The sequence below is a fragment of the Caballeronia sp. LZ035 genome, assembly GCF_031451175.1.
In the GTDB taxonomy this organism is placed as follows: Bacteria; Pseudomonadota; Gammaproteobacteria; order Burkholderiales; family Burkholderiaceae; genus Caballeronia.
Window position 1 is genome coordinate 1,911,383 of sequence record NZ_JARUXS010000001.1, and the last position, 183,965, is coordinate 2,095,347.

The 183,965-nt window shown below is 64.9% G+C and carries 161 protein-coding genes and 5 pseudogenes; 73 read left to right on the forward strand and 93 right to left on the reverse strand.

Annotated features, from left to right (window positions below):
- A pseudogene (locus tag QCE88_RS09105) lies at positions 1 to 487 on the forward strand (tannase/feruloyl esterase family alpha/beta hydrolase); the annotation flags it as partial.
- Between the two features lie 22 nt (positions 488 to 509).
- Here the strand turns inward: QCE88_RS09105 and QCE88_RS09110 are convergent.
- Together QCE88_RS09110 and QCE88_RS09115 are read right to left on the reverse strand one after the other, a co-directional pair.
- Positions 510 to 908: a DUF2917 domain-containing protein gene (locus QCE88_RS09110; RefSeq protein ID WP_309901115.1), complete on the reverse strand. Its 399-nt coding sequence runs from the start codon at positions 906 to 908 to the stop codon at positions 510 to 512.
- A gap of 311 nt (positions 909 to 1,219) precedes the next feature.
- Positions 1,220 to 3,214, reverse strand: a complete 1,995-nt coding sequence (locus QCE88_RS09115; protein ID WP_309901117.1) for a hypothetical protein — start codon at positions 3,212 to 3,214, stop codon at positions 1,220 to 1,222.
- Between the two features lie 488 nt (positions 3,215 to 3,702).
- On the opposite strand from QCE88_RS09115, the gene QCE88_RS09120 reads away from it, so the two are divergent.
- The 3 genes from QCE88_RS09120 to QCE88_RS09130 all read left to right on the forward strand — a co-directional run bounded on the left by QCE88_RS09120 (position 3,703) and on the right by QCE88_RS09130 (position 5,866).
- Complete coding sequence (locus QCE88_RS09120; protein ID WP_309901118.1) at positions 3,703 to 4,056, forward strand: YciI family protein; 354 nt, start codon at positions 3,703 to 3,705, stop codon at positions 4,054 to 4,056.
- A gap of 116 nt (positions 4,057 to 4,172) precedes the next feature.
- Positions 4,173 to 4,571 (forward strand): VOC family protein, encoded by a 399-nt coding sequence (locus QCE88_RS09125; protein ID WP_309901119.1) that lies wholly within the window; start codon positions 4,173 to 4,175, stop codon positions 4,569 to 4,571.
- Positions 4,568 to 5,866 (forward strand): RNA polymerase sigma factor, encoded by a 1,299-nt coding sequence (locus tag QCE88_RS09130; protein WP_309901120.1) that lies wholly within the window; start codon positions 4,568 to 4,570, stop codon positions 5,864 to 5,866. The genes QCE88_RS09125 and QCE88_RS09130 overlap by 4 nt, the downstream gene beginning before the upstream one ends.
- Positions 5,867 to 6,111: 245 nt before the next feature.
- On the opposite strand, the gene QCE88_RS09135 is transcribed toward QCE88_RS09130, so the two are convergent.
- Positions 6,112 to 6,516, reverse strand: a complete 405-nt coding sequence (locus tag QCE88_RS09135; protein WP_309903611.1) for a hypothetical protein — start codon at positions 6,514 to 6,516, stop codon at positions 6,112 to 6,114.
- A gap of 65 nt (positions 6,517 to 6,581) precedes the next feature.
- Here QCE88_RS09135 and QCE88_RS09140 point away from each other — a divergent pair, with 65 nt between their 5' ends.
- The 4 genes from QCE88_RS09140 (at position 6,582) to QCE88_RS09155 (ending at position 11,715) form a co-directional block, all read left to right on the forward strand.
- Positions 6,582 to 6,824, forward strand: coding sequence for a hypothetical protein (locus tag QCE88_RS09140; RefSeq protein WP_309903613.1), 243 nt, complete (start codon positions 6,582 to 6,584; stop codon positions 6,822 to 6,824).
- Positions 6,825 to 7,804: 980 nt separating this feature from the next.
- The gene (locus tag QCE88_RS09145; protein WP_309901122.1) at positions 7,805 to 8,578 is read left to right on the forward strand and encodes a hypothetical protein; all 774 of its coding nucleotides are present in this window, start codon (positions 7,805 to 7,807) and stop codon (positions 8,576 to 8,578) included.
- Positions 8,579 to 9,215: 637 nt separating this feature from the next.
- Positions 9,216 to 10,283, forward strand: coding sequence for a hypothetical protein (locus QCE88_RS09150; protein ID WP_309901123.1), 1,068 nt, complete (start codon positions 9,216 to 9,218; stop codon positions 10,281 to 10,283).
- 58 nt (positions 10,284 to 10,341) lie between these two features.
- Positions 10,342 to 11,715 carry a sigma 54-interacting transcriptional regulator gene (locus tag QCE88_RS09155; RefSeq protein WP_309901124.1) on the forward strand — a complete coding sequence of 458 codons (1,374 nt, stop codon included), beginning with the start codon at positions 10,342 to 10,344 and terminating at the stop codon, positions 11,713 to 11,715.
- A gap of 64 nt (positions 11,716 to 11,779) precedes the next feature.
- On the opposite strand, the gene QCE88_RS09160 is transcribed toward QCE88_RS09155, so the two are convergent.
- From QCE88_RS09160 to QCE88_RS09185, 6 genes are all read right to left on the reverse strand, one after another.
- On the reverse strand, positions 11,780 to 12,820 hold the full coding sequence (locus QCE88_RS09160; RefSeq protein WP_309901127.1) for a peptidoglycan-binding protein: 1,041 nt from the start codon (positions 12,818 to 12,820) through the stop codon (positions 11,780 to 11,782).
- On the reverse strand, positions 12,777 to 13,907 hold the full coding sequence (locus QCE88_RS09165) for an aminotransferase class I/II-fold pyridoxal phosphate-dependent enzyme (RefSeq protein ID WP_309901130.1): 1,131 nt from the start codon (positions 13,905 to 13,907) through the stop codon (positions 12,777 to 12,779). Before QCE88_RS09165 ends, QCE88_RS09160 begins: the two co-directional genes overlap by 44 nt.
- Positions 13,908 to 13,920: 13 nt before the next feature.
- Complete coding sequence (locus QCE88_RS09170; RefSeq protein WP_309901132.1) at positions 13,921 to 15,957, reverse strand: hypothetical protein; 2,037 nt, start codon at positions 15,955 to 15,957, stop codon at positions 13,921 to 13,923.
- A 20-nt stretch (positions 15,958 to 15,977) separates the two neighbouring features.
- Positions 15,978 to 17,294 carry a hypothetical protein gene (locus QCE88_RS09175; RefSeq protein WP_309901134.1) on the reverse strand — a complete coding sequence of 439 codons (1,317 nt, stop codon included), beginning with the start codon at positions 17,292 to 17,294 and terminating at the stop codon, positions 15,978 to 15,980.
- A gap of 14 nt (positions 17,295 to 17,308) precedes the next feature.
- Positions 17,309 to 18,007, reverse strand: coding sequence for a hypothetical protein (locus tag QCE88_RS09180; protein ID WP_309901136.1), 699 nt, complete (start codon positions 18,005 to 18,007; stop codon positions 17,309 to 17,311).
- A gap of 136 nt (positions 18,008 to 18,143) precedes the next feature.
- Complete coding sequence (locus tag QCE88_RS09185; RefSeq protein WP_309901138.1) at positions 18,144 to 18,701, reverse strand: hypothetical protein; 558 nt, start codon at positions 18,699 to 18,701, stop codon at positions 18,144 to 18,146.
- 405 nt (positions 18,702 to 19,106) lie between these two features.
- Between QCE88_RS09185 and QCE88_RS09190 the strand changes: the two genes are divergently transcribed.
- Positions 19,107 to 20,813 (forward strand): alkaline phosphatase family protein, encoded by a 1,707-nt coding sequence (locus tag QCE88_RS09190; RefSeq protein WP_309901140.1) that lies wholly within the window; start codon positions 19,107 to 19,109, stop codon positions 20,811 to 20,813.
- A gap of 1 nt (position 20,814) precedes the next feature.
- Here QCE88_RS09190 and QCE88_RS09195 read toward each other — a convergent pair whose 3' ends face one another.
- The 5 genes from QCE88_RS09195 to QCE88_RS09215 all read right to left on the reverse strand — a co-directional run bounded on the left by QCE88_RS09195 (position 20,815) and on the right by QCE88_RS09215 (position 28,415).
- The gene (locus QCE88_RS09195; protein WP_309901142.1) at positions 20,815 to 22,104 is read right to left on the reverse strand and encodes an ATP-binding protein; all 1,290 of its coding nucleotides are present in this window, start codon (positions 22,102 to 22,104) and stop codon (positions 20,815 to 20,817) included.
- Positions 22,101 to 22,763 (reverse strand): response regulator transcription factor, encoded by a 663-nt coding sequence (locus tag QCE88_RS09200; protein ID WP_309901144.1) that lies wholly within the window; start codon positions 22,761 to 22,763, stop codon positions 22,101 to 22,103. The genes QCE88_RS09195 and QCE88_RS09200 overlap by 4 nt, the downstream gene beginning before the upstream one ends.
- A 150-nt stretch (positions 22,764 to 22,913) precedes the next feature.
- Complete coding sequence (locus QCE88_RS09205) at positions 22,914 to 25,961, reverse strand: efflux RND transporter permease subunit (protein WP_309901146.1); 3,048 nt, start codon at positions 25,959 to 25,961, stop codon at positions 22,914 to 22,916.
- Positions 25,958 to 27,022: an efflux RND transporter periplasmic adaptor subunit gene (locus QCE88_RS09210; RefSeq protein ID WP_309901148.1), complete on the reverse strand. Its 1,065-nt coding sequence runs from the start codon at positions 27,020 to 27,022 to the stop codon at positions 25,958 to 25,960. Before QCE88_RS09210 ends, QCE88_RS09205 begins: the two co-directional genes overlap by 4 nt.
- Entirely contained in the window at positions 27,012 to 28,415 is a 1,404-nt protein-coding gene (locus QCE88_RS09215) for a TolC family protein (RefSeq protein WP_309901150.1), read from the reverse strand. Before QCE88_RS09215 ends, QCE88_RS09210 begins: the two co-directional genes overlap by 11 nt.
- Positions 28,416 to 28,672: 257 nt before the next feature.
- Between QCE88_RS09215 and QCE88_RS09220 the strand changes: the two genes are divergently transcribed.
- Positions 28,673 to 29,452, forward strand: coding sequence for a hypothetical protein (locus tag QCE88_RS09220; protein WP_309901152.1), 780 nt, complete (start codon positions 28,673 to 28,675; stop codon positions 29,450 to 29,452).
- A gap of 24 nt (positions 29,453 to 29,476) precedes the next feature.
- On the forward strand, positions 29,477 to 29,863 hold the full coding sequence (locus tag QCE88_RS09225) for a histidine kinase (protein WP_309901154.1): 387 nt from the start codon (positions 29,477 to 29,479) through the stop codon (positions 29,861 to 29,863).
- Positions 29,864 to 29,909: 46 nt separating this feature from the next.
- Here the strand turns inward: QCE88_RS09225 and QCE88_RS09230 are convergent, their stop codons facing one another.
- From QCE88_RS09230 to QCE88_RS09275, 10 genes and pseudogenes are all read right to left on the reverse strand, one after another.
- Positions 29,910 to 30,191 (reverse strand): DUF4148 domain-containing protein, encoded by a 282-nt coding sequence (locus QCE88_RS09230; RefSeq protein ID WP_309901156.1) that lies wholly within the window; start codon positions 30,189 to 30,191, stop codon positions 29,910 to 29,912.
- 31 nt (positions 30,192 to 30,222) lie between these two features.
- Entirely contained in the window at positions 30,223 to 30,513 is a 291-nt protein-coding gene (locus QCE88_RS09235; protein WP_309901158.1) for a DUF4148 domain-containing protein, read from the reverse strand.
- 130 nt (positions 30,514 to 30,643) lie between these two features.
- Positions 30,644 to 32,068, reverse strand: a complete 1,425-nt coding sequence (locus tag QCE88_RS09240; RefSeq protein ID WP_309903484.1) for a heavy metal sensor histidine kinase — start codon at positions 32,066 to 32,068, stop codon at positions 30,644 to 30,646.
- Positions 32,068 to 32,745: a heavy metal response regulator transcription factor gene (locus QCE88_RS09245; RefSeq protein WP_309901160.1), complete on the reverse strand. Its 678-nt coding sequence runs from the start codon at positions 32,743 to 32,745 to the stop codon at positions 32,068 to 32,070. The genes QCE88_RS09240 and QCE88_RS09245 overlap by 1 nt, the downstream gene beginning before the upstream one ends.
- A gap of 297 nt (positions 32,746 to 33,042) precedes the next feature.
- Positions 33,043 to 34,251, reverse strand: a complete 1,209-nt coding sequence (gene zigA, locus QCE88_RS09250) for a zinc metallochaperone GTPase ZigA (RefSeq protein ID WP_309901162.1) — start codon at positions 34,249 to 34,251, stop codon at positions 33,043 to 33,045.
- A gap of 34 nt (positions 34,252 to 34,285) precedes the next feature.
- Positions 34,286 to 36,373 (reverse strand): TonB-dependent receptor, encoded by a 2,088-nt coding sequence (locus QCE88_RS09255; RefSeq protein ID WP_309901164.1) that lies wholly within the window; start codon positions 36,371 to 36,373, stop codon positions 34,286 to 34,288.
- A gap of 208 nt (positions 36,374 to 36,581) precedes the next feature.
- Positions 36,582 to 37,610, reverse strand: a pseudogene (locus QCE88_RS09260) (amidohydrolase family protein); the annotation flags it as partial.
- A 2-nt stretch (positions 37,611 to 37,612) separates the two neighbouring features.
- Complete coding sequence (locus tag QCE88_RS09265; protein ID WP_309901168.1) at positions 37,613 to 38,920, reverse strand: MFS transporter; 1,308 nt, start codon at positions 38,918 to 38,920, stop codon at positions 37,613 to 37,615.
- A 57-nt stretch (positions 38,921 to 38,977) separates the two neighbouring features.
- Complete coding sequence (locus tag QCE88_RS09270) at positions 38,978 to 40,213, reverse strand: CaiB/BaiF CoA-transferase family protein (protein WP_309901170.1); 1,236 nt, start codon at positions 40,211 to 40,213, stop codon at positions 38,978 to 38,980.
- Positions 40,210 to 41,193, reverse strand: a complete 984-nt coding sequence (locus tag QCE88_RS09275) for a hydroxymethylglutaryl-CoA lyase (protein WP_309901172.1) — start codon at positions 41,191 to 41,193, stop codon at positions 40,210 to 40,212. Before QCE88_RS09275 ends, QCE88_RS09270 begins: the two co-directional genes overlap by 4 nt.
- A 158-nt stretch (positions 41,194 to 41,351) precedes the next feature.
- Between QCE88_RS09275 and QCE88_RS09280 the strand changes: the two genes are divergently transcribed.
- From QCE88_RS09280 to QCE88_RS09295, 4 genes are all read left to right on the forward strand, one after another.
- Complete coding sequence (locus tag QCE88_RS09280; protein ID WP_309901174.1) at positions 41,352 to 42,149, forward strand: IclR family transcriptional regulator; 798 nt, start codon at positions 41,352 to 41,354, stop codon at positions 42,147 to 42,149.
- 196 nt (positions 42,150 to 42,345) lie between these two features.
- Positions 42,346 to 43,788, forward strand: coding sequence for an MFS transporter (locus QCE88_RS09285; RefSeq protein ID WP_309901176.1), 1,443 nt, complete (start codon positions 42,346 to 42,348; stop codon positions 43,786 to 43,788).
- A gap of 190 nt (positions 43,789 to 43,978) precedes the next feature.
- A complete protein-coding gene (locus tag QCE88_RS09290; RefSeq protein WP_309901179.1) occupies positions 43,979 to 44,140 on the forward strand; it encodes a hypothetical protein in 162 nt (53 codons plus the stop codon).
- Positions 44,141 to 44,284: 144 nt separating this feature from the next.
- The gene (locus tag QCE88_RS09295; protein WP_309901181.1) at positions 44,285 to 45,769 is read left to right on the forward strand and encodes an esterase-like activity of phytase family protein; all 1,485 of its coding nucleotides are present in this window, start codon (positions 44,285 to 44,287) and stop codon (positions 45,767 to 45,769) included.
- A 94-nt stretch (positions 45,770 to 45,863) separates the two neighbouring features.
- Here the strand turns inward: QCE88_RS09295 and QCE88_RS09300 are convergent, their stop codons facing one another.
- From QCE88_RS09300 to QCE88_RS09310, 3 genes are all read right to left on the reverse strand, one after another.
- Positions 45,864 to 46,526: a response regulator transcription factor gene (locus QCE88_RS09300; protein ID WP_309901183.1), complete on the reverse strand. Its 663-nt coding sequence runs from the start codon at positions 46,524 to 46,526 to the stop codon at positions 45,864 to 45,866.
- Positions 46,527 to 46,691: 165 nt separating this feature from the next.
- Positions 46,692 to 48,077 (reverse strand): ATP-binding protein, encoded by a 1,386-nt coding sequence (locus QCE88_RS09305; RefSeq protein ID WP_309901185.1) that lies wholly within the window; start codon positions 48,075 to 48,077, stop codon positions 46,692 to 46,694.
- Positions 48,074 to 48,736: a response regulator gene (locus QCE88_RS09310; RefSeq protein WP_309901186.1), complete on the reverse strand. Its 663-nt coding sequence runs from the start codon at positions 48,734 to 48,736 to the stop codon at positions 48,074 to 48,076. The genes QCE88_RS09305 and QCE88_RS09310 overlap by 4 nt, the downstream gene beginning before the upstream one ends.
- Positions 48,737 to 48,985: 249 nt before the next feature.
- Between QCE88_RS09310 and QCE88_RS09315 the strand changes: the two genes are divergently transcribed.
- On the forward strand, positions 48,986 to 49,645 hold the full coding sequence (locus QCE88_RS09315; RefSeq protein ID WP_309901188.1) for a hypothetical protein: 660 nt from the start codon (positions 48,986 to 48,988) through the stop codon (positions 49,643 to 49,645).
- A 31-nt stretch (positions 49,646 to 49,676) separates the two neighbouring features.
- Here QCE88_RS09315 and QCE88_RS09320 read toward each other — a convergent pair whose 3' ends face one another.
- Positions 49,677 to 51,899: a TonB-dependent siderophore receptor gene (locus QCE88_RS09320; protein WP_309901190.1), complete on the reverse strand. Its 2,223-nt coding sequence runs from the start codon at positions 51,897 to 51,899 to the stop codon at positions 49,677 to 49,679.
- A 419-nt stretch (positions 51,900 to 52,318) separates the two neighbouring features.
- On the reverse strand, positions 52,319 to 52,681 hold the full coding sequence (locus QCE88_RS09325; protein ID WP_309901192.1) for a hypothetical protein: 363 nt from the start codon (positions 52,679 to 52,681) through the stop codon (positions 52,319 to 52,321).
- A gap of 263 nt (positions 52,682 to 52,944) precedes the next feature.
- Here QCE88_RS09325 and QCE88_RS09330 point away from each other — a divergent pair, with 263 nt between their 5' ends.
- The 3 genes from QCE88_RS09330 to bfr all read left to right on the forward strand — a co-directional run bounded on the left by QCE88_RS09330 (position 52,945) and on the right by bfr (position 57,008).
- Positions 52,945 to 53,700, forward strand: coding sequence for a hypothetical protein (locus QCE88_RS09330; RefSeq protein WP_309901194.1), 756 nt, complete (start codon positions 52,945 to 52,947; stop codon positions 53,698 to 53,700).
- A 323-nt stretch (positions 53,701 to 54,023) separates the two neighbouring features.
- Positions 54,024 to 56,411 carry a phosphocholine-specific phospholipase C gene (locus QCE88_RS09335; protein WP_309901196.1) on the forward strand — a complete coding sequence of 796 codons (2,388 nt, stop codon included), beginning with the start codon at positions 54,024 to 54,026 and terminating at the stop codon, positions 56,409 to 56,411.
- 120 nt (positions 56,412 to 56,531) lie between these two features.
- Entirely contained in the window at positions 56,532 to 57,008 is a 477-nt protein-coding gene (bfr, locus tag QCE88_RS09340) for a bacterioferritin (RefSeq protein WP_309901198.1), read from the forward strand.
- A gap of 11 nt (positions 57,009 to 57,019) precedes the next feature.
- On the opposite strand, the gene QCE88_RS09345 is transcribed toward bfr, so the two are convergent.
- Together QCE88_RS09345 and QCE88_RS09350 are read right to left on the reverse strand one after the other, a co-directional pair.
- Entirely contained in the window at positions 57,020 to 57,490 is a 471-nt protein-coding gene (locus QCE88_RS09345; protein WP_309901200.1) for a ribonuclease, read from the reverse strand.
- Positions 57,491 to 57,636: 146 nt separating this feature from the next.
- Positions 57,637 to 58,467: a sulfite exporter TauE/SafE family protein gene (locus QCE88_RS09350; RefSeq protein WP_309901201.1), complete on the reverse strand. Its 831-nt coding sequence runs from the start codon at positions 58,465 to 58,467 to the stop codon at positions 57,637 to 57,639.
- A gap of 612 nt (positions 58,468 to 59,079) precedes the next feature.
- Between QCE88_RS09350 and QCE88_RS09355 the strand changes: the two genes are divergently transcribed.
- A complete protein-coding gene (locus tag QCE88_RS09355; protein ID WP_309901204.1) occupies positions 59,080 to 60,906 on the forward strand; it encodes an alkaline phosphatase family protein in 1,827 nt (608 codons plus the stop codon).
- 144 nt (positions 60,907 to 61,050) lie between these two features.
- Entirely contained in the window at positions 61,051 to 62,475 is a 1,425-nt protein-coding gene (locus QCE88_RS09360) for a cytochrome c peroxidase (RefSeq protein WP_309901206.1), read from the forward strand.
- Between the two features lie 126 nt (positions 62,476 to 62,601).
- Here QCE88_RS09360 and QCE88_RS09365 read toward each other — a convergent pair whose 3' ends face one another.
- The 3 genes from QCE88_RS09365 to QCE88_RS09375 all read right to left on the reverse strand — a co-directional run bounded on the left by QCE88_RS09365 (position 62,602) and on the right by QCE88_RS09375 (position 67,860).
- Complete coding sequence (locus QCE88_RS09365) at positions 62,602 to 65,007, reverse strand: polysaccharide biosynthesis tyrosine autokinase (RefSeq protein WP_309901208.1); 2,406 nt, start codon at positions 65,005 to 65,007, stop codon at positions 62,602 to 62,604.
- Positions 65,008 to 65,194: 187 nt separating this feature from the next.
- A complete protein-coding gene (locus QCE88_RS09370; RefSeq protein WP_309901210.1) occupies positions 65,195 to 66,514 on the reverse strand; it encodes a cellulase family glycosylhydrolase in 1,320 nt (439 codons plus the stop codon).
- Positions 66,511 to 67,860: a hypothetical protein gene (locus tag QCE88_RS09375; RefSeq protein ID WP_309901212.1), complete on the reverse strand. Its 1,350-nt coding sequence runs from the start codon at positions 67,858 to 67,860 to the stop codon at positions 66,511 to 66,513. Before QCE88_RS09375 ends, QCE88_RS09370 begins: the two co-directional genes overlap by 4 nt.
- A 746-nt stretch (positions 67,861 to 68,606) precedes the next feature.
- Between QCE88_RS09375 and QCE88_RS09380 the strand changes: the two genes are divergently transcribed.
- Complete coding sequence (locus QCE88_RS09380) at positions 68,607 to 69,380, forward strand: hypothetical protein (RefSeq protein ID WP_309901215.1); 774 nt, start codon at positions 68,607 to 68,609, stop codon at positions 69,378 to 69,380.
- Between the two features lie 10 nt (positions 69,381 to 69,390).
- Here the strand turns inward: QCE88_RS09380 and QCE88_RS09385 are convergent, their stop codons facing one another.
- Together QCE88_RS09385 and QCE88_RS09390 are read right to left on the reverse strand one after the other, a co-directional pair.
- Complete coding sequence (locus tag QCE88_RS09385; RefSeq protein ID WP_309901217.1) at positions 69,391 to 69,897, reverse strand: CBS domain-containing protein; 507 nt, start codon at positions 69,895 to 69,897, stop codon at positions 69,391 to 69,393.
- 55 nt (positions 69,898 to 69,952) lie between these two features.
- Positions 69,953 to 70,279: a zf-TFIIB domain-containing protein gene (locus QCE88_RS09390; protein WP_309901219.1), complete on the reverse strand. Its 327-nt coding sequence runs from the start codon at positions 70,277 to 70,279 to the stop codon at positions 69,953 to 69,955.
- 253 nt (positions 70,280 to 70,532) lie between these two features.
- Between QCE88_RS09390 and QCE88_RS09395 the strand changes: the two genes are divergently transcribed.
- Positions 70,533 to 71,234, forward strand: a complete 702-nt coding sequence (locus tag QCE88_RS09395) for a carbonic anhydrase (protein ID WP_309901220.1) — start codon at positions 70,533 to 70,535, stop codon at positions 71,232 to 71,234.
- A gap of 134 nt (positions 71,235 to 71,368) precedes the next feature.
- Here the strand turns inward: QCE88_RS09395 and QCE88_RS09400 are convergent, their stop codons facing one another.
- A complete protein-coding gene (locus QCE88_RS09400; protein WP_309901222.1) occupies positions 71,369 to 71,917 on the reverse strand; it encodes a DUF4142 domain-containing protein in 549 nt (182 codons plus the stop codon).
- 162 nt (positions 71,918 to 72,079) lie between these two features.
- Here QCE88_RS09400 and QCE88_RS09405 point away from each other — a divergent pair, with 162 nt between their 5' ends.
- Positions 72,080 to 72,301 (forward strand): zinc ribbon domain-containing protein, encoded by a 222-nt coding sequence (locus QCE88_RS09405; protein WP_309901224.1) that lies wholly within the window; start codon positions 72,080 to 72,082, stop codon positions 72,299 to 72,301.
- A gap of 200 nt (positions 72,302 to 72,501) precedes the next feature.
- Positions 72,502 to 72,777: a DUF1488 domain-containing protein gene (locus tag QCE88_RS09410; RefSeq protein WP_309901226.1), complete on the forward strand. Its 276-nt coding sequence runs from the start codon at positions 72,502 to 72,504 to the stop codon at positions 72,775 to 72,777.
- An 88-nt stretch (positions 72,778 to 72,865) separates the two neighbouring features.
- Here QCE88_RS09410 and QCE88_RS09415 read toward each other — a convergent pair whose 3' ends face one another.
- Positions 72,866 to 73,321 (reverse strand): response regulator, encoded by a 456-nt coding sequence (locus tag QCE88_RS09415; protein WP_309901228.1) that lies wholly within the window; start codon positions 73,319 to 73,321, stop codon positions 72,866 to 72,868.
- 103 nt (positions 73,322 to 73,424) lie between these two features.
- Positions 73,425 to 73,880, reverse strand: coding sequence for a glycine zipper domain-containing protein (locus QCE88_RS09420; RefSeq protein WP_309901230.1), 456 nt, complete (start codon positions 73,878 to 73,880; stop codon positions 73,425 to 73,427).
- A 343-nt stretch (positions 73,881 to 74,223) separates the two neighbouring features.
- Here QCE88_RS09420 and QCE88_RS09425 point away from each other — a divergent pair, with 343 nt between their 5' ends.
- Positions 74,224 to 75,174, forward strand: coding sequence for a DMT family transporter (locus QCE88_RS09425; RefSeq protein ID WP_309901232.1), 951 nt, complete (start codon positions 74,224 to 74,226; stop codon positions 75,172 to 75,174).
- A gap of 13 nt (positions 75,175 to 75,187) precedes the next feature.
- Here the strand turns inward: QCE88_RS09425 and QCE88_RS09430 are convergent, their stop codons facing one another.
- From QCE88_RS09430 to QCE88_RS09440, 3 genes are all read right to left on the reverse strand, one after another.
- Complete coding sequence (locus tag QCE88_RS09430; protein ID WP_309901234.1) at positions 75,188 to 75,721, reverse strand: cupin; 534 nt, start codon at positions 75,719 to 75,721, stop codon at positions 75,188 to 75,190.
- 81 nt (positions 75,722 to 75,802) lie between these two features.
- Complete coding sequence (locus QCE88_RS09435) at positions 75,803 to 76,003, reverse strand: hypothetical protein (protein WP_404984745.1); 201 nt, start codon at positions 76,001 to 76,003, stop codon at positions 75,803 to 75,805.
- Positions 76,004 to 76,084: 81 nt separating this feature from the next.
- Positions 76,085 to 76,453: a hypothetical protein gene (locus QCE88_RS09440; RefSeq protein ID WP_309901236.1), complete on the reverse strand. Its 369-nt coding sequence runs from the start codon at positions 76,451 to 76,453 to the stop codon at positions 76,085 to 76,087.
- Positions 76,454 to 76,660: 207 nt separating this feature from the next.
- Here QCE88_RS09440 and QCE88_RS09445 point away from each other — a divergent pair, with 207 nt between their 5' ends.
- A complete protein-coding gene (locus QCE88_RS09445; RefSeq protein WP_309901238.1) occupies positions 76,661 to 77,578 on the forward strand; it encodes a LysR family transcriptional regulator in 918 nt (305 codons plus the stop codon).
- Positions 77,579 to 77,588: 10 nt separating this feature from the next.
- Here the strand turns inward: QCE88_RS09445 and QCE88_RS09450 are convergent, their stop codons facing one another.
- The gene (locus tag QCE88_RS09450) at positions 77,589 to 77,855 is read right to left on the reverse strand and encodes a hypothetical protein (RefSeq protein ID WP_309901241.1); all 267 of its coding nucleotides are present in this window, start codon (positions 77,853 to 77,855) and stop codon (positions 77,589 to 77,591) included.
- Between QCE88_RS09450 and QCE88_RS09455 the strand changes: the two genes are divergently transcribed.
- From QCE88_RS09455 to QCE88_RS09480, 6 genes are read left to right on the forward strand one after another with little or no spacing between them, the layout of a single operon-like run.
- Positions 77,854 to 80,394, forward strand: coding sequence for a filamentous hemagglutinin N-terminal domain-containing protein (locus QCE88_RS09455; protein WP_309901242.1), 2,541 nt, complete (start codon positions 77,854 to 77,856; stop codon positions 80,392 to 80,394). The genes QCE88_RS09450 and QCE88_RS09455 overlap by 2 nt on opposite strands.
- Entirely contained in the window at positions 80,367 to 82,133 is a 1,767-nt protein-coding gene (locus QCE88_RS09460) for a ShlB/FhaC/HecB family hemolysin secretion/activation protein (protein ID WP_309901244.1), read from the forward strand. Before QCE88_RS09455 ends, QCE88_RS09460 begins: the two co-directional genes overlap by 28 nt.
- 8 nt (positions 82,134 to 82,141) lie before the next feature.
- The gene (locus QCE88_RS09465; RefSeq protein ID WP_309901246.1) at positions 82,142 to 82,789 is read left to right on the forward strand and encodes a FecR family protein; all 648 of its coding nucleotides are present in this window, start codon (positions 82,142 to 82,144) and stop codon (positions 82,787 to 82,789) included.
- A gap of 10 nt (positions 82,790 to 82,799) precedes the next feature.
- Positions 82,800 to 85,079 carry a SulP family inorganic anion transporter gene (locus QCE88_RS09470; RefSeq protein ID WP_309901248.1) on the forward strand — a complete coding sequence of 760 codons (2,280 nt, stop codon included), beginning with the start codon at positions 82,800 to 82,802 and terminating at the stop codon, positions 85,077 to 85,079.
- On the forward strand, positions 85,076 to 87,319 hold the full coding sequence (locus QCE88_RS09475) for an adenylate/guanylate cyclase domain-containing protein (RefSeq protein WP_309901250.1): 2,244 nt from the start codon (positions 85,076 to 85,078) through the stop codon (positions 87,317 to 87,319). Before QCE88_RS09470 ends, QCE88_RS09475 begins: the two co-directional genes overlap by 4 nt.
- 29 nt (positions 87,320 to 87,348) lie before the next feature.
- Complete coding sequence (locus tag QCE88_RS09480) at positions 87,349 to 88,140, forward strand: 3',5'-cyclic-nucleotide phosphodiesterase (RefSeq protein WP_309901252.1); 792 nt, start codon at positions 87,349 to 87,351, stop codon at positions 88,138 to 88,140.
- Positions 88,141 to 88,155: 15 nt separating this feature from the next.
- On the opposite strand, the pseudogene tehA reads toward QCE88_RS09480, so the two are convergent.
- Both tehA and QCE88_RS09490 read right to left on the reverse strand, forming a co-directional pair.
- Positions 88,156 to 89,180, reverse strand: a pseudogene (tehA, locus tag QCE88_RS09485) (dicarboxylate transporter/tellurite-resistance protein TehA).
- A 191-nt stretch (positions 89,181 to 89,371) separates the two neighbouring features.
- On the reverse strand, positions 89,372 to 90,349 hold the full coding sequence (locus tag QCE88_RS09490) for an alpha/beta hydrolase (protein WP_309901255.1): 978 nt from the start codon (positions 90,347 to 90,349) through the stop codon (positions 89,372 to 89,374).
- Between the two features lie 140 nt (positions 90,350 to 90,489).
- Here QCE88_RS09490 and QCE88_RS09495 point away from each other — a divergent pair, with 140 nt between their 5' ends.
- A complete protein-coding gene (locus QCE88_RS09495; protein WP_309901257.1) occupies positions 90,490 to 90,816 on the forward strand; it encodes a hypothetical protein in 327 nt (108 codons plus the stop codon).
- A 7-nt stretch (positions 90,817 to 90,823) separates the two neighbouring features.
- Here QCE88_RS09495 and QCE88_RS09500 read toward each other — a convergent pair whose 3' ends face one another.
- On the reverse strand, positions 90,824 to 92,302 hold the full coding sequence (locus QCE88_RS09500) for an NCS1 family nucleobase:cation symporter-1 (protein ID WP_309901259.1): 1,479 nt from the start codon (positions 92,300 to 92,302) through the stop codon (positions 90,824 to 90,826).
- Between the two features lie 195 nt (positions 92,303 to 92,497).
- Here QCE88_RS09500 and QCE88_RS09505 point away from each other — a divergent pair, with 195 nt between their 5' ends.
- The 5 genes from QCE88_RS09505 (at position 92,498) to QCE88_RS09525 (ending at position 97,118) form a co-directional block, all read left to right on the forward strand.
- A complete protein-coding gene (locus QCE88_RS09505) occupies positions 92,498 to 92,668 on the forward strand; it encodes a hypothetical protein (RefSeq protein ID WP_309832335.1) in 171 nt (56 codons plus the stop codon).
- Between the two features lie 78 nt (positions 92,669 to 92,746).
- Entirely contained in the window at positions 92,747 to 93,664 is a 918-nt protein-coding gene (locus QCE88_RS09510; protein WP_309901261.1) for a YihY/virulence factor BrkB family protein, read from the forward strand.
- Between the two features lie 65 nt (positions 93,665 to 93,729).
- Positions 93,730 to 94,632 (forward strand): DMT family transporter, encoded by a 903-nt coding sequence (locus QCE88_RS09515; protein ID WP_309901264.1) that lies wholly within the window; start codon positions 93,730 to 93,732, stop codon positions 94,630 to 94,632.
- 592 nt (positions 94,633 to 95,224) lie between these two features.
- Positions 95,225 to 96,001, forward strand: coding sequence for a hypothetical protein (locus QCE88_RS09520; RefSeq protein WP_309901266.1), 777 nt, complete (start codon positions 95,225 to 95,227; stop codon positions 95,999 to 96,001).
- Positions 96,002 to 96,014: 13 nt separating this feature from the next.
- Positions 96,015 to 97,118: a GGDEF domain-containing protein gene (locus QCE88_RS09525; protein ID WP_309901269.1), complete on the forward strand. Its 1,104-nt coding sequence runs from the start codon at positions 96,015 to 96,017 to the stop codon at positions 97,116 to 97,118.
- 33 nt (positions 97,119 to 97,151) lie between these two features.
- Here the strand turns inward: QCE88_RS09525 and QCE88_RS09530 are convergent, their stop codons facing one another.
- Positions 97,152 to 98,063 (reverse strand): recombination-associated protein RdgC, encoded by a 912-nt coding sequence (locus QCE88_RS09530; RefSeq protein WP_309901272.1) that lies wholly within the window; start codon positions 98,061 to 98,063, stop codon positions 97,152 to 97,154.
- Between the two features lie 126 nt (positions 98,064 to 98,189).
- Here QCE88_RS09530 and QCE88_RS09535 point away from each other — a divergent pair, with 126 nt between their 5' ends.
- Together QCE88_RS09535 and QCE88_RS09540 are read left to right on the forward strand one after the other, a co-directional pair.
- On the forward strand, positions 98,190 to 99,056 hold the full coding sequence (locus QCE88_RS09535) for a methyltransferase (RefSeq protein ID WP_309901274.1): 867 nt from the start codon (positions 98,190 to 98,192) through the stop codon (positions 99,054 to 99,056).
- A 114-nt stretch (positions 99,057 to 99,170) separates the two neighbouring features.
- Positions 99,171 to 99,491 carry a hypothetical protein gene (locus tag QCE88_RS09540; protein ID WP_309901276.1) on the forward strand — a complete coding sequence of 107 codons (321 nt, stop codon included), beginning with the start codon at positions 99,171 to 99,173 and terminating at the stop codon, positions 99,489 to 99,491.
- Between the two features lie 88 nt (positions 99,492 to 99,579).
- On the opposite strand, the gene QCE88_RS09545 is transcribed toward QCE88_RS09540, so the two are convergent.
- The gene (locus QCE88_RS09545; RefSeq protein ID WP_309901278.1) at positions 99,580 to 99,735 is read right to left on the reverse strand and encodes a hypothetical protein; all 156 of its coding nucleotides are present in this window, start codon (positions 99,733 to 99,735) and stop codon (positions 99,580 to 99,582) included.
- Positions 99,736 to 99,899: 164 nt separating this feature from the next.
- Here QCE88_RS09545 and QCE88_RS09550 point away from each other — a divergent pair, with 164 nt between their 5' ends.
- The 3 genes from QCE88_RS09550 to QCE88_RS09560 all read left to right on the forward strand — a co-directional run bounded on the left by QCE88_RS09550 (position 99,900) and on the right by QCE88_RS09560 (position 102,842).
- Complete coding sequence (locus tag QCE88_RS09550; RefSeq protein WP_309901281.1) at positions 99,900 to 101,294, forward strand: selenium-binding family protein; 1,395 nt, start codon at positions 99,900 to 99,902, stop codon at positions 101,292 to 101,294.
- Between the two features lie 19 nt (positions 101,295 to 101,313).
- Positions 101,314 to 101,937, forward strand: coding sequence for a hypothetical protein (locus tag QCE88_RS09555; RefSeq protein WP_309901283.1), 624 nt, complete (start codon positions 101,314 to 101,316; stop codon positions 101,935 to 101,937).
- 296 nt (positions 101,938 to 102,233) lie between these two features.
- Positions 102,234 to 102,842 carry a class I SAM-dependent methyltransferase gene (locus QCE88_RS09560; RefSeq protein ID WP_309901284.1) on the forward strand — a complete coding sequence of 203 codons (609 nt, stop codon included), beginning with the start codon at positions 102,234 to 102,236 and terminating at the stop codon, positions 102,840 to 102,842.
- Positions 102,843 to 103,154: 312 nt separating this feature from the next.
- Here QCE88_RS09560 and QCE88_RS09565 read toward each other — a convergent pair whose 3' ends face one another.
- From QCE88_RS09565 to QCE88_RS09575, 3 genes are read right to left on the reverse strand one after another with little or no spacing between them, the layout of a single operon-like run.
- Positions 103,155 to 104,612, reverse strand: a complete 1,458-nt coding sequence (locus QCE88_RS09565) for an efflux transporter outer membrane subunit (RefSeq protein WP_309903486.1) — start codon at positions 104,610 to 104,612, stop codon at positions 103,155 to 103,157.
- Positions 104,613 to 104,665: 53 nt separating this feature from the next.
- The gene (locus QCE88_RS09570; RefSeq protein WP_309901286.1) at positions 104,666 to 105,880 is read right to left on the reverse strand and encodes an efflux RND transporter periplasmic adaptor subunit; all 1,215 of its coding nucleotides are present in this window, start codon (positions 105,878 to 105,880) and stop codon (positions 104,666 to 104,668) included.
- A gap of 2 nt (positions 105,881 to 105,882) precedes the next feature.
- On the reverse strand, positions 105,883 to 109,095 hold the full coding sequence (locus QCE88_RS09575) for an efflux RND transporter permease subunit (RefSeq protein ID WP_309901287.1): 3,213 nt from the start codon (positions 109,093 to 109,095) through the stop codon (positions 105,883 to 105,885).
- A gap of 569 nt (positions 109,096 to 109,664) precedes the next feature.
- On the opposite strand from QCE88_RS09575, the gene QCE88_RS09580 reads away from it, so the two are divergent.
- Positions 109,665 to 109,988: a DUF4148 domain-containing protein gene (locus QCE88_RS09580; RefSeq protein WP_309901290.1), complete on the forward strand. Its 324-nt coding sequence runs from the start codon at positions 109,665 to 109,667 to the stop codon at positions 109,986 to 109,988.
- Positions 109,989 to 110,238: 250 nt separating this feature from the next.
- On the opposite strand, the gene QCE88_RS09585 is transcribed toward QCE88_RS09580, so the two are convergent.
- Positions 110,239 to 111,357 (reverse strand): hypothetical protein, encoded by a 1,119-nt coding sequence (locus QCE88_RS09585; protein ID WP_309901291.1) that lies wholly within the window; start codon positions 111,355 to 111,357, stop codon positions 110,239 to 110,241.
- 192 nt (positions 111,358 to 111,549) lie between these two features.
- The gene (locus tag QCE88_RS09590; protein WP_309901293.1) at positions 111,550 to 111,798 is read right to left on the reverse strand and encodes a hypothetical protein; all 249 of its coding nucleotides are present in this window, start codon (positions 111,796 to 111,798) and stop codon (positions 111,550 to 111,552) included.
- A 263-nt stretch (positions 111,799 to 112,061) separates the two neighbouring features.
- Here QCE88_RS09590 and QCE88_RS09595 point away from each other — a divergent pair, with 263 nt between their 5' ends.
- Both QCE88_RS09595 and QCE88_RS09600 read left to right on the forward strand, forming a co-directional pair.
- Positions 112,062 to 113,105, forward strand: coding sequence for a DUF2235 domain-containing protein (locus tag QCE88_RS09595; protein WP_309901295.1), 1,044 nt, complete (start codon positions 112,062 to 112,064; stop codon positions 113,103 to 113,105).
- Positions 113,106 to 113,222: 117 nt separating this feature from the next.
- On the forward strand, positions 113,223 to 114,800 hold the full coding sequence (locus tag QCE88_RS09600; RefSeq protein WP_309901297.1) for a hypothetical protein: 1,578 nt from the start codon (positions 113,223 to 113,225) through the stop codon (positions 114,798 to 114,800).
- Positions 114,801 to 114,825: 25 nt separating this feature from the next.
- On the opposite strand, the gene QCE88_RS09605 is transcribed toward QCE88_RS09600, so the two are convergent.
- The 5 genes from QCE88_RS09605 to QCE88_RS09625 all read right to left on the reverse strand — a co-directional run bounded on the left by QCE88_RS09605 (position 114,826) and on the right by QCE88_RS09625 (position 119,851).
- Positions 114,826 to 115,212: a hypothetical protein gene (locus tag QCE88_RS09605; protein WP_309901299.1), complete on the reverse strand. Its 387-nt coding sequence runs from the start codon at positions 115,210 to 115,212 to the stop codon at positions 114,826 to 114,828.
- A gap of 156 nt (positions 115,213 to 115,368) precedes the next feature.
- On the reverse strand, positions 115,369 to 116,604 hold the full coding sequence (locus QCE88_RS09610; RefSeq protein ID WP_309901301.1) for a porin: 1,236 nt from the start codon (positions 116,602 to 116,604) through the stop codon (positions 115,369 to 115,371).
- Between the two features lie 539 nt (positions 116,605 to 117,143).
- Positions 117,144 to 117,416: a hypothetical protein gene (locus QCE88_RS09615; RefSeq protein WP_309901303.1), complete on the reverse strand. Its 273-nt coding sequence runs from the start codon at positions 117,414 to 117,416 to the stop codon at positions 117,144 to 117,146.
- A 142-nt stretch (positions 117,417 to 117,558) separates the two neighbouring features.
- On the reverse strand, positions 117,559 to 118,716 hold the full coding sequence (locus tag QCE88_RS09620) for an aromatic ring-hydroxylating dioxygenase subunit alpha (RefSeq protein WP_309832356.1): 1,158 nt from the start codon (positions 118,714 to 118,716) through the stop codon (positions 117,559 to 117,561).
- A gap of 151 nt (positions 118,717 to 118,867) precedes the next feature.
- Complete coding sequence (locus QCE88_RS09625; protein WP_309901305.1) at positions 118,868 to 119,851, reverse strand: LysR family transcriptional regulator; 984 nt, start codon at positions 119,849 to 119,851, stop codon at positions 118,868 to 118,870.
- Positions 119,852 to 119,947: 96 nt separating this feature from the next.
- On the opposite strand from QCE88_RS09625, the gene QCE88_RS09630 reads away from it, so the two are divergent.
- Complete coding sequence (locus QCE88_RS09630) at positions 119,948 to 120,940, forward strand: EamA family transporter (RefSeq protein WP_309901307.1); 993 nt, start codon at positions 119,948 to 119,950, stop codon at positions 120,938 to 120,940.
- A 5-nt stretch (positions 120,941 to 120,945) separates the two neighbouring features.
- On the opposite strand, the gene QCE88_RS09635 is transcribed toward QCE88_RS09630, so the two are convergent.
- Positions 120,946 to 121,593, reverse strand: coding sequence for a DUF938 domain-containing protein (locus QCE88_RS09635; RefSeq protein WP_309901309.1), 648 nt, complete (start codon positions 121,591 to 121,593; stop codon positions 120,946 to 120,948).
- 243 nt (positions 121,594 to 121,836) lie between these two features.
- On the reverse strand, positions 121,837 to 122,193 hold the full coding sequence (locus QCE88_RS09640; protein WP_309901311.1) for a hypothetical protein: 357 nt from the start codon (positions 122,191 to 122,193) through the stop codon (positions 121,837 to 121,839).
- 346 nt (positions 122,194 to 122,539) lie between these two features.
- On the opposite strand from QCE88_RS09640, the gene QCE88_RS09645 reads away from it, so the two are divergent.
- The 3 genes from QCE88_RS09645 (at position 122,540) to QCE88_RS09655 (ending at position 125,969) form a co-directional block, all read left to right on the forward strand.
- The gene (locus QCE88_RS09645; protein WP_309901313.1) at positions 122,540 to 123,106 is read left to right on the forward strand and encodes an ankyrin repeat domain-containing protein; all 567 of its coding nucleotides are present in this window, start codon (positions 122,540 to 122,542) and stop codon (positions 123,104 to 123,106) included.
- Positions 123,107 to 123,709: 603 nt separating this feature from the next.
- Complete coding sequence (locus QCE88_RS09650) at positions 123,710 to 124,699, forward strand: hypothetical protein (RefSeq protein ID WP_309901316.1); 990 nt, start codon at positions 123,710 to 123,712, stop codon at positions 124,697 to 124,699.
- 31 nt (positions 124,700 to 124,730) lie between these two features.
- The gene (locus tag QCE88_RS09655) at positions 124,731 to 125,969 is read left to right on the forward strand and encodes an MFS transporter (protein WP_309901318.1); all 1,239 of its coding nucleotides are present in this window, start codon (positions 124,731 to 124,733) and stop codon (positions 125,967 to 125,969) included.
- A 27-nt stretch (positions 125,970 to 125,996) separates the two neighbouring features.
- On the opposite strand, the gene QCE88_RS09660 is transcribed toward QCE88_RS09655, so the two are convergent.
- The gene (locus QCE88_RS09660) at positions 125,997 to 127,379 is read right to left on the reverse strand and encodes an FAD-containing oxidoreductase (RefSeq protein WP_309901320.1); all 1,383 of its coding nucleotides are present in this window, start codon (positions 127,377 to 127,379) and stop codon (positions 125,997 to 125,999) included.
- Positions 127,380 to 127,623: 244 nt separating this feature from the next.
- Between QCE88_RS09660 and QCE88_RS09665 the strand changes: the two genes are divergently transcribed.
- Complete coding sequence (locus QCE88_RS09665) at positions 127,624 to 128,937, forward strand: cation:proton antiporter (RefSeq protein WP_309901322.1); 1,314 nt, start codon at positions 127,624 to 127,626, stop codon at positions 128,935 to 128,937.
- A 74-nt stretch (positions 128,938 to 129,011) separates the two neighbouring features.
- A complete protein-coding gene (locus QCE88_RS09670) occupies positions 129,012 to 129,596 on the forward strand; it encodes an ATP-binding protein (protein WP_309901324.1) in 585 nt (194 codons plus the stop codon).
- A gap of 59 nt (positions 129,597 to 129,655) precedes the next feature.
- Here the strand turns inward: QCE88_RS09670 and QCE88_RS09675 are convergent, their stop codons facing one another.
- The 3 genes from QCE88_RS09675 to QCE88_RS09685 form a co-directional block, all read right to left on the reverse strand.
- Positions 129,656 to 130,765, reverse strand: coding sequence for a saccharopine dehydrogenase C-terminal domain-containing protein (locus QCE88_RS09675; RefSeq protein WP_309901325.1), 1,110 nt, complete (start codon positions 130,763 to 130,765; stop codon positions 129,656 to 129,658).
- A 150-nt stretch (positions 130,766 to 130,915) separates the two neighbouring features.
- Positions 130,916 to 131,371, reverse strand: a complete 456-nt coding sequence (locus tag QCE88_RS09680) for an Lrp/AsnC family transcriptional regulator (RefSeq protein WP_309901328.1) — start codon at positions 131,369 to 131,371, stop codon at positions 130,916 to 130,918.
- Positions 131,372 to 131,818: 447 nt separating this feature from the next.
- Positions 131,819 to 132,709, reverse strand: coding sequence for a LysR family transcriptional regulator (locus tag QCE88_RS09685; RefSeq protein WP_309901329.1), 891 nt, complete (start codon positions 132,707 to 132,709; stop codon positions 131,819 to 131,821).
- A 146-nt stretch (positions 132,710 to 132,855) separates the two neighbouring features.
- On the opposite strand from QCE88_RS09685, the gene QCE88_RS09690 reads away from it, so the two are divergent.
- Positions 132,856 to 133,392, forward strand: coding sequence for a Spy/CpxP family protein refolding chaperone (locus QCE88_RS09690; protein WP_309901331.1), 537 nt, complete (start codon positions 132,856 to 132,858; stop codon positions 133,390 to 133,392).
- A gap of 126 nt (positions 133,393 to 133,518) precedes the next feature.
- Positions 133,519 to 133,947 (forward strand): PGDYG domain-containing protein, encoded by a 429-nt coding sequence (locus QCE88_RS09695; RefSeq protein ID WP_309901333.1) that lies wholly within the window; start codon positions 133,519 to 133,521, stop codon positions 133,945 to 133,947.
- 26 nt (positions 133,948 to 133,973) lie between these two features.
- Here the strand turns inward: QCE88_RS09695 and QCE88_RS09700 are convergent, their stop codons facing one another.
- From QCE88_RS09700 to QCE88_RS09735, 8 genes and pseudogenes are all read right to left on the reverse strand, one after another.
- Positions 133,974 to 134,339: a DUF3022 domain-containing protein gene (locus QCE88_RS09700; RefSeq protein ID WP_309901335.1), complete on the reverse strand. Its 366-nt coding sequence runs from the start codon at positions 134,337 to 134,339 to the stop codon at positions 133,974 to 133,976.
- A gap of 38 nt (positions 134,340 to 134,377) precedes the next feature.
- Positions 134,378 to 135,157 (reverse strand): annotated as a pseudogene (locus QCE88_RS09705) (YhfC family glutamic-type intramembrane protease).
- A gap of 9 nt (positions 135,158 to 135,166) precedes the next feature.
- On the reverse strand, positions 135,167 to 136,246 hold the full coding sequence (locus tag QCE88_RS09710) for a LacI family DNA-binding transcriptional regulator (protein WP_309901336.1): 1,080 nt from the start codon (positions 136,244 to 136,246) through the stop codon (positions 135,167 to 135,169).
- 115 nt (positions 136,247 to 136,361) lie between these two features.
- Positions 136,362 to 137,330 (reverse strand): D-glycerate dehydrogenase, encoded by a 969-nt coding sequence (locus tag QCE88_RS09715; protein ID WP_309901338.1) that lies wholly within the window; start codon positions 137,328 to 137,330, stop codon positions 136,362 to 136,364.
- Between the two features lie 46 nt (positions 137,331 to 137,376).
- On the reverse strand, positions 137,377 to 138,660 hold the full coding sequence (locus tag QCE88_RS09720) for an MFS transporter (RefSeq protein WP_309901340.1): 1,284 nt from the start codon (positions 138,658 to 138,660) through the stop codon (positions 137,377 to 137,379).
- A gap of 150 nt (positions 138,661 to 138,810) precedes the next feature.
- Positions 138,811 to 139,812: a sugar kinase gene (locus tag QCE88_RS09725; protein WP_309901342.1), complete on the reverse strand. Its 1,002-nt coding sequence runs from the start codon at positions 139,810 to 139,812 to the stop codon at positions 138,811 to 138,813.
- Between the two features lie 65 nt (positions 139,813 to 139,877).
- Entirely contained in the window at positions 139,878 to 140,699 is an 822-nt protein-coding gene (locus QCE88_RS09730) for a TIM barrel protein (RefSeq protein ID WP_309901344.1), read from the reverse strand.
- 140 nt (positions 140,700 to 140,839) lie between these two features.
- Positions 140,840 to 141,730, reverse strand: coding sequence for a LysR family transcriptional regulator (locus tag QCE88_RS09735; protein WP_309901346.1), 891 nt, complete (start codon positions 141,728 to 141,730; stop codon positions 140,840 to 140,842).
- A gap of 113 nt (positions 141,731 to 141,843) precedes the next feature.
- Between QCE88_RS09735 and QCE88_RS09740 the strand changes: the two genes are divergently transcribed.
- The 4 genes from QCE88_RS09740 (at position 141,844) to QCE88_RS09755 (ending at position 147,623) form a co-directional block, all read left to right on the forward strand.
- A complete protein-coding gene (locus QCE88_RS09740; RefSeq protein ID WP_309901348.1) occupies positions 141,844 to 142,920 on the forward strand; it encodes a YeiH family protein in 1,077 nt (358 codons plus the stop codon).
- A gap of 68 nt (positions 142,921 to 142,988) precedes the next feature.
- The gene (locus QCE88_RS09745; protein ID WP_309901350.1) at positions 142,989 to 145,919 is read left to right on the forward strand and encodes a molybdopterin oxidoreductase family protein; all 2,931 of its coding nucleotides are present in this window, start codon (positions 142,989 to 142,991) and stop codon (positions 145,917 to 145,919) included.
- A gap of 11 nt (positions 145,920 to 145,930) precedes the next feature.
- Positions 145,931 to 146,665 carry a 4Fe-4S dicluster domain-containing protein gene (locus QCE88_RS09750; RefSeq protein ID WP_309901353.1) on the forward strand — a complete coding sequence of 245 codons (735 nt, stop codon included), beginning with the start codon at positions 145,931 to 145,933 and terminating at the stop codon, positions 146,663 to 146,665.
- Positions 146,666 to 146,684: 19 nt separating this feature from the next.
- Positions 146,685 to 147,623, forward strand: coding sequence for a DmsC/YnfH family molybdoenzyme membrane anchor subunit (locus QCE88_RS09755; protein WP_309901355.1), 939 nt, complete (start codon positions 146,685 to 146,687; stop codon positions 147,621 to 147,623).
- Between the two features lie 45 nt (positions 147,624 to 147,668).
- On the opposite strand, the gene QCE88_RS09760 is transcribed toward QCE88_RS09755, so the two are convergent.
- Positions 147,669 to 148,910 (reverse strand): cystathionine gamma-synthase family protein, encoded by a 1,242-nt coding sequence (locus QCE88_RS09760; RefSeq protein WP_309901357.1) that lies wholly within the window; start codon positions 148,908 to 148,910, stop codon positions 147,669 to 147,671.
- A 190-nt stretch (positions 148,911 to 149,100) separates the two neighbouring features.
- Here QCE88_RS09760 and QCE88_RS09765 point away from each other — a divergent pair, with 190 nt between their 5' ends.
- The 9 genes from QCE88_RS09765 to QCE88_RS09805 all read left to right on the forward strand — a co-directional run bounded on the left by QCE88_RS09765 (position 149,101) and on the right by QCE88_RS09805 (position 156,242).
- Entirely contained in the window at positions 149,101 to 149,835 is a 735-nt protein-coding gene (locus tag QCE88_RS09765; RefSeq protein WP_309901359.1) for a glutathione S-transferase family protein, read from the forward strand.
- A gap of 59 nt (positions 149,836 to 149,894) precedes the next feature.
- The gene (gene dkgB, locus QCE88_RS09770; protein ID WP_309901361.1) at positions 149,895 to 150,698 is read left to right on the forward strand and encodes a 2,5-didehydrogluconate reductase DkgB; all 804 of its coding nucleotides are present in this window, start codon (positions 149,895 to 149,897) and stop codon (positions 150,696 to 150,698) included.
- Between the two features lie 192 nt (positions 150,699 to 150,890).
- Entirely contained in the window at positions 150,891 to 152,627 is a 1,737-nt protein-coding gene (locus QCE88_RS09775) for a ClcB-like voltage-gated chloride channel protein (protein WP_309901362.1), read from the forward strand.
- A gap of 229 nt (positions 152,628 to 152,856) precedes the next feature.
- Entirely contained in the window at positions 152,857 to 153,120 is a 264-nt protein-coding gene (locus tag QCE88_RS09780) for a hypothetical protein (RefSeq protein WP_309901364.1), read from the forward strand.
- Positions 153,121 to 153,159: 39 nt separating this feature from the next.
- The gene (locus QCE88_RS09785) at positions 153,160 to 153,402 is read left to right on the forward strand and encodes a DUF2795 domain-containing protein (RefSeq protein ID WP_309901366.1); all 243 of its coding nucleotides are present in this window, start codon (positions 153,160 to 153,162) and stop codon (positions 153,400 to 153,402) included.
- Positions 153,403 to 154,091: 689 nt separating this feature from the next.
- Positions 154,092 to 154,943, forward strand: a complete 852-nt coding sequence (locus tag QCE88_RS09790; RefSeq protein ID WP_309901368.1) for a hypothetical protein — start codon at positions 154,092 to 154,094, stop codon at positions 154,941 to 154,943.
- A 4-nt stretch (positions 154,944 to 154,947) separates the two neighbouring features.
- Entirely contained in the window at positions 154,948 to 155,193 is a 246-nt protein-coding gene (locus QCE88_RS09795; RefSeq protein ID WP_309901370.1) for a hypothetical protein, read from the forward strand.
- Positions 155,190 to 155,624: a hypothetical protein gene (locus tag QCE88_RS09800; RefSeq protein ID WP_309901372.1), complete on the forward strand. Its 435-nt coding sequence runs from the start codon at positions 155,190 to 155,192 to the stop codon at positions 155,622 to 155,624. The genes QCE88_RS09795 and QCE88_RS09800 overlap by 4 nt, the downstream gene beginning before the upstream one ends.
- A 183-nt stretch (positions 155,625 to 155,807) precedes the next feature.
- Positions 155,808 to 156,242: a hypothetical protein gene (locus QCE88_RS09805; RefSeq protein ID WP_309901374.1), complete on the forward strand. Its 435-nt coding sequence runs from the start codon at positions 155,808 to 155,810 to the stop codon at positions 156,240 to 156,242.
- Between the two features lie 13 nt (positions 156,243 to 156,255).
- On the opposite strand, the gene QCE88_RS09810 is transcribed toward QCE88_RS09805, so the two are convergent.
- Entirely contained in the window at positions 156,256 to 158,619 is a 2,364-nt protein-coding gene (locus QCE88_RS09810) for an AsmA family protein (protein ID WP_309901376.1), read from the reverse strand.
- 133 nt (positions 158,620 to 158,752) lie between these two features.
- Here QCE88_RS09810 and QCE88_RS09815 point away from each other — a divergent pair, with 133 nt between their 5' ends.
- Together QCE88_RS09815 and QCE88_RS09820 are read left to right on the forward strand one after the other, a co-directional pair.
- Positions 158,753 to 159,460: an ATP-binding cassette domain-containing protein gene (locus QCE88_RS09815; RefSeq protein ID WP_309901379.1), complete on the forward strand. Its 708-nt coding sequence runs from the start codon at positions 158,753 to 158,755 to the stop codon at positions 159,458 to 159,460.
- Positions 159,457 to 160,272, forward strand: coding sequence for an ABC transporter permease (locus tag QCE88_RS09820; RefSeq protein ID WP_309901381.1), 816 nt, complete (start codon positions 159,457 to 159,459; stop codon positions 160,270 to 160,272). Before QCE88_RS09815 ends, QCE88_RS09820 begins: the two co-directional genes overlap by 4 nt.
- Before the next feature lie 9 nt (positions 160,273 to 160,281).
- On the opposite strand, the gene QCE88_RS09825 is transcribed toward QCE88_RS09820, so the two are convergent.
- From QCE88_RS09825 to QCE88_RS09875, 11 genes are all read right to left on the reverse strand, one after another.
- The gene (locus tag QCE88_RS09825) at positions 160,282 to 160,755 is read right to left on the reverse strand and encodes a VOC family protein (RefSeq protein WP_309901383.1); all 474 of its coding nucleotides are present in this window, start codon (positions 160,753 to 160,755) and stop codon (positions 160,282 to 160,284) included.
- Positions 160,756 to 160,781: 26 nt separating this feature from the next.
- The gene (locus QCE88_RS09830; RefSeq protein WP_309901386.1) at positions 160,782 to 161,258 is read right to left on the reverse strand and encodes a VOC family protein; all 477 of its coding nucleotides are present in this window, start codon (positions 161,256 to 161,258) and stop codon (positions 160,782 to 160,784) included.
- 141 nt (positions 161,259 to 161,399) lie between these two features.
- Positions 161,400 to 163,337, reverse strand: a complete 1,938-nt coding sequence (locus QCE88_RS09835) for a response regulator (protein WP_309901388.1) — start codon at positions 163,335 to 163,337, stop codon at positions 161,400 to 161,402.
- 80 nt (positions 163,338 to 163,417) lie between these two features.
- Entirely contained in the window at positions 163,418 to 163,882 is a 465-nt protein-coding gene (locus QCE88_RS09840) for a response regulator (RefSeq protein ID WP_309901390.1), read from the reverse strand.
- Entirely contained in the window at positions 163,875 to 166,268 is a 2,394-nt protein-coding gene (locus QCE88_RS09845) for an ATP-binding protein (RefSeq protein ID WP_309901392.1), read from the reverse strand. The genes QCE88_RS09840 and QCE88_RS09845 overlap by 8 nt, the downstream gene beginning before the upstream one ends.
- Positions 166,265 to 166,894 carry a biliverdin-producing heme oxygenase gene (locus tag QCE88_RS09850; protein WP_309901394.1) on the reverse strand — a complete coding sequence of 210 codons (630 nt, stop codon included), beginning with the start codon at positions 166,892 to 166,894 and terminating at the stop codon, positions 166,265 to 166,267. The genes QCE88_RS09845 and QCE88_RS09850 overlap by 4 nt, the downstream gene beginning before the upstream one ends.
- 261 nt (positions 166,895 to 167,155) lie before the next feature.
- A complete protein-coding gene (locus QCE88_RS09855) occupies positions 167,156 to 167,458 on the reverse strand; it encodes a hypothetical protein (protein ID WP_309901396.1) in 303 nt (100 codons plus the stop codon).
- Between the two features lie 21 nt (positions 167,459 to 167,479).
- Entirely contained in the window at positions 167,480 to 170,224 is a 2,745-nt protein-coding gene (gene ligD, locus QCE88_RS09860; RefSeq protein WP_309901398.1) for a DNA ligase D, read from the reverse strand.
- Positions 170,225 to 170,275: 51 nt separating this feature from the next.
- Positions 170,276 to 171,193, reverse strand: coding sequence for a Ku protein (locus QCE88_RS09865; protein ID WP_309901400.1), 918 nt, complete (start codon positions 171,191 to 171,193; stop codon positions 170,276 to 170,278).
- A gap of 216 nt (positions 171,194 to 171,409) precedes the next feature.
- On the reverse strand, positions 171,410 to 171,961 hold the full coding sequence (locus QCE88_RS09870) for a DUF6013 family protein (protein WP_309901402.1): 552 nt from the start codon (positions 171,959 to 171,961) through the stop codon (positions 171,410 to 171,412).
- Positions 171,962 to 172,138: 177 nt separating this feature from the next.
- A complete protein-coding gene (locus QCE88_RS09875) occupies positions 172,139 to 173,155 on the reverse strand; it encodes a zinc-binding alcohol dehydrogenase family protein (protein ID WP_309901404.1) in 1,017 nt (338 codons plus the stop codon).
- Positions 173,156 to 173,257: 102 nt separating this feature from the next.
- Here QCE88_RS09875 and QCE88_RS09880 point away from each other — a divergent pair, with 102 nt between their 5' ends.
- A complete protein-coding gene (locus tag QCE88_RS09880) occupies positions 173,258 to 174,214 on the forward strand; it encodes a LysR family transcriptional regulator (RefSeq protein ID WP_309901406.1) in 957 nt (318 codons plus the stop codon).
- A 72-nt stretch (positions 174,215 to 174,286) separates the two neighbouring features.
- Entirely contained in the window at positions 174,287 to 175,126 is an 840-nt protein-coding gene (serB, locus tag QCE88_RS09885) for a phosphoserine phosphatase SerB (protein ID WP_309901408.1), read from the forward strand.
- A 53-nt stretch (positions 175,127 to 175,179) separates the two neighbouring features.
- On the opposite strand, the gene QCE88_RS09890 is transcribed toward serB, so the two are convergent.
- The 5 genes from QCE88_RS09890 to rimO form a co-directional block, all read right to left on the reverse strand.
- Positions 175,180 to 176,379, reverse strand: coding sequence for a cystathionine beta-lyase (locus tag QCE88_RS09890; RefSeq protein ID WP_309901410.1), 1,200 nt, complete (start codon positions 176,377 to 176,379; stop codon positions 175,180 to 175,182).
- Between the two features lie 71 nt (positions 176,380 to 176,450).
- Complete coding sequence (locus tag QCE88_RS09895; protein WP_309901412.1) at positions 176,451 to 177,104, reverse strand: hypothetical protein; 654 nt, start codon at positions 177,102 to 177,104, stop codon at positions 176,451 to 176,453.
- 44 nt (positions 177,105 to 177,148) lie between these two features.
- On the reverse strand, positions 177,149 to 178,333 hold the full coding sequence (bktB, locus tag QCE88_RS09900; protein WP_309901414.1) for a beta-ketothiolase BktB: 1,185 nt from the start codon (positions 178,331 to 178,333) through the stop codon (positions 177,149 to 177,151).
- Between the two features lie 46 nt (positions 178,334 to 178,379).
- The gene (locus QCE88_RS09905) at positions 178,380 to 179,303 is read right to left on the reverse strand and encodes a sugar kinase (protein WP_309901416.1); all 924 of its coding nucleotides are present in this window, start codon (positions 179,301 to 179,303) and stop codon (positions 178,380 to 178,382) included.
- Between the two features lie 4 nt (positions 179,304 to 179,307).
- Positions 179,308 to 180,645, reverse strand: a complete 1,338-nt coding sequence (gene rimO, locus QCE88_RS09910) for a 30S ribosomal protein S12 methylthiotransferase RimO (protein WP_309901417.1) — start codon at positions 180,643 to 180,645, stop codon at positions 179,308 to 179,310.
- Positions 180,646 to 180,947: 302 nt separating this feature from the next.
- On the opposite strand from rimO, the gene QCE88_RS09915 reads away from it, so the two are divergent.
- Positions 180,948 to 181,403 (forward strand): GNAT family N-acetyltransferase, encoded by a 456-nt coding sequence (locus QCE88_RS09915; protein ID WP_309901420.1) that lies wholly within the window; start codon positions 180,948 to 180,950, stop codon positions 181,401 to 181,403.
- A 533-nt stretch (positions 181,404 to 181,936) separates the two neighbouring features.
- Here QCE88_RS09915 and phaR read toward each other — a convergent pair.
- The 3 genes and pseudogenes from phaR to QCE88_RS09930 form a co-directional block, all read right to left on the reverse strand.
- The gene (phaR, locus tag QCE88_RS09920; RefSeq protein WP_309901421.1) at positions 181,937 to 182,509 is read right to left on the reverse strand and encodes a polyhydroxyalkanoate synthesis repressor PhaR; all 573 of its coding nucleotides are present in this window, start codon (positions 182,507 to 182,509) and stop codon (positions 181,937 to 181,939) included.
- Positions 182,510 to 182,683: 174 nt separating this feature from the next.
- The gene (locus tag QCE88_RS09925; RefSeq protein ID WP_309901423.1) at positions 182,684 to 183,424 is read right to left on the reverse strand and encodes a 3-ketoacyl-ACP reductase; all 741 of its coding nucleotides are present in this window, start codon (positions 183,422 to 183,424) and stop codon (positions 182,684 to 182,686) included.
- A gap of 96 nt (positions 183,425 to 183,520) precedes the next feature.
- A pseudogene (locus tag QCE88_RS09930) lies at positions 183,521 to 183,965 on the reverse strand (acetyl-CoA C-acetyltransferase); the annotation flags it as partial.

The window sequence follows — 183,965 nt, forward strand, 5'->3', positions numbered from 1 at the left end:
CCCGCGCCGGGTGGGCGGGCCCGCGCCCCCCCCCCCCCCGCCCCCCCCCCCCCGCCCCCGGCGCCCCCCCCCCCCCCCCCGGGGGCGCGCCCGCCCCCCCGCCCCCCCCGCCCCCCCCCCCCACGGCGGCAAGCTGATCGCAATGCATGGCCTCTCGGACGAAGTCATCAGCCCGAACCAGACGATCGCGTTCTATCGCGACCTGATCGACCATTACGGCCGCGATACCGTCGAGTCCTTCATGCGGCTCTACATGGTCCCGGGCTTTCAGCACGGCAACGGCGTGTTCATTCCGGCGTGGGACGAACTCGGCGCACTGGACGAATGGGTGAGCAACGGCGTCGCGCCGGAAACGCTCGTTGGAAGCGACATCGCGCCGGCCACCAACGGCCGGACGCGCCCGATATGCCGTTATCCGAACTATCCGCGCTACATGGGGAAGGGCAGCATCAACAGCGCGGCGAACTTCCGTTGCGTCGAGCCTTGAAGGGCGCAGGCGAGGATGCGCCTTATAGCGCGTTCATCGGGCGGGTCCCGATGCGCGGCCAGACTTTCGCCAGCCAGCGCGCGACGCGTCCGTGCATGGCGCCGCGATACGAGGTCAGCGATACCTCGACCGCATGCGCGCTTTCCGTCGAGAGCCAGACACGCTCGCCGCGCGACAGGCGTACGACGTCGCCGGCCTTCATCCAGTAATCGTAGGGATCCTGATGACGCGTGAGCCACACGGATGCAGTGGCGACGCGCAATTCGGCATCGCGTGACAGACGCCATGACACGGTCCGGTGCGGATGAACTTCGATGAAGACCACGATGCGCGTCCCGGACGAACCAGCCGCGCCGATGCGGCCCGACGCGACACCGTGGCCGACGCCCTGACATGCGAATTCTTGCGACAACTCTTCCATGCTGCTCTCCAGTGAGTGAGCCGGAGACGGAAGCCTTGCACGCAAAAACAAGAAGGCCCCGTCTTGCGGCGGGGCCTTCGGAACTGATTGCTGCCTGGTGTTTGCTCTTTCGCTAGCGCACACGCCGTTCCGTAGACCCGCCACGAATGGCGTTCATACGGTTTTTAATCGCGGCGATGGGGAGCGTGAGAGCGGCGTGCATGTGTCGCAGTATCGTGTGGCGTGCGCGAACTTGTCAACCGTCGCGATGACGGCCACATAAAAAAACCCGGAGCAGGGCAGGCCTGCTCCGGGTTCATGCAACGGCTGATTTACAGCCCCGTATAACCTTGCGGTCGCGTCGAGTTGCTCTTCGCGACATCCGCATTGGTCGAGACGACGTATTGCGGCGACTCGGTGAGCGTCAGCGTGACCGCGCCGTTCGAATACGGCACGCTCGATACGTTGCCCATCGCGTCGATCAACTGCACCGTGCCGCTCGAGCCGGCCGCATCGACGTTGAGCTTGTAGCTCGTGCTGTACGTGCTGCTGAAGCTGCCGTTGGACGCCGGCCATACCGAGTTGTTATGCGTCCACAGCGCGGTGATGACCCGGCCGTTGTTCAGCTGCTGGAACGAGTACGCATACACGCCGGATGGCAGGCTGTTCACCGGACCAAGTGTCGTGGTGCCGTCGAGCACGCGGGTCATCGTGGCGACTTCCATCGCGGCCGGTTTCGGGCTGATGTTGGTCGTGCCGAACTCGGCCTGCGGATGATCGAGGTCGAAGAACGTGCCGTAACCCGCCTCGCCCGGGAAGTCCGGACCGAAGAACACGTAGGTCTGATCCGCGCCTTCGCCCAGCAGGATGATGTGCGTGCGCGCGACCACGGCGCCATGCGCAAACAGGATGTTCGGCGTCGGATAGTTCGGGCCGTAGCTCGAACCTACGTCATAGCTGATGCCCGTTTCCGTGACGAACAGCTTCATGTTCGGCTTGTAGTCCTTCGCCATTTCCGCGCGCAGGTTGCGCATCTCGTTGAGCAGCGAGTTGGCGGCGTCGGCCGGATTCGGCTCGGTGTGACGGCGCTCCGGCGGATGCGAGGGCGACGTGCCTGCGTCGTAATAACCGTGCGTGGCGATGCCGTCGAGATACTGCGCGAGGCCCATCGGCGCCAGGCGCTTCAGGCGATCGGTCGTCAGCGAAGGGAACGGCTCGGCCGGGCCCATCACGACCGCGTGCGGATCGCCGGCATGCAGCCCTTCATACGTGCGCTGATACAGCGCGACGAAGTTCTTGTCCGTGTCCTTCCACTGAATGTACGGCTCCCACGTGACCTGGTAGTAGTTCGCCGACATCGTCGGGTAGTACTTCGCGCGAATCGCTTCGGTTTCCTGGCCGACGCGCGTCATGTAGTCACGGTAGTAGCCGAGGTCGTTCGGGATATAGCCGTAGTCCGGATTCAGGCCGTGCATGCTGGCCCAGCCCGGCAGGCCGTCGAGACGCACGAGGCGCATCACCTTGCCCGACGTGTAGAACGGGTCGAGGTTGTTGGCAGTCGGCTTGAACGTGTAGCGGCCGTTCGGCTCCATCACGTTCATCTGGCGATCGTCGATGGTCGAGGTGATGCCAAGCGCCGACAGCATCGTGCCGTTGTCGTTGAAGCCCTGCATGCCGAAGCGATGCTGCTCCTGCTTCGCATACGTGACGGCGGGAATCACGCCGGAGACGTCCGGGATCACGCCGAAGGTCGCGATGCCGTTCGGCCGCGTGCCCGAGGTCTGCACCTGGCCGCCGCCGTTGGCGAGCGTTGCCGACACGGCAAAGTAACCGGCGAGGTTCGAGCTGCAGGTGAGGGTGGTCGTCGTGGCCGCGGCGGGCGCCGCGAAGCTGCCGCTCGCAACTGTCTTGCCGAGTGCGTCGGCGATGGTCCACTTGAGCGTATCGGCCGAGCCGGGACGCGTGGTGATCGCCACCTTGAACTTCGAATTGATCGCGAACATGCGCGAGCCGTCCGAGCCCGGCGTATCGACGGTGATCTGGCCACCGCCGCCCGATGCCGACGACACCGCCGGCGTTGCACACGTGAGACGCAGGTTGGCGGCCGCGTTGGTGACGGCTTGCGCGGTCGTGGCGGCATCGCTTGCGAGCGCGGCGTTCGCCGCTTGCGTGCCGGAAGCGCCGGCCGCCGCGCTGCCGGATGCACTGGCGCTGGCCGCGCCGGACGTGCCAGCTGCGCTGGTCGAGGCGGGCGAATTGCCGTCACCGCCGCCGCAGGCAGCAAGGGCCAGCGCGAGCGTCGAAAGCAGGAAAGGATTCTTGATCATCGTGTCATACGCACAGGAACCGGACGCGCAGCAGGGCGCTCCCGGCGACGCCAGCGGCATCGGGAGTTGTTGACGGAAAGGCAGGGACAGGCACGAAGCCATCCGGCCAGAGCGGTGTCGCGCGCGGCGTTATTCGGCTCGAACGTTGACGTCCGGAGACAGGGACGCAGAGGTTCGCTTCGCTCGTCGAACGACAAGCGAAGAATGCAGACGGAACCACCGGGAATGCGCCGGGCGCTGCCAGGCGTACAGCAGGTTCGCTAGCAGAAAAGATCACCAGACACAGTGCGCGCGCGAACATTGGTAAGACATGCTTCGGATCGAATCCTACTAGGAAAGCCTCGTTACAGTGAGTAAGAGCGCGTAATGACTTGTAACGTATGATCAATACTTGAATCATCACAAGAAACGCTTAGCCCCGTCAGCCTTGCCGATGCGCGTTGGACGGTTTAAGTTGGACCCACTAAAAAAATTTTCAGGAGAACGTCGTGGCGTATCTGTTACTCATCGTCGAACCGGTCGAACAACGTGGTCAGCGGACTCAGGAGGAGGGGCGTGAAGCCTATCGGCAAATGGTCCAGTTCGCCGACGGCCTCAAGGCGCGCGGTGTATTGCAGGCCGTTGAGTCGCTGACTTCGCAGAAGGAAGCGACGCGAGTGTCGACGGCGCATGGCGATACCCGCGTCGTCGACGGGCCGTTTGCGGAAGCGAAGGAAATGATCGGCGGTTTCTTTCTGCTCGACTGCGAGACCCATGCCGAGGCTGTCGCCATTGCCGCCGAATGCCCTGCTGCGGCGTGGTGCACGGTCGAAGTTCGCAAGACGGGGCCCTGTTATTTTTGACCGAGCGTTTTCCCGCAGCCGGTAAGTTTTTTCGTTGATATCGATGTCGATTCTGACGCGCGCGGTTCGTCGTGGTGATTGAACGGCTGCGCGCTTTTAACCTGGAGACAACCACAATGCACAAGCAGATTTTCGTGAACCTGCCGGTCCGCGATCTCAAACGCTCGATGACGTTCTTCAAGGCGCTCGGCTTGAGCTTCGACCCGGCCTTCACCAACGACGACGCCGCGTGTCTCGTGATCGGCGAGAACATTTACGCGATGTTGCTCGTGGAAAGTTTCTTCAAGACCTTCACGGAGAAGCCCATCGTCGATGCGAGCCAGAGCACCGAGGTGCTGGTGTGCCTGTCATGCGAGAGCCGGGCAGAGGTGGACGACCTGGTGGCGAAAGCGCTTGCTGCAGGCGGTCGGGCGCCGCGCGAGCCGCAGGATCACGGCTTCATGTATGGCCATGGCTTCGAGGATCTCGACGGACACATCTGGGAGCTGATGCACATGAATCCGGAAGCCGCGTGAGCGGGCCGGACACGCGGCGCGCGGTCACGGACGATGCGGCGAGACGCGCCATCGATGCAGTGTGGCGCATCGAGTCGGCGAAGGTGATTGCGAGCGTGGCGCGCGTGGTGCGCGACGTCGCGCTTGCCGAGGAACTGGCGCAGGATGCGTTCGTCGCGGCGCTGGAGCACTGGAGCGTGACGGGCGTGCCGGAGAAACCGGGGGCATGGCTCATGACGACAGCAAAAAACAAGGCGCTCGACCGGTTGCGGCAGCATGCGTTGCACGCACGCAAGCACGAGGAATATGGACACGATCTCGAGGCGCACGAGGCGTACGTCACGCCCGATTTCGTCGATGCGCTCAGTGCCGCACAGGAAGACGACATCGGCGACGATCTGCTGCGGCTCATTTTCACGGCATGTCATCCGGTGTTGTCCGTCGATGCTCGTGCGGCGTTGACCTTGCGTCTGATCGGCGGGCTGACGACTGATGAAATCGCGCGGGCGTTCCTGGTGCCGGAGCCGACGATCGCGCAGCGCATCGTGCGGGCAAAGCGGACGTTGTCGGCGGCGCGGGTGCCGTTCGAGGTGCCGCAGGCCGAGGCGCGCGCGGAGCGTCTCGGTTCGGTGCTGGAAGTGCTTTATCTGATTTTCAACGAGGGCTACTCGGCGACGGCCGGCGACGACTGGATGCGGCCGGCGCTGTGTGAGGACGCGTTGCGGCTCGGTCGGATACTCGCCGGGCTGATGCCGGATGAGAGCGAGGTTCGCGGACTGGTCGCGTTGATGGAGATCCAGGCATCGCGGACCCGGGCGCGTGTCGACGGGCGTGGCCGTCCGGTGCTGTTGCCTGAGCAGGACCGCAGCCGCTGGGATCCGTTGTTGATCCGGCGCGGGCTGGCCGCGCTAAAGCGCGCGGAGGCGCTGGGCGGCGCACGTGGCGGGTATGCGTTGCAGGCGGCGCTGGCGGCGTGTCATGCGCGCGCACCGACAGCTAAGGAGACGGACTGGACGAGGATCGTCGCGCTATACGACGTGCTGGTGCAGATCGTGCCGACGCCGGTTGTCGAACTCAATCGCGCGGTGGCGGTCAGCATGGCGTATGGCGCCGCCGAAGCGCTGCCGATCGTGGATGCGTTGCGTGAGGCGCCGGCGTTGAAGCATTATCAGTGGCTGCCCAGCGTGCGGGCGGATTTGCTGGCGCGGCTTGGGCGCACGGAAGAAGCACGCGCGGAGTTCGAGCGCGCGGCGGCGTTGGCGAAGAACGCACGGGAACGGGCGTTTTTGTTGGAGCGAGCGCGGGAGATGGGGTGATGGGGATTGGGGGTGATGCGTGGTTTGGAGGCGCATGCCGCATTTTACATAAGACAAAATATCTAATTTTTTTGGTGTCAAAGCTTTTTTAGTAATGTCGTGTTCTGGCTATTTACAGATGTCGGGTTTTAGCTCCCTCGTGCAAGCTTTGACGATGCGTCGTCGAGGAATCGATCACTGACAGGCGTGGATCGATCACGACAAATACGCGCGAACTGGAACGGGTCAAGCTCGTTGTGTCGGCGCTATGAGGCCTGTGGTGCGGCCGGTCTGGTCTCGGCAAACGTGGCAAGACAAGCAATCGCGAAATGCCGTTCGATCTGCACGCCCACGAAAGGCTCGATGAATGCCAAGGCCTGCGCTCGGGCATATAGACGGTGCCGCGGCTCGATGCGTAATGCGGAGCTGTGGATCCACGCCGGCAGCGCCCACCCAAATTCTTTCAGCCGCACGTTCGCCGATCGTGCTTGGGCGAGTTGATCCCGATACACGGCTGCGAGCATCGCTGGCTTGAGAACCGTGCGCTGCAGTGCACGCTGCTGGTAGGTCGACAATGCCACTAGCCGGCCGATGTCATTGCACTTCACGCTGACAGAATCGACCTTCGCCCATGTCGATGCCACGCGCGTATACATCGGGCGATACGGCACGCCGGGCGCCTTTTAAAACGATAAGGCATCTGACCTTGCAGGATCGGCTCTTGAAGGAGTTACGTTTGCACAAGATCAGCACGTTCAGTGCAGCCGACACGTATGCGCCCTGCTTCATGGCTGACTACAACACGCGCTTTGGCAAGCCGGCCAGAAACGACATCGATGCGCACCGATCGCTGCGAGACGAAGAGAATCCGGTGCAGGCGTTGACTTGGCCCGAGCGACGCAAAATAGCCAAAGCGTTGACGATACAGTACGCCGCGTCCTGTATCTGCTGGCGGACGTCCTGGAGAATCGCCGGCTGATCGATCGATACATCGAGGTGTGGTCCTACCCGGATGGCGCTTCACGCCGCGGAGAGGCTCATCGTGTGTCGTGCATAGGCTCGACTCGCCGACGTCGATCAGGTCGCGATCATTGAGCACAAGCGGCTGGGTCATGCGTTTGACCTGCTGCAGACACTTCAGGCAGACCGGGACAACCGGCGCATCGGCAAGGCACCCTCACGCACGCATTGTCGCGATGCGCCCCATAAGCAGGCCCAGGCGCCGCGCACCTGCAAACAACGCGACCTCACGCGCGACGATATGAATCGGATCATTGAGCACTTGAGGCGACAGCATGCAACGACGCGCGAATCGTCAGCCAAAGGTGGCGTGGGGTCAGGCAAGGCCCGCTGGGCGTGCTCCGCTGCCCTGCCCGTTCAAGCCCGACCCTGCAACGCTGCGTGGAATTCAACCCGAAGAACGAACCCGATATCTGTTGTTCAAATGTTATCGGAAGTGTGTCAGTCCATTGGGGTGCGTGGCCTTGGCACTAACTGGCGTCATCTCCAACCGGTGTCGGACTCTATACGGCCAACTCGGCTCTCATGACGCGCTCAGGTTATCAATGCGTGCTCTCGTCACGAGACCTTGACCGCGATAGCGCACAATGCTCGTGTGGTTGCAGATTCGATATAAGTTCACACGCGATTGAAAGAATTTCTGCATTGAGCACGGTGCGTTCGCCATGGATATCCCAACCTTAATGGCGAAACCGTCCCGACTTAACTTCGGTCCACACTCGCACAAGGCAAGCTGCGCATGTTTATCGCTTCGCTGACGACAAACTTCTGAAACGGTGCAATGCGAGCATGGCCTGATGGTCTTTTCATGCATTTGTATAAAACGCGTCTGATGTCTAGCATCGAGACGTCAATGCGTTCGTTGGCGTCCGCCTGCTAACCCGTCGAATCTCAACGAGCGACGCTCCTTCTTCTTCGCGGCACTCGAGGGATCGATTCATGCACTGGGCCAACTTCCTGAAGTTCGCCGACGCGCACTCGGCCGTCATCGTTGCCTTTTTCTCGGCCATCGGCGTGGCGATAGGTTGGTGCGTGACATGGAGGAGCTGGACTGTCTCGCGAGAGGCGAGCGCTCGCCTGGAGGCGGACAGGCACGCCCAAGCGATCGATCTGGAAAAATTGCGTGCGGAACTGCACTATGTAAGCGAACAGATCAGGCTGCTGTACGGTCCGTTGACGGCATTGTGCGAGACCCGTGCCGCCTCCTTCATAGCATTGATGCAAAAGAATGCTCCCGGACGTCAATACTATTTCGACGGCAATCCGAGAACGCCTGAGGATTTGCGTGTATGGAGACTCTGGCGCAACGTCGTCTTCATGCCGTTGATCCTGCAAATGGAACAGGCGCTTCTATTGAATTCACATCTTGTCAGCAAAGATAATTTCCCTCAAAGCCACATTGATTTTCTGACGCATGTCGCCGCATATAAAGTCATCGTCAGAGAGTGGGCAGACATCGTCGCGCGCGATGAGGCGGAAGGGACAGATAAGATCCTGTCCGCTGACTATGGATCGGCTCAAGCGTTTCCGGAAGACTTCCAGGCGGACGTCACAAGAACGTTTTGCGCCCTGAAGGCAAGACAGGAAGAACTGATCAGGCGAGAGCTTCTCCTTTCTCCAGCGAACGCGGCCAGTGCACCGCCCGAGCCCTCGGCAGCCAATGCTCGAAAGAGCAGCGAGTTCGCCCCGGCGCCCGAGCGATCCGCAAGTTGATTCGTCGCAACGTGGCACCCATTGCGGGACAGTTTCGAGGCACGACAGGGCACCGCATACTGTTTCCTTCACCGCAACATCCCCGCACGAGGGTTCGACGAAAGCATGCGCAGCGTCTGGACTTTCAGTCAGATTCCGACAACACCCGAACACGACGGACATAATGTCGGCGCGTGGTTGCTACAAGGTAACTGCAAACTATAATGCCCTGTGTGCCAGCAAGACGTCATCTCAACCGCCCGGTCATGTAAGCGCGTACCGCGCCTGCGCAATCGCGAGTCTCGGCGCACGTCCCCGCTCACGGAACGATCAGTGAACGCTCATCACTCGCGCATATCGTTCGGATAACCAATGATCTGGCCACGGCCGGGTAAATTCTTGTGGCATGTTCGCATTCAATGCCGCTTCTCGACATACATGAGCTGGCAGCAGTTTCGAAGCCGGTTTCGCACCGGCGCATCGACCATTAAACAAATCCGAAGGCAGCTTCGCAGAGGTTGACGCTGGCACGCGGTGCATACACAGGTATGGAGCTTGCATTCGCCCTGCAACAACTCCGCGCATGATCCAGCGTGTCAAAGGTGAATGCGGAGGAAGGATGTTAGTTAGCATGCCTGCCTACATTGAGAGGGATGTCATGTCCACCGCCTTCACGCCCCGCTGGAACCCGTCGATGAATCAACCGAACCGGGGCGAAGCACGCCCCGGACACAGACACCATGGCATCGCGCGATCTCCCTTCGGCAACCCGAGCTTCCCCGTCATACCCCTGAGCGACGCCGGTACGTCCGCCAGCTTCAGGCTGATTCCACTGCGCGGCGCGCCGATGTTTCCCGGCGAGCGCCTCGACGAAGTGTTTCGTCCGCTGGAGGAAGGCGAGCTCGATCTCTTCCTCGGCAGTCTGGTGAAATCGGTGTCGCGCACCGTATCGAACGTCGCACGAGACGTGGGAAAAGTCGCCTCCAAGGTCGGCAAGGCGGTGACGCACGCGCCGATCATCGGGGACATTGCGAAGACCGCCTGGAGCGGCATACGCCTGGCCGGGGCGCCGATCACGTTCGCCGTCGAAACCGGCCAGGGACTGGCGCACGGCAAGAGTCTCGGCAAGGCGATGGGCGCTGCCGGCAAAGGCCTCGTCAACGACGTGCGGGATCAGTTGAAAGTCGCCGAGATGGTCGCGCCGTTCATCCCGGGAATCGGCACCGGCGTCGCGGCCGCGCTGGGCGCGGCCAATGCGCTGGCATCCGGCCGTCCGATCACGGAAGCGCTGGTGGCCGGCGTACGAAGCGCACTGCCGGGCGGCGCGATCGTTCAGGCCGGCTTCGACATGGCGGTCAATCTGGCGAAGGGCAAATCGTTCACGGAAGCGGCGCTCTCCGCCGCTCGCGATCGCTTGCCCGGCGGTCCGGCGGCACGCGCCGCCTTCGATACCGCAGTGGCGCTCGCACACGGCAAGCGGCTTCAGGACGCGGCGCTGCAAGGCGCAAAGGGGCTGCTGCCGCCCTCGCCGCTCGCCGCGAACGCAGTGGCGTTCGCGCAGCGCGTTGCTTCGGGCCAGAATATCCAACGCGCGGCATTGTCCACCGCGGGACGCGCGGCGCTCGCCGAGGCGAACAAGCGGCTCAATGCGCTCACGCGCGAGTTCGAGCTCGACGTACCCACGCGCGGCGATCGCCAACGCAGTCTGTACCCGGCATTTGCTTGAAGAACGCGTTTCCGGACCCTCTGTCGTCATATCGCAGCGGCACTTCGAGACAACGCTCATGGATATGTCCGTGTGGTATCGCGCCGATGCCGGGATGTCAGCCGATGCGCAAGGCGCAATCGTCGACACGCTCAAGGCGGCGGGAATGCCGCTCGAGCACGTGGCCGAACCGCGGCGCGGCTTCGGCTTGCTGCTCTTTCAGGCGCCGACCGAGGCCGTGCGCCGCGCCGTGCGCGACGCGAGCCGAAGCGCCAGCGTGCTTGCCGTCGCCACGGGCGACTACCCGATCTCGTCGAACGACAAATGGGCGATGCTGGCCGCAGGCGCATCCGATGTCTTCTCATGGTCGGCCCGCCCTGACACCGCCACGCAGATCGTCGCGCGCGCCGAACGCTGGTGCAAGGTGACGAGCCTGCTCAGCTGCACACGCGTACGCGACGTGTTGATCGGAGACAGCCTCGCCTGGCGCCAGTTGCTCGAACAGATCGTCGAGGTGGCGGCCTTCACGCAGATCCCTGCGCTCGTGACCGGAGAAAGCGGCACGGGGAAGGAGCTCATCGCATCGTTGATTCACGATCTCGACTCGCGGCCGGCCAAGAAAGACTTCGTCGTGGTGGACTGCACCACGTTGACCGCCGAGCTCGCGGGCAGCGAGCTCTTCGGACACGAACGCGGCGCGTTCACCGGCGCGCACACGGCGCGCGAAGGCGCCTTCGCGCTCGCCGACGGCGGCACGCTGTTCCTCGATGAAATCGGCGAGCTCGGCCTGCCGATGCAAGCGCAGCTCCTGCGCGTGATTCAGGAGAGCAAGTACAAGTGCATCGGCAGCAACATCTGGCAGCGCACCGAATTCAGGCTGGTGAGCGCCACCAATCGTGATCTGGAAGAAGAAGTCGCCCGTGGTCGCTTTCGTGCGGATCTCTATTACAGAATCGCCGGCTGTGTGTGCCGGACGCCGCCGCTGCAGGAACGCCGCGAGGACATCCTGCCGCTCGCGCGTCATTTTCTCGCGCAGGCATGCCGGGATCGGCTGCCGCCAGAAATAGACTCGGCCGTTCAAGAATATCTGCTGACTCGGTCGTATCCCGGCAATGTGCGCGACCTGCGCAGAACGGTCTTTCGGCTGAGTCACCGTCATGTCGGACCCGGTGCGATCAGCGTCGGCGACGTTCCAGTCGAGGAGCGCCCGCCTTTGTGCACGCTCGAGCAAAGCTGGCCCGACGACGAATTCACGCGCGCCGTGCGCTTCGCCGTGAACCTCGGCGTCGGGCTGAAGGCGATCGGCCAGGCGACCGCGGACACGGCAATCCGTGCCGCCGTCGAACAGGAAAACGGCAATCTCGGCCGCGCAGCGCGGCGACTCGGCGTCACCGACCGGGCGCTGCAACTGCGGCGCGCCAATCAACGCTCCCTGCCCGCCGACCTGGCATGAGCGGGCAATCGGAACCGCGTGCCTTTCAGCATGCGCTGGACGACACGCGGCAAACGTCTCGAAGCTATCTCACGGGCCCGAACGATCTGGCCGGCATCGATGCGCAACGGCATTGCGCACAACCGCAGCCCGGACAGGCCGACGCCTGCGCGAAGCCCGCCGTGCGGTCGCGCCCCATCGTTTCCATTTCCATTTCTCTCTGCCGGTTCGTAACGCGTCCCGACGGCAGCAGCGCAGTGTTGGCTGCGCGTTCCGCGGCGCGTGCGTGCGGCTTTCCAACGCGCCGTATGAAGACACGATGGTTCGCCGGCAGAAAGCCCATCTGCATCACGGCACGCCGATGCTGCTCGATGCGCTCGCGCAGGTTGTCGGCCTTTCCGCTATAGGCGGTTGCCTTGCCGCTGTAGCCCAGCGACTGATACTGCCCGGCAACTTGCTTCGCGGGCGGCTCGAACACGATCAGATAGACGCCTGCAGCTTCCGGCAGATCTTCGACAGCCGCTTTCGGCGCATCGGTCAGCCGGCAGCAGTAGCGGTATGCGTCCCCATGCGGCAACGATCGCAACAAGTCTTTCGGAATCGCCTCCAGTTCCGGCTCTTCCTCGCCGGTCGCGGACGGCTCGGCGCCTTGCTCGCACGCCGCTCGCAGCGCATCGGCGGTCGCCGCGTCGAGCGCGCCCGAAGCGGGCAGTCCCTCCCGCCGCTGGAACGCGCGCAGCAGGCTGCGCGCGGCGGCATCCAGGTCCGCCGTGTCCGGCAACGACGCCGGCATGACGCGGTTGAGACAGTCTTTCGCCCATCGAACCCGGTCGTCGCCGGCGGGAACATAGGCCGTGCCAACGCCGTAGAACACCGGCCAGCCCTGCCCATATCGATGCGGCGGCGCGACTCGGGGCCGCGGTCGGGGGCGCGCTATCGGCCCCGGCGCGGGCCGGCGCGCGCGCAGGCTTTGCCCGGCGCCTCGGGGTGCGGCGGCGCGCATCGACGACGCGCGGCGAAACTCATCTTCGACGCTCGAGTCGAGCGTCGGCATCGGCGTCATGCCGAAGCTCGCTGCGCCCTCATGCAGGGCACGGCGCAATGCGTTGAATGGCTGCTTGTTCATTCCAGTTCTCCTTGCCACCATGAACTGCGTGATTCGACAGAAGCCGCGCGACGATCCGGCCGGCCAACTCGATGTCGTGCATGCGATGACGCACGGTCACCAGGAAAGTCAGCCGGCTGTGTCCGCCGCCTTGAGTCGCCACCGCCCAGACGCCTTGCTCGAGCAGGCGAGCGCTGAGCGCTGCCGCATCCCGATGCGGCGGCACGTCGAAGTGCTGCATCGGAAACGGAAATGCCGTGCGCAGGCGCAGTCCGGCGCAGGTCATCGCGACACGCAGACATTCGACGCGTGCATGCAGGCATCTGCGCAGCGCGTCGCCGTAATCGGCGTTGATGCGCAGCGCGTTCTGCGCGGCGCGGATCGCCGCCACGGACGGCGGGCTGCAATGCACGCGCGTGCGGCTCGCGTCGCGGAATTGCTCGATGAGCGCACTGCTTCCGGCGATGCCCGCGAGCGGTGCGCCGAACGCTTTGGCTAGCGACGCGCCGACGATGATCCGCGCGCCGGACACACCGTGCCAGCGCAGCACGCCGCCGCCGCCCCGGCCGTACGGCACCGACCCGTCCGGCGCACCGCCGAGGATGCCGAGGCTTTGGGTGTCGTCGATGACGAGCAGACCTTCCAGCGCCTCGACGAGCGCGCTGTAGCTGCCGATGGGCGGACTTCGCCCGCATGCGCCGCAGTAGCCGTCCGTGACCAGCACCGGCCGCTGCCCGCGCGTCCGGGCGTTCACGGCCAGCGCCCTCAGGCTGGCGAGATCGTGATGACTGAACGCGCCGAGCGAACAGCCGCGCGGCGGCACGCGCTGCATCGCCCAACGGCTTACCGGATAGGCGCAGGCGTCGACGAGCAACGCCGTCGGCGCACGCGACAGCATCTCGAAGAGATCCCAGAACAGATGCAGGGTCGACGTCGTCAGCAGGGCCTTTTCGCAGCCCTGGAGCCGCGCCAGCGACGCCGCAACGCGCACGGCGCCAGGCGGCTCCTCCAGCGCCGCCGGACGTCCGAGCGTGAGCGCGAACGGACGCTGCGTGGCGAGCTCGTCATGCTGCATGCCGAGATAAAGCGCCGAGGCGAAGTCGAGCACGTCGCCTCCCGCGTCACGCCACCCGGCGCTTCTGCTGCGCGAGCTGCTGACGCAGCAGCGTCGACGGCAACGTGGCCTCGACGCGCTCGCTGGAGCGCACTGCCGTCAGGTCCGCGCCCGTGACCGCCCGGTATGCATGGACATAGCCCTGGATCTCCGGCCTCCAGTAGCGCGCCCAGTTGGCGGCCTTGGTCGCGTCGTTGATGCCGCTCCATGCGCCATAGCGGATCGACAGCAGGATCTTCTCGCCGAAGCCGCCGAGATTGCTGAAGTGCAGCACGCTGGCATCGCTCCATCCTTGAAGCTTCTTCATTGCGTCGACGCGGTCCATCCACGGTTCCGGATAGGCCACCATGATGCGCGTGGGCAGATATTCACGGAACTCCGGACGGGCCAGCAGCCACAACTGCGTCAGCATTTCGATGCGCGCCGTCGAGGGCACGCCGCCAAACTGGTTGCCTGCGCCTTCGGAGAGAATCAGATGCACTTCCTTCAGCGCGTTGAGGACCGGGAAACCATCCGCGACGACCGTCGTGTTGTCGTCCTGGCCATAGAACTGCGAGCACTGGGAGAGCAGCTGATGGAAGGCCTCGAGAAATCTCGAGCGCACGTCGGCCGCCCTGATCGTGCCGACCGCCTTGCCGTCCAGCGGCAGCGCATATTCGTGCTCGTATTCATAGGCGCGCCGCGTGATGCTGAGGCGATGTTGCTCGTCCTGAATATAGCCCCACAGAAGACTGTTCAGCGGCCTGAGCGGGTCGATATCGAGGTTGGCGAGCGGATCGTTGCCATGCAGCGACCGGATGTTCTGGAAGCGTCGCGCGATCGCATTCATCGTCTGCACCAGCATGCCTTCTTCGTGCCAGTAGGACCAGATCAGCTCGGTGAATACCGGATGCGTCAGCTTGCTCCGCAGGATGCCGAAGCAGGCTTCGCCCTGTTCGGTGCCGAGACCGTCGCCGAACAGGGTGCTCTTGATGCGCACGTCGGCGAGCTTTTCGCGGATCAGCGCGAGATAAGGCAGCATCGTGTCCTGTGTGCCGTTGATGCGCTCGACGTAGCGATTCCACAGTTCTTCGAGACTCCTCGGCCGCTGCCCGATTCGGCGGGCCACGTATTCCGCGTCATCGTGATCGAACTGAGGGACGCCGTTCGCCCAGCGATCGACCTGAACGCCGCAATTCACCATGACGAATGCTTCGGTGGCCACCTTGAGGAGCCGGTAGGCGTCCGTGTCCGTAAAAGGCAGGAAGCGGCGCTGCTTCAGCGCCTCGAACTCGGGGTTCTTCTGCAACCGCTCGCCTCGCGGAATTCCGCAGAGCACCGCATTGATGAAGTTATGGTAGTTATTGAACGACATGGCCTCGGTGCTTTTGCGGATCACGACCCACAGCGAGATATCGTCGGTGATGTCGGTGCCCGCCCGCCGCATGGTGACCGAGACGTCAGTCGGAACGGGCGGCTTGGCAGCGGGCACGACCAGCACCTCCTTGTACAGGCTGATTCTGGCGCCGTGTTCGAGCGTGAGGTTGATCGGCAGCTTGCCTTTCACGCCGCCGGTGGCAAAGAAAATGTCCTGCTTGTGGTCGCCGCCAGCGCGTTCCGCCATCGTCGGCACCACGCTGCCCTGCACGGGTGTGATGGTGAGATTCGCGTCCGTGTGCACGTGCCTGCTCCACGTGGCGCTGACGATGACCGTTTCGCCCTCCTCGACTTCCTCCGCCAGCGCACGCTGATAGTTCTGGTAGGCAAAGGTTTGCAGGCCGAACCCGACGTCGACGGGAACGTCCACCCGGCAATCGTGCTTGTCCACCCGAAAGTCGATCGTCTTCTCGACGCCGAACGGCGCCGTCGTCACTTGGTAGTGCCCGTCCTCGAGCCGGAAATCGCAGAGCCCGCTGTCGTTGGTGTAGCCCTTCAGCGTGGGGATCTCCTGATTCGCGGCGGTCCTTCCATTCACCTCCACTGCCGCGTTTCTGATCGGAGTGCCTACGCTTCCACCGGGATTGACGTCGTCGTAGACCCGGATCGTTACCTCATATGTCGCCATGACAATCTCCTCAAAGAGAATTACGCGGATTCGGTGAGTCGCAGTACCCGGGTGAGCCCGGCGTCCGGTTGCGTGCTCGCGCAAGCAAGCGAGGTATCGAGCGTGCTGCGCAATGCCCAGTGCGTGAGCAGCTTCGCGAAGACGTCGCTCTCCTCCTCCGCGTTCAGGTGCCCATTCATGCGCGCCTGCCCGAGCACTGCGAAAACGAGCGTCGGCGCAGCGTCATACATGCCCGCGGGACTTGCGCACCACGACTGGTACAGGCGTGCGAGCCGCGCCGGCTGGCGCGCCTCGACATCCAGTGCTTCGGACAGCGAGCGCCCGCGCAGACGCGCGACGCGGTGATTGATCAGCAACGCGGTAAAGGCCGGCATCGTGCTTCTCAAGCCCTCGAAAATGCCTTGCTCGCGCAGATGGTCAGGGCGCACCGGATAGAAAGACGTCCACAGATCGAGCAGAGCCTGCCATTGCGGATGGGGGAACAGCGCATTGCCGATCTCGCAGCTCAGCGCGACACGCAGCCACGGCATGGGATGAGGGTCGTCGGCATTCAAGCGGAACACGAACGGACGCGGCAAGCTCACCACACCCATCAAGCCGAGCGTCGACACCACGCCGAGGCGTGCGATCGACCAGAAGTCCGCCACGACTTCCGATATCCAGCGCTCCCACAGCGCCCACGCGAGCTGGTCGGAGCCGCCGCGCTGCATGCCTTGCAGCGTGGGCCGCAGCGACGCCACCAGGCCGAGCAGCGCCGCGGCCTGGTGGCCGACTTCGTGCACCAGCGAGGACGCGATGCCGCTCCCTATCATGCGTTCGCGCGGTACACGGATGATCGCCACCGGGTTCATGCCGCCGCCGGGAAGACGGGTTCGCGCACGGCGGATCGCGGCGCCGACGCCGCGATCCAGGTAGCAGATCACGGGCGGCGCCCGATAGTAGTTCCCGACGAGCGTGAGGGCGTCGGCCGACACGACGTCGAGCCCCGACAGCCAGACTCCCGTCTCGTGTTCGCTGCGCTGTGTCACCACGCTTCGGAACAGTTCGAATTGGGTCAGTACGGTATTGAACTGAAGCCGCAACAGCGCAAAGCGTCGCTGCGCTTCTTCGGCCGACACCCCCGGCGACTGAGCAAGCCACGACAGAAAACCCAGCACGAGCCGATGCAGCTGCTGCCGTCCCTCCACCAGATATCGCTCGATGGCGGACTGCGCGCTCGGCAGCAGTGCCGCTGCGGGCACCATCGGCTCGTTGAGCGCGAAAGGAGACACGCGCGCCAGCCGGGCAAGCAGAGCGCGCGCCTCGTGAGCCAGCATCGCGGATGCATAGGGAGTCATGGCCCACTCCTCGCTCAGACGCCGTAGAGAATGACGTGGCGTCCCTTTCTCACCCAATGGCCGCGCTCGCGCGGGTACTCGCCGCCCGGGCTGCCCTGCCCGCCCATGCTCGCGCCGTAGCCGCCCTGCCTTCCGCCCTGCATGCCCGAAGTCGGCGCAGACAACAGCGCGGGCGCGTGCAGCCGCGCTGCAGCGATGGCCGCGGCCTGTGCAACGGAACGCGGATCGGCCGACACTGGCGACGACGCCGCGTTCCTGGCCGTGTCCGCCGCGAACTTCACGAACTGCTTGGCGCCTTCGAATTCGCGATCCTCGCCGGACATGCTCTCGGCCTCGAGTCCGAGCGCGCTGCCGGCCGCCGAAGCAAGTCCACTGCCGATCTGCGCGCCAAGCGGCCCGCCGAGGTATCCGCCGAGCGCGCCGCCCGCGAGCGGCAACGCCTTGGCCGCCGCCCCCTTGAGCACCCCGCCGACCGCCTGCCCGATCGGGCTGCGCGCGATCTGGCCGACCTTGCCGATCAGGTCACCGATGAAGCGATCCAGTTCGGCTTCGTTGGACACCTCGAGCAGTTCGCTCGCGAGCTGCACGGCCTCTGCCTCGTTGAGCGTTCCGCCGCTGGTTTCGCCCGACCATTCCTGCTCGAACTGCTCAGCCTCGAAACGTTGGCCTTCGGGACCGAACTGCATCTGGGTACTGCCGATGTCGTGCAACATGATGAGCTCCTCGGGTGGTGGTGCGCGTGCCGGGCGAACGATTCGACCGGGGTCGGGTAATGCTTCAAAGACGATTGAATCGGATGACGAACTATTGGACAGTCTCGTTTCGCTTTCAGCGAACACCCGGCGTCCGTCAGCGCAAGGATCGCAAACCGGGTGCGTGCCGCCGCGCGGCTTTCAACAATGCGAGTTGCGCTGCGGCAGCCGGATGACTGGCGGGCTCCTGCTTGCCGAGCTGCAACAACGAATCGGCGGCGAGCCGGATGAAGGACCGCGCGACATGAAAGTCCCGGTCCTCGGGGCTCAACCCTTCGAACTCGGACCCGAAGACCGATTCGCTCGCCGCATGCACCTTCGCAGGCGATACAGCGGTGCTTCTGCGATGTCCGGCGCCGGACGCCGTATCGAGCGGTAGCGACCGTGCAACGTCGACCAGATGACGGATCAGCCGCTCGGCAACACGCGCATCGACCGGCCGTCCTTCCTTTCTCAAAGTCGCGTCGAGCTGGCGCAGGAAGCGCTCAAGTCCGGAACGATCCGGCAGTTCGAGGAAGCGGGAGGCGAGTTCGACCTCCTCCAGTTCTCCGGACACATGATGTTCGATCGCGGGCGTGCTCGACGCACCGCCTGGCGTGGACGAAGGCGCGAGCAACTCCATTTGCGGGTCGTACGTGAGCAGTCTGCGATCCATCTCGACCTCCCTCTGTTTCGTCCGCCGCGATCGACGCGATCGAGCAACGCCCCGCATCTTGCAACTGCCATGCCGAGCCCGTCGATGCGGCGTTTCCGGGGATGCGCGGCACGTTGCGGCGAAACCCGCTTCGCATAGGCGATTCGAACGCGGTCCGGCACGCGAAGCCGGCTTCGTCGCAAAGCAGCACATCGCCAGTGGCGCTCACCGCCTGCCTGGATCACCGCGCGCCCGCCTGCTTTTCGCACAAATGCTTATGCGCCGCTTAAGAACGACTTGACGTCAAAAAAATAAAGTCCCAAAAAGACAGCCAACTGAAAGTCCTCGTTCATGGACTCGCCGCATTTGCAAAGCACATTGATCGACGTCCGCAAGACGTTCATCAACAGCAAACGGAGATGAGACATGAGGAACACGAAACAGCGTACCGCCCTGCAACGCCCCATCGCTGTCGCGATTCTCGCGGTGGCTGCATTGCATGCATCGCATGCACTGGCGCGTGACGACGATCAGCGCGGCCACGACCGCGACAACACTCACGCGACGAAGCATGTCCTGCTCATCAGCTTCGATGGTCTGCACGAACAGGACGTGGCGCGCTGCATCGCGTCCAACACGTGCCCCAACCTCGCCCTTCTGGCAAAGGACGGCACGACCTACACGAACGCCCATACGCCTGGCCTGTCGGATTCGTTTCCGGGACTCGCCGCACTCGTGACGGGCGGCTCGCCCAAGTCCGCGGGGCTCTTCTATGACGTCTCCTACGACCGCACGCTGTACTCGCCGTCGGACACGAACTGCACCGGCGCACAAGGCTGGAATGTGGTGTTCGACGAAACGACCGGCATCGATGCGGAGAACGGCGGCCCGCTCACTCATCTCGACGGCGGCGGCGCGTTCAATCCCCAGGCCATTCCGCACGCGAAGGTGGACGGCGTCTGCAAGCCGGTCTATCCGCACGACTATGTGAAGACGAACACGGTGTTCGAAGTGGTCAAATCCAGCCTGCCGAATGCGCGCACCGCGTGGGCCGACAAGCACGCGTGGGGCTACGACTGGCTCAACGGACCATCGGGCGCGGGCGTCGATGACCTGATGCGCACCGAGATCAACTCGATCGACCCGAAGACGCAGACGAACTACACCGACGCATACGCACATACCGAAGTCTTCGACGATCTGCATGTGCAGGCGCTCATCAATCAGATCGACGGCAAGGACTCCGCAGGCAACGCATCGGCGGGCGTGCCGACGCTCTTCGGCGCGAATTTCCAGACGCTGAGCGTGGCGCAGAAGGCGCCCGTTGCGATGGATGGCGGCTATCTCGACGCGAGCTTTACGCCAGGGCCGCAAGTGAGCGCGGCCATCCAGTATGTGGATGCGTCGCTCGGGCGCATCGTGGCGGAACTGAAGCAGCGCAATCTGTATCAGTCGACAGCGATCATCGTGACCTCCAAGCATGGCCAGTCGCCAACGGATCACAGCAAGCTCGTGAAGAACGGAGACACGCTGAGCAAGCTGCTTCAGACGAGCGGTTATCTCGACCCGAACGGCAACTACGGCCAGAACGCGACGAAGAGCGGCAATCTGAACGACGGCAGCGGCCTCGTCGATACGGGCTTCGCACAAACGGACGATGTCGGACTCATCTGGCTGCGCGATCAGCATCAGCTTGCACAGGTCATCCGTACGCTGAAGGACAACCTGAGCTGCAACGCGCCCGGCATCTGCGCCGACGGTCCCTATGCGTATCTGCTCTACGGTCAGCGCATGACGGCCACCTTCGGCGATCCGCGTCAGGGCCGCACGCCGGACATCATCGTGCAGCCGAATCCCGGAGTGATCTATACGTCGAGCACGTCGAAGGACGAGGAACACGGCGGCAACGCACCCGACGACAATCATCTCGCGCTGGTGGTCTATGCGCCCGGAAAGCAGCATGCGGGCGGCACGGTGAGCGATCGCGTGCTCACCACGCAAGTCGCGCCGACGATGCTGGATCTGCTCGGCGTCGATGCAAAGCGTCTGCATGCAGTGACGCTCGAAGGCACGCAGGCATTGCCGGGTTTCGATCGCGATCATGAACGTGATCACGACCACGGTCGCGACTGAGTCAGCCTTTGAACCGCACCGTCACGGCCAGACCCGCGGGCTTCGTATTGAGCAGTTCGATGCCCGCCTGCAAACGCGCCGCGATGGTGCTCACGATCGACAACCCGAGGCCCGATCCTTCGGCATCGTTTCCGAGCACGCGATAGAACGGATCGAAGACGCGTCGCTGGTCTTCATCCCGGATGCCAGGCCCGGTGTCGTCCACGCGTATCCATGCGTGATGCGCATCGGCGCCCATCGAAAGATCGACGCGACCGCCTTCCGGCGTGTAGCGGATAGCGTTGTCGACGATGTTGCGCACCAGCACCAGCATGTCGGAATACGGCGCGTTCACGATCACGTCCGCATCGCTGGACACGCCGATATCGATCCGCCGCGCTTCCGCCAGCGGCATCAATTCCTCAAGCACATTGCGATACACCTCCTGCATGCGCACGACGCCCTCCTGTTCCGAATGACCGCCTTGCAGACGCGCGAAGGTCAGCAACTGGTTCAACAGATCGCGGCTTCGCCTGAGTCCGCGACGCATGGCGTCGAGCCGCTCTCGCGCGACGGATGACAAGTCACATGCATCGAGCCGTTCGGCCTGCAGCGAAAGCGCCGTGAGCGGCGAGCGCAACTCATGCGCGGCATCGGCGATAAAGCGACGCTGCGACGCCACCGACGTCGACACGCGCATCAGCAGGCGGTTGATGGCCACGACGAAGGGCGTGATTTCACTCGGCAGATGCGCGCCCGAGAGCGGCGAAAGATCGTGATCCGACCGCACGTCGAGACTGCTCGACAACATCGCGAGCGGCCGGAACATGCGGCTCACGATCACGCGCAGCGCAATCAGCAGGAGCGGCACCAGCACGGCGAACGGCATGATGGTCGCAAGCGCGCTGTTACGCGCGATCTCGTCACGTCCGAGGGTCTTCTGCCCGACCAGCACGCGCTTGCCGTCGGCGAGCGTCTTGATGACGACGCGCCACGTGACGCCTTCGACCGTGGCGTTCTGCAGACCATCCGGCGACGCCGCCGGCAGCAAGACCGGCCCCGCCTCGTTCAGTGTCTGAATCACCAGTTTCGATTCTGGATCCGCACCCGCCACCTGCTCCCTGGCTTCGGCCTTGACGACATCCAGCATATGCGGCGTGATGAGCGCCGCGACCTGAAGCAGTTGCCCGTCCTGCACTTCGTTCGCTTCGTGGAAGGCCACCTTGAATGCGACGACGGTTCCCATCGCGGCCATGATCGTGATGAGCGCCGAAAGCCACGCGGACAGTCTGAATTGAAGTGAGCGCCTCATGTCGGCCGCGACACCATCCAGCCGACGCCGCGCACGTTCCTGATGGCCGTCGCACCGAGTTTCTTGCGAATCGAATGGATCAGGAATTCGACAGCATTGCTCTCCACTTCGTCATTCCAGCCGTAGATGTGGTGTTCGAGTTCACTGCGCGAGAGGATCGCGCCAGGACGGATCATGAGCGCGTGAAGCAGCGCGAATTCACGACTCGACAAGCGTACGGTCACGCCTTCTGAAGCGGCCTCGCGCGTGGCTGGATTCAGATCGAGCATGCCATTGCTCAGGAGCGCCGCCGAATGACCGCCGAGACGGCGGATCACCGCGCGCATGCGCGCCTTCAGTTCCTGCAGGTCGAAAGGCTTGATCAGATAGTCGTCCGCGCCTTCGTCGAGCGCGCGGATGCGGTCCGCAACCGAGTCCCGCGCCGTCAGCACGATCACAGGCACGTGATTGCCCGCGCGCCGCACCGCGCGCAGCACATCCAGCCCGTCGCACCTGGGCAAGCCGAGGTCGAGCAGGATGGCGTCATAGAGGTGCGTCGAAATCGACAGCAACGCGGTCTTGCCGTCGTGAACGAGATCGACGGCGTAGCTTTGATCCCGCAAGGCGCCGCGCACCGATTCGCCGATCATGCGATCGTCTTCGACGAGCAACACCCTCATTGGAATTCTCCAGGCGGCCATGGCTTATGCGAGCCGCTTGCGGAGACCGACACTATGCGCTTCATTTCGACGACTTCTTGACCGGACAAGTCCTTGAGATTAGAGGGTGCTGCCTTATGAAACCCTTAGGAAATTTGTTTGAGGCCCGCTTCATCGCCCGCTTTTCAGTAGCAGACGCAACAGCGCCGGCAGCACGACGAGCACGAGCGGCATCTGGACAATCAGCCCCGAAATGATCGCGACCGCCAGCGGCTGCTGCATCGCCGAACCTTGCCCGAGCGCGAATGCCAGCGGCAACAACGCCAGGATCGCGGCAATGGTCGTCATTGCGATCGGACGCATGCGATTCGCGCCCGCCTCCACCAGCGCGCGCCCGAAGTCCATGCCGTGCGTGCCGACCAGGCCATCGAATTCCGATACGTAGAAGATCGCCACCTCCGTCACAATGCCGATGATCATCGTCATGCCCATCATCGCGGAGATGTTGAGTTCGATGCCGGTCACCCACAAGCCGACGAACACCGCGCCCGCCGCGAAGAGCGGCATCGCCAGCACGGCGAGCGCAATGCGGAAGCGCTCATACAGGAACAGCAGCAGGCTGAAGACGAGCGCGACCGCCGCGCCGAACACGGCCATCAATCCCTTGAACGCAATCTGTTGCTGCTGATACAGGCCGCCCAGTTCGTAGTACGCGCCCTTCGGCAAGAGCCCAGGCGTGGCCAGCGCCTTCTGCACGTCGGCGATGGTCGAGCCGAGATCGCGTCCGTCGATGCGTGCCGTCACCGCGTCCATGCGCTTGAGGTTGTCGCGCGTGATCTCCGGCTGACCGCTGACGGGCACGCGCTGCACCACTCTGTCCAGCGCAAACAGATGGCCATCCGGCGCGCGAATCTGCAGCGCGCCGAGTTGCGTATCCGTGAGTGTCGATGCATGCATCACCCGCACGCGCACACCGATGGTCTTCGGTCCACGCTGGAACTGCGTGGCAACATTGCCTTCGACCATATCGCTGACGGCCTGCGCAACCGATTGCGGGTCCATGCCTTCGGCTGCGGCCGCATCGGCGCGAATGCGGAGTTCGAGCGCGTCGCCGGCGGGGTTGATGCCATCGTTCACATCCACGATGCCCGGTATCTTGCCGATGGACGCCGCCACCTTGCGCGCAGTGTTGTCGAGCGTGGTCGTATCGTCGGAATAGATCTTGATCTGCACGGGCTGCGGCACGGCGGTCAGGTCGCCGATAAGGTCTTCCATCAGCTGCGCGAGTTCGATGCTCACGCCCGGCACCTGGCTTTCCACCTTCGAGCGAATCTCTTCCATCACCGTATCGATCGGCTCGCGATTGCCCGACTTGAGCCGCACGAAGAAGTCGCCCTTGTTGGGTTCGTTGAGGTCGCCGCCGAGGCCCGCGCCGGTGCGCCGGGAATAGGTCGCCACGTTGGGATTGGCGCGCACGATGGCCTCGATCTGCCGCATCAGACGGTCGGTCTCGCTGACCGATGTGCCAGGCCGCGTGTGATAGTCGAGCACGAAGCCGCCTTCGTCCATGCTCGGCATGAAGCCGCTGCCCACGTGCATGAACGCGACCACTGCGACCGCCGCCAGCGGCACGAGACCGAGCAGCACGAGCCACGGCTTCGCGCTCACCCGCGTGACCAGACGTCGATAGCGATCGAGCGTCCAGCGCGTCAGGCGCGACTCGCGATGTTCGTGCGCATCGTGCGGTTTCAGCCAGCGGTCGCAGAGAATGGGGACCGCGAGCCACGTGACCAGGAACGAGATGAACAGCGCGCTCGCCATGGTGATGGACAGCGCCTTGAAGAACGCGCCCGTCACGCCCGACAGAAACGCAAGCGGCACGAAGATGATGAGCGTCGCCGCCGACGAGCCGGCAAGCGGCCGCGTGAACTCGAGCGACGCCGCCATCACGCGGCCTTTGAAAGCCTCTGCGCCATGTTCGCGCATGCGCCGCACGATATGCTCGATCATCACGATCGCATCGTCGATCACGAGTCCGACCGCCGCCGCCATGCCGCCCAGCGTCATGATATTGAAGCCCATGCCGAAGCAATCGAGCAGCAGGATGGTCGCGGCCATGACCACCGGCACGAGCGCCACGGCAATGACGGTGATCTTCCAGTTGCGCAGGAACGCGAACAGCGTGAGCGCCGCGAGCACCACGCCAATGAGAATGGCATCGCGCACGCTCGATGCCGATGCCACCACCAGTTCGCTCTGGTCGTACCAGTTCGCGAGCTTGGTGCCCGCAGGAAGCTGATGCTGAAACGTCGCGAGCCGCGCGCGCACCGCCCGCGCCATCGCGACGCTGTTCGCGCCCGGCTGCTGATAGATGTTGACGAGTACGGCGTCCGCGCCGTCCGCTGTCACGCGGATCCATTGCGGCATGACGCCTGCGCGCACGTCCGCGATATCGCCCAGACGCACTTGCGTCGCGCCGTTGCTCTGCACGACCACGTGTTTCAGTGCATCGAGCGTGGTGACGCTCGCGTTCGCGATCACGAGATACAGCTTGTAGTGATCCTCGATCCGGCCCGTCGCCATCAGCACGTTGCCCGCGTTCACGGCCTTCGCGACATCGGCGACCGAGAGCTTGTACGCCGCGAGCCGCTCGGGATCGATGCCCACCTGGAACTCGTCCTGCGTGCCGCCCGTCACATCGACGCGCGCCACGCCCGCCACCGACGACAGCAGCGGACGCATCTGGAACTGCGCGAGATCGCGCAACGCGGAGAGACTCTGCGTCGTCGAGGTCAGGCTGTAGGCGAGCACCGGAAACACGGTCGGGTCCATGCGGCGGACCTGCATGGTCGTGCCGGCCGGCAGGCTGGCCAGTATCTCGCCGATGGCCGATTGCGCCTGCAACGTGCCCTGCGCCATGTCCGTGCCCCAGTCGAAATTGACCGAGATCTCCGCTGCGCCACGGCTCGTTTTCGATTCGACATCGCGTACGTTCGGCACGCGCCGCAAGGCTTCCTCGACGGGCATCGTGACGAGCGCGGCCATCTGTTCGGCGGGACGATCGCCCGCATCCAGCGATACGACCGCGCGCGGAAACGCCACGTTGGGAAACAGCGAGATCGGCAGGCGGAACGCGGTGAACGTGCCCGCCACCGCCGCCAGCGCAATCACGAACAGTAGCGAGCGGCTGTGCGTCTGCATCCATTGGCTGAACTTCATCGTGCTGCGCTCCCGGGCGGAGGCGTCGTCGTACGGACGGTCATGCCGTCGGCAAGCTCGTAGTTGCCCGTCACGACGAGCGGCCATGCGGCATCGATCGGACCATCGACGCCGTAGCGCGCGCCGTCCTCCGTCTTCAGCGCGACGTTCACACGCCGCGCCGTGTTGCCTGGCGCGATCTGATAGACGTATGCGCCCTTCCCGTCCCTGAGCATGGCCGCGCGCGGCACGATCCAGTGTTCGCCCGACGCCGTCGAGATGTCCGCGCCCACGCGCATGCCTGGAATGAACGCCGTGCCCGTGAGCGGCACATCGGCGGTGACGTCCACGAGTTGCGTCTGCGGATCGATGGCCGCGCCCACGAGCGCGACGTGCCCGCTGAGCGATGCATCGGCGAGCGCTGTGGAGAGGCCGTGCAGCGTGAGCGCATCGCCTGCATGGATGCGCGCTGCATCACCCGGCTCGACGCCCAGCAGCACATTGCCGCGCGCAGTGCTTGCGCTCGTGAGTTGCAGGATGGGCGCGCCCGCCGCCATCTGATCACCTTCGCTCGCCTGGATCTGCAAGACCACGCCTTGCGCAGGCGCGGTCACGGTCTTGCTGCCGGGCGTCGCGCCCAGCGCCTCCTGGGCGGCGAGCGCGTCGTGCGCGTCCTGAGCGGCCTTCTTCGCGGTCGCGAGTTGGGAGGCGGTCGCGAGTCCCTTGTCGAACAGCGATTGCGTGCGGCGAGCGTCGTCACCGGCGAGCGCGGCAGCGCCGCGCGCCTGCGACACGCCCAGCGCCGCCGCAGGATCCGCCTGCACGACGACCAGCGGCGCGCCGCGCCCGACACGCTGTCCGGCCTGTACGAGCAGCCGCACGACACGCGCTACATACGGCAGGCTGACGCTGATGAGATTGCCCGACGCCGCCGCCACCACGCCATACGCGCGCACCGGCTGCGCGATGGCGCCACGTTGCGGCGCCGCTGTTTCGACGGCGGCGGACGGCGTATCGGCAAAAGCAGGATCGGAGAGAACGAAGCACAGGCATGCCGCGAGCACGAAGCGTTTATTTTGCATGGTGTGGGGTGGGATCGGAGGCAGCGGGAATGACATTGCCGAGCACGGCTTGCAGCGCGACACGCTGCTCCGCGTAACTCTCGGCGAGGGTGTCGATATCGATCCGGCGCAGGAGCGCGGCCGATTGCGCATCCGTATAGGCGTTGAGCGTGAGATCGTGTTCGTCAAAGGCGCGCTGCGCGTTGTGTGCGGTGGCGTCGGCATCGGGCAAAGCGCGGCGGGCAGCGTCCAGTTGCGACAGCAGGATCGCGCAGTCCGCGCGCACGTGCGCCGCGTCCGCATAGGCCTGGTTGAGCCGCATCTGATATTCATCGCGCAGACGCGTGCGCGTGGCGCTTTCAATCGCGACGTTGCCGCGATTGCGATTGAAGACTGGCAGCGTCAGATTGATCTGGAAGCCCGTCGTATAGATATTCGACGTGTCGCGCCCGCGATTGAAGCCCACGCTCAGGCTCGGAAACTGGCTCAGAATCGCGGCGCGATACTTCTCTTCCTGCGCCTGGTAGCCCGCCTTCAACGCGAGCAGATCAGGACGCCGGCGAGGCAGACTGTCGAGCGCGATGTCGATGAGCACATCGTCGTTGCGGTCCACGTGCGTATCCGGTGAGTCCACGAGGTTCAGCCTCACATCCTGCGATACACCGAGCAGCAGATTCAGATCATGATGCGTTTGCTCGGCCGCGCGTTCCGCATCGGAGAGTTGCTTGCGCGTGTCGCTCCAGGTCAGCAGGGCCGCGCTCGTGGCATCGGCGGTGAGATTGCCTTCGCGTGCCGCCTGCATCATGCGCTCGTAGCGCGTGCGCGAAAGCTCATACAGCCGCCGCAGCAAGGGCAGCGTCTCGTCCTGCATGCGCGCACGCAGAAACAGCTGCCTCGCCTGCGCAATCACCTGCCATTCCTGCCAGAGCAGACCGAGATCGACCCGGCGCACGCCCGCATCCGCCGACGCCTTGTTCGCCGCGCGTGTGACGATCGCCATCACGTCCATGCTCAGGCCGTAGCTGAACGCGCGCGTGGTCCCGAGCGTGCCGGGATAGTCACTTGCAATCGACAGTTGCGGATCGGGCAACAGGCCTGCTGCGAAGGCCTGCGCCTGCGCGATATGCAGATCGTCGCGGGCGAGTTTCAGATCCGGATTGTTCGCGACGGCGAGCATCGCGACTTCTTCGATATCGAGCCCGTCGGAAGGATCGAAGCGATGCATCTTCAGTTCGGGCAGCGGCATGCGCTGCGGATCGATACGCACGCGCTCCAGCGATGCAAGCGACGTCGAGGTATCGGCGGGATTCAGCGGCTGTGGCGCGTACCACGTACACGCACTCAGCGCACAGGCGCATGCAAGCGCCAAAACGGCCACGCGCGACGGCTTGGTGAACGAGCGGAAAGCGGTCAATCGCGGCTCCGCTTCTTTGGAGTCAGAGGGATACGCATACGTTGAGATAGAGGTAAATCGTGGAATGTGCGGTTATTGCCTTAGCCATCACTTAGCGTCCGGACTTCATGGCCTACATATGCATCGCCTGATGCAGACCCGGTGCAAAGGCATGCGCCGGGCACGCTTTTGTGAATCGAATATTTCTTCCGCTTCTAAGCATTGGCTAAGTCGCCCCGTTGATAGTGCTTTCCATACAAACAGCCTGGAGAGCCGAGATGCCTGGCATGCAAAGCGCGTTTCTGATCCGTACCGTCAACAAGGTGCCCGAGGTCACGGTCATCTTCTGGCTCATCAAGATTCTCTCGACGACCGTCGGCGAAACCGGCGCGGACTATCTCGCCGTCAACGTGGGACTGGGCACGGTCATCACCGATGCCATCACGCTCACGCTGCTGCTCGCGGCACTCGTCCTGCAGTTGCGCGCCCGCCGATACCTCCCCGCGCTCTACTGGCTGAGCGTGGTGCTGGTGAGCATCGTCGGTACGCAGATCACCGATGCCCTGACCGATGGCCTGGGCGTCAGTCTTTACACGAGCACGGCTGCGTTCTCGGTGTGCCTCGCGGTGCTGTTCTGGCTCTGGCACCGAAGCGAAGGCACGCTTTCCATCCGCTCGATCAATACGCGCCGGCGCGAACTGCTGTACTGGAGCGCCATTCTCTTGACCTTCGCGCTCGGCACTGCCGCCGGCGATCTCGTGACGGAAGCGCTCGGCTGGGGCTTCACGCTCGGCGTGATGATCTTCAGCGCGCTGATTGCCGTCACCGCGCTGGCGGCACGGCTCGGGCTGAACCGCGTACTCGCGTTCTGGGTGGCTTATATCCTCACGCGGCCACTGGGCGCGTCGCTCGGCGACTGGCTTTCGCAAGCCCGCGAGTACGGCGGCATGGGACTCGGAACCGTCTATACGAGCATCGCTTTTCTTGTCGTCATCGTCGCCCTCGTCGCGTGGCTGAGCTATCACGAACAGCCATCACGTGATTCAAAAACTGCCTGACTCGTTTCACTATCCGGAGAAATCATGTTCAAACATCGCACGCTTGCTCTTGCCGCTTCGCTCGTCATCGGGGCTGCGGCTGCGTCGACATTCGGCGTGAATGCCGTATCGACAGCGCAGGCCGCGTCGAAGATCGGCGACTTGTCGCCGTTCCGCTCGATCGCCGCCGATACCTTGTCGAAGGTCGATCATGGCGATCTCGCCGGCGCGAAGGCGCGCATCAAGGATCTCGAAACAAACTGGGATCAGGCGGAGCCATCGCTCAAGCCACGCGCGGCGCGTGACTGGCACACGGTCGACAAGGCGATCGATCACGCGCTGGAAGAACTGCGCGCCAAAGCCCCTGAACAGGCCAAATGCAAGCAGGCGCTGACGGACTTGCTGGCCATCATGGACAAGCTCGGCGCCTGACGCAGCATGCCGGATGCAGGGCGATGAACGCCCTGCATCCGGCGACTCAGTTCGACGCATGTTCATCCGCGACGCCGCCAAAGCTCGTGCGGGATGCCGCTGCGTTTGTCTGGCCTTCATGCTGCGCCTCGTATCGGGCGCGGTTGTGCGCCATCGCCTGCGCGCTCGGGGGATACGACACGCCGTTGGACGGCAACACACCTTGCGCTTCCGCCTGCACGAGTTGCTGCCTGACTTCCGCGCGGGTCAATCCGCTGGTTTGAGCCGAAGCCTGAGCAGCGATGCCAAGCGACATCGAAGCGAGAAGAACGAATGCGAGCTTTTTCATGGTGATCACCTGATAATGGGTTGAGACTGATTTAGTTCGAACGATGAACTGCAACGCGCGGGTCGTCGTTGGCTTGTTCACCTTGATACGCGCCGCCGTATGCGGCATGGCCATCGTTGTTGGCGGCCACCTTCGATTCCGCTGCCATGAGCGCTTGCGGATAGTCCGCATCGTGCGTGCTCGGCCGATAGCCCACGGCTTCCAGTTGCGCCAGCTCGGCACGCACTTCGGCACGCGTCACGTGGTCGGTACCGGCTTGAGCAAAACGACTGAACGGTACGAGCGCCGCCACCGCGAACAGACTGCACATGAGCTTTTTCATCGCTCCCTCTCTTCAATGCCGTGTGAAGGGGCGTGCGGGATTGCACCCTGCCCTCCGACGCCGCGCCGTCATGGCTGCAACGTTGAGTTCATTGTGCAATTCGAGTGTTGATGCGAGTCTGACGGCCTGATTACGGATTTGATATCAAGCCGGTCTGCGGAAAGGACAGGATGAAGCGCGTGCTGTGCGCATCGCTTTCGGCGTGAACGCGGCCGCCGTGCAGCTCCATGATGCTGCGCACGATGGCGAGGCCCAGCCCCGCCGAACCGGGCGTCGCGTCGGACGCCATGCGCGACGGATCGACACGATAGAAGCGGTCGAAAATGCGTTCGAGCAAGGACGCATCGATAGGCGAGCCTTCGTTCTCCACGCACGCGCGAACGAAGACGCTGTCGGCATGAACGGATAGCGTGATGACGCCATCGCGCGGCGTATGGCGCACGGCATTGGCCAGCAGATTGCTGACCGCGCGCCTGAACAGTTCGACATCGGCGCGCACGTGTCCCGCACCCGTTACCACGATGCGCACCCCGGCGTCATCGGCGAGGCCTTCGAAATAGTCCGCTATGCGCTGCAGCTCGTCCCTCACATCGAACACGCGCATGTTCTTCGCGAACTGCGGATGCTCCGCGCGCGCCAGGAACAGCACGTTCTCGATCATGCGCGAAAGCCGGTCGCACTCTTCGAGATTCGACGCGAGCAGTGCCTGATAGTCGTCGGCCGAGCGCGGACGCGCCAGCGCCACTTCGGTCGCGCCGCGCATATTGGCAAGCGGCGTACGCATGTCGTGCGCGAGATCGGCGGTGTAGCGCGACATGCGCTGGAAGCTCGCTTCCAGCCCTGCGAGCATGCGATTGAGCGCTGCAATCAGCGGCTCCAGTTCCGATGGCACGCGGTCCATCGCAATCCGGGTATGCAGGTTTTCCGAAGTGACCGTGGCCGCGCTGCTCGCCATCTCCGACAAGGGACGCAGCGCGCGCCGCACGAGCAGGAAGCCCATCGCGAACGTCAGCATGACACCCACAATGCCCGCCAGATGCAACCTGTCACGGTAACGGTCCAGCAATAGCCAGCGATCGTGCATGTTGCGCAGAATCACGATGGTCACTGTGCTGCCGTCATGCAGGCGCGCATCGACACTCAGTGCGCGCACGGGTTGGTCGTTCGCGGTGACCGTGGGAACGATGGCGCTGTCGCTGATGGTGTCGCCGCCCGGCACGGCAGGTCCGGTCGCTTTCACGGACGACATCGATGGATTCAGGTTGTGCTGCACCAGCACGTGGCCCGCATGATCGGCAATCTTCAGGGACAGCGCTTCGTTGCCGAGCACCTGGCTTTCCAGACGTTCCTGATAACGCTCGATATCCGCGTAGCTTGCGAGTTCCTCGACGAGCCTGCGCGTGTGCTGGGCGGCCAGCACGATATCGAGGTCGTCCTGCACACGCACCTGACGCTCCAGCGCCACATACACGAAGCTGCCGACGATGCCGAACACGGCGAGCGTCGTCGCTGCGAAGGCCAGCGCGAGCGTCGTGGTCAGCGAGCGGGCGCGGATCATTCGCGTTCGGGCGGATTGATCACGTACCCTACGCCGCGCACCGTCTGGATCAGCTTCACCGCGAAGTCATCGTCGATCTTCGCGCGCAGGCGCCGGATGGCGACTTCGACCACGTTCGTATCGCTGTCGAAGTTCATGTCCCACACATACGATGCAATCTGCGTGCGGCTCAGCACTTCGCCCTGACGTCGCGCCAGCAATTGCAGCAACGCGAATTCGCGCGGCGTGAGATCGATCCGCTTGCCCGCGCGCCTGACCTTGCGGCGCGTGACGTCGATCTCGAGGTCGGCGACCGAGATCAGGTCGGTCTCGCGCGCCGGTCCCCGACGCGCAAGCGCACGCACGCGCGCCAGGAGTTCGACGAAGGCAAACGGCTTGACGAGATAGTCGTCGCCGCCAAGCTCGAAGCCGCGCACGCGGTCATCCACGTCGTCACGCGCGGTGAGGAACAGCACGGGCGTGGACTTCGACTCGCGCAGTTTCCTGATGACGGTCCAGCCGTCCATCGTCGGCAGCATGACGTCGAGCACGATGACGTCGTAGTTTTCTTCTGTGGCGAGAATGAGGCCTTCCGCGCCGTCGCTCACGACATCGACCGAATAGCCCGCTTCTTCGAGGCCTTTCCTGATGTACGCCCCTGCCTTGAGCTCGTCTTCGACGATCAATACCCGCATGCCCTGCCCCTATCCGGTCGATCCGGAATCGTTCGATGATACGCAGGTTTCGCAAGCGACAGGATTACGATTCCGTTATCTGGCGGATGCAGTCCCCAGAAAAAAACCCGGCAATCGCCGGGCTTGAAGAACGGTCCCGGGAGTGAGACCGCCCACGTGGAGAGGGCATCGGGTCAAGCGGCGCACGGTGGCATGACGGTTTCGGCGGATCGCGCTTCCTTCCCTATGCAGTTGAACGAGGCAGATCGTATAAGAGGCTGGGGAGTCTTCTTGCCGAGTGCCTGCTGCACGACATCATCATGAAGCATCGGGCGCACCGCCCCATGCCGGAAACGGATCCGTGAACCGAAGCCAGGCCGCCGGTCCTTGCGCCATCTCCGCATCCGTCAGCAGGCAGGCATCCAGCCGCCGGCGCAACCCGGCCTCATCCATGTCCATGCCGATCAAGACGATCTCCTGCCGCGCATCGCCGACTTCCGGATGCCACGCCTTCTCGATGGACTGGAGCGTATCCGGATCGGCCGGCCAATGCTCCTTCGGAACCGCTGCCCACCACAGCCCCGCAGCACCATGTCGACATACCGCGCCCGCCTGCGACCACGATCCGGCGAAGGTCAGCCGGCTCGCAAGCCAGAAGAAGCCTTTCGAGCGCACGACGCCCGGCCATTCGCCACTGACGAGATCCCAGAAGCGTTGCGGATGCATCGGCCGGCGTGCGCGCCATGCAAAGCTGCGGATGCCATATTCCTCCGTTTCCGGCGCGTGTGCTCCGCGCATCTCCCTGAGCCATCCGGGCGCATCGGCGGCTTCCTCGAAATCGAACAGCTTCGTGTCCAGCACACGATCCAGCGGCACGCAGCCGAACGCCGACATCTCGATTCGCGCCCGCGGATTCAATCCGCGCAGGATCGCCTTCAGGCGCTCACGACTGTCGTCATCGACGAGATCGGTCTTGTTGAGCACGATGACATCGCAGAACTCCACTTGCTCGATCAGCAGATCGACCACCGTCCGATGATCTTCCTCGCCCAGCGATTCGCCACGCGCATGGAGGCTTTCCTGCGAACTGTAGTCGCGCAGGAAGTTGAAGGCGTCGACCACGGTGACCATGGTGTCGAGACGCGCGACGTGGGACAGGCTCTGGCCGCTTTCATCGGCGAAGGTGAAGGTTTCCGCGACTGGAAGCGGCTCGGAGATGCCGGTCGATTCGATCACGAGCTGATCGAAACGCCCTTCCTTCGCGAGCCGGTTCACCTCCAGCAGCAGGTCTTCGCGCAACGTGCAGCAAATGCAGCCGTTGCTCATCTCGACCAGCTTTTCATCGGTGCGGGACAACTGCGCGCCGCCGTTGCGGACCAGCGCGGCATCGATGTTCACCTCGCTCATGTCGTTGACGATGACCGCGACGCGCCGCCCTTCCCGATTGTTCAGGATGTGATTGAGCAGCGTCGTCTTGCCCGCGCCCAGAAAGCCCGAGAGAACGGTGACCGGAAGTCGTGCGTCCATGCTTGCTCCTTCGATGGATGAGACGCGCTGTGCTTCAGAACGTCGTGCGCATGCCGACCATGACGCTGCGGCCGCCTTCCGGCGCGATATCGCGGACGACGGAACTGGCGTAGCGGATGTCCTGGTTCGTCAGGTTGTCGCCGCGCACATAGGCAAGCCAGTGCGTGCTGCCGACGTGGAACTTGTAGGTGAGCATCACGCCCAGCTTCGTGTAGCTGGCGGTCGGCAGATCGTCTTCGGGCACACGATGCTGCGCCCACGCATGCTGCATCTCCGCACGCGCGCCGAATGGCCCATAGCCGTAGTCCAGCGCGACAGTCGCGCGCAGCGGCGAGATGCGCGGCAGCGGCGAACCCGTGTCCATATTCCGCGCGTGCGTGTAGTCGCCGACCAGCGAGAAATCGACCGTGTGCGCGCCGTGCTCGAAGACGCGCCACTTGCTGTCCCATTCGATGCCGTAGAACTCCGCGCGAACGCCGCGATAAACCGCTTCGTTGAGGGCGTCATCGGTGCCGGGCGCGACGACCTGATCGTCGTCATCGACGAGACGGCCGGTGTTGTACTCGGTGAGGTAGTTTCTAAAGCGGCTGTAGAAGACGCCGATGCTTCCCTTGTTCGATCCGCTCGCAAAACGCAACGACAGATCCGCCGAGACCGCCTTCTCCTTCTGCGCCTCCGGGTTGCCGATCAGATACTGTCCGGTTGCATCATGCGGGCCGTTGGCGAAGAGTTCGTAGAGCGCGGGCGCACGTTCCGTGTAGGCGACATCGCCCGCCACCGACCAGACGGGCGTCAGCTTGTAGAGCGCACCGAGCGAGGCGCTCACGGCATTGAAATCGCGTGTGCTCGCGCTCGCGAATTTCTCGTTGCCGGCTGCGGTCGGATCCTGGCTGACATGTTCGTAACGCGCACCGGCACTCAGCTTGAGACGGTCGGTGACCTTCCATTCCTCGAGGCCGAACAGCGCGACGTTGGTGGTCTGCGTGGTCGGCACGAGCGCTTCGTCGCCGAGTGCGGAGAAGGTGTTCTGGCTGACCTGCACGCCGATCGACCCTTCCAGCGGCCCGATCTTCTTGTGCCGCGCTTCCAGCCGCGCCTCGTAGCCGTGATTGCGGAACGTCGTGCCGGTCTCGCCGTTGTCGATTTCCTTGTGCTCGTAGTCGGTATAGCCGAAGTCGAACTTCAGTTGCGAGAACGGTCCCTGAAGGTTGCGCACTTCAGACGCGAACGCGACGTGATCCTGATGCATGCGCAGCCGCACATCGTCCTCGGCGACAGAGCCATAGTTCGCTTCGTAGCCGTTGTAGGACAGGCCCGCGTAGCCATCGGCCCAGGTGTACGACGTGCCCACCGCGCCGCCATGCCAGCGGCCATCGCTGTTCGGGATACTGCCGTAGGCTTCTTCGGCATCGGGGCCGTCGAGTGCGCGCTGGCGGTCCGAATGCGCGAAGCCCGGAATGCGCTCCTTGCTGGTTTCGCGGTCGAAAGCATCGACGTGAAAATTGAATTGCCCGTTGCCGCCTTCGACCATCGCTTCGCCTGCACGGGCGTTGTTGGCGCCCCCGTAACTGGCATCGACCGCGCCGTCCACGCCCTTGATCGGCTCGCGCGGAATGCGGTTGTCGATCGTATTCACCACCCCGCCGATCGCGTTGCCGCCGTACAGCAGCGCCGCCGGCCCGCGCACGATCTCGACCCGCTCGATGGTCAGCGGTTCCTGCGGCACCGCGTGATCGTAGGAGAGCGACGACGCGTCCCACGCCGCGACGCCGTTCTGCAGCAGGCGAATGCGATCGCCGTCCATGCCACGGATGATCGGGCGGCCGACCATCGGTCCGTACGTCGTCGTGGACACGCCTGGCAGCCCGTTGAGCGTCTCGCCCAGCGAGTTGGTTTGCCTGCGCGTCAGTTCATCGCCGTAGAGCGCTGTCGCGGGCGCGATGAGGTCCGTATCGCCGAGCGGATTGGCAGTGACAAATACCGGCGCCAGCGCGCCGCCCGGCACCGACGACGCCGCGGTGGCCGCATCCTGCTGGGCTTGCGCGGCGAGTGCAAAGCAGGCCAGGGACAGCGGAGACAGGCGCAAGGCACGTTGCGACAGGCGTTTCAGGTCTTTTTTCACGGTGGTTTTTGGATTGGTTTTCGTTTTGTTGCCGCTCGCGCAGTCGATGCAACAATATATCGTTGCTCGATGCGGGCATGGAAATGACGTCGGGCGCAGGCTCGCAACGACGTTGCGGTCGCAATGATATATTGTTGCATTTGAGGCGTAAAGTTCTATCTTCCAGGGCAGGAAAACGCCGTCGATGCCCAGCCGGCGCACGCAGAAGTCAATCGAGCCGATACACGCGGCTGACGGTTCCGCGAAACAGCGCCTCGCGTTCCTGCGGACTTGCCTGGGCGGTCAGGCGTTTGAACGCGTTCCAGCCGTTGCTGAAGGGATACGAGCCTTTGTCGACCGGAAAATTGCTTTCGAACATGCAGCGATCCGCGCCGAACGCATCGATGCAGGTATGCATCCACGGCTTCCAGGTTTCCGCCAGTTCAATGGACGAAGGTGGCCGTGCGCCCTTCTCGAAATCGAAGCCGTTGATCCGCATGCCCAGGCCGCCAAGCTTCACATGCACGTTGGGCAATTGCGCCAGGTCGCGCATGGCACGCGACCACAGGTCGAACACTTCGTTGCGCGGGTCGGCGTAGCGGGCAATCCGCACGATGCCGCCGCAATGATTGACGATGAACGGCGTGCGAGGAAAGGCCTTCGCCAGATCGAACAGTTCGGGCAATTGCGTGAAGAAGAGCCACACATCGCACGACAGGCCGAGCGCATCCAGTTGCGCCACGCCCGCTCGATACGCCGCATCGAGCAGCAGGCCTCGCGGGGCGGCCGATACGGGATTCACGAGCGTCGGGGCGGCGTCCCAGGTGACCAGATGCCGCACGCCGCGCAGGCGGCCCTCGCCTGCCTGCAATTCGGCCTCGAGCACGTCTCGCACCGCGCTGCCGCGCCGCAAGTCCGCGTATCCGACGATCCCCTTAGCGATCTGTCGCTTGCCTTCCTGCAACGGCGCAGTGGCCTTGACCACATAGTCGATCTCGCCGACCGGCCGCATCGCTTCGGGCCCGTCCGTTCGATAACGCGTCAACGCCTGCATATACACCGACGCCGTGATGTTGTGCCCCGACTCGATATCCTCGACGTAGTCATCGAGCAGATAGGTCCATCCGGCGCGTTCATAGAAATGATGATGCGCGTCGATGATCGGCATGTCCGCCTCGAGCGCCGCCTCGGTGCCCGTGGCGAGCCACGTCGCGCGAACGGGAAGGTAATTGCCGGTCGTGCTCATGATGCGCGTTTTCCTCAACGTTCCGTCTTGAAGGCGTAGAGCGAGAGCGTCAGCAAGGTCGTGACGAACAGCACCGCCGACAGACCGATCATGCCCGCGGTGAACGTCCCGAAGCTGTCCTTCAGATAGCCGACGAGATAGGGCCCGGCAAACCCGCCGAGCGCGCCGATCGAATTGATCAGCGCCAGGCCGCCGGCAGCCGCGTGGCCGGAGAGAAACCGGTTCGGCAGCGTATAGAAGATCGTGCGGCCGGCAATGGTTCCGATCAGCGCCAGCGTGATCCCGGTCATGGCGGGCAGCAGCTGATGAAAGTGAGTCGATACGCCGAGCGTCACGGCGCCGATCAAAAGACCCGCCGCCAGATTCGCGACGGGCGCGCCGCGCCGGTCGACGCGCCTCGCCCACCAGAGCAGCGCGATGGTGGCAAAGAAATACGGCACGGCCGACAGCAGTCCCGTCTCCGTCATGCTCATGCCGTGTGCCTTGAGCATCTGCGGCAGCCAGATGCCGATACCGTACGAACCCATCGTGAAGCCGAACGAGATCATCGCGAGGATATAGGTGCGCGCGTCCTTCAGGGCCGCACTGAAGTCCTTCTTTTTCGTACTGGCCGCGCCCTCGCGATCGAATGCGTTCTGCAGCGCCTGCCGCTCTTGCGGCGAGAGCCACTTCGCATCGGCGGGCCGATCCACGAGCATCCGGAGCACGAGAAAGCCGAGTACGCACGCGGGCAAGCCTTCCGCGATGAACATCCACTTCCAGCCCGCCAGTCCCAGGACGCCGTCCATCGAAAGCAGCCAGGTCGACAGCGGCGCGCCGACGAACGACGAGAGCGGCGTGGACACCGTGAACCAAGCGAGCACGCGCGTGCGATAGCTCGCCGGAAACCACACGGCCAGAAAGAAAATCACGCCGGGAAAGAAGCCCGCCTCGCCGATGCCGAGCAGCAGCCGGATCGCATAGAAACTGGTCGGGCCGGTGGCGAGCGCGGTTGCAGCGGCGAAGAAGCCCCACGTGATCATGATGCGCGCAAGCCAGCGTCGTGCGCCGAATCGATACAGCGCCAGATTGCTCGGCACTTCGCAAACGCAATAGCCCGCGAACATGATGCCGGCGCCCCAGCCGAACTGCGTGGCTGTCAGACCGAGGTCATGATTCATCGTCAGCGCGGCAAAGCCCACGCTGGTGCGATCCAGATAGTTGAAGAAGTACGCAAGCGCGAGCAGCGGAATGAAACGCCACGCGGCTTTCTTCACCGCCTGCTGTTCGAGGGTGGCATCGACGGGACGGTCGGCGACCACGTTGGAGGAAAGGGATGGCATGGGTCGTCTCCTGTCGGCCGCGCTATGGGTGCGGCGCCATGGTGTGTCGCGCTTCGATCAGTCTCGAGCCAGGTCCTGGCACTTGACGACACCCGCTTCGGTCAACTGCCTGAGCGCGTCGGACGTGTAGCCGAGCTCCATGAGCAGTGCGCGCGTATCCTGGCCCAGCGACGGCGGCGCCGCACGCAAGCTCAGCCGTTCACCGTCGAGCGTCAGAGGCAGCAGCGCGGTCCGCGTGGACACGGCTTGGCCGGCGCCGCTGGCGTCGGCGGGCAGGGTCACGTCGGCGAGTCCGCCGGTCGCGAGCAGGTGCGGATCGTCGAACAGGTCCTGGGGTTTCGTGATCGGCGCATAGGGCAAGCCGCAGCGTTCGAAGACCGCGCTGATCTCCGCTGCCGTGAACGCTTCCATATGCTCGCGAAGCTGCGGCAACAACCAGTCGCGCGCCTGCACGCGCTGATTGTTGGTTGCAATGCGTGCGTCCGCTTTGAGCGCCGACAGGCCGAACGCATCGCAGAAGATCGCCCATTGCGTATCGGACACGACCGCCAGAAAAATCTGTTCGCCATTCTTGACCGAGAACACGTCATAGACGGCCCAGGCGGAGATGCGGCTGGGCATCGGCGAGGCCGCTTGACCGGTCACCGCGTACTGCATCATGTGCTGCGCGACCAGGAACACATTGTTCTCGAACAGCGCGCTCTGCACTTCCTGTCCGCGCCCCGTGCGTTCGCGCTGGGCGAGCGCCGCCATCGCGCCGATCGCGCCGAACATGCCGCCCATGATGTCGTTGACGCTCGTGCCCGCGCGCAGCGGACGCCCTTCTGGTCCGGTCATGTACGCGAGGCCGCCCATCATCTGCACCACTTCGTCGAGCGCGGTGCGGTGATCGTAGGGTCCCGGCAGGAAGCCCTTGTGCGACACATAGACGAGACGCGGATTGAGCTTGCTCAGCGCCGCATAGCCCAGGCCCAGCTTGTCCATCGTGCCGCTCTTGAAATTCTCGCTGAAGACGTCCGCGCCGCCGACCAGCTTGTGCATGATCTCGATGCCGCGCGCGTCCTTCACATCGACCGCAATGCTCTTCTTGTTGCGATTGAAAGTGCCGAAGAAGCCCGCGCCCGAGCCGCGCAACGCGCGCGTGCTGTCGCCCGAGATCGGTTCGACCTTGATGACTTCCGCGCCCAGGTCCGCGAGCACCATGCCGCAGGTCGGCCCCATCACCATGTGCGTCATCTCGACGACGCGCACGCCGCTGTACGGCAGGGCTTGATTCGCTTGCACGTCGCTCATTGCGCGGCTCCCAGCAGACAGCCTTCCGGCTGCGGCGCGCTCGGCGCGCGTCCGTCCGCATACGTGAATCCCTTCGGCAGTCCGGCATCCTGAACGTGCCCGTACAGCGCTTCTCCGGGCAGCGCTTCGGCAAGGATCGCGCGCGCGGCGATCAGCTTGTCGATGTCCACGCCGGTGCTATAGCCCATGGCCTCCAGCAGGAACGCGAGGTCTTCTGTGACGATGTTGCCGGTCGCGCCCGGCGCATACGGACAGCCGCCGAGACCCGCCTGGCTCGAGTCGATCGTGGTGACGCCGGCGTCGAGCGCGGCGACCACGTTGGCGAGTCCCTGACCGCGCGTGTTATGGAAGTGGGCGCCGCCTGCCTTCGCGCCCAGTTCGGACTGCAAGCGGCGGAACAAACGACGCACCTGGACCGGGTTCGCGTAGCCGCTGGTATCGGAGAGACCGACCTCGTCCGCGCCGCACTCGGCCATGGCGACGCACATGCGCATCGTCTGGTCGTCCGTGACCGTGCCGGCAAGCGTGCAGCCGAACGCCACCGATACGCCCGCCTCGATCTGCACGCCCGGATACTGCGCGTCGCGCAACGCGACGATCTGGCGCACCTCTTCGATCATCTGCGCCGGGGTCTTGCGGATGTTCGCCATCGAGTGTTCGTCGGTCACCGAGACCGGCAGCGTGAGCTTGTGAACCCCCGCTTCGAAGGCGCCCTGAGCGCCGCGCAGATTCGGGACGAGCACCGCCACATGCAGTCCGGGAAGCGACAGCGCATGCGCGACCACTTCGCGAATGTCGGCCATCTGCGGGAGCAGCCTGGCAGGAACGAAGGAGCCCACTTCGATCTCCTGCAAGCCGGCGGCCGCCAGCGCGGAGATCCATCGCAACTTGGCTGCGGTCGGCATGACGCTCTTGATGCTTTGCAGGCCGTCGCGCGGGCCCACTTCGCTGATCAGGATTCCTGGCGTGGAAGATTCCAAAATTCGCTCCTTGGTTCTATCTGATAGATCATGGTTCTGTTAGAGAGAACTATAGGTACGATTGTCGCTCAATTGAAGATGGGTTTACCCGCCTAATGGAATTTGAGTTCTGCACCGCAGAACTGTAAAGTGTCGGGACATTCAACGAGGGGAAAGAGATGACGACTACCGCGCCCGCAATGGAAGGGCCATCGACGGACGCTGCGGAGGCATCCAGTGGTGTCGCGGTCCTGGATCGCGCGTTCGCGATCCTCAACGCCTACGGCCCGACCGACGAACGGCTGACCCTCACTGAACTCTCGCGGCGCACCGGTTTGTACAAGAGCACGGTGCTGCGCCTGCTCGGCGCACTGGAACACGGCGGCTTCATACGCAAGCTGAGTGACGGACAGTATGCGATCGGACATCAACCGCTGCGGCTCGCCACGCTTTACCAGCGGTCGTTTCAGGTGGGACCGGTGGTCGAACCCATTCTCCAGCAACTGAGCCGGGATCTCGGCGAGACAGCCTCGCTGTATGTGCGCCAGGGCGACAAGCGCCTGGTCCTCTACCGCGTCGAGCCGTCGCGAAGCGTACGGGTCGCGATCCGGGTGGGCGAGGAATTCGCCATCGACAAAGGCGCGTCCGGCAAGGTGCTGCTGGCGTTCACCGAAGCGTCGGACCCGCGCTGGAATGAGGTGCGGGAGCAACTGTTCGCGGTGTCCTATGGCGAACGCGATCCGGAGACCGTGTCGGCGTCGGTGCCGGTATTCGATGCGACCGGCCTGATCGCAGGCGCGCTGACGGTGTCCGGACCGAAGGGCCGATTCGGCGACGCCGCGACCATCGAAACCGCGCTCAAGGCGCTCCTCCTCAGCGCGAAGCAGGCGACGACCGCGCTGGGCGGCATGGCGGCGCGCTACGACGCCAGCATCGCCCGATTCGACCGCGACGACGCCACGGATCGCGCCGGCTAGACGAAGTCCGTTCCGCGACGAGCCTGCATCGACGGCATCCATACGGAATGCCGTCTCCCTCCCTCCTGACGCCGGCGTGCTGGTGTTATCCCTAGTCGCTCGTTTTCGCAGCCGGCGACTACCATACGCATTCTGTTGTAAAGAACACGGTTCTGTTGAACAGAACTATCAAGGATGTTGAAAGGAGAACACGCAGATGGCCAGCCTGCCCGTCGACGGCATCAACCCGCCGCACCCCCCAACCGAGGCCGACGGATCGCAGCGCATCAACGCGCGTATCGACCGTCTGCCTGCGACACGCTCGGTATGGGCGCTGGTCTTCATGCTGTCGATCGGGGGCTGGTTCGAGTTCTACGATCTGTTCTTCACCGCGTACGTCGGGCCGGGCCTGGTCAAGAGCGGCCTTTACTCGACGACCACTGCCTCGTTCTTCGGCTTCTCCGGACTGGGCGCCTTCGTCGCGGCCTCGTTCGCGGGGCTGTTCATCGGCACCTTCTGTTTCACGCGCCTGGCCGATCGCTTCGGACGCAAGACCACCTTCACCGTGTCGCTGCTCTGGTACTCGATCGCCACGTTCGCGATGGCCTGGCAGGACAGCGCGGGCGCCATCAACCTGTGGCGGCTGATCGCGGGCATCGGCGTGGGCGTCGAACTGGTGACGATCGATACCTATGTCAGCGAACTCGTGCCGAAACATCTGCGCGGCCGTGCCTTCGCCTTCGTGCATCTGGTGCAGTACACGGCAGTGCCCGCCGTTGCGCTGTTCTCGTGGTGGCTCGTGCCGCGCGCGCCCTGGGGCATCGACGGCTGGCGCTGGGTCGTGATCATCGGTGCACTGGGCGCGTTGATCGTGTGGGCGATTCGCCGCCGCGTGCCGGAAAGCCCGCGCTGGCTTGCGCAGCAGGGCCGTCTCGATGAAGCCGACAGCGTGCTGTGCGCGCTCGAAGCGAGGGTCGCGCAGCAATACGGCCAGGCGCTGCCCGCGCCCGTGGAAAGCGAAGCGGCGAACAGCGAATCGGCCGCCTGCGGCAAGGCGCGCTTCGCCGAGATCTGGCAACGCCCGTACCGCCGCCGCGCCATTACCTTGCTGGTCTTCAACCTGTTCCAGGCGATCGGCTTCTACGGCTTCGCGTCATGGGTGCCCACGCTGCTGGTGTCGAAGGGCGTGACGATCACCCACAGCCTGATGTACTCGTTCGTCATCGCGGCGTCGAATCCCTTCGGGCCGTTGCTCGCCATGGCCTTCGCGGATCGCATCGAACGCAAGACGCTGATCGTGCTCTCGGCGCTGGGCATTGCCGTCTTCGGCAGCCTGTTCGCCACGCAGTCGTCACCCGCCATGCTGATGCTGCTCGGCGTGCTCATCACGCTGTCGGGCACCCTGCTCTCGGTCGGCTATCACGCCTACCAGACCGAACTGTTTCCGACGCGCATCCGTGCCACGGCAGTCGGCTTCGTCTACTCGATGTCGCGTCTCTCCGCGATGTTCTCGGGCTTCATGATCGCTTTCGCGTTACGGCACGTCGGCGTGGAAGGCGTGTTCGGTCTGATCGGCGGCTCGATGGTGATGGTGATGGGCGCGATCGGTTTCTTCGGTCCGCGCACGAACAATCGCACGCTCGACGAGATTTCCCACTGAAACGCCGACAGCAAGCGCACACCAGACTGACGCGGACCGAAACTTGCTGCTCTGCCCGTTTCGTCGCAATCCGCAGCACGCTGACCGCGACTCATCTGGCATGAGCCACGCCCGGGCAATCGACTCGCACCCGGGCGATCAAAGGACCTCGACTGTGCGCTGGCTGCCGTACGTTTTTCTTTCCGCAGGCATGCTGCTACCGGCTTACGCGCTGGCCACCGGCGCGTCCGGACGCTTCGGATTCGTTCCCTACGGCGTCGCGGGCGCACTGTTCTGCGCGCTGGCCTGGCTCGCGAACCGGGCGGCCATGAAGGCCGCAAGCAAGCATCCTCACGAGATGTTCGACGAATGACGCGTGTGTGAAGCAAGTCACGCATCCCTGCTTCAGCACCCTCTTTGCAAGCACTCGCCAGATTTGCCGGTCACGAATTTGCCACTGCACGTCGATACCCTTTGCCCTTTTCATAAGAACGACACCAGAAAAGGAGCGCAAGGGATGGTCAACAACAAGACGTGCGTGGCGCTGGCAGTAAGCTTGACGCTGGCCGCATGCGGCGGCGACGATTCATCGGCGGACAACAGCCCGGCCGCCCAGGCTAAACAGGCGACACAGCTCTACACCCAGAACATTGCGCCCTACACGAACTGGGGCAATGTGCCGATCGTCGGCACGGGCTACGGTTCCGCGCTGACCCCCGCGCCCAATCAGCCCGGCTACTTCTACGGCATGACCGATCGCGGTCCCAACGTCACCGCCCCGGACGGCGCCAACAAGATCGAGCCTGACCAGGCGTTCCAACCGGCCATTGCGCTGTTCCAGTTGAGCGGCGGCAAGGCGAGCGTGGCGAAGGTCATCGGCCTGTCGCTCGCCGACGGCACGCCGATGAACGGTCGTGTCAATCCGCAAGCGAGCACCGCCGAGACCATCTACGACGTGAACGGCAACGTGCTGCCGACGAGCACCGCCGGCCTCGATCCGGAAGGTCTCGTCGCCATGGCCGACGGCACTTTCTGGGTATCGGACGAATACGGCCCGTACATCGTCCACTTCGATGCCAGCGGCAAAGAGCTCTCCCGCCTCAATCCCTACTCCACCGCGAGCACCGGCAACGATCTGGCGCTGCCCGGCGAGCTCAGGAAACGCAAGCCGAACAAGGGCATGGAAGGCCTGACGCTCAGCGCCGACGGCAAGTATCTCGTCGGCATCATGCAGTCGCCGCTGGACAAGAACGGCGTGAAGGCGGTGGCGTCGGGCAAGGGCGCCATCACGCGGGTCGTGAAGGTCTCGCTCGCGGACCCGGTCAACGACGTGCACGAGTACCTGTATGCCCTGCATACGAATGGCGCGGGCAACCCCGAAGGCCAGGCCGTCAGCGAGATCACAGCGCTGCCGGACGGCACCTTCATCGTGGACGAACGCGACGGCAACTTCGAAGGCACCGTCGACGGCACGGCAAGCGGCAAGGCACGCGCGGACAAGAATCTGTGGAAGCTGGATCTGAGCCGGGCCACGGACGTCGGTCCGAAATCGCCGCTGATCGGCACCACGATCGCGGGCGGTGCGGTGAGCTACGATCCGGCCAGCGGGCTTGAAGTGGCCGGCAAGACCATCGAGGATCTGGCCGGCACGGTCGATGCACCGGCTGCCGTGCAAGCGCTCGGCGCCGCGGGCATCACGGTCGGCACGGAGTCGCTGTTCCTCAACTACGCGGCGCTCTTCACCACCATCGATCCAAAGGGCATGTACTTCGGTCACGACAAGGTCGAGGGCGTCGCCGTCGATCCCGCCGATCCGACCAAGCTCTATATCTCGAACGATTCGGACTTCGGCATCACGGACGAACCCGCGACAGTGCCGATGGCCACCGCCGCGAATCCATTCCCGCCCAGCGAGAAGTTCCTGCCGGACGGCAAGACGCAGGATTTCGGCGAGATCGTCAGAATCGATCTGACGAAGGTGCCCGCGAAGTTCAAGCAGTAAGCCGCGATTGCACGGAAAGAAGACGGCGCCGCGAGGGTTGCGGCGCCTTTTGTCGTGTGCGCGGGCCTTTCCTCAACACGCCGCCAGCCCCGCATCAGGCTGGCCGCGACACCATCCAGCCGACGCCACGCACATTCCTGATGACCTCGGCGCCCAGCTTCTTGCGAACGGTGTGAATCAGGAATTCGACAGCATTGCTTTCGACCTCGTCGGTCCAGCCGTAGATATAGTCTTCCAGATCGGCGCGTGACAGGATGGCGCCGGGCTGCATCATCAGCGCTTGCAGCAAGGCGAATTCGCGGCTGGAAAGGCGGGTCGGCGCGGCGTCCGAACGGGCTTCCCGCGTCGCCGGATTCAAGGTCAGCACGCCGTTCGTCAACAGCGCGGCAGAGCGGGCGCCGAGGCGCCGCATGAGCGCGTGCAGGCGCGCGTCGAGTTCCAGCATGTCGAACGGCTTGCCGAGACAGTCATCCGCGCCTTCGTTCAGCGCGCGTATCCGCTCGGCGGTCGCGCCCCGCGTCGTCATCACGATGACGGGCACATGCCCGCCCGCGCGTCTCACCATGCGCAGCACGTCCAGCGCGCCCGGGCCGGGGCTTGCCGCATCGAGCAGGATGGCGTCGTAGACATGCGTCGACATGGACACCAGGGCTGTCTTGCCATCATGGACGAGATCCACGACATAGCCGTAGCCCTTCAACGCGGGGTGCATGGACTCATCGGCGCGGTGCCCGTCTTCGACCAGCAGTACTCTCATGCGCCGCTCCCGTGCGGCCATGGCGAATGCAGGCCGCGCTCGGAGCGGGAGGGTGCGCGCTTCATCTGGAAACTCGTCGACCGGACAAGACCACGAGCCTAGTGGGCGCATGCTTATGAAATGCTTATCAGGCGGGCGCGCGGCGAGACGGCGCCGCAGCAGTCGTCAATCGGCCGTGTGCGCGGCAGTCCTTGGTGCGAGGTCCAAAGACGCATTGGCGAATTCGCGCAGCCCCTGCACGGAGACCGACAGACCCGTCACGTCGCTGCGATTCGCCACGACCAGCGTCGCATGATGGCGCCGCGCCACGCGTGAAGCGATGGCGAGCCCGAGCCCGCTGCCATGCCCGGCCGTCCCGGAAATCCGGTAAAAGCGGTCGCACACGCGAGCGATTTCGTCGGTCGGAATGCCGCTGCCGGTATCGAGCACGGTCAGCGCGAGCCCGCGGGGTTCGCGCCGCAGGATCACGTCGACACGCCCGCCCGCCGGCGTATGGCGCACCGCGTTGTCCAGCAAATTGTTCAGCAGGACACCGAGCGCGTGGACATCGCCGTGAATCATGAACTCGTCCCGCTCGCCGCGCGCCTGATCGACTTCGAGCCCGAGATCCAGCGACTTCGCCTCCGCCAGCAACGAGTAGTCGCCCACACGCTCCTCGCACAGGTTGCGCAGGCTCATCGGCGCCATGGCCGCTTCGCGGGCCGCATCTTCGCGCGCCATGCTGAGCAGTTGCTGGGCAAGATGGATCACCCGATTCAGACGCCCTTCGATCTTCTGCCGCGTGAGCGGATCGACCTGCATCGAGCCGTCGCTTGTCGCGCCCTGGATCTGAAGCTTGAGCGCGGTCATCGGCGTGCGCAGCTCGTGCGCCGCGTCGGCGATGAAGGCGCGCTGCGCCTCCGACGCCTCGTCCACGCGCCTGAGCAGATCGTTCAGTGCCTGGACGAGCGGATGCAGTTCGACGGGCATCGGCTTGTCGAAGCGGATGGGGTCGAGCGACTCGGGCGAGCGTGCCGCCAGTGCGCGCGACACCGCGCCGACCGGCGACAGCCCGCGCGCCACGACGAACAGCACGATGCCGATCAACACCGGGATCAGCACGGCAAGCGGCATCAGCGTGCGTGACGCGAGCCGGGCCGCGAGTTCCTCGCGTACGCTCGCTGGCTGCGCCACCTGGATGAAGCGGGTGCGTTCGGCGTGGCCAAAGGCGCGCCAGCGAATGCCCTCGCGCTGGGTCGAACGAAAGCCGTCGCCCATGAACGGCAGCTCGGGTTCGTTCGGCGAGTGATAGACGAGCCGGCCCGAGCGGTCCCAGATATCGATCACGAGCCGGTCGTCCGCGATGCCGCGCAACTCCGGCGCGCGTCCGTGGGCGCCGGGCGTGTCATCGACGTTGCTCGGCATCGACAGCGCGATCGTGCGCAGTTCGTAGTCGAAGAGTTCGCCGGCCTCCAGCTGCGCCAGGCTGAAAATGCCATAGCCCGCGATGGCGCAGGCCGCGCCGAGACCGCAGATCAGCCAGCCGAGCAGCCAGCGCCGGATCGATGTCATCCGAGCCCCTTCAAACGATAGCCCACGCCGCGCACGGTCACGATCTCTTCCGCGCCGATCTTGCGCCGCAGGCTGTGCACATGGACCTCGATGGCATTGCTGCCGACCTCCTCGCCCCAACCGTACAGCTTTTCTTCGAGTTCGCGGCGCTTGAAGACCCGCTTCGGCTCTTCGATCAACGCTTGCAGCAGCGCGAACTCGCGCGGCACCAGGTTGAGCGGCACGCCGCCTTTCGCGGCCTCGTGCGCGGCCGGATCGAGCGACAGTTCGCCATGCGAGAAAACCGGATGCTTCTGCCCGGTCCGCCGCCGCAACAGCGCGCGGATGCGCGCGGCGAGTTCGGCGAGATCGAAGGGTTTGAGCAGATAGTCGTCCGCGCCGGCGTCGAGGCCGCGGATCCGTTCGTCGACGGCTTCGCGCGCCGTGATGATCAGCACCGGCGCATTGCCGCCCCGGCTCCGATAGGTATTGAGGACCTCGATGCCGTCCCGGCGCGGCAGCGACAGGTCGAGCAGCACGAGATCGTAGACGTCGTTGGCGAGCGACAGCTCGGCTTCCCGGCCGTCCTGGGCCCAGTCCACTGTGTAGTTGTCGCGGCGCAGCGCGGCTGCCACGGACTCTCCGATCATTTCGTCGTCTTCCACCAGAAGCAAGCGCACGTTGCCCTCCCCAGCCATTTCGCCGTGCCGATGCTGGCACGACCCGGAAGCTTAGCTGCCCGGTATCCGTGATGGTAAGGGGGCGGACGCTCTTTCTTCGGCGCAGTGGCGCCTTAAGCGTCCCATAAGCACCGCGTCCGCACAATGTGCGATTTTGGGTCCGAGGGCCGACATGACGGGCGCGCATCGCTCGCAGCACCAATCAACCCTTGCGGCCGATGGCTTCGCTTCGTCCACGGGAGCCCCGGCATGAAGGCCGCGCGCGTGAAAACGCTCGATATCGGCGCGGACGGCATCGCGTGGCGGCACTACGATTCGACGCAGGCCGACACCCTTGCACAAGTGCCGCCCGCGCCGGGCGAGCTCTACGTGTGGCTCGTCTCCACCGACTTTCCTTTTGCGTCCGCGTTGAACATCGGCCAGTGGCTGACCATCGCGGAACGCAGGCGAGCGCGCATGCATCCGCGCTCGCCGATCGGACGACGCTTCAGCATCGCCCGCGCGACTTTGCGCCTGTCCCTGTCACACATGCTTGACTGTGCGCCCGAGGAAGTGGGGCTGACTGAAGGCCCGTTCGAGCGCGTCGCGGTATCGAGCCATGACGTGCAGCTGGGCGTCGATGTGGCTTACGCGGGCATCTGGATCGCCATCGTGATCGCGGCGTGCGATGTAGGCGTGGGCCTGACGGTCGCGCCCGTATCGGACGATGCGTCGCGCGGCGGCCGGGCATGGGCCGAGGCCGCCGGGATCGCCCGCTCGCGGCTCGGGCAAGCGAGCGCGGCCATGGCCCACGATCATGCCCTCACCCTGCCGATGCCCGGCGGCTTTCGCGGCGTTGCATTGACGCGTGAACCGATCACGCGGGTCAGCACGTTCGGGTTCAGCCGGACGGTCATGCTCGAAGGGTGATCGCACGCGGCGATCACCCCTGACCTGCCGCTTACTGATAAAAGTTGAGCGTGACCACGGCCGAGCGGCCCGGCGCCCACGTCGCGTAGATCGGATACGCGGACGAGAAGTACTTGCGGTCGAAGATGTTGTTCACGTTCAACTGCAGGTCCACTGCCTTCGAGACGTGATAGGTCGCGACGGCATCGATGCGCGCATAGCCCGGCGTCCACTTGCGCACCGTCGGCGAGACCGAAGCGTAGGTCATGCTCGCGATCGTCGCCCCCGCGCCGACCTTCAGCTTCGGCATCACGTCATAGAACGACCACAGCGCGACGTTGTGCTTCGGGACCATGACCATCGGCAGGCCGGATGACGCCGCGCTGGCCGCGCCGGCATCGACGGTGATCGCATCGAGATACGAATAGCCGCCGAACACGCTCCACTTGCTCGTGATGTTCCCGGCACTGCCCACTTCCACGCCGCGCACGCGTTGGTGCCCCGCGTTGATCAGGCCGCCCAGGCCGTCGCTCACGCGTGCGTTGGTCTTGTCGGTCTGGAACAGCGCGAGGTTCATCGAGAGCCGGTCGAGCACGTCCCACTTCGCGCCCACTTCGATATTGCGGCTGCGCTCCGGCGACAAGTCCTGATTGGTCGCGGTGATCTGGTCGGTCCCGCCGCCGAGACCCGAGTTCGCGCCCGGCGGATTCGCCGACGTGCCATACGACGTGTACAGGCTCACCGAAGGCAGCGGCTTGTAGACGAGGCCAAGCTGATAGCTGAACAGGTTGGAATCGTTCGTCAGGTCCTTCGCGCCCTGCTGCGTCGCCGTGACGTCGAAGCGGTCGAAGCGCACACCCGCGTTGAAAAGCCACTGATCGGTGATCTTCACGCTGTCGAACAGATACGCCGATGCCGTGTTGGTCTGCGTATGCGTCGCCGCACCGGGGAAGCCCTTGTCGCCGTTCAGCAGGATGCTGCCGAGCCAGGGGTTGTCGGGATTCCACGCGTTGATGGGCGTGCAGTTGAACGGCACGTTGCACGGCGTGCTCGAGCGGATGTTGTTGCCCGCGCTGTCCGCCACGAGATAGCCCTCGTAGAGGCTGCGTTCGTGACTGAATTCGACGCCGCCCGTCATCGTGTGCTGCATACCGAGCAGCGTGGCCTTGCCGGTCAGTTCGGTCTGGTTGGTGATGCTGTTGGTCGCGTACTTGCCGCTCTTTGCCTGCAGGCCGAGGATGTTCGAGGTCGCGCTCAGCAACTGCGGATTGGTGGCGACGTAATCGAGCGTCGAGCGGCCGAACATCGTCGTGTTGCGCAGCTTCAGATTGTCGTTGAAGCGATGCTCAACGCGCACTTCGCCCGTATCGGTCTGGCCGTAGCGGTAGTCGCGGTTGTTGAAGCCGTAGAACTGGCTGCGGTCGCTGTTGATCGGCGTGCCGCCGGTCGAACGGAACGGCACGCTGAAGTCCGGCATGTCGTACGAGTTCAGATGGTAGTAGCTGACCGTGACCGTCGTCGGACTGTTCAGGCCGAAGGCCACCGAAGGCGCCACGCCCCAGCGCTTGCTGTACACGTTGTTGCGGCCCGCCTGATTGGCGTCGTAGCCCATCGCGTTGAAGCGGAAGGCGTTGCCGTCGCCGAACTGGTGGTTCACATCGAGCGTCAGACGCTTGTACGCCTCCGTGCCGATGCCGAGACCCGCGTTGATGAAGTCCTCGCTCTTCGGCATCTTCGTTTCGATGTCGATGGAACCGCCCACCGAGCCGCGTCCCGCATACACCGAATCCGGTCCCTTGATGACCGTGATGTTCTCGATGTCGAAGGTCTCGCGGTTCTGCACGCCCGAGTCGCGAATGCCGTCCACGAAAATCGAATTGCGCGATTCGAAGCCGCGGATCACCGGCCGGTCCGCCGACGGATTCGCCGCCGCGTCGCCGCCGAGGAACGTGATGCCCGGCACGGTCTTGAGGGCGTCGGCGAAAGTCGTTGCGTTGGTCTCGCGGATCAGTTCCTGCGGAATGACGGTGATGGAACGCGGCGTGTCGAGCAGGGGCGCGGTGAACTTGTACGACGGCAGCGCCTTCGTCTGCATGTCGGACTGTGCGGTACTGGCGTTGACTCTCACTGCGGGCAGCGTCGCGGATGAGGCATCGGCGGCGGCGGCGTCCGGCGCGGTCTGCGCGAGGACGTGGGAAGGCAACGCGAAACTGGCGCAATAAAGCGCACCGACGGACGCGAGCAAACGCGTCCGCGTCTTGAGCAGAGCGGGCATGGTGTGTGTGTGAAGGGTTGAAGCCTCACGTTGCGTGAGGCGCACTGACGCGAACGAAGCCCGCGGTAGACCTAGAAGATGCGAATGTTTCGCATTAACTATCGGCGCGAAGTGTAATGTTTGTTAACAAAGGAGTAAACGGGTCTTTAAAAAGATTTTTGAGACCGTTGTGCCATAAGGCGCTCCACGCAACACTGAAAGCTCGGGCTAAGTATCCGTAAGAATTTTCGTGGGATAATGGGAATAATTCTCATTAGCCAGAGGTTCGGAACGGCGAGTTGTCCCAACCCTGCTCGCATCGCGTTCCACGCGGAAACCGGCATTGCAAAGGCCGAAAAAAACCCGGCAAGCGCCGGGTTGAAAAGACAGTCCGCGAAGGACTGTCTGCGTGGACCTGAAGCCTGAGTTTGCCCGTGGCCTCAGGAATGAATGACGATGCTGCCCGCCCTCTTTTCTGCTCCGCTCGCTTCTCGATGGAGTTGCACGAGCCAGCCTGACGGGCAGGCTTCGCTGATGCAGAAGCGGCCGTTGACGCCGTCGCGCTGCCAGACCACATGCCCGGTCTCACGCGCGTCTTCGAACGCCATGCGCGCGCGGCGCCTGACAACGCGCCAGAGCATGCCCGACAGGCACAGGATGGCGCTTCGGGTCGCGACGGCCGCCATCCATCCGGGATGTCCGATGCACGCCAGCGTCAGAAGCGCGGCGCTCTCCATGACCATGACCGACATCGCGAAGAGCACGACGTTTGCCCGGATGGCGCCGAGGTGCGGCAGGCTCATCGAAAGCTCCCTGAATGACGCAACCTTCGTTGCATGAACGCATGACACTGAGTCGTCGACAAGCTTGAGGTTGCCGTCCTTAAGAGAGGCTTAGCCATGCGCATCGACGCGAAAAAATCGAACGCGTGAAAACGATCTGAAAGACGGTGTCAGCGATCCCATCGACAAGACCTGCACGCGACCCTAAGCCTTTCATAAGCGAACGCTCACTAAGCTCTCCGCTCCTACATGCACGACCCGTCCCATCCCTGAGCGGAGCACTCATGCAAAAACACGCTGCGGTCACGGCCAAGGTTCCCGAAGTCACCTTTGGCTTCTGGCTCATCAAGATCGCCGCGACGACCCTTGGCGAAACCGCCGGCGATGCCGTCTCCATGTCGATGAAACTCGGCTATCTGCTGGGCACGTGCATCTTCGCTGCGGTGTTCATCGTCGCCGTCAGCGCGCAGATCAAGGCGCGCCGCTTTCATCCCGCGCTGTACTGGTTCACGATCGTCGCGACGACGACCGTCGGCACGACACTCGCGGACTTCGCCGATCGCTCGCTCGGGATCGGCTACGCCGGCGGCAGCGCGTTGCTGCTCACGCTGCTCATGATCTCGCTGGCGGTCTGGTATCGCGCGATGGGATCGGTATCGATCGCGACGGTGTCATCGCCGCGCGCCGAGATGTTCTACTGGGTGACCATCATGTTCTCGCAGACGCTCGGCACCGCGCTCGGCGACTGGACCGCCGATGACGCCGGCCTCGGCTACACCGGCGCCGCGCTGATCTTCGGCGGACTGCTCGCGGTCATCGCGATTGCCTTCTACGCGACGCGCGTCTCACGCACCTTCCTGTTCTGGAGCGCGTTCATCCTGACGCGGCCACTCGGCGCGGTCCTCGGCGACTTCCTCGACAAACCCGTGGCGCAAGGCGGGCTCGAACTGAGCCGCTATGGCGCGTCGCTCGCACTGATGGGCTTCATGCTGGTCTGTGCGTTCACCTTCAGGCAGCGTCCCGCGCGCGCCATGCATTGACCATGGCCCACCCGAATCCCGTTATCGACACCATTCCGTCATCCTTGCCCCTTATATTCCTCAGTCACCTGGACCTGACAGTCACCGTACTGACGGTTACGGGCATGCTGTACGTGCATTACGACGTCCTTGAGCTTCCACGAGCGGGGTCTCGGCAGGCAGTCTTCCTTCCGGGTGACATCGAGCATGGAGCGCGGCCGACTCACGCAGCCTGGCCGTGACAAGCCATGCCGGTGCGCCGGGGGGAACGGCTGCGGTGAACGCTATCGAAGGTTTCGACGCTCATTGCGATCTCCAGCCAAACAAGAAGGAACACTTCCCCCGTGAACTCCCGTCGCAAGTTTCTCCAGAGCACGGCCACGGCCGGCCTGTCAGCCGCCGCGCTCAGCGTGTTTCCCCCCAGCATCCGCCGCGCGCTCGCGATTCCCGCGCATCACGAAAGCGGCACGATCAAGGACGTCAAGCACGTCGTGATCCTGATGATGGAAAACCGCGCGTTCGACCATTACTTCGGTACCTATAAGGGCGTGCGCGGCTACGGCGATCGTTTCACGATCCCGCTGCCGAACGGCCGCAACGTTTGGCAGCAGGTCGATGCCAGCGGCAACGTCGACCTGCCTTACCATCTCGACGAAACGCGCGGCAATGCCCAACGCGTCACCGGCACGCCGCACAGCTGGGTCGACACGCAGGCCGCATGGGACGGCGGCCGCATGGCGGCATGGCCGGTGTCGAAGAAGAACCAGACGATGGGTTATTTCGACACGACCGAAATCCCCTTCCAGCGCGCACTCGCCGAAGCCTTCACGATCTGCGACGACTACCACTGCGCCTTTCTCGGCGGCACGCATCCGAACCGGATGTTCCACTCCACGGGCACGAATGGCCCGGCATACGGCAAGACCTTCGTGAACAACTTCACCGGCGACTACACGGTGGCATCGTCGGCCTCGTCGTACTTCGACTGGAAGACCACCGCCGAGCGTCTGGAAGAAGCCGGCGTGAGCTGGAAGGTGTATCAGAACATCATCAACACCTACGGCTGCAACCCGCTGCTGGGATTCAAGAAGTTCCGCCAGGCCAACGAAGCGCTGCCGGCGGCGCGCCAGGTCAATGCCTCGCTGACCCAGGCCGCCGAGCCGGTCTACAACCCGGCCGATGCGGCAGCCCAGCCGCTCATCAAGGGCTATGCGAACACCCTGCCGACCACGGACGCCGATCCCAACACCAACGGCACCTTCGTCGAAGCCTTCGCTGACGACGTCAGGAACGGCCGTCTGCCGGAGGTGTCGTGGGTCGTTCCGACCGACGTCTATTCCGAGCATCCCGGTCCTTCGAGCCCGGTGCAGGGCGCGTGGTTCGTGCAGCAGTTCCTCGATGCGCTGACCGCCGTGCCCGAGGTGTGGAGCAAGACCGTGCTGCTCGTCAACTTCGACGAGAACGATGGCTTCTTCGACCACGTCCCGCCCGCGGCGGTGCCGTCGCCGAACGGTGACGGCAGCTATGCCGGCAAGACCACGCTGTCGGGCGGCGAGCTGGGCGTCGAGTATTTCACGCATCCCTATGTCACCCGCGCCGACACCGGCGCCGCGCCCGACAGCCAGCCCGCCGCACCGGACGGCAAGCCCTATGGTCCGGGTCCGCGCGTGCCGCTGTGGGTCATCTCGCCGTGGAGCCGTGGCGGCTGGGTCAACTCGCAGACCTTCGACCATACTTCGGTGCTGCGCTTCCTCGAAGCGCGCTTCGGCATCAAGGAAAGCAACATCTCGTCGTATCGACGGCTGATCAACGGCGACCTCACGAGCGCCTTCAACTTCGCGACGCCGAACGGCGAGCCACTGCCAACGCTCGCCGGCGAAAAGAGCAAGGCCGACGCCGATGCGCTGCGCGCCACCCAGCAGGCGCTGGGGCAGATCGTGCCGGATGCCGGTCGCGGCATGCCGGCGCAGGCGAACGGCTTCCGTCCGTCGCGCGCGCTGCCGTACGAGCTGCATGCGAGCGCTCACGTGGACGCATCAAGTGGCGGCGTCAAGCTGCTGTTCGCCAACACGGGCCGCCAAGGCGCCGTGTTCCACGTGTACGACAAGCTGCATCTGGACCGCCTGCCGAAGCGTTATGCCGTCGAACCCGGCAGGACGCTGGACGACATCTGGACGCCTTCCTCCAGCGACCTCGGCAAGTACGACCTCTGGGTGCTGGGTCCGAACGGCTGGCATCGAGAGTTCAAGGGCGATCTCTCCGCGCTGAAGGGTCATCGCGGCAGCAACCTGGAGGTCCGCGTGGGCTACGGGACGCTGACCGGCAATCTGCATCTGCAACTGCGCAATGACGGCGCGGGCCTGGCCCAGTTCACCGTGAAGTCCAACCGGGTCTATGGCGCGCTTCAGGCGTATCCGGGCCTGCCGTTGCCGGGCTTCGGACGTGGCCCGTCTGGCTTCGACGGCTTCGCGGCCGCCGGCTTCGGCGCCTGGCCCGCGCCCGCGCCGTTCCCGCGCGCCGACAGCCTCGGACCCGGCCACACGTGGACGGTCAGCACGGGCGGCCTGCTGCCGGTGGCCATGTTCTGGAATCTCGCGCAGACCGGCTTCTGGTATGACTTCGAGATCACCAGCAGCACGGACCGCAGCTTCTACCGGCGTATTGCCGGACGCATGGAGACGGGCCGTCACTCGGTCTCCGATCCGGCAATGGGCATGACAGACGCGTTCTGAGCGTGACGCGAGGCATCGGGCTGCGGCCCGGTGTCTCGCGTTGTCCGCCTCGATGCGGCTGAATCCGCCGAATCGCGAATGCGTATATGCTTTCTGCATGAATCACGGGCGAGCGACATCATGCAAAGCGATCCGAAAGTTATCGAGCTTCTCAACGCGGAACTGAAGAACGAACTGACCGCGGTGCATCAATATCTGCACCATGCGCGCCTGTATAAACATTGGGGACTGGAAGAACTCGGCGCGCATGAATATGCGGAGTCGATGGACGAACTGACGCATGCGGACCGCCTGATCGAGCGCATTCTGATGCTCGACGGCGAGCCGAACCTGCAGGATCTGCATCCGCTCAACATCGGCAGGCACACGCTCGATGCGTTGAAAAACGATCTTGCACTCGAACGCGCCGCTCAGTCGCAATGCAAGAGCGGCATCGGCTATTGCGAGTCCGTGCGGGATTTTGTATCGAGACAGCTGCTGGTCGAGTTGCTGGATGCGACCGAAGAGCATATCGACTGGCTGGAAATACAGATCGGGCTGATCGACAAGCTCGGCATCGCGAACTATCAGCAATCGGCCGCGAGCAAGCCGGTTTGAATGACCCGCTCCTAGTCCCCGATCCGTTTGAAACTCGCGTAGTAATCGTCGGTGTAATAGCAGTCGCGAATCTGCTTGCGCGCTCCGCCGCACACGATCCGGCGCAAGCCTCGATCCGTCGCGCCAGGCGTACGGACCGTGTATGCACGGTAGTAACCGCGCGCATGCGCCGGCAACAATGACGCGCTGTTGCGAAACAGGACGCCATCTTCACCGAACGGAAAAGGTCCGCCCGACTGGACGAGGCGCAATGTCTCCGCGGCCTCGCCGGGCAATTGCGCCTTCGCGATGGTGGACGGCGCGCCATGGTCCTGCGCGCCCGACGCGGCGGAAACGCCGCTGGCAACCTGTCCAAGCTGGACCGGCGCCTGACTCGCGGATGCGCCCGCGTTCTGGGTCGCGTCTTGCGATCCGCCCTTGCCGCATCCGGCAAGCGCCGCGCTCAGGGCGACGGCGAGAGAGAAAGCCCATGCTCGCTTCACGAAACGGTTGCCTCCGGGTTGAACCGCGTTCGACGTTCAGGACCGGATCGAGAGTAGCGCTTATGACGGGGTGAAGCAACGCAAAGGCGGACATCACCGATACAAAGTCCGGCCTGACCATTCCATACGAACTTTGCCGCGGGTCTTCATGAACCGGATCGGCCGGTCAGGATCGACGCATACAGGTTGATGGCGGGCATGAGTTCCTCGTTGAACCAGTGTGCCGGCAAGGCCAGATGAACCAGCTCGCCGACGATCACCGTCACCAGCAAGCCCACGATCCAGCGCCGCGCATGCTCGGACACCGCGATGCGCGCGCCGATCAACCCGCCCGCAAGGCTCCCGAGCCCCATGATTCCGCCCACGCGCCAATCGATGTTCCCATGCTGCACGAAGACAAGCATGGCGGCGGTGGTCGTGAAAAGCGTCGCGAAGTTCTTGACGATGTTGGCTTCGACGAGCGTCAGGCCCGCCGCGAGCACCAGCACGAGGAGCATGTAGGTACCCGAATCGAGCACGATGAAACCGGTCCAGATACCCACGACGAAGAGCAGCGCCACGGTTCTCGCGTCGAAGCGGAATTCGCTGTCTCCGGCGGCGTTCAGCAGTTTCTTGAGCTTGGTGAAGATCAGGATCAGCGCGACGATCACCGCGCCCACGATGACCTTGCGCAGGTCGTGTCCCGGAAGATGCTCGCTCGCCAGCGCGCCGACGGCCGCGCCGAGCGCGAGCGGCGCCGCGACCTTCAGCGCGCGACGCCACGGGATGGCGCCTTCGCGCGCGAGTCCGACCGTCGCCGCGAGCGCGCCGACGAGCACCGGAATGCGATTGGTGGCATTCGCCGTGGCGGCGTGAAGACCGATCGACATCAGGATGGGCAAGGATACGGCGGACCCGGATGACGCCACGGTATTCAGGAAACCGCAAAACAACCCGGCGACGAGCACCATGGCGATGATTTCGACGCTGAGGCTCATGCTGATTCCTTCTCGATTAATCCAGGGCGATAACCTGCGACTACGCAGCGGAATGACATGCCGCGTATCGCATTGGGCAAAAGCGGCGGGGCTTTTGTAAGCCATATAAATAAAGAATTGCAAGGTAATTTCAGGCGCGCGCTCCGTCTTTTGGCTCTGCCGGACGCGGATTGAAAGCCTGGTTACCCATGCCGTGCCGAATCAAACTGGCGGCACGGCAGCGGGAACAGACGCCACGATAAGCCTCGAGACTAAGCCGAAAATTACGCTCGCCGTGACCTGTCACCGCACTCGGGCGCCTGAGGACGTCAATCAGACAGGGATTCGCACGCCTCACGGAGTCCCGTCAGGCGACGCTTTGCACGACGCCATTCTTCACACCCGGTTCTTTCAAAATAAATAGAATCATCAACATAAAAGCAAACATCGAGTAATCAAACCGTATGTAAATACCAGTAAGGAATTCGTCCCGGCTTCGCCATATTGAAATGTTTCAATTCCGGTGCTCCAAGTCCCGGCTTGAAGCGCCCTTGCAAATCCATTCAAAAATAAACCAGCCACTCCAGCCTGTCGGTCCTGGAGCGCTGTGCGGCAATCTGGAGCCCCCAACGAATGTCCTATAAGACCATCCTTCCCTGCGCGATTTCCGTCGCGGCGCTGCTGGCCATGGCGGCCTGCGGCAGTTCGCACGATTCGAGCGGGTCCGCCACGCCCGCCGTCTCGGCGCAGGATGCGCTGAAAACCGCCACCCCGATCAAGCATCTGGTCGTGATCTTCGGCGAGAACGTCTCCTTCGATCACTACTTCGCCACCTACCCGAACGCGAAGAACGTGGCCGGCGAGCCCAGCTTCACCGCCGCCGCCGGCACGCAGACGGACATCGCCACGCTGGCCGCCGCCGGACTCACCGGCGCCGCCAATCCGAACGCGCAACCGGGCTCGCCGAACATCGTCGCCGCCACGGTCAACGGCCAGACGACCACGCCGCCGAGCGTCGGCAGCGTCGCGCTGACGACCACCACCGCGCAGCCGTTCCGCCTCGACCGCTCGCAGGCCAACACCAAGAGCCAGAACCACAGCTACGCGCCCGAACAGCTCGCCGACGACAACCTGAAGATGGACGCGTTCCCGCTCTTCACGTCGGCCAGCTCGATCATCACGGGCAGCACGGGCCAGTTCGGTTCGTCGGCACAGGTGCTGGGCTATTTCGACGGCAATACCGTCACGGCGTACTGGAATCTCGCGCAGAACTACGCGATGAACGACAACGCGTGGACCGACACCTTCGGTCCGTCGACGCCGGGCGCGATCGAAGTGGTCTCGGGCCAGAACCAGGGCGTGACCGTCACGCCCAATCCGAAGAACCCGACGGGCACGACCGGCAACGCGATTCCTGACGGCCAGGGCGGCTTCACGATGATCGGCGACCTCGACCCGACCACCGATGTCTGCTCGATCGCCGCGCTCTCCGCCACGGCCGGCCCGACCGGCATGATGGGCGGCAAGAACATCGGCGACCTGCTGAACGGCGCGAGCATCACCTGGGGCGGCTTCATGGGCGGCTTCAACCTGCAGACGGTCAACGCGAACGGCACGACGGGCTGCGCGCGCTCCACGTGGTCCGACGTGCTCGGCACCGCACCCGCCGACTACATCCAGCATCACGCCTGGTTCCAGTACTACACCTCGACGGCCAATCCGACGCACCAGCGCCCGACCACCACCGCGATGATCGGCTACACCGAGCCGACGCTCGACAACACGGCGACGCCGGTGCATCACCAGTACGACGTCGACGACTTCTTCACGGCCGTGAAGGCGGGCAATTTCCCGTCGGTGAGCTTCCTGAAGGCGCCCGCCATCAGCGACGGCCATCCGGGCAACTCCGATCCGCTCGACGAACAGGCTTTCGTCGTGAAGGTGACGAACTTCCTGCAGCAGCAGCCCGACTGGAAGGACACGCTCGTCGTGGTGGCCTATGACGACTCGGACGGCTGGTACGACCACGTGGTGCCGACCGTCAAGTTCTCCTCGTTCGACAAGTCCCTCGTCACCAAGGTCGGCACCGCCACCTTCACCGGCGCGGACCAGTTGTCGGGCCAGGGCGAGTGCACTGCCGCGGGCGCGACGCAGCCGCTCGGCATCAACGGCGGCCAGGTCAATGGCCGCTGCGGTCCCGGCACGCGCACGCCGTTCCTGATGATCTCGCCGTGGGCCAAGGTCAACTACGTGGACCACACGCCGATCACGCAGGCTTCGGTCGTCCGCTTCATCGAGGACAACTGGCTCGGCGGCGCGCGTCTTGGCGCCGGTTCGTTCGACGCAACGGCCGGCGACATCCGCAGCATGCTCGACGTGAACGGCACGGGCAACGCTTCGACCGTGTTCCTCGATCCGAGCCTCGGCACGAAGCTCGCCGCCGCGCCCGCCAGCAACTGAAAGGTGACCGTGCGCCCCGCCCTCCGCCTTGCGCCCTCTCCCACGTGAAGGCGGGGCGTCCAGCCCCTTTCGCCATGGCTCGAGCCGGCGCTTCCACGCGCCGGCTCGATGATTTTTTTCAAGCCTCTCTTCATCTCCATCGTCATGAGCTCTCCGAACCCTGCCTTGCCGCCCTCGCTCTCCGCCGGCAGCGCGCCGCGCCTCTTGCCGCGCGTGCTCGGCTGGTCCGCCGCGATCGCCGCGGCGGCCTGCGCCGCCTTCGCCGCCTATGCGCTCGTTTATCCGGAGCGGATGCCCTTGTCCGTCGGCACGCTGGTCGAGAACCTCACCGGCGCGAATCCGCAGCCCGTCGCGCTGCACGTGCCGCCGAGCCAGCCGCTGAGCGCGGTGGCGCTGCTGGGCAAGCAGATCTTCAATGACGCGTCGCTGTCGGCATCGGGCAAGCAGTCCTGCGCCTCCTGCCACAATCCGGATCACGCGTATGGCCCGCCCAACGATCTCTCGGTGCAGCTGGGCGGCGAGCACATGACGCAGGCGGGTTATCGGCCGCCGCCGTCGCTGGCCTACCTGTACCGCCAGGCGCCGTTCTCCATCGGCCCCGACCAGAACGACATGGACGCCGCGCCCGTTTCGCTCGACCAGCTGGCCACCGCCGCGGCCGGCACGCAACGCGCGGCTAAAACGGCCGGCGTCGCGCCCGCCGCGCCCGCGCTGGTGCCGCAGGGCGGCCTGTTCTGGGACGGCCGCGCGAGCACGCTGCAAGACCAGGCCCTCGGGCCGATGCTGAATCCCGTCGAAATGGCGAACCATAGTCCTGACGAAGTCGCGCGCAAGCTGATGAACGCGCCCTACCTCGACCAGTTCAAGCAGCTGTTCGGCGAGCGCATCGTGAAGCAGCCCGATCTGCTGGTCGACGAAGCCATGTTCGCGGTCGGGCGCTACCAGTTTGAAGATCCGTCGTTCCATCGCTTCACGAGCAAGTACGACTACTGGCTGCAAGGCAAGACGCGGCTCACGCAGGCGGAGCTGCACGGCCTGCGCCTGTTCAACGATCCGGACAAGGCCAACTGCGCCGGCTGCCATCTGAGCAAGCCGACCGCCGACCACCTGCCGCCGCTGTTCACCGACACGCAATACGAAGCGCTGGGCGTGCCGCGCAACCGCGACCTGCCCATCAACCACGACCCGAAGTTCTACGACATGGGCGTCTGCGGCCCCTTCCGTTCCGACGCCGCCACGCTGACGCAATACTGCGGCATGTTCCTCACGCCGACGCTGCGCAATGTCGCGACACGCCACGCGTTCTTTCACAACGGCGTGTATCACGACCTGAAGCAGGTGATGAACTTCTACAACCTGCGCAGCGCGGACCCGGCGAAGATCTATCCGCTCGACGCAGCGGGCAAGCCGCAGCAATACGACGATCTGCCGCCGCAGTATCACGCGAACATCGACGTCACCGATGCGCCGTTCGATCGCAAGGCTGGCGACCAGCCTGCCATGACCGACGATGACATCCACGACATCATCGCGTTCATGAACACGCTGACGGACGGTTATACGCCCTGATTGACGCGCCTGAGCCACGCAGCAAAGGAAAAAGCCGGAGGCTGGCAACCCAGCACTCCGGCTCGAAGAAACGGCGGCGGCTCTTCTTAACGGCTTGTCGCTCGCACGCGCGCCTTGCTCAACGTATTACCGCGTGGACGTCCGGATGCCGTATTCCTCGCGCGCACCGTAGCGTCCCGGTGCGAAGCCGTTGAACACGTGCCCGCCCACCTTCGCGCCGACATTCTCCAGACGGCGCAGCGTCTCCTCCAGTTGCCTGGCTCCCGTGCGATCCGCGCGCGAGACCAGCAGCACGAGGTCGCAGTTCTGCATCGCGATCGACAGCGCGTCGGCAACCGGCAGCACCGGCGGCGAATCGATCACGATGTAATCGTAGATGTCGCGCAGCATCGTCATCATTTCCTGGAACGCCGGACGGGTCAGCAGCTCCGCCGGGTTCTCCGGGAATTCGATGCCCGCGTCCATCAGCGAGAGTCCGCCGTCGCCGAGCGGCTTGATCGCATCCTCCACCTTCGCCGTGCCGGCCAGCACTTCAGCCAGACCCGGATGCTCGCGGTCGTCGGTCAGGTGACGCAGACGGCCCTGACGCATGTCGGCGTCGATCAGCAGCACCGAGGCGCGCGTCTCGGCCAGCAGGTAAGCGAAGTTCGACGACACGAAGCTCTTGCCCACACCTTGCGTCGGACCCGTGAACAGGATCACGCGGCCGCCGATGTCGTGGGCGCCGGGTGCGTCGATCACATAGCCCGGATTCATCACCGCCGTCGTATGACCCGTGTGTCCGACCGCGTGGCTCAGCGCCATCGGGTTCATCGGATTGAGCGGGTTCATCGGATGCAGGCCGTGGAAGCCCGGATGATTCGCGAGCGGCACGCCGGAGAGCATCGCCCGCACGCTGCTGCGCAGCGAACGCAAGGCTTCGACGCTCGGATCGGTCGGGTTCGTCATCGCGAGCAGACGAGCCGGCGCTGCGTTATGCGTGAGCGCACGGACATCCTGGCGCAGTTGCGCGGTCGAACGGGCAATCACGGCGAGACGCGGCACGTGCGAGAAGTGATCGATCTCTTCCGGGCTGCGCAGTTCGCGGCGATGCAGCGCGATCGCGTAGATCGACACCGTGCTCAGGAACAGACCGCCGAAGATCGAGCCGAGCAGCACGATCCACGCGCGCGGCCACGACTGCTTCTCGGGCGCGATGGCCCAGTCCACCACGGCCATGCCCGGCGGCGTGCTGGCCGCGGCCACTTCGAGCTGCTGCGCGTTGGTGAGCACGCTGGTGTAGAGCTGCGTCGTCACGGCGACTTCGCGCGACAGTTCGACATATTGCCGCTGGATGCTCGGCAGGGCTGCCGCGGTCTTCGTCGCATCGCCGATCTCGCGCTTCACCTGGTTCAGCTGCGTGAGCGCGCTTTGATACGGCTCGGAATCCGGACGATAGCGATGCTGCGCGGCGTCGAGCGCGAGTTGCAGCGTCGTCTGGCGTTCCTCGAGCGCGCTCATGCGTGTGATCAGCGCAACGTTCTGCTGCTGCATGTCGACCGTGCCGGTCTGCGTGCGGAACGTGTTGAGACGGCTTTCGGCGCGTTCGAGATCGGCCTTCAGCGCGGGCAGGCGCTGCTTCAGGAAGTCGAGGCTGGTTTGCGCCTGTGCGGCACGGCGCTCGACGTCGCGTTCCTGATAGTTCTTGACGATCGCATTGACCATCGCCTGCGCCTCGAACGGCGATTCGGCCTGATAGGTCAGGTGGATCAGCGCCGGATCGCGCAGCGCCGAATCGCGCGGCGGAATCGCGGTGCGCAGACGTTGCAGCACGTTGTCGAAGGTGGTCTGCTGCGAATACTTGGCGATCTGGAATTCGACGCCAGAACGGGCGCGCAGCGTGTCGATGCGCACTTCGCCGGGCGCGGCGCCTTCGGGCGTCGTCACCTGGAACGGCACGGTCTCGCCGACCTTGCCTTCGGCCAGGCGCGTATCGTCCTTGTCATACAGTGTCCAGCGGCCGCCCTCGCCCGCGATGACGTGAAACTTCATCTGCAGCGCGGCCTTCGGCACGTTGAACACGCCCGGCGTCAGGCGCTCGCCGCCCCACGCGTATTGATCGAGGCCGAACGGCGCCGGCACGAGTTCGCGGTCGGTCGCGTGACGCATCGCGAACCAGCGGCCGATCAACGGAAAATGGCTCTCGGTCTGCACGACCGTCTCGGCGCCCGTCTGCGCGATCGCCGCGCTCACGACCGAACGCGAGGTCAGCACGTCGCTTTCGTCGTTGGCGGACCCTTCGGCGGCGATCGAGCCGGACACGTCCGACAGCGAGCTGATCGCCACGCCTGCCTTGCTTTGCACGCGCAGCAGCGCTTCCGCGCGATACTGCGGCGTCGCCAGCAGGATGTACAGGACGCCCGCCGCGCAGCATGTGCCCGTGACCGCGCCGAGCAAGGTCTTGTGACGGACGACGCTGCGCCAGAGATCCACGATTCCGTCACCACGGTGCGGCACTGGCGTCATGGTGGGGCGCATGTTGTATGAAAGCATGTTATATCCCTAACAAAGAAGTAAAGACCAAGGACGTCAGCTACGACTGGCCATCGTCGGCAAATCCATTACGGCATCCAAATCGATTCAACCGGGCAGGGGTGCGTTTTCCCCGTCCGCACCCCGCCCTTCCCGCACACCACCGCAAACCTCAACTCACATTTCGAGCAGCATCGCGTTGCCTGCGTCACGATCCCGCCGTGACGAACACCGGACCCTGCGCTTCAGTCACTGCCAGCACGCCGCGCCCGGTGATCGGCTTGCCGTACATGTCGGTGACGACCGCGTTTGCCGGCAGGCGCGAGACATCCACATTCATCACGTTGCCCGCGCCGTAGCACCACACCACGTACTTCGTCGCGCCGCCCGTCTCGAACTTGAGCACCGCGATCTTTTCGGCGTCATCCATGAAGTAGCGCGCGTTCTTCACGCCCGCCGTGAAACCAAACAGATGCTTGACCGCGTGATACGCCGGCAGCTTCGCGTTGTCCGCGTCGAGCAGCCCGAAGTTGTGTTCCATCTCCTTCGGATCACGACCGTCGTTGCGCATGTCGTAATACGAAGTCAGGCCGACTTGCGCCATCCAGTTCATCAGGAACAGCCGCACCGCATACTTCGCCTGGCGGGCCCGCGCTTCCGGCGCATGCCCGTTGCCGATGTCCTTCACATAGTCGTATGCATAGGTCGGGTATGACCATTCGGTGGCCCACACATGCGGACGCTTCTGATACGTCGAGAGGTCTTCGCGCAGCGCGGCGTAGTCGCCGAGCACCGTCTCCGGGTACTGCTGGCGGTACGGATGCACGCTCACCGCGTCCGGACCGCTCTTCGACTTCGACGCGCTCATGTCGCCCACCGCGCGGATGAAGTCGCGGTCCACCTGCTGCACGCCGCCGGTCGCGATCGTGACGTCCGGATTCGCCTGATGCGCGGCGCTCACCGCCGTCTCCAGCAGCGCGCGATACGCGCGCGGCGAAGGCGGCGCGAGCCAGTAATCCTTGTGGTCCTGCTCGTTCCACACTTCGAAGCGCACCGGCGCGTTGCGATATCGGTACACCGACTGATGGACATACGTGCGGAAGGCGGCGAGCTGCGGCGCGGTGGTGGGCGGCTGGTCCGGGCTGAACAAGTAGTGCTTGTAGCCGAGAATGAAGAGCGCGCCCAGGCCGCGTGCCTGAAGATTCGACACCAGACCGTCGAACTCGCCGTAGTGCCAGCCGTCCTGCGCCTGCACCGCTTCCCAGAAGAGATCGGTGCGCACGAACGAGAAGCCGACGTCCTTCACGGCATCGAGCAGACGCGGATCGCTGATCTGATGGATGGCCACGCCGGTGTTCGCCCGCGACGCGCCGAAGCGCGGCGCCGCGACATAGTGCTCTTCGGTGGAACTGGCCGAGCCGTCGAGCGTGACCGTCGGTGCGGGCGAAGCGGCCAGCAAGGCGCCGCAGAACGCAAGGAGGCCGGCCAGCGTCACGCGCCGGACCAGGCGAGGACCGAGGCTTCTCACGTCAGATGCCTCCCGTAGCCCGGCACCGGCGCATTCAGGCGCGGGTCGAGATGCTGGTGCTCGTCGATCACCACACCCGAAGCGGGAGTCTGTCCCGGCATCGTGATGCGGCTCAGCGGGTTCGTCGGGCTGATACGGCTGTATGACTCGGGCACGCTCACGTGCAGATAGCGGATCGTCACGCCCAAGAACAGGAGACAGCCGATCGATTCGCAAATGTCCGTGCTGGCGCAGGCAAACAGGAGGTACAGCAGCATCACCCAGGACGTGCGCACGGCGTTGTCGTCGGCGCGCAGCATCAGACGCACGAGCGCCCAGACGAGGACCACCGTGCCGATCAGGCCGAAGCTCGCGACCGCGTACAGCACGGTGTTGTCCGCGTAGGCGACCTGGAAGCCGAACGCGCTCTCGTAATAGGTCGAGGCGGAACCGAAGCCGCCCGGGCCGAGACCCAGCCAGATGCGATTGTCCTTGAGCAGCCCTTCGATCAGCCGCGGCCACGTATTCCACATGCGGTCCTGGAACGAGGCCAGCGTCACATAGCTGGAACCTGCCAGGTTGATCGCCGCCGTGGCGAGGAAGGTCACGATCGGGAAGCCCACCGCCACGCCGATCGCCCACAGGCAGGCACGCTTGACGGTCGGCGTCGCGAAGAAGCAGTGTGCGCAGACCACCAGCACCATCGCCACCGGCGCGGTCTTGTTGGTGGTGGCGTAGACGGCGGCGCTCGCGCAGCCGAGCAGCGCCACTTGCAGCAGCCTGGAGCGCGTGCGCGTCAGGAGCCAGGTGGTCAGGAGGCCGACCATCAGACCGGTGGAGGCGCTGTCGCGGCCAAAGCCGGTCAGCCGCGAGGCGACGCCGACATACGAGTTCATCGCTACGGCGACGTTGTGCCCGCCCACCGACACGCTCTGCCCGACCCACGGCATCGGCGCGAAGCTGTTCAGCAGCAGGCCGGTGAAGCAGGCGGCGGCCAGCAGGAAGAAGGCCATCCGCGCCGCGCCGCTGTTGAGCAGCTGCAGCGCTTGCGGCGAGGCCGTGAGCGCGAACAGCATCGGCATCACGGTCCACACCCAGAAGCCGACCGCTTCGGGCGCCACGCCGTGCGCCAGCGACACGAAGGATTGCGCGAGCAGATACAGCGCGATGAGCGCGTGATTGGCTTTCGGCCGTTTGATGACAATGAGGAGCACCCAGGCGAGCATCAGCAGCTTGGGCAGATAGGTCGCAGGCGCCAGGTGGATCATCGAGGTCGCATAGCGGATCACGCCCGAAAGCACGTCGCTCGACACCGCGATGATAAAGGTCGCCACCCAGAGTTTGTCTTCGAGCGTTGCCCTGTTCATTGATACCCCGTCATATGTCCGTGTTCGGATCGTCGTTTGCCGCATGCACCGGTGAAAACGCGTTGTGATTCTGTTCAAGCGTCGCGGTGTGCGTATCGAGCCTGGCCGGGCCCGTTTTGTTGAGATCGAAAATTACCCGGATGCTTAATGGTCATCCGTGCGCGGACGCACGTATCGCCGGGCGGCCCCTGCTCGCCAACGTTTGCTGTGTCGGCTGGCGCGCATAACGCGGGGCGCGGAGAACGTTTGCCGGAGCGATCCGGGCCCGGCCGGTGCATCGATTGGTCGTACCGGTCGGGGTAAGTCCGACGTGCGCGCCGCCGCAGAGCGCGTGCGCCGTCGTACATTCGGGCCATGACCTCGTTGTTAGGATTGCCGCACAAAGTCCGGAAAATGGTCTCACTGGTTAATCGTGGAGGAGACGGCAAACGGACTGCGCGACGGGTCGACAACGATCCGGGCATGACACAACAAGACAAGCAAGAACAAGAAACCGCCATGAGCGAGACCAGCAGGGGCTCACCATCACGCGCAGCCGTTACGCGCGCCGCCGCATGGACAGACCACCATGCAGCGAACCGCATCGGTATCGGCACGCGCCGTCACATCACGTCAGGTCGCGGCGAGCGGACACATCAGTCCGCGCCGGGCGGCCGGACACGCGTGTCGACAGACGCGCCGGCGACGCTCATGCAGCCACGTCCACCATGCATCGCAGTCAACCAGTCGTCATCGTCGGGGAAGCCATGAAAAAACAGGACCAAGCGGCGCTGCTGAGGGCGTGCCGGGGAGAACTCGCCGTCTTCGAATCAGTCGTGCCCAAACAACTGCTGGCCGAAATCAAGGGGAAGCTCGACGCCGCCCATGGCGCGACGCCGGATCACAAGCAGTTCTTCAACAGCGCCAAGGACATCCTGCACACGCTGCGCGAGATTCCGAAATTCAAGGAACTGGAAAGCGAATCGGTGCGGCTTGCATCCGACTGGGTCGACAACACGTTGCAGGCGAAGGCCGCGATGGGTCCGTGGTTCGGCCTGCGCGTGGGCAGCGTCGCGGAGCACGCGAACAGCCATTGCCGTCACTATGATTCGCACGTGCTGACGTTCGTGATCCTGCTGCAATCGGCGGACGACAACGAGCGCGCCGGCGATCTCATCGCCTATACGAAGCCGCGCGGACTGCCGGGCCGCGTGGGCAACCTGTTCACCAAGAGCCTGCAGTGGACCGAGCGCCACCTGCCGCTGCCGATGCGCACGGCGCGCACGCAACGGCATCTGAAGCAAGGCCTCTGCACGCGTGTCAAGGGCAAGCCCGGCAGCGTGTTCATCTTCAACGGCTTTCTCATGCAGCACTGCAATCTCGACGTGCTGAACGGCGAGCGCCGCAGTCTCATCGTCCATTACCTGGATCCGGGCCTCTCGATGGGACTCTCGGCACTCAACCGTTTCCGCCGCGACTTCGCGCCGCCGACGGACCCCGCGCGCCCGGTCGAGCCGATCGCCGGCATGGACGCCACCTGATCGCGCGAAATCAGGAGAAGCGCGTCTCGAGGGTCTGCGGAATCATGCTGCGGCGCGTGAGCGCGCAGGCGGGCGCATCGTCGTGCGGGCCGCGCACATAGCGTTCGAGCTGGTCGATGGCAAACTGCTGCTCGTCGATCAGCTGGCGCACCATGTCGCCGATCGACACCATGCCCACGAGCCTGCCCGCCTCGATTACCGGCAGATGCCGGATGCGGTGCCGGGTCATGAGCGCCATGCAGTCTTCCGTGCTCGTGCCGAGGCGCACGGACAGCACGGGCGCGGTCATGATCTGGCAGACCGTGGTCGTGCGCGACGCGCGGTCCATCAGGATCACCTTGCGCGCATAGTCGCGTTCGGTGACGACGCCGCAGACCGCGTCGCCTACCAGAACCACCAGCGCGCCGACCTGCGCCTTCGACATCAACAAGACTGCTTCATGGACGCTCGCTTCGGCATCGATGGTGTGGAGCGTCGCGTCGCGTTTGCTTTCGAGGACCTGCTTGACCGTTGCCATTGACGTTTCTCCGTGGTGGTGCGGGTGACTATTGCGGGGTGAACTGCGGGCGTTCTTAATCGAAGTCGAATAGTTCGCCGAGGAAGGATTTCTTGCGCCGCGGATGCTCCCGCCCAGTGCGTGGATCGACGTAGCGATGGTCGTCGTGACGGGTATCGTTGCCGCGCAGCGGGCGACGCTCGCGCCCGTGGTCCTGCTCGCGGCGCCATTCGTCACGCTCGGTCTTCACCTCGGCAAGCGACGCCTGCTCGGCGCGCCGGATTAACTGGTCGAGTTCGCCGCGGTCGAGCCACACGCCGCGGCACTGCGGGCAATAATCGATTTCGATGCCTTCGCGGACGGACATCAGCAGTTCGCTTGCGGGGCACACGGGACATTTCATTTCGCTTCCTTACTTTTTGCTTTCGATGAAAGCAATTTAGCGAAACGATTGCCGCCGAAAAATACGTGTTTTCGGATCTTTTGCTTCGGAATAACCGAACTAAGCGGCCATTTACGCGCCGGGAACGGGGTTTTTCGGGCTCGAATACACGCTGTCCGTTTGGACGACTTGCGGCCGCTGCCGAAAGTCCGCAAGCTCTCGTCCAGAGGCGACGCCGTCACGCGTCGCACACGCACCGCTAAAAGGTTTTCCCATGCCCGACACATCCGCGAAGAACGACGAACGCGAAGGCTTCGAGACGCCTGACCTGCTGTATCTGCTGCAAGGCGTCGACGATTTCGGCCGTCACGTGTTTCCCGACAGCGAAGCGCTCTTCAAAAGCCTCGCGCGCCGCCAGACGCCGCACACGCTGTTCATCACCTGCGCGGACTCGCGGGTGTCGCCGGAGATGATTACGCAGACGCGTCCCGGCGAGCTGTTCGTGTGCCGCAACATCGGCAATATCGTGCCGGCTTATGGCGAGATGCTGGGGGGCGTGTCGGCCGTCGTGGAGTACGCGGTGCTCGCGCTCAACGTGCGGCAGATCGTGATCTGCGGCCATTCGGATTGCGGCGCGATGAAGGGTCTCGCTTCGGGCGCGACCATCGCCGAGGAAATGCCGACCGTGCATGCCTGGCTGCGCAACGCGGAGGCCGCCCGCAGTGTGGTGATGGCGCGCAAGCTCGAGGAAGAGCGCATCGTCCAGGCCATGGTGGAAGAGAATATCCGCCTGCAACTGACCCATTTGCGCACCCATCCGGCAGTGGCCGGGCAGCTCGCGCTGGGCAAGATCCAGGTGCAGGGATGGGTGTATGACATCGGCCGCGGCAAGGTGTCGGTGTACGACGAAGCCGACAGCAAGTTCGAAACGCTCGAACAGGCGCGCCTGCGCATGCTGCGCAAGGCTGCGCGCTAGGACGGCGGCGCGGGGCGTTACGCGTTGTTCAAGGCGGGTTGCGGCGTGCGGTAGCTTGCCCCTTAGGCCTGCCCTTGCGGCCTGCTCCTGCGTGCGGCCCCTTTGGCCTGCCCGTGCGGCAGGCCCGCGTCACGTTACTCCTGCACGCCCTTCTTGGCCGCGAGATCCTGCGCCATCTTCAGATGCGATTGAATCGTCGGCAGGGCCTTTTGGGCGGCCTGCTTCAGCTTGGCGTTCTGGCCTTCGGCGGCTTCCTTCTGGAATACCTCCACCGCTTCCTTGTGCCCCTGGATGCCGAGCTTCTGGATATACGCGGTATCGAACGCCTTGCCGTGCAGCGCCTTCAGCGAGTCGAGCGCGGACGGGTCGGAGTTGTTCATCGGCACCGTCACGCCATGCGGCGCGGCCATCTTGAGCTGCATGGCCAGCTTCATGTGATCCACCATCATGTGATGGGCGAAGCTCTTGACGTCCTTGTCCTGAGACTGTTTCGTCGCGAGCTTCGCAGCATCGATTTCCGTGGATCCCGCGGACGACGCCGCCTGGACGAAAGCCTTGTCCACCGGCGGGAGGTCGTTGGCGGTCGTCGTGCTGGCCGCTTCGGTCTGGGCGAGTGCGCCGAGCGGAACTGCCGCGATCACCGCGGAAGCCAGCGCTGCGCGCAGGGTTGCATTGCGTTTCATCGACTCTCCTTGAGCGCTTGAACTGAACCTTCCCGGGTCGATCAGCAATGGCGATGCCACGCCATGTCGCTTGGGCACGGTCACGCGGCGGACCGACGATGTACGGTCTGCGCCAGCTTGCTAAACTGGATAAGTAAGCCACCCTTCCCGAACGGAATACCCATGCCTGTCTATGATTACGAATGCGCCTCCTGCGGCGCATTCGAAGCCGTCCGCCGTATCGCCGAGCGCGACGATCCCGCCGTCTGTCCCGAGTGCGGCGTCACGGCCGCGCGCGTGACCGTCGGTGCGCCGAGCGTCGGGGGGTCGGGCGCGCAGGCTTCCGGCGCGGAAGACACAGGGAGTTACGGCATGCGCCATCGCGGCGGGTGTGCGTGCTGCTAGACGGGATGGCCTGGGGCGCGCCTGCGGGCACGTCCATTGCAAAGGCAGGTTGAGATGCCCGGCCGCGAGGCCGGGCGTATGATGCGCTCAGACGGTATGCAACGCATGCCGTCGGGAGCATCGTCGTTGCGCAGCGTGTTTGCGTCGCCTGCGATGAGCGCGTTCTGCGTATTCCCAACGAATGTCAGGAGGTGATGAGGATGACGATTGAGTTCAGCGGACGACGTCATGTCGTGGCGGCAGCACGTGTCGCATTCGAGGCCAGGGTGGACGATCGCGAAGTCTGGTGCAGTGTTTCCCTCGATGCGCTCAACGATCACTTCGGCAACAGCGGCACGTCTTCGCATGACCTTCTTTCCGCCTTCGAAGGAGGACGCTTGCAGATCGAGGACGCCGCCCGGCGTGCGCTCGAGCGTAATCACGGTCAATCGGTCGAACTGGAAACCAACGACTTCAAAACGTCTAAAAGCATGTGACGCAGCCGTTTTCAAACGTTTCCAGACGGCGCATTTCGTACTTGCCGGAATGCGCCGGCCGCCCGCACCGGCGGGTTCCGGCTCAGGCTCAATGGGCGTAGAAGCACTTCAGCACGTCATACATCCACCAAACTGGACACGGCGTCCGGCAAAAGCCGTCATAGCCCGCGCCGAAAAGACTGTCGCGCGGATCGCGCAGTGCGTCCGCCGCCAGCGCGATCATCAGCGGAAGCTCGGCGGCACTGCCCGTCTCGGCCAGCGCGGCACGCATCGTCCGTGCGACGGCGTGATCATGCTGCTCGCCTACCTGCGTATCGACGAATAACACCTGCGGACGCCACTTCCGGGCCAGCACGAGGGCGTTCTGCATCTGGCCGGCCTGCACGGCTTCGAAACCGCGCATCGCCAGCAGCAACGCAAACGAGTCGCCGACATTCGATTCCGAGTGCACGATGAGTACACGCCGCGGGCCAGCGAGCGCGGAGGTTCGCTGATTCCAGATTTCGCACCGCTCGGTGCAGATGTCGTACGAACGTTCTTCCATGGTGGCGTGCGCGTGATGAAGAGCATCACGCGTAACCCCATTCAGCAAGGTTGAGGCCCGCTTTGGTCACGCAAATGCAATCCGGCGCGGCCATCCCGCCGATTCAGCGCGCCGCCAGCAAGCCGACGATCAACCCACCCGCCGCCGCCAGCGCAATCGCCTTCCACGGATTGTCGTGTACGTAATCGTCGGTGCCGTCGCTCACCTGGCGGTAATGCTTCGCGACCCGCTGCTGCGCGTCCGCGAGCACATCGCGCGCACGGCGGGCCGCCGGGGGCGACGGATGAAACCGACTGCCTTGCCGCTCGGCCGTGGCCGCGGACGGTTGCGCGAGCACCGCCGGGCTGTCGCCGCCTTCGAGCACGCTGCCATGCACGTGATGTGGTGCGTGGTGGCTGGGCTTGTGAGCTTCGCCCGGCGCGAGCGGCGTCACGCCGGCTTCCTTTCCCTGCGCCGCGCCGGGCGCGAGCGCGGCTTCCATCGCGCTGGTGACTGAACGGCGTATCAGCGGCGGTTCGTCGGGCTGCATCGGGGATGCGCTGCCGTTTGCATTGTCCATGGTGTTCTCCTGAGAGGACGGCGTGCACTACGCCGCAAGAAGCGTACTTCCTGACCCATGCGTCAAGGTTCGCACCGTTTCCCGATGACGGCAATCGGCTGATGTGCCCGCTCGGCAGCGCGTTGACCAAGCTCGCGGAGACGCTCCATGCTTGGCAATTTTTCTCACATATCGGTGAGAATTGCTCGTTTGCCGCCCGGCTCGCGCGCGCCTACGATGCGGGCGTGGCACGAAGCACGGCACGCCCTCCCTTGCAGGTTTCGTTTCACGTCGCGCCGAAACTTAAGCCCTGTCGCCGTGGCTACGATGGCTCCACGATCCACTCCTACAGCACCGCCCAGCCATGAATCCCGCCAATCTTGCTCAACTGTTCGTGCTTGCCGCGCTGTGGGGCGGCTCGTTCCTGTTCATCCGCGTCGGCGTTACCGATTTCGGCGTGGCGCCGCTGATGGCACTGCGCGTCGGCATCGGCGCGGCCTTCCTGTTGTTGATGCTGGTGCTGCGCGGGACGCTGCGCCCGGCGCTCGCGACCATGCGCCAGCGCGCATGGCCGCTGCTCGTGGTCGGCATTCTGAATTCGGCGTTGCCCTTCTGCCTGTTCGCGTATGCCGAGCTGACGCTGTCGGCCGGCGTCACCTCGGTCATCAACGCGACCACGCCGCTCTGGGGCGCGCTGGTCGCCTTCCTGTGGCTCGGCGACCGGCTCACGCGCATGCGTATCGTGGGACTGGCACTCGGCTTCGCGGGCGTGCTCGCGCTGGTGTGGGACCAGATGTTCGCGCACGACGCCAGTGTCGCCGCCGTGTCTCCGCTCGCCACCGCCCTCGCCGCACTGGCCGCGCTCGCCGCGACGCTGTGCTACGGCATCGCCGCGAGTTACACCAAACGGCATCTGATGGGCGTCGACTCGCTGACGGTCGCCGCCGGAACGATGAGCGCCGCTACCCTCGTCCTGCTGCCGTTCGCACTGATCTCGTGGCCAGCGGGCGCGGTATCGATGCAATCCTGGGGCGCGGTGCTCGCACTGGGCATTGCCTGCACGGGCGTCGCGTACATGATGTTCTTCCACCTCATCGCCGTCGCCGGACCGGCGCGCGCCATCACCGTGACCTTCGTCATTCCGATTTTCGGCATCCTGTGGGGCGCGTGGTTTCTCGCCGAACACGTGTCGCCTGGCATGGCGGCGGCCTGCGCGGTCGTGCTCGTCGGGACGGCGCTCGCGACCGGCGTCGTCACGCGGGTGCCGTTCATCGGCAGCCGTCGTGTCGACACTCCGAAGCGGAGCAAGGCCTGAGCGCGGCTGCCGCTCAGTGCCAGTGATGGCGCAGCGGCCCGTCGTCGCCCGCGACGGGATCGCTCGCCGGAAACGGCAACGCCTCCATGGCGGCGCGTTCGCGCTCATCGAGGGCTTCGCGCCGGATGTCCCACTGCTGCCCCGGCGGATAGGCGCCCACCACCTGGAACCCGCGCCCCGACGTGAGCCGGCAATGGCCCGTGCCGGCGGGCAGCACGAGTGCATCGCCCGCGCGGACCGCGATCACGCGGCCATGCGGACCGCCGAGAATCAGTTCGGCATCGCCGGACGCGATACCGAGTACCTCGTGCGCAGTGGAGTGGTAGTGGTGATAGTCGAAGACGCCGTCGCGCCATTGCGGCGGCCAGCCGTTTTGCGCGAACAAGGCTTCGAAGCGGCCGGCGCCATCAGGCGCGACCGGATCGATCGCGCCGCGCCAGAGCAGGACCGGCAGCCGCCGGTTATTTGGCACCCAGCCATTCTCGGGCAACATGAAATGCTCGCAGCGCGCGTGTGGCGACAGCAAGCGTGCAGTGTGCTCGGTCATGATGCGCAGTCTCCGGAACGATGAAGACCGGCGCAGCAACGGGCGTTCCCATCTTGCGGAACGCCCGGCGAACCAGCGGCATCAGTGTCCGTGCCAGTGACCTCCGCCGCCGCCGAAACCAATCCCCAGCGACACCGAAGGCGCCGCGTAATAGCCGGGACCGTAGGCGTATCCATACGCCGGCGCGTAGCCATAACCGTAGGCTGGCGCGGGCGCATAGCCATAAGGCGGCGCATAGACGCAGCCGCCGAGGCCGGCCGCCAGCAGCAGCGCGGCGCTCACCGCCAGCGTACGCACGCGGCGCGCCGGGCTTCGAGTTCGTGAAGAGTTATCCATGATGTGCACTCCCCGGGAAAATCGCCCTTACCAGTGACGGTAGCCATAGCCGCCGTGATGCGCGTACCAGTCGCGCCGCGCCCAATAGCGGTTGCCGTCCCAATAGCGGTCGCCATGCCAGCCCACGTAGATGGCCGGTCCGGGCGCCATGACCACCGGCGCCGGCTGATACATGACCGGCGCGGGTGGCGCGGCGTAGACAGGCGGCGGCGGCGCGTAGACGGGCGGCGGCGCTGCGACGTAGACCGGAGGCGGCGGCGCGACATAAACCGGTGCGGGCGCTGCATAGACCGGTACCCCTAGATTGATGCCGACGCTCACCCGCGCCATCGCCGCTTCGCACGCCAGTCCCGCCGACAGTGCGATCCCCACTCCGACCAAGCCTTTGACGTTCATTTTTGTCCTCATCGTGGCTGCGGCCGCAAACCGGCCATGTATCCAGCGTAGCGAGGCGCCCGGGCCGCCGGGTTACAAGCCCTGTAACAGATGTGAATCCTGAAACGAATGTGCGGAAACGCGGGCTGCGCTCGCCGCGACGCTCGGGTTGCGCGCCAGACCGCCGCCATGGGATAGTTCCGGCTTCGTCAAAAAACCGGCAGCACGATGGACCTATTGCGCAGCATGAGAATCTTCGCGCGCGTGGCGGAAGCGGCCAGCTTCACTGCTGCGGCGCAGCAAATGGATATCACCACGGCGCAGGCGTCGCGCGCGTTGACCGAACTCGAAACTCATCTGCGCACGCGCCTGCTGAACCGGACCACGCGCCGCGTCGCGCTCACCGACGCCGGCAATCGCTATCTCGCCCGCTGCAAGGAAGTGCTGGAACTGGTCGATCTGTCCGAGGCCGAAGCCGGCGACGCACAGGTTTTGCCGAGCGGCGTGCTGCGCATGCACGCGCCGATCACCTTCGGCCAGCATTACGTCGTGCCGGCGCTCACGCACTATCTCGAAGCGCATCCGCAGGTGCGGGTCGAACTGACGCTGTCGCAGCACGTGCCGGACATGCTCGACGAAGGCTTCGACGTGTTTCTCCAGGTCACCACTTCCACACTGCCGGATTCCGCGTTCGTCTCCACCAAAATCTGCTCGATGCCGAGTGTGCTGTGCGCGTCGCCCGGGTATCTGAAGAAAGCGGGCGCGCCGCGCAATCCCGAAGACTTGCCGAAGCACGCGTGCCTGCAAATGGTGACGACCGTGTTCCCGCTCGACCGCTGGCTGTTCGACGGCCCCCGCGGCCGGGTCGAAGTGGATCTGGAGCCGGGCCGGCTGCGGGTGAATTCCGCCGATGCGCTGGCTGTCGCGCTGTCCAACGGCCTGGGCATCGCCCCGCTGCCGATGCTGGCCGCGCTGCCGTGGCTGGAGAGCGGCGCACTGGTGCGCGTGCTGCCCGAGTGGGAACTCCAGTCGATGACGATCTACGCGATGTACGCGTCCCGCCAGTATCTGGACGCGAAGATCCGGACCTGGGTCGCGTTCCTGAAGGAATTCGTGCAGGGCACGCTCGCGAGCGAACACGCCTGAACGTTGCTTGTCAACCGTCGCCGACCTGTTCGCCCTTTCGTGCCGCAGCGGTTGAAATCGCGAGCGCGCCGGACGCACTGCCGTCTCTTCCCGCGCCTGACTGCGCCATTACGTTAAGTGCGTTGCGTGCGTTCAGTGCGCAAGCGCACACAGCCTGCTCCGGCGCAGGTTCACTAAACGCGTAGTTGCAAGCATGATTCGGAACACTAAACTGCTTGATGATGCGTTCGCAGCGCTTAAGCGCGATGCGCCGCAACAGAGAGGAGTCGGCCGACATGTTCAGCACGCTGCGCGCGGGCACCGCATCGCCCACCTTACGGCTCTGTATTGTTACGTTGCTGGGCGCAGCGTGCGCGCCTGTCGCCGCCGGGCCGAGCGGCGGACACATCGTCGCGGGTTCGGGGGCGATCGGCGGCGGCGGTTCGGCCACCGTCATCCAGCAGAACAGCAGCCGGCTAGCCATCGACTGGAATGCGTTCAGCACCCGCCCCGGCGAATCCGTGACCTTCAATCAGCCGGGCGCGAACGCGATCGCACTGAACCGCGTCGTCGGGCCGCGCCCTTCGCTGCTGCTCGGCAAGCTGAACGCCAATGGGCAGGTGTTCATCGTCAATCCGAATGGCGTGATCTTCGGGCCGGGCGCACAGGTGAATGTCGGCGGGCTGCTGGCCTCGACGCTCGGTCTGTCCACCCAGGACTTCATGAGCGGCCACTATGCCTTCGCGGCGAACGGCCAACGGGACCGATGGGAACATCACCATCATCGTCACGGCGATGACGGCAACGGCGCGCCCGTCGTCAATCTCGGCACGCTCACCAGCGCGCCCGGCGGCTACGTCACGCTGGTCGGCGCGCGGGTGATCAACGCCGGCACCATCACGACCCCGGAAGGCGTCACGGCGCTCGCGGCAGGCAGCCGCGTGGCTGTCACACTCGGCGATCACAGCCTGATCGGGCTGTCGGTCGATCAGGGCACGCTGCACGCGCTTGCCGCCAATCACGGACTCATCCAGGCCGATGGCGGCCAGGCCTGGCTCACCGCCCGCGCCGAGGACGCGCTGTTCGGCAGCGTCGTGAACAACACCGGCGTCATCCAGGCGCGCAGCGCGGTGAACGAGAATGGCGTGATCCGGCTGGTCGCGGAAGGCGGCGTGGCGCGCGTCGGCGGCACGCTCGACGCCTCCGCCCCGGGTGGCGGCAACGGCGGTTTGGTGGAGACAGCAGGCACCGTGATCCGCGTGGCCGACGACGCGCGCATCACGACGGCAGCCGCGTCGGGCCAGACCGGTACGTGGCGCATTGACAGCGGGCCCACGGCGCGCGTCGGGCCGGACAGCGGTTCTGCCTTCGATAGCCGCTCCGACACGACGGCGGCCGCTTCGGGCCAGACCGGCACGCGGCGCACCGACAGCGGCTCCACGGCGCGGGTCGGGCCGGACGGCGGTTCTGCCTTCGATAGCCGCTCCGATACGACGGCGGCCGCGTCGGGCCAGACCGGTACGCGGCGCATCGAAGGCGGCTTCACGGCACGGGTCGGGCCGAATCGCGGTTCCGCCTTCGAAAGCCCCTCCGACACGATCGGGAGCACCACACTGGCGCGCGCGCTCGAATCGAGCAACGTCACGATCAATGCGGGCGACGTCGTGTTGATCAACGGGCCAGTCGCGTGGAGCGGCGCCAACACGCTGTCACTCGCGGCGCCGCGTGGGATTGCGCTGGACGCGGCCATCGCGGCGCCGCTCGGCACGCTGGCGATGTCGACGGGCGGCGTCACCACGCAGCAAGCCGCCGTCACGGTGGCCGGCCTCGCGTTGCAGGGCGCCACGGGCACCTACATGCTGACGAATGCATCGAACCGCATCGGCACGCTCGCCGCCGATGCCGGCGCCCTCTCCGTCACCAGCGCGACGCCGATGACGGTCGGCAGCGTTGCCGGCTTGACGGGCGTCTCAGCGAGCGGCGCGGTGACGCTGGCGGCGCCGTCGCTGACGCTCGCCGCTCCGATATCGAGCCGCGCGCCGGGCACGGCGATCACGCTGGCGTCGGCGTCCTTCGACAACCGCGCCGGCGCGCAGGCGCTCTCGACGCCCAACGGCCGCTGGATCGTCTATTCCGATTCCCCGGACGCCGACCGCTTCGGCGGCCTGCAAAGCGGCAACCTGGCGCTCTGGGGCGATGCCTACGATGCAAGCACGGGCCGCCCCGACCCACGCGCCGCGTCATCCACCGGCAACCGCTTTGCATTCGGTGCGCTGCAGCAGGTCACGCTGACGGCGGTGAACCTCGACGTGCCGTTCGACACCCCGCGCACGCTCGGCCCGAACGACGTGACGATCGCGCTGCGCTACGACGGCACGAACTATGGCCAGGCGTTCGCGGACAGCCCGACGGTGCATGAGCCGTTCATATTCACGGTGACGAGCACGGGCGCCACGCCCGGCGCGGCGAGCGGCGAATACGCGATCACGGTCACCACGGCCGGCGGCCCGACGGGTTACCGGATCACCACCCAGGGCGGCACGCTGCGGATCGCGGCGGGACCGCCGCCGGAGCCGCCACCGCAGCCCCCGCCGCCGCAAGCTCCACCGTCGACGCCCGATCAACCGCCCGACGAACCCGCGATCGCCACGGCGGCGACGCTTCCCGGGATCCTCGACTCGGTGCGCACGGATGCAGCCAACCCCGCGCCGCTGTCGGATGCAACGCCGGGCCTCGAACCGCAGTCGGCGCCGCTGGTGCAGCAGCGCTCGGATTCGTCGAGCGACGGCAGCCGTCTGCCGGACGACGCATGGCCCGGTCACGTCTGCCGCATGTGAGGCCCGCGCGCATCCGGCGCCTCGAGCCCGTCGCCCGCAGCCGCAGCCGCGCCGGGCGGCGGCGCTTCGCGGCGCTGTTTGCCGCGCTGGTCGCCGCTGGCTCGCGCGACATCCGCGATGCGCGCGCGCAGACGCTGCCGAACGCCGGCACGATCCTGCGGGAACAGCAACAGCAGACGCCCGTCCCGCCGCCGCCGTCCGATCTGCGCCTGAACGTGACGCCCACACCGGTGACGCCCCAGGAACCGGCGCCGGGCGGCATCCGCTTCGAGGTCAAGGGCTTCGCGTTCAGCGGCAATACGATCTTTTCGTCGGCGCAACTGCTCGACGCGGTGCGCCCGCTGATCGGCCCGAACCGTTCGCTCGACGATCTCGACAACGCCGCCGACCGCATCAGCGCGTTCTATCGTCAGCACGGCTATCTGGTGGCGCGCGGCACCGTGCCGCCGCAGCAGATCGACCATGGCATCGTGCGCATCGCGGTGAGCGAGGGGCATTACGGGCGCATCGGCCTCGACAATCGTTCGCGCACCCGGGACGCGGTACTGGAACGCTTCCTCACGCCCTTGCACAGCGGCGACGTGATCGACGAGCACGCGCTCACCCGTGCGACGCTCCTCGCGCAGGACGCCGCCGGCGCCACCGGCGCGAACGCGACGATTGCGCCGGGCCTCCTGCCGGGCACCTCCGACCTCACCTTGCAGATGCCGCTGGCGCCGGCGCTGTCGGGCAGCGTGCAGGCCGACAATTTCGGCCAGACGACGACCGGCACCGCGCGGCTGATCGGCGCGCTGCAGTGGAACAATCCGCTCGGCATCGGCGACCAGCTGGGCGCGCGGCTGCTGGGTTCGATCACCGGGCAGTTCTACGGCAATCTCGGCTATACGGTGCCGCTCGGCGGCAGCGGGCTCAGCTGGGGCGCCGGCTACACGCGCTCGACCTATTCGGTGGGCGGCCAGTTCGACGATCTCGACGCCTACGGCAGCGCCAATGTGTGGTCCACCTTCCTGAGCTATGCGCTGCTGCGCGCGCCCGCCGCGAACGTCTACGCGACGCTCGGCTACGATCACAAGCTGCTGTCGGATCACCTGGGCGCGTTCGATTCCGTCGATGACAAGAACAGCGACGTCGCGCGCCTTGCGCTGTCGGGCAACCTGACGCTCGAAAAGAGCATCACGACCTTCGACCTCGGCGCCCAGCACGGCAACCTGCGGTTCAAGTCGCCGCAGCCGGGGCAAGCGGCATCGCAGATCGCCGGTTCGTTCTCGAAGTTCGTGTTCGCGCTGACGCACACCCAGGTGCTGGGCGCGCAGGCCAACGGGACGCAGCTGTACTTCTCGCTGAACGGCCAGGCGAGCTCGCGCAACCTCGACTCGTCCGAGCAGATTTCGCTGGGAGGCCCGTACGCGGTGCGCGCCTACGCCACCGGCGACGCGCCCGTCGACGAGGCCTATATCGCGAGCCTGGAACTGCGCCAGGGCGTGCCCCAGACGCTCGTGCCGGTGCGCGTCACGCTGAGCGCATTCGTCGATACCGCCGACGGCAAGGTCGTCGCACATCCGGTCGTGCCGGGCAGCAATCACGTACGGCTGTCGGGCCTGGGCATCGGCGCGAGCGTGGCCGCCCCGCACGATCTCCTGCTGTCGATGTCCTGGGCGCACACGCTCGGCTACGTGCCGGCGACGCTCGGCACCGGCCACGCGAACCGTTTCTGGGTCGCGCTCACCAAATCGTTCTGAGACCGGCCATGGCGCGCGTCCTCCTCTTCCTGCTGTGTGTGCTCTTCGCCCTGAGCGCGCGTGCCGAGCAAGGCCGCGCGGTCGCGACCATCAAGGCGCTGGTCGGCAACGTCGCGATCCAGGGGGCGAACGGCGCGCAGCGGGTGGCGGCCGTGGGCGGCGAAATCGACAACGGCGACACCGTCCAGACCGGCGTCGGCTCGGAGATCGTGATGATCTTCACCGACGGCCAGCGCGTGTACCTGAAGCCGGGCTCCGTCTTCCGGGTCGACGACTTCAACTACGCCGCGGACGCGCCGCAGCAGGACCGCAGCTTCCTGTCGCTGGTGAAGGGCGGGCTGCGCGCGGTGGACGGACTGGTCGCGAAACAGGGCAAGCCGGAGAACTATCGCGTGAAGACGCCGACCTCGACCATCGGCATTCGCGGCACCGAATATTCCGTGACCGATTGCACCGATGTCGAACCCGGCGCCAACGCGAATTGCAAAGGCGAGCAGATCGTCGTGTACGACGGCCAGATCGTCGTGCTCAACCAGGTCGACAGGCAGATCGTGCGCGCGGGCGAAGGCACGATCGTCGTCAGTCCGCGACTGCCCTTCGGCGTGCTGCCCGCCTCGCGCGTGACGCCGGTGGTGCCGTCGGCGGCGTGCCGCTAGCGGAGGCGCGATGAGCGAACACCCGGGCACCGACCCCGCACTGCTGCGGCCCGCGCGCGGGGCGCGGCCGGCGGCGGCCGCGTTCAGGTTGGCGGCGCTCGGCACGGACACGTTGGCCGCGCTGCTCACCGCGCTGATCGCGCTGTCCTATGCCGCCGGCTACGGCGCGATGATCTTCTCGGCCGGCCTCTCGCCATGGCTGCCGGCCGGCATGCCCACCGCGCTGCTGAGCTGCGTGCTCGTCGCGCTGGTGGTGTCGCTGACGAGTTCGGTGCCGTTCGCGATCGCCGGGCCCGATTCCAACGCGACCGCGCTGCTGGCGCCGCTCGCGGCCGGCATCGCGCTTGCGGTGCATGCCGCGGGCGGCGACGACGAAAGCGTGCTCGCCACGGTGCTGATGCTGATCGCGGTGTCGTCGCTCGCCACCGGCGCGCTGCTGTTCGCGCTGGCCCACTGGAAGCGTGGCAATGCGATCCAGTACATTCCGTTTCCGGTGATCGGCGGCTTCCTGGCGGGCACCGGCCTGCTGCTGCTCGAAGGCGCGCTGCGCGTGCTGACCGATGTGCCCGTCGGTCTTGCGACGCCGCGCATCGTCATGCAGCTGCCGTGGCTCGCGAGCGTGCCGGCGCTCGTGGTCGGCCTGGGCCTGCTGGTGCTGACGCGCATCACGCGGCCGTCGCGCTATGCCATCGTCCTGCCCTCGATGATGGCGCTCGGCATCGCGCTCTTCTATTTCGGCCTGGCCACGTCGGGCAAGCATCTCGAAGACGCGCGCCGCATGGGCCTGCTGTTCCGCTACGAACCGCTCTCCGGCATGCGCCTGCCGCTTGCGCTGATCCACGTCGCCTGGCTGCCGATGCTGTGGTCGCACGCACTCGACATCGTCGCCATCGCGGCGGTGTCGTCGATGACCGTCCTGCTCAACGCGACGAGCATCGGCGTCACCACCTCGCGCGACATCGACTTCAACCGCGAGATGCGCGCGGCCGGTCTCGCGAACCTCATCACCGGGCTGGCGGGCGGCTTGGTCGGCGCGCAATCGATGACGCGCACCATGACCAACTGGCGGCTCGGCGTGCGCGACCGGCGCGCGGGCGTGCTGGCCGCGGTGCTCTCGTTCGTCGTGATCGCGTTGTTTCCGAGCATGATGGCGCTCCTGCCGAAGCCGGTGCTGGTCGGGCTGCAACTGTTCATCGGCGCGGCGATGCTGATCGAATGGCTCGTCATGTCCATCCGGCGCCTGCCGTGGCACGACTATCTGCTGATCCCCGCGATCATGGTGTGCATCGCCGTCTACGGCATCACGGCGGGCGTGTTGCTCGGCATCGTCGCGGCGTGTCTGCTGTTCGTGGTGCGCTACGGCCGCGTCAACTGCCTGCGCCGCGAATTCGATGGCCGCGGACGGCGTTCGAACGTCGAGCGCGGCGTCGATGACACCCGGCTGCTCGATGCCCACGCGCACGCACTGTATGGCGTCGCGCTGCAGGGCTTCCTGTTCTTCGGCACCGCGCACTCGATCCTCGCGCATATCCGCGGGCGCATCGAAGCACCGGAAGGCACGACCACGGAGCCGGGCGTGCGCTTCGTGCTGGTGGATTTCGCGCGCGTGCATGGCGTCGATGCATCGAGCGCCGCGAGCTTCGTGCGGCTGCGTCAGGCGTGTGGACGCGTGCGTGCGCAGATCGTGCTGACGGGTCTGTCTCCCGCGCTGCGCAGCTGGCTGGCGCGGGATGCCACGCATGCAAACGATTCGAACGGTCCCGGCAGCCTGCATGTCTTCGACGATCTCGACGGCGGCCTCGAATGGATCGAGACACAGATCCTGCGTGGCGCGCGCGGGGCGGCGCCGGCTTGCGCCACGCCTGCCGCAAGCGAAACCTTCGTCTCGACGCTGCCCGACACGCTCGACGCCTTGCGCCCGCATCTCGACACGCTCCGACTCGCGCCCGGCGACTATCTGTTCCGCCAGGCCGATCCCGGCGATTCCATCTACTTCGTCGAGAACGGCCGCGTGACCGTGGCGCTCGCGCTCGGCGACGGCCGCACGCTGCGCCTGAGGAGTTTCGGCGCGGGGACCATCGTCGGGGAAATGGCGGTGTACACGGGCGCGCAACGCAGCGCGGATGTCGTCGCCGACGAGCCCACGGTCGTCGCGCGGCTCGCGCTTGCGACGCTCAGGCGTCTCGAGGACGACGACCCCGCGCTCGCGGCGCGCATGCACAAGTTCGTCGCGCGCGTGCTGGCGGCGCGGCTCGTCACGGCCAACGAGCAATTGCGGGCGGCGCAATGATGCGTCGCCGGCGCGCGGACCGCGAGCCCTTCGCTTTCGTGTTGAAGCGTGCGGGCGGACGCTGGGCGCTCGGCGTGGCGATCGTGATCGGGTTTGCGGCGCACGCGCTGTCGCTCTACCCGCTGCGTTTTGTCGATACCTTCGACGCACTGATCTACGACACCCAACTGCGCCTGTTCATGCCGCGCACGACGGACACACGCATCGCCATTCTCGACATCGACGAAAAGAGCCTCGCCGAACTCGGCCGCTGGCCGTGGAGCCGCGCGCGCATGGCGGAACTGGTCGAGACGCTGTTCGAGCGCGAGCATGTCGCGGTACTCGGTTTCGACATGGTGTTCGCCGAGCCCGATGCCAGCTCGGGCCTCGCCGTGCTCGACGGACTCGCGCGCGGCGCGCTCGCCGGCAACGCGGACTACCGCGCGGCGCTTGCGACACTGGCGCCGCAACTCGACTACGACCAACGCTTCGCCGCTACGCTCATGCGCCATCCGGTGGTGCTCGGCTATTACTTCGCGAACCAGGAGGTGTCGAGCGGCGCGATCCCGGCACCGCTGCTGCACGCGGGTGCTTTTGGCGCGCATCCGTTCACGCTGTTCGACTGGACCAGCTACGGCGGCAACCTGCCCGCGTTGCAAACGGCGGCGCGACGCGCGGGGTATTTCAATCCGGTCATCGACTTCGATGGCGCGGTGCGGCGCGTGCCGCTCGTGACGGCCTTTCGCGACGGCGTGTATGGCGCGCTGTCGCTGGAAGTGCTGCGTGCGCTGTACGGCGACGCCGCCGTGCGCCCGCTGTTCGACGACCCCGCCGACGCGACCGCGCCGCTGTCCGGTCTCGCGCTGACGACGCCGCGCGGCACGCGCAGGATACCGCTCGATGAAAACGGCGCGGCGCTCGTGCCATATCGCGGCGGCGCGGGCAGCTTTCCGTATTACTCGATCGCCGACGTGCTCGCGCAGCGCATTCCGGCAGGCGCGCTGGCGGGCCGGATCGCGCTGGTCGGCACGACCGCGCCGGGGTTGATGGATCAGCGCACGACGCCGGTGGGCGAGGTGTATCCGGGCGTCGAAGTCAACGCGAGCCTGATCAGCGGCATGCTCGACGGCGCCATTCGCTTCCAGCCGCCCTTCGCCGCCGCTTTGCAGGCGGTCGCGCTGGTGGTCGCGGGCCTCGCGATGATCTTCGTGTGGCCGTGGCACGGCCCCGCGCGCGCGACGCTCTGCACCCTGCTGCTGCTCGCCGCGTTCGTCGCCGCCGGTCTGTATGCGTTCGCGCGCCTCGACTGGTTCATTCCGATCGGCTCGCTGCTGCTTGCCGTGGTCGCGCTCCATGCGCTCAACATGTCGTATGGCTATTTCGTGGAGGCGCGCGCGAAACGGCGCTTCGCCGCGCTGTTCGGCCAGTACGTGCCGCCCGAGCTGGTGGAGGAAATGAGCCGCCATCCGGAGGACTACAGCATGGCGGGACGCCGCGCCGAACTCACGGTGCTGTTCTGCGACGTGCTGGGCTTCACGGCCATCGCCGAGACGCTGGAGCCGGAAGCGCTCGCGCGCCTGATGAACGAGTATCTCGGCACCATGACCGAAGTGATCCGCGCGCATCGCGGCACGCTCGACAAATACATGGGCGATGCGATCATGAGCTTCTGGGGCGCGCCCGTCGACGACCCGGCGCACGCGCGTCATGCGGTGGCGGCGGCGCTCGGCATGCGCGCGGCGCTGGTCGAACTGAACCGCACGCTGAGCGCGCGCGGCTGGCCGACGCTGTGGATCGGCATCGGCATCAATACCGGGCCGATGACCGTCGGCGACATGGGCTCGCCGGTGCGCAAGGCCTATACCGTAATGGGCGACGCGGTGAACGTCGCGGCGCGGCTCGAAGGCCTGACGCGGCGCTTCGACATCGACATCATCGTTGGCGAAGCAACGCGCGCGCAGGTGCCCGAAGTCGTGTTTCGCGAGCTGGACCGCGTGCGCGTGCGAGGCCGGGTCGCGCCGATCGCCGTGTTCGAGCCCCAGCCGCCGCAGCATGACGCCGATGCGCTCGTGCGCTGGCACGCGGCGCTTTTGCATTACCGCGCGCGTGAGTGGGATGCGGCGCAGGCGCGGCTCGATGCGCTGGCGGCGCAGTATCCCGGACAGCAACTGTATGCGCTGTATCGCAAGCGGATCGAGACGCTGCGCGGCGTCGCGCTGCCCGCCGACTGGGACTGCGTCAGCGCGTTCGATACGAAGTGATTCCGTGAATTCTTCAAGTGAGCCGCATCATGAAAGTTCGGGTACTCGGCTGTAGCGGTGCGATCAACGGCGGCGGTGACGATGGCTCGGACCACGATCCGGGCGGCACCACGGCGCTGCTCGTGGACGACGATCTGTTGATCGATGCGGGCACCGGCGTCGCCGTGCTTACCGACGACGCCCTCGCGCGCATCGATCATGTGTTCCTCACGCATTCGCATCTGGATCACATCGCGTATCTGCCGCTGATGATCGATGCCGTCGGCGAGGCGCGCAGCACGCCCGTCACCGTTCACGCAAGCCGCGCGACGCTCGACATCCTGCACGCCCATATCTTCAACAATCTGATCTGGCCGGATTTCACGCGGATTCCATCGGCGGCGGCGCCCGCTGTGCGCTTCGAGGCGCTCGAAGCAGGCGCGCATGTGATGCTCGATGGGCGCAACGTGACCGCCCTGCCCGCGTGCCATACGGTGCCGTCGACAGGCTTCGCGTTGACGGGCGCTACCGCGAGTCTCGCCTTCAGCGGCGATACGACGACGCACCCCGCGTTCTGGGCCGCCGTGTGCGCGCTGCCAGACTTGCGTTACGTGATCGTCGAGACGGCGTTTCCCGATGCGCAGATCGAACTGGCGCGCATTGCCCATCACTATTGCCCGAGCCTGCTCGCCGACGATCTGCGCGGCATCGGCCTCAAAGCCGAACTTCTGATTTCGCATCTGAAGCCGCCGCACGGCGCGCAGATCCTCGCTGAACTGCGCGCCGCGCTTCCGGACCTTGCGTTGCGTGCGCTGCGCGCGGGCGAGGTGCTTGAACTGTGATGAACGTCGCCGGGTTTAGTGCGGCAGGGTGGCCGCGCGGTGGCTGACCGGTTGGGCCGGACTGCTTGCGCCGGCGGGCACGGGCAGCAATTCGCCACGCACGATGGCCCGCACCGTGCCCGCAATCAGCAGGCCGATCACCACGTTCGACAGCACGAAGGTCACTGGCGCGAGCCATTCGAGCGGGCCCGTGGCGCCGCGTTCGAGCATGCGCAGCATGAGCGTCGGCAAGGCGGCGGCGCCGAAGCTCACGGCCCAGTAGGCCGGCGTGAAGGCGCGCTGGCGGATCCACGGAACCAGCCGGATCACCAGCAAGGCCTGATAGAGCCCGTAGCCGAGCAGCATCCAGGCGAACACATCGGGCACGCCGTGCGTGATCGCGAGATAACTCACCCCGCCGACGACGGGCGGCGCCAGCTGGATCCCGAGACTCGGACGCATTGCTTCCGGCAAGGGTTCATGCACGGCGGCGCGATGCAGCACGATGGATTCGATCGCGAGCCACGAGAACACGCCCGCGCCGAAGAACAGCGCGCCGAGTTGGGTGAAGTTGAGACTCGCGGCGGCCGTGCCCGCGACGAAGCTCGGCGCGACGGTCGGCAGGTAGATGGCGGGCGTGCTCAGTTCGGGCTTGCGGCCGCCTTGCCAGAAACGGCCGTGCAGCCAGCCCCAAGGGCAAGCTGGCCAATCACGCCCAGCGTGAAGAACGCGATGGCGAGATCGCGCGAATAAATCTGCACGGCTTGCGCGGCGAGCAGCACCGACACCGGCACGAGCGCCGCGAACGAGGACTGCACCGGATGCTGCAATTCGGCAAGCGCCGCCGCGCGCGCGACGCGCCAGGTGCGGGCGTAAGCAATCAGAACCACGAGCAAAACGGCGAGCGCGGCGGCGGTGAGAAATACCGGGATGGCATCCGGAATCGTCCAGACGCGCGCCGCCGCACGCCACGCGCCCGCGAAAGCCAGCGCGCCGACCGCGATGCCGAAGAACGCCACCGGCATCGGCGCGGGCTGGTGTGTTGCGCTGTTGCTGTTCATTGCTCTTCTCCTGGAAGTCGATGGAGAGAGCTTAGGGGCGCGGCGCTTCGGGATGAATGTCGCGGAGGATCGTTGGCCTGCTCGGGCGTCTCAATTCGCGGGCTGCGACGATCCGCCCATGACCCTAAGAGCGAAGGCCGCCTGCTCGTCCGACGTTCCTTGGAAGAACACAGCCTCCTTCTGTACGCACGCTACCGCCCCACGAACGCAACCACATGCCGCGCCAGCTCCAGCGGATACTGGAACATCAGCGCATGCCCGGCATCGGCCACGACGTCGAGCCGCGAACGCGGAATCATCTGCTCGAGCGCCCGGCCATTGGCGTCGGGCAGCACCGCGTCGTTCGCGCCCTCGATGACCAGCGTGCGCACCGGCGAGCGCCGCAACGCAGCGGCGGCGGCGCTATCGGCGAACCAGCCCTGCATCGCGCGGTTCTGCTGCGCCGCGACCGCCTCCGGCACCGGCCGGCCCTTGTAGCCCGGCGGCGCGAACATGTCGCCGACAAAGCAGCGCGACGCATCCGTCACCGCATCGGCGGGAAACAGCACGCCCATGATGCGTGCAAAGGCGTCCTTGCCGCCGCCCGACAGGACCGAGAGCACCTCGGGCGGCGTCGGCACTGCATCGGGCCCGGGCGGCGCCGTGGCGATCAACGTCAGCGATGCGACCTGGTCGCGCGCATCGAGCGCGAGCTGCTGCGCGATCATGCCGCCCATCGACCAGCCGACCACATCGACCTGCGACAGCTTCAGGCCCGCGATCACGTCGGCGGCATCGGCGGCCATGTCACGGATCGAATAATCCGGGCCGTAATGTCCGCCGACGATCGTCGAGCCGCCGATGCCGCGATTGTCGAAGACGATCACGTCGCGATGCTTCGCCAGTTCGCCCAGAAAATACGCGTTCCATTCGCCGAGTGTCGCGCGATAGCCGGTAATCAACAGAAGCGGCCGGCCGTGTCCGAACCGCGCATAGCCGATCGGTCCATTGCGGCCCTGCACCGTGCTCAGCTTCGCTGCGGGCGGCTGATCGGGACGTGCGCTGTGCAGCCCGCACAACTGGTCGGGGCCGAACGAGACACTTTCTGCGGACGCCGACGGCACAAACGCCGCGCAGGCGGCAATGACCAGGCACGACAAGAGGACACGGGCGAGCGGCACGGCTTTCATCCAATGCTCCAGGGGAGTGAGGTCAACGGCTCACGCGTGCAGAGGCTCGAACAAAAAGCCGACGCAGATCGTGACAGCGGGGAATAATAGGCGGCGGATCACGCGCCTTCAACAAGAGCTTAAAAACCGGAGTTCCAACGATGATGAACCGACTCGTCCGCTCGTGTCTTCTCCCTGCCGCCGCCGCGTTGCTGCTCGCCGCCTGCAGCACACCCGTGGAATTCTCGGCGACCGCCAGCCCGCCGCCCTGGAACGACAGCAGCGACGCCGACTTCACCGGCATGGACAGCGCGATGTCCGCCTGCAAGGCCACCGCGAAGCAGGCCGGCGCGGGCCGCTGCACGCAGGTCCGCGCCTATGAGGCCTGCATGAAGACGAAGAGCTATATCACCGTGCTCGGACCGGAGAATCCGCCCAATTGCGGCCAGCCCGACTGGGAGCAGGACGTGCGCAAATGGATCAAGTGAAGACTGGCTAGGACCGCTTCGCGAGGCGCATGAACAGCACGTAAAGCAGCGCGCCCGCCGCCGCGCCGATCAGCCAGCCGAGATTATTGGGCGGCAGGAGCTTGAGCATCTGCGTCGACAGCTCCCAGCCGACCGACACGATCCCCGACAGGAGCAGCGCCGCCAGCCCGACCTTGTTCCAGCCGCCGTCATAGTGGAAACGTCCGCCGGGCTGCATCGTGTAGAGATCGGCGGTCCGCACCTGCTGGCGCTTGACGAGGTAGTAGTCGGACATCATGACGCCGTACATCGGCGCGAGCACCGCGCCGAACACGGACACGAAAATGGTGATGGCCTTGGGGCTGTCGACGAAGATCCACGGACACACCATCACCGCCAGAACCGACGCGATCAGTCCGCCCTTCTTGAAGTCCACGTGCTTCGGGAACAGATTGGCGATGTCATAGGCTGGCGAAACGAAGTTTGCGACGATGTTGATGCCCATCGTCGCGATGATGAACGTGATGCTGCCGATCGCGACCCACACCTTGTTCTCGATGCGCGAGACGATCTCGACCGGGTCCATGATCATCGTGCCGAAGACCTTCTCGCTGCCCGCGGTGACGATCACCGTGATGATCGCGAACGCGACGAAGTTGAACGGCAGGCCCAGGAAATTGCCGACCTTCATTTGCCGCTCGCTCTTGGCGAAGCGCGAGAAGTCGCCGAAGTTCAGCAGCAGCGCCGCGAAATAGCTCACCACGAGCAAGGTGGCATTGATCATCGCGTGCAGTTGTTCGTCGCCGGACAGGACCTTGCCCGACAGCGTGAGATTGAGACTGCCGAGACCGGCGTGATAGAGGATCCAGCCCATCAGCACAAACATCACGACATACACCGCAGGCCCGCAGAAGTCGATGAACTTGCGGATGATCTCCATGCCGCGCTGGAAGATGACGAGCTGCAGGAGCCACATGAACAGGAAGCTCACCCAGCCGAGCATGTCGAGCCTGAGAAAGCTGGTGTCGCGCCACGCCGCCACCGACGGCACGAACAACAGCAGCAGCGTGGCCACGGCCTTCGATGCAAAGTAGGTCTGCACGCCATACCACACGATCCCCACCACACCGCGAATCAGCGCCGCGAGGTTGGCGCCCATGACGCCCATCGAGATGCGGGCCACCACCGGGAAGGGTATGCCGTGTACGAGACTCGGCTTGCCGACCCAGTTCATCAGCACATACACAACCAGGATGCCGATGGTCAGCGCGAGCAGCACCTGCCAGCCGGAGATGCCGAGCAGGAACAGGCTCGCGGCAAAGGTATAGCCGCCGACGCTGTGCACGTCCGACATCCACATCGCGAAGATGCTGTAGCCGTTCCAGGTGCGTTTCGAGCGCGGCACGGGCGCGAGGTCGTGGTTGTAGAGCCGCTCGTCGGGGTCGACGATCTCGGTGTCGGCACCGGGCGCGGCGGCATGGGCGGAGCTTGCAGGGGTGGCTGACATGGCGTCCTCCTGGACCGGTACGGAAGCGGACTGTCGAACGACTCGGGGCACGGCTCAAGGGCAAGAGTAGTTCATTCATTGGCGAAGGTGAATCGGACATCGACAGTCTTTCTAGTGGCTTGCCGCGCGTTAAAGTCCGATCGTGCCCTTGCCGTTATGCTCACCATGAGAAAAAGACGCCTCCCCTCCCGCGAGATGAACAATGCCTTCGCCGCTGCCGCTGAAGCGCTGGCGCTGTTCTGCCGCCTGCGTAACATCGACGCCACCGAACTTCCCGCCGAGGACGTCGATACCCTTCTCGATCTCGCTTTCGAAGAAGCCGCGCAGCAGGCCGCGGCACGCAGCGAAGCCCGCCGGCCGGGTTAAGGTCAAGCAAACATCCGCTACAGGCGTAAAACTTGCTCGTCCGCAAGGGATGCGCAGTGCGCGCCGCGCGGAGGTGGCATGTCCCGGATTCTCGGCCCGGTTCTGGGCCCGCAAGTACGCAGTGTCGCGCGTCACCCGTTCGGTTTCGCGCTGCGCACGCTGAAGGCGTTTCGCGCGAACCAGGGCGTATTGCTGGCGGGCGCGGTCGCGTATTACGCGCTGCTCTCCATCGTCCCCTTGCTGATCCTGATCGTCATCGTGCTGTCGCGTTTCGTCGGACAGCAGGAATTGCTCGACACCCTCGCTCATCTGCTCGAATGGCTCGTGCCGGGACAGGCGCGCGCGATCGTGCGCGAGCTGGCCAACTTTCTCGCGCATCGCGCGGTGCTCGGCTGGGTACTGCTCGTCACGATGATCTTCTTCAGCTCCCTCGCCTTCACCGTGCTCGAAAACGCGATGTCGGTGATCTTCGTGCACCGCGTCGCGATCCGTCGCCGCCACTTCCTGCTTTCCGCCCTGCTGCCGTATTGCTACATCCTGTTCCTGGGCGTCGGCATGCTGATCGTCACGTTCGTCTCCAACGGACTCCAGGCGATGGGCAGCAATTCCATCGACCTGCTCGGCATCGAGGTGTCGCTCAAGGGCGTATCGAGGCTGCTGCTCTATCTGCTCGGCTTCGCGGGCGAGGTCTTCGTGCTCACGTCGATCTATCTCGTGATGCCGGTCGGACGCCCTTCGCTGCGGCTTGCGCTATTGGGCAGCGTCGTCGCGGCCGTGTTGTGGGAAATCACGCGGCACGTGCTGGTGTGGTACTTCGCGACGCTCTCGCAGGTCAGCGTGGTCTATGGCTCGCTGACGACATCGATTGTCGTGCTGTTCAGTCTCGAAGCGCTGGCGACGTTGCTGCTGTTCGGCGCGCAGGTCATCTCCGAGTTCGAGCGTTTCGGCCATGAAGCCGAGGCCGATAAGCCGCCGCAAGGCTTCACCACGGATTGAGCAGCGCAGCATGAAGGGCGGGCACGCGTGCGCTACAGTGAGACGCCCCGTCTTCCATCCCGCCGATGTCCAAGCCCCGATCCGATGCCGCATCCCGAGCGCCCGCGTCATTCAACGCGCGCGTGGCCGTCCTGACGTGCAGCGCGATGCTGGCCTTCGCCGGCAACTCGCTGCTGTGCCGGCTTGCGCTCAAGGGCACGCAGATCGACGCGGCCACGTTCACGCTGGTGCGCATTGCGTCGGCGGCGCTGCTGCTTGCGGCGATCCTGATGGCGCGCGGCCGTGATCCGCACGCCAAGGCGGCACGTGCCGGCAGCTGGATCTCCGCGCTCGCGCTGATCGTCTATGCCGCGATGTTTTCCTATGCGTATGTGCGGCTACCGGCCGGCACCGGTGCGCTGCTGCTGTTCGGCGCCGTGCAGGCGACGATGATCGGTTACGGCCTCGCGAAGGGAGAACGGCTTGCGCCCGCGCAATGGCTCGGGCTGTCGCTTGCGCTCGCCGGGCTCGCCTGGCTCGTGCTGCCGGGACTGGCGGCGCCGGACCCGCTGTCATCGGCGCTCATGATCGCGGCGGGTGTCGGCTGGGGCGTGTACTCGCTGCGCGGGCGCGGCCTCGCTGATCCGGTCGCGGCCACTTCCGGCAACTTCCTGCGCGCGCTGCCGTTCGCGGTCGCGGTGTCGATTGCGGCGCTCGCCTTGGCGCGCGCCCGCTTCGACGCCGCAGGCTTCGGTTACGCCGTGGCCTCCGGGGCGCTGACGTCCGGCCTCGGCTATGTCATCTGGTACGCGGCGCTGAAGGGTCTCAAGCCCGCGACGGCCGCCACCGTGCAATTGAGCGTACCCGTCATCACGGCGGCAGGCGGCGTGCTGCTGCTCGGAGAAACCCTTGGAGCGCGGCTCGTGATGAGTTCGGTGGCCATACTGGGCGGCATCGCGCTCGTCGTGATGACGCGGCGAACTGCCTGAAAGCTTAACGATTGATTCATCCCGAATGGTGAAACTTCGGGAATCCATGTGAACTTTTAACAATTTCGAGCCACGAATGCCCATGCGTTCCGAGAACCCGCAGACGGCACGATTCGTATGTGCGCCAACTCACATACGCCCGGCGTGGTCCTCTGAAGAATGATGCATGCACGAGGCCTCATTTCTGGGGCTGGAACGAAGCCTGCTATGTAGTGTTTGGAGATACTTCGTTGTCGTGTTGCGCGATGCGGGACACCCCGCGCAGGGCGAGTCGGACGCTGTCGCATCCGTCGGTCCTGCCCGAGCGCGACACATTCCGCCCCATGTTCGACTGTCCGATAACGCCTGATGCATGGCGAGATCGGGCGGAAGCTGCTTTTGATGCGGCCGGCCCGCAGACGCCACGTTCCGCGCATGAGCCCTCTGCGCTGAACCGGGCGATGGCAGCACCGTTCCTGCTTCGGCTGATTCCGGTGCGCGTGCCCGTCGCCCCGTGCGACTGCATAAGCGGCTGCATGAACAGTTGACTGAGCGGGCGTGCGCGCTGCCATGGCGCCCGCCGTCCGACCCATACGTTCTGGAGAGTGCTGTCATGCCTCACCATGCTGAGCTACCCCCCGAGGAGCGTTTCGAGGCCCACCCTGGCCCGGCGAACGATCCGAGCGTCACCAACCTGCCTGCGCCCGAGCCCGACTTCGGCGATGAACCCTCGCCCGTGCGCGCACCGTTGCGCTTCGGGCGGCTCGCGCTGTGGATGGCCTCCGCGAGTGCGCTCGGCATCGGCGTGCTGGGAACCGTCGGCTACGGCATGTGGTTCAACCACGATCAGCGCGTCTATGCGGAGGCAATGGCGAGCGCGCGCAAGACGCTCGGCATCGAGCAACCGGTGATCGCCGCGCAAACGCAGTCGGCGGGTGTCGTAGAGGCGCCCGGCACCGCGCCCGCCGTGTATGTGGGCAACACGAGCGGCGATACGTCGGCGAACGTGACGGCGACGCCGCTCGATACGGCCGCGCCTTCCATGGAAGCGCCCACGACCGTCGCCGCCGCCGACGATGACGACAACAGCCAGGATGTGGCCGGCACGGCGGAACTCGCGACGGCCACCGCCCTTGCCGCGGCGCCCCGGACCACCGCACCCGCGCAAACGGCCGCGGCGCCGCGCCGCGCCAACGGCCCCACAGTCCAGCAGACGGCGCAGACCGGCAATCGCGCCGCGCAGGCAAACCAGGCAAACCCGGCGCGCCGGCGCACCGCGCATGCCAAGCCCGAGGGCGGACTGTTTGCCCGCGTCGGCGCGTTCTTTCATCGAGTGAGCTACCGACACAATGTTCCGACCCGTCAGCGAGAGGAGTATTCCCGTCCCTGATGAGACCCTCGCGATGCGCACCCGGCGCGTACTCGAACACGCGTTCCGCCGGGCGCGCGCGCGAGGCCCGGCACCGCTCGCCGGCACCGCGCTGCTATGTCTTCTGATGGGTTTGCTGTTCCTGGCTTTTCAGGTGCGCGCGATCTTCTCCGCGCAACTGCAACAGGAATATGTGGGGCTCGTGCTCGAGGCAGTCGAGCGCGCGGGCGCGGCTCGTGCAACCGCGTTGTCCCTGCAGGATGCGCCCGCCAGCGACCCGCAGCATCGCACGGCGTATCGCGAAGCGCGCCTCGAACTTTCCGCGCGCCTGGCGGCGTTGCATGCGCTCATCTCATCGAGTCCGGAACCGGCGCCGGCGCTGCCCGCCTCCGTGCTCACGCCCTCCGCGGCGCTCGGCGAAGCCAGCAGCGCGCTCGATTCCACCTACGCCTACTGGCGCACCGAGCGCGACCGCACGAGCGCGGACGTGCGTACGCGCATCCTGAGCGTGTCGCATACGCTGATCGCGCTGTCGGCCATCGTGTTTGGCGTGCTGATTACCGCGCTCGGCATGTATGCCAAGCGCAACCGGCAACTCGTCGGCCTCTCGAACGAATTCGAGCAGGCTTCGCTGCACGATCCGATGACCGGCCTGCCCAACCGCCGCAAGCTGTTTTCCGCGCTCGAGGAAGCGGCCGGCGAGCAAGCGGGCGGCAGCGGACGCATCGCGGTGCTGTATATCGACCTGGACGGGTTCAAGCGGGTCAACGACACGCGCGGCCACCGTATCGGCGATGAATTCCTGATCGCGGTCTCGCGCCGCTTTCGTCAGGCGGTGCGCGGCAGCGACCTGGTCGCGCGCATTGGCGGCGACGAATTCGCGCTGCTGGTGCAGTCGTTTTCGAGCGACAGCGAACTCGCCGCCATCGCCCAGCGCATCATCTCCTGCGTGCATGAGACCGACGCGCAGATGGGCTTGTCGATCGTGCGCGCGAGCATCGGCATCGCCAGCTATCCGGACCGCGTCGACGATTACTGGCGCCTCGTCAGCGTCGCCGACGACACCATGTACACCGTCAAGCGCAATGGCAAGAATGGCTTCGCGTTTGCCTCGGCATCCGCCTCGGCTTCTGCCTGAAGACGAAGCTGAAGTCGGAGCACGGAGCCCGCCTCAGGCCGCCGCGCGCAAGTCCTCTTCGCCGCCGAGCGCCTCGGTGATCGCCGAGAGCATGCGCGCGAGTTCGCCCGTCATCAGGATGAAATCGGACTCGAAGCGCTCGTCGTCGTTGGCGGCGGTGGGATCGGCGGCTTCCTTGATGACGTCGAGCGCACTCACGCGCTTCAGCGTGAGCGACGGCGTCAGCACGAACGACACGCGGTCGTCCCACGTCATGGCGAGGCGCATGCACTGCTTGCCCGCCTCGATGTGACGGCGCATGTCTTCCGCCTCGAGCGCATGACCGACGTAACGGACCGTCGCGTTGCCTTCGCCGGTCGAGCGCAGTTCGGTGTCGCGGTCGAGTGTGAAGCCGCTGGGCGCGTCGCCCGAGAGGAGCCACTCGGTCATCGCGGACACGGGTGAACGCGCGGTGCGCACGCTCGCGAGCGGCAGATCCGTGACCGACTTGACCAGCAGGCCGATGATGTCGTCGCACACCGTGGCGGAGGCCGAATCGATTGCAAGCCAGCCGTTGACCGGATCAATCCACACGCGTGTGTCGCGGCGAATGCTGAAGGCGCGCGGCAGCAGTTCGTCGGTGACCTGCTCCTTCAGATCCTTCATTTGCTTGCGGCCGGGCTTGAAGCCCTGCTGCTCTTCGAGCTCGGCCGCACGTTCCTTGACGAACTGCGTAACCACCGACGACGGCAATAACTTCTTCTCCGCGCGATACACGATAAGCATCTGGCGATTGATCGAATAGACGAGTTCGCCGTCACCGCGCGGCGCGACCCAGCCGCGCCGTTCGTTCTCGATGCTCAACGCCGCGCTGAACGCGAGCGGCGCGAGCCATTGCTGCAGTTGCTGCGGCGTGACGGACCAGTGAGCGGGCAGACGGTGAAGCTGGAGATTCTTGAACCACATGGCGCGGAATGTCGATGAGGGCGATTGCGGCAATCGGGGGCGACATTCTATACGACGTCTCCGCACCGCAGCAGGCTTGACCGGAAACGCGTATGGTGTCCCCTTCTTCGTTACGCATTCAATCCCATGGACATCGCCCGCCTGCACCGTGCGCACGCTTTCGCGCTTGCTGCCGTTTTCTCCGCGCTCGTACTGGGCGGATGCGCTGCATCGTCATCCACACCAGCGGCCTCGTCGCAAGACGCGGCCACGACATCGCTCGATGCCGCGATCGCCGGCCCGCAGCGCAGCGACAAGGCGCGTGCGCGCGATGTCTACCGGCATCCGAAGGAGACCCTGCAATTCTTCGATCTCGCGCCGACGCAGGCGGTACTGGAGATCGCACCGGGCGGCGGATGGTACACGGACATCCTCGCGCCGTATCTGCACGATGCGGGGCAGCTCTACGAAGCGCAATATCTCAGCACGTCCGCCGATCTCGCCGCCGAGGACAGCGACACCGATGCCGCGTACCTGCGCAAGCTCGCCGGCACACCGGCGCTCTACGGCAAGGTGGTGGTGGGCACGCTGCACGCGGGGCGGTTCATCGGCTTCGATGCGCATGAGCGCTTTGCACGCGTGCTCACGTTCCGCAACATCCATAACTGGATCAAGGACGGCCAGGTCGATGCGAATTTCAAGGCCTTCTACGATGCGCTCCAGCATGGCGGCGAACTCGGTGTCGAAGAACATCGCGCGCGGCCGGGAACGAGCGTGCAGCAGATGATCGATACGGGCTATGTGACCGAAGCGTTCGTGATCGAGCACGCGACGGCCGCGGGCTTCGTGCTCGCCGGACGCAGCGAGATCAATGCGAATCCGCGCGACACGAAGGATTATCCGCACGGCGTGTGGTCGTTGCCGCCGACCTTCAAGGGAGGCGATGCCGACCGGGCGCGTTATGCCGCGATCGGCGAATCGGACCGGATGACGCTCAAGTTCGTGAAACCCTAGCTGAGCCTGCCTGAGCCCGCCTGAGCCTGCTTACGCGGTTTGAACCGTGCGCGACCGGCGTTACACTAGGGACGCCTGAAACCCGATGACAGGCTGAGCGTGCAAGGAGCGATCATGAGTGACTTAGACGGCCAGCGCACCTTTCGCGGACTACCGCTGACGCCCGAGCAGGACGCGGAGATCCGGCACTACATCAAGAAGCGAAAGCAGCGCGGCGAACCGTGGGAAACGCCTGAACTGGAAGCGATGCTGCAGGACATGCTGGAGCCGCCTCCCGACGACGACACCTTCGTCGACGAGGAAACCGAAGAGGAAACGCGCGGCGTGGCCGAACGCGCATCGGCTTTCATCGACGAGGGCATGGATCCGATCGAGAACAGCGAGGAATGGCAGGCCGCCATGGAAGCCGAAGCGATGAAAGGGCCGCGCCGCTGATCGACGTTCCACACGAACACTTCAAGCAAACGGCGCCGGACGATGCCGGCGCCTGGTGCGCTTCAGCCCTGCATGCTGCACTGCACGCTCAATGCCTGTGCAACCAGTCGCGCTGCGGATGCGAGTCCAGCCAGCGCGGCTGTGGCGTATGAATATGCGGGTGCCGGCGCTGCATCACGAGCACCGCCGCGATGCACAACAACAGAAACACGCCCGCCATCACGCTGATCATCGGCTCGGTCATCGCAATCTCCCGTCGTCAAGGAGCGATACCTTGCATTCTAGGCCGCGATGCGCTTGCCGGCCCGACTTCTTTGGCATGGTCTTCATGCGTTGCCGCGACCAGGCGCACATGAAGCACTTGTGTCCTATAGTGCTTGGCAGGCGAACCGACGACTGGAGACGCACATGGCAACATGGAAACCGGATCCGAGCTTCTACCCTTCCCCGCGTCTTGCAGCGAAGGCGCCGCGCGAGACCCTCGCGTACGTGGCAACCTTCGACCCCGACCGCCGCGCACCCGACAAGATCGCCGTGGTGGATGTCGATCCGGATTCGCCGGACTATACGAAGATCGTCGGCGAAGTCGCGATGCCCGATACCGGTGACGAACTGCATCATTTCGGCTGGAACGCGTGCTCATCCTGTCTGTGTCCCAATGCGCCCCATCCCCATATGGAGCGGCGCTATCTGGTGGTGCCGGGACTGCGTTCATCGCGCATCCATATCATCGATACGAAGCCGGATCCGAAGAAGCCGGTCATCGTGAAGACGATCGAGCCAGCGGAACTTGCCGAGAAGACGGGTTATACGCGGCCGCACACCGTGCATTGCGGGCCGGGCGGCATCTATATCACTGCGCTCGGCAACGCCCAGGGCCAGGCGCCCGGCGGCGTGCTGCTGCTCGACCAGCAGAGCTTCGATCCGCTGGGCCGCTGGGAAGTGGAGCGCGGTCCGCAACAGCTTGCGTATGACGGCTGGTGGCATCTCGGCTACGACACCATGGTCACGAGCGAATGGGGCACGCCGGACACGTTCGAGAACGGACTCGTCCCCGAACTGCTGCTCGGCGCGAAGTACGGCCGCAAGCTGCATTTCTGGGACTTCACGAAGCGCAAGCATATTCAGGAGATCGATTTCGGCGACGAATATCAACTCGTCTTCGAACTGCGTCCCGCGCACGATCCGACCAAGGCCTATGGCTTCGTCAACTGCGTGATCAGTCTGAAGGATCTCTCCTCGTCGATCTGGACCTGGTATCGCGACAAGGACAAGTGGGCGGTGAAGAAAATCATCGAGATACCGGCCGAGCCCGCCGACGCCGACACGCTTCCGCCCTTGCTGAAGGGCTTCAATGCGGTGCCGCCGCTCGTCTCGGACATCGATCTGTCGATGGACGACCGCTTCCTCTACGTGTCCTGCTGGGGCACCGGCGACATGCTGCAGTACGACGTGTCCGACCCCTTCGCGCCGAAGCTGACGGGCAAGGTGCGCATCGGCGGCGTGGTGTCCCGCGCGACTCATCCGGGCGCGGCCAATGGCGCGCTGAACGGCGGCCCGCAGATGGTGGAGGTGAGCCGCGACGGCCGTCGCGTGTACTTCACGAACTCGCTGTATGGCGCGGTGGATGCGCAGTTCTATCCTGAAGGCATCGACGGCTGGATGGTCAAGCTCGATGCCGGTGCGGATGGCGGGTTGTCCGTCGACGAGAAGTTCTTCATCGACTGGCCGAAGGGACATCGGCCGCATCAGATCCGGCTGCAAGGCGGCGATTGCTCGTCGGACTCGTTCTGCTACCCCTGACACGCCGCGAGCCGACTGCATGGATTCTGCGTCGCCCACGCTGCTTCTCACGGCCGCGAGCCTCGGTGCTTTCCACGGGCTCAATCCCGCCATGGGATGGCTCTTCGCCGTCGCGCTCGGCCTCTATGCGAGAAGCCGGCGCGTCGCGCTGGTGTCGCTCGTGCCGATCGCGCTCGGGCATGCCGCGTCGGTCGCGCTGGTGCTGGCGGGCGCTCTCACGCTCGGCATGGCGGTGGGCCACGACATCCTCGCACGGGGTTGCGGGGCGGTGCTCATCGGCTGGGGCGTATGGCGGGCCTGGCGCGGGCATCGCGGCAGACCGACAGTGGGCATGCGCACCGGGCTCGCCGGGCTCGCGCTGTGGTCCTTCGTGATGTCGAGCGCGCACGGCGCCGGGCTGATGCTCGTGCCCGCGCTGCTGCCGCTTTGCACCGGCAGGATGACCGATCGAGCCTACGAAGCGGGCGCGCTCGCATTGATGGTGCACACCGGCGCGATGCTTGCCGTGATCGCGCTGATCTCGATGCTCGCAATGTCCATGCAGGCGCGCGGCGGTTTGGGCTTTTTGCGCAGCGGCTGGATCAACATCGATTGGCTCTGGAGTGTGGCGCTCATCGCATGCGGCGCGTGGCTCTTCCTGTAGTCTCCACGTTTTGAAAGCGCCTCGATGCAGGGTGCGCTGCGACCGCGCCGGCCAACGCGAAGGCATGGCGGCAGGCGGCTTGAGTTCGGCGGTCAACGGCTACCGTAGCCGATTGCGCGGCGCAGCGACTCCCGGCACTATCGCCCGGAACGATCAGTGAATATCGCGGCGCGCCACCGGAGCATCAGGCCGATAAACCACGTGGGGAGTTTTTGATGCGCGAGATTTCATACGAAGAACAAACCGTCAATTCAGGCAATCCGCTCGCTCGTTTCGCTCATCGCACGAGAATGTCGATGGCGATCAATCTCGTCAGCGAACTGTGTCCGGAGCGCGGCACCGTCGCGGATTTCGGCGCGGGACCGGGGCTGTTTCTGCATGCGCTCGGAGAAGCTCGCCCGGACGTGACGCTCATCGGTCATGACATGTTCATGGCGCCGGCGTTTCCGGAGATCAAGTATGCGGAGTCGCTCGGGTCCGTGGCGACCAACAGCGTGGACGTGCTGACCGCATTCGAGGTTTGCGAACATCTCTACGATCACGAGCTCGATGCGCTGCTCGACGACGCCTCGCGGATTCTCAAACCGGACGGCGCATTCGTCATTTCGGTGCCGATCATGTATGGCCTCGCGATCGGACCGAAAGTCTCGAACTGGATGATCCGCAGCCGCTCGTTGCATTCCGAATACTCGCCCGCCGAATTCTTCAAGGCGATGATGGGGATCCGCGTGAGCCGGCCGGAGAATCCGCGCACGACGCACAAGGGCTTCGACTTCCGCGAATTGCGCGATGTCGTGAGCAAGCGCTTCCGGATCGATGCGACTCAGCTCAGTCCGCTGCCCATCGCGCCGTGGTGGATGAGCTCGCAGTTCTTCATGACCTGCCGGCCGAAGGGCAAGAACTGAGAGACTGTGCGCGGGGCGAGTTGCGTGGTCGCGTTTGCGTACGGATCGGAAGCTTGAAAGCGCCGGGTCTTTGAGATCATCAGGGATCCGGCGTTTTGCATTTTGAATGCTTGATGCTGAATGCCAGGCGGCATTTTGCATGCATCATGCGGCATGCAGAGCGCGGTAGGCACAGAGCCGAGCGCAGTGGGGCCAGCCTGAGCAGCCGTCGCTGTTGCTCCCATCGCTACGGATCGCTCCTGCCAATGGCATTATGCATTTTGCATTTCGCATGCATGATTCCATCTGGCCGAATGCATGCAAAATGCCTTATCACTCGCGCCGCGATAACTCGTCCGTGCCGGGCAGCTCGGCGACACTCCAGCCGCCCCCCAGTGCCTTGATGAGCGCAACGCTCGCCGACATCCTGCGCCGCTCGATGCGCACCGCCGCCCGTTGGTCCGACAACACGATCGCCTGCGTCACCACCACGCTCAAATACGTGATCGCGCCGTTTTCATACCGGTTGCCCACTTTCGAAAGCGCGCGTTGAGCGGCGTCGACGGCATCGCGTTGCGCCGCGCTCTCACGGCGCAGCACGTCCAGCGCGTTCAGGTTGTCCTCCACCTGACCGAAGGCCGAGAGCACCGTCTGCCGATAGTCCGCGACGCTCTCGTCATAAGCCGCACGCGCGGCATCGCGTGCCGCGGCGCGACCGCCGAAATCGAGCACCGTGAACGCCAACTGCGGCCCGAGAGACCAGAAACGGCTCGGCGCCTCGATCCACGAACTGAAGTGAGTGGCTTCCAGTCCGCCCGTCGCGGCGAGCAACAGATTCGGAAAAAAAGCCGCCGTGGCCACGCCGACGCGCGCATTCGCGTCGGCGACGCGCCGCTCGGCCGCCGCAATGTCCGGCCGTCGTTCGAGCAACGCAGAGGGCACGCTGAGCGGCAGCGCGTTCAGCGCAGCCGAAGGTCGAGGCGCATGCCCTTCGTTGAGCGGATCGACATCCAGCGAAAAACTCGAGGGCGGCTCGCCGACGAGAATGGCGATCGCGTTGACGAGACTCGCGCGCGTCGTCTCCAGGTCGATCAACTGCGCCTGTGTCGAACGAAGCTGTTCCTCCGCTTGCGCCACGTCGGACTCGGCCGCAACGCCGCCCGCGAAGCGGTCGCGCGTCAGCGCGAGCGCCTTGTCGTAGGCCTGCAGCGTGGCCTGCAAGAGCCGCTCTTCCTCCACCGTGCCGCGCAGATCGAAGTAGTCGGTGGCGAGTTCGGCCTGCATCGAGAGAATGGCGCCCTGCAGGTCTGCCGCACTCGCCTGCACCTCGGCGCGGCCGCCTTCAACCGCGCGCGAGATGCGCCCCCACAGATCGGGCTCCCAGGAGATCTGGGCATCGACGAGATAGTCCGGCACCGTCACACCCGCGCTCGATTTGTACAGCACGTTGGACGACGCACGCGACTGATTGAAGGCGGCATTCGTGGTGATCGTCGGGAAGTACGCCGATCGGGTCTGCGCCACGGTTGCGCGCGCCCGGCGATAGCGCGCCGCAGCCGCGGCCACGGTCTGGTTCGCTCCGGCGACGCGTTCCTCCAGCGCGTTCAACTGCGGGTCGCCATAGACTTCCCACCAGGGTGCGCGTGGCGTGGCGTCGGCGGGCCGGGCGGGCTTCCAGTCCTGCGTCGCCGTTGCCGGGACGTCCGACGGAATCTGCGTTTTGTATGCAACCGGCATCACAACGTCCGGGCGGACATAGTCGGGACCCACCGCGCACCCTGAAAGCACCATCGCGGCAAGCCATGCGAACGGCCTGCCTTGCCGAAGAATGAAGGCAGCCCTTGTCACGACTCGCTTCCTTCCGGCTTCGCCCCACCCCCGCGCGGCCCTTGCGCCGCGCCGCCATGAGTCTTGCCGATCCGCACCGCTGTCCCGTCGATGATCGAATCCGGCGGATTCACGATCACGCGTTCATCGCCCTTCAGGCCCGACGCAATGGCTACTCGCGTGCCGTAGTCCGTACCGAGCGTGACTGGCAACAGCTTGACGCGATCGTTGGCATCGACGCTCGCGGCATGCACGCCATCGGGACGGAACAGCAATGCATTGCCCGGCAGCGTGTACGAAGGCGTCGCGCTCGTCAGCCGGAAACGCACCTGCGCATAGGCGCCCGCAAGCAGTTCGCCGGTCGGGTTCTTGACATCGACTTCGACGCGCATCGTGCGTGCGACCGGATCGACAGCGCCGGCCGTCCGCACGGTCACGCCTTCGAACTTGCGATTGCGATCTTCATTGAGCAGCAGCTCGGCGGGCAGTCCCACCGTGACCATGCGCGCATAAGCCTGCGGCACGTCGACGAACACCCGCAGCGCCGACGCATCCTGTATGTGGAACAACTCACGCCCTGCCGCGCCGCTGCCCGCATCGATCAGCTGCCCGACATCCGTGTTGCGCGCGGTCACGACGCCATCGAAAGGCGCATAAATCTTCTGGAACGACACCAGTTGTTCGAGCCGCGACACGTTGGCTTGCGCGGCATTGAACGCGGCTTCCTTGGCGAGCATGTCGCCGTTCTTCTCATCGGTTTCCTGGCGCGATACTGAATTGTTCTTGAGCATCTGCGTCCAGCGCTCGGCCGTGGTCTTCGAGAGCAGATAGTTGGCCCGCGCGGTCTGCGCATCGGCGCGCGCCTGGCGCAACTGGTCGTTGATCTCGGGCGCATCGATCTCGGCGAGCAACTGCCCCTTCTTCACCCGCGTGCCGATGTCCACGGTCCATCGCTTCAGATAACCGTTGGTGCGCGCAAAAATGGGTGCATCGGAGAACGCGCGAATATCGCCCGCCAGCACCAGATCCTGCGATGCCTTCATCCGCGCCGGCCTGATCACCTCGACCGTCTGCACGCTGTGCTCGCTCACATCGCGCTCCAGTTCGGCATGCGCCGCATGCCGCGAGACGATGCCCTGCGCGACGAGCGCGACGACCACCACGAGCGCGGCCACGAGCCACCAGCGCCCGCGCTTTGGCTTGTCGGATCGTTGCGACACCTGCTCTTCCATGCTCACTCCGCCTGCGGATCGTTGGTTTCAATGCGCGGTGCGCGCGCCGCCGCGCCCGGTCCCTTGCCGCGCGCTTCCATGCGCTGATAGATCATCGAGAACACGACCGGCACGAAGAACAGCGTGGCGAGGGTGCCCACCATCAAGCCACCGATCACCGCGCGTCCGAGCGGCGCGTTCTGCTCGCCGCCCTCGCCGAGTCCGATCGCCATCGGCACCATGCCGATCATCATCGCGGCAGCCGTCATCAGCACCGGACGAAAGCGCGTATAGCCTGCTTCCAGCGCCGAACGCAGCGCGTCGCCATGTTCAGCGAGCGCACCGCGCGCGAAGCTCACCACGAGGATGCTGTTGGCCGTCGCGATGCCGATGCACATGATCGCGCCCGTCAACGCGGGAATGGAGAGCGTCGTATGCGTGAGGAACAGCATCCACACGATGCCCGCCAGCGCGCCCGGCAAGGCCGTGATGATGATGAACGGATCGAGCCATGACTGGAAGTTCACGACGATCAGCAGATAGACCAGCACGACTGCGAGGATGAGCCCGAACGCGAGACCCGAGAACGAACTGTTCATGGTGTCGACCTGCCCGCGCATCTCGATCGACGAGCCTTTGGGCAACTCGCTGCGCGCTTCGTCGAGGATGCGTTGCACGTCGTCCGACACTGCGCCGAGGTCGCGCCGCTCGGTGGTCGCATAGAGGTTGATGGTGGTCTGCGCGTTGTAGTGATACACGACGGCATCGCGCGCACCACGCGACAGCGATGCAAGCGCGCCGAGAATATTGGTCTTGCCGCTTGCCGACGTGACCGGAATGTTCGCGACTGACTGCAGCGAATCCATGTCGTACTGCGGCGCCGTCGTGATGACCTGATAGCTCACGCCGTTGACGGGATTGAGCCAGAACGTGGGCGTCGTCTGCTGGCTGCCCGAGAGCGTGATGAGCAGGTTGTTCGCCACGTCGCGCTGCGTGAAGCCGGCCTGCAGCGCCTTCGTGCGGTCCACTTCGACGTTGATCGATGGCAGGTCGGAAGGCTGCTGGATGCGCGCATCGACGAGCCCCGGCACGCGGCGGATCTTCTCCAGCAAGCGGTTGGCCAGCGCGCGGTTGGCCTGCACGTCGCGCCCCGTGACCGCGATATCGATCGGCGCGGGGACGCCGAAGTTGAGGATCTGGCTCACGATGTCGGCGGGCAGGAACGAGAAGGCCACGCCTGGAAACTCCTGCGGCAGGCGCTTGCGCAGTTCGCGGATATAGCCTTCGGTCGGCGCGTGATCCTCATTGAGGCTGATGAGCACGTCGGAATCCGCGGAGCTGATGGTGCCCGTGTTGCTGTACGAAAGATTGATGCCCGACACAGGCAAGCCCATGTTGTCGATGATCGAACGGACCTCGCCGTGTGGAATCAGTTGCCGGATACGGGCATCGACACGATCGGTCAGCGCCGCGGTTTCCTCGATGCGTGTGCCGGTCTTCGTGCGCATGTGCAGCGCGATCACGCCTGAATCGACGGCCGGGAAGAAGTCGCGCCCGAGGAACGGCGCAAGTCCGAGCGAAAGCAGGCAGCACAGCAGGAACAATGCAGCGAAGCGTCCGGGACGGGCCAGTTGCGCTTCGAGAAAACGTCGATAGCGGCCGCGCACCGCCTCGAAACGACGCTCGAAGCCAAGATGAATGCGCACGAAGGGATTGCGCGAGCCCTTCATCGCTTCGACATCGCCGCCCATGTGCTCATGATGGCGCAGCAGATACTTGGCAAGCGTCGGGATCAGCGTGCGCGAGAAGAAGTACGAGGCCAGCATCGCGAAGACCACGGCTTCAGCCATCGGCACGAAGAGATAATGCGCGACGCCGGTCAGCAGGAACATCGGAATGAAGACGATGCAGATGGAGAGCGTCGAGACGAGCGTCGGCACGGCGATCTGCTGCGCACCATCGAGAATGGCTTCTTCCAGCGCCTTCCCCTGCTCCAGGTTCTGGCTGATGTTTTCGATGGCGACGGTGGCATCGTCGACGAGAATGCCGACTGCGAGCGCAAGACCGCCCAGCGTCATGATGTTGATGGTCTGGCCGATCGCGGAGAGCGCCACGATCGACGTCAGCATCGACAGCGGAATGGAGATCGCGATGATCAGCGTGGCGCGCCAGCTGCCGAGAAAGAGCAGCACCATCAGCGCGGTGAGCCCCGCCGCGATCACCGCTTCCCGCAACACGCCCGACACCGACGCACGCACGAACAGCGACTGGTCCGCGACCGGTTCGATTTTCAGGGATTCAGGCACCATGCCCCGCAACGTGGGCAACAGGTTCTTCACGCGCGCGACGATATCCAGCGTCGATGCATTGCCGCTCTTGTTGATCGTCAGAAGCGATGCACGCGTGCCGTCCACGCGCACGATGTTGGTCTGCGGCTGGAAGCCGTCGCGCACGTGCGCCACGTCACGGATATAGATCGTGCCCGCCGGACCCGTGCGGATGGGGATGTCGTTGAGGCCTTCGATTGAACCCGGACTCGCATTCAGCCCGACCGAATATTCCATCGGGCCTATTTTCGTGGTGCCGGTCGGCAGGATCAGATTCTGTGCGCTGATGGCGTTGACGACGTCAGTCGGCGCGAGGTTCTTCGCCTGCAGCTTGTTCGAGTCGATATCGACCATGATCTGCCGCTGCTTGCCGCCATAGGGCAAGGGCACCGACGCGCCCTGCACGGTTGCGAGCTGCGTCTTCAGGAAGCTGTTGCCGAAGTCATAGAGCTGCTGCTCCGTGAGTTCGGACGACGACAGCGCGAGCCGCAGGATCGGCACCGTGGAAGCGTTGAAGCGCAGGATGTTGGGCGGCGTGATGCCCGGCGGCAGCGAGCGCAACTGGGTTTGCGACAGCGCGGTGATCTCGGCGATGGCTTCATCGACGTTCGCACCCGGCTGGAAATAGATGCGAATCACCGCGATGCCGGGCAAGGATTCCGATTCGATATGCTCGATGTCGTTCACGGCCACCGACAGCCCGCGCTCGTAGTTCAGCGTGATGCGGCGTTCCATCTGGTCGGGCGGCAGACCCGTATAGGACCAGATGACACTGACGACCGGAATGTCGATATTGGGAAAGATATCGGTCGGCGTGCGCATGATGACGAGCGGACCGATGATCAGCAGAAGCAGCGACAGGACGATGAAGGTGTACGGGCGCTTGAGCGCGAGTCTGACGATCCACATCGAAGTTCCGCTTGCCCCGTTTGGTGTTCGTTATTCGAATCGTTGGATTGCCCGAAATGACCGGGCAAGAACATTCGCTACGATGACACAACTGAAGCTTACAAAACAATTTGCGCAAACGGTTGCGAGGGTTTATGCGGAAGGATTTCTGCTGACGAATGCGGGATTGCGCCGTTTACGACGCGACAGCGTGGATTTTTGATGGAGATCGGGCTTGTGTGTCTGGCGCGCCATGGAGTCGTCACAGCGGCACCGCCGCCGCGAGTCTAACGGGACACTGACCAATGATTAAGCGCCGCTTCAAAGAATAATCTTTACATTTCATGCAACAAAGCAATATTCAAGCTTGCAGCCAAGGCCTTCTTTAGCATCTCAAGCAAGCCCATGGCATGCCTCTCGCTAAAAGCTCGCATGACGCACAAAGCTCGTCTTAACGATTGTTCCCGTATCGACAAAGATCAATCAACAGATAAGAGAATGATCTTCAGCAGACCGCTCTTTAAACTCCGTTCCAAGCTGCTTGAAAAGAACGGCAGCATCATCAGACATCCGAATCGGAGTTATACATCATGAAGACGCTCGTTTCCGCCCTTGCTGTTGCTGCTGCCCTCGCTGTTCCCGCACTGTCGTTTGCTCAGCAATCCGATGCGCCGGTGTCGCGCGCACAGGTCCGCGCCGAACTCGCCCAGCTTCAGCAGGCAGGCTATAACCCGAACATCAGCGATCCGTCGTACCCGCAAAACATTCAGGCTGCCGAAGCCCGCGTGAGCACGCAGACGCTCGCCCAGGCGCCGCAAACGAGCGACTACGGCTCGGTGACGGCAGGGTCGTCGCAATCGGGACGCACGGTCGGCGCTCAGCCGCGTGCACTGGGCGCGTATTTCGGCCAGTAAGTCGGCCAGCAAGCGTTCCGGTCATCCGGAATCGCACTTTTCCGTCAGATCCATACCGGCGGGAATAGACAAAGAGCGGCATCGATGCCGCTCTTTGTCTTTTGCATGCGTGATGCAAAATGCTCTTTTGCATTAAAAATGCTGGATGCGAAACGCAAGCGCGCACGACATCCACGTTCATGCAGCATGCCGTGCTTCAAGCGTCGACAGACAGAGTCTCCATCGAACGGCTCGATACGCCTGACGTCCGTCAATTCGCGGGAATAGTCACCACGGGCGACTTCGACGTATCCGTCACCTCCGCGAGCGCCATCAGGTTCTGCACGACCGTGAACGCGTATTTCGAATCGAAGTCGCCGCGGTCGATCCAGTACGAAGACTCGTCGTAAAGCACGCTCACATAGGCATCCTTCGGCGGCTTCTCCCCCGTTTTCACCACGATGGTCGGCCGCGTTTCGCCGCCAATCAGCCCGATCGTCGGTTTGGTCGCGCCGTTGCCCACTTGCGCGTTCGGCACGGCGATCTGCGCGCCCAGATCGGTCAGGATGCCGAGCACCGAGCGCGTGACCATCGGAACACGGTCGTGATCCGCGGATTGCCCGTAGACGATCTCATAGGTCTTCATCTTCGGCGACAAACGCAGTAGCTTGCGCACGAGCGCCAGGTCGTCGGTGACCTGCTTGCTGTCGCCGCTTCGCGTGGCGCCGAGCGTGATGAATACTCCGCTCTTGTCCGCGTCGTTGATCCGGCTGGTCCCCTTGGCGGTCTTGTCGCTCTTGCCGTCGTCCGTATTGCGCGACTCGACGTTCAGCTCGCCCGCCAGTTGCAGACGGCGCAATGCCTGCAACAACAGGAAGAATTGCGGCGAGCCCGATGAATTCGGCCCGCCCAGCGCCGTGCCGTTTTGCAGCCCTGCGATCGACTGCGCCGTGATGCGCAGCAGCAGGTCGATCGGAATCCCGCTTTCCGCGAGCGGCATGACGAGCGTCGGCGATAGCGGCCGGATATACGCGCTAGCGTACGCATCCCCGGTGGTCGGCGTGAACGTGAAGGTGGGATGGTTCGAGTAGGACACGCTGCCGGTCGCCTGCGCATAGTTCGGCTGCGCGCCGGAGCCGGCGTTCACGATGGCGCCGCCGGTGGCATCGAAGGTGTAAGCCGCGATGATGCTGCTCACCGTAAGAAACGAAGGTGCATCCGCGAAGCGCAATCCGACAATCGCTGCAAGAATTTCACGTTTTTTCGCGTCGCCGAGCGCGCGGGCATAGTCGACCTGATCGGCCTTGAGGCGGCCCGGTCCGATGCCCGCGCAGCCTGCTGCGAGTACGGAGGCGGAGAGAATGGCGATCGATAGCGCTTTCCTTGTCATGGGTCTCAATGAAGGTGAAAGGGAGGATCGACGGCGTACCGCCGCGGAGCACCCGGGCGGCGGCCGCAAATTTCATACCTTTACCGGCGAATAAAAAACGGAACGCGTTGCAAAAAAAAAGCGAACGCCACCCGGCGCGTTGCACGCCGGTTATGCGGCAGGCCGGGCGGCCTGCCTCCAATGATCAACGGGTCATGCGTCCGGAGCAGGAAGCGCCCGATCCTGGGTCGGAGCTTGCAACGGACCAGGCGATTGCTCACGGTCCTGACGCACCGGCGTCTGGCCGATATGGCGCGCCGCTTCCCGATGCTGCGCGACGAGCGTATCGAGGCGATCCTGCGCGAGGCGCGGTCCATCATCGCGCGCGAATGCCGATGCGCCCGGTATCGCCAGCATGACCGATGCGGCGATCAACGCCGCGCCGAGAGGCTTGCTTTTCATGATTCACCCCGCTGATAGACGCGACCTGCTGTCCTGGCCGCGCACTCAGCATCGCACAAGGCCGCGCGGCGTGCGCGGCACGCATGTCCCTCCGCGCCCTGCTCATGCCCCGCTTATCCGCCAAAATGCAGTGCTTCGGTGCATGAAGCCCGTTTACATGCTTTGCGTGCTTGCACATGACGCCGCCGTTTCCTATTCCTTACATCGGGGCGTCAATTGTCATACCGGCGCCATCGAGTCAGGACCACCGGAGACCCGCGTTCATGAACCTCGCCATCTTCTTCGACGGCACGTGGAACGAACCCAACGATCGCACCAACGCCTATCTGCTCTACAAGCTCGCGCCGGAAACCGATCAGCAGGAAACCTTCTACGTGCCGGGCGTCGGCACGCAGGGCAAAGGCCTGTTCGCACTCGCCGACAAATTCCTCGGCGGCGCCTTCGGCGACGGCCTCAGCCAGAACATCAAGAGCGGCTATGCATGGCTGTGCCAGCGTTACAGGCCCGAAGCGAAGATCTACATCCTCGGCTTCAGTCGCGGCGCTTATTCCGCGCGCAGCCTGGCGGGACTCATTCGCAAATGCGGCCTGACCAACGGCTGGGACGCGGACTCGGTCGACCGGGCCTACGGCATCTATCGCGATGGCGATGTCGGGGTATCGGCCGAATCGGTCGTCGCCTTTCGCAAGCAGTTCTCGCGCGAGGTGGATGTCGAGTTCATCGGCGTGTGGGATACCGTCGGCGAACTCGGCATTCCGGTGGACGGCCTGCCGGTCCCGGGCTTTTCGAGTTACTACCGGTTCCACGACACCACGCTGTCGAACAGCACGAAGGCCGCTTATCACGCGATCGCGGCCAACGAATTCCGGTCGCTCTACAAACCGACCTTGTGGACACCCGGCGACGAAGCACGCGGCGCTCTGCCGCTCGAACAGCGCTGGTTCGCGGGCGCGCATGCGAATGTCGGCGGCGGCTATCTCAGTCCACCGCGCACGCCCGCGGATCTGCTGCCGCTGATTCCGGCCGAATGGCTGCGCCAGAAAGCCGCCGCGCGCGGTCTCGCCATCGACGGTCCGATCCAGATACCCGCGCTCGCCTACGATTCGCAGCCCATCGATTCGTACACCGAGTTCACCGCGCACCACCCGTTCCTCAAGTCGGTCTGCAAGGAGGAGCCGCGCACCGCCGGTCAGGCCTTGAACGAAACGATCGATCCGAGTCTCGTCGCGCGGCTGCAGGATCCGGGCTTTCTCAGCGCGTATCCGGCATTCGTCACGCAACTGAAGGCGCTTACTGTCGGCACATGAACGCGTAGTCGAATGCGCACGCCATGCGCCGATAGTTGCAATCGCAATCATCCATGCGCGTGGCCGGCAACACGTCCGTCCGCAGCTCATGCTCCGCCCGGACACGAGGAGACCGGGATGAGCACATCCACGACACATGAACGCACCGCGCACGGGGCGCAGGAAGAAGAACGCGAAGACGAAGCCGCCGGCGGCCAGCCCGGCCCGCGCGTCGCCGAGGACCTTTCCGCGTGCGAAGCGCTCATCTCGCATGCGGCCGCGAGCGGCACCGTGCTGACGAAAGCCGATGTCGACGCCGTGCGGCGCGCGCGCGAGGCGTTCGACCAAGGCGTATGGGATCGCGCGATCGGCAGCGCGTTCTATGAGGCGATGATCCGCATCGCGGCCTCGGCGCACTATCCCGGACGGCGCATCGTCAGCGATCTCGATCACTGCCGCGACATGATTTCGTACGGCGCACAGAACGGCAAGCCGCTCGACGAGCACGATGTCGAAGCGATCGCGAACGCGCGCGCGGCGCAGGAGGAACACGCGTGGGACGCGCACATCGAGAGCGCGTTCTACGCCGCCATGAGCCGCATTGCCCATGCGGTTGCGCCGGTCGTCGCGGAGACGGCCGGCGACCAGGCGCGGGTCGGCGCGCGCCGCGCGATCCGCATCTACACCTATTCGGCGATTGCGCTGACGGTGTTCGTCGTGTCCCTGTCGTGTCTGTTGTTCGTCGCCAATCAGGTCGCCACGGACATCGCCGCCGTCGTCAAGAGCAACGACGCCGCCGCGCTCACGCTGCACAATCAATTGCAGGCGCATGCGGTGGCGATCGCCGACGCCGAAAAAAAGCATGACGACAATGCCGTCATCGCGTTGCAGAACTCGCAGCCCGCGCTGCAGATCAAGGAGGAGTTGCAGAACTTCGCGACCAATAATCGCCAGTTGTTCGCGGACGTATCGCGCATCAGCGCCTTCACGACGAGTCTCGGCCTCGGCGCGATCCGCAGCCCCTACAAGGCGCCCTGCGACGCTCAGGAAAACGTGCTCAATTTTCAGGGCGCTTATCGCACTTCGCATTCACCGCGCTATTTCTCGGGCAAGACGCAGAGCGGCGACTGGCAATGCAATCCGGATGTCGCGCGCAAGGTGCTCGAAATTACCCTGCCGCTGCTCGCCAGGCCCAACGCGGAGCCCGGCGACAGTCATCCGCCCACCGACCTCGACGCCGTCCAGCAAGGCTTCCAGAAAATCGCCGTGTATCAGGACATTCGCGCGATGGCGCTCTATGCGAACGACATCATCCTGTCGATCGTCGGCGCGGTCACCGGCTTCATGTTGCCGGTGCTCTATGCCTGGCTCGGCGCATGCGCGGCGATCCTGCGCCAGTTGTCCACCGATTCCGCGGCCAGCACCTTCCACCCCGAGCATTCGAAAGTCGCGAACCGGGCGCATGTGACGAGCGCGGTGATCGTCGGGATATCGATTGGTCTGTTCAGCGGCTTGCTCGAAGGCGGCAAGAATGTTTCGCCCCTCGCCATCGCCTTCATCGCGGGCTATGCGTCCGACAAGTTCTTCTTCTTCGTCGACCGTCTGGTCGGCGCGATGTTTCCGCCGCGCGCCACCGATCACGCCGATCGCAACCCGCGTCGTCCGCCCGGCGCGCCGCCGAAGGACGCCGTGAAAACGGTCCACTCCGGCTCGTGAACGGCCTCCTCGGCTGCGGCTGCGCTCAGAACAGATGCGGTGGCCGGGTGTCGGTCATGTCACGCGGCAAGGTCTCGTCGAGGTCGAACTCGATGCCCGGATAGTCCTGCAGACGTCCGCTGACTTCGGTTTCGCGCTCGCTGGTGAAGAGGCCATCGAGGAAGTCGAACGACAGGTGGCCGACCAGCGCCTTCAGCGCCAGCTCGGCACTGCGCTTCGGCTCCGTGACGATGTCGCCTGAGTCCGTGCGCGCGCAGAAGGCGCCGTTGTTCGCTTCCATTGCGCCGATGTCGATCACCTTGCCGTCCACGTTCTGCGCCAGCACGCGCTGTTCGACCGCGAACAGCCTGAAGGGACGCGCGAGGCCGGCGGGGGTATCGGCGCCGGATGGCGGGTCTGAGCGATTGGACATGATTCGATTCTCCATGGCTGCGTCGGTGACATCCGTGGAGCAAAGGCCGCGCCCGCCGGCGGCTCGGGACAGCGCAGAGAAATTGAATAAAAAAAACCGGACGCACGAGGCGTCCGGTTTCGGAACGATTCGCGGCGCGCGGCCGCGAAGTCACGCTTAGAAGCGGTGGATGATACCCACGCCCGCCGCGAACTGGCTGCGCGAGGACGACGGCTGGCCCTGGAAGCCATCGCCGATCGATGCAGTCGCATTGATCTGGCGGTTGACCGCGCCCGTCGGCGTGAACACCGGCGTGCCCAGCGTGCGGCCATTCGCGCGCTGGAACGCTTCCAGTGCGTACAGGCCCGTGCGCTTCGACAGCGAGTAGTACTGGGACAGGTTGAACTGATGGTACGACGCTGCGTCGTCGATGCCGTTCGCCTTGCTGGCCCACGTGTAGCTGTAGCCTGCCGCGAAGTCCCATGCCGTCGTCGCCTTCCAGTGCAGCACGGTGCCGGCCGTGTTGAAGACGGCCGTGTCGCTGAACTTCGAGTTGATGCCCGGGATGTACTGAACGTTCGTGTACGTCGCCGAGACATCCCACGCGCTGTTGAAGGTGTAGCCGAAGCCCACCGCGAAGCGGTTCTGCGCCTGTGCGCCCTGATAGCCGTTGGTCACCGCCGACACGCCCGACTGACCGCCGGTGTTGGTCGTCGAGTCCGCGCCGTACACGCCGCCGCCGTTGGTCGAGTTATTGATGCGCGTGAACGCCACCGCACCGCCGATCGGACCTTGCTGGTACTGGATCGCAGCCGACCACGTGGAACCCTGGTAGACGCTGTCCGGCACGCCTGCGAGCGAGTACGAACCGCTCACCGTGAAGCCGTACAGCTTCGGCGACGTATAGACGATCGAGTTGTTTGCGCGGTAGATCGTGTCGAGTTCGTCCAGATCGCCCGGGTGTGCGCCGAAATAGCCCGTCAGCCAGTTGGTCGGGCTGTACGGCGACATCAGCGTGTAGTACGAGGTGTATTGACGGCCCAGCGTGAGGGTACCGTAGCCCGGGTTCGTCAGACCGACCCATGCCTGGCGGCCGAACATTGCGTTCGTGTACTGCTGGCCGCCGGTGTTGATATTGAAGCCCGATTCCAGCTGGAAGATGGCCTTGTTGCCACCGCCCAGATCTTCAGCGCCCTTCAGGCCGAAGCGGCTGCCCGCCCAGATGCCCGACGCCATCTTGACGTTGGAGCGGCCGCCGCTGTTCGATCCCAGCGAGGTCTGGCTGCTTTGATAGACGATCGAATCGTCGACGATACCGTAGAGCGTAACGCTGCTCTGGGCGAAAGCCGGTGCCGCGGCCGCAAATGTCGTGGCTGCGACGGCAGCGGCCTGGGTCAGCGCGAAACGCTTCATTTTTAATCTCCTCATGCAATGGGCTGAACTTGTGTCGTCGACTTGTGGAACCGGTGCCGCCGAAGCGGCTTCACGTGTATCAAGTCGTAACTTTTATCGACGGGAAGTGTATGGCTTACAGACAGAATGCGAAAGAACGTCACACTTCGTTGTCGTTTTTTTTCACTGTCTGGTTAACCAGAATTTTCGCAAGCTGCATTTGGCGGCATCCGGTCGCGAAACTGACAATTGACTGACGTCAGCGTGGCTTCGGAGCGGCATTGGCGCGAAACGAACGATCGCGCGGCGAACGCGGCCAGTTCGCTGAGAGGTCGATGACACGGGGTTGCAAGGGAAGTTGGAATGCCTGGAAAGGCGGCGATCGGTGAGTCCGGCGCGAGGAAGACGCGGTGCGGGTCAGCGGGCCCGCGATGTCAGGATCGGTATTACTCCGATCAAGCGTCTGGCTTTCGGCTGAGCGCTGACGCACTGAAGCCGAAAGCAGGAAGGAAGCGTTACGTCAGCACCCGCACGCGCCGCTGGCGGTGTTGACGGCCGGTTCAGGGCTCGATTTTCGTGCGCAGTTCGCGCGCCGTTTCCAGAAGCCCTTCATAGCCCGAGCGCGCATGCGCGGGAAGATCGGGGTCGCCGACCAGCGTGCCGAGCGTCTCGATGATGCTGAACAGGATGCCCTTCGCCGCGCCCGCAGCCATCTTGCCGGCGGCGTAGGACTGATCGACGTGCGAGATCGCCGCGTCGAAATGCTCGACTTCGGGATGCGCATCGTCGATGTGCGGAGCGTCGTTGCGCGGCTCGGCCGGGTCGTTGTTCATGATGGATGTCCTCCGTGCGTGAACGTTCGCCTGCTGTCGATGGGCTGCCTTCTGTTCTGTATAACGCCGCGTTGCGGCGCGCGCAATCGAGAGCGCTCCGCAGGAAGTCCGCGCCCGGTCCCCGGTGCTTCCGCGAGGCCGCTCACGAAGCCGGCAGTTCCTGCACCGGCTGAATGAAATGCACGCGACGCGTCTCGCCGCCGCCGCGACCGGTGCCGTGCGCAACGCCTCGTTCCGACAGCAGCGCGCGCAGATCCAGGATCACCGGAAACACCTCGTGGTTGTGATCCGCGCCCTGCCGGTCATGCGCTTCCTGTTCACGTTCGACGATCCACCGGTCCTCCGTGAAAATGCGCTCCGTGAACCAGACCAGCAGCGGCCACGCGGCGTCGAGCACCAGCGGCAGCTTCGGGCGACGGATCGACAACAGGCCGAAGGTGCGGTTGGTGCGCTGCTCGGCGTCGAGCGGCACGTAGGCGATCCACAGGTCCATCACCATGGTCTCGTCCTTGGTGCGGATCTTGAGCGTCTGCCACGGGTACTCGGTGCGGACCGTCATGACGTCCTTGTTCGAGTCGTCGGGCTTCGCGCCGCGCTTCTGGCTGAACACCAGCGCCTCGCCGAGCGGCTGCTTGCCCGCCTCCCGCGCGAACACGTAATCGACCTCGATCCAGTCATCTCCGCGACGCCGTCCGAGCGAACGCGCGCGCATGCTGCCCATCTGCCGGCGATGCAGAAACTGATGGTTCATGTCCATCAGGTTTTCGTGCATGAAGGTGTAGTGGCACTTCACATCGCCGCCGAAACGACGGGTCTTGTAGGCACGGTCATCGGCGGAACCGAGTTCGGGGAACTTCGCTTCCGCAGCGAGCGCCGGGTCGCCGGTGAACACGAAAATCAGGCCCGCCGCCTCGCGGCACGGATACGCGCGCACGCCGTTGGGCAGGCGCTCGCGGCCGAGATAGGGGATGTCGGTGCAGCGGCCGGTGCAGTCGTAGGTCCAGCCGTGATAGCAGCAACGGATCGACTCGCCGTCGACGACCCCCGCCGACAGCGGCACCTGCCGATGCGCGCAGCGGTCTTCGAGCGCGAACACCTGGCCCGATTCGGTGCGCACGAGCACGATCGGATCGCCGGCGAACTTCACGCCGTGCGCGCGGCCGCGCTTCACCTCGCGCGACCACGCGAGTGGATACCAGTTGTCTGGATGGATATCGACGCGGCGCAGATCGCGCGTCGGTCTTGCGGGTGTATCAGTGGAACCGGCTTCCTGCTCGCCTTGCGGCAACGCTGCGTGCATGTACGACGCCTCCGGGAAAGGGGAGATCGGATTGAGCGCCCCGGACGACTGCGGCGCAATGAACGACCATTCGCAGTCTACACGGCGACGTCCGTTTCGGCGCGCGCAACCTTGCCCGGAATTATGCCGATGTCAACGCACTTGCCCGACATCACGCCGAGGGCAACGCGACCCGCCCCGCGTCCCCGAGGTGCGCATGCAGGTGATCGATCAGTGCGCGCACCTTCGGCGGCAGGAAGCGGTTCGGCGGATACAGCAGCCACACCGGGCCCTGATAGGCGCGCACCTGGATCTCCCAGTCGGCCAGGACGGGCTGCACACGGGCGGCGGCGAGCGCGTCGCGGGCGGCGAATTCCGGCAGCGCCGCGATACCGAGCCCGCGCTCGGCCGCCTCCAGCCGCGCGCCCGCGTGGTTCGCGAGGTAGCGTCCGTGGACCGTGACCGTGGCTGTTTCAGCGCTTTCTCCGCCCGTGCTGGTGACGTTGGTAGCGCTGGTGGCGTGCCGGGTGAAACGCCAGCGATTGTCGTCGGCGGTTTCTCCGAGATAGAGGCAGTCGTGCGCCGCGAGTTCGCGCGGATGCTCCGGCACGCCCCGCTCGCGCAGATACTCCGCCGCCGCGCAGAGCAGCCAGCGCACGCGCCCGAGCGGGCGGGCCGCGAGCCCTTGCGGCGGCTGGTCGGTCGCGCGGATGACGAGATCGATGTCGTGTTCGAGCGGATCGATGTCGTGGTCGCTGAAGACGAGCTGCACGTCGACGTCCGGATACGCCGCGAGAAACGCGGGCACGAGCGGATGGATGACGGATTTTGCATAGGCCGTCGGCGCCGACAGCGTGACACGTCCCTGCGGCTTGCCGGTGGAAAGGCCCGCGGCATCGACGGCGGCCGCAGCGGCGGCGGCCATGTCGCGGCAGTATCGATACACCTGCTGCCCGGCTTCCGTGACGCGGACCTTGCGCGTCGAGCGTTCGAGCAGGCGCGTGGCGAGCGCCTCCTCGAGACGCTTGATCTGGCGGCTCACCGTGGAGGGCGGCGTACCCAGCTGCCGCGCGGCGACGGAGAAGTTGCCGGCGTCGACCACGCGCGCGAACACGGCCATGTCGGGCATCAGGGCGAACAGATCGACGGGATTCATTTGTGCATCGGCGACAATAACGCTGTGCGTGACAACCCGATTATCGCGCGCAACGCATCATTCGACAATGACGGCTTCTTTCCTCCGGAGCCGTCCATGTCCCGCGAATCGCCCGCCCGCCGTGTGCTGCCGCTTGCCGATCTGCTGCTCTTCGCCGTCGCGATGGTGTGGGGCAGCAGCTATGGCGTCGTCAAAAGCGCGCTCGCCTTTTATCCCGTGCTTGGGCTGCTGACCCTGCGCTTCGGCATCACGTTCTGCCTGCTGGCCGTCAATCTGCGGCATCTGCGGTCCGCGAACGGGAAAACGCTTGCCGGTGTCATCGTGCTCGGCCTTTTGCTGCTGTCGATCTTTCTCGCCGAAACCTTCGGCGTCTTGCACACGCGAGCCGCGAATGCCGCGTTTCTCATCAGTCTGTGCGTGGTGCTGACGCCGCTCGTCGAATGGGCCCTGCTGCGCCGACGGCCCTCGACGCCCGAATGGGTGGCGGTCGGCGTGTCCTTCGCGGGCGCCTGGCTGCTTGCCGGCAACGGCACCCTTTCCTTCGATTTCAATCTGGGCGACGGCCTGATCCTCACTGCGGCCGTGCTGCGCGCGCTCGCGGTGTGCGTGACCAAGCGCGTGCTGCAAGCGGCGCCGCTGCCCGCGCTCACGGTGACGGCCGTGCAGGCGGGCGTCGTGACGATCGGCAGCGCGGCGATCGCGCTGACGATCGCGCCGGCGCAATGGCAGACGCTGCCGTCAGTCGCCGGACACACGGCGTTCTGGGGCTCGGTGCTGTACCTGGTGTTTGCATGCACGCTGTTTGCATTTTTCGCGCAAAACTACGCGATCGGGCGTAGCAGCCCGACCCGCGTGTCCCTGCTGATGGGTAGCGAGCCGGCGTTCGGCGCGTTGTTCGCGAGCGTATGGCTCGGTGAACACGTGTCGACTGCCGGATGGATCGGCGGCGCGATGATCGTCGCCGCCTCCTTCATGGCAAGCGTTTCATGGCGCGGACGGCCGGCGGGTGCGGGTGCGGGTGCGGGTGCGGGTGCGGGTGCGGGTGCGGGTGCGGGTGCGGGTGCGGGTGCGGGTGCGGCGGAAGCTTGAATGCGCTAGGCCATTTTCTCGAACACGACGCTGAAATTGTTTGCGGGCATCGCGATGACCTCCTTGAGCGCAAAGCCGACGCGCGCGCCCGATCTCTCCACCTCCTCCAGATCGCGCACGCCCCAGCGCGAATCGCGCGCGCGCAACTGTTGATCGAAGGCCTCGTTGCTCGGCGCTGTGTGCGAACCGTTGCGCCTGTACGGTCCGTACAGATACAGTACGCCGCCCGCGCCGAGTCGCGCGCCGGCGCCTTGAAAGAGCGCGTCCGTGGCCGCCCACGGTGCAATGTGGATCATGTTGATGCACACCACCGCCGACACCATGCCGATGCCCCAGTCATCGCTCGTCACGTCGATAGCGAGCGGTTCGCGCAGGTTCGTCAGTCCGGCGTGAGCACGCCAGGCGGCAATGGAGTCGCGCGAGGCGGCATCGGGATCGCTCGGCTGCCAGACGATGTCCGGCAACGCGGCAGCGCAGTGCGTCGCGTGTTGTCCGGTGCCGCTCGCGATCTCGAGCACGACGCCCTGTCGAGGCAACACCCGCGTGAGGATCGACAGGATCGCATCGCCATTGCGCTCGGCGGCCGGAGCGCGGCGGCGAATGCCGGTTTCGGATTGCGGTGTATTGCGGGGATCGGATGCTGCGTCGGTCATTTGGGTCGTTTCGTGGTAAGGCGGTGCGTGATGGTGCTGCGAATCGCCGGCGATGGGTTTGGGATGAGGCTTCGTATCCCAGGTGCTGGGGTGTTGCGGGCTCGATCGGCGTGAATGCCTCGCCGTGTCGCGAACCTCGACGTCTCCGCAAGATTAGTCATAAGCGGGAAAGACTTGCAACGCCAGAGGCTTTCGTGGCTTTTGTGAATGTCGCAACTTCCGCTGCGTCTGCCGATTCTGCGGTCATGACTGTCGCAACCTCCGCTGCGTTTGCGGATTCTGCGGCCCTCGCGACGTATGCGACGTATGCGACGTATGCGACTTCTGCGGCTTCTGCGGCTTCTGCGGCTTCTGCGACTTCTGCGGCTTCTGCGGCTTCTGCGGCTTCTGCGACTTCTGCGGCTTCTGCGGCTTCTGCGGCTTCTGCGGCTTCTGCGGCTTCTGCGGCTTCTGCGGCTTCTGCGGCTTCTGCGGCTTCTGCGGCTTCTGCGGCTTCTGCGACGTTTGCGACGTTTGCGACGTTTGCGACGTTTGCGACGTTTGCGACGTTTGCGACGTTTGCGACGTTTGCGACGTTTGCGACGTTTGCGTCTCCAGCATCCCGCGAGACGCAGTTTTTGCAACGCCCGTGGTCACTTGCAACGCTCCTGGCGCTCGCGACGGCCGCGCATGGGCGTAAAAAAACGCAACATACAGCATGCCAGCGCCTCTGCGCTGGGCTCGATTCGTGCTGCTTCCGCCCGCGGCAAGCGTGGCGGGACATGAAACCTGTGTATGCTCCCGGTTGATCCCGCGTCCGCCGCTCATTTTGCATGATGCGTTTTGCATGCGAAATGCCATTTGGTATGCATGACCCATGCATGCAAAACACAGCAAGGCACCCGCCTGCAAGGCTTCCCGCCAGAAAGAAGCTGCGCACGCGGCGCAATCGAAATTGGAGTCAGGCATGCAGCATGATTCGAACCAGCAAGCGCCGGAGCAACCGAAGCCCGGCCCCGACGACGACATGATCGCCTTTGCAAGCGAAGTGTTCGACGTAGCCCGGCGCGGCGACGCCACCATGCTCGACGCCTTGCTGTCCAAAGGTCTGCCGCCCAACTTGCGCAACGACAAGGGCGACAGTCTCGTGATGCTTTCGAGTTATCACGGCCACGCCGACGCCGTGCGCGTGCTGCTCGAGCACAAGGCCGACCCGGACCTGCGCAACGACAACGGCCAGACGCCGATCGCGGGCGCCGCGTTCAAGGGCTTCACGGACGTGATCGAGACGCTGCTTGCGCACGGCGCCCATGTCGAGGGCGCCTCGCCCGATGGACGCACCGCGCTGATGATCGCCGCGATGTTCAATCGCGTGGAGATCGTCGAATTGCTGATCGAGCGCGGCGCGGATCCGGATGCGCGCGATGCCGGCGGCTTCTCGGCCCGCGACGCTGCCGAAAAGATGGGCGCTCCCGATACCGCCGCCCGCCTCGTCGAAATACTGGCCGCGCGCAGTCGCCCGGGCGCGGCATGAGGACGTCGGAGCGAGCGCACGACGGCGGCAAGTGGCCCGTCACGGCGCATCGACCTCAGCCTGTGGCACTTTGCATTCAGCCTTTTGCATGCAAGATGCAACCCGTCCCGGCGACGGACGCACGAAGCATCCAGGGTGCAGTGTGTTAAAACGGGTGCGCCGCCGGCAACCGCGCACCGCAGACGCGCACGCGCATGCACATGCACGCGCCAACAGCGACTGCGCGACGCCACGATCCGACCAACGACAATCAAGACCAACAAGCAGGTAATCCGGAACCATGGAGCTTTTGTGATGACAGGCGGTTTCCCGCATCGGGGTCATGGGTCGTCGAACCGTGAGCGCGCGCCTCGCCGCGTGCGCCCGATCGATGACGCCTTGCACGCGGCCGCGTACTGCCTGGCGCGCCTGTTTGCGCGCATGCTGGCGCTCGTCGCCCTATGCGCATGGGTTGGCGCACGAACCTGCAGACCAACCCGCCTACGAACTCGCACACGAACCTGTGCAAGAACACTCGCAGGAATCTGCCCGCGAATCCGCAACGCCCTCCGGCCTCGCACCGCCGCGACCCTCCTGGGCGCCGCGGCGCTCTCCGCATGCAGCTTGCTGCCGCAGCAGGTGCCCGCGCCGATCGTCGAGCATTCCTACATCCCGACGCCGGCCGAAGCCGCGCCCAGCGAGCCTGAGGAGCCCTTGCCCGAAGTGCAGGCACCCGAGCCTGCCTCCGCCGTCAAGCCCGCGCCGGCGCCGAAGCCCAAGCGCCGCATCGTCCGGCCGAAACCGCAGGAGCCTGCTGTCACGCCGCCGCCCGAGCCGGCCGAGCCGCCGCCGCCCCCGCCGATCATCTCGACGCGCACCATGCAACACGATCAGCTGCACGGCCTCCTCGATGCCGAAGTGCAGCGCCCGGACGGCAAGGTCGTTGGCCGCGCAGTGGACATGTATATCGATGCCGCCGCGAAACCGAAGCTGCTGATGGTGAACCTCGCCGGTTTCATGGGCGTCGGCGACCGCAAGGTCAATTTCCCGTGGACGGCCTTCCGCTTCACGCCCAATGCGAAGGGCGCGCCGATCACCTTCGTGCAACCGGCGCCGCCCGCCAAGGGCAAGCCCGCGGATCCGGCGCCGAAGCCTCAGCCCGTCAACGAAGCCCCCGCGAATCTCGTGCAACTGGTCGACTCGACGGTGTCGCAGAAGAGCGGCGCGCGCATCGGCCGGGTGGTCGACGTGCTGGTCGATTCGCAGTCTCAGCCGCAGGCACTCGTGCTCGATCTGTCGAGCTCGCTGGCGGAAGACAAGCGCCATGTGGCCGCCAACTGGGGCGACCTGCATGTCGTCTCGCACAACAAGCAATGGCAATTGCAGATGGACTTCAACGACGCGCAGTTGAAGGCGACGCCGACCTACTCGCCCGAGCAGCCGATCAAGATCGTCTCCCCGGTCGTGCCGGCGGCTGCGTCAGCCACAGCGACAGCAGGCGCATCGGGAAGCTCGGGCGCGACGGCGACGGCGCTTCCGGGGCCCACAGGAACGACGGCTTCTGGCGCCGTGTCGGCGCAGAAGCCGACCTCCAGCGCGAGCCCCGCCAAGTAATGGATAACGACATCGAGAACAGATTCACAACATGGTAATTGCACGCAGTCTGCGCGCGCTCGACTGGCTGAACTTCTTTGTCGCCAACGTGCAGACCGGCTTCGGCCCCTTCATCGCTTCGTACCTTGCGGCCAACAAATGGACGCAGGGCGAGATCGGCCTGATGCTTTCCGTCGGCACGATCAGCGCGATGGCGAGCCAGTTGCCGGCCGGCGCGCTCGTCGACGCCATGCGCAACAAGAAATTCGCTGCGCTTTCCGCGATCGTCGCGATCATCGTGAGCGCGCTGTTGCTCGCCGCGAGTCCGACCTTCGTCCCTGTCTTCGCCGCCGAAGTGCTGCACGGCTTCGCGAGCTGCATGCTCGTCCCGGCGATGGCCGCGATCTCGCTCGCCCTCGTCTCGCGCGCCGATCTCGGCGACCGGCTGGGCCGCAATGCGCGCTGGGCATCGATCGGCAGTGCGCTGACGGCGGCTTTGATGGGCGCGTTCGGCGAGTACCTGTCGCTGCGCTCGGTCTTCTTCCTGACCGCCGCACTCGCGGTGCCGGCGATCTTCGCGCTGCGCATGATCCATTACGACATGGCGCCCGCCATACCGCGCGCATCGCCCGGCAAGCCGAAGATCGCGCACGAAGGCGAGGAACGCGAGTCGCTGCGCGAGTTGCTGAAAGACCGCCGCCTCCTGATCTTCGCGGTGTGCGTCGTGCTGTTCCACCTGTCGAACGCGGCGATGCTCAATCTCGCCGCCGGCGAAGTCACCGCGCACATGGGCGACAACGTTCAACTGGTGATCGCCGCGTGCATCATCGTGCCGCAGTTCCTCGTCGCGGTGATGTCGCCATGGGTCGGACGCCAGGCGCAGAAGTGGGGCCGCAGGCCGGTGCTGATCCTCGGCTTCTGCGCACTGCCCGTGCGCGCGATCCTGTTCGCCGGCGTGAGCAGCCCTTACCTGCTCGTGCCGGTGCAGATGCTCGACGGCATCAGTGCGGCGGTGTTCGGCGTGATGCTGCCGCTCATCGCGGCGGACGTCGCGGGCGGACGCGGACACTACAACCTGACCATTGGTTTCTTCGGTCTTGCGGCGGGCGTCGGCGCGACGCTGTCCACCGCGGCGGCAGGCTTCGCCGCCGACCGGTTCGGCACGACCATGAGCTTCTTCGGCCTGGCGGGCGCGGGCGCGCTCGCGGTGCTGATGGTGTGGCTCGCGATGCCCGAGACACGCACCGAGCATCCGAACACCGCGGAGGTCGAGCCGCCGGTCAAGGCCTGACCTTGCACGAGCGCACTGAAGCCACGATCATCGCAAGGGCTTCAGGCCTTCGAGCAACGTCGGGATCAGTTCGCTCACCGTCGGGTGGATGTGCATCGCGCGCTGCAGCGTCGTATAGGGCGCATCCGCGTTCATGATGTCGATGAAGGTATGGATCGCCTCGTCGCCTTCTATGCCGTAGATCGCCGCGCCGAGGAATCGCTTCGTGCGTGCATCGACGAGCGCCTTCATGAAGCCATCTGTTTCACCGCGCTCGCGCGCCCGGCCGACACGCGCCATCGGCATCGTCGCGATGAGCGCCTCGCGGCCGTCCTTCCTCACCTCTTCCTCGCTCATGCCTACGCGCGCGAACGGCGGATCGACGAACACGGCGTACGCCATGATGCGCGTGTCGACGCTGCGCGCCTCGCCATCCAGCAGGTTCGAAGCGACGATCTCGTAGTCGTTCCATGAGGTATGCGTGAACGCGCCGCGTCCGTTCACGTCGCCGATGGCATGAATGCCTGGCACGCTGGTGCGCAACTGGCCGTCCACGTCGATCATCCCGTGCCGGTTCACCGCAATGCCTGCGTGCTCGAGGCCAAGATCGTCGGTGTTCGGCGTGCGGCCGGTCGCGAACAGCAGATGCGACGCATCGACCGTCCCCGTGCCGGTTACGATGCGCACCCCCGCCGCCAGCGGCTCCACACGCTGCAGGTCGGTGCCGAAGCGGAACTCGACGCCCTCGCGCGACAGCACGTCCTGCATCGCGCGGGACACGTCCTCGTCCTCGCGCGTGAGGATCCGCTCGCCGCGCACGAGCAGCGTCACGCGGCTGCCGAAGCGGCGGAACATCTGACCAAATTCCAGCGCGATATAACTTCCTCCGACGATCACCAGATGCTCCGGCACCTCGGTGAGTTCGAGGATGGAGGAGTTGGTCAGGTAGGGCACGCTGTCGAGTCCGTCCACGCGCGGCACCGCGGCGCGCGTGCCCGTGTTGATGAAGACGAGATCGGCATCGATGTCCTGGGTCGAGCCGTCGGCGGCCTCGATGCGCAATGCATGCGGCCCCGTGAAGCGTCCATGGCCCTTGAACACGGTGACGTTCTTCGTGCTGCGCAGCCACTTCTCGACGCTGCTGCGTGAGCTGCCGATCACCTCGTCCTTGCGCGCTTTCACGCGCGCCATGTCGATCGCGATGTCGCCGTCGATCATCACGCCGTAGCGCGCCGCCGTGCGTGCGACATGTGCGGCCCGCGCACTGGCCACGTAGGTTTTGGTGGGCGTGCAGCCGACATTCACGCAGGTGCCGCCAAACAGATGCCGCTCGATCACCGCCGTGCGCCGGCCGCTTTCGGCCAGCCGTACCGCGAGCGGCGAACCGCCCTGTCCCGTGCCGATGACGACTGCATCGAAATGCTGTGACATGGTGAGGCCTCCATGATCCGTTGCGAACGCGCCGTCGTGGATGGCGATGCGCTGCACACGAGTCGAAACTTGGGTCCAAGCATAGGTCGAAGCATCTTACGCGCAAGCCGCCACGGCTTCAGGAACGCTGCCCCGGGCGCCCGTTGCGGACATGGGCATGACACGTGCTGCTTTTGTGTGAATCATGCCGCGCGTCCAGGCGCGCGGCTTTCGTCCACGCCGGCTCACGCAACCGAAGGCATTCATGATCGAGACGATATGGTTTCTCGTCGTCGGCGGCGTGCTCATCTTCATGGGCCTTGCCAGTTCGATGTTCCGGCGCCTGCCGATCAGCACCGCGATGTGCTATCTGGCGATCGGCTTCGCGCTGGGTCCCGCCGCGGCCAATCTGCTGACGCTCGACCTCGCCACCGACGCGACGGTCCTGCGGCGCATCACCGAAGTCGCGATGCTCGCATCGCTGTTCGCCATCGGCCTGCGCCTGCGCGTGCCGCCCACCGATCGCATCTGGATCCTGCCCGTGCGTCTCGGGCTGGTCGCGATGGTGCTCACCGTCGTCGCGCTCACGGTCTTCTCTGTCTATGTGCTCGGCCTCGGCTGGGGGCCGGCGTTGTTGCTCGCCGCGATGCTTGCGCCAACCGATCCGGTGCTCGCGCACGATGTGCAAGTGGAAACGCCCGGCGACATCGACTTGCTGCGCTTCTCGCTGACCGGCGAAGGCGGCCTGAACGACGGCATTGCGCTGCCCTTCGCGCTGCTCGGCATCGCGGTGTGCAGTCTCGAGGCCAAGCCAAGCGAAGCGCTGCATTGGAGCTTTGCGTTGCAGGCCGCATGGGGCATCGCAGGCGCGCTCGCCAGCGGCTGGCTGCTCGGTGCGCTGTCGGTGCGGCTCGTGGCGTATCTGCGCACGCGCCACGGACAGGCACTGGGTCCGGAAGGCTTCTATGCACTGGGACTGATCGCGCTGTCGTATGGCGTCGCGGAGCTGATGCACACCTATGCCTTCCTCGCCGTATTCGCCGCGGGGCTCGCGATGCGCCGCGTCGAACAGAAGGCAAGCGGCGACAAGACGCCGCGTCAGGCGATGGGCAAGATCGATGCGGACGATGTCGGCGCGGCCGCGGCCGATCCCGAACGCGCGCACGCGTTCGTGGCCGAGCGCGTGCATGGCTTCACGATCGAACTGGAGCGTATCGCCGAGGTGGCGATCATGCTGATGGTCGGCGCCCTGCTCGCGACGATGTGGCGCGAACTCTTCACGTGGCAAGCCGCCGCGCTGATTGCGGGGCTCTTCCTCGTGCTGCGGCCGGCGGCGGTCGAGCTTTCGCTGATCGGCTCCAACGCGACCGGCACGCAACGGCGGCTCATGAGCTGGTTCGGCATACGCGGGGTGGGCTCGTTCTACTACTTGCTCTATGCGCTCGAACACGCCCCGCGCGATATCGCGGCGCCGCTCGTGCCGCTCGTCATCGCGACCATTGCGGCATCGGTCGTCGTTCACGGCATCACCGCCACGCCGCTGATGAACCGCTATCAGCGCTCGATCGTGGACGATTGACTGCGCGCTTGCCTGGATGCACGGGCGCGCGGCATCATCATCGTCATGCACAACCCTTTCGAGGATGTTCAGGCGTGAAGCATCTGCTCTTCTTCTGCGGTCATGCAGGCACCGGCAAGACCACACTGGCCAGGCGCCTGTTCGCGCCGCTCAGCCGCGCCACCGGCGAGCCGTTCTGTCTGCTCGACAAGGACACGCTCTACGGGCCATACAGCGCCGCCGCGATCGGCGCGCTCACTGGCGATCCGCACGATCGCGACAGTCCACGGTTCATCGAACACTTCCGGGATCCCGAGTACCGTTCGCTCATGAATACCGCGGCGGAAAACCTGTCGCTGGGTACGAGCGTGATCGTCGTTGCGCCGCTCACGCGGGAAGTGCGCAGCGGCCGCCTGTTCGAGCGCGCGTGGCTGGGTGTCGGCGACGATGTCGCGATTCGCGTCGTATGGGTTCACACCGCGGAGGCGGTGGCGCGCGAGCGCATTCTTGCCCGCGGCGATCCAAACGATGCGTACAAGCTGGCGCATTGGGACGAGTATCGCCAGCGCCTGTTCGTACCCGACGACACCCTCGCCCGCACGCTCGTGATGGTCGACAACACCGCGCCCTCGGATCAGGCAAATGCGGACTTGCTTGCGCGTCTTGTCGAGGCGGGATGATGCGTCTTTTATTACGCGTTTTGCATTATGCGTTTTGTATTACGCGTAATGAATGCACCTCACGCGGCGGCGAGTCGCCGCGCCGGCGCCAGCGCATTCGCGCCCTCGTACAGCTTGCCGAAACGGTTGCCGAGAAACGCCTCGAGCGGCACCTGCTCCTGACGCACGAAGCCGGACTGCGGCAGCACGCCCTCGCGGAACAGGTCGAGTTCGGCGCAAATCGCGCCGGCCGTGGTGATCTGGATGGCGCTCATCGGCACGCCGCACACGTTCTTCGCGAAGATCTTGCGCGTGAACACGTCCTGCACGAGCTGGCCGTGACGCATGCCCGTCACTGTGACGAAGATCAGCACCACGTCCTGCGCCGTCGAAGGCACCGCACGTTTGAGCATGGCCTTGAGACCATCGCGGTCGGTGGACATGCGCAGATCGTCGAGCAGGAATTGCATCAGATCGCGGTGCCCCGGATAACGCACCGACTTGTAGTCGAGCGTCTCCACCTTGCCGGCCAGCGTTTCGCATAGCGTGCCCAGCCCGCCGGACGTGTTGAACGCCTCGTATTCGATGCCGTCGAGCGAGAAATGCTCGACGCCTTCGAGCGGCTGCACCCACTGCGTACGGCCTTCGCGAATTGCCTCGCAGGGCTGGCAATACTCGTTGATGAGTCCGTCGATGCTCCACGTGAGGTTGTACTTAAGCGCGTTGGTCGGAAACTCGGGCAGCGCGCCGACGCGCATCTTCACTTCGCGAACATCGTCGAGACGTTTCGCGAGATCGTGCGCCACGATGCCGATGAAACCTGGCGCGAGACCGCATTGCGGCATGAAGGCGAGTTCCGAACCGTCGGCGATGGCGCGGATCGCATGCGTCGCGCGGACGTCCTCGGTCAGATCGAAATAATGAACGCCGGCCGCCTTCGCTGCCGAGGCGACGTTGATCGCAAGGTAGTAAGGCAATGCGTTGACGAGGGCGTCGAAGCCTTGCAGCGCCTGCCGCAGCGCGGGGGTATCGGCGGAATCGACACGGCGTGTCGCGAAGCCTTGCGCATCGAGGAGCGCGAGCGCGTGTTCATCGCGATCGAACGTGACAACTTCGAAATCCCCGCTGTCACGCAACAGCTGAGCAATGCTTCGACCGATCAATCCGGCGCCGACGAGAGCCACTTTCATATTCGTCTCCTTTTGTGTGTTCGAGTGGGGCCGAAGCCTTCCTTGAACAGTGTAGGAGTGGACGAATGCGGTTCCTAGACGCAAAATGATGCGCTTCGACGAGCGTTTTCGACGTTCCGACGATGCAACGCTGCGTTTTGTCGTATTCGGCTAGCCAGCCCGGTCGATCTTGCGCGCCAGGATGATGGACGTCGTCGTCCGCTCGACGCCTTCCAGTGCGCCGATTTCGTCGAGCAGATCGTTCAGGCGGTCGGGTGAGTCGGCGCGCAGCCAGGCAACGTAATCGAACTCGCCGCTCACTGCGCAAAGCAACTGGATCTCCGGCATGCGCGCGAAACGCTTCTGCACATCACGTCCGTATCGCGGCGTCAGCTTGATGCCCACGTATGCCTGGATGCTCGCGTCGAGCACGTCCTGCCCGAGCCGCACGCCATAGCCGGCGATCACCTGGTTCTTTTCGAGCCGCGCGATGCGGGCGATCACCGTCGTGCGCGCGACGCCAAGCTGCCGCGCCAATTCAGCGACGCTCTCGCGCGCGTTCATCTGCAACATCGCGACGAGGTTGCGATCGATGTCGTCGAGTTGATCGAGGCGCGGCGGTCTCATGTATGCGTCGTCCCTGAAATGTGGTGTTGGCTGGTTTGGCTTTATGCGTTTTGCGTTTTGCGTTTTGAATGCCAAAGGGTGTTCGGGCATGCGCTTTCGGTATGTTGGCGAGCGGTGTGCGATTTTCCCTGGGCTCTCAGGCTCTCAGGCTCTCAAGCTCACGGACTCACGCGCTCGCGTGCGAGCGAGTAGCCGAGTAATCAAGCAGCGAAGTAACGAATCACCGTCATGCCTGCCCTTCTGCCCGCCCCACTCCCGCCATGTTGTGTTTTGCATTACGCGCTTTGAATGCAAAACCGCCTTTGGCATTTTGTGTTTTGCATTATCGCTGACAGATCCGGACCATCAGCAAAGTCGCACGTTTGGATCGCGGCAAGGCTCTCGAGGCTTCTCGCCCGCTGAACCGCTGGCCAACCGCCCTCGCCCGCCGTCCCCCAACACCCCTTGTCACACCCCCAGCCGCGCCATCATGAAGTCGACGAAACTGGCCAGCTTCGGCGTCGCCCGCGTATCACGCGGATACACCAGATGCACCGGCGACGACTTCGGCAAATACGCCTGCAACACCGCCACCAGCGCCCCGCTATTCAGTTCGTCCTCGACCAGCGCATGCGGTTGCAACACCAGTCCGAACCCTGCCAGCGCGGCCTTCTTCAGCGCCTCGCCGTTGTTTGCCCGAAAGCGCGCGGAACCCGTGCGGCGCGCGAGGATCGCGTCGTCCTCGCCTTCCAGCCGCCAGCCCGCTTCGCGTCCCTGATGCACGAAACCCAGGCACTCGTGTCCTGCGAGATCGGCGGGCGTCGCCGGCATGCCCGCACGCGCGAGATAAGCAGGCGCCGCGCAGACGACCATCGCATAGGGCTTCAGCGGACGCGCGACAAAACTCGAATCCGCCAGCGCGCCGATGCGCACGGCCGCATCGAACCGTTCCTCGACGATATCGACCACGCGATTGGTGAGATCCAGTTCCACCGCGATCTGTGGAAACGCCGCCAGAAAATCGGTGACGGCCGGCGTGACGAAATGCACGCCGTAGGTCAACGGAACCGTCACGCGCAACACGCCGCGCGGCGTCGCGCTCATGGCTTCGGCGAGCGTATCGGCGGCATCGACCTCGGCGAGAATGCGGCGGCAGCGTTCGTAATATTCACGGCCGACTTCGGTCAGACTCTGGCGGCGCGTCGTACGCACCATCAGCCGCGTGTCCAGACGCGCTTCCAGTGCCTGCAAATGCTTGCCCGCCATCGGCGCGGAGATCGAAAAGCGTTCGGCCGCCGCGCTCAGGCTGCCCAGATCCACGATGGCCACGAAGACCCGCATGCTCAACAAGGTATCCACTGCGCTTATTTTCCAGAGTCGTATCGAATGTAAGCAGTTGTGGCAATGCAAACGAATTTGCATGCAATCGTGATACTAATATCCGCCAACGGCATGCAGCATACCGGCACGCCCACCTTTCATCTCGATTCAAGGTACCTACACGAATGAAAAAAACTCTCGTCACCCTGGCCGCCTCGCTGGTCTCGCTGGGCGCATTGAGCCCGGCCTTCGCGCAATCGTCCGCGCCCGCGCCCGCAGCCGCTTCGGCGCCGGCCGCGCAGGCCGCTGCTTCGGCACCGGCCGCCTCGAAGCGCGAGGCACGCACCGAAGAACGTATTTCACAGCTCCACACGAGCCTCAAGATCACGCCGCAGCAGGAAGAGCAATGGTCGAAGTTCGCCGACGTGATGCGCGACAACGGCCGCACCATGGCGGATCTTTATCGCCAGCGCGTCGCCCAGCGCAGCACGATGTCCGCGCTCGACGACATGAAGCAGTATCAGCAGATCACGCAAGCAAATGCAGACGGCACGAAGCGCCTCGTCGACGCTTTCGAACCGCTTTATGCAAGCCTCTCGCCAGAACAGAAGAAGCTGGCCGATACCAGCTTCCGCGACGAGCAAGGCAAGGACCATCGCCATCGTGCGCATCGTCGCCCGCAAGCAGCCGGCGCGGCGCCGGCCTCGACTACCAAGCCCTGAGTCCGCACACGCGCACCGTGCGTTCAAAGCCCGCTCAGGCGGGCTTTTTCACATGCCGAGGTGCACAATGGGCGCGAATGCCGTTACGATCCCGCATTCCAATGTCACGCCATCCGGCAACGCACCATGCTCCATCTGACCCAGCTCGATCTCGCCTCTGACCTGGCCGCATGCCGCGTCGTCAAGGACGAAGCCGTATCCGTCGAATTTGCAGCCGGCGACGGCGAACTGATGAGTCTCGAAGGTCCGAACCGTCACATGCAGGGCGATGCCATCGTCAGCGGTGCCGGTGGCGAACGCTGGGTCGTGTCGCGCGCACGCTTCGACGCGAAGTACGCACCCGAAGGCGGCATCGCGCATGGCGAGCCGGGCATCTATCGCAATCTGCCAAGCATCGTGCTCGCTCGCGAGATGCACGAGCCCTTCACCGTCGCGCGCTCGGCGGCCGGCGATATCCTTACCGGCGATGCCGGCGACTGGGTCATGCAATACGCGCCCGGCGACTACGGCGTCGTCAAGGCCGCGCGCTTCGCCAAGGTGTATCGCGTGCTCTAGACGCAAAGCACTGGCCGCGAACCGCGTCAGGCAAAGTCCTCGCCCATCTCCAGTTCCACTTCGCGCGGCACGGCCTCGCCGTTCGCATACTGCTCCTCCAGCGATCCGAGCGTGGCCTCCACATAGGCGCGCAACACCGCATAACTGCGTGCGTGCATGCGCGGCGGCGTCGCCCGGTAACGCGCGAGCGCGTCCGGATCGAAACGCACGTCGATGGCAATGCGCCGCGCCTGCGCGCCAAAGCGCATCGCCACGTAATGAATCACGAGCGAGGTGCGACCCGTGTCGTCCTTGCGCTCCGCGAACTGCGTCTGTTCCGGAAAGAGGTCGGAGATCACGCGCGCAAGCATGTCGATGTCGGCGCTCGGGCAGTCGTATTGATAGTCTTCCATGCCGTGTCGAAGAGAGGTCGGGAGAGGTCGGAGCCGGTTCAGGCAGCGCGCCGATAGTAGCGCACCAGGCCCACCGCGACGAACACACCGAGCGCGAGATACACGGCGTCGGCGGCGAAGAGCGGCACCAGCCGCGCCTGGAACAGCGCGGCAGGCAGGCCGACGAGCGCATGCGCCGCGATCAGGAACGGCAGCGCATGACGCGAGCGTTCGCGCAACATCTGCCACATCAGCGCCGAGAAGCCGAGTTGCAGCACGAACGCGCTCGCGCGTTCGATCACGAAGATGCCCGCCGATACCGGCGACAGACTCAGCAACACCAGATGAATGCGCGCCACCGCTTCGAGCGGCGCGTTGACGAAATGGGCATCGAGCGTGCCGCGATCAGCGAGCACCGCATAGATGATCCACTGCACCTGCACCAGCACGCCGACGATCTACGCTTCCGCGCCGCCATGTCCGATGCCATATCCAAGTCCCGGCCCAACCCGGCCCAGCGTGCCGGGTTCGCGCGAGATGAGCCACTTCATCGCGAGAAAACGGCCGACTTCCTCGCAGACGCCGGCGGCCAGCGCGCCATAGACGACAAATACCGCGGGGCTCGCGAGCCAGCCGGACGTCACGGCATTGCCGAGCACGAAGCCATGCAGCGCACGTTCGATAACCATCGCGAAGAGCGCGAACACGCCCACGCCGAGAATCGCCTCGCGCGGCACGATGCCGAAGCGCGGCCGCAGCCTGCGATACAGCACGATGGGCAGCGCGGCGATCAGCAGCGCCGCCAGCGCAAGACACAACAAGGTCGACACACTGACCATTCGAGTTCCTCAGGTTCCTTGGGATAGCGCGTGCGGGTCGCGCGCAGTAGAGGCACGCACGATGAGTTCGCCAGGCAGCAGGCACTCCCGCGCGGGCATCGTTGCGCCGCCGAGCCGCTCATGCAGAAATTCGACCGCCCGCCGGCCGATATCGCCGGTCGGCTGGCGCACCGTCGTCATGCCGGCGAGCTGGGCCCATTCGGAATCGTCGATCGACATCAGCGCGACGCGCGCCTGCCAGTCCGCGCCATAGCGCGCCTTCAGATGCACGGCGACGCGCAGCGCAACCGGCCCGTTGGCCGCGAACAGCGCAACGCGCCGGCCTGCTGCCTGTGCCGCGCTCACGCGTGCGTCGAGTTCGTCCAGCGCGGCCGAGGCATCGGCGAGATCGATCACGAGCGTTGCGCCGCTCGCCTCCAGCGCCGCGAGCGTTTCACAAAACGCCGCTTCGCGCTGACGCCGCGAGCTGACATGCGTGACGGGCTGCACGATGAACAGCAGCTCGTCGAACCCCTCGGCGACGAGGTGACGGGTGGCCAGCGCCACGGCCGCGTGATTGTCGAGCCCGACCATGTCGGTGACGAGCCCTTCCACCGAGCGGTCCACCAGCACGACCGGAATGCCGCCCTGCGCGAAGCCTTGCAGCAACGCTTCCTTCACGCCGAGCGCATTGACGATGACGCCTTCGACGCGATACGTCGTGAGCAGTTGCAGATAGCGCCGCTCCATGTCGATCTCGTTGGCCGCATGACAGATAAGCGGCATGTAGCCGAGCGTATGGCACGCCGCCTCGACGCCCTGCAGCACTTCCACCGAGTACGGATTGGTCAGGTCGGCGAGCAGCATGCCGATCAAGCGGTTGCGGCCGCGCTTGAGGCCCCGCGCCATCTGGTTCGGCCGATAGTCCAGCCTGGCGATGGCCGCCTCGATGCGCTCGCGCAGGTCGGGCGACAGTACGCCCGTCTCGCCGTTCAGGTAGCGCGAGATGCTGGTCTTGCCGGTGCCCGCCTCGCGGGCGACATCGGTGATCGTTGCACGGCGCGTGACAAACGGCGCCGGGGGCTGGGTTGAAGAAGGATCGTCGGACATAAGGGTCGTGGCTTGCGCGGCGCCTTGAAGCGAGACGCGCGGCCTGGAGGATGGTTCTGCTCGCACCGCGCATGTTAGCGCATGCGCGGGTCCGATCCGTCTCGATCCGTGTGGCTCAGCGCGTCAACACGTCGCGATTGACGATATTTTGCGTCAGCGTGCCGTCGAGCGCGCCGATGAGGTTTTCGGCGGCATTGCGCGCCATCGCGTGACGCGTCTCATGCGTGGCCGAGCCGATATGCGGCAACGCGACGACGTTCTTCATCGCGAGCAACGGTGAATCGGCGGCCAGCGGTTCGTGCTCGAACACATCGAGCCCCGCGGCGCGGATCGTGCCTTGGCGCAATGCCTCGGTCAGCGCGCTTTCGTCGACCGTCGGGCCGCGCGATGCATTGATCAGGATCGCGCTGCGCTTCATCTTGCCCAGCTCGTCCGCGCCGATCATGCCGCGCGTCTCGGGCGTGAGCGGCACTTGCAGGCACACGAAATCAGCCTGCGCGAGCAGTTCGTCGAGTTCCACGCGCCGCGCGCCATAGTCTTTCTCGGCTTGCTCATTCGGGCTGCGGTTGGTGTAGAGCACGTTCATCCGGAAGCCAAGCGCCGCGCGCCGCGCCACCGCCCCGCCAATGCGCCCCAGCCCCACGATGCCAAGCGTCTTCCCCTGCACGTCCACGCCGAAGTGCGCTTCGCCGATGCTCCCTTTCCAGTGGCCTTCGCGAACCCAGTCGGCCAGTTCCACGATCCGGCGCGCGCTTGCAAGGATCAGCGCGAACACGGTGTCGGCGGTGGATTCGGTGAGCACGTCGGGCGTGTGCGTGAGCACGATGCCGCGCTGTGTGAGGTCCGCGACGTCGAACTGATCGAAGCCGACGGAGATCGTCGAGAACGCCTTCAGGCGCGTGGCGCCTTCGAGCATGTCGGCGGAAATTTTCACGCTCGCACCGATGGCGCCATCGGCACGCTGCAGCGCCGCGACGAACGCGGCCTGGTCTTTCGGATCGACGTCGATCACGTCGGCATGCTCGCGCAGCCAGGCGTCGACGTCGGGGGGCAAGGCTTTATAGGCAACGATGGTTCGGGTCATGGGCGCTCGATGCGAATACGGGTTGAAGGGGCCAAGCATAAACGGCTCAGGACCGCGCCGCCACGCTGGTGCGCACCGTGGCCTGCGGCTTGACGGTCAGCGTCAGCCAGACCGACAGCAGCAGCGCGGCGCTCATGAAGACGTAGGAGGCGGCGGGCGAACCCGTCGCGCCATTCAGATAGCCCACGAAGTAGGAACCGACGAACGAGCCCAGCGCGCCCATGCTGTTGATGAGCGCCATCGCGCCGCCCGCGACGTTCTTCGGCAGCAGCTCGGGCACGATCGCGAAAAACGGGCCGTACGGCGCGTACATCGCCGCGCCGGCGATCACCAGCAGCGCGTAGGACGCCCAGAAGTTCGTCGAGCCGAGCAGATACGAACCCGCGAAGGCAATCGCGCCGATCAACAGGAACGGCCAGACGAAGGCCTTGCGCGCCTGCAGCTTGTCCGAGGCCCAGGATGCCAGCAGCATCGCGATGGTCGCGGCAAGATACGGCACGGCGGAGAGCCAGCCGGTCTCGACCATGCCGAGCGTCGAGCCGCTCTTCAGGATCGACGGCAGCCACAGCACGAACCCATAAACGCCGATGCTCCAGCAGAAATACTGCGCGCACAGCTTGATGACGGCCGGCGACTTGAACGCCTCGCGGTAGTTCTTGACCGGCTTGATCGCGGCCTGCTCGGCGCGCAGTGTGGCATCGAGATCGCGTTTCTCCTGCTCGGAGAGCCAGCTGACCTGCGCCGGCTTGTCCTTCACGATGAACCACCAGATCACCGCCCAGACCACGGCCGGCAGCCCTTCGGCGATGAACATGTGGCGCCAGCCGAACGAGTTCACCAGATAACCCGATACGACCGACATCCACAGCACCGTCACCGGATTGCCGAGGATCAGGAAGGTGTTCGCACGTGACCGCTCCGACTTCGTGAACCAGTTCGAGATGAATACGAGCATCGCCGGCATCACCGCGGCCTCGACCACGCCGAGCACGAAGCGGATCGCCATCAGCGACGGAATGTTGCTCACCATGCCGGTCAGTGCGGCACATCCGCCCCACAGGATCAGGCTCCAGAACACCAGTTTCTTCACGCTGCGCCGCTCGGCGTAGATGGCGCCCGGGATCTGAAAGAAGAAATAGCCGAGGAAGAACAGCGCGCCGATCAGCGACGACAGTCCCTTGCTGATGCCGAGATCCTGGTTGATGCCGGCGGCCGACGCGAAGCCATAGTTCGCGCGATCCAGATAGGCAAGGCTGTAGGTGATGAAGACGATCGGCATGATCGCCCACCAGCGGCGCACCGCCAGCGTGGGAGGGGAGGAAGTCTGCATGGTTGTCTCCGGATGCGGAACGGTGGGTGCGCGGCGTGATGCATGTTGAATGCACGTTGCATGCACGGTTTATTGCACTTTGAATGCACGATTCAATGCACGGCCGAGGGCCTTCGCGGCTTTCATTCAGGCCCTCTCACAGGCCCTTGTTCAGGCCGGATCGAACGCGGCGCTGGCCGTCCTGTCGCTGGCATCCTGCCGTTCGAGCAGGTCGAGCGCGGCGCGCGTGGGCAAACCTTCGCTGTCGCCGATCACCTGAATCGCCAGCCCGCCAATACGGTTGCCTCGCGCGATCGCGTGCCGCACGTCACGTCCTTCGAGCAGCGCGCTCACCACGCCCACGGCGAAGCCATCGCCCGCGCCGACCGTGTCGACCACGTTCGTCACCGGAATCGCCGGCACGATGCCCTGCTCGTCGTCCGCCGTGCGGAAGTACGCGCCATGCGCGCCCAGCTTCACGACCACGCCCTTTGCGCCACGCTCGAGATAGAACGCGGCGATGTCTTCAGGCTTCGCGTAGCCGGTCAGCGTCAGGCCCTCGGTCACGCCCGGCAGCACCCAGTCCGCCAGCGCCGCCAGTGCATTGAGCGACTCCGCCATGGCTTCGCGCGACGGCCACAAGGTCGGCCGCAGGTTCGGATCGAACGAGATCGTCTTGCCTGCCGCACGCATTTCGCGGGCCATGTGGAAGGCGAGTTCGCGCGAGCTCGCGGAGATCGCCGGCGCCACGCCCGTCAGGTGCAGATGGCGTGCGCCGAGGACGTAGTCGGCAACGTAGTCCTCGAGCGACAGGTGACTGGCCGCCGATCCCGCGCGGAAGTACTCGACCGCCGGGTCGCTGCCGTCGTCGCACTTGCCCTTGAGCTGGAAGCCGGTCGGATAGCGCCGGTCCACCGTCACACGGCGCGCGTCGATGCCTTCGGTCGCAAGCACGTCGAGCACGTAGCGGCCGAACGAATCGTTGCCCACGCGGCTCATCCAGCCCACCTTGAAGCCCAGCCGCGATAGCCCAATCGCGACGTTCAGGTCCGCGCCCGCCACGCGTTTGGTGAACTGGCCGACGCGGGCGAGATCGCCGGTCTGGGCCGCAACGAACATCGTCATCGCCTCACCGTAAGTGACGACGTCCAGGGAGTCGGTCTGAGCTTGCATGTCGGTTCCTTTACTGATTGATGCTGAATGCAGAATGCAAAATGCATTAGTGAATGCAAAATGCGTTATTCAAAATGCCGCGAGAATGCGCCGATGCGGGCAACCTGCCGCGCGGCATCATCGGCGAGCGAGATGTCCGCGCCAGCCATGAACGGATATTCGATGCCACGCGGCACGTCGCCCGGCAGGCGCGCGAGCAGCGTCGCGAAACGCGCATCGGCGTCAGCCGGCGCGGCGGCGAAGCGCCGCCCGCCTTCGCCCATCACCGCCTTGCAATGCACATAGGCGACATGCGTCGCGAGGCGCCGGGCGGCATCGAGCGGGTCCTGCTCCGCCCACTGCCAGTTGCCGGTATCGAACGTCATCGCCAGGCCGCTCTGGCGCGGCAATGCGGCGAATAGCGCCTCGAACGCGCCAATCGTACCGCCGGCCTTCAGCTGTCCGTTCTCGACCACCACACGCGCCCGCGACGCCGCGACGCCCGACAGCAGCCGATCGAGCGTGACGCCGTCCGTCTCGACTGCGTGCTCCGTGCCGCCAAGTTGCAGTTTCACAATACGCGCGCCCAGCGCCGCCGCTTCGTCGATCGCAAGAGCAAGCCCCTTTGCATCGAACGCGCCGTCGTCGCGGAACAAGCTGGCAGGTGTGGAATAGACAGCCCACAAACCCTGTGCGCGAATCCGCTCGCCGAGCCGCGCCAGCACGGAGGGCTGGACATCGGCATCGCTTGCGAACAGTTCACGGCGCACTTCGAAACCGTGTGCGCCTGCTCGCGCCGCCGCGCCGGCCCAAACGGCGTGTCCATCGCGGCGAATCGCCTCCGCGCCGAACGCGCTCGCGACGATCACCACTTCTGATACCGCCTTCTGTCGAGAATTCTGATTCATGTACCGCTCACCATCGAATTCGGCCCCGATTCACTCATTGGAACCGGTTCCATATGCAGATTTCAAAAAAGACGCCGCGGCGTCCTGATTCAGAGCGAATGGTGCGTCAGAGTGCGGGAAGCGCGCCATAGTGGAATTCCCTAGCCGATCAGCCCAGGCTCCTCGCACAGTTCCAGAAAGCGCGTGGCAACGCGCGACGGCGTGGCGGCATGGGGCAGCAGGATCGAAAAGCGCCGCGTCAGCGGCTCGGGCGCCAGGCGCAGGCGTTGCAGCGCGCTGTCCTCGTGACGAATCGACATCGCCGAGACGAAACCGATGCCCATGCCCGCGCGCACCGCTTCCTTCACGCCCTCCACGCCCGCGATTTCGAGCGCTGCGCGCATCGGCGCGCCGTGTTCCGCGAACGCCCGCTCGACGATCAGCCGCACGCCCGAGCCCGGCTCGCGCAGCACCAGCGGTTGTCCGCCCAGTTCGTCGAGCGTGACGAACTCGCGGCCGTCCACGAGCGGATGCCCTTTTGGCGCAATGGCGACGATCTCGTCCTCGCGCCACGACGTCACCGTGGTGCCCAGCGGCAGATCCTGCCCGGCCGGGCCCTCGACTAATGCGATGTCGAGCGCGCCGAGCGCCGTGACGATATCGCTGGTATTGCCGTCGATGATCGTCACGGCCACCTCGGGATAGCGCTTGTGGAAGGCGGCGATCAGGTACGGCAGCAGGTAGCTGGCAGGCGTCGTACTGGCGCCGATGCGCAGCGTGCCGCGTTCGAGTCCGCGCAGCGCGTCACGCAGCGCATGGGCCTGGGCGAAAGTTTCACGCAGCCGTTCCGCATGCCCGAGCAATTGTTCGCCGGCCGCCGTCAGGCGGATGCCGCGGCCGTCGCGCTGATAGAGGGGCTCGCCGAATTCGTCCTGCAACAGCCGCAGTTGCCCCGACACCGCCGGCTGCGAGAGATGAAGCGCCACCGCAGCACGGCTGATGTTGCCATGTTCCGCCACGGTCGCGAACGTTATCAGTTGTTCCGGGGTCATCGCTGTCAAATATCCGCTTATCCGATACTTGACATTCTAAATCACGATTTTTCATATTGATATATCGAGAATAGGATTAGGCCATCGATTCCTACCTATCCTTGAGACCCTCCATGTCCACGGTCCCGTCCGCTTCACCCCTGGCGCCCGCCGCGTCCTCCACACGCGGGCAGCTCAACGGCATTCTCTTCGTCGCATTGTTTGCCGCCGCCGTCACGCGTCTCGCCGCCGTGCCCGCCATCGCGGGACTCGGGATCAGCCCGCTGATCGTCGGCATCATCGCGGGCGCGCTTTACGGCAATGCACTCCGCCACGGCATGCCCGACAGCTGGGCCGCCGGCGTCAACTTCTCGGCGCGCAAGCTGTTGCGTATTGCCGTCGCGTTCTTCGGCCTGCGCGTGAGCCTGCAGGAGATCGCGCAGGTCGGCGCCGCGGGTTTCACGGTGTCGGTGCTGGTGGTCGTCAGCACGCTCGTCGTCGGCACCTGGGCCGGTATGAAGCTGATGAAGCTCGATCGCGACACCGCCCTGCTCACCGCCGCGGGCAGCGCCATCTGCGGCGCGGCCGCCGTGCTCGCCTTCGAATCGACCTTGCAGTCGAAGCCGCACAAGAGCGCGATGGCGGTCGGCAGCGTCGTGCTGTTCGGCACCCTGTCCATGTTCCTCTACCCGCTCGCGCTCAATGCCGGCTGGCTGCATCTCGACACCCTCGGCGCCGGCCTGTTCTTCGGCGGCACGATCCATGAAGTCGCCCAGGTGGTCGGCGCGGCGAGCAACGTCAGCCCGGAAGCGACGCACATCGCCACCATCGTGAAGATGACGCGCGTGATGCTGCTGGTGCCGGTGCTGCTGGCCATTGGTTTCTGGATCAGCCGCTCGCGCAACGCCGGCACAGAACAAGGCCAGAGCGAAGGCAAGGGCAAGATCGCGGTGCCGTGGTTCGCGCTCGGCTTCCTCGCGCTGGTCGTCGTGAATTCGCTGCACGTCCTTCCCGATCCCGCCACCGGCACGATCAACATGCTCGACACCTTCGCGCTCACGATGGCCATGACCGCGCTCGGCATGGAAACCCGCTTCGCGCAGATTCGCGCGGCCGGCCCGCGTGCGCTCGCCACCGGCGCGATCCTGTATGCATGGCTCGTGTTCGGCGGTCTCGCGATCACCCTCGGCGTCGAGCATCTGTTCGGCTGACCGGGCTGTTGCAGGTCCCATCGCGCGAACTCCCCATCGCGCGATGTTGTTTTTTTGAAGGAGCAGTCATGGAACACGGCGCTCGCACCCAGAACGAGACGCTCGATGTCAAGACCACGACGTGCTACATGTGCGCATGCCGCTGCGGCATCCGCGTGCATTTGCGCGACGGCGAGGTTCGCTACATCGACGGCAATCCGAACCATCCGCTCAACCAGGGCGTGATCTGCGCAAAAGGCGCGTCGGGCATCATGAAGCAGTACTCGCCCGCGCGTCTCACCCAGCCGCTGATGCGCAAGCCCGGCGCGTTGCGCGGCGAGGCGCAGTTCGAGCCGGTATCGTGGGACGTGGCCCTCGACACGCTCGAAAAACGTCTCGCGCATCTGCGCGCCACCGATCCCAAACAGTTCGCCCTCTTCACCGGACGCGACCAGATGCAGGCGCTCACCGGTCTGTTCGCGAAAAACTTCGGCACGCCCAATTACGCGGCGCACGGCGGCTTCTGTTCGGCCAACATGGCGGCCGGCATGATCTACACGATGGGCGGCTCGTTCTGGGAGTTCGGTGGTCCCGATCTCGACCAGTCGAAGCTGTTCTTCATGATCGGTACGGCGGAGGATCATCACTCGAATCCGCTCAAGATCGCCATCTCGAAGTTCAAGCGTGCGGGCGGACGCTTCATCGCGATCAATCCGGTGCGCACGGGTTATGCGGCCATCGCCGACGAATGGGTGCCGATCCGTCCCGGCACCGACGGCGCCCTCTTCATGGCGCTGATCCACGAACTGATCGCCGCCGACGCCTACGACCACGAGTTCGTCACGCGCTACACCAACGCGGCCGAACTGCTCGACATGAACGAGGCGAGCGAACGCTTCGGCCTGTTCGTCGAGGATGCCAACGCGCCCGAGGGCAACAAGCTCTTCCCGCAAAATCATCTGTGGTGGGACACGAAGACGAACCGCGCGGTCGCGCATCACGCGCCGGACACCGAGCCCGCGCTCGGCGGCCGCTATACGCTCGAAGACGGCACGCCCGTCGCGCCTTCGTTTGCGCTGTTGCGCGAGCAGGTGGCGTCCTGCACGCCGGAATGGGCGGCGGAGATCACCGGCATTCCGGTCGCGACCATCCGGCGTCTCGCCGCCGAGATGATCCAGGTGAGCCGCGACCACAAGATCAGCCTGCCCATCCGCTGGACCGATGCCTGGGGCAAGACGCATGAACAGGTGACGGGCAATCCCATTGCGTTCCATGCGATGCGCGGACTCGCTGCGCACTCGAACGGCTTCCAGTCGATTCGCGGCCTCGCGGTGCTGATGTCCTTGCTCGGCACCATCGACCGGCCGGGCGGCTTCCGCCACAAGGCGCCGTTTCCGCGCGCGGTGCCGCCGTCCGCGAAGCCGCCGAATCATCCCGACCAGGTCCAGCCCAACACGCCGCTCGTAAGCGGTCCGCTCGGCTGGCCCGCCGCGCCCGAAGACCTGTTCATCCACGACGACGGCACGCCGGTGCGCATCGACAAGGCTTTCTCGTGGGAATATCCGCTCGCGGTGCATGGCGTCATGCACAGCGTCATTACGAACGCCTGGCGCGGCGATCCGTATCCCATCGACACGCTGATGATCTTCATGGCCAACATGGCCTGGAATTCGTCGATGAACACGATGGAAGTCCGCAAGATGCTCGCCGACAAGGACGCGAGCGGCGCATACAAGATTCCGTTCATCGTGGTCTGCGACGCGTTCCAGTCCGAGATGACCGCCTTCGCCGATCTCGTGCTGCCCGACACGACCTACCTCGAACGCCACGATGCGATGTCGATGCTCGATCGCCCGATCTCCGAGTTCGACGGTCCATGCGATTCCGTGCGCGTGCCGGTCGTGCCGCGCACCGGCGAGTGCCGGCCGTTCCAGGAAGTGCTGGTCGAACTGGGCAGCCGGCTGAAACTGCCCGCCTTCACGACGCCCGAGGGCACGCGCAAGTATCGCGATTATCCGGACTTCATCGTCAATCACCAGACCGCGCCGGGCTCGGGCGTAGGCTTCCTGATGGGCTGGCGCGGCAAGGACGGGCAGGACGCGCTGGTTGGCGAGCCGAATCCGAACCAGTGGGAAGAGTATGCGAAGCACGACTGCGTCTTCCATTACACGATGCCCGAGGAATATCAGTACATGCGCGGCCAGAACGGGCCGTATCTGAAGTGGTCAGTCGAAAAGGGCTTCCGGAAGTTCGACACGCCGATCCTGATCCAGCTCTATTCCGACGTGATGCAGAAGTTCCGCCTGGCCGCGCAGGGACGCACGAAGGGGCGGCAGCCGCCCGATCATCTGCGCGCGCGCATCGAGCAGTACTTCGATCCGCTGCCCTTCTGGTACGCCCCGCTCGAACGCGACACGACCGACCTCGAGCGCTACCCGCTCGCCGCCGTCACGCAGCGCCCGATGGCGATGTATCACTCGTGGGATTCGCAGAACGCGTGGCTGCGCCAGATTCATGGCGAGAACATGCTGTACATGAATCCGCGCATGGCACAGGCGAACGGCATCGAGGACGGCGGCTGGATCTACGTCGAATCGCCATGGGGCAAGGTGCGCTGCATGGCGCGCTATAGCGAAGCGGTCGAGCCCGGCACCGTGTGGACCTGGAACGCGATCGGCAAGGCATCGGGTGCGTGGAGCCTCGGCGCCGACGCCAACGAATCGCAGCGCGGTTTCCTGCTCAATCACCTCATCACCGACGAAATCCCCGACCCGCAACGCGACGGCGCCCGCTATTCCAATTCGGATCCGGTCACGGGACAGGCGGCGTGGTACGACGTGCGCGTGCGGGTCTATCCCGCCGAAGCCGACGCGCGCAACACCTTGCCGCAATTTCCGCCGATGCGTCCCGCGCCCGGCATGGCCGGGCCGGTGCAGCGCGTCGTGCAGACCTACTTCGCGGGACGCGGCGAATTCGCGGCGCGCCTGCGCAACGCCTTGAAGCGCAACCCGGGCAACTGAAGGAGACTCCGATGACCCAGATGGCCCTCGTGATCGATCTGAACGTCTGCGTCGGCTGCCACGCCTGCGTGACGAGCTGCAAGGAGTGGAACACCTCCGGCGAGGCGGGCAGCCTCGCGGATCAGCGTCCCTATGACGCCGATCCCTCCGGCACCTTCTTCAACCGCGTGCAGACGTATGAATCGGGCGAATTTCCGCTCGCCGACACCATTCACTTCCCGAAGTCGTGCCTGCACTGCGAGGACCCGCCGTGCGTACCCGTCTGTCCAACCGGCGCGAGCTACAAGCGCAAGGAAGACGGGCTCGTACTGGTGGATTTCGACAAGTGCATCGGCTGCAAGTACTGCGCGTGGGCATGTCCCTACGGCGCGCGCGAACTCGACGAAGAACGCAAGGAGATGACCAAGTGCACGCTGTGCGCGGATCGCATCTATAACGAGGCGCTGCCCGAGCGCGACCGCAAGCCCGCTTGCGTGCTCGCGTGCCCGACCTCGGCGCGGCTCTTCGGCGACATTCATGATCCGGAGTCGGTCGTCTCGAAGGCGATCGAGGAGCGCGGCGGGTATCAGCTGATGCCCGAATGGGACACGAAGCCCGCGAATCATTACTTGCCGCGCAATCCGGTGAATGCGTGCGGCAGCGGTTCATGCGGCTGCAAGTCGAATGGCAAGTCGAATGCCGCCGACGAAGACGCGTTCGAAGCACATGGCGAGTTGAATCTGGCGGCCATGGCCGTCCGCGTCTGATCTCTCACGGAGCATTCTCATGAAACCCGCGTTTTCTGTCGTGTTCCTCACGACCCTGAGCGGCGCCGCGCAAGGCCTGCTGATCGCGCTTGTCGGCGTGGAACTGCTGGCACGCATCGGCCTGTTCGCCGGGCCCTCGCAGACGTTCTTCATCACCGGCGCGGCCGTCGCCGTGGCGCTCGGCGGCCTTGGGCTGATCGCGTCGTTCTTTCACCTGGGCCATCCGGAGCGCGCGTGGCGTGCCATCGCGATGTGGCGTACCTCGTGGCTGTCGCGCGAATGCCTGTGCCTGCCGGCGTTTCTCGGCTGCGCCGCGCTCTATGGTGTCGCGCACTGGCTCGGCGCGACCTGGTCGCTGGGCATCGGCCTGATCGGGGTGCTCGCGGCGGCCGCGCTGTTCGTCTGCACCGCGATGATCTATGCGTGCCTGCGCTTCCTCCAGGAATGGGCGACGCCGCTCACGCTGGTCAACTTCGTGCTGCTCGGCTGCGCGTCCGGTTTCACGCTCGCCAGCGCAGGCGCCGCATGGCTGGCGCCGTCGCTTGCGGCGGGACTCGCGGCCTGCGCCTGTACGCTGACGCTTGCGGGATGCGTGGCGCGCGTCGCGTCCCTGCAGCGCAATGCGCGTCTGCGGCCCAAGTCCACCGTGCAGAGCGCGACAGGCATCAAGGGGCCCAACGTCGTGCAGAAATCCCGCGGCTTCACGGCGGGCGCCTTCAACCTGCGCGAGTTCTTCCACGGACAAACCGTGCAGGCGATCCGCCGCATCAAGTGGACGTTTTTGATCGGCGCGTTCGGCGTGCCCTTCGTGCTGATGGTCGCGGGCATCGGCTCGCAGTCAGCCGCGCTGTTCTGCGTGGCCTTCGTCACGCAGTATCTGGGGCTCGTGGCCGAACGGTGGTTCTTCTTCGCCGAAGCGCGCCATCCGCAGAACATCTATTACGCGCGGGCGTCGTGATCCAGGCAAGAAAAACGCGTGCCCGGGAAGGCACGCGTTGGCGGCTTACAAAGCCAGCTTGAGCGCCTGATCGAAGTCGGCGATCAGGTCCTCGGCATCCTCGATGCCCGCCGAGAGCCGCAGCATGCCGTCCGAGATGCCCATCGACTTGCGCACTTCAGGGCCGGCTTCGTGGAAGATGGTCGGCGCAACCGGGATGATCAGCGTGCGCGTGTCGCCGAGTCCGGTCGCCTTGATCGGCAGCTTCAGCGCATTGACGAAGTCGATCATGCGATCCGCGCGGCGCAGCTCGAACGACAGCAGCCAGGACGCACCCTTGAACAGCTTCTGCGCGATCGCATACTGCGGATGACTCTCGAGCCCTGGATAGAACACGCGGCCGATCGCTTCATGCCCCTCGAGGAAGCGTGCCAGTGCGAGCGCATTGTCGCTGCACCGGGCGACGCGCAGCGCGAGCGTCTCCGCGCCCATCGCGATGGAATGCGCCTGCTCCGACGAAAGCGAGCCGCCCATGTCGCGCAGCCCCTTCTTGCGAACCTGCAACAGCCCTTGTTCTTTCGGGGCCGAGCCGCGGTAGTCGTCGGCGATGTTCGGATACGTGCTCCAGTCGAACAGGCCGGTATCCGTCACCGCACCGCCGAGCGCCGCGCCGTGTCCCGCGATGGTCTTCGTCAGCGAATTGACGACGAGGCTCGCGCCCACGGCCTTCGGCACGAACAACGCGGGCGACGTGATGGTGTTGTCGACGACATAGGCGAGACCGCGCTCGCGGCACAGCGCGCCGATGCCTTCGAGATCGGGAATCTGCGTGCCCGGATTCGCGATGGTTTCGACGAACACCATGCGCGTATTCGGCTTGATGGCGTTCGCGACGGCGTCGGCGGAGGTGGCATCGACCGTCGTTACCTCGATGCCCAGCGTCCTGAGCGTGCCGAACACGCTGTTGGTGTTGCCGAAGACATAGCGGCTGGAGACGAGATGATCGCCCGCGCGCAGCAGCGTCAGGAACACCGCGCAAATCCCGGCCATGCCCGTGCCGAAGCAGATGGACCCGACACCCTGCTCCAGGCTCGTGATCTTGCGCTCCAGCGCGGCTGTGGTCGGCGTGCCCTGGCGGGCGTAGTTGAAGCCGCCCTTCTTCGTGCCCTGGAACACGCCGATCAGATCTTCCACGCGCTCGAACCCGTATTGCACCGAGGTATGGATCGGCTGACGCACGCCGCCGTGCTCCGCGCCGGGCTGTCTGTCGCCGTGAACGATGCCTGTGGTGAAACCTTGCTTGTCCATTACTTCTCCGCTCGCGAGTCGATCCGAAACCATCGATTTTGCCTGATCTTCAGCCGCTCATGGCAGACGCGGCATGCGGGTACGCAGGTTGCTCGCCCGTTCCTTCGTCCGCGCCTTATATGATCGAACAAGCGAACACCGCTTCGCTCGTGAAAACCGCGCGGCATTCCCCGACAAGGAGCCCACACTCATGCCTTACGAACTCCACTACTGGGACGGATTGCAGGGCCGCGGCGAATTCGTCCGGCTGGCGCTGGAAGACGCCGGCGCGCCGTACATCGAGGTCGTGCGCGAATCGAAGAAGAACGGCTACGGCATGAACGCGATGATGAAGATCCTCGACAGCAAGACCGAGCCGCATATTCCTTTCGCGCCGCCATTCCTGAAGAATGGCGAGCTGATCGTGTCGCACGTCGCGAACATCCTGCTCTATCTCGGTCCGAAGCTGGGCCTGGCGCCGCAGGACGAAGGCCTGCGCTACGTGGCAAACGGCTTGCAGCTGACCATCGCGGATTTCGTTGCCGAAGTGCACGACACGCATCATCCGCTGGCCACCGACCTTTACTATGAGGACCAGAAGGACGCCGCGAAGATCCGCACGAAGAATTTTCTCGACAAGCGCGTACCGAAGTTCATGGGTTATTTCGAGCGCGTGCTGAAGCAGAATCCCGCGGGCGACACGCAGATGATCGGCGAGCAGACCAGCTATGTGGACCTGTCCATGTTCCAGATCGTCGATGGCCTGCATTACGCCTTTCCACGCGCGATGAAGCGCTTCGGCGAGCACTATCCGCGCGTCGCGGCGCTGCACGATGCCGTGCTGCAGCGGCCCAACATTGCCGCCTACGTCGATTCGGACCGGCGTCTCCCGTTCAACGAATCCGGCATTTTCAGGCACTATCCCGAACTCGATCAGGACGCGTGAGCCACGATGACCCATGCGCGCCTGACGCCCATTCACTCTCGACTCAGCAAGGAGCCAGCATGATCGAAACGATTCCTTCCTTCGGTCTCGGCACGTTTCGCGTCGATGCCGCCAGAACCACCGAAGCCGTGAAGAACGCGATCGATATCGGCTACCGCCATATCGACACCGCGCAGTACTACAACAACGAGGCCGCCGTGGGCCAGGGCGTGCGCGACTCGGGCATCGCGCGCGACGAGGTCTGGGTCACGACCAAGGTCTGGTGGGAACGGCTGTCGCGCGACGCGCTGATCGCCAGCCTGAAGGACAGTCACACGAAACTCGACATCGGCACGATCGATCTCGCGCTGGTCCACTGGCCGTCGCCCAAAGGCGCGGTGCCGATCGCGGAAACGCTCGCGGCGCTGCAGGAAGCGCAGCAACTGGGACTGATCCGCCACTACGGCGTGTCCAATTTCACCGCGCCGCTGCTCGAAGAAGCGCTCGCGGCGCCGGGTCGCAAAGGCATTGTCACTAATCAGATCGAAGTGAGCCCGTTCCTCGCCAACCGCTCGCTCGTCGATGCGACGCAGAAAGCCGGCGTCAAGGTGACCGCGTACATGCCGCTCGGCGAAGGCCGCGCGCACAAGGACATGACGCTCAAGGCGATCGCCGCGAAACATGGCGTCACGCCCGCGCAGGTGACCTTTGCGTGGCTGCTGGCGCGCGGCATCGTGGTGTTGTCGGCATCGACGAATCCGGAGCATCAGCAAAGCAACTGGGACGCGCAGAAGCTCAAGCTCGACGCCGACGACATCGCCCAGATCGATGCCCTCGACGAAGGCCGGCGCAACGCCAATCCTTCGTTCGCGCCGAAGTGGTGACAGCGTTGCGCGGCGCACGCCGCCACGCGTAGCATTCGTAGAGAAGCGCCCGGCTGACTCGTTCGCCGGGCGTTTTTTATTCGTCATGACGCCTCTCCACGACGTTCCAAAGCCCGCAGACCGCCCTCGCGATGCTATCCTTGCGGGCGTCCTTATTCCATTTCCTTCTAAGCTTTCCACGATTTCGTAAAAGTGCTTTCGTTCCTGCTCAAGCTCCGTACCCGCGCCCAACGGCTCTTTCGTCTGTCGGACTCGCATACGATGCTCGTCTGGGCAGTCGTGGTCGGCGTGGCCGGTGCGTTCGCCACTGCGCTATTTCGCGAAGGCATCGAGATCCTGCAACATCTGCTGGGCAATCGTTCGGAAGGACTCGTGGCACTCGCGCTCGGCCTGCCCTGGCCCGTGCGCATGCTGCTGCCCGCCGCGGGCGGCGTCATCGCGGGATTCTGCCTGCTGATCGCACGCCGGCGCGTCAACAAGAACGCGAGCACCGACTACATGGAAGCTGTCACCATCGGCGATGGCGTCGTGCCGGTCTGGCAGAGCTTCTGGCGCAGCCTGTCCTCGCTCATCACCATTTCGAGCGGCGGCTCGATCGGCCGTGAAGGCTCCATGGTCCAGCTCGCCGCGCTCGTGTCTTCACTGATCGGCCGCTGGGTCCACTTCGATCCGCCGCGCCTGCGCCTGCTGGTCGCATGCGGCGCGGCCGCCGGGATCACCTCGGCCTACAACGCGCCAATTGCCGGCGCCTTCTTCGTCACCGAACTCGTGCTCGGCTCCATGGCGATGGAAAGCTTCGGGCCCATCGTCGTCTCGTCGGTGGTCGCCAACATCACGATGCGCGAGTTCGCGGGTTATCGACCGCCGTACGAGATGCCGGTCTTCCCGACCATCACCGGCGTCGAAGTGCTGCTCTTCGTGTTGCTCGGCCTGATCTGCGGCGTGCTCGCGCCGCAATTCCTGCGGCTGCTCGGCGCCTCGAAGAAGCGCTTCGCCATGTTGCCGTGGCCCTTGCCCGTGCGGCTCGCGGCGGGCGGGTTGATCGTCGGCGTGATCTCGATCTGGTGGCCCGAAGTCTGGGGCAACGGCTACGAAGTCGTGAACTCGCTGCTGCATGAGCAGTGGACCTGGACCACGCTGCTCACGCTGCTGCTCTTCAAGATCATCGCGACGGCCGCTACTGCCGGCTCGGGCGCGGTCGGCGGGATCTTCACACCGACGCTGTTCTTCGGCGCCGTGGTGGGCTGCCTGTTCGGCATCGGCGCGCATGTCATCTGGCCGCATGCCACCTCGGCGCCCTTCGCCTACGCGATGGTTGGCATGGGCGCGTTCCTCGCTGCCGCCACGCACGCGCCGCTAATGGCCATCCTGATGATCTTCGAGATGACGCTCTCGTATCAGGTGATGCTGCCGCTCATGCTGTCGTGCGTGATTGCGTACTTCATTGCGCGCACGTCGGAGCAGACCTCGATGTATGAAGTTACGCTGCGCCGCAACCGCGAGGAGAAAGAGCGCGTGCGGCTGGCCGCCACGCAGATGCGCGAGCTCGTCAAGCCCGCCGATACGGTCGTGCCGCTCACGGCGAACATCAACGACATGACGCGGGTGTTCCTCGAGTACCCGGTGAAGTACCTGTATGTCGTCGATGAAGCCGGGCGCTTTCGCGGCGTGGTCGCGCTGAAGGACATCACCTCCGACCTGCTCGACGAGCACGACACGCAGGCCAAGACCGCCGCCGACTATCTTCAGCCGCAATTCGACGTGCTCATGCCCGACATGTCGCTCGGCGAGGCGCTGCAGCACTTTCTCGCGTTCCAGGGCGAACGCCTGCCGGTGGTCGAGAACAAAAGTCAGCCGCTGCTGCTGGGGGTCGTGTACAAAACCTCGCTACTGGACGCATACTTCCGTTTGAACCCGACGTCGCGCTGAAACGGCGCAGCCGTGCAATTTTGCGGCGCGGCGTTTCGCCTGCGTGCATGCTGCGCGCGGGCCGGGTCCACTTCACATTTCACTCGAAGTACGTCCGCGCGACGCCCGCACGTCGCGCCCGTGCGCACTCCGCTCAGGCGGCCCAGGCGCGCGGCCAGGCAGGTCATGCGAGCATCGGCACAGACTTTGCTTGATGCTCTTCGCTGCCTACGTGAGGAGGGGTTGCCCGATGAAGACCTCAACGTTGTTCTCGATGGCCCTGGTATCGGTCTCGTGCTACGCCGCGCCGTTGCATACGAGTTCCACCGACGAATCCACCGCCGCTACCGCGACACGCGCCGCCTTGCGCGTCAATGTCGCTCCGGTTGCGCCGCCGGCGCCTGAAGTCGCCGCACAGGATCTCGATCACGCGCGCTGGCGCCACGTGCCGCTGCCGAAGTCGCGCACGCCGAATCACGGGATGGCAAGCCAGCCGGTGCAGGTGCAGACCTGACGCCTCGTCCTTGTATCACTCACACATGAAGCCAGCGCAATGACCGACACGCACGCCAGACACGCGTTGAACGACGAGCCGATCGACGATGAGATCGCCCAGGTGTTGCGCCTCGTGAAGTATCCCGCCAACAAGGACGCCATCGTCGATGCCGCGCGCGAAGCCGGCGTCAGCAACGATGTGGTCACCCTGTTCGACGGACTGCCCGAGCAGGATTACGCGGACGCGGATTCGGTCGAGCAGTTGCTGGGCAGCAATGGCGGGCCGGGGCTTTCTATCTGATTGCTCTCGTGCAGGAGCGGCATGGTTCCGTGCTGTCCTTCGTGCACGTCGCACAAAACGTTCGCCATCAAACACTTAGGCCGATCCCCCGGCCTTTTCAACAGCGCTGTCCACAGAATATGTGGATAAGTCGGGCTTCGATTGCGCCGGTTTGCCTGGTGACGATCGTGGTTCGATCCGCACCACGCCCGTATTTCTCAACGAATTCAAAAGGCTGGGTCAGTCACCCAGCGGTTTTCCACAGGCCTTTCCACGCTGGCTGTGGAGAACTTCTATTGCATCGCCTCTTCGCGTGCAGCGGAAAAGGCTAATTAGCCCCAGCATGTCGACGCGCATCTACCTGCTATGACGCAATAGATTCTGCGCACGCCGGACACAATTTCACAAACAGAAACACTCAACTAAAAAGAAGTTTGTCCTATTCTGCGAAATCTCGTTGCACGCGCAGCGAGACAGGGTTGGAAGCCTGCAGCAAAGCGGAACCCGCGTCTCGCTCGTGCTGAACGAGCGAGCGCGTCAAGGTCTCTACTCGTTCTGAAGACGGATCTCGTGGTTATCCCGCGTCATCTCGACGCCAGGCAAGCGCGACCCTCCCGCCTTTCGCGTCATCGCCATTTCTAAAGCCGCGGATTGGGCACGCTCTTTCTGGCTCGACGTAAATCGGCTCACTCATGTTCTTAGGAATCTGAATGAAAAACGAAGTTTATTTAAGAGATCTCGGATTCACCCTACGCCGGCCTCCCGACTTCCATCAGCGTTCATTCGGAGACCGCGCTGGCAGCATCGATGCCGATGTATTTCTACACCGGCGTACGGAATGGTCGACGGACCTCGCAGTCATGACCGAGTTATGCGCGCTTATAGACTTACATGGGTTTGAACGCTTCGACGCATACGAACACATCGAGCGCGCGATTCTATCCGGCGAGTTGCAGGTCGAGTGGAACCCACCAACACGGGTTTTCGCTCGTGACGAGCGCTTGCCACCGTCGCGCTCCAGAACGTACACGCCTTCGCAGTTGTGGAAGCGCGCCGAGCGTGACAACGCGCCGCCGCTGGATGCCTCGAAGCTCAGAACCGGAATGGCGACGCGCCTCGATTGCTCGTACCTCGATGGCTCGCACGGTCGCATAGATGCACCCGCGGAGTTATACCGGCATACCAATCGGGTCGAGGTTGTATCGCGGGAATGGGCCAGATTCGATTTCCTAGGCGGAGGACCCAGTCCTGCGTTCTTGCAACGCGCCACGGTCAACGGGCGCGCCGTAGATATCTTTGAAACCGTTAGCAACGCTCCCGCCGGTTATGCCCTTCCAAGCGGGACGAAGGTACTCAAAGCACTCGAAACGCTTGCGCCGAAGCAATACGAGCACTTGAGCAAGGTTTCCGTGAATCCGAAGCCGAATCCAGATGATGCAACTTGGCGCGACGAATACGGAGATGCCAGGTTTTCATCGGCTGCCACTGCGGATATCGAACAAGGCGTCGCCTTTTTTTCCTTGGAAGGACTGGCGCGAGATTCCGCAAGCTTATGTCGATAGCACCATGAATCATGAAACCGGCCATCTATGGAGCCAAACGCTGTGGGAGGATGCGACGAAAAAGCAAGGTTGGCTCGAAGCGATGGTCCGCGATGGAAACGCGCCTTCTGACTATGCCCGGCGTAATGCAAAGGAGGACTTCGCGGAATCCGTGAATATGTATTTCTCCAGCCTGGGTTCACCCTGCGAGGCGCGGGGCCGCGAGAACTATCCGGCTCGTTACCGTTATCTGGACGAACAGACAAGATGAAACGGGTCGCCATTATTGGCATCGCCATTTCCATACTCGGCGGGTGCGCGAGCACCGCCATATCGTATTCACCACATATGAAACGATCAAATTTTCCGGGTGCTCAAGATGCATCTCTGCCTCATCCGGGCACAATCACGATGAAGTACGAATGGAATGGAACCAGCAAAGAGCTACGCGCCGCCGACTATCAGGATTCGTTCATCTTTTATTGCTTCGACAGCGAAGGCAAGCGTGCCGACCGATGCGTGGCTGCATGGTGCGTTCCCATCGTTGAAATTGAGACCGTCTCGGCAGACAACGACGGTAAGCCGGCCGAGCCGCGCGTGGCGGAATATATTGAGATTACGCAATATGGACCGGGGCATAAGTTCCTGAAACATACAACTGCACAGCCGCGCTCTCAGAGGGTCGCGCCGCAACCCGACTAACATCTCCCTTCGACAGCGCGCGATCAAGGTTACGTCGATAGCACGATCATGACGCCAGGGGTCTATGGAGCCCGTTTCGGTGAAAGGACGTGATGAAGAAGCAAGGATAGTTCTAAACGATAGCGAGGCGCGAGGCCGCGAGATCTATCCGGCTCGTTATCGCTATCTGGATGAACAGACACGATGAAGCGCTCCGCAATTTTCGCCATTGCTATTTTCACACTCGGCGGTTGCGCGAGCACTGCCAAACCGAACTCACGACACATGAACCGATCAGACTTCCCAGGCGCTCAAGACGCATCGCAACCTCATCCAGGCACTATCACCATGAGGTACGAATGGAATGGAACAAGCAAACAGCTGAGCGCCGCAGACCATCGGGATTTGTTCAACTTCTATTGTTTCGACAGCGAAGGCAAGCGTGCCGACCGAAGCGCGGCCGCGTGGTGTGTTCCCATCGTCGAAATCGAAACCGTCTCCGCCGACAAGAACGGCCAGCCGGCCGAGCCGCGCGTAGCGGAATACATCGAAATCACCGTGTATGGTCCGGGTCATCAATTCCTGGAACATACCACCGCGCAGCCCCGCTCCCAGCGGCTCCCACCACACCCCGAATAAACCGGGAAGCCTCTCAACTCCCCTTATACTGCGCCGCACTGGCCCCCACTGGCGCAGCCGGTTTCTTTTTCGCGCCTTGATCACTCGCCGCCGCCCCCGACGACATATAAGCCGGCGCCGCCTTCGCCTTCTCCTTCTGTCCCGCAGGTGGCGCAGTCGGCGCCTTGCCGATATCAGCAAGCATCTGCTGGCAAGGCAGCGGCTTGTTGTTGCTCGGGGCAATCAACGGAATGAGCGCCGCGAACGGATTGATCAGCCCCAATCCAACCGCTGCCGCCCCGCGTATCGCCAGCACCGGACTCACGCCGATATGCGGATCCTTGAAAGTACCCTTCACATACAGCGGCGAGCGCAGCGAGAAGATCCGCACCCCCTTCGTATGCGGATGGATCCCGAGATCCATGGCTTCGGTCTTGAGGTTGATCGTGCCATCGACGTTGATCACGGCATCGTCGGTATCGAGCGCAAAGACGCGCGAATCGAGCACCCCGTCCGTCACGACAAAATCCGCCGCCGCGCAATTGATGTTCACATCGCGCTTGCCGAACAGCTTCTCGTACACGACGTTCGCCACGTTCAGCCCGGCCGCTTCCATGTAAAGCCGGCTCACCGTGCCTTCGGTGATCAATGCCTTCACCTCGCCGTTCGACGTCGCCGCGAGCGCCGCCGGCGAATTGCCGGTAGCCGACAACGCCGCATCGCCATTGATTTCACCCAGCGCCGACTGCATCGTCTTGTTGGTCGGGAACAGCTGCTTGAGCTTCAGATGCCGCGCCTGCGCCGACACGCGTCCCTTGAGCGGCGCAGCGCTGCCGTCGAGATGAATGTTCGACGCCAGCGACCCGCCCGCCACACCAAACTTCAGCGGCTCGAACGACAGCACGCCGTCGTTCATCACCACATGCGTGTACAGGTTCGTGATAGGCAGATCCGGGTCCTTGATGATGCGCTCGCCGGTGAACTTCACATCGGCGTCGATGGACTTCCAGCGGTCGGTCTTGAACTCCTCGGTCGGCAGCGCCTTCGACGACGGCTGCTTCTCCGTCTCGCCGCGCTTGGCCTTGCTCGCATTGGAATCCGCCCCGATGATCGGCGCCAGATCCTTGAACTGCAACAGATGCGACACCAGTTCGCCCTGCAAAAGCGGCCGCGGCTTCTTGCCCGCATAGACGAGCGAACCGTTGATGTCGCTGCCGCCCACGCGTCCCGTGAAGTTCTCGTAATGGAACACGTTGCCGTCTTCGCGGAACTGTCCGGTCAAGCGCCCCTCGGTCGCGAACGGCGGTGTCTCGGGCAGCGTCACGCCGGTGAACGGATACAGATGCGCCATGCTGACGGCCTGAATCCACAGCCGCAGGTCGAGCGCCGCGAGATGCGCGGGATCGGTCACGGTGCCGACAAAGGCAATATGCGTGTCGCCGAGACGCACGTCGGCCTGCACGGGAAACGGCCGCTGCGCGTCCTGCACCGCGAGTACGCCGCCGAGCTTGCCGTCGCCGGAAACCTTGCCGCCGTTGTAGGTCCCCTTGACGGTCCAGCCGAACGCATAGGGCGGCACGGGCGGCTTCGGGCCTTCCTTGGTGGTAATGCTGGTGTTCGCTGAAGTGCTCGCCGGATTGGGCGCCGATGCGTTCGCCGCCGCGGCAGCAGACGCCGCCGAGGCCGCCGACGCCTCGGAAGCCGCCGCCGCATCGGCCTGCTTGTTGAGCTTGGCCGCGCCGCTCTTGCCGACCATCTCCGCCGAAGACTTGGCCGATGCCGCTTCTTGCTGCTTCATGACTTCACCGATAGGCACGGGCTGGCCGAGCGTATCGATGACAGCCTGCATGTCGGCCTTGGTCACTTCGTCACGCAGGCTCACGGTGCCCTTCGCGAGCGAGATGTCGCCGAGCTTGAGATTCCAGGTGGACGGCTCATTGGACTGCTTGAACTTGAACGTCCAGTTATTGCGGTTGTCCTTGAGCCGCTCGACGTCGATGGACGGATTCACGAGGTTGATCGACGGAATCACGATGTCATGCGCAAGCAGCGGCAGCACGGCGACCTGGAAGTCGATCTCATCGAGCGTCGCGAAGAATTTCTGGCGCGTCCAGTCCGGATTTGCGATGGTAATTTTCTCGGCCGAAAAGCGTGGCCATGGCACCCAGCGTTTCCATCCGGTCTCGTTCGGCGGGCGGTGCCAGCCGACCTTCAGGTCGCCGGTGATCTCGAAGCGCCGGCCGATGGCCTCGGACACCTTGTCGTCCACCCACGGTCGCAGCCGGTTCCAGTCGAAGGTCAGGAAAATGACCACCAGGATCGCGATCAGCACCGCCAGAATGCCGAAGAACCAGGCGGCGATCTTGCCGATTTTGCGGGTCGCTCCAACCTGCGCCATGACCTCTCCATACGTTTCTCGTTATCCGGGTGGGCAGCACATAATGTGCCCGGCGCGCATGCAGGTGCCTGCCGAAGGCAGGCTGAAACTCCGTAAGATGTCGATCTTCACCCACCCATCCCACATGCATCCGATGCCCGAAGCGACATCGCCCGGCGTTTCCCCGCGAACCGAACTCGTCACCGCGCACGGCGTCACGCGGCGCGATGCTGCGAGGGGCACGACGCTCCTCCAGCCCACCGATTTCACGCTGTACGGCGGCGAGCGCGCCGCAATCACGGGCCCTTCCGGCTCCGGCAAGAGCGTGTTCCTGCGCACGCTCGCGCTGCTCGACGCGTGCGATGCGGGCTACGTGACCTGGCGCGGGGAGCGGATCGCGCGGTCGCGCATTCCGGCGTACCGGCGGCGCGTGGCCTATATCGCGCAACGTCCCGCGATGCTCGACGGCAGCGTCGAGGACAACCTGCGCTATCCGTTCATGCTCAAGGCCTATCGCGATGTACGTTTCGATCGGGAAATCGCCGCGCAACTGGCGCAGGCGGCCGGACGCGCCACCGATTTCCTCGACAAGTCCGCCAGCGAACTGTCGGGCGGCGAGGCGCAGATCGCCGCACTCGTGCGCACCTTGCAACTTGCACCCGATGTGCTCCTGCTCGACGAACCGACCGCTTCGCTCGACCCGGCCTCGGCCCGTTCGATCGAAGCGCTCGTGACCGCATGGTTCGATGCCGACGCCACCCGCGCCTGCATCTGGGTGTCGCACGATCCGGAACAGGCACGGCGCGTCGCCACGCGTCATCTGACCATGGATGCCGGCGTGCTCGGAGGCGACCTGCGATGAACGGCTATCAGAATCTCGGGATCGTCGATATCGGCCTCGCGGCCTTGCTGATCGTAGTGAATGGCGCGTTGTCGGTTGCGCTGAAGCTCGGGCTCGAACGCAAGCTCGCCGTCGCCGCGGTCCGCACCGTCGTGCAGTTGCTGCTGATCGGCTATGTGCTCGGCTGGGTCTTTGCGTTCAACCGCTGGTATGTCGTCCTGCCGCTGATGGCGCTGATGACCGTCATCGCCGGTTTCGCCGCATCCGGGCGCGGACGGCGCACTTATGCCGGCCAGCGCGTCGACAGCATCCTGTCGATCTGGGGCAGTTCCTGGCTGATCGGCGCATTCGGACTGTTCGTCGTGATCCGGATTCATCCGTGGTACGAGCCGCAATACGCAATTCCGATCCTCGGCATGATTCTCGGCAATACGCTCACGGGCGTGTCGCTTGGCATCGAACGGATGACCGAGGAACTGACCGCCGGACGCGCCGCCGTCGAGATGTCGCTCGCGCTCGGCGCAACCCGCTGGGAAGCGGCGCAGGGACCCGCGCGCCAGGCCGTGCGCGCGGGCATGATTCCCACCCTGAACCAGATGGCCGTGGTCGGCCTCGTCAGCCTGCCCGGCATGATGACCGGCCAGGTGCTCGCCGGACAGTCGCCGTTGCAGGCGGTGCGCTATCAGATCGTCATCATGTTCCTGATCGCGGCGGCCTCGGCGCTCGGCGTGGTCGCCGCGGTCGTGATGACCTACCGGCGGCTCTTCGCGGCGGACCACCGCTTCATGGCGGCAAAACTCGTGGAGCGCCGCGCCCGCAAACGCGCTACTTGAGCGGTCCGGTCATGCGCCGTTGTAGACCCGCTCCAGTTCGACGAGATCCAGCTTGATCATGTCCATCATCGCGCGCATCGTCCGGTTTGCCTTCTCCGCATCCGGATCCTGCAGCATCTTGAGCAGACGCCGCGGCGCCACCTGCCACACGACGCCATAGCGGTCGGTGAGCCAGCCGCAGGCCATCGACTTGCCGCCGTCCATCAGCGTGTCCCAGTAATGATCGATCTCTTCCTGGGTATCGCATTTGATGAACATCGAAACGGCCGGCGTGAAGTCGAAGTGCGAATTGCCGTTCAATGCCATGAACGCCTCGCCCTCCAGTTCGAACAGCACGGCGAGCACGCTGCCGGCGGGGCCGGGACTGGCCTCCGTATGGCGCATGACTTCGGTGATGCGCGCCCCCTTGAAGGTCGCGACGTAAAAGTTCGCGGCTTCTTCCGCGTTACCTTTGAACCACAGGCACGGCGAGATCTTGTCCATCTGCGGGTCTCCGTTCTCGAATGGGGTCATTGGCCGGGCGCGCAGCCCTTTTCCATTGCGGCCTTCATCTCTTCCGGGTTCATGTCGCGCTGGTGCGTTGCAACCGACCACTGATGCCCGAACGGATCCTCGAGCCGGCCATAGCGGTCGCCCCAGAACATGTCGGCGACCGGCATCGTGACCTTCGCGCCTGCTTCGGCGGCCTGCCTGACCGTGGCGTCGACATCCGTGACATACAGATGCACCGTGACCGGCGAACCCTTGATCGCTTTCGGCCCGAGCATGCCGAATTCGGGATGTTCGTCGACCAGCATCAGCATCGAATCGCCGATCTTGATCATCGCGTGCATGAGCCGGCCGTCCGGGCCGGGCATGCGGCCCATTTCGACGGCGTCGAACGCGCGCTTGTAGAAGTCGATGGCGTCGGCGGCACCCGCGCAGCACAGGTGCGGGGTCAGCGAATGCATGCCGGGAGGGATGGGTTCAACGGCGGATGAGGACATGTCGGCTCCGTGAGAGTGGACGAGGCGCGCCAGGCAGTGGCGGCGCTCTCACACCCTACAACGATCGGCGCAGGCGTCAATCGACATGAACGCGCATCCGCGGCGCAAAAAATTCACGCCGCGCCGGGACGCCTCAATAGCCTATTTGGAAGATTGCTCGGCGAGCGATTGAATCAGGCCTTCGAGCCGCGAGAAATTCACCGGCTTGGTCAGATGATCGAGGAAGCCCGCTTCGCGGCAACGGCGAATGTCCTCGTCCATGCCATAGCCCGTGATGGCGACGGCAGGCTTGTCGGGTTGCAGGCTCGTCCAGGCCCGCGCGATGTCGAGTCCGCTGCCGTCCGGCAGGCCGATATCGCTGACCAGCAGATCGAACGACGCGCGCTTCGCGTGTCCGATCGCCTCCGCCACCGTGATGGCGACAGTCACCTGGTGCCCCAGCATTTCCAGCACTTCGGCCATGGCGGAGGACGTCTGCTCGTTGTCCTCCACCAGCAAGACTCTCAGCGCGCGGCTGTGTTCCTGCTGCGCCGCCTCGACGCGCGGCGTGTCCTCATGCTCGGGCTGCACGCGCGCGAGCGGCAGCGTGAGGGTGAAGCGCGCGCCCCTGTCGCGCCCTTCGCTGTAGGCCGACAGCGTGCCGCCATGCTTCTGCGCGAGCGTACTGGCGATCGCCAGGCCCAGCCCCAGGCCGCCGAACGAACGGGTGATGGAGTCATCGGCCTGTTCGAACGCCGAGAAGATGCGTGGCAGCGCCTCGGCGCTGATGCCGATGCCGCTGTCCGTCACGGAAACCGAAATGGTCGCGGGGTCCGGGTTCCAGGTACGCACCTCGATGCGGCCATTCGCCGGGGTGAACTTCACCGCGTTCTTCATCAGGTTCCAGACGATCTGCTGCAAACGTGCGGCGTCACCCAGCACGACGAAGCGGCCGGCGTCGAAGCTCGTCTTGAGCGTGAGACCCTTGGCGCGCAGGTCGGCTTCGGACATGTCGAGCGCGCTCGTCAGCAGCGTGTCCAGCGCGACGTTGGCAAAATTCAGCGAGAGCTTGCCGCGCGCGATGCTCGTGAGGTCGAGCAGATCGTCGATCAGGCGCGCTTCCAGTTCGACGTTGCGGCGGATCAGGTCGAGCGTCGGATGCGCCTCGCGCGGCAGCGCATGCTTCATTTCGAGCAGGCGCACGGCAGCAAGGATCGGCGTGAGCGGCGTGCGCAGTTCGTGCGACAGCACCGCCAGAAAATGGTCCTTCGCGCGGTTGGCCGATTCGGCCTGATCCTTCGCGAGACGCAGCGCATCGGCGGCCATGTGAGCGTCGGTGGCGTCGCGCACGATCTTCGAGAAGCCGATCAGTTCGTCATGCTCGCTGCGGATCGCGGTGGTCACGCCCGACGCGAAGAACGAATGGCCATCCTTGCGCCACAGCCAGCGGTCGTCGCTCGCACTGCCTTCGCGGCGCGCGGTGTTCAGTTCAGCATCGAACACGCCGGTCTCGCGGTCTTCCTGGCTATAGAAGATATCCGCCGACTGGCCGAGCACGTCCTGCGCGGGAAAACCGAGAATGCGTTCCGATGCCGCGTTCCAGGTGCGGATCCGCCCTTCCGGGTCGAGCGTGATGACGGCGTAGTCCTTGAGCGCGTCGATCAGCAGGCGGAAATGGGTTTCGGTCTCACGCAGCGCGCGTTCCACAGCGATGCGCTGCGCCCGTTCGGCGCTTTCGCGCATGGCGCGGCGCACGACGGCGGGCAGGCGCTGAAGGCGCTGCTTCAGCACGTAGTCGGTCGCGCCGCGCTTCAGCATGTCGACTGCATGTTCCTCGCCGAGCAGCCCCGACACGAAGATGAACGGCGTGTCTGGCGTGCGCTCGCTCGCGATCGTCAGCGCCTCGATGCCCGAGAACGTGGGCATCACGAAATCGGCGAGGATCACGTCGAAACGCTTCTTCTCGAGTTCGGCAACAAACGCCGCGGCGTCATAGACGATCGACGCCTCGACCGCGTAGTCCGCGCGCTCGAGCTGGGCGATCGTCAGCTCCGCATCGAGTGCGTTGTCTTCGACGAGCAGCAGATGCAGGGGCTGCATGATCTAGACGTCCTCGCCGGAAGTCGGGTGCGGGGACGGGTGCGCGAAGCGGCGGAACACCGCGGACAGGGTCGCTGCGCTCATTGCGCGTTGGGCGGGCGGCGCAGGCGCGTGGAGCCCGGCGGCGGCTCGTTGAGCACGGCCCAGAACACGCCGAGGTCGCTGATCGCCTCGACAAACTCGCCGAACTCGACCGGTTTCACCACATACGCGTTCACGCCGAGTTCGTAGCTGCGAATCAGATCCTGCTCTTCGCGCGACGAGGTCAGCATGACGACCGGAATGCTCTTGAGCGTCGCATTCGAGCGAACCATGTCGAGCACTTCCAGGCCGTCGATCTTCGGCAGCTTCAGGTCCAGCAGAATGACGGCGGGATTGCCCGGCGTACGCGACTTCCAGTCGCCTTCGGACGTGAGATAGTCGACGGCTTCCTGGCCGTCACGTGCCACGATCACCTCGTTGGCGAGCTGGCTCTTGTCGAGCGCGACGAGTGTGAGCTCGAGGTCGTTCGGATTGTCTTCGACAAGTAATATCGGTTTAAGCATGGTCTCTTCGTGACTTCGTTGCTGACGTGCCGTGGGTATTGCGGGTTCCCTTCGCACCTTGCGCGGCGCCGACGCTGTGGAACACCACCGGCAGCGAGAAATAGAATACCGCGCCCTGCCCCGGGCGCCCTTCGGCCCAGGTCCGCCCTTCGTGCCGTTCGATGATGCGCCGCACATTCGCGAGTCCGATGCCCGTGCCTTCGAACTCTTCCGCGCGATGCAGGCGCTGGAACACGCCGAACAGCTTGGCGCCGTACTTCATGTCGAAGCCGACACCGTTATCCCGGACGCCGATGATGTATTCCTCGCCGCTGCGGCTGGCGAATACCTCGATTTTCGCCGATTCCCGCGTTCTCGTATATTTCACCGCATTCGACAGCAGGTTGCGCACCGCCAGTTGCAGGAATGCCGCGTCGCCGGTGACGCGCGGCAACTCGCCGATCACCCATTCGATATCGCGTCCCGACACCTCCTGCTCGAACTCCTGCACGACCGAGCGCACCAGCATGCCGAGATCCACCGGCGCCGGGCGCAGCGCGGCGCGGCCCATCTGCGAAAAGGTCAGGAGATCGTCGACGAGCGTACCCGCGAAGCGCGCCGAATCCAGCATGTTGTTGAGAAAGCGCCGGCTTTTCTCCGACATGCGCTCGCCTTCCTGCTCGCGCAGCAGGTCGCCGTAACCGGCGATATGGCGCAGCGGCGCGCGCAGGTCGTGCGACACCGAATAGGAAAACGCTTCCAGTTCCTTGTTGGCGCGCGTGAGTTCGGTGGCGAGCGCCGCACGCTCTTCCGCGCGCCGCAGCACGATGTTCAACAACGCGCCGCGCAGCTCGCTCGCGATTTCGATCTCGCTCGCCCGCCAGACCTTCGAATGCCCGCGCACGGTTTCGAGCCACGGCGAGAAGCTGGTGCGTGGCGCGCTCGCACCGGCCGCGTCCTCGATCTTCACCGGCTCGCCCGCCCACTTGATGGTCTGCATCACCTCGGGCCTGAACCATAGCAGATAGTTGCGGAAAATCTGCGACACCGGCACCGCCAGCACGCCGCACGCACGGTCCTCGAGCGCCTTCGCCGGTGGCCACTGGTGCGCCAGGGAATCGGTCGCCCAGACGCCGCTGGTATGTTCCGCGAGCCAGTGCGTGAGCGCGCGCACCGTGTCTTCGTCGGGGGTGACGCCGAGCAGCGTCACCTGGTCGTCGAACACGATGGCCGCGCCGGCTGAACGGACGAAGTTCAGCATGTCGGCCGGCACAGACTGGAGTCCGGTCACGAAGCGCTCGTGCTCGCCCATCGAGGCGATCAGACGGCTCATGGTACGACGCAGGTCGGTGAGATATTCGCCTTCGGCGCGTTCTTCCTTCGCCTCGATCTGCAGCGACAGCATGTTGCCGAGATGCTCGACCGCAACGCGCGTGTTGAACGGCACCCTGCGCGGCGCGTGGTCGTGGCACGAGACGAGGCCCCACAAGCGGCCCCGCACGATGATCGACACCGACATCGACGCATGCGTGTTCATGTTGCGCATGTATTCGAGATGCACCGGCGAGAAGCTGCGCAGCGTGGAATAGGTCAGGTCGGTGGGACGGCCCGTGAGCGGGTTCACGTCCGGCACGAGGCGCGCGGGCGTGTAGTTGACGTCGGCAACCAGGCGGATGCGGTTCTTCAGATACAGCGCGCGCGCCTGGCGCGGAATGTCGGAGGCCGGAAAGAACTGGTGCAGGAACGACGCGTAGTCCTCGTCGCGATCTTCCGCGAGCACGTGGCTGCGGCCTTCCTCATCGAAGCTGTAGAGCATCACGCGGCCAAAGCCCGTGATCTGACGCACCTCGCGCACCGCGAGCTCGGCCAGTTCCTCGACGCTTGCCGCGTCCTGCAGGCCACGCGCGAAGGTGCGCACGAGCGGATACATGGCGGCGAACGTGTCGCCGCTTGCCGCCGCCGCTTCCATCTCGACGATCAGGGTGCCGTCGTGCCGATGCAGCGTGACATCGAGACGCGCGGGGCCGGCGGGCGTGGACGTCAGCTCGACCGGTCCGACATACAGCGGCGAATCTTCCAGCGCCGCCATGCTGGCTACCTGCGCGATGCGCTGCGCAGCGGCCTCGCCGAGCGCCACGGCAAGCGGCTGGCCGAGCAGCGTATCCAGCGGTGTGCCCGTCAGCGCGGGCAGGTTGTCGCTGGCCTGCACGATGCGGAGATCGTCGGCGAGCGCGAGCAGATAACCATGCGGCTGGATGCCGCCAGGGACGTGGATCGGTTCGGCGTCGCAATCCTTGCTCGCGACGCCCGAACTGAGCGTGAGCCGGCGTGCCTCGGCGTCCGGCGGCCCATACGTGCCGGTAGCCTGTGCCGGTGAACCGCCGGGTCCGCTGTCCGTCTCGCTCATGTGACGGCTCCCGGCACCGGCGGCATCGCATCGACACCAGCCGCTTCTGGACACAGCCAGGACTTCAGGCTCTCGAACGTGCCGATGGCGGCCTTCACCGCGTCGTCATGCTGATCCGCGGGCACGGAAGCCGCGGCCGTTTCGCGAAACGCGTTCCACATGCTGCCGGTGCGCGCGCCGTAGCCGTCGAAATAAGCGTTGCCCAGGCCCTGCTCGAGATCCAGACGCTGCGCGACATGCGGCGCGATAAAGCGGCCGCCGAGCGTGCTGCCCTCCATCACGTACATGGAGCCGAACGCATCGCCCAGATTGTGCAGGCGCGGCAGGTCGTAGCGTGTGTCGGCCTGCGGCACCGAGCCGACCGGCCGGCGCTCGCCGGTAAGCGCGGCGAGATCGGCGGCCAGCAGCGGCGCCTTGCGACGTTCGTCGAAGAACACCGACAACGTGGCCGGCAGGCACGCGGCCGCCGCGTCCTCCCACGGTGCAACATAGCCATAGAATCGTTCGAGCAGCGCGATGTACTCGTCGCGTTGCAGATCGTCCCGCATCAGGTCGAGCGCATTCTCGAGCCGCGCATGACACGCGGCGGTTTCGTTCTTCAAGCGGGACAGAAGGTCGGATTGCATGTTGCGATGAGTGGGCTTAAGGACCGCGAGGCGGACGAATGCTGCGGGTATCGGCAGGGCTTACCGGTTTGGGTGCATCGTTCAGCGTGGGCGTCGGTAGAAATCGCACCGCACACGCTGCCGCGAACCTGACGCGAAAGCGCCCGTTTAAAAAAGAGTCATTCTACGCATCCGGCTTCGCTGCTGCCATGCAAAGCCAGCGTGCACATGCAATCCGCAGCGCAGTTGCCGGAACGATTCACCGTCCGGTTCACATTTTTTTCACGGCTTGCGCGACCGGTGATCACCGCTATTGACGTTGGCGTGCTCGTCTTGCTGGGTGTCACGTTGATAGTCGTCGCCGCCGCGCCGGTCCGTATCGACGAGCCCGCGTTCCAGATCCTCGTGCGCCTGCTTGCCGACCTCCCGCGGATCGTGCTCATGCTGCGATTCGACGTTCTGGTCCGCTTCATGAGGCAGCGGCGCGTTCGCGGCATCGTCGCGCGTCCGGGTCTCGCGATCGCTGCTCGACACCTCGCGGCCGCGTTCGGGTGCGCTTGCGGGTTCCTTGTTCGACTGCTTCATGATCGTCTCCTGTCGATAGCTTCACTTGCGCGCGCCGTTCAAGCCCAGGCGCTTCTTCATCTCGGCGCTCAGGCGCTTGCGCGCCTTGTCGTAGCCGGCCCACGGATCGTGTTTCAATCCGTCGAGCCGTTCGTGCGCATTGCCGATGTTCCATTGATCGCCGCTCGTCACGTCGTCGAGTTCGTCCCAGGCAATCGGCATCGATGCGCCGAGCCCCGGCCGCGCGCGCAGCGAGAACGCCGCCACCGTGCTCGAGCCGCGGTTGTTGCGCAGATAGTCGATGAAGATCTTGCCCTTGCGGTTCTGCATGCCCATCTTCGCGGAGAAGAGCTTGGGCAGCGTGCTCGCCATGTGCTGCGCGACGCCTTGCGAGAAGTCCTTGACGTCGTCCCAGCCGGCCTGCTTGACGAGCGGCACGATCACATGGAAGCCCTTGCCGCCGCTCGTCTTGCAGAACGATTCGAGGCCCAGCTCGGCGAGCAGCTCCTTCGTGAGGCGCGCCGCCTCGATCATCCGGTCCCAGCCGACGCCTTCGCCCGGGTCGAGATCGAACACCATGCGGTCCGGCTTTTCGAGGTTCGACGCCAGCGCGTTCCAGGTATGCAATTCGATGGTGCCCATCTGCGCACAGCCCGCGAGCGCGCCGGCCGATTCGATCGTGAGCAGCGGCGGATGACCGGGATCGATGTCGGGATGCTGCTTGATATGGGGAATGGCAAGCTTGGCGCTGTGCTTCTGGAAGAACAGTTCGCCGCCAATGTCCTCGGGTGCGCGCACGAGCGACACGGGGCGATCCTTTAGATGCGGCAGCATCCATTCGGCGACGCTGGCGTAGTACTCGACCACGTCGATCTTGCGCGAGCCGCTGGACTTGTCGATCACGCGGTCCGGGTGGCTGATCTTCACGCCTTCGACTTCGGCCGAAGCGGGTTTGGTCTTCTTCGTTGCGGCGGTCTTTGTCGCTGCGGTCTTCGTGGCTGTCTTCTTCGTGGCGGCCTTCGACGCCGCCTTGCCGGCCGCAACCGGCTCTTCCTTGACGATCTGCCGCGCGGGTTTGTCGTCACGCAGACTGACGAACGATGCTTGTCGCACGATGCGCTCCTTGGTCCATTCCGCGAAATTGCATTCGGCCACGAGTTCGGGCTTCACCCAATGCACGGGCGTCCGGCTGCGCTCCTGCGGCTCGCTCGCGAAGGGCATGCGCTTCGTTTCGCGCTTGTCGAGTTCCTTCTTCACCGCGACGAGCAGCGCGTGATCGAAACCGGTGCCCACGCGGCCCGCATACTGCAGCTTGCCGTGCGTGTCATACACGCCGAGCAGCAGCGCGCCGAACTGCCCGCGACTGCCCGCCGGTTCCGAATAACCGCCGATCACGAATTCCTGCCGCCGCCGGCACTTGAGCTTGATCCACGCGTTGCCGCGCCCCGACACATAGCCGCTGTCCATGCGCTTGCCGATGATGCCTTCGAGCGCCATGTCGCATGCGCTCTTCAGCAGATCGTCGGCCTGGAACGCGAAGTCCTGCGAATAGCGCAGCACCGGATCGTCCGCCGGTTCGACGAGCGCCTTCAGCAGCGCGCGGCGCTGCACGAGCGGCACGTTGCGCAGGTCATAGCCGTTGAGCCAGGGCACGTCGAAGAAGTACACGACGATGTCCTGCGGCCGGCCCGCGTCGAACGCGTTCTGCAGCGCCTGAAAGTCGGGCAGTCCGCGCGCGTCGAGCACCACGGCTTCGCCGTCGAGCCAGCCGCTCTCGATCTCCAGTTGTTCCAGCGCCTGAACCTGCTTCGGGAATTTCGCGGTCCAGTCGTTGCCGTTGCGCGTGAAGATCGCGATGCGGCGTTTGCCCTTCACCGTGTCGATGCGCGCCAGCACCCGATAGCCGTCGAACTTGATCTCGTAGGCCCAGTCATCTCCTGACGGCGCGGCATCGACGAGCGTCGCGAGCTGCGGCTTGAACGTGGCGGGCAGCTTCGCCTTGACCGCGCCCTCGATGGCGGGTTCGTGCGACAAGGTGCGCAACGATTCCGCGCTGCGCGTCGCGACGATGTCGGGATGATCGTGGCCGTTCGCCTTCGCGGCAGAGGTCTTCTTGCGCGCGGGCGTCTTCTTCGCCGCCGTCTTGCGCTCGGCACGTTCGAGCAGCGCGCCATCCTTGCCGCGCGCGCCGGGTGCATCCGACATCACGCTGCCCGGCCTTTTCAGAAGCACGTCGTACTCGCCCTCCGGACGCGCCGTGTCGTCGCGCTCCTTGATGAGCAGCCATTGCTCCTTGTCGCCGCTGCCGCGCATGTGGCTTTTCACGAGCGTAAAGCCGCCCTGCAGTTTCTCGCCGTCGAGCGTGAACTTGAGCTTGCCCTTCTCGTATTCGCGCTGCGCATCCGCGATGCTGCCCGACTGCGGCGCCCACGTACCGCGATCCCACACGATGACGCTGCCCGCGCCGTAGTTGCCCTCGGGGATCTCGCCTTCGAACGAACCGTAGTCGAGCGGATGATCCTCGACATGCACCGCCAGCCGCTTCACGGACGGATCGAGACTCGGTCCCTTCGGCACCGCCCAGGACTTGAGCGTGCCGTCGAGTTCAAGGCGGAAGTCATAGTGCAGACGGCGCGCATCGTGTTCCTGAATGACAAAGGACAAGGCGGACGTTGCAGGTCGCTTAGCTATCTTGCGGGCCCGCGCGGCGCGCTTCGCGGCGCCGGACGGCTCCGGCGTCTTGTCGAACGCGCGCATGCGTTGATAGGTGTCGAGTTTGCCGGCCATCGTCGTGGGTTCGCGGTGTCAGGTGCGATACAAAAGCGCTTCAGGCATGCTTCAAGCACGCTTGCGGCGCGCGGTCTTGCGCGCCGGACGCGCGGCTTCCTCGCCCGAATCGTCCTCTTCATCGGCTTTGTCCGTGGCCGCTGCCGCTGCCTTGCCGCGTTTCGCCGGTGCGCCACCTTTCTTGAGACTGCGCTTGAGCAGTTCGGACAAGTCGAGAATATCGGCCGACGACTTCTGTTCGCCGCCCTCTTCCACCTTCATCACCTCGGCCACCTTGCCTTGCTTCACTTTCTTGTCGACGAGCGCCAGGATGTCGTCCTTGAAGGTGTCGTGATATTTCGTCGGATCCCAGCTGTCGCTCATGTCGTCGATGAGCCGCTTGGCCATCTCCAGTTCCTTGGGCGTCACGCCGGCCTTCTTCGTGTCTTCGTCGGGGAACTTGAACTCGCCGAAGTCGCGGACTTCGTCGCCCCAGCGCAGGGTGTTGAGGGCCAGCGCCGGCCCCACCGGAATCAGCGCCGCAAGATGCTGCTTGTTGTGCAGCACGACGCTCGCGATGCCGACCTTGCCCGTGTCCTTCAACGCATCGCGCAGCAGCGCATAGACCTTTTCGCCCTTGCGGTCGGGCGCGAGATAGTAAGGCGTGTCGAGCGACAGGAACGAGATCTCGGGGGCGTCGACGAAGGCGAGAATGTCGACCGTTTGCGTGGACTCCGGATTGGCAGCGCGAATCTCGGCGTCGGTCATCACGACATACTTGCCCTTCTCATACTCGAAGCCGCGCACGATGTTGTCGCGCGTGACTTCCTTGCCCGTGTTCTTGTTGATCTGCTTGTAGCCGATCGGGTCCATCGAGCGCTTGTCGAGCAGGTTGAAGCCGACCTTCTCCGACTGCGTCGCGGGATAGAGTTGCACGGGCACGTGGACCAGTCCGAAGCTGATCGCGCCTTTCCAGATCATGTGCGGCATCGCGGCACCTTGGCGGTCGGGAAGAGTCGATGAACGCGCCTCGCGCCAGGCGCGGAGGCGATTTCCGTGCGCGGGCGCGACACGGTATCGGATGGAATCGCAGGAAACATGCCAAGGCGGACGGGCGCGCGGCGTCGGCCGTGTGATCCGGCGCCCGACAGGCAATCTGTAAGCCTTACTGATCTGACGACCAAAAAGGCATGTGCACCGCGCGGTCTACTTGCGATTCGCGGTCACGCTCAACTGCGTGCCGTCGTCGAGCGTGACGGTCTTTTTGGAACCGGTGGAGGTCGGCATGGAGAAGCGCACGATCTGGCTGAAGCGGTTGTCCACCGGACATTGCAGGCTCTTGCCGCCCACCGTGATGCGCGAGGTGCCCTTCGGCGCATACGCCCGGAAACTGATCTGCACGTTGGCCGTGCCGTTGTCGCCGACCATCGGGGCGAAGCGGATCTGCACCTGCCGCACCGCCGCGCCGTCCGCGCTCTTCGGCACCGAGGCCGCTTGCGGACAGCCGTCCGGCACGGCCTGCGCGCCGCCGGCTGCGTTGCCTTGCCAGGTGAAGTCGTCGGTCTGTCCGGAGCGGATGGTGCGGGTTTCCTGCTCGTTGCCGAAGGACTTCGAGGTCATCTTGACCGTGTACTTGATGGGGCCGTCATTGGCCGCCTCGGAGAGCACCTTGATGCCGGGCGTGGCCCGGGCGGTCGCGGCGATCATCGTGAGCGCGGCGACGGAAACGATGCGACGAACGATCGAACGACGATTCATGCCGCCACCTCCGTAACAGGCGCTGTGAATGAATCCGGCGCGGCTTGCGCACCGGGACGCGGCTTGCGTGCAGCGGACCGGATTCAGTCTAGCGCCACGCTTGACGGGTCATCGTCATGGATAACCCGAGTGCGTGGAGGGCGGCTTGCGCCTGGTCAAAAACCTGTCAACGGCGACTCAGAAACCGGTCAGCACCAGCTTGCCGACCGTGCGCCCTTCCTCCAGCAGCCGATGCGCCTCGCGCAGGTTGGCTGCATTGATAGGTCCGAGGTCGCGTCCGATGGTCGTGCGCAGCGTGCCTGCGTCGATCAGCCGCGCCACTTCCGACAGCAGCTTGTGCTGCTCGATCATGTCGGGCGTATTGAACATCGCGCGCGTGAACATGAACTCCCAGTGGAACGCGGCGCTCTTCGCCTTCAGCAGTTCGACCGGCAGCGGCCGCGCATTCTCGACGATCGTGCAGATGCCGCCCTGCGGCTTGACGACTTCGGCGGCGGCCGGGAAGTGCTTGTCGGTGTCGTTGAAGATGAGCACGTAGTCGACCTGCGGAAAGCCGATCTGCTTCATCTGCGCCGGGATGTCGCCGAAGTGATCGACGATGTGATCCGCGCCGAGCTCTTGCGCCCATTTGGCCGATTCGGGCCGCGACGCCGTGGCGATCACCTTGAGCTTGGCAACGCGCCTGGCAAGCTGGATGCCGATCGACCCCACGCCGCCCGCCCCGCCGACAATCAGCACCGATTTGCCCGCGTCCTTCCCCTCCGCCGACACGCCCAGGCGGTCGAACAGTGCTTCCCAGGCGGTGATGGTGGTCAGCGGCAGCGCGGCGGCGCAGCTGAAATCGAGCGAGGCCGGCTTCGCGCCGACGATGCGCTCATCGATCAGATGGAATTCGCTGTTCGCGCCGGGCCGGGTGATGTCGCCGGCGTAGTAGACCGGATCGCCGACCTTGAACAGCGTCGCCTCCGGCCCGACGGCGGCGACCACACCCGCCGCGTCCCAGCCCAGCACGCGCGGAGCTGATTCGACCTTGTCCTTGGGCGCGCGCACTTTGGTATCGACGGGATTGACGGCGATCGCCTCGATCTTCACGAGCAGATCACGTCCGGTGGGCGTGGGTTGTTCGAGTTCGATGTCGACCAGCGATTGCGGGTCGGAAATCGGAAGGTAGCGCGTCAGGCCGATGGCTTTCATGGGTGCTCCGTTTGAGTGAGTTAACTGCTGCCCATGGTAAGGCGCATGCAGCATCCGGAAAACCGTCATAATCGCTGAAACATTCTTCGCGAAATCCATCAAATGGCAAGCGATCCTCTTGTGGACGCCGCGCCGCGCGAGCGTCTCGATCTGCTCGATGTCGGACTTTTCGTGCGTGCGGCGGCGCTGGCCAATCTTTCGGCAGCGGCGCGCGAGTTCGGGCTGTCACCCGCGGTGGCGAGCGCGCGCATTGCAGCGCTGGAGCGCATGCTCGGCGCACGGCTGCTGCATCGCACGACCCGGCGCGTCTCGCTGACCCAGGAAGGCGAGATCTTCGCCGCTCACGCGCGTGGCCTGCTCGACGCCGCCGACGCGGCGCGCGCATCCGTCGGGCAGGCGCGCGAACATCCGCACGGACGCTTGCGCGTGACCATGCCCTCGTCGCTGGGCCGTCAGCACATCTCGCCGCTGATGCCCGCGTTCCTGCGCCAGTATCCGGGCGTGAGCATCGATCTGCGCATGACCGACCAGATCGTCGATCTCGTGGACGAGGGCATCGACCTCGCGATCCGCATCGGCGCGCTGAAGGATTCGACGCTGGTCGCGAAGAAGCTTGCGAGCAACCGCCGCGTGCTGTGCGCGTCGCCCGGCTATCTCGCGCAACACGGCACGCCGCGTCATCCGGCCGATCTCGCGCGCCACGAGTGCGTGATCCTCGCCGATCAGCGCGACTGGAGCTTCGTCACGCCCACCGGCGTGATTGACGTACGCGTGTCCGGACGACTCGTCACCGACAACGGCGAGGTGATCCGCGATGCGCTGGCGGCGGGCATCGGCATCGGGCTCAAATCGACGTGGAGCGTCGCGCCGCTGATCGCGAGCGGCGAACTCGTCACGCTGCTCGACGACTATCCGCTCGCGCAGACGGTGGCGATCTGGGCCGTGTATCCGAGCCGCGCGTTCGTGCCGCCGAAGACGCTGGCCTTCATCGACTTCCTTGCCGGGCAGTTCGGCGAGCCGCCCTACTGGGACGTCGATCCCGCGAGCGTGCAGCGTTAGCAGGCGCTAGCCGGCCGGTACAATGGCGCTTTCGCGCGTCTACTGTCTCCTTCGCCTACGCCCTCGCCTTCGATGAACCTCGTCATTCAAAGCCTCGCCCCGATCTCCGATTCGCATCTGCGCCCGCTCGCGGCGCTGGCCCGCTCGCAGGCTCCGCAGCGCGTCGATGACACGTTGCTGCGTCTTGCCGGCGCCGATCCGCTGCAACGTCCCGACATCGACGCCTATTGCGGCACGCACGGGCTCGACTACGCCTTTATCGCACCGGATGCGACGCTTGCCGACTTCGGCCTCGTCGCGATGGACATGGACTCGACGCTCATCACGATCGAGTGCATCGATGAAATTGCGGATTTCTGCGGGCTGAAGGCGGAAGTCGCGGCGATCACCGAGGCGTCGATGCGCGGCGAGATCAAGGACTTCAACGAAAGCCTCACGCGCCGCGTCGCGCTGTTGAAAGGACTCGACGCAAGCGCGCTCGAACGGGTCTACGAGGAACGCCTGAAACTGTCGCCGGGCGCCGAGCGCATGCTCGCCGGCGCGCGCGCGGCGGGTCTGAAGACGCTGCTCGTGTCGGGCGGCTTCACGTTTTTCACCGAGCGGCTGAAGGCGCGTCTCGGCCTCGATTACACGCAGGCGAACACGCTTGAAATCGTCGATGGCAAGCTGACGGGCAAGGTGGTCGGCGAAATCGTCAACGCGGATGTGAAGGCGCGCACGCTGCTTGAGACCTGCGCGCAGTTGGGTATCGATCCGAAACGCGCGATCGCCATGGGCGACGGTTCGAACGATCTGAAAATGATGGCTGAAGCGGGCTTGTCGGTGGCGTTTCGCGCGAAACCGATCGTGCGCGAGTCGGCGAGCCTCGCATTCAACTTCGTCGGCCTCGACGGCTTGCTGCGCTTGTTCTGAACGCTCAGGCTTTCGCGTGATGAAGAAACGGCGCCCAAGGGCGCCGTTTTGCTTTAGCCGAACGCTTTGACGAGCGCCGCTTCGAGATCGACGCGCAAGTCCGCTTCGGCCTCCAGGCCGATGTAAAAGCGCACCAGCACGCCTTCATGCGGCCATTCCGATGCCGTGCGCATCGTGCGGACGGTGTAGGGCATCGCGAGGCTGTGCGAGCCGCCCCAGCTCCAGCCGATGGAGGACAAGTCGAGCGCCTCGACGAACGAATCGACTTGCGCCGCGCTGTATTGCTTGTCGAAAACGATGGAGAAGAGGCCGCCCGCGCCGCCCTTGAAATCGCGCTCGAAGAACGCGTGGCCCGGACAATCCGGCAGCGCCGGATGCAGCACGGCGGCGACTTCCGGGCGCGTCTTCAGCCAGGTGGCGAGCGCGAAGGCCGTGCGGTCGTGCGCCTCGTAACGCGTCTTCATCGAAGGCAGACTGCGCAACACGAGCGAGGCATCATCCGCCGATACCCCGACGCCCAGCCGCATGCGCGCGCGCTTCAGCTTGCTGTGCAGGTCCGGGTTGCGCGTGATGGTCGCGCCCATCAGCACGTCGCTGCCGCCGGATTGATACTTCGTCAGCGCCTGCACCGAAATATCGACGCCATGCTCGAACGGCTTGAAAGCGAGGCCCGCCGAGAACGTGTTGTCGATAGCCGTCACGACGCCCTTCGCCCGCGCGGCGGCGGCGATGGCGGGCACGTCCTGCACTTCCATCGTCACGGAACCGGGCGCTTCGAGCCAGACCAGCTTCGTATTCGCGCGCAACAACGTGTCGATACCCGCGCCGATCATCGGGTCGTAATACGTCACCTCGATGCCGAAGTCCTCGGCCAGCCAGTCCGCGTGATCGCGGTTCGGGCCATAGGCGTTGTCGGGCACGAGCACGTGGTCGCCCGTCCGGACCAGGCCGAAATAGACATTCGAAATCGCCGCGAGTCCCGAGGGCTGCAACAGCGCGTATTCCCCGCCTTCGATCGCCGCGATGCGCTGCGCGAGCGCGATGGTCGTCGGCGTGCCGTGCAGGCCGTAGCGCCATTTGGAATCGTCGCTCCAGACGAGCGAGCGCATCGTCGCGAGATCGGGGAACACGACCGTCGACGCCCGCGCCACCGGCACCGAAAACGACTCGAAACCGGGCGTGATGCGGTCCTCCGGCTGCACGATGCGGGTTTGCAGATCGCGGTCGGGGGCGTTGTCGTGGGAATCGGTCATGGCGTGGTGTTGAGACGGGTCAAGGAAGATGCCGCCGGCGCGCGCCGGCGGCATGAGAGAAACAAGACAGGCTATTCGCCGATGATGACGTTGCTCGTGCCGCCCACGCTGTTCTTCGGCGGCGCGGGCGGTGCGGGTTCCAGCGACGGCGCAGCCGGGGCTTTCGCGGCATCCGCGGCATTTCCACCGGGCAGCGGCGGCAGCCCGGCGCCCGCCACGGCGGGCCGAAGCTCGAAGGGCTGGCCGTTGGAATCGTCGGGATTCATGCGTTCGCCGGACACGCTGCCGTCCGGCGCGAACTTGCCGACCCAGTTGCCGGTGATGTGCGTGCCGTCGTTCGATTCCTCGATCTCGAGCGTGTCGCTGTCGCGATCGCCCGCCACGAGAATCACGTTCGGGCTGCCGGCAAAGCGATATTCGCCGTGTACGCCGGAAGGGTCGTCGGTCTTCGCGCCGAGCTTCATCTCGATCTGCCGCGTGCCCAGCGTGCCGACATAGCGCGGAAAACGCACGTATTCAGGATTGGGCGTCAGCGGCTTTTGCGGCGGCAGCGCCAGTTCGGCGATGGCCGCTTGCGCGCCGTGCGCATCCGCGCCGGCCGGCTCGCGCTGGTCCGGCGGCAACACGCCGGAGCCGCCCGCGGGCATCGGCGAGTTGCAGGCGGTCAGCGCCGCCGTGATGGCCAGCGCCGCGACGAGGCGCGAAGCGTACGTGCTGTGGGTCATCCGTGAGTCCTTTGTGTCCGTCATTCGATCGCGCATTGGCTGACTCAGATGCGCTCGAAGATCGCCGCGATGCCTTGCCCGCCGCCGATGCACATCGTCACGAGCGCATAGCGGCCGCCGATGCGCTGCAACTCGTACAGCGCCTTAACGGTAATCAGCGCACCGGTAGCGCCAATCGGATGGCCCAGTGAAATGCCCGAGCCGTTCGGATTGACCTTGGCGGGATCGAGCTTCAGTTCCTGCGACACGGCGCAGGCCTGCGCGGCGAACGCCTCGTTGGCCTCGATCACATCGAGATCCGCGACGGACAGGCCCGCGCGCTCCAGCACCTTCTGCGTGGCGGGCACCGGGCCGATGCCCATGATCTTCGGATCGACACCTGCGTGCGCATACGCGACCAGCCGTGCAAGCGGCTTCGCACCGCGCTTCTCGGCGACGCTGCGCTCCATCAGCACGACGGCCGCCGCGGCGTCGTTGATGCCGGATGCATTGCCCGCCGTCACCGTGCCGTTTTCTTTCGCGAACACGGGCTTGAGCTTCGCGAAGTCCTCGGCAGTCGCGTTCATGCGCACGTGTTCGTCGCGCTCGAACACTGTGTCGCCTTTCTTCGACGCGAGCGTGATCGGCAGGATCTGCTCCTTGAAGAAGCCCGCCTCGATGGCGCGTGCCGCGCGCTTGTGCGATTCGAGCGCGAGCGCGTCCTGCATCTCGCGCGTGATGCCGAACTGCCGCGCGACGTTCTCGGCGGTCACGCCCATGTGGATCTTGTCGAACGGATCGTTCAGCGCGCCGACCATCATGTCGACGATGCGCGCGTCGCCCATGCGCTGGCCGAAACGCGCGGCGGGCATGATGTAGGGCGCGCGGCTCATGCTCTCAGCGCCGCCGCCGATGGCGACATCCGCATCGCCCAGCAGGATGCTCTGCGACGCCGATACGATCGCCTGCAAGCCCGAGCCGCACAGGCGGTTCACCGTGAGCGCGGGCGCGTGCTGCGTGACGCCGCCGTCGAGTGCGGCGACGCGGGCGAGATACAGGTCGCGCGGCTCGGTCTGGATCACGTTGCCGAACACCACATGACCGACTTCGTCGCCCTGCACGTTCGCGCGGGACAGCGCCTCGCGCACGACGCGCGCGCCGAGATCGGTCGGTGTGAAATCCTTCAGCGCGCCGCCGAAATCGCCGATTGCCGTGCGCACACCGCTCACCACCACCACTTCACGTTGCATGTCGTCTCCGCTGTTGGCTTGTTGCAGTTTTTGGCTGGATTGAGGCTCAGGCTTTCAGCGCGCGCTCCACCGCTGCCTGGTCCGGAATCGGCGCGACGGCGCCAAAGCCTTGCGTGGACAGCGCCGCCGCGGCGTTCGCGTAACGCGCCGCCGCAAAAGGATCGTCGCCGGCGACGATGCGCGCAATGAACGCGCCACCGAAGCAGTCGCCCGCGCCGGTCGCATCGACCGCCTGCACCACGCGGCCGGGCACCACGCGCCGCTCGGCGGGCGTGGCAATGTACGCGCCCTCGCGGCCCAGTTTCAGCGCAACGACCTTCGGACCGAGCGCGAGCAAGGCGTCGACGATCGCGTCCTTGTCTTCGTGGCCCGTGAGCAGCGTGACGTCGTCCCAGCTCGGCAGGCAGATATCGGCCGAACGGATGGCGTCGAGCATCACCGCGCGGGCGCGGGCGAGCGGCCACAGCTTGAGGCGCAGATTGGTGTCGAAACTGACCGTGACGCCGTGCGTGCGCGCGTGGTCGATGGCGGCGAGCGCGGCATCGCACGCGGACACGCCGATCGCCAGGCTGATGCCCGACAGATGCACGACGCGGGCGGTCGCGATGGCGTCGAGCGGCAGGTGCGACGGCGCGTAGCGGCTCGCCGCCGAGCCCGCGCGCAAGTAGTCGAAGCGATGCCCCTGCTCGCCGTGCGATACGAAATACACGCCCGTAGGCGCGTCCTGATCGACGCGCACCGTGGAGGTATCGACGTTTTCCGCGCGCCACAGGTCGAGCAGCAACTGCCCGAAATGATCGTTGCCGACAGCGGAAACAAAGCCGGTCGAGGCGCCCTGCCGCGACGCCGCGATCAGGAAGTTCGACACGTCGCCGCCGTAGCCTTGCAGATAGCCCGGCTGGCCACGCTGTGACTGGTTGAACTCGATCATCGCCTCGCCGAGGGCGAGCACCTGCGGTGTGTGCGGCATGATGTCAGACCTCGCCCCAGAGATCGTGGCCGTCGGCGCCGGTGATTTTCACGGAGACGAAATCGCCGGCCTTGTAGCGCTTCGATGCCTTGGTGGCCGGCGCGATGTACACGACGCCGTCGATTTCCGGCGCATCCGCCGCCGTGCGGCCGATGCCGCCATCCGTGCCGATTTCATCGACGAGCACCCTCAGCGTCTTGCCCACTTTCTTCTTCATGCGCTTCGCCGACAGTTCCTCGGCGAGTTCCATGAAGCGCGCGCGGCGTTCTTCGCGGACTTCATCGGGCAAGGCGCCGTCGAGTTCGTTGGCGCTCGCGCCTTCGACGGGCGAATACGCAAAGCAGCCAACGCGGTCCAGGTCCGCTTCCGCAATGAAGTCGAGCAGGGTCTGGAACTGCTCTTCCGTTTCGCCCGGAAAGCCTGCGATGAAGGTGCTGCGGATGGTCAGGTCGGGACAGATTTCGCGCCACGTCCTGACGCGCTCGAGCACCTTCTCGGCGTTGGCCGGGCGCTTCATGCGCTTGAGCACCTCGGGATGCGCGTGCTGGAACGGCACGTCGAGATACGGCAGCACGTGGCCCTTGAGCGGGCCTTCGGCCATCATCGGGATGACGTCGTCAACGCTCGGATACGGGTAGACGTAGTGCAGGCGCACCCACGCGCCGTACTGGGCGGCGAGTTCGCCGAGCGCGCCGACCAGGTCGGTCATGCGCGTCTTGAGCGGCTTGCCGTTCCAGAAGCCGGTGCGGTACTTGACGTCGACGCCGTATGCGCTCGTGTCCTGCGAAATCACGAGCAGCTCCTTCACGCCGGACTTGAACAGATTCTCGGCTTCGAGCATGACTTCGGCGACGGGACGCGAGACGAGATCGCCGCGCATCGACGGGATGATGCAGAAGGTGCAGCGGTGGTTGCAGCCTTCGGAAATTTTCAGATAGGCGTAGTGGCGCGGCGTGAGCTTGATGCCGGCGGGCGGGACGAGGTCGGTGAACGGATCGTGCGGCCTGGGCAGATACGTGTGCACCGCGTTCATCACTTCGTTGGTGGCGTGGGGGCCAGTGACCGCGAGCACCTTCGGATGCACTTCCTCGATCAGGCCGCCACCGCTCGCGCTCTTTTTCGCGCCGAGGCAGCCGGTCACGATGACCTTGCCGTTCTCCGAGAGCGCCTCGCCGATGGCGTCGAGGCTTTCCTGCACGGCTTCGTCGATGAAGCCGCAGGTGTTGACCACGACGAGGTCCGCACCGTCATAGGTGCCGGAGATCTGGTAACCCTCGGCGCGCAGCTGGGTGATGATCTGCTCGGAGTCGACGAGGGCTTTCGGGCAGCCGAGGGACACCATGCCGATTTTGGGGGCTGGGGTCTGGGCAGTTGATTCCAAAGAGTTTTTCACGGGGAGATACGATGTTGTGGGGCTCGGCCGAAGGCGTCGGGCGAATCCACTATTTTACATCGGAGCGGTGGGGAGGCGGTTTGGAGGGCTTGTGCATTGTGCGGAATGGGCCAGGCGGGAGGATCACCCAGGCATTCTCTGTGACACTGTTTGCTGAAGACGAACCCCTTTTTCACAACACGGTCTGCGTTTGTCGTGCAGACTGGCTTACATCCGCAAGGCTCAAAACCTGAAATACGACATTGAATACCATGAGAAGGACCGCAATACAGATCCGCGCTGCAACCGTCGAAGACGTGCCCTGGCTTTTCGATGTTCGCACCAGCGTCCGTGAGAACCGCATGTCCATAGAAGAACTGGCGTCCGTGGATATCACGCCAGTGACGATTGCCGCCATGCTGACCGGTGAAGGACGCGGCTGGGTCGCAGAGGATGCCGGGAAGGTTGTGGCATTCGCCATGGCCAATGCGGCAGACGCAACGATCTTCGCGTTGTTTGTTCGACCCGAATATGAAGGAATCGGCGTGGGCCGGCAGCTCATGAACGCAGCGGAACAATGGTTATTCAGCCGAGGATGCGGCGAGATCTGGCTGCGGACTGATCGGAATCCAGAAGTCCGAGCGAATGGCTTTTATCAGCGGCTTGGTTGGAAAAACGAGGGGGTTCAGGAAGACGGGCAGAATCAGTACACGAAGTGCCCTTCTTGATAGCGCACTCCCTGGGCTTGAACGATTTTGCAGTGAGCTTGGCTCGCGATTCGATTCGAAACTGGATCGTCGCCTCACGCGCATTCTTCCGTAACACGCTGCGCAAGTCGGAGCCCTTGACCTCATCGCGCAAATGAGCCGTCTTGAATAGCGCAGGAAATTCGCCTGTGACGTCCGTCAGCGCCTCTTGATGCACAACCCGCCCTGCAATGACGAGCAGCGGCGGCGTGCGGTCTTGCTGGAAGGCAACGATGCGCTGTTTCCCGCCTCGTGGATGTCGCAGATGTACTTCACACATTCCGTCCGCGGATGTGAAAACAGCCGCTTGAAGTGGCTGCTTGGCGGCCTGTGGCCGCATTTGTCGCCAGGTTTCCCCATCCGACGAGTGTTCCAGGCGTCGCCTGAACCGTAGGCTTTGCTTAGGGGAGCACCGCGCCGGGCGTCAACGAAATCGCGACCGCATTTCTGTGAAATTTCTTCCCCAACCATCCGTCGCTGACGCTGACCCCAAGCTCGCCCCTCACACCGCCCCCCTACTTCTTCTCCGGCGTCGGCCCCGTGGGCGTCGGAAACGGAAATGTATTGAACATCGTCTTCGCCTGCGACTGCATCTGCTCCTGCATCTGCACGAACATGTTCTTCGACTGCTCGATGTAGCTCGTCATCATGCCCTGCATCATCGGCGCCTGCATGTTCATGAATTGCGACCAGACCTCCGGATTCAGCGCGTTGCCGTCGTAGATGCCCTTGCTCTGCTCGGACAGCTTCTGCTGGATGTCGATGAACGCCTGGATGTTCTTCTCCAGGTACGTGCCCATCATGCCCTGCATCGCATGGCCGTAGAAGCGGATGATTTGCGACAGCATCACCGAGGAGAACATCGGCAGGCCGCCGCTCTCTTCTTCCAGGATGATCTGCAGCAGGATGCTGCGCGTGAGGTCGTCGTTGGACTTCGCGTCCAGCACCTTGAATTCTTCCTGGTCGAGCACGAGTTGCTTCACATCCGACAACGTGATGTAGGTGCTCGTCTCCGTGTCATACAGCCGACGGTTCGGATACTTCTTGATCAGTCGCTCGGCGGATTTCTTTGTAGTAGTAGTGGTCATTGAACGCCTTTAAACGCAAAACTTTACTGCGATGGCAGCAAGCAGGTCTTGCGTCGTCGCAAAAAAGCGCTGCTGCATGTTTCGCCGCATCGTTGAAAAATCCGGCGAGTGGCGGCCCGCCCGGGTACACGCAATGCACGCAACACACGCGGCACCCGAACGAGCCTCCGCCCGTCAGCCCATATGCAAGCCGCCGTTCAGCGAGAAGTCCGCGCCGGTCGAGAAGCCCGATTCATCGGAGGCCAGCCACGCGCAGATCGAGCCGATCTCGTCGGGCGTGCCCAGACGCCGCACCGGAATGGTCGCGACGATCTTCTCCAGCACTTCCGGCCGGATGGACTTCACCATGTCCGTGCCGATGTAACCCGGCGACACCGTGTTGACCGTCACGCCCTTGGTCGCCACTTCCTGCGCCAGCGCCATCGTGAAGCCGTGAATGCCGGCCTTGGCGGTCGAGTAGTTGGTCTGGCCGAACTGCCCCTTCTGCCCGTTCACCGACGAAATGTTGATGATGCGGCCAAAACCCCGCTCCACCATGCCGTCGATGACCTGCTTGGTCACGTTGAACAGGCTCGTCAGGTTGGTGTCGATGACCGCCGTCCAGTCTTCATGCGTCATCTTGCGGAACACGACGTCACGCGTGATGCCCGCATTGTTGACCAGCACGTCGACTTCGCCGACTTCGGCCTTGACCTTGTCGAATGCGTTCTTGGTCGATTCCCAGTCGCCGACGTTGCCTTCCGAGGCAATGAAGTCGAAGCCGAGCGCCTTCTGGTCTTCCAGCCATTTCACCCGGCGCGGCGAGTTCGGGCCGCAGCCCGCGACCACCGTGAAGCCGTCCTTGAGCAGACGCTGGCAGATGCTGGTGCCGATGCCGCCCATGCCGCCGGTTACATACGCTATGCGCTTCGTCATTCCTCACTCCATTTTCGTTATGCGGACCACGATCTCCATGCCGCCCGCCAATCCTTCCCAGTCCTGCCCTGCGTGCCGCGTTGCTGCGCGTCCCGCTTACGGACGTTCGAGCGCCAGCGCCACGCCCATGCCGCCGCCGATACACAGCGACGCCAGACCCTTCTTCGCATCGCGCTTCTGCATCTCGTGCAGCAGCGTCACCAGAATCCGGCAGCCCGATGCGCCGATCGGATGTCCGATCGCGATCGCCCCGCCGTTCACGTTGATCTTCGACTGATCCCAGCCCATCTGCTGATGCACCGCCAGCGCCTGCGCCGCGAAGGCCTCGTTGATTTCCATCAGGTCCAGGTCGTTGACGCTCCAGCCCGCGCGCTCCAGACAGCGCTTTGAGGCCGGCACCGGACCCATGCCCATGATCTTCGGGCTCACGCCCGCGTTCGCATACGCCTTGATGCGCGCCAGCGGCGTCAGGCCCAGCGCTTCCGCCTTCTTCGCCGACATCACCACGACCGCCGCTGCGCCGTCGTTGATGCCCGATGCA

Bases quoted from the DNA above. Each gene is read 5' to 3' on its own strand.
- QCE88_RS09110 (WP_309901115.1), bottom strand. From the start codon at position 908: ATGGAAGAGTTGTCGCAAGAATTCGCATGTCAGGGCGTCGGCCACGGT.
- QCE88_RS09115 (WP_309901117.1), bottom strand. From the start codon at position 3,214: ATGATCAAGAATCCTTTCCTGCTTTCGACGCTCGCGCTGGCCCTTGCT.
- QCE88_RS09125 (WP_309901119.1), top strand. From the start codon at position 4,173: ATGCACAAGCAGATTTTCGTGAACCTGCCGGTCCGCGATCTCAAACGC.
- QCE88_RS09145 (WP_309901122.1), top strand. From the start codon at position 7,805: ATGCACTGGGCCAACTTCCTGAAGTTCGCCGACGCGCACTCGGCCGTC.
- QCE88_RS09150 (WP_309901123.1), top strand. From the start codon at position 9,216: ATGTCCACCGCCTTCACGCCCCGCTGGAACCCGTCGATGAATCAACCG.
- QCE88_RS09155 (WP_309901124.1), top strand. From the start codon at position 10,342: ATGGATATGTCCGTGTGGTATCGCGCCGATGCCGGGATGTCAGCCGAT.
- QCE88_RS09160 (WP_309901127.1), bottom strand. From the start codon at position 12,820: ATGAACAAGCAGCCATTCAACGCATTGCGCCGTGCCCTGCATGAGGGC.
- QCE88_RS09170 (WP_309901132.1), bottom strand. From the start codon at position 15,957: ATGGCGACATATGAGGTAACGATCCGGGTCTACGACGACGTCAATCCC.
- QCE88_RS09175 (WP_309901134.1), bottom strand. From the start codon at position 17,294: ATGACTCCCTATGCATCCGCGATGCTGGCTCACGAGGCGCGCGCTCTG.
- QCE88_RS09180 (WP_309901136.1), bottom strand. From the start codon at position 18,007: ATGTTGCACGACATCGGCAGTACCCAGATGCAGTTCGGTCCCGAAGGC.
- QCE88_RS09185 (WP_309901138.1), bottom strand. From the start codon at position 18,701: ATGGATCGCAGACTGCTCACGTACGACCCGCAAATGGAGTTGCTCGCG.
- QCE88_RS09190 (WP_309901140.1), top strand. From the start codon at position 19,107: ATGAGGAACACGAAACAGCGTACCGCCCTGCAACGCCCCATCGCTGTC.
- QCE88_RS09195 (WP_309901142.1), bottom strand. From the start codon at position 22,104: ATGAGGCGCTCACTTCAATTCAGACTGTCCGCGTGGCTTTCGGCGCTC.
- QCE88_RS09200 (WP_309901144.1), bottom strand. From the start codon at position 22,763: ATGAGGGTGTTGCTCGTCGAAGACGATCGCATGATCGGCGAATCGGTG.
- QCE88_RS09205 (WP_309901146.1), bottom strand. From the start codon at position 25,961: ATGAAGTTCAGCCAATGGATGCAGACGCACAGCCGCTCGCTACTGTTC.
- QCE88_RS09210 (WP_309901148.1), bottom strand. From the start codon at position 27,022: ATGCAAAATAAACGCTTCGTGCTCGCGGCATGCCTGTGCTTCGTTCTC.
- QCE88_RS09220 (WP_309901152.1), top strand. From the start codon at position 28,673: ATGCCTGGCATGCAAAGCGCGTTTCTGATCCGTACCGTCAACAAGGTG.
- QCE88_RS09225 (WP_309901154.1), top strand. From the start codon at position 29,477: ATGTTCAAACATCGCACGCTTGCTCTTGCCGCTTCGCTCGTCATCGGG.
- QCE88_RS09230 (WP_309901156.1), bottom strand. From the start codon at position 30,191: ATGAAAAAGCTCGCATTCGTTCTTCTCGCTTCGATGTCGCTTGGCATC.
- QCE88_RS09235 (WP_309901158.1), bottom strand. From the start codon at position 30,513: ATGAAAAAGCTCATGTGCAGTCTGTTCGCGGTGGCGGCGCTCGTACCG.
- QCE88_RS09245 (WP_309901160.1), bottom strand. From the start codon at position 32,745: ATGCGGGTATTGATCGTCGAAGACGAGCTCAAGGCAGGGGCGTACATC.
- zigA (WP_309901162.1), bottom strand. From the start codon at position 34,251: ATGGACGCACGACTTCCGGTCACCGTTCTCTCGGGCTTTCTGGGCGCG.
- QCE88_RS09265 (WP_309901168.1), bottom strand. From the start codon at position 38,920: ATGCCATCCCTTTCCTCCAACGTGGTCGCCGACCGTCCCGTCGATGCC.
- QCE88_RS09270 (WP_309901170.1), bottom strand. From the start codon at position 40,213: ATGAGCGACGTGCAAGCGAATCAAGCCCTGCCGTACAGCGGCGTGCGC.
- QCE88_RS09280 (WP_309901174.1), top strand. From the start codon at position 41,352: ATGACGACTACCGCGCCCGCAATGGAAGGGCCATCGACGGACGCTGCG.
- QCE88_RS09285 (WP_309901176.1), top strand. From the start codon at position 42,346: ATGGCCAGCCTGCCCGTCGACGGCATCAACCCGCCGCACCCCCCAACC.
- QCE88_RS09290 (WP_309901179.1), top strand. From the start codon at position 43,979: ATGCTGCTACCGGCTTACGCGCTGGCCACCGGCGCGTCCGGACGCTTC.
- QCE88_RS09295 (WP_309901181.1), top strand. From the start codon at position 44,285: ATGGTCAACAACAAGACGTGCGTGGCGCTGGCAGTAAGCTTGACGCTG.
- QCE88_RS09300 (WP_309901183.1), bottom strand. From the start codon at position 46,526: ATGAGAGTACTGCTGGTCGAAGACGGGCACCGCGCCGATGAGTCCATG.
- QCE88_RS09305 (WP_309901185.1), bottom strand. From the start codon at position 48,077: ATGACATCGATCCGGCGCTGGCTGCTCGGCTGGCTGATCTGCGGTCTC.
- QCE88_RS09315 (WP_309901188.1), top strand. From the start codon at position 48,986: ATGAAGGCCGCGCGCGTGAAAACGCTCGATATCGGCGCGGACGGCATC.
- QCE88_RS09320 (WP_309901190.1), bottom strand. From the start codon at position 51,899: ATGCCCGCTCTGCTCAAGACGCGGACGCGTTTGCTCGCGTCCGTCGGT.
- QCE88_RS09325 (WP_309901192.1), bottom strand. From the start codon at position 52,681: ATGAGCCTGCCGCACCTCGGCGCCATCCGGGCAAACGTCGTGCTCTTC.
- QCE88_RS09330 (WP_309901194.1), top strand. From the start codon at position 52,945: ATGCAAAAACACGCTGCGGTCACGGCCAAGGTTCCCGAAGTCACCTTT.
- bfr (WP_309901198.1), top strand. From the start codon at position 56,532: ATGCAAAGCGATCCGAAAGTTATCGAGCTTCTCAACGCGGAACTGAAG.
- QCE88_RS09350 (WP_309901201.1), bottom strand. From the start codon at position 58,467: ATGAGCCTCAGCGTCGAAATCATCGCCATGGTGCTCGTCGCCGGGTTG.
- QCE88_RS09355 (WP_309901204.1), top strand. From the start codon at position 59,080: ATGTCCTATAAGACCATCCTTCCCTGCGCGATTTCCGTCGCGGCGCTG.
- QCE88_RS09360 (WP_309901206.1), top strand. From the start codon at position 61,051: ATGAGCTCTCCGAACCCTGCCTTGCCGCCCTCGCTCTCCGCCGGCAGC.
- QCE88_RS09365 (WP_309901208.1), bottom strand. From the start codon at position 65,007: ATGCTTTCATACAACATGCGCCCCACCATGACGCCAGTGCCGCACCGT.
- QCE88_RS09375 (WP_309901212.1), bottom strand. From the start codon at position 67,860: ATGAACAGGGCAACGCTCGAAGACAAACTCTGGGTGGCGACCTTTATC.
- QCE88_RS09380 (WP_309901215.1), top strand. From the start codon at position 68,607: ATGAAAAAACAGGACCAAGCGGCGCTGCTGAGGGCGTGCCGGGGAGAA.
- QCE88_RS09385 (WP_309901217.1), bottom strand. From the start codon at position 69,897: ATGGCAACGGTCAAGCAGGTCCTCGAAAGCAAACGCGACGCGACGCTC.
- QCE88_RS09390 (WP_309901219.1), bottom strand. From the start codon at position 70,279: ATGAAATGTCCCGTGTGCCCCGCAAGCGAACTGCTGATGTCCGTCCGC.
- QCE88_RS09395 (WP_309901220.1), top strand. From the start codon at position 70,533: ATGCCCGACACATCCGCGAAGAACGACGAACGCGAAGGCTTCGAGACG.
- QCE88_RS09400 (WP_309901222.1), bottom strand. From the start codon at position 71,917: ATGAAACGCAATGCAACCCTGCGCGCAGCGCTGGCTTCCGCGGTGATC.
- QCE88_RS09405 (WP_309901224.1), top strand. From the start codon at position 72,080: ATGCCTGTCTATGATTACGAATGCGCCTCCTGCGGCGCATTCGAAGCC.
- QCE88_RS09410 (WP_309901226.1), top strand. From the start codon at position 72,502: ATGACGATTGAGTTCAGCGGACGACGTCATGTCGTGGCGGCAGCACGT.
- QCE88_RS09415 (WP_309901228.1), bottom strand. From the start codon at position 73,321: ATGGAAGAACGTTCGTACGACATCTGCACCGAGCGGTGCGAAATCTGG.
- QCE88_RS09420 (WP_309901230.1), bottom strand. From the start codon at position 73,880: ATGGACAATGCAAACGGCAGCGCATCCCCGATGCAGCCCGACGAACCG.
- QCE88_RS09425 (WP_309901232.1), top strand. From the start codon at position 74,224: ATGAATCCCGCCAATCTTGCTCAACTGTTCGTGCTTGCCGCGCTGTGG.
- QCE88_RS09430 (WP_309901234.1), bottom strand. From the start codon at position 75,721: ATGACCGAGCACACTGCACGCTTGCTGTCGCCACACGCGCGCTGCGAG.
- QCE88_RS09440 (WP_309901236.1), bottom strand. From the start codon at position 76,453: ATGAACGTCAAAGGCTTGGTCGGAGTGGGGATCGCACTGTCGGCGGGA.
- QCE88_RS09445 (WP_309901238.1), top strand. From the start codon at position 76,661: ATGGACCTATTGCGCAGCATGAGAATCTTCGCGCGCGTGGCGGAAGCG.
- QCE88_RS09455 (WP_309901242.1), top strand. From the start codon at position 77,854: ATGTTCAGCACGCTGCGCGCGGGCACCGCATCGCCCACCTTACGGCTC.
- QCE88_RS09450 (WP_309901241.1), bottom strand. From the start codon at position 77,855: ATGTCGGCCGACTCCTCTCTGTTGCGGCGCATCGCGCTTAAGCGCTGC.
- QCE88_RS09460 (WP_309901244.1), top strand. From the start codon at position 80,367: ATGGCCCGGTCACGTCTGCCGCATGTGAGGCCCGCGCGCATCCGGCGC.
- QCE88_RS09465 (WP_309901246.1), top strand. From the start codon at position 82,142: ATGGCGCGCGTCCTCCTCTTCCTGCTGTGTGTGCTCTTCGCCCTGAGC.
- QCE88_RS09470 (WP_309901248.1), top strand. From the start codon at position 82,800: ATGAGCGAACACCCGGGCACCGACCCCGCACTGCTGCGGCCCGCGCGC.
- QCE88_RS09475 (WP_309901250.1), top strand. From the start codon at position 85,076: ATGATGCGTCGCCGGCGCGCGGACCGCGAGCCCTTCGCTTTCGTGTTG.
- QCE88_RS09480 (WP_309901252.1), top strand. From the start codon at position 87,349: ATGAAAGTTCGGGTACTCGGCTGTAGCGGTGCGATCAACGGCGGCGGT.
- QCE88_RS09490 (WP_309901255.1), bottom strand. From the start codon at position 90,349: ATGAAAGCCGTGCCGCTCGCCCGTGTCCTCTTGTCGTGCCTGGTCATT.
- QCE88_RS09495 (WP_309901257.1), top strand. From the start codon at position 90,490: ATGATGAACCGACTCGTCCGCTCGTGTCTTCTCCCTGCCGCCGCCGCG.
- QCE88_RS09500 (WP_309901259.1), bottom strand. From the start codon at position 92,302: ATGTCAGCCACCCCTGCAAGCTCCGCCCATGCCGCCGCGCCCGGTGCC.
- QCE88_RS09505 (WP_309832335.1), top strand. From the start codon at position 92,498: ATGAACAATGCCTTCGCCGCTGCCGCTGAAGCGCTGGCGCTGTTCTGC.
- QCE88_RS09510 (WP_309901261.1), top strand. From the start codon at position 92,747: ATGTCCCGGATTCTCGGCCCGGTTCTGGGCCCGCAAGTACGCAGTGTC.
- QCE88_RS09515 (WP_309901264.1), top strand. From the start codon at position 93,730: ATGTCCAAGCCCCGATCCGATGCCGCATCCCGAGCGCCCGCGTCATTC.
- QCE88_RS09520 (WP_309901266.1), top strand. From the start codon at position 95,225: ATGCCTCACCATGCTGAGCTACCCCCCGAGGAGCGTTTCGAGGCCCAC.
- QCE88_RS09525 (WP_309901269.1), top strand. From the start codon at position 96,015: ATGCGCACCCGGCGCGTACTCGAACACGCGTTCCGCCGGGCGCGCGCG.
- QCE88_RS09530 (WP_309901272.1), bottom strand. From the start codon at position 98,063: ATGTGGTTCAAGAATCTCCAGCTTCACCGTCTGCCCGCTCACTGGTCC.
- QCE88_RS09535 (WP_309901274.1), top strand. From the start codon at position 98,190: ATGGACATCGCCCGCCTGCACCGTGCGCACGCTTTCGCGCTTGCTGCC.
- QCE88_RS09540 (WP_309901276.1), top strand. From the start codon at position 99,171: ATGAGTGACTTAGACGGCCAGCGCACCTTTCGCGGACTACCGCTGACG.
- QCE88_RS09545 (WP_309901278.1), bottom strand. From the start codon at position 99,735: ATGACCGAGCCGATGATCAGCGTGATGGCGGGCGTGTTTCTGTTGTTG.
- QCE88_RS09550 (WP_309901281.1), top strand. From the start codon at position 99,900: ATGGCAACATGGAAACCGGATCCGAGCTTCTACCCTTCCCCGCGTCTT.
- QCE88_RS09555 (WP_309901283.1), top strand. From the start codon at position 101,314: ATGGATTCTGCGTCGCCCACGCTGCTTCTCACGGCCGCGAGCCTCGGT.
- QCE88_RS09560 (WP_309901284.1), top strand. From the start codon at position 102,234: ATGGCGATCAATCTCGTCAGCGAACTGTGTCCGGAGCGCGGCACCGTC.
- QCE88_RS09565 (WP_309903486.1), bottom strand. From the start codon at position 104,612: ATGGTGCTTTCAGGGTGCGCGGTGGGTCCCGACTATGTCCGCCCGGAC.
- QCE88_RS09570 (WP_309901286.1), bottom strand. From the start codon at position 105,880: ATGGAAGAGCAGGTGTCGCAACGATCCGACAAGCCAAAGCGCGGGCGC.
- QCE88_RS09575 (WP_309901287.1), bottom strand. From the start codon at position 109,095: ATGTGGATCGTCAGACTCGCGCTCAAGCGCCCGTACACCTTCATCGTC.
- QCE88_RS09580 (WP_309901290.1), top strand. From the start codon at position 109,665: ATGAAGACGCTCGTTTCCGCCCTTGCTGTTGCTGCTGCCCTCGCTGTT.
- QCE88_RS09585 (WP_309901291.1), bottom strand. From the start codon at position 111,357: ATGACAAGGAAAGCGCTATCGATCGCCATTCTCTCCGCCTCCGTACTC.
- QCE88_RS09590 (WP_309901293.1), bottom strand. From the start codon at position 111,798: ATGAAAAGCAAGCCTCTCGGCGCGGCGTTGATCGCCGCATCGGTCATG.
- QCE88_RS09595 (WP_309901295.1), top strand. From the start codon at position 112,062: ATGAACCTCGCCATCTTCTTCGACGGCACGTGGAACGAACCCAACGAT.
- QCE88_RS09600 (WP_309901297.1), top strand. From the start codon at position 113,223: ATGAGCACATCCACGACACATGAACGCACCGCGCACGGGGCGCAGGAA.
- QCE88_RS09605 (WP_309901299.1), bottom strand. From the start codon at position 115,212: ATGTCCAATCGCTCAGACCCGCCATCCGGCGCCGATACCCCCGCCGGC.
- QCE88_RS09610 (WP_309901301.1), bottom strand. From the start codon at position 116,604: ATGAAGCGTTTCGCGCTGACCCAGGCCGCTGCCGTCGCAGCCACGACA.
- QCE88_RS09615 (WP_309901303.1), bottom strand. From the start codon at position 117,416: ATGAACAACGACCCGGCCGAGCCGCGCAACGACGCTCCGCACATCGAC.
- QCE88_RS09620 (WP_309832356.1), bottom strand. From the start codon at position 118,716: ATGCACGCAGCGTTGCCGCAAGGCGAGCAGGAAGCCGGTTCCACTGAT.
- QCE88_RS09625 (WP_309901305.1), bottom strand. From the start codon at position 119,851: ATGAATCCCGTCGATCTGTTCGCCCTGATGCCCGACATGGCCGTGTTC.
- QCE88_RS09630 (WP_309901307.1), top strand. From the start codon at position 119,948: ATGTCCCGCGAATCGCCCGCCCGCCGTGTGCTGCCGCTTGCCGATCTG.
- QCE88_RS09635 (WP_309901309.1), bottom strand. From the start codon at position 121,593: ATGACCGACGCAGCATCCGATCCCCGCAATACACCGCAATCCGAAACC.
- QCE88_RS09640 (WP_309901311.1), bottom strand. From the start codon at position 122,193: ATGCTGGAGACGCAAACGTCGCAAACGTCGCAAACGTCGCAAACGTCG.
- QCE88_RS09645 (WP_309901313.1), top strand. From the start codon at position 122,540: ATGCAGCATGATTCGAACCAGCAAGCGCCGGAGCAACCGAAGCCCGGC.
- QCE88_RS09655 (WP_309901318.1), top strand. From the start codon at position 124,731: ATGGTAATTGCACGCAGTCTGCGCGCGCTCGACTGGCTGAACTTCTTT.
- QCE88_RS09660 (WP_309901320.1), bottom strand. From the start codon at position 127,379: ATGTCACAGCATTTCGATGCAGTCGTCATCGGCACGGGACAGGGCGGT.
- QCE88_RS09665 (WP_309901322.1), top strand. From the start codon at position 127,624: ATGATCGAGACGATATGGTTTCTCGTCGTCGGCGGCGTGCTCATCTTC.
- QCE88_RS09675 (WP_309901325.1), bottom strand. From the start codon at position 130,765: ATGAAAGTGGCTCTCGTCGGCGCCGGATTGATCGGTCGAAGCATTGCT.
- QCE88_RS09680 (WP_309901328.1), bottom strand. From the start codon at position 131,371: ATGAGACCGCCGCGCCTCGATCAACTCGACGACATCGATCGCAACCTC.
- QCE88_RS09690 (WP_309901331.1), top strand. From the start codon at position 132,856: ATGAAAAAAACTCTCGTCACCCTGGCCGCCTCGCTGGTCTCGCTGGGC.
- QCE88_RS09695 (WP_309901333.1), top strand. From the start codon at position 133,519: ATGCTCCATCTGACCCAGCTCGATCTCGCCTCTGACCTGGCCGCATGC.
- QCE88_RS09700 (WP_309901335.1), bottom strand. From the start codon at position 134,339: ATGGAAGACTATCAATACGACTGCCCGAGCGCCGACATCGACATGCTT.
- QCE88_RS09710 (WP_309901336.1), bottom strand. From the start codon at position 136,246: ATGTCCGACGATCCTTCTTCAACCCAGCCCCCGGCGCCGTTTGTCACG.
- QCE88_RS09715 (WP_309901338.1), bottom strand. From the start codon at position 137,330: ATGACCCGAACCATCGTTGCCTATAAAGCCTTGCCCCCCGACGTCGAC.
- QCE88_RS09720 (WP_309901340.1), bottom strand. From the start codon at position 138,660: ATGCAGACTTCCTCCCCTCCCACGCTGGCGGTGCGCCGCTGGTGGGCG.
- QCE88_RS09725 (WP_309901342.1), bottom strand. From the start codon at position 139,812: ATGCAAGCTCAGACCGACTCCCTGGACGTCGTCACTTACGGTGAGGCG.
- QCE88_RS09730 (WP_309901344.1), bottom strand. From the start codon at position 140,699: ATGAATCAGAATTCTCGACAGAAGGCGGTATCAGAAGTGGTGATCGTC.
- QCE88_RS09735 (WP_309901346.1), bottom strand. From the start codon at position 141,730: ATGACCCCGGAACAACTGATAACGTTCGCGACCGTGGCGGAACATGGC.
- QCE88_RS09740 (WP_309901348.1), top strand. From the start codon at position 141,844: ATGTCCACGGTCCCGTCCGCTTCACCCCTGGCGCCCGCCGCGTCCTCC.
- QCE88_RS09745 (WP_309901350.1), top strand. From the start codon at position 142,989: ATGGAACACGGCGCTCGCACCCAGAACGAGACGCTCGATGTCAAGACC.
- QCE88_RS09750 (WP_309901353.1), top strand. From the start codon at position 145,931: ATGACCCAGATGGCCCTCGTGATCGATCTGAACGTCTGCGTCGGCTGC.
- QCE88_RS09755 (WP_309901355.1), top strand. From the start codon at position 146,685: ATGAAACCCGCGTTTTCTGTCGTGTTCCTCACGACCCTGAGCGGCGCC.
- QCE88_RS09760 (WP_309901357.1), bottom strand. From the start codon at position 148,910: ATGGACAAGCAAGGTTTCACCACAGGCATCGTTCACGGCGACAGACAG.
- QCE88_RS09765 (WP_309901359.1), top strand. From the start codon at position 149,101: ATGCCTTACGAACTCCACTACTGGGACGGATTGCAGGGCCGCGGCGAA.
- dkgB (WP_309901361.1), top strand. From the start codon at position 149,895: ATGATCGAAACGATTCCTTCCTTCGGTCTCGGCACGTTTCGCGTCGAT.
- QCE88_RS09780 (WP_309901364.1), top strand. From the start codon at position 152,857: ATGAAGACCTCAACGTTGTTCTCGATGGCCCTGGTATCGGTCTCGTGC.
- QCE88_RS09785 (WP_309901366.1), top strand. From the start codon at position 153,160: ATGACCGACACGCACGCCAGACACGCGTTGAACGACGAGCCGATCGAC.
- QCE88_RS09790 (WP_309901368.1), top strand. From the start codon at position 154,092: ATGAAAAACGAAGTTTATTTAAGAGATCTCGGATTCACCCTACGCCGG.
- QCE88_RS09795 (WP_309901370.1), top strand. From the start codon at position 154,948: ATGAATCATGAAACCGGCCATCTATGGAGCCAAACGCTGTGGGAGGAT.
- QCE88_RS09800 (WP_309901372.1), top strand. From the start codon at position 155,190: ATGAAACGGGTCGCCATTATTGGCATCGCCATTTCCATACTCGGCGGG.
- QCE88_RS09805 (WP_309901374.1), top strand. From the start codon at position 155,808: ATGAAGCGCTCCGCAATTTTCGCCATTGCTATTTTCACACTCGGCGGT.
- QCE88_RS09810 (WP_309901376.1), bottom strand. From the start codon at position 158,619: ATGGCGCAGGTTGGAGCGACCCGCAAAATCGGCAAGATCGCCGCCTGG.
- QCE88_RS09815 (WP_309901379.1), top strand. From the start codon at position 158,753: ATGCCCGAAGCGACATCGCCCGGCGTTTCCCCGCGAACCGAACTCGTC.
- QCE88_RS09820 (WP_309901381.1), top strand. From the start codon at position 159,457: ATGAACGGCTATCAGAATCTCGGGATCGTCGATATCGGCCTCGCGGCC.
- QCE88_RS09825 (WP_309901383.1), bottom strand. From the start codon at position 160,755: ATGGACAAGATCTCGCCGTGCCTGTGGTTCAAAGGTAACGCGGAAGAA.
- QCE88_RS09830 (WP_309901386.1), bottom strand. From the start codon at position 161,258: ATGTCCTCATCCGCCGTTGAACCCATCCCTCCCGGCATGCATTCGCTG.
- QCE88_RS09835 (WP_309901388.1), bottom strand. From the start codon at position 163,337: ATGCAGCCCCTGCATCTGCTGCTCGTCGAAGACAACGCACTCGATGCG.
- QCE88_RS09840 (WP_309901390.1), bottom strand. From the start codon at position 163,882: ATGCTTAAACCGATATTACTTGTCGAAGACAATCCGAACGACCTCGAG.
- QCE88_RS09845 (WP_309901392.1), bottom strand. From the start codon at position 166,268: ATGAGCGAGACGGACAGCGGACCCGGCGGTTCACCGGCACAGGCTACC.
- QCE88_RS09850 (WP_309901394.1), bottom strand. From the start codon at position 166,894: ATGCAATCCGACCTTCTGTCCCGCTTGAAGAACGAAACCGCCGCGTGT.
- QCE88_RS09855 (WP_309901396.1), bottom strand. From the start codon at position 167,458: ATGAAGCAGTCGAACAAGGAACCCGCAAGCGCACCCGAACGCGGCCGC.
- ligD (WP_309901398.1), bottom strand. From the start codon at position 170,224: ATGGCCGGCAAACTCGACACCTATCAACGCATGCGCGCGTTCGACAAG.
- QCE88_RS09865 (WP_309901400.1), bottom strand. From the start codon at position 171,193: ATGCCGCACATGATCTGGAAAGGCGCGATCAGCTTCGGACTGGTCCAC.
- QCE88_RS09870 (WP_309901402.1), bottom strand. From the start codon at position 171,961: ATGAATCGTCGTTCGATCGTTCGTCGCATCGTTTCCGTCGCCGCGCTC.
- QCE88_RS09875 (WP_309901404.1), bottom strand. From the start codon at position 173,155: ATGAAAGCCATCGGCCTGACGCGCTACCTTCCGATTTCCGACCCGCAA.
- QCE88_RS09880 (WP_309901406.1), top strand. From the start codon at position 173,258: ATGGCAAGCGATCCTCTTGTGGACGCCGCGCCGCGCGAGCGTCTCGAT.
- serB (WP_309901408.1), top strand. From the start codon at position 174,287: ATGAACCTCGTCATTCAAAGCCTCGCCCCGATCTCCGATTCGCATCTG.
- QCE88_RS09890 (WP_309901410.1), bottom strand. From the start codon at position 176,379: ATGACCGATTCCCACGACAACGCCCCCGACCGCGATCTGCAAACCCGC.
- QCE88_RS09895 (WP_309901412.1), bottom strand. From the start codon at position 177,104: ATGACCCACAGCACGTACGCTTCGCGCCTCGTCGCGGCGCTGGCCATC.
- bktB (WP_309901414.1), bottom strand. From the start codon at position 178,333: ATGCAACGTGAAGTGGTGGTGGTGAGCGGTGTGCGCACGGCAATCGGC.
- QCE88_RS09905 (WP_309901416.1), bottom strand. From the start codon at position 179,303: ATGCCGCACACACCGCAGGTGCTCGCCCTCGGCGAGGCGATGATCGAG.
- rimO (WP_309901417.1), bottom strand. From the start codon at position 180,645: ATGGTGTCCCTCGGCTGCCCGAAAGCCCTCGTCGACTCCGAGCAGATC.
- QCE88_RS09915 (WP_309901420.1), top strand. From the start codon at position 180,948: ATGAGAAGGACCGCAATACAGATCCGCGCTGCAACCGTCGAAGACGTG.
- phaR (WP_309901421.1), bottom strand. From the start codon at position 182,509: ATGACCACTACTACTACAAAGAAATCCGCCGAGCGACTGATCAAGAAG.
- QCE88_RS09925 (WP_309901423.1), bottom strand. From the start codon at position 183,424: ATGACGAAGCGCATAGCGTATGTAACCGGCGGCATGGGCGGCATCGGC.